The organism is Agrobacterium sp. GW821-FHT14E08, assembly GCF_058803865.1.
The window spans coordinates 1-221,216 of record NZ_JBXAPJ010000002.1 but is presented as its reverse complement, the minus strand read 5'-3'; the positions used below and the strand labels follow the sequence as shown (position 1 = coordinate 221,216).

The following is a 221,216-nucleotide window of genomic DNA, read 5'->3' as shown; positions in this document are numbered from 1 at the left end:
GAAGCGGCTGGTGCAGGCATTCGGCGATATGGCGCAGCTTGACGCGTTGCTGGAAAGCCTTGTGCATCCCAAGCCGATGACCGGCCTCGATGCCCGCGTCGCTGGCCTGCTGGCGACGGGCGACGAGGCGGTGCTGGTCGATTATCTCGATACGGTGATGCAGGAAACCGGCTATTCCACCAATGCCAGCCGTGCGCCGCAGGAAATCGCCCGCCGCCTGCGGGAAAAACTGGCTCTTGCCGCCACGCGCCTGCCGGATGAAAGCTTCGCGCTGCTAAAGCAGCTCCTGGCCCTGAAGGCGCCTCTGCCGCAGGCATCGCAGGTTCTGGCGGATTTTGCTGCAAAGGCGAAGCTGAAGCTGGATGGCGCGCTTTCCGCCTTCGATAAACGCGTCGCAGCGCTTGCCAATGCCGGTGTCGATCTCGAAACCGTCACCTATGGCGCGGCCTTCGGTCGTCCGCTCGATTATTATACGGGCCTCGTATTCGAGGTGGTGGAAGCGGGTGGAGACAGCGTGCTGGCCGGCGGCGGCCGTTTCGACCGGCTGCTGACCCTGCTCGGCGCACAGGAAAAAATCCCGGCCGTGGGCTTCTCGCTCTGGCTGGATCGCATCGAAACGGTGCGCGGGAGCGACAAGCCATGATCACCATCGCATTGCCCTCCAAGGGCCGGATGAAGGAAGATGCCTCCGCCGTTCTGGAACGCGCCGGGCTGAAAGTCGCGGCCGTCGGCAATGACCGTTCCTATCGCGGCCGCATCGAAGGGCGCGACGATATCGAGATCGCCTATCTCTCGGCCTCCGAGATCGCCCGCGAGATCGGCGCCGGTACGGTGGATTTCGGCGTGACGGGAGAGGACCTTGTGCGCGAAGGGCTGACCAATGCCGATGCGCAGGTGGAGTTCTGCGCCCGCCTCGGTTTCGGCCATGCGGATGTCGTGGTCGCCGTGCCGGAAATCTGGCTGGATGTGGACAGCATGGCCGATCTCGGCGATGTCGCTTCGGAGTTCCGCGCCCGCCATGGCCGCAGGCTTGCCATCGCCACCAAATATTGGCGGCTGACGCAGCAGTTCTTTTCGCGCCAGCACGGCATTCAGCTTTATCGCATCGTCGAAAGCCTTGGCGCGACCGAAGGTGCACCGGCGGCGGGGCAGGCGGATATCATCGTTGATATCACCTCGACCGGCTCGACGCTGAAGGCCAACCACCTGAAAATTCTCTCTGACGGCATCATCGTCAGTTCGGAAGCCTGCTTTGTGCGTGCCCGCAAGCCGGAACACGAAGGCGATGCGGCGGTTCAGGAGATCGCCTCGCGCATCAGGGCTGTGGTCTGACCACGCAAAACAAAAAGCCGCCGGAGCGATCCGGCGGCTTTTTTATTGGTCGATCTGTTGTTTGGCTTATGCGTGGGCCACAGCCGCGCCGCGCTTAGCGTCGACGGAGTAGGCGCCGGGACCGAAGGCGGCAAGCAGGATGTAAGCGCCGGCAAGGGTGATGTTCTTCACCATCATGATGCCGTTCAGCGTGTTGATCCAGCCAAGAGCCGGCTCAGGCCAGCCGGGAACGGCAACGGTGCCGCTGTGGAACACCAGACCGGTGAAGACGCAGAAGACGGCAAGCGCCCAGGCGGCGATCTTGGTCTGGAAACCAGCGAGAATGGCAAGGCCGGCAACAAGTTCGAACAGGCCTGCAATATAGGCAAGCGCGGTTGCGGCGGGCAGGCCGGCGCCCGTGATCATGCCGGCCGTGCCGGCCGGATCGGTGAGCTTGCCGAAGCCCGATGTGATGAAGATGAAGGAAAGCAGAATGCGGGCGATGAGAACGAGAACGTTCTGGCTGCTGGACATGGAAATCTCCGGTAATTGATCGGCGTGTCGCCGGTTAAGCTGCAGGGCGATGTCTGGAGATATCAATGGCGGAAAATCACCCGTCCATAAAGATGAACAAGAGGAGACGATTTGTCGTCATTTTGTGAACGATGGCGAGCCTTCGGCAGGTTATTCAGGCGGCGAAGCGAATATCTTCGAAACGCGGAAACAGGAAAAGCCCGGAAATTCGCCCCTGCCGATCGTCTTCAAAACCGGCGGATTCACCCATGCAGATAACGGGCTGGCGCATTGTCGGAAGGATGAAGAGGTTGGTGGAAAAGCAGAATCGTGAAGGCGCAGTGGAGGCCTGCTCGAAAAGTTCCAGCACGCGGGCATGGTCGCTGCGATCGTAGCAGCGGACAAGGCTGAGCAGACCGCACTCGCCGGGGGGCAGGCCGTGCATGAAGGAGGCCTGTTCGCCAAGCCTGATGACGCCGCTTGAAAGATCGCTGCTCCACTCTTCCGAAATGAAGAAATTGGACAGGGTTCTGGGATCGGGCGTGGTCGTCACGGCCGCAGGCAGAGCATCGTTGCGTCTTGAGATTTCGAACAAATCGCGCCCCCGCATGAACATCGTACCAGCGACGCAATTTCAAGCGTCACTGCCAAGTTGAACTTCCACCGCCACCCGCAGTCGAAACTTTTAGCCAGGCATCGAACCCCTTCAATGCTTGCGTCCCGTCGCGGCACCCTTACGGGGGCTGACTTATAGTTTATTTTCTCTTACCCACAACAACCAGTCAGAGAGAAAATCAAAAATATTATGTGTTCCTTCATCGCAATCGCGAAATATATGAAAAAAGACAACTATGTGTCGAATTTATAGGCCGGTGAGGGCGAAAATCCGCCTCATCTGCGATTGTGATTCGCCCTTAGCGGTGTCCTATTATTGCATGCACTTCCAAAAACAAGCCGGCTAAGGCTATTTGTGTCCCAAAAGGATACAATATTTTGGAGCCTATCGCACGCGTGGAGTATTTTGCTGCTCCGAAGACCGCCCTTTCTTAATTCCGGTGACAGGATTGATTGGAAGTCCATGCCGCCCGTCTGGCGCGCTTGCGACGCCGGACCACTCAAAAGGCATGGGCGGCAAAGAAAAAGGGCGATCCGAAGACCGCCCTTTCGTAATTCCGGTGACAGGATTGATTGGAAGTCCATGCCGCCCGTCTGGCGCGCTTGCGACGCCGGACCCCTCAAAAGGCATGGGCGGCAAAGAAAAAGGGCGATCCGAAGACCGCCCTTTCGTAATTCCGGTGACAGGACTGATTAGAAGTCCATGCCGCCCATGCCGCCGCCCGGCATTGCCGGCATTGCAGCTTCCTTCTTCGGAAGCTCGGCGATCATGGCTTCGGTGGTGATCAGCAGCGAAGCAACCGAAGCTGCGTTCTGCAGAGCCGTGCGAACAACCTTGACCGGGTCGACGATGCCGAGCTGGATCAGGTCGCCATATTCGCCGGTCTGGGCGTTGTAGCCGTAGTTGTCTTCGTTCTTGTCGAGGATCTTGCCAACAACGATGGAAGCTTCGTCACCAGCGTTTTCTGCGATCTGGCGAACCAGAGCCTGCAGAGCCTTGCGAACGATGTTGATGCCAGCTTCCTGGTCGTCGTTTGCACCCTTGGCAGTGATCTTCGTGGAGGAACGCAGCAGGGCAACGCCGCCGCCCGGTACGATGCCTTCCTGAACGGCAGCGCGCGTCGCGTTGAGAGCGTCGTCGATGCGGTCCTTCTTTTCCTTCACTTCAACTTCCGTCGAACCGCCAACGCGGATCACGGCAACGCCGCCAGCGAGCTTGGCAAGACGTTCCTGCAGCTTTTCGCGGTCGTAGTCAGAAGTGGTTTCCTCGATCTGCGCCTTGATCTGGGCAACGCGGCCTTCGATGTCCGACTTCTGGCCGGCACCGTCGACGATCGTGGTGTTTTCCTTGGAGATCGAAACCTTCTTCGACTTGCCGAGCATGTCGAGGGTAACGCTTTCGAGCTTGATGCCGAGGTCTTCGGAAATGACGGTACCACCGGTCAGGATGGCGATGTCTTCCAGCATGGCCTTGCGGCGGTCGCCGAAGCCCGGAGCCTTGACGGCAGCGATCTTGAGGCCGCCACGCAGCTTGTTGACGACGAGCGTTGCAAGAGCTTCGCCTTCGACGTCTTCAGCGATGATGACGAGCGGCTTGCCGGTCTGAACGACGGCTTCGAGAACCGGCAGCATGGCCTGGAGGTTCGAGAGCTTCTTTTCGTGCAGAAGGATGTAGGCGTCTTCGAGGTCCGCAACCATCTTTTCCGGGTTGGTCACGAAGTAGGGCGACAGGTAGCCGCGGTCGAACTGCATGCCTTCGACGACTTCGAGTTCGGTTTCAGCGGTCTTGGCTTCTTCAACGGTGATGACGCCTTCGTTGCCGACGCGCTGCATTGCTTCAGCAATGTCGAGACCGATCTGACGCTCGCCGTTTGCAGAGATCGTGCCGACCTGCGCAACTTCTTCAGACGTGTTGATCTTCTTGGCCTTGGCCTGAAGGTCCTTGACGACTTCAGCAACGGCCAGATCGATACCGCGCTTCAGGTCCATCGGGTTCATGCCGGCAGCAACTGCCTTTGCACCTTCGCGAACGATGGCCTGGGCCAGAACCGTTGCGGTGGTGGTGCCGTCACCGGCGATGTCGTTGGTCTTGGAAGCGACTTCGCGAACGAGCTGCGCGCCCATGTTCTCGAACTTGTCTTCCAGTTCGATTTCCTTGGCGACGGAAACGCCGTCCTTGGTGATGCGCGGTGCGCCGAAGGACTTGTCGATAACGACGTTACGACCCTTCGGGCCGAGGGTGACCTTCACTGCATCAGCGAGAATGTCGACGCCCTTGAGCATCTTTTCGCGCGCTGTGCGGCCGAATTTGACTTCTTTGGCTGCCATTTTCAAAACTCCTGGTTTCGAATGGCCGGACAGGGTCCGGCTTGAAATTTAAGGAAGGACGGGTTCGGCTAAATCAGCCGATGATACCCATGATGTCGGCTTCCTTCATGATCAGAAGGTCTTCGCCGTCGAGCTTGACTTCGGTGCCCGACCACTTGCCGAACAGGACGCGATCGCCAACCTTGACGTCGAGAGCGACGACCTTGCCGGCCTCATCGCGCGCGCCGGAGCCAACAGCGACGATTTCGCCTTCCTGCGGCTTTTCCTTGGCGGTATCGGGAATGATGATGCCGCCCTTGGTCTTTGCTTCGGATTCAACGCGACGAACGACGACGCGATCGTGAAGCGGGCGGAAATTGGTGCTTGTCATTGCCTAATCCCTCGATCAAATGACTTCACGAACCCTTGGAGGCTCGCGTGATGGGTGTTAGCACTCACCTTGTTGGAGTGCCAGCGAAGCCGAGATAAGGAGGCGTTCTGCCGGAGTCAAGAACGCGCTGTCGGAAAAATTTTATGCGCTATGGTTATCAGCGTTCCATGACAGAAATTTCTGCGTACTAAGCGACGGCGGCAAACCACACCCTATTTGCAATTCGCTGCCTTTTCGGGCCTAGCGAGGTTTTATGTTCGGACGGTGGCGGGCGGGCAGACGGAAGGTTTGTCATTGCTTTTTTTCTTGCCATCGGCGTCCCGCTTTGCGATGTCACGCACACCCTCTTCTCGCATCCGGAAAGCATCTCATGGCCCATCGCATTCTCACCCTCGGCGAAATAACTGATGGGTTCGACGTTATTCTTTCGGATGTCTGGGGCGTGCTGCACAATGGTGTCAGCGCCTTTCCGGATGCGGCGGTTGCACTGCACGAAGCGCGCAAGGCCGGCAAGACGGTGGTGCTCATCACCAATTCGCCGCGCCCCGCTCCCGGCGTCATTGCCCAGCTTCGCGTTCTCGGCGTTCCGGATGAGGCCTATGACCGCATCATCACCTCCGGTGACGTCACACGCGGCCTGATCGCGGAAGGCCCGAAAAAAGTCTTCCTGCTCGGCCCGGAACGCGATCTGCCGCTGCTGGAGGGTCTGGATGTCGAGCGGGTTAGCGAAGCGGAAGCGCAATCCGTCGTCTGTACCGGTTTCTTTGATGACGAGACGGAAACGCCGGAAGATTATACAGAAATGCTCAAGGGCTTCATCGCCCGCGGGGCGCCGATGATCTGCGCCAATCCCGATCTGGTGGTGGAGCGCGGTGAGCGCATCATTCCCTGCGCCGGCGCCATGGCCGCCTATTATGAACAGCTGGGCGGCGAGGTCCGCATTGCCGGCAAGCCGCATATGCCGATCTACGAAGCCTGCCTCGCGGCGGCGAAAGAAGTGCGCGGCGCCTTCCCCAAGGATCGCGTGCTCGCGATCGGCGACGGCATGCCGACGGATGTGAAGGGCGCGATTGCGAGCGGCCTCAACCTTCTTTATATCAGCGGCGGCATTCACGCCGCCGAATATACGCTGAACGGTCAAACGGACGAGGCGCTTCTGAACGCCTATCTCAAGGGGCAGGGCGCGGCTCCCGGCTGGTGGATGCCCCGTCTTGCTTAAAGGGCGTCTGGCTTAAGCTGGCGCAAAAATGGATCGACTGCCATGACCGTCTTTCATCGCAATGAAAAAAAGGAGCCGCTGCCGGACAATCTTCGCGGCGGCGTCATCGCGATCGGCAATTTCGATGGCGTGCATCGCGGCCACCGCGCCGTTCTGGATCGCGCGCTGGAACTGGCCGAGGCGCGTGGTGTTCCCGCGCTGGTACTGACTTTTGAACCGCATCCCCGTTCCGTGTTCCGCCCGGAAACGCCGGTCTTTCGCCTCACCCCCGCACCTCTGAAGGCGCGCATTCTCGAAGCCATCGGTTTCCGCTCCGTGATCGAATACCCCTTCGACCGGGAATTCTCGCAGCGTTCGGCGGAGGAATTCGTCCAATCCATTCTGGTCGACTGGCTCCATGCCAGCGCTGTCGTCACCGGCTTTGATTTTCATTTCGGCAAGGGCCGCGAAGGTGGTCCGGCCTTTCTGATGGCCGCCGGCAAGCGCCACGACTTCGACGTGACACTGGTGGATGCCTTCCGCGACGAGGGTGCGGATGTCGTTTCCTCCAGCCGTATCCGCTCGCTCTTATGCGAGGGCGATGTGGCGGGTGCGGCCGGATTGCTGGGTTACCGCTTCACGGTGGAAAGCGAAGTCATCGGCGGCCAGAAGCTGGGGCGCACCTTGGGTTACCCGACAGCCAACATGGCGCTGGCGCCGGAGACGGAACTGAAGGCGGGCATCTATGCCGTGCGGTTCCGCCGGCCTGACGGCTCCATCCGCGATGGCGTCGCAAGCTTCGGATACCGCCCGACGGTGACCGAAAACGGCGCGGCGCTGCTCGAAACCTATATCTTCGATTTTTCCGGCGATCTCTATAGCGAGGTCTGTTCGGTGTCCTTCTTCGGGCATCTGCGTGACGAGCTGAAATTCGATGGCCTGGAACCGCTGGTCGCGCAGATCAGGCGCGACGAGGAGGAGGCAAGGGCGATGCTGTCAGGCGTGCGGCCGCTGAGCGAAGTGGATGCGAAGATCGCATTTTGAGCCGGAAGGGCTGGGGAGCCCGTATTCCGGCCCATTTTACTGTCGCTTTTCTCTTCCTTTTTGCTGGAAAACCGCATAAACAACCGGCCATGTCCCAATACCGGTTGATGTTTAAAAATCAGATTGGCCGAATTATTGGCCCGGCCTTCCGCCCGCTCTGAGGAGCCGGAAGGTCCGGGATTTTGGCGCTTGTCACGGCATTTGTGATGGCGCTTTCCGAATTTGCCCTGTTTGAAATTGAGACGGCGCGACCGACACGGCGCGCAACAACGGTACGATTATGAGCGACACCGCAGAAAAACTCGACTATTCCGCCACCCTCTATCTGCCGCAGACGGATTTTCCGATGCGCGCCGGCCTGCCGCAAAAAGAACCGGAAACGGTGAAGCGCTGGCAGGAGATGGGCCTCTACAGACGCCTGCGCGCCTCCGCCGCCGGCCGCGAAAAATTCGTGCTGCATGACGGCCCGCCCTATGCCAACGGCAACATCCATATCGGCCATGCGCTCAACAAGATCCTGAAGGACGTCATCACCCGCTCGTTCCAGATGCGCGGTTACGATGCCAATTACGTGCCGGGCTGGGATTGCCATGGCCTGCCGATCGAATGGAAGATCGAGGAAGCCTATCGCGCCAAGGGCAAGAACAAGGACGAGGTTCCAGTCAACGAATTCCGTAAGGAATGCCGCGACTTTGCGGCTGGCTGGATCAAGGTCCAGTCGGAAGAGTTCAAGCGCCTCGGCATCGAAGGCGACTTTGAAAATCCCTACACGACGATGAACTTCCACGCCGAAGCCCGCATCGCCGGCGAACTTTTGAAGATCGCCCGGACCGGCCAGCTTTATCGCGGCTCGAAGCCCATCATGTGGTCGGTGGTCGAGCGCACGGCACTGGCGGAAGCCGAAGTCGAATATGCCGATGTCGAGAGCGACATGATCTGGGTGAAGTTCCCGGTTGTGCAGGCAGCTCCTGTTCTTTCTGGTGCTTCCGTCGTCATCTGGACGACCACGCCGTGGACCATCCCCGGCAACCGCGCCATCGCGTTTTCGTCGCGGGTTGAATATGGCCTCTACGAAGTCGAAAGCGCGCAGAACGATTTCGGTCCGCAGCCGGGCGAAAAGCTGATCTTCGCCAAGAAGCTCGCCGATGAGGCAGCGGCCAAGGCGAAGCTGACCTTCAAGCTCGTTCGCGACGTGAAAACCGAAGAACTGGCCGCCATCACCTGCGCCCATCCTTTGGTGTCGCTCGGTTATGATTTCCCGGTACCGCTTCTCGACGGCGATCACGTCACCGATGATGCCGGTACGGGTTTCGTGCACACTGCGCCGAGCCACGGCCGCGAGGACTTTGATGTCTGGACCGCGCATCAGCGCGAGCTGGAAGCGCGTGGCGTTTCGTCGGCCATCCCGTTCCCGGTTGGCGATGACGGTTTCTACACCGAAGACGCCCCCGGTTTCGGCCCGTCCGCCGAAGGCGGCGCTGCCCGCGTCATGGACGACAACGGCAAGAAGGGTGACGCCAACGACCGCGTCATCAAGGCGCTGATCGCGGAAAACAACCTGTTTGCCCGAGGCCGTCTGAAGCACAGCTATCCGCATAGCTGGCGCTCCAAGAAGCCGGTCATCTTCCGCAACACGCCGCAATGGTTCGTCTATATGGACAAGGAACTGGGCGACGGCACGACGCTGCGCTCGCGCTCGCTGAGCGCCATCGACGACACCCGCTTCGTTCCGGCCTCTGGCCAGAACCGCCTGCGCGCTATGATCGAAGGCCGGCCCGACTGGGTTCTGTCGCGCCAGCGCAGCTGGGGCGTGCCGATCGCCGTCTTCGCCGATGAGAAGGGTGAAGTTCTGATCGATGAGGCCGTCAACGCCCGCATCCTCGAGGCCTTCGAGGCCGAAGGTGCGGACGCCTGGTTCGCCGAAGGCGCCAAGGAGCGTTTCCTCGGCAATGACCACGACCATGCCCGTTGGCAGCAGGTCATGGACATTCTCGACGTGTGGTTCGACAGCGGCTGCACCCACACCTTCACGCTGGAAGACCGCCCGGACATGAAGTGGCCGGCGGATGTCTATCTGGAAGGGTCCGACCAGCATCGCGGCTGGTTCCATTCGTCGCTGCTCGAAAGCTGCGCGACGCGTGGCCGTGCGCCCTATAACGCCGTTGTCACCCATGGTTTCACCATGGATGAGAAGGGCGAGAAGATGTCCAAATCCAAGGGCAACGTGGTTTCGCCGCAGGAAGTCATGAAGGACGCCGGCGCGGATATCCTGCGCCTGTGGGTCATGACCACGGATTATTGGGAAGACCAGCGCCTCGGCAAGGCCATCATCCAGACCAATGTCGATGCCTATCGCAAACTGCGCAACACCATCCGCTGGATGCTCGGCACCCTTGCCCATTATGAAGGCGAGGAGATCGCCTATGCCGATCTGCCGGAACTGGAAAAGCTGGTGCTGCACCGCCTGTCCGAACTGGATGGCGTCGTTCGTGAAGGTTATGACGGTTTCGAGTTCAAGAAGATCGCCCGCGCGCTGGTGGATTTCGCCAATGTCGAGCTCTCGGCCTTCTATTTCGACATCCGCAAGGACACGCTTTATTGCGACGCGCCGTCGTCGCTGAAGCGCCGTGCTTCGCTGTCGGTCATTGCGAAGCTGTTCGATTGCCTCGTCTCGTGGCTGGCGCCCATGCTGCCCTTCACGACGGAAGAAGCGTGGCTTTCGCGTTATCCGGATGCTGAATCGGTGCATCTTGTCCAGTTCCCGGAAATCCCGGCGGAGTGGAAGAACGATGCGCTGGAAGCGAAATGGGAGAAGATCCGTAAGGTTCGCACGGTCGTGACGGGCGCGCTGGAAGTCGAGCGCCGCGAAAAGCGCATCGGCTCCTCGCTTGAGGCAGCCCCTGTCGTGCACATTGCCGACGCCGACCTGCTGGCGGCGTTGAAGGGGCAGGATTTCGCCGAAATCTGCATCACTTCGGCCATTTCGGTGGTGGGTGATGAAGGCCCGGCCGATGGCTTCCGCCTGCCGGAAGTGGCAAAGGTCGTGGTCGAGCAGAAACTGGCGGAAGGCGCAAAATGCGCCCGTTCCTGGCGCATCACCACCGATGTCGGTTCCGACCCGGACTATCCGGAGGTTTCGGCCCGCGATGCGGCCGCCTTGCGGGAGCTTGCCGCGCGCGGATAAGGAAAATGGCCGGATGAATTGCGCTTTGCGTCTTCATCCGGTACACCTGCCTGAAAATGGCCGGATTTGCACGGCAATGCGGGCTGCCGCCTGCCGAAAGACGATGTCTGGCGAAGTGGGACGGACGGCTGGAAGGGTTTCAATGAAGACGATGCAGGGTAATGCGCAGGGTTTGGGCATGTTTCGCACGGTTGCAGGCATCACGGCCATAGGCGTGCTGCTGGGCGCTTGCACGAGCCCGACCTACGGTACGGGCAAGACGGCGGCGGAACAGCTTGTCGACGATCTCGGCAACGCAACCTCGATCACCGGTGACCAGAGCAAGCGCAACCTGAAATACAGCCCGCGCCCCAGTCTTGTCGTTCCTGCCCAGTCCCGTGCCGAACAATTGGCCGCGCCGCAGCAGAATATGGCGAACCGCGAAAACAACCCGCAATGGGTTGAATCGCCGGAAGAGACCCGCGAACGTCTTCGCGACGAGGCGGATGCCAACAAGAACAACCCGCATTACCGCTCGCCGCTGCTTGCCGGTAACGGCACCGCCGGCCAGATGACCGAAAGCCAGAAATGGGAAGCCTTCCGCAAGGCGAAGGCCGAAGCCCAGGGCGGCTCCGTCGTCAACGCCCAGCGCCGGTTCCTTACCGATCCGCCAGCCGAATATCGCAGCGTTCCGCAGGATCAGCTGACCGACCTCGGTGAGCCGGAGCAGAAGAAGGAAAAGCGCCGCAAGAAAGAAGCGGCTGTCGCCAACACCGGCAAGAGCTGGTGGAACCCCTTCTGATAAAATGACGGGCTGATGGTGGCCTGCGGGAAAGGTTTCTCCCGTCGGCCGCTCAATCGTCGAGACGTTTCTCGCGGAAAAATTGCCGCAGGATTTCCGCACTTTCGCTTTCCGCCAGCCCCGAATAAACATCCGGCGCATGGTGGCATGTCGGCTGGCTGAAGAAGCGCACACCACTATGCACCGCGCCGCCCTTGGGGTCTTCCGCGCCGTAATAAAGGCGGCGGATACGGGCGAATGAGATCGCCGCCGCGCACATGGTGCAGGGCTCAAGGGTTACATAGAGATCGGCGCCGGGCAGCCGTTCCTGCCCCAGCGCCTCGCAGGCCATGCGGATCACGGCGATTTCGGCATGCGCCGTCACATCGTTCAATTCACGGGTGCGATTGCCGGAGCGGGCAATGACGCGGCCATCCAGAACCAGCACCGCGCCGATAGGAACCTCCTGGCGTTCGCCGGCGGCGCGGGCTTCCGCCAGCGCCAGTTCCATGAAATGCGTCCTTTCGGCCATTGTGTTTCAATTTCCTCTTAACCCTTGTGCTTGGACCTGATAGGACAGCCCAAACAACAGGCAAACAGCAAATGACTTTTAAAGACAAGCCGAAGCGTGACGGCGGCAAGACATTTAGCCGCGACAAGAAGCCGAAAGGCCCCGGCAAGCCGGCCTCGGAGCGTGAGAAGAAACCGGCCGAAGCAAAGGCAGCCCCAGCGCCCGAAGCCGTGGTCGGCACCAAGCCCGAACGCATTTCCAAGATCATGGCCCGCGCCGGTGTCGCGTCGCGCCGCGATGTGGAGCGGATGATCATGGAAGGCCGCGTGTCGCTGAACGGCGTCAAGCTGGATAGTCCGGTCGTGAACGCCACGCTTTCGGACAAGATCGAAGTGGACGGCATGCCGATTCGCGGTGCCGAGCGCACGCGCCTGTGGCTTTACCACAAGCCGGCCGGTCTGGTGACGACCAATTCCGACCCGGAAGGCCGCCCGACCGTTTTCGACAATCTGCCGGGCGAACTGCCGCGTGTGCTCTCCATCGGCCGCCTCGATATCAATACCGAAGGCCTGCTGCTGCTCACCAATGATGGCGGCCTGTCCCGTGTGCTCGAACTTCCGACCACCGGCTGGCTGCGCCGCTACCGCGTGCGCGCTCATGGTGAGGTCGATCAGGCCGCACTCGACAAGCTGAAGGACGGCATCGCCGTCGACGGTGTGCTGTATGGCGCGATCGATGCCACGCTCGACCGTACCCAGGGCCACAATGTCTGGATCACCATGGGTCTGCGCGAAGGCAAGAACCGCGAGATCAAGAATGTGCTCGGCGCGCTTGGTCTTGAAGTCAACCGCCTGATCCGCATCTCCTACGGTCCGTTCCAGCTCGGCGATCTTGCCGAAGGCAAGGTGCTTGAAGTGCGCGGCCGCATGCTGCGCGATCAGCTCGGACCGCGTCTGATCGAAGAGGCAGGCGCCAATTTCGACGCGCCGATCTACAATACATCCGTCGACGATGAGGAAGAGGCCCCGGCCAAACGCGCCAAGCCCGAATGGGCCAAGGGCGACGCGCCGGAAGGCAAGCCTCGTTTCGAAAAATCCGCTGGCAGACCGGAAGACCGTCGCGAAAAGGCGCTCGGCCGTCTCGATACCAAGCGCGGTGACAAGCCCGCCGGCAAGTTCGGCTCCAAGCCCGCTGGGAAATTCGGCGCCAAGGGCCGCAATGAGGATGATGGCGAAGAGCGCCGCAGCCCCCGCCAGCCCGCCGGCACCAGCCGGACGGCCAATGTCTGGATGGCGCCCGGCGCAAAGCCGACCCGTGATGGCAAGGAACGCAAGTCTTCCGCCCGCGCGGAAGCCGAAAGCCTGTTCAAAAAGCCGTCCGCCCAGGCGGAAGCGCGCCGCAGCGTCGTGCGCCATGCCGATGACGAGGGCGAGTGGATCCGCTCGGAGCCGACCCGTGAGGATGACCGTGGCCAGGGCCGTGGTGATCGTTCTGCACGCGGCGAAAAGAGCTTTGGCGATCGCGGTGGACGCGGTGGCAAATCCTTTGGCGACCGGCCCTCTGGCGACAGGCCTTTCCGGGATCGCCCCCGCGAAGACGGTGACCGCCCGCGTGGCGACCGCCCGGCACGGGGTGCAAAAAGCTTTGGTGACCGACCGGCACGTGGCGACAAGCCCTTTGGCGACCGCCCTTTCCGTGACCGGCCCCGTGAAGATGGTGATCGCCCGCGCAGCGACCGTCCGCGCGGCGAGAAGAGCTTTGGAGATCGCACCGCACGTGGCGAAAAGCCATTCAGCGAACGGCCGTTCCGCGACAAGCCCCGCGAAGAAGGGGATCGTCCGCGCGGCGACCGGCCTTTCGGGGATAAGCCCAGAGGCGGCAAACCGGGTGGCAGGCCCGCATCGGGCAAGCCGTCTTTCGGTAAATCGGGCGAGCGTGGCGAACGTTCGGGTTTTTCGGGTAAGGGTAAAGGCCCCGGCGGCAATGGCCCCGGCGGCGGCAAGCCGGGTGGCAAAGGCCCGGGTGGCAAACCTTCTGGAGGCAGGGGAATGACACGTAATGCGGATCGTAGGCGGTGAGTTCCGCGGCCGGACACTGGCCGCGCCGAAATCGAATTCCATTCGTCCGACCATCGACAGGACGCGGGAAAGCCTCTTCAATATCCTGAGCCACGCCTATCCGGAAAGTCTTGACGGTACGCGCGTTCTGGACGTTTTCGCCGGAACCGGTGCGGTTGGGCTGGAGGCTCTTTCGCGCGGCTGTCGCGTGGCGCTCTTCGTCGAAAACGGCGTTGAGGGCAGGGGGCTGCTCTGGGAAAATATCGATGCGCTGGGTCTGCATGGCCGCGCCCGCATCCTGCGGCGTGACGCCACCAAGCTTGGCGGCGTCAACAATATCGAGCCTTTCGATCTTTTGTTTGCCGATCCACCCTATGGCCATGGCCATGGGGAAAAGGCGTTCGCGGCAGCACATGGCGGCGGCTGGCTCACACCCGGCGCGCTTGCCATTCTGGAAGAGCGCGGTGATGTTGCGGTCAATGTCGATCCAGCGTTCAAGCTGCTTGAAAGCCGTATCTTCGGCGACACGAAAATGCATTTCTACCGTTACGAGCCCTGACGGGAACACCTTCCCGTCACGCCACGGTCTTGTCTTGTTTGCCGAATAGGCAGAGCCTGCGTCCTGTCGACCGATACTGTCAGGCAGTGTCGCGACAGGCTATGCCGGCAGACAGGACCTGTGCGGGGAAAGAGTTTTGGGTATTCGCATGGAGCAGGGTGTAAACGAGAGCGTCACGATCGTCCGCGCCGGAGAAGATGTTCTCGAAGGCGGCGGCACGGGTGGACAGGAGCCGACATTCGGCGTGGCGCTCGGCGGCGGCGGTGCGCGCGGCATCTGCCACATCAACGTCATCGAGGCGCTGGACGAACTCGGTATCCGGCCGGTGGCGCTATCAGGCTCATCGATCGGTTCCATCATCGGTGCAGGCATGGCGGCCGGCATGACGGGCCGGGAAATCCGTGAATATACGCTCGAACTCATGGGGCGGAAGGGTTCGGTGGCCAACCGGCTCTGGAGCCTCGGCCCGGCCTCGATGCGCCATGCGGTGGACGGCTTTCGTCTCGGGCAATTCAATCTCGAACTCATTCTGCACGCTTTGATGCCGCAAGCCTTGCCAAAGGACTTTTCCGAGCTTGCCATCCCGCTCAAGGTGATAACCACCGATTATTATGCCCAGACCGAAGTGGTGGTGGAGAGCGGCGAGATCATCCAGGCGCTGGCGGCATCTGCCGCCATTCCGGCACTGTTCATGCCTGTTCGTATCGATGGCCGCATCATGATCGATGGCGGCATCTTCAACCCCGTGCCCTACGAGCATCTGCTGGACCAGGCCGATATCGTCATCGGCGTTGATGTGGTCGGCGGTCCCGAAGGCGATGGCACCACCATGCCGAACCGGCTGGACAGCCTGTTCGGCGCCAGCCAGCTGATGATGCAGGCGGCGATCGCCCTGAAACTGAGGTTACGTCCGCCGCACATCTTCCTGCGCCCGCCAGTGCACCGTTTCGGCGTGCTGGATTTCCTGAAGTCCGAGGAGGTGCTGAACGCATCGGCCGGCATCAAGGACGATCTGAAACGGCAGATCGACATGCAGGTGGAACTGTTTCATCGCGGGCAGGGCGTGGAGGCTTGACGAATGGGGCGAGTTTTCTTCTCCCCGAGGGGGAGAAGGTGGCCCGAGGGGCCGGATGAGGGGGCAAGCTCTCCGAATATCTCAACCGTCGCCCCCTCATCCCGCTGCCGCGGACTTCTCCCCGGCGGGGAGAAGAAACAAGCGACGCTCTCCCAGTCACTAAGTTGAACTCAATTCACAGCGAAACTTCCGTCTCGCTGTCCTCCGCATCCTCTTCTTCTTCCCGCTTCTCCGCCTTGTTCTTCGGCTTCATCAGCGGCTCCGGCTTCACTTCGCGCACCGGCTTGTTGTGCAGCATCTGCCGGCCGGCGGCGAGACCTTCCACGGCCTGTAGTTGCAACCGCTCCTCGTCGCGTTCGCGAATATCGTCGGCAATCGCCAGCGCCCTTTCGCCATCCATATCCAGCCCTTCCAGAATGCGCTTGCCGAACAGCAGGCCCGATTCCAGCGTCTCGCGGATTTCATATTCCACGCCCTTTTTCCTGAGGTCGAGCGAATGCACACGGTCATAGGAGCGGACATAGATGCGCACGCTCGGAAATTCCGACTGGATCATGTCGATGATACGGTCGGTCACCTCTTTCTTGTGGGTGCAGACGGCAACGAGATCGGCCCGTTCTATTCCGGCGGCGATCAGCACGTCCTTGCGTGTGCCATCACCGAAAAAGATGCGGAAGCCGAAACGGGCGGCCTGGCGCACGCGGTCGGCCGAGCTGTCGATGACGGTGACGTCGCGCCCCCCGGCGAGAAGAATCTGCGAGGCGATCTGGCCGAAACGGGAAAAGCCGATGATCAGCACATCCGCACCCGCGCCGTCGAAATCCTCTTCCAGCTTGTCCTCTTCCGCATCCTCCGCCGTCAGCCGGCGGGAAATCACCGCCAGAAGCGGCGTCAGCGCCATGGAAAGCGTGACCACGGCAACGAGGATCGAGGCGGTCGCCTGCGGGAAAAGCCCCGAGGCGGCGGCCGTGGTGAAAAGCACGAAACCGAATTCGCCGCCCTGCGCCAGAAGCAGCGCGATGCGGCTGGACGCATAACGCGACGAACCGGCAATGCGGCACAGAATGTAAATCAGGCCCGCCTTCACCGCCATCATCACCGGCACGGCGATCAGGATGAGAAGAATGTGCTCATAGACGATATTGACATGCAGCGACATGCCGACGGCCATGAAGAACAGCGCCAGAAACAATCCGCGAAACGGCTCGATATCCGCCTCCAGCTCATGCCGGTAGGAGGATTCCGACAGCATCAGCCCCGCCAGCAATGCGCCCATGCCCATCGAAAGCCCGACAGCTTCCATGATGGCGGCTGCACCGATGACGACGAAGAGCGCGGCGGCGATCATCACTTCGCGCGCGCCCGTGCGGGCAATGATCTGGAACATCGGTGTCAGCAGGTAACGCCCCGCCAGCACCATGCCCGCCACCGCGATGATCGAAGCGAGGAGGTCGTAGGACATCGAATCCGTCGGCACGTCCGGGCGGTTCGAAAGAATGGTGACGAGGGCGAGAAGCGGCACGATGGCGAGATCCTGAAACAGCAGGATCGAAAAGGAGCGATTGCCGTGGCGCGTATTCATGTCGCCGTCATCGGCAAGGATTTGCAGCGCAAAGGCGGTGGAGGAAAGCGCAAGGCCGAAACCGGCAACGAGACTGCCGCGTGCATCGATCAACCCCGCCCACCAGGCAATGGCCGCCAGCACGCTGCCCGTCACCAGCACCTGCGCCAGTCCGAGCCCCAGAATGTCGCGCCGCATCTGCCATATGCGCGATGGTTTCAGTTCCAGCCCGATGATGAAGAGCAGAAAAACCACGCCCAGTTCCGAGACATTGAAGATGTCCTTCGCATCCGTGACCAGATGCAGGAACGGCCCGATGATGATGCCCGCCACCAGATAACCGAGCACGGTGCCAAGCCCGAGCTTGCGGAAAACCGAGGCCGCGATGACCGCGCCGGCCAGAAGCAGCAGGGGTTCGGAAAAGAGAGCGTCGTGCTCGGTCATGCGGGCGGACTTTCGAATAGGGTGGCGACAATACCGTCCGAATGGAGAAAGCGGCGTTTCGCCCTTGATGCGGGGTTCCTGGCACAATAAATGGAACAGGAATGAAAGGCCAACTCATGTCCTCAGAAATAGATTCTTCCAAACTTCTCGATCGCGCCAGCCAGCTTGTCGATCTTGCCCGTGCCGCCGGTGCGGATGAGGCGGATGCCGTTGTCGTCCGCTCCCGCTCGCAATCGGTCGGCGTGCGGCTGGGCAAGGTGGAAAGCACCGAATCCTCCGAAAGCGACGATTTTTCCCTGCGCGTCTTCGTCGGCCGCCGGGTGGCGAGCGTTTCGGCCAATCCGGGCTTCGACCTGAAGACCTTGGCGGAACGGGCGGTAGCCATGGCCAAGGTCTCGCCGGAAGATCCCTTTGCCTGCCTCGCCGACAGGGAACGGCTGGCGACCTCCTATGACGATCTCGAGCTTTTCGATGCGACGGAAGTATCGGCGGATCAGCTGCGCGAGGCGGCCCTTGCTTCGGAAGAGGCGGCGCTGGCGGTCAAGGGCGTCAGCAATTCCTCGGGCGCCGGCGCATCGAGCGGCATGGGCGGCCTTGTCCTTGCCACCTCGCACGGTTTTTCCGGCAGCTATATGGGCAGCCGCTTCAGCCGTTCCGTCAGCGTCATCGCCGGCGAAGGCACGAAGATGGAGCGCGACTACGATTTCGACAGCCGCCTTTATTATGCCGATCTGGATGCAGCCGAAGAGATTGGCCGTCGTGCGGGTGATAAAGTCGTGCGCCGTGTCGGCCCGCGCCAGGTCGATACCGGTAGCAATATCACCGTGGTTTTCGATCCGCGCATCGCCCGCGGCTTTGTCGGTGCGATTGCCGGCGCCATCAACGGCGCGTCGGTTGCCCGCAAGACCAGCTTCCTGCGCGATAAAATGGGTCAGCAGGTTCTGAAAAAGGGCCTTTATCTCACCGACGATCCGCAGATCGTGCGCGGCCCGTCCTCGCGTCCCTTCGATGGCGAGGGCGTGCGCGGCGAGAAGATGACGATGATCGAGGACGGTGTTCTCAAGCACTGGTTCCTGTCCACCTCGGCGGCGCGGGAACTTGGCCTTGAAACCAACGGTCGCGGCGTGCGCGGCGGCACGGCGGTTTCGCCGGCCTCCACCAATCTGGCGCTGGAGCCGGGCGATATCTCGCCGGAGGATCTGCTGCGGCAGGTCGGAACCGGCTTTTACGTCACCGAGCTGATCGGCCACGGCGCCAATATGATCACGGGTGAATATAGCTGCGGCGCGAGCGGTTTCTGGATCGAGAACGGCGAAAAGACCTTCGCGGTTTCCGAGGTCACCATCGCCTCGAACCTGAAGGACATGTTCATGCGGGTCACGCCGGCTAACGATATCGACCGCAAATACGGCGTCGCGGCCCCGACGCTTGCCATCGAAGGCATGACGATCGCGGGCAAGTGAGACGGCCTGCGGGTTGTTTTCGCCGGCACTTTGTGTGCAAGTGCGAAGAGAAAAACAGGCGCGCCGTGTGAGGCGCGCGGAAAAGACGGCAAAATGAACGATATGGCTGAGGCCCGCTGGGCCTCCGATCTGAGGCTGGTCCTCGAAGCCGCCCGCAAGGCGGGCGAGACGGCCCTCGGTTTCTTCCGCAAGGATCCCGAGGTCTGGTGGAAGAATGGCGGGCTTTCGCCGGTCAGCGCGGCCGACTATGCTGCCAATGAAATCCTCGAAACCATCCTGCGCTCAGCCCGGCCCGACTATGGCTGGCTTTCCGAAGAGACGGATGACGATACGGACCGCCTTTCCCGCTCCACCGTCTTCGTGGTCGATCCCATCGACGGCACCCGCGCCTTCATCAGCGGCCGGGACACTTGGTGCGTCAGCGTCGCGGTGGTGCATGAAGGGCGGCCGGTGGTTGCGGTCCTCGTCGCACCCGCGCTCGCCGAGGAATTCACGGCACTGGACGGTGGTGAGGCGCTGAAGAATGGCGAGCCCATTTCCGCCGCACGTGAAAATGTCGGCATCTTCCATCTGGCGGCACCGGAAGACGTGGTCACGCATCTGCCGGAAGAGGTACGGGGCAGCGTCAAGCGCATTCCGCACGTACCCTCGCTTGCCTATCGGCTGGCCATGGTGGCCGATGGCCGTATCGACGGAACGCTGGTCAAGGCCAACTCGCACGAGTGGGATCTCGCCGCCGCCGACCTGATCCTCGAAAGGGCCGGCGGCCGTCTGGTGGGTCTCGATGGAAAACCTCTGATGTATAATCGCCGTGAGGTGAACCACCCCGCATTGTGCGCCGCAGCAGATTATGCGCTGCCCACGCTTTTGAAAGCGTTTTCGCATCTGTCCGACAGTTGACGTTTGCCGGGAAATCCCGCAGATGAAGGCCTCTCTCAGAGTCTAAGAAAGAGATAAAGACATGACGGAAGCCGGCAAACAGAAACAGCTGCTGCACCTTGTATTCGGTGGCGAACTGGAAAACCTTCAGGATGTTCAGTTCCGGGATTTGAATGCGCTCGATATCGTCGGCATCTATCCGGATTACGCTTCCGCGCTCACCGCATGGAAATCCAAGGCGCAGATGACTGTTGATAACGCCCATATGCGTTATTTTATCGTGCATATGCACCGTCTTCTCAATCCGGACGATAAAATTTGAGTCCTTTTGCCCTTGCGTTGTAATACTATTGGGTGAAGGCGAGTTTTCCGGTGATTCCTGCTGAAAATGTGCAGGCCGGGATTTTGATTGCGAGAAAATGTGATCGCGCTTTCGTTTCCGATGACAAAAAATGACGCAATTTGAGAAGAAGTAGGCGGCGATAACAACAAGAACAGGGGAAGGGCATTGCGCGGAATGATCAAGGGCAGAATGTCATGAGCAGCCGTATCGCACGTTTCGCTCTTTCCGGTTACCGGATTGCCGGTATCGCCGCCTATCCCTTTGCCCGTCCCTATCTTTCCTATCGGGCGGCAAAGGGCAAGGAAGACAAGCGCCGTCGGCTTGAGCGTTTCGGCTATGCCAGCGCCGAGCGCCCGCGTGGGCCGCTGGTCTGGTTCCATGCCGCAAGCGTGGGCGAAACGTTGGCTCTCATTCCGCTGATCCGCGAAATACGCAAGCGCGACATTTTCGTGCTTTTGACCACCGGAACGGTCACCTCCGCAGAACTGACCCGCACCCGGCTCGGCGATGATGTGATCCATCAATATGTGCCGCTGGACATCAAGATTGCGGTCAACCGTTTCCTCGCCTATTGGGCGCCGGATGCCGCCATCACCGCTGAATCGGAAATCTGGCCGGTGACGATGATGGAGTTGGAACGCCGGCACATCCCGCAGATCCGGGTCAATGCCCGTCTGTCCGACCGGTCCTTCGACCGCTGGAAAAACCGGCACGACATTGCGGAGTCGCTGTTTTCCAAGCTGGCGCTGGTGGTAGCGCAATCCGATCTCGATGCCGAACGCTTCCGCGATCTCGGCTCCTGGCCAGTGGTGATATCAGGCAACCTCAAGGGCGACACCGATCCGCCACCCTGTGATGAGGCTCTTCTGGAGACCTATCGCAAGCAGGTCGGCAATCGCAAGACATGGGCGGCGATCTCCACCTTCGACGGTGAGGAAAAGGCTGCCGCCACCGTGCATGCGGCGATCAAGTCGCGCAACGGCCAACTGACCATCATCGTGCCGCGCCATCCCGAGCGTGGCGACGATGTGGAAGCCATGCTGAAGGGCATGGGGCTGACCGTCGCGCGCCGTAGCAGGAATGACGTGATCACGCCGGAAACCGATATTTTCCTTGGCGATTCCATCGGCGAAATGGGGCTTTATCTGCGTCTGACCGAACTTGCCTTTGTCGGCCGCTCGCTGACGGCGGAAGGCGGGCAGAACCCGCTGGAACCGGCGATGCTGGGATGCGCCGTATTGTCCGGCGCGCATGTGCAGAATTTCCGCGAAGCCTATCAGAAGCTGATCCGCGCTGGCGGCGGTCGTATCATCCGCGATGTGGAGATGCTGGCCAAGGCGGTGCATTATCTGCTGGTCAACGACAATGAGCGTTACAAGATGATCGATGCGGGCAACCGGGTCATTCAGGATATGCGCGGCGCGCTTTCTCTGACCGTCAAGGCGCTGGAGCCCTATATCAACCCGCTCACTGTTTCCGCCAAGCTGCAACCGCGGAGCGCCATCGGTTCATGGTAGCGGATATCGAACTCAACACGGCGCAGTCTATCGTGGCAGTCCTTTTCGACAAGGACGGTACGCTTCTCGGTTATGACGCCAGCTGGGGTCCGGTAAACCGCGAGCTTGCGGCGATTGCGGCGAAGGGCGATCCCGTTCTCGCCGACCGGCTTCTTTCCGCCTGCGGCATGGACCCCATTACCGGTCATGTGGTGCCGGACAGCCTTCTGGCCGCTGGCAACACGGCGGAAATCGCCGCCGGTCTGGTTGCCGCCGGCTCGCCCTGCAATGTCGGGGAACTGACGGCGCGCCTCGACCGGCTGTTTACCGAGGCGGCGGATAAATCCGTGCCGGTAACCGATCTCAAGGCGTTTTTCGCAAGGCTGAAGGCACGCGGTTACAAGCTCGGCATCGCTTCCAGCGACAATGAAAATTCCATCCGCCAGACGGCCATCCGTTTCGGTTTTGAAAACGATGTGGATTTCGTCGCGGGTTATGACAGCGGTTATGGCACCAAGCCGCAACCCGGCATGGTTCTCGGTTTCTGCGAGGCGATAGGCTTCCCGCCCGAGCGTGTGGCCGTGGTCGGCGACAATAATCATGATCTGCATATGGCGAAAAACGCCGGAGCGGGATTGCGCATTGCCGTTCTGACGGGCACCGGCTCACGCGAGAGCCTCGGCGCTGACGCCGATTATTGTTTCGACGACATTACCGCGCTTGAAGCGCTGCTGCCGGAACGGGCTCTCTGAGCCGTTTATCCCGTTTTTGCAATTTACGGTTTTTTCTGGCAAACAACCCCTATGATATTCGACATCCGAACGGAATGCCGTGGGCGACGCGGCCGGGAGCGGGAATAGATGGTTTCTGAAGCGCCGCCATTCTGGTGGCAGAAAGCGGGCTGGCAGGCGTGGCTCCTGTCACCTTTTTCGCTTCTTTACGGCAAGATCGCCGGCCGGCGGATGCGAACGGCGAAGAGGGCAAGCGTTTCCGTTCCGGTTATATGCATCGGCAATTTCACCGTGGGCGGCGCCGGAAAGACACCGACGGCCATGGCAATTGCCAGAGCCGCCGCCGCAAAAGGCCTGAAGCCCGGTTTCCTCAGCCGCGGTTATGGCGGCACGCTTGACGTCACCACGCTTGTCGATCCCGGACAGCACCGCTCGGCCGATGTCGGCGATGAACCTCTGCTTCTGGCGCGAGAGGCAGTCACGGTCATTTCCCGCAAGCGGGTGGAAGGCGCACACCGGCTGGTGAAGGAAGGCGTCGATCTCATCATCATGGATGATGGCTTTCAGAGCGCGCGCCTGACGCTGGATTACGCGCTTGTCGTCATCGATACGCTGCGCGGCATCGGCAATGGCCATCTCGTCCCGGGCGGGCCGGTGAGAGCACCGCTTGCCGAGCAGATGCGGCAGATGACCGGTCTTTTGAAGGTCGGTAACGGCCATGCGGCCGATCCGCTGGTAAGGCAGGCGGCGAAAGCCGCCAAACCCGTCTTCGTTGCGGCGATCACGCCGCAGGAGCCGCAGGACTTCAGGGGAAGCCGCGTTCTGGCCTATGCGGGTATTGCCGACCCGGCCAAGTTTTATCGAACCGTCGAGGCGCTCGGCGGTGACATCGTGCTACAGCGCTCTTTCCCGGATCATCATCATTTCAGCGATGACGAAATTGCCGATCTTCTACAGGACGCCGGCAAAGATAACCTGCAACTGGTGACGACGGCCAAGGACGCCGTACGTCTTAACGGGCATCACGGCCGGGCCGAAGAATTGCTGTGGAACAGCCTGGTGATCGAAATCGACATGGTGTTCGACGACCCCAATGCGGCCGCGACCATCATCGATACGGCGGTGGCGAACTGCCGTGCGCGTTTGCTGCGGGACAATGCGCGGACGTCGCTTTAGAGTACTAAAGAAGAAAAACCGCCATGCACCTACGTCTCCTCATTCCTGTGCTTGTCACAGGAATCCAGTCGACGCGCGTTCATACTGCGGGAAGAGCCCTCTCAGCCCAAGGACTTGGGCTGGCTGGATCCCTGTGACAAGCACAGGGATGAGGGGAGGCACACGCGCTATACTCAACGGCCGCTTGCCAACTCACGCCGGCAGATTACCAGCCTTGCGTTCTGCTTCCAGCGAAGCCGCCGCATCCACATAGGCTTCCTGCCGCGCCACGCTCCAATAGCGCAGCTCATCGAGCGGAATGCTTTTGCCGGTGATGGCGCAGACGACATGCGAGCCGGTCTGCACGATCCGGAAATCACCGTCGAGATATTCGATGACGGCGAGGCGGTTGCCGCCTCCCTCAAATCTGTTCATCCGTTTTCGTCTCCTGCTCTGTCCTGTCAGGGCACCCAGTCCGAAACGGCGTAGCGTTTTCCTGAACAATGCGGATGCTCCAGTTCCCTAAATTTATACCGTCAGGCGCGGGCCAAGGCCAGCCCTACCGGCCTGCCGCCGGGACAAGGCGTCAGCTACGGCCGAAGAGCCGTTCTATATCGGAAAGTTTCAGTTCGATATAGGTCGGGCGACCGTGGTTGCACTGGCCGGAACCCGGCGTGTTTTCCATTTGCCGCAGAAGCGCATTCATCTCCTCCGGCCGCATGCGCCGGCCGGAGCGCACGGAACCGTGGCAGGCCATGGTGGCGGCAACATATTCCAGCTTGTTGGCAAGCGTGGAGGCGGCATCCCATTCGGCAATCTCGTCGGCAAGCTGGCGCACCAGCCCCTGCACATTGACTTCGCCCAGCATGGCGGGCGTTTCCCGCACGGCGACCGCGCCCGGCCCGAAACGCTCGATTACGAGGCCCAGCGCATCAAAACCGGCGGCATGATCCATCAGCCGGTCGCAATCCTCTTCCGGCAGGTCGATGATCTCTGGAATGAGCAGCACCTGCGATGGCGGACGCTGGGAATGCAGCGCATTGCGCATTTCCTCGAATACCAGCCGCTCATGCGCTGCATGCTGATCGACGATGACGAGGCCGTTTTCCGTCTGCGCGATGATGTAGTTCTCGTGCAGCTGCGCCCGTGCCGCCCCCAGCGGATAAAGCACCGCTTCTGGCGAGGGGCTTGCGGCGGCCTCGTAAGTCTCCCTCGGCTCGGCCCGCGCCGTCGGCATGGTAATGTCGGAAAAGCGCGACTGCACGGCCTCCGAAAATTGCGTTCCGCTGGAAACGGCAAGCGGCCGGGAAGGAGAAGTCGCGGCGGACCATGTCGCGGACGGAGAAGGCCGGAGATTGGACGGGCTGTAACCCGGACGGAAGGCGCTCATCATCTGGCTCGCACCCGTCGTCGCCGCCCTGTCACCGTCGCGCGTCAGCGCCTGCCGGATCGCGCCGACGATCAGCCCGCGAATGAGGCCGGGATCGCGGAAACGCACGTCGGATTTTGCCGGATGCACGTTCACATCCACAAAGGCGGGGTCGAGCGTGATGGACAGCACCGCGACCGGATATCGCCCATGCGGCACGGTTTCGGCATAGGCGCCGCGAATGGCAGATAAAAGCAGCTTGTCCTGCACCGGGCGGCCATTGACGAAGACATATTGATGCGCCGAGTTGCCGCGATTGAAGGTCGGCACGCCGGCAAAACCGGTCAGCGTCACATCCTCGCGCCCGGCATCGATTTCGATGGCGTTGTCCTTGAACTCCGCGCCGAGGATTTGCGCCATGCGGGCGAGATGATCGTCACCGGTCGAAGGGATTTCGAGCGTGGAACGATCGGTGCCCGATAGCACGAAGCGGATATGCGGAAAGGCGATCGCCATGCGCTTGACGACCTCGGTGATGGCGGCCGCCTCGGCGCGTTCCGTCTTCAGGAACTTCAGCCGCGCAGGCGTGGCGAAGAACAGGTCGCGCACCTCGACGATGGTACCGGCATTCGAGGCGGCGGGCCGCACGTCCGAAACCTTGCCGCCGGTCACGGAAATGACCGAACCCTGTTCAGCGCCCTGTTGGCGGCTGGTAATCGTCAGCTTGGCGACCGAGCCGATGGAGGGCAGCGCCTCGCCGCGAAACCCGAGCGTGCGGATGTCATCAAGCGTATCGGAAATTTTCGAGGTGCAGTGACGCCGGACCGCAAGTTCCAGATCGGTGGGCGACATGCCGGAGCCATTGTCGGTAATCCGCACCAGCCCCTTGCCGCCACCCGCCGTGGCGATCTCGATCCGCGTCGCGCCGGCGTCGATGGCGTTTTCCACCAGTTCCTTCGTGGCGCTGGAGGGTCTTTCGATGACCTCGCCGGCGGCGATCTGGTTGATGAGGGTTTCTGAAAGCTGCTTGATGGCCATGATCGTCATTTTCGCGGATTCGCTGCGGCTTCGAAAGCAAAAAACCGGCGTCGCGGACATTTGCACATGTTTTGCGGTCTTTCGGGCATTTGATCATTTCGCTCAACATGGCGTTAAGCGTTAATCCGCCTTTAATCGACCCTGGTTATGGTGTGGCGGCTTGAAATGATCGCAGGAACGAGGCCCCCCTGGCCGGGTGGTGTGTGACGTCGACTATGGGTGAACGTCATCTTCTCCTCAAGACTGCTTCAAGTGGCGAACCCTGATGTCTCTTTTTCGGAATTTATCGTTTCATCCCAGCATCCGCTTTGGACGATTCCAATAGAAACATAAGCCTGACCCTTTAAAACAGGCGGGAGTTTGCAGTTGAGTGATTTGGCGTCCTCTGGCGCGGGCGTTCATACGGTGATGCTTGATGCCCTTTGCGACGCGCTTGGCGCGGCGATAGTCGTTTACGACCGTAACGATCACATTATTTTCGCAAGCCGGAAACTCTTGAGTTTTTTCCCGCTCCAGGAGGGCGTTGTCGGACCGGGCGCGCGGCTGCGCGACTATCTGAGCGCGCTCTACGATTGTTATCTTCTGGAGGCGGAAAGCCTGGCCGCCAACGCCCGCCAGCTCGGGCGGGAGGAATGGATCGGCGAGCGGCTGGCGCTGCACTGGAAAGAGCGCTCGGAAAAGACCGAGCGGCTGAAAGGGGAACGCTTCCTGCGTTTCGTCATGAACCGCCTGCCTTCCGGTCTCGGCATCAGTGTCGTTGCCGATATTTCCGAACAGAAGAAAAGAGAAGAACAGTGGCGCATCGACCTCGAACGCGTCCAGCTGATCGAGGATATTCTCGATAATCTGCCATTTCCGGTCTTCGTCAAGGATCGGAACATGGCCTATGCGGCAATCAACAAATCCGCCTGCGCCATGGTCGAGACCAGTGCCGAAGCTATTCTCGGCCGAACCGTTTTCGATCTCCATTCGCGTGAGGTTGCGGGGCGGATCGATATCGCCGATCGCATGGTGCTGGACAGCGGCACACCGAGCGTCATTCCCGAAAGAGTGAGACGCCTGAATGGTGAAGAAGTCCTGACGATTACCCGCAAGCAGCGTGTGGGCAGGCCCGGCCGATATTTTCTGGTGACGACGATGGAGGATGTCACCGCGCTCGCCACCATCGACGCAAACGGCATGCCCGTCATTCCCTCGCTCGAGCACGTTGCCTTCGTTTCCTCCACCTATGGCAAGGATGATGAGCGCGATGCCAGAAGCGGCCTGCTGAAGAGCAAGGCGGTGCTGGTCGTATCTGAAAACGGGCGTTTCGGCGAAGCCGCCGGTCGCCTGTTGACCGCGGGCGGCATGGACTTCGCCGTCGTGACGGGCGAAGAAGAACAGCGCAGTTTCATCGATGTCGCCGCCTCGGCCGGCGTCACCATCGATGTTGTCGTGGTGGACGCGCAGATGAGCGTCGCCTGTCTCGATATCGCCGAAGCCCACGGCCTGCCCGTCGTCACCATCGAGGAGGACGAGATAGGCGCGTCGCTGCTGCATTATCTTGCCGTTGGCCTCAGCTCTTCTCCCAGGGAAAAATCCTCTGAGGAGGACTGGGAGATCATGACGGAAGACCTGCCCAAAATGCTCAAGACCGGCGGCGTCTGCGAGATACTTCTCGTTGAGGACAACAGGGTCAACCAGATCGTTTTTTCGCAGATACTCGAGGGCCTTGGACTATCCTACCGGCTCGCCACCTCCGGCGAAGAAGCCTTGCGTCTTTTTGCGGAACAGGCGCCATCCGCGGTTCTGCTCGATACGACGCTTGCCGATATCGACGGTTTTGAGGTTGCCCGCCGTATGCGCGGCCTTGCCGGCGACAATCGCATTCCCATAGTCGGCGTCATAACGCACGCCTTCGAAGGCGATCTCGACAAGTGCCTGGCCTCGGGCATGGAAGACATGCTGCTGAAACCCGTCAGTCCCGATATGGTCGAGGCCGCTTTCCTGCGCCTTTTCAGCAAGGATGACCTGCGGCTTCAAGCCTGAAATTCCGCCGCCACGGCGAGAGACAGGCGGAAATTGACCGCTCTCAGGCTCATTTTGATCGAAGCTTTGGGCCTCCCGGAAAACGCTGCCCGCATTTTTCGGTTCGCGGCTCTATGGCTTTTTTAATACTTGCCCTGCATTGTGAGCGCAATCACACAGGATTCACGAGATGCAGGAATGAAACGGCCAGAGCCGCAAGCGTTGCAGGTCAGCCAGAACGAGCTGCAAGCGATGGCTTACAGCGATCCTTTGACGGGGCTCGGCAACCGCTACCGTCTGCGAGACAAGATTCGCATGCTTGCGAGCGAACGCTCGAGCGATCCCGCACCCTTCACGGTCGGCATCGCGAATATAGACGGCTTCAAACCCATCAACGATCTTTTCGGCGTGCAGGCGGGCGACGAGATTCTGTGCCAGGTGGCGCATCGCCTGAAGGCCTGCATTCCCGATGGCGCGGTCGTGACGCGCCATGACGGCGATGAATTCGCTTTCGTGCTGCCGCTGGTCTTCGAGCGCACCGGCGCCGAGCGTGTCGGCAACATGATCAAGGACGTGCTGTCCGCTCCTTACGATCTCGGCGATCGCAACGTCCGGCTTTCCTCTTCCTTCGGTTTTGCCATCTACCCTTTTGCCGGCGATGATTTCGAGGATCTGTTGAAAAGCGCCGAGACGGCGCTTTACCGGTCCAAACGGCGCGGCCGCGGCCAGATAACGGTCTATTCGCGCGAGATAGCGCAGGAGATGAAGCGCGCCACCCAGTTGGAACAGGCTCTGCGAAACGCCATCATCACCGACGCGATCGATGTGCATTTCCAGCCCATCGTCAGGCTGGAAGAGGCGAAAGTCATCGGTTTCGAGGCGCTTGCCCGCTGGAACGACCCTGATCTCGGCTTCGTATCGCCCGCCGTTTTTGTGCCGCTGGCTGAAGAAAGAGGTTTTATCGACGCCCTTTCGGAAGCCCTGCTCAGGAAGGCGGCGGAAGCAGCCCTGTTCTGGCCGCGCGAGCTTTTCCTGTCCTTCAACCTGTCCTCCGCGCAGTTGATGGATCCTGGCACGGCGGACAATATTCTCTCTATCCTGTCGCGTGTCGGTCTCGACCCACATCGGCTGGAGCTTGAAATCACCGAAACGGCTGTCATGACCTCCGCCGATACCGCGCAGCGCATCATCAGCGAATTGCAGAGTGCGGGTGTTCGCATCTCCCTCGACGATTTCGGCACCGGCCAGTCGAGCCTCGGCCGCCTGCGCGACTTCACCTTCGACAAGGTCAAGATCGACCGCGCCTTCGTTTCCCGCATCAGCAGCGATCGCCCTTCGGAACACATCATCAAGGCCATCGTCGCCATGTGCGAAGGTCTCGATCTCGAAGTGGTGGCCGAGGGTATAGAGGAGCGTGCGGAAGAGGAAAAGCTGCGCGCGCTCGGCTGCGCCATGGGCCAGGGCTATTTTTACGGCCGCCCCGCCGATGCCGCCGCCACCCAGCGTTACCTGCACGAGAATTATCGCGAGATTCTCTCGGATATTTCCTGAGAAACGAAATGGCCGTTAAGAGGCGGCGGTGGTGCTTCCCCACAGCCCTCATTCCTGTGCTTGTCACAGGAATCCAGCCGACACGCGTCTGCGTGGCGAGGAGAGTCTTTCCAGCCCAAGGACTTGGGCTGGCTAGATTCCTGTGACAAGCACAGGAATGAGGTGAGGGCAGTTCTTGCCGCGCGTCACAACCGGTAGAGCGGCTCAAACCGGCCCTTGACGTCAATCCCGAGCTCGAACGTCAACCCATGCTGCGGATTGGCGGCGATGGCGTCGTCGCCGAGATTTTCGCGGGCGGAAGTCACAAGGATACGCGACGCATCGGGCCCAATGAAGGCCGGGCAGGTGGTCTGCCCCGCCGGAACCAGATAGCGTTCGATATGATTGCCGTTGGCATCGTAACGATCGACCGCACCCATGCCCCAGCGGGCGTTCCAGATATGCCCATCCGCATCGCAGACCGAGCCGTCTATGCCGCCGTCGATACCGGCGGAATCGACCAACACTTCGGCCTTGCCCGAGGGAAGGCCCGTCTCGGCATCCAGAGGCACCCGCATCAGCTTGTTGACCTTGGTGTCGACGTAATATCCGGTCGCGCCATCGGGGGAAAAGCAGATCGAATTCGGAATGCTGATCTCGGCAAACAGCGTCGTCACCGTGCCTTTGGCAACGTGGTAGATGCTGCCCGCGCCGGTTTCCGCCTTGCGGCCCATGGTGCCGATCCAGAGCGCGCCGGAGGGATGCATGCGTCCGTCATTGGAACGATTGCCGGGCAGGTCGTTTTCCAGTTCCGCATGCAGCGTCAGTACGCCTGTCGCCGTGTCGCGCAGGAAAAGGCCGTCATCGGAGGCGATCAATTGCTTGCTGTCGCTGATCTTGGCCAGCGCACTGCCCATGAAGGGCAGGGCGTGCACGGTTTTGCGGCCGGAAGCGAGATGCAGTTCATGCAGCTCCCGCTCGACAATATTGAACCACCAGGCGGTGCCGGTCGCGGCGTCAAAGGTCGGGCCTTCGCCAAGCGTCATCGGCGTATCATCAAGAACATGTCCGGCAAAGGGGAAAACGGTTGCCAAGCTCTTATCCTCCGATTGCGGCGTCATAGGCAGAAAGCGTGACGGTGGCACGTTCCCGAACCTCCGCCGCCGTCATGCCGGGCTTGTAGAGACTGGTTCCAAGCCCGAAAGCAAGGATGCCGGCCTTGGTATATTCGCTGAAATTCTTGTCCGACACGCCACCGACGGCGGCAATGACCAGATCCTTCGGCAGGATTGTCCTGATCGCATTGATGCCGGCGGGGCCGATGATGCTGGCGGGGAAGAATTTCAGCCCCGTCGCCCCGGCCTTTGCCGCAACCAGCGCCTCGGTGGGCGTCAGAACGCCCGGCATTGTCACCATGCCCTTGACGCGCGCGGCGACAATCACGTCGGCATCGGCATTGGGGCTGACCATCAGCTTGCCGCCGGCCGAATCAAGCGATTCCACGTCTTCCACACTCAGCACGGTGCCTGCGCCGATCAGGCAATCGGCGGGCGCCATCTTCGCGGCGATCTCGATCGAACGGAACGGATCGGGCGAATTGAGCGGGATTTCGATGGCGCGGAAGCCGGTCTCGATCAGCGCGCCGACGACGCCTTCGGTTTCTTCGGGTTTCAGACCGCGCAGAATGGCGATCAGCGGATATTTTATGGAAGGGAAGGGGATACGCATGGTGTTTCTTTCGTCCTGAAGCGGAATGGCGACAAGTGCGAGCGGTTTTCGCGAGAAATTCCGCTCACACTATATGATTTAGGCCCAAATGGCATTTGCAGCGGCCAGCAACCCGCGCCGCACGGCCTCGTCTGCATCGATGACCGTATATTGAATGTCCAGGGCCGCGAATGCACCCTCGTAAAGCGTGCCAAGCGGGCCGGAGCCGATCAGCACCACCGGCGTATCCCGGCTTGCGGTGGAATGCGCGCCGGCAATTTCCAGCCCGATCATGGTGCCGGAAAGCTTGGCCTTGGCATCGGTTGCGCCAAGACCATGCAGCAATTGCCCGGAGCGCAGGGTGAACAGGCGGTTGGTCGCCAGCTGCGGATTGGCGTAGATGTCGCGCACGGCCGCCTTGAAGGTCTCGTGTTCGCCATTAAAGGCTTCGGCCTCGGCCACCGCATGGGAAAGGATCGTCTGCTTGGAGATGACCTCGAAGAGCTCGCCGGTCATGAACGTGGCAAAGCCGGTAACGTCGCCGCCCTTGACCGTCACCCATTTGGAATGCGTGCCGGGCATGCAGACCAGCTTTTCGCCGGCATCGGCGGAAGCAAGTGCGCCGAGCAGTTGCGTTTCCTCGCCGCGCATCACATCAGGCGCGTTTTTATCCCGCTGCGCCAGCCCCGGCAGAATACGGACATCCCGCGCCTGACCCGGCACGCGGACCGCACCTTCGAGAACCGCAGAAAGCGATGCCGGCACGTCGATATAGCCAGCCTCTACCCAGCCCTGCCGCGCACCCGCCATGCCGCAGACGAGAACCGGCAGGTTTTCCGGCGCGCCGATGGCGTCGAGATGCGATTGCAGCACATCGGCAAAGCCGGTGCGCATGGCTGTCGTCATGCCTTCCGCACTTCTGCGCTCATTCAGCACCGCGCCTGACCGGCTGAGCAGCCACAGCCGGAAACTGGTCGTGCCCCAGTCGACGGCGATAAAAGCGGGTTCAGACATTATAACAGGCCTCCGTCTACGATTATGGATTGCGCCGTGATGGCGCTCGATGCCGATGATGCGAGAAACAGGCACGGCCCCGTCAGATCGGCGGCAATGAGCGTGCGCTTGAGACATTGCCGTGCCGTGGTTGCGGCAATCCCGTCATCCGTCAGCCACAGTTCCTTCTGCCGCTCCGTCACGATCATGCCCGGCAGCAGCGTGTTGACGCGGATGTTTTCCGGCCCCAGCCTGCCGGCAAGGCTTTTCGTCAGGCCGATGATCCCGGCCTTGGCCGCCGCATAGGAGGGAAGATCGCCCATGTTCAGCAGGAACGAGATCGAGGAAAAATTGACGATGGACGCGTCTTTTGCCTGCCGCAGATGCGGCAACGCTGCCTGGACCGTGAAGAACATCTGCTTGAGATTAACCGCCTGATTGGCGTCCCAATAGGCTTCCGTCACGGTGTCGATGTCATGGCGGTCGTCCCATGCGGCATTGTTCACCAGCACCTTGATGCCGCCGGTGGCGGACGCCGCCGCCTCCACCGTCCGCCCGATCGCAGGAATGTCGCTGAGGTCGGTCTTGAAAAAATGGACCGGGTGAGGCGCCGTTGCCGACAGCCGCTGGACAAGCGCGAGGCTGGGCTCTTCCGCGATGTCGATGAAGGCGACCTTCGCCCCCTGCATGGCAAAGGCCTCCACCAGCGATGCGCCGATGCCGGAGCCGCCGCCCGTGACAAGCACGCCGGCGTCCTTGAGGTCAGGGAAATGGGCTTGCATCATCGGCATCGTCTCGTCCATTGAGGGCTTGATTGTTCCATTATATGGAACTAGATTTTACTAAATGGAATTATTCTCTTGGCGTCACGCTTATGTCAAGACAGATGACGATGGATGTTGCCATGCCCGATCTTAAAAAGCCCAATCCTAGAAAGCCTGATGATCAAAAGCATGAGGCCGTTCCGGGTCGGGCGCAAAAAACGGAAACCGTGACCGGCACGCTCGGAAAGGCGGTTTCGCTTCTGGAACTCATCGCCTTCGCCGAAAAACCGATGCGCTTTACCGATGTGGTCGAGGCTTGCGGCCAGCCGCGCGGCACCGTTCACCGTCAGCTTGCCCATTTGATTGCCGAAGGCCTGATTGACCATGCCGCTGACCAGACCTATGCCGTGGGTCTGAGGCTGCTGCAATTGGCGGCGAAAGCCTGGAGCGGCAACGATCTGCGCAGCGTTGCCGCCCCGCATCTGGCGGCGTTGCAGGATGCGACGCAGGAATCCGTGCATCTCGCCGTCTTGAACGGCGGCCAGGTCACCTATCTCGACAAGATGGAGGGTAAGCAAAGTCTGCGCATGCATTCGCAGGTCGGCAAGACGTCGCCAGCCTATTGCACTGGCGTTGGCAAGGCAGCGCTTTCCCTGCTCCCGGCCGCCGATCTGGTGGAACTCGCCGCGGGGCTGGACTTCCATCGCTTCACGCAAAACACGCTGATAACCCCCGAGGCGTTGATCGAGGATGTCTCGGCTATTCGCAAAAACGGTTATGGTTTCGACCTGCAGGAACATGAGGTCGGAATTCATTGTGTTGCCGCGCCTGTGCGCGCACCCGGGCGCAATTTTTACGCGGCGATTTCCGTCACCGGTCCCGCCTATCGCGTTGATCTGAAACAGCTTCGCAAATGGGGGCCGCTGGTGCGCGAAACCGCGGATAAAATCGCGGCGGAACTTGCCTGCAGATTATCCCCGGTTGCGGATGGTTGAAGAAAACCTGCGTCCGAAACGCTGGTGGAGGGCGGGTTTGCGACGGTTGAATCTTATTTTCGATTATTCTGAATTAAGTTTTCAACTTTTGTTTGCATGAATCATTTTGGTGAGTAACATCCGCAATTCCGGGCAAAGGGGGTTCTTTGCGGCGGCATTTTCTCATTCTCGAAGAACAGCTTTCATGCAGAAAACAGAGACGGCCGCCGTTCAGTCGATTGGTGTTGATTGCGTTCGCGAGATCGCCGATCTGAACACCCAATTCGACATATTCCGGTTTTTGAAGCGGCTGACGGAAGCTTGGGAATTCAAGGCCTTCATGGTTCTTGACCTGTCGTCCGAAATGGCGAGCGAGCTGTCGCAATATACCATCATTACAAGCTGGCCGGCCGAGCTTTTGCAGCGTTACGATGAAGAGGGCATGTTGCAGAGCAGCCGGGTCATGGCGCAGTTGAAGAAATCGACCGCCCCCTTTTCCGTGTCCATGGATTTTTTGGTCAAAGGCGAAGAGCATCTCGCGAAAAAGCCCGTTATCGGTCTCTTCGAACGATTTGAAATGGTCAATTCGGTGTGGTTTCCCGTTCACGACATCACGACGACACGGGGTGCGGTGTCCTTCTCCGGCAACAAGACGGTTCTGCCGGTCAGCCGGCTGGCGGAACTTTTCTACATTTCCAGCCATGTCTTTGCCCGGCTATCTGAAATCCGCCGTCTTGACCTGCGCGTTCCCGAAACATTGAGCGAGCGCGAGATCGACTGTCTGAACTGGACGGCCGCCGGCAAGACAAGCGCCGAAATCGCTGAAATCATGATGTTGTCGGAACATACCATCAATCATTACCTGAACCGTGCGACGAAAAAACTCGACACGGTCAACCGCACCCAGGCCGTTGCCAAGGCCCTGCGGGTTGGCTTGATTAAATAGCGAAATCACAATTTTATCATTGTGATAAACGGGTTCCTGGGCGATCCTTCTTTCGAATCACCGGAAAGGAGAAATCGTTTGCCGGAGCGGCATAAGGTAAAAGCGGGATTTTCTCCGACTGTCGACTGCGCCGTGCTGGTAGCCGCTGCCGAAAAAGGTTTCGCTGCCGATGAAGGCATAGAACTGCAACTCGTTCGAAAGCAATCCGCGCGCTCCGTGCTTGCCGCGCTTGACGGAGATGAGGTTCAGGTCGCCCATCTGCCCGCTCCGGTTCCGGTCGGTTCCGCGGTTGGTCTCGATGATCTGCCGGGCAATATTATCGGTGTTTTCACGCTCTCCCTTGGCGGATCGGCAACGACTGTTTCGCACGAATTTTATGATGAGCTTTACCGTGAAGGTCTGAAGCTGCCGGATCCGGCCGCTTTCGGGCGAGCCATGGCCCGTGTCTGCGCCGCGCGCCGGGCCTCCGGTGGAAACCCGCCTGTATTCGCGGTCGAGGATATCATCTCTACGCCGTTTTATACCCTTCGATATCTGCTCGGAAGCTGCGGCGTGCTGCTCGGCCGGGATATGGAAATTGTCGAAGCCCTGCCCAAGGCAATGCCCGGGCTCCTGGAAAGCGGCAAGGTTGACGCGCTCTGTACGGCCGAACCGGCGGGCAGCGCCCTGGTGCTGGGTGGTGCCGGGCGGATCGTTACGACCGGAGCGCTGATCTGGCACAATGCCCCGGAAAAAATTCTCGCCACGAGACGGCCCTGGGCGGAGGCGAACGCCACCCTGCTGGAAGGGCTGCTGCGGGCGCTTTACCGTGCCGGTGAATGGTGCGCCAATCCCGCCAATATCGAGGAACTCACCGGTATTCTCGCCGCTCCCCATTATATCGGCGCAAACGGTGAATTCCTGCTTCCGGCACTGACGGGGTATATTTCCACTTCGCTGCGGGACATGCAGCGTTATCCGGAATTTTTCGTCACGAATGCCAAGGCTGCCAATTTTCCCTGGCAGAGCCAGGCGCTGTGGTTCTTCAGCCAGATGTTGCGCTGGGGCGAGGTTCCCGCCGATCGCCGCTTCGATGCGGCCGTGGTGGAGGCCGCGCGCAATGCCTACAGGCCGGATATTTTCCGCAAGGCCATGAAACCGCTTTTCGTGCCGGTGCCGGGCGCGAACCTCAAGCTGGAGGGGACGTTGCGGGAGCCGGTCCATGTCGGCGCGTCGCGCACGGGCCTCGTGCTCGGCCCCGACTGTTTTTTCGATGGCCGTGTTTTCGACCCGGAAACGCTCGATATGGACGACGAAATCTGAAACCGGGACGTTAAATCGTCGCGATTGGCCGCCCGATGTTCTTTAGCATTGGCGAAGCGCTCCGCCTTGTCTATGGATGGCGCGGAATTGAGCCCATATCCGGTAGGATGATGTAGCGGAGTAAAACTATGGCAGAGGTCAGCAAGAACCAGGTCGAAAAGGCTTTGGAAGCCGTCATCTATCCCGGCAGCGATAAAAGCATCGTGGCGCTTGGCATGGTCTCTGAAATCTTCATTGCCGATGGGAAAGCCTATTTTTCGATTACCGTTCCCGCCGACAGGGCCGCGGACATGGAGCCGTTGAGGCTTTCGGCGGAAACGGCTGCCAAAAATGTCCCGGGAATTGTCGGTGCGGTGGTGGCGCTGACCGCGGACCGCAAGCCCGGCGCAGAACAGCCGGCACGGCCCGCTGCGGCAACCGGTCGCCCGGCGGCACAGCCACGCTCTTCCAAGGTCGGCGTTCCGGGTGTGGGCGCCATCATCGCGGTCGCCTCGGGCAAGGGCGGGGTCGGCAAGTCGACGACCGCTGTTAATCTGGCACTTGGCCTCCAGGCGCTCGGCCTCAGGGTCGGCATGCTCGATGCCGATATTTACGGTCCTTCGCTGCCTCGCCTCCTCAAGATTTCCGGCCGCCCGCAGCAGCAGGAAGACCGTATCATCGTCCCCATGGAGAATTACGGGCTGAAGGTCATGTCCATGGGCTTCCTGGTGGATGAGGAAGCGGCGATGATCTGGCGCGGGCCGATGGTGCAGTCCGCATTGATGCAGATGCTGCGTGAGGTCGCCTGGGGCGAACTGGATGTGCTGGTGCTGGACATGCCGCCCGGCACGGGTGATGCGCAGCTCACCATCGCCCAGCAGGTGCCGCTCGCCGGCGCCGTCATTGTTTCCACGCCGCAGGATCTGGCGCTGATCGATGCGCGCAAGGGCATCACCATGTTCCGCAAGGTGGAAGTTCCACTGCTCGGCGTCATCGAGAATATGAGCTATTTCATCGCGCCCGATACGGGAGCGCGTTACGATATTTTCGGCCATGGCGGGGCAAAGGCGGAGGCGGAAAGGATCGGCGTGCCGTTCCTCGGCGAAGTGCCGCTCACCATCTCCATCCGCGAAATGTCGGACGCCGGAACCCCGGTCGTTGCCGCCGAACCGGACGGCCCGCAGGCCGCGATCTACCGCGATATCGCGAAAAAGGTCTGGGCGCGCATCGGTGCGGATGAAAGAAAACCGGCGCCGAAAATTGTTTTCGAATAGCGGGCAACGAGCCGGCCCGGTGGCGGGACGGAAAGAATATGTTTTAAATACAAAAGATTAATCGGCTTTATAGGAAAAGCTCTCTGTGGTTTTTCTCCAGAGATGCTTTGCCTGCAAGGCTGTCGCGAAAAAATATTGCTTGATTGCTTCTCGCTTTGGGAGCATACGCCTGCGCCGTTTGGCTCTTGGTCCGTCGGGCTGGCGAGATGTGAAAATCCCGCCTGTTCCAGCGTTCCCTGAAGTGTCGTCCAAAGGTTTGCCGACCTTGAACAGGATATGTTAAGCAGCATTGCGGCTGAAGCCTGCGATGTGGAGCGGAGAAACGGATTGATAAAAGCCTATCGCGCCAATTGCGAGGCGATCAGCCTGTCGCCAGACGACGGCTCCGAACAGATTCCCGACGACATCGTCTGGATCGATCTCGTCAATCCGGACAGGGCCGAAGAGCATCATGTGGAAAAGCTGCTGGGGCTTGATCTGCCCACGCGCGAGGATTTGAAGGATATCGAGCCCTCCAGCCGTCTTTACATGGAAGACGGCAATGTCTTCATGACCGGGTCTCTGGTGTGGAAGGCGGATTCGGACGATCCGCGCCTCACGGACGTCGCTTTCATTCTTGCCGGCAAACGCCTTGTAACAATCCGTTATGCCGAGCCGAAATCCTTCCACCTCTTCATCGCGGCCATCACCCGCGTGCCGCACGAGATGCGCAGCGGCACGGCGCTGCTTCTGAAGCTGCTCGAAACCATCGTTGACCGCACGGCGGAGATTCTCGAAAATTCGGTCACCGGCATCGACAATCTCGCCGCCGACATTCTTGGCAGCCAGGCTCGCTCCAAACGCAAGGCGCCGCGTTATCTCGAAGATCGTCTGACCAACATCGCCGCCTATCACCGGCTGATCTCGAAGGTCCGCGTGAGCCTCGCATCGCTGGCGCGCCTCCAGACCTTTCTGTCCACCAGCGACCAGGTTCGCGAGGACAAGGGTGCGAGAGAGCAGGGCAAGTCGATCGGGCGCGATATTCAGTCGCTGAACGAACATGCTTCCTTCGTTTCCGGCAATCTGACGTTCCTGCTCGACGCTTCTCTTGGTATTATCAACATCGAGCAGAACGGCATCATCAAGATTTTCTCGATTGCCTCGGTGGTGTTTTTGCCGCCGACCCTGGTGGCCTCGGTTTACGGAATGAACTTTCAGCTCATGCCGGAGTTGAACTGGACATTTGGTTATCCGCTCGCGCTCGTCATCATGCTGATGTCCGCCATCATTCCGTTTCTCTTTTTTCGTTGGAAGGGCTGGCTCTAAGGAGCCAGGATCATCATGTCCCAAATCGTCGACAAGGACGTCGCAGAGAAACCGGATGCGGACGACAAGCATCAGAACAAGGGGCTATATGCCGCGATCCTTGGTTCCATCGGTGTCGTTTATGGCGATATCGGCACCAGTCCGCTTTACGCCTTCCGCGAAGCGCTGCGGCCGATCGCCTATGACGGTGTCACCGAAAATGAGGTCATCGGCCTCATTTCCCTGATGATCTGGTCTTTGACGATCATCGTGACATTTAAATACATCACCCTGCTTTTGCGCGCCGACAATGACGGCGAGGGCGGCACGCTGTCGCTTCTGGCGTTGCTGATGAAGACGGCGGGCACCCACCGTAGCGTTCTCATCGTGCTCGGCCTCATCGGTGCGGCGCTGTTCCTCGGCGACGCCATGATCACGCCGGCACTTTCCGTGCTGTCCGCGGTGGAAGGCCTGAAGCTCGTCACGCCGGAACTGGACGCCTTCATCATTCCGATTTCCGTCGGTATCCTGATAGGCCTCTTTGCCATCCAGTCGCATGGAACGGGAACGGTGGCGAAATTCTTCGGGCCGATCACCGCCCTATGGTTCATCGTCATGGGGCTGGCGGGCCTTTTCCACATCGCCGACGATTTCAGCATTCTCTTTGCCTTCAACCCATGGCACGCCGTTGAATTTCTGGCCAATGAAGGCTTTTACGGCATCGTCGTGCTTGGCGCGGTTTTCCTGACAATCACGGGTGCTGAGGCGCTTTATGCCGATCTTGGCCATTTCGGCCGCCGTCCCATCCAGTGGGCATGGTTCTGTCTGGTGTTTCCGGCTTTGACGCTGAATTATCTCGGGCAGGGCGCGCTGGTTCTGAAAGACCCGGCGGCGATGTCCAATCCGTTTTACCTGATGTTCCCGCAATGGGCGATCCTGCCGGCCGTCATTCTGGCGACCGCCGCCACCATCATCGCCAGCCAGGCGGTCATCACAGGTGCGTTTTCGCTGGTGCGCCAGGCCATCCACCTCGGTTACCTGCCGCGTATGGAAATCCTCTTCACCTCGGAAACCAATACGGGACAGATCTACCTGCCGGCCGTCAACACCATCCTGCTGTTCGGCGTCGTCGCGCTGGTGCTCACCTTCAAAAGTTCCGATGCGCTGGCCACCGCCTATGGCATTTCCGTCACCGGCGCGATGGTCGTCACCAGCCTGATGTTCTTCGAATTCGTGCGCAAGCGCTGGCAATGGTCGGTCTGGCTGGCGCTTGCCGTGCTGGCACCGCTGCTGCTGCTGGAACTGGTGTTCCTTGGCGCCAACCTGCTCAAGATTCACGATGGCGGTTACGTGCCGGTCATGCTGGCGATCGCCTTCACCATCATCATGACCACCTGGCAGCGCGGTTCGAAGATTCTCTTTGCCAAGACCCGCCGCAGCGACGTGCCGCTGAAGGCTTTCGTCGCCTCGGTGGAAAAGGAAAGCGCCCATGCGCCGGTGCGTGTGCCCGGCACCGCGATTTTCCTGACCGGCGATCCGGAAGCTGCGCCGGCGGCATTGCTGCACAATCTCAAGCATAACCACGTCCTTCACGACAAGAACGTCATCCTGACGATCCGTACTGAAGACCAGCCCCGCGTTCGACCGGAGAACAGGTACACGCTGACGAAACTCAGTGATCGTTTCGCGGTGGTGGAACTGCATTTCGGCTTCATGGAAACCCAGAACGTCACCCAGGCGCTGGGTTATCTGAGGCGCACCGGCTACAAGTTCGACATCATGTCCACCTCGTTCTATCTCGGCCGCCGCAAGCTGGTGCCGGATCCGAAATCGGGCATGCCGGGCTGGCAGAACCGCCTGTTCATCGCGCTTGCCGAAACGGCGGCCGACCCTTCGGACTATTTCCGCCTTCCGGCCAACCGCGTGGTGGAACTGGGTTCTCACGTCGTCGTCTGATGAAGTGGGCATGCCCTCAATGTAGCTGAGCGGTCTCCTTCTTTTCGTCATACCGGCCTTGAGCCGGTATCCAGCCAGCCCAAGTCCTTGGGCTGAAAGGAGTCTTTACGCCGCGCCGACGCGCGTCGGCTGGATTCTGGCTCGAGGCCGGAATGACGGATGTGGAGATGCCCTGCGGGACAGTTGTGATCGGCACATGCAAACGCGACTCCACGCCGCGCGCATTAGAAGATGGTTACACATTAACGTGAAGCCGCGTCCGCGCGCGCCGTTAACCAAGCATCAAGGTTAATAAGAGATTCTCGAACACCTGTAGCAAATATGGTTGTCGGTGTTCGGAGTGCTGGTTTTGCGTTCGAAAAGTGTAATGCGTCGTCGGTCCTCCGCGTCCCTTCAGGCATGGACGTCCAGATGGGCCTCACCGGTCGTCTTCGGCCTTGCCGCCTGGCTCGTCTTTCCCTCCCTCGCTGCACGTGCCGATCTGGCCTCGCTGCTGGCCGGGCTGGACAATGGTGGCGAGCAATGGCGCATGGTGCTGACCGCGTCTCCGGCCGGTTCGGTGCACAATGCCTCACTCACTTTTAATGATGCGGCAGGCGAGGCGGCGCTGCATGGCAGCGGCATGACCCTGCCTGACGGCCGCAAGGTCGCCTTCGTCACCAACAAGAAAGGTGAGGCCACAACGCCGGACAGCGAGCGTGTCAACCGCGCCGCCAAGAAGAGCCGTATCGTTGCAACCGAAATCATGCAGCCGCCGAAGGCCTTCACCGCCGGTTCCGTTCTGCAGCGCACCAGCATGCTGGATATAGAGCCGCTGAAGCGCAAGGATCGCACGGCTTTCGTCAAGCCGAAACGCGGCAAGGATGTTGAACTCGCTTCCTTCTATTTCCGCCGTGACGAAAAGAAGGTGGATAAGAGCGTCTCACCCATGCTCGCCGAACTCGTCACCAACCGCACTCCGGACATTCTCGCCACGGCTTACGCGCCGGCCGCACCGGATTTTGCCCGCGAGTCGCCTTTCGACGCCATTCTTAAGAAGCCGGAGGCCGGACGTTTCGTGCCGCAGATCAGCCCGGAAGACCATGCCTGGGCGGCGACCCCGCTGCCGGCCGAGGTGTTTTCCGCTGCCGAACAGCAATGCCTGGCATCCGGCATCTATTTCGAGGCGCGCGGAGAATCGGTCAAGGGCCAGGCAGCGGTGGCGCAGGTCATCCTCAACCGCGTGCGTAACCCCGCTTATCCGAAAACCATCTGCGGCGTGGTCTATCAGAACAAGGACTGGCGCAACCGCTGCCAGTTTTCCTTCGCCTGCGACAATATCAAGGACCGCGTGAATTCCGAGCGCCATTGGAAAATGGCGCGCGAAGTGGCCATGGCGACGACTGCCGGCAAGATCTGGCTGAACGAGGTGGGTTCCGCCACCCATTATCATGCCGTTTATGTCCGCCCCGCCTGGGGTAAGTCGATGAAGAAAGTCGGCAGGATAGGTCTGCACGTGTTTTACCGTACCTATGGTGGCGGCTGGAGCTGATACGACCGCCAATTTGTCGCATTTTGCGTGTCAAAAATGCCGATTCCCTCGCGAAACATCGCCGCCAAACGACGATTTGGCATCAAGTCATTGTTTTTCAATGATTAATTTGTGCTGCAACAAGCGGCTCCAGTGCCTTGACTAGAGAAGCCCCTAAAACTATGTTGCGCGCGACTTCAGAGCGGGCTGGAACAGGCTTAATCCGTCACCGTTTACAACTCCAAAGGGTTCTGGCATGGCTGGAACGGAGAAAATGGGTGGGATTTTAAGATGACTGGCAACCGTGACGATAGTCTGGACGAGCGCCGCAAGCGCCTTGCCGAAGAACTGGCAAAGGTGAAGGCGGAGGATGAGGCGGAAGTGAGGGCGGAGACCAACGCTGCGGAAACCCGGAAGGGTTTTGCGATGGCGGTGAAGCTCTCATCGGAGTTCATTTCGGCCATCGTGGTCGGCGCTATGCTGGGTTATCTTCTGGACTATTTTGCCGGCACGACGCCGTGGGGGATGATCGTTCTTCTTCTTCTCGGTTTCTGCGCAGGTGTATTGAATGTGTTGCGCTCGACCGGCGCGGTGGCCAAGCCGCCGCTGCTGGAAAAGGCGGACAGACGAGACGAGGGTGGAAAAGGCGGCGTTTAAGCTGTTTTTTCTTGCAGTTGAGATGCCGCGCAGTCGCGGCGACAGGTAAAGAGGGCAGCCGGTGGCAAACGATCCGACCCATCAGTTCTTGGTGCAGCCGATCATTCCGATCGAAATTGGCGGCGTCGATTTTTCCTTCACCAATGCGTCGCTTTTCATGGTTGCGACCGTGGCTGCAGCGTCCGGTTTCCTTTATTTCGCAACGTCGAACCGCGGTCTGATCCCGACCCGCATGCAGTCCGTTGCTGAAATGTCCTATGAATTCATCGCCTCCATGCTGCGCGAAGGCGCCGGCAAGAAGGGCATGGTCTTCTTCCCATTCGTCTTTTCGCTGTTCATGTTCGTGCTGACGGCGAACCTTCTCGGCATGTTCCCGTATTTCTTCACGGTCACCAGCCAGATCATCGTCACCTTCGCGCTCGCCTGCCTCGTCATCGGTACGGTCGTCGTTTACGGTTTCTACAAGCACGGCCTGCATTTCTTCGGCATCTTCGCCCCCTCGGGCGTACCGAAGGCGCTTTTGCCGCTTGTCGCGTCAATTGAAATGATCTCGTTCCTGTCGCGTCCGATCAGCCTTTCCGTTCGTCTCTTTGCGAACATGCTGGCCGGCCACATCACGCTCAAGGTTTTCGCAGGCTTCGTCGCCTCCATGAGCGCGCTCGGCGCGCTCGGTGTCGGCGGCGCCGTGCTGCCTCTCATCATGACGGTCGCCATGACCGCTCTCGAATTTCTCGTTGCCTTCCTGCAGGCTTATGTCTTCGCGGTACTGACTTGCATGTACCTGAACGACGCCGTGCATGGTGGTCACTGAGAAGTATAGTCGCTGACCCCGGAAACGGGTGTCAAAAACAGCCGCAACAACCAATATCTCAAGGAGTCTCACATGGAAGCGGAAGCAGCAAAGTACATCGGCGCAGGTCTCGCATGCCTCGGCATGGCTGGTACGTCCCTCGCACTCGGCCGTATCTTCGGTGATTACCTGTCCGGCGCACTGCGCAACCCCTCTGCTGCCGACAGCCAGTTCGGCCGTCTGGTATTCGGCTTCGCCGTTACGGAAGCTCTGGGCATCTTCTCGCTGCTCGTTGCTCTCCTTCTCCTGTTCGCTGTCTAATAACGGCATCAGGTCTGGATCACGGCTCGCAAATGGCGTGCCGTGATCCTTCGCATTTGCAGTCCCCCTGGAGGTGAGCATGTTCGTGACCGAGGCTTATGCCCAGTCAGCACCGACCGTAGGTGAAACGCATACGGAAACTCCGGCTGTCGGCCAGCCGCAACCGGAAGCCACGCACACGGAAACCGGTGTAGCGCACGGCGCTGAACACGGTGCTTCCGGCGTTTTCCCGCCGTTCGACCAGTCTACTTATGCATCGCAGGTCCTGTGGCTGGCGATCACGTTCGGCCTTTTCTACCTGCTCATGCAGAAGGTCATCGTTCCGCGCGTCGGCGGCATTCTCGAAAACCGTCACGGACGCATCGCACAGGATCTCGACGAAGCGGCACGGTTGAAAACCGAAGCTGACGCTGCTGTCGAAACCTATGAAAAAGAACTCGCGGCAGCCCGCGCCAAGGCAAGCTCGATCGGCTCCGCGGCACGTGACGCCGCCAAGGCCAAGGCCGATGCCGACCGCGCCGCCATTGAGGCCGGACTTGCTGAAAAGCTCGCCGCCGCCGAAAAGCGCATTGCCGGTATCAAGGAACAGGCTTTCGCCGATGTTGGCGCCATTGCCGAGGAAACCGCGACCGCGATCGTCGACCAGCTGGTTGGCGCCAAGGTCAAGGACACCGACGTCAAGGCCGCCATCGCTGCCGCTTCTAACGTGAAGGGAGCCTGACATGGCATTTGATGCATCATTTTTCGCTCTCGTCGGTCTCGTCCTTTTCTTCGTCCTGATCGCCTATCTCAAGGTTCCGGGCATGCTCTCCAGGTCTCTGGACGAGCGCGCGCAGAACATCCAGGACGAGCTGGCCGAAGCCAAGCGCCTGCGTGAAGAGGCCCAGCACCTGCTGGCCGAATATCAGCGCAAGCGTAAGGAAGCCGAAGCGGAAGCCGCCGGCATCGTTGCCGCCGCTGAACGCGAGGCCGCAGCGCTCACCGAAGAAGCCAAGCAGAAGACGGAAGAATTCGTCGCCCGCCGTACGGCCCTTTCGGAACAGAAGATCAAGCAGGCCGAAGAAGACGCCATCGGCGCCGTCCGCGCCGCCGCCGTGGATATCGCCATTGCCGCTTCCGAGAAGCTCATTGCCGAAAAGACCACAGCCGCCGCAAAGGCCAAGCTTTTCACCGCCACGATCGGCGACGTGAAGTCGAAGCTGAACTGAGATTTATCTCGGTATTGTTCAAAACCCCTCCGGCTTCCGCCGCGAGGGGTTTTTTATTTTGGGTCCTGGGGATCGGTTAGAAATACAGCGCCGACGTCGAAATGCTGTTCTTTTAGTGGCCACCCATACAAACGCTCAGTCTGCGGGGAGCAGGTTAAAAAAGGGCGGGTATTGGCAAGCTTTAGGGTTTGGCTTTCTCGACGCTATATTCGATCGCGCGTCCGCTTATTGCCGCAGCAGCAGATTTCCCTATTCTACGGAGCAAGCGACTAGGTCGCGATGCTGAGACAGCCTCATCAAGCTCCGCAGGACATAGCCGAATGATCGACTTTTATCCGCTATATTCTACCCCACAGAGTGAAGCGATCGAAGATTTTATCAATCTGCACTACGAACTAAAACGACCAGTCTCCTGCAAGCTGCTTCAGCGTGGATTTAATGACGTTTATCTGGTCACCGTGAATGACGACGAGCGCTATGTGTTTCGGCTTTCCCACCGTCGTGCCCGCGGCGCAGCCGACGTCAAAAGCGAAACTGCATTTCTGTCCCATCTTTCGACATCAGGAGTTCCGGTCGCCGGGCCAATTCCGACACGTGACGGCGCTTTCTTCGTTCGAGGCCAGGCGCTGGAAGGTGCGCGCGAGGGCGTGCTTTTTAACGCGCTTGGTGGGCGTGAAGTGCGTGCCGCTGATGCTGGTGATGGCCGGGCTAACGGAAAGACCCTTGCTCTTGTGCACAACGCGGCAGAGACATTTTCCACTGGCGAAACGCTATATCGGCTTGATCTCGAACATTTGTTGCATCGGCCTCTCGCCCGAATACGTGACAGCGGAATTGTGGAGGATGCGCAGGTTCTCGTTGATCTTCAAGACATCGCCAAGCGCGCAGCAACGGCGATCGAAGCGGTCGGTAATCTGACTTGGACATATTGTCATGGAGATTGCCACGGTTTCAATTCTCGTATCAATGAGGATGGTGAAGCCGTATTCTTCGACTTTGATGATGGAGGCCCGGGATATCTCGCTTATGATCTCGCTGTCTTCCTCTGGGCTCAAATCTCCTTTGGCCGGGAACATATTACCGTCTGGCACGCCTTCGTGGATGGGTATCGGGCAATTCGGCCGATATCGCCTGACGACTTCGAAGCGGCGCTGAGGTTTGTGACGGTTCGTCACCTATGGCTTATGGGTGAACACGCAAGCCGAACCCACGAATGGGGAAGCAATTCTGTCGGATGGATCCCGCGACAGGTCGATTTTCTCACCAAGTGGGAGATCGATCGATTTTCCGATCGTCTGTTCTGAGGCTGGTGCCAGCGCGTCATGCTGCAAAGACGGGCTGTTCCCTGTCGCAGACAAGCCACGTCCTGACTTGCACCCGCTTCAAGGTTTTATCCGTGTCGATGTATTTTGCATTGCGAAGGCGGTGATCGAACGAAAATTGCGAGTTGCATTCGCCGCCAGGATCAATCCCGCTTCAGCGGCCGAAAGCTCATCCGGTGCAGCGGGCAGGGGCCGTGGCTTTCGATGGCGCGAAGATGGGCCGGCGTTCCGTAACCGGCATGGCCTTCAAAGCCGTAGGATGTGTGCACCACACCGGCCCGTTCCATCATCCTGTCGCGGGTCACCTTGGCGATGATCGAGGCGGCGGCGATGGAGAGGGAGCGGGAATCGCCCTTGATGACGGCTTTGGCTTCGCAGGTAATACCGGGCGGGCGGTCGCGGCCGTCGGCCAGCACGAGGGCAGGGGAGATTTCGAGACCGAGCACGGCGCGGCGCATGGCGTCGAGGCTGGCGCGCAGGATATTCATGCTGTCGATCAGGCCGGGGCCGGAAGAGGCGACGGATACGATCGAGGTTTCCATGATCTGCACGAACAGGCTTTCCCGCTTCTGCTTCGTCAGTTTCTTGGAATCGTCCATCCCCTTGGGAATATTGTCCGGATCGAGAATGACAGCTGCCGCAACCACCGGTCCGGCCAGAGGTCCCCGGCCTGCCTCATCCGTGCCCGCCACGGGCCACAGGCCCTTCTTTTTCGCCTCCAGTTCGAAGGAAAAATCCGGGCCGGTATAGGCAAGATCAAAAAGAGCAGGAGAATCGGGTGTGGCCGTGCGTTTCATGCGGCGAAACTGGCACACACACCCGATCTCCTGCAAGCCCCCGGAGCGGGCGATGACAGACGCGGTGAGCCGGGGTCGAGGGGCGTGGCTCACCGTGCCCCGACGGTCATCATGACCTTTGATCCTCCAACGGGGCGGCGGAGGAAAAACGATCGCACGCGAGGCGGCGGTTCCGGGGGCGATGTCCGGCGGGCCAGGGAAAACCCGCAGGGCATTTCGTGGGAGTGTGGCGGCCAAAAAGAGGCCGCCGCTCCTTGTCATGTTCTGCCTGATATCGTCGTACGCTCCATGTGGTGCTTCGATCAGGCGGGGTCTGTTTTCAGCAACGGTCTTTCAAAGCAGCGACAATTGCACGCCGGCTCCGCCCGGCGGCACGAAGAGATCGTCACGCAGATGAATGCCGCGGCGGATGAGGCCGAGCCGTTTGGTCGCCATCTCGAAACGCCTGCCGATCTGCCAGGCATAGGGGCCGGCACCCTTCATGCGTTTTCCAAATTCCGCATCATAATCCTTGCCGTCGCGCATGGAGCGCACCAGCGACATGACATGGCGATAGCGGTCCGGATAGTTGCGCAGCAGCCAGTCACGGAACAGCGGGCTCACCTCCAGCGGCAGGCGCAAAAGCACGTAGGACGCTTCGGTGGCGCCGGCGGCCTTGCCGGCCTCGAGAATACGCTCGATCTCATGATCGTTAAGTGCCGGAATGACGGGCGCCATCATCACGGCCACGGGAATGCCGGCCTCGGTCAGCGCCTTGACGGCTTCCAGTCGCTTCTCCGGCGTGGCGGCGCGCGGCTCCATGTTGCGTGAAAGCTTCCGGTCCAGCGTGGTGACGGAAATGCCGACCTTGGCAAGCCCCTTTCTGGCCATGGGCGCCAGAATGTCGATATCCCGCTTGATCAACGCCGATTTGGTGACGATGGCGACGGGATGTTCGGCCTTGGCCAGCACTTCCAGTATTTGCCGCATGATGCGCCACTCGCGCTCGATCGGCTGATAGGGATCGGTATTGGTGCCGATGGCGATCACCCGCGGCTTGTAGCCCGGCTTGGCCAGTTCCCGTTCCAGGAGTTTCGCCGCATCCGGCTTGGCGAAGAGCTTCGATTCGAAATCCAGCCCGGCCGAAAGCCCCATATAGCTGTGCGTGGGGCGGGCGAAACAATAGATGCAGCCATGTTCGCAGCCGCGATAGGGATTGATGGAACGATCGAATGGGATATCGGGGGATTCATTGCGGGTGATGATGCTGCGCGGCTTTTCCACCTGCACTTCGGTACGGAATTCCGGCATATCCTCCAGCGTCTGCCAGCCATCGTCGAAAACCTCGCGCTGCAAGGCTTCGAAGCGCCCGTCGGGATTAAGTCCCGCACCACGGCCGCGACGACGGTCGATCTCGATCCGCAGGCCCGATGCATCGGCCAGCGCATTGGCAATGTCAGGCGTATGGCGCGGCTGAAAGGCAGCCTGCCCCGAAAGAGTGTGGTCTCTCATCTGGATGCTCCGAGGTCGCGGCACGCCCCTGAAGGCAGGCCCAACGCCCTAAACCGTTTCCATCCGAGCAGGATTTCATCACCTCCTCGAATGATTAAATTCCTAACGCAAGAATGAGAACAATACAAGAACAAAAATGAAAATTGGCGCCGCTTGTCCATTGTCGCCGCGATAAACCATACCGGATTTTTCTCGCGGCGAGCGGAGTGGCAATTTATTGTGCGATGCGTTAGAGCTATGCATATGTTGACAGTCATAATGGAATGCCGGGATCAGGAACCGGAGCTGGCGCACACGCTGTCTGCGCTCGTAACCGGGGCCGTGGAAGGGCTTGTAAGCGATGTTGTGATCCTCGATCACGGTTCGCGCGATGGATCGTCGCGCGTCGCCGATGCCGCTGGCTGCCGTTTTTATGTGCAATGGGACATTGCGGACGTCATGCAGTCCGCGCGCGGACAATGGATCCTGCTGGTGGAGCCGGGCGCACGCCCGCAGAGCGGCTGGATCGAGGAAATACTGGAATATGTGACGGTGTGCGCGGAGCCTGCCCGGTTTTCCCCGTCCCGTTATCACAAGCGTCCGTTTTTCAGCCGAATCATCCGCCGTCAGCCGCCATTGGAATATGGCTACCTGATGCCGAAGAAACATGCTGTCGCGATCGCAAAACCAGGCATGGACCTGACACAGTTCATCCAGGCGCAAAAGTCGCGTCGCCTGAATGCGGAGCTGGTTCCAGCCTGGACGGCGCGACCTGCGGGCTAACCTGCCACGCCTGAGACAATCAAGCGAAAGATCGAACGCGACTGCGATGTCAGCAAGCCGCTGAATTGCATCGCGAGGAAGAATATCGGCTCGACTTTTACGGGAATAAATGCAACCTATAAATGTCTTTTAGGGGAGGGTTGCATGTCCTGCGGATTCTTTAAGTCAAATTCTTCCAAAATCCACGCTGCCTTTTGCATTGTTACAATATTGGCATTCCCGACAGCAGCTTTGTCTCAGGCCCGATGTGGAACGGGCGGCGTCGTTTTCACCACGACAGAACTCAAGGTCGATGCGGATGGAGCGCCGAACTCCTATCTGGTTAACGGCGAGGGACTATCCTACACCTGCGACGGCGTCACTGCGGTAGGATCAACACCTGAAACCGACCGGCATGGATGGGAGAAAAAATGCCGTGATGCCTGGAAGAAAGCCGTTGCGACCGGTGATTATTCGAAGGTCAGAATATTTGGTTTTTCCAAAGACGAGAATAATAGGCCGATAGTTCAAAAGGCTGGCGATCCCCTGCCGGGGAAGGCTTTTATTACGGAGACGTCCGTTTCGGTTCCAGATGGACCGGCAGGAACACAAAGGCATTGGATCGATGCCAATGAAATTCCCTATGTTGTTTTGTCTGGTAGCTTCGTGAGGAAATATGGTGTGAGGGGTGGCGACATAGTCGTCGTTTATCGCCCGGCAACCAAACGTTTCGCTTACGGGGTTTACGGGGACGGCGGTAAGCTCGGCGAAGCCTCCGTGCGCTTCCATCAGGACATCGGCAACAATCCTCTGGTGAACAAGGGCGGCGTTCTGCGAGCAAAATCAGGCATTGCCGATGAGAAGAGAAATAAGGATCCGATCCCGGTCATTACCGTGGTGTTTCCCGGCAAGACGTCTCATCCGACAGTCGACGCAAAAAAATGGCGTAATGAGATTGCCGCGATGGGAAAAACCCATTTCGACAATTGGGGCGGCGTTGAAAAATTGATCGAATGTGCCCGCTAGTCTGAGCTGGCCCCTTCCCGGAAGAAACGGGCGGTCATAACCGCCCGTATTCTATCAGGCCGTCAATGGGCTTGGCCGGACGAAAGCACCTTGCCGGGGTTCATGATGCCGGCGGGATCGAAAGCGTGCTTGATGCGCCGCATCAGTTCCATTTCGATGCCGGGCCGGATGGCGGCCAGTTCGTCGCGCTTCAGCTGGCCAATGCCGTGCTCTGCCGAAATCGAGCCGCCGAGCGATAACACGATGCCGTGGACGATCTCGTTCATATCCCGCCAGCGGCCAATGAATTCGGCTTTGTCGGCGCCGACCGGCTGGGAAATATTATAATGGATGTTGCCGTCGCCGAGATGGCCGAAGGCGCAGATGCGGGCGCCTGGAATGGCGGCGAGAACCGCCTTTTCCGCCGTCGCCATGAATTCCGGTATGTTTGAAACCGGAACGGAAACATCGTGCTTGATCGAACCGCCCTCGGGTTTCTGCGCGTCCGACATGCTTTCGCGCATGTGCCACAGCGCCTGCCGTTGCGCCTCGGATGCGGCGATTACCGCATCCTGAACCAGCCCGGCTTCAAAACCGCGCTCCAGCAGCGATTGCATCATGGTATCCGCCGTCTCCGCTGAATCGGAGGTGGAAATATCGATGAGTGCGTACCAGTCATGCGGATTTTCGAGAGGATCGCGCACGCCGGGAATATGTCTCGTGGTGAATTCCACGCCGATGCGCGGCATCAGTTCGAAGCCGGTCAGCGCCGTGCCGCAAAGGTTCGAGGCCATTTCGAACAGTTTCAGCGCGTCCTCAGTGGAGCCAAGTCCCGCAAAGGCCACCTGATGGCCGAGCGGTTTCGGGAAAAGCTTCAGTACCGCACCGGTGATGATGCCGAGCGTGCCTTCTGAACCGATAAACAGATCGCGCAGGTCGTAACCCGTATTGTCTTTCTTCAGCCGCCGCAGCCCGTTCCAGATTTCGCCTGTTGGCAGCACCACTTCGAGCCCCAGGCAAAGCTGGCGCATATTGCCATAGGCGAGAACCGCCGTGCCGCCGGCATTGGTGGCGAGATTGCCGCCGATGCGGCACGAACCCTGCGAGCCGAGCGACAGCGGAAACATGCGCTCCACCGTATCGGCGGCCTTGTGAATATCATCAAGAATGCAGCCGGCATCCGCCACGATGATATTGGCGACGGGATCGATATCGCGGATGCGGTTCATGCGCTCGAGCGACAGGATGATATCGCTGCCGTCCGCACGCGGTGTCTGGCCACCCACAAGGCCGGTATTGCCGGTCTGCGGCACGATGGGGGTTCCGGTCTCGCTCGCAAGCTTCAGGATGGCCGCGACCTCCTCGACCGAACCGGGCTTGATGAGTAACGGCGAGGCGCCGCGATAAAGCCCGCGATTTTCCACAAGGCGCGGCGCCATTTCCGCCGGGTCGCGGACCGCGTTCTTTTCGCCGACAATGGCGGTAAAGCGGTCGAGGATGTCGGAGGAGGGGATGGCGGTGGTCGTCATGGGCGGCGTCTCGCTGTCTTTTGAAACATGGGCGAAAGGATTGGGTGCCGTCAGCCTCGCGGCGCGGCGGCGCGGGAAAGGCGGTCGTTGATCGCCTCTCCAAGACCATGGGTGGGAATGGCGGTGATGGCGATTATATTTGCACCGCTTGCATCGGCGGCTTTGAGATAATCGAACAGATTGGCGGCGGCCTCGGAAAGATCGCCGGAAGGGCTGAGATCGAGCACGGTGCGCGCCGCCTCTTCACCGGCGATGGGGATGCCGCCGAACCGGATCAGCGCTTCGCCGGGAGAAACCGATGTTGCACCGAGGCGCACGGCAGCGCCCGGCGCATAATGCGAGGCCAGCATTCCGGGCGCCTCAATGGCGGCAGAGGCTTTTTTGGGCCGCTCGAGCCGTTTGCCGGCAACGCGCTCTATGTCCTCGGTGACAATGCCGCCGGGACGGAGCAGCCGCACCCGGCCATCCTCTTCCACCTTGACGATGGTGGATTCGACGCCGACGGAGGCCGCGCCGCCATCGAGAATAAGATTGATCTTTTGGCCGAGATCGGCCTCGACATGGGCCGCACTCGTCGGGCTGATCTTGCCGGAACTATTGGCGCTGGGCGCTGCCAGCGGCCGGTCGAACCGTCGGATCAAGTCACCGGCAAAACCCTGCGGCACACGAATGCCGACCGTGTCGAGCCCGGCCGTCGCCAGCGAATGAATGCTGCTTGCCGGTTTCAGCGGCAAAACCAGCGTCAGCGGTCCGGGCCAGAAAGCTTCGGCGAGTTTCAGCGAGACAGGGTCAAAAACCGCGTAACGTTCGGCCATGGCGATATCGGCCATATGGCAGATCAACGGGTTGAACTGCGGCCGGCCTTTCGTCTCGTAAATGCGGGTGATGGCGGCCGGATCGGTGGCGTCGGCAGCAAGGCCATAGACGGTTTCCGTCGGCAGGGCGATGGGCTGGCCATCTGCAAGCTCGGTAACGGCTGCCTGCAAGGCGGTTTCCCGCTCGGTTTCGATATTGATGTGACGCGCCATGATGCTGCCTTTCAGGGCGTCAATAGCGTATTTCAAGCCTTTATGGGAAGCGTTATCGCTGCTTTTATATTGCCTTGATGATCTTGCGCATCTCGTCCGAGCGCGCGCCGAGCATCAGCACGTTCTTCAGGGCCACACGCGGATCATGGGTCTGGAACAGAAGGCCGCTGCGATGGAAGGACGTATCGACCGCGATGCCCTGATCAGGGAGCGCGTTTATGGCGACGGCGAAATACATCCGCGAATAGCGTGCATCGATGTTTTCGAAGAAGTTTTCAGCACCGCTCAGCTCGGCGAAGAAATTGGCGAAATAGAAGGACCAGAAAACATGGCGGCGCGCGTCGAAACTGGTCTTCGCTGCCGTGACATGGCAATAGCCGAGATGCGGACGCTCATCCAGCAGATGGTGGAAAACCATCTTGGGAAAGCGGATGGAGTGGTGAAAGCCATTGAGACGGCTATGGGTGGCGTCGGCGGCAGCTTCGAGCTTGCGCCCGGTTATCGCGGCGACCTCGTCGTGGCTGTAATAGACGCGCTCTTTCGGCAGCCAGCGCTCTTCGTAACGGGTGATGCGTCCGGTCCGCAGGAAGTCAGAATGCGCGGTATTGGAACGTATCGGTATGACCGAATGTTTGCCCGCATCGAAATAACGTATGCGTGTCGCCTTCTCCACCAGGAACGCCCTCGTTGCTGTCGATCAGCCAACATAGTTTAGGGAGCGTTAAAACTCCGTTGCGCCGCAACCCCCGTTTTCTGAAGGGTGGATAGGATGCACGCGACATCATGCGTCATATTGCGACGCGGTTTATTGGACCGAATAGCGCGCGGATTTCGCAAGCGGAATGGCCTGCGAGGGCTATCGGCGCATGTCGCAATTTGTCGCCAATGCGGAAGCCGATGTCGCTGTTTGCGCTGCCGCAAATACCCGCCGGTGTTTAGATGGGACATGCTTCCGCAGCCCGCGTGAATGGTGCCGGGCAGGGCGGTTTGATCGAGGATTTGGCCATGGAATTGCGTGAAACCGTATTGCGCCAGCTGAAGAACCGCCGCGAAGGCTTCAGCCTGGAACAGCCCTTCTACACGGACCCGGATTATTTCAAGCTGGATATGGAAACGATCTGGTATCGCGACTGGCTGTTCGTTGGCCATGATTGCGAGGTGGCGAAGTCCGGCAGCTATTTCACCGTTCAGATCGGCGCCTATTCCGTCGTCATCGTCCGCGGTCGTGACGGGCAGATCCGTGCCTTCCATAATTCCTGTCGCCATCGCGGCTCCCGCGTCTGCACCACGCAGAAGGGCCAGTCCGCGCGTCTCGTCTGTCCCTACCACCAGTGGACCTACGATCTGGACGGCAAGCTGCTGTTCGCCCGCCATATGGGCGAGGAGTTCGACAAGGGCGATTTCGGCCTGAAGCCGGTCGCCTGCGAAACCGTTGCCGGTTACGTCTTCATCTGCCTTGCCGACCAGCCGGCGGATTTCGCGCCGATGCGCGCCGAAGTCGAAAGCTACATGGCCCCGCACCGCATCTGGGAAGCCAAGGTCGCGCATGAAAGCACCATCATCGAAAAGGGCAACTGGAAGCTCGTCTGGGAAAACAACCGCGAATGCTACCATTGCGCCGCCAACCACCCGGAACTCTGCCGCACCTATCCCGAAAATCCGAGCGTGACGGGAACGGATGGTGGTGCGAGCGATCCTGAAATCGGCGGCCACTGGGCGCGCTGCGAGGCTGCCGGCCTGCCGAGCCGTTTCAAGATCGACCCCAAGGGCCAGTTCCGCGTCGCCCGCATGCCGCTGATCGGCGAAGCGGAAAGCTACACCATGTCCGGCAAACGCGCCGTGCGCCGGCCGCTGTCCGACGATGTCAGCATCAGCCATATCGGCGCGCTGCTGCTGTTCCACTACCCGACGACGTGGAACCACTTCCTCGGTGACCACACCATTTCCTTCCGGGTGCTGCCGCTCAGCGCCAACGAAACCATGGTCACCACCAAATGGCTGGTGCACAAGGATGCCGTCGAGGGCGTGGATTACGATCTGGAAGACCTCACCCACGTCTGGAACGAAACCAACGATCAGGACCGCCGCATCGTCGAGGAAAATGCCTTCGGCATTCGTTCCCCCGCCTATGAGCCCGGCCCCTATTCCATGGAGGACGAGGGCGGCGTGATGCAGTTCGTCAACTGGTATGCCGATTTCATGGTCGACCGGCTGTCCGGCGACAAGGCCAGGCTTTCGGCTGTAGCGTGATGCGAAGATGAATATGGTTGTGAGCTACAAGCACATAGACGAGATGAAGCCGTGGAGTGACAAGCTTCACTTGCTGGAATGTATCTCGGTGACGCCCGAGACGCCTGACGTGATGACGTTCCTGTTCCGCTCCGAAGATCAGAACTGGTTCCGTTATTTGCCGGGTCAGTTCGTGACGCTGGAACTGCCGGTGGGCAAGGAACCACTCTACCGGACATATACATTGTCCTCCAGCCCGTCGCGGCCCTATGCGCTGTCGGTCACGGTCAAGGCGCAGGCCAATAGCATCGGCACCCGCTGGATGTTCGACAATCTGAAGCCCGGCATGAAGATCCGGGCGCTCGGTCCGCTTGGCGACTTTTCCTACGTCAAACATCCCGGTGACAAATATCTGTTCATCTCGGCAGGCTCCGGTGTCACGCCGATGATGTCGATGGTGCGCGACATGAGCGACCGCGCCCCGCAGAGCGATATTGCCTTCATCAATTGTTCTCGGACTCCCGGCGATATCGTCTTCCGTCACGAGCTGGAATATCTCGCCCGGTTCATGCCGAACCTGTCTCTCGGCTTTATTGTCGAGAAATGCGGCCGCACCGATCTGTGGTCCGGCCTGAAGGGCATGGTCGACAAGGCCAAGATCGCATTGCTCGCGCATGACTTCATGGAGCGCACCGTCTTCTGCTGCGGGCCGGAGCCTTTCATGGCCGCCGTCCGCTCCATGCTGGAAGCGTCGGGCTTCGATATGGGGCGCTACCATCAGGAAAGCTTTTCGCCCGCCACTCCCGTTGCCGTCGGCGAAAGCGTTCTTGTCGATGCGGATGGTGAAGCGCTGTCGATGGTGGGCTTCACCGTTTCCGGAAAAGAAATGCCGTGCCAGCCTGGCCAGACCGTTCTGATGACGGCGCGCGCCGCCGGTGTGCGCATCGGTGCCGCCTGCGAATCGGGAATTTGCGGCACCTGCCGGGTGCTGAAGCTTTCCGGTGAGGTGGAGATGAATCACAATGGCGGCATTCTCGATGAGGAAATCGAGGAAGGTTATATTCTCGCCTGCTGCTCGCGGCCTCTGACGGATGTGAAGGTGGAAGCCTGACGGGCGGAACCCATCTCATTGGGCGGCGTGATTTTTGCCGTGGAACTAAATTTCATCAAACTCGTTTGCACGTCATCGAATTCTTTTCGGGTGTTCTTGGGGGACTGACCCTTACCTCCGATGAGAGTGAACGGTGAAAGGCGCGGTTCAACGCGCCAGAGCAAACGGAGGAAGATCATGATGAATTTCCGGACAACGAGCGTCGCCACGGCGATTGTCGTTTTCCTCACAAGCTTCACGCCGTCGCAGGCGTTCCAGGCGCCTGTACCGATGCCGAAGCCGGCGATCGCCGCCGACAATAATGTCGTGCCGGTGCAGTACCGCGAATGGGACCGCCGTTACGACCGCAGGCATGGCGACCGCATGTATCGCCCGCGCCCGCCGCGTGATGGATATTACAATGGCCACCGCGGCTATCGCGATCGCCGTCCGGGCTATCGCTATCATAATGGCTACTGGTTCCCGCTTGCAGCCTTTGCAGCTGGTGCGATCATCGGCGGCGCCGTGCAGCAGCCGCGTCCGGCCTATGGCGGCAGCCATGTTTCCTGGTGTCAGAACCGCTGGCGTTCGTATCGCGCTTACGACAACAGCTACCAGCCGACCAGCGGTCCGCGCCGCATATGCGTATCGCCTTACAGCCGCTGATAGTGGTTTTCGAAAGCCCGGATTTTGATCCGGGCTTTTGCTTTCGGACTGTCGGTTCGGTAACCGAAGCGTGAATGCATCGTTAATGCTGGGTTCAGGCGAAAACGCCTAGCCTGCAACCAGTAATGTTCCGGCCAGAGCCGACAAGCTGGCTGAGTAAGAAGAAGAAGGTGTTATTATTCACGTCCAACGGCCTGTCGACCGTCGTGAATGGAGGAAGTCAGATGAGAGACTATATGAAGAATATCTTGGCTGTCGGTCTTTCTGCGATCGTGGTTGCGGGAGCGATTGTTCCGGCGGAAGCTGCAATGCCATTGCCGGCGGCACCGAAGAGTGTCGAGACGGTGGGCAATGACGCCAGCAAGAATATCGTGAATGTGCAGTACTGGCGCGATCGTCGCGACTGGGATGGCGGACGTCGTGGCTGGTACGGTGGTCATCGCGGTTATCGCGATTACCGTCCGGGCTACCGTCATCATGACGGTTACTGGTTCCCGCTCGCAGCCTTTGCGACGGGTGCGATCATCGGCGGTGCGCTTTCGCAGCCGCGCGAAGTCTACCGCCCGGTTCCGGAATATCGTCCGCGTCCGGTCTATCGCGAATACCGCCCGGTCCGTCGTGCCGGCATGAGCCAGGCACATGTGAACTGGTGCTATGGCCGCTATCGGTCCTACGATGCCTATAGCAACACGTTCCAGCCATATCACGGCCCGCGCCAGCCCTGCTATTCGCCTTACAGCTGATAGATTGGACGAGCCGAAGTCGATGGAGCCGCCCGGAGGAATACCGGGCGGCTCAAGCTTTTTATAGGCCTCGTAACATCAGCCTTTATCATCCTCGGGCTTGACCCGAGGATCCATTGTCGCCGGTGGTTGTGGATCCTCGCCTCAAGGGCGAGGATGACGCCGAGTTAGAATGTCGACGCCACCCCGCTAAGAAGTCGGTTGACCTCTGTTGATCGTCACAAAATCCGCGCCCGCTTCAGCACGAACCAGGCAAGCGCTACCGAGATGACGATGAAGATGCTGGCCGAAAGCGTGCCGCCGGTGCCGACCGTAAACGGCAGCTCATCCGTATTCATGCCGAAGAAACCGGTCACCAGCGAGGGCGGCAGCAGGAACGCCGTCATCAGCGACAGGATATAAAGATGCCGGTTTGTCTCCGACGAGAGTTTGGAATCGATTTCCTCGTGCAGCAGCCTTGCCCGCTCCTGCAGGGCATAGACGTCATGATCGACGGCTTCCAGACGCCCCATAAGGCGTGAGGCGACATCCTCGAAACCATTGGGCATCTCGTCATCATCGGCGGCGGAAGCCCGTCGCATCAGGGTCAGCACGGTGCGCAGATGCCGGTGCAGGCGCACCACCGTGCGGCGCAGCGGGGCAAGCCGCCGCCGTTCGTCGCGCGTCTCGCTGTCATAGACCATATCCTCGATGGCGTTCAGCTCTTCCGTCGTCTCCATCACCAGATTGATGAGCGAGCGCTGGAATTCGGCGACAAGGCCTTCGAACACATGCGATGGCGTGAGGTAGCGGTTGGAATTCTTGTCGACCGCCGCCTTCAGCCGGTCCACCGAATGCAGTGGCTGCAGGCGGGTGGTGATGATGAAACGGTCGCTCACCGCGAAATGCAGCCACCCGAAATCACGTGTCTCCTTGTCGAATTCCCGCTGGAAATCGACAAGCGTGCCGTAAAGCGATTTTTCATCCACCACGATGGAGGGATGTGTCTCATGGGTGGTGAGGCTTGCGCGCGCCGCCGGATCGAGACCCTCTATGGTTTCGAGAAAACCCGCCACCCGCTGATCGGCGAGATTGAGATGCAGCCAGAAGAAGCCGTCGCAATCGGCCATTTCGTGAAAGCCGGCATCGGGTGCAAGCCGGCGGCACGGGGCTGTGCCGGGGTGGAATTGATAGGCCCAGACAAGGCCGGGAATAACGGGTGTTACGAGATCCATCGTGGCAGTCCTGACCGGCTGGATGGGAGGAGGGAGGCGTTCGTCGTTCCGGTGTGGGAGCGGCGGCGGCGAAGCGCCTTTCAGCGCATGCTGAGCAAATTCATATGACAGTTTTATAACAATCCCGCTGAAATGACGGGAATTTTCAAATTGACGTTTACGTAAAAATCATTTAGCCCGAAGATCAGCACGATAGGCAAAAGCTTCGGGAGGAGGCAGCATGTATACCGCGCCGGTGGACGATATCGCCTTTACGCTCAAACATGTGGCGGGTCTTCAGGACGCACTTGCAAAGGGTGTGCTGGGAGATCTCGGTGAAGATCTCGTCGATGCCATTCTGCACGAAGCCGGCCGTTTCGCCACCGCCGAGGTCGCGCCGCTTGCCGAGATCGGCGACCGGCAGGGCGCGAAGCTCGCCGACGGCAAGGTCACCACGCCCGACGGTTGGGCCGATCTTTACCGCCGCTGGGCGGAAGCCGGCTGGAACAGCCTGACCGCGCCGGAAGAATTCGGCGGCCAGAACCTGCCGCATATGCTGAATGTCGCCGCACTCGAAATGTGGAATTCCGGCTCCATGGCCTTCGCTCTGGCGCCGACGCTGACCATGGGTGCTGTGGAAGCCCTTGTCGCCCACGGTAGCGATGACCTCAAGCACACCTATCTGCCGAAACTCGTCTCCGGCGAATGGACCGGCACGATGAACCTCACCGAGCCGCATGCGGGTTCGGACCTCGGCGTCCTGAAGACCCGGGCGGAGCGCAATGGCGACGGCACCTACCGTATTTTCGGCCAGAAGATTTTCATCACCTGGGGCGAACACGATGCGGCTGATAATATCATCCACCTCGTTCTCGCCCGCCTGCCGGATGCGCCTGCCGGCACGCGCGGCATCTCGCTGTTCCTCGTGCCGAAGTTCCTGCCTGATGAGAACGGTGGGCCGGGCAGCCGCAACGATCTGTTCTGCCATTCGCTGGAACAAAAGCTCGGCATTCACGGCTCGCCCACCTGCACCATGATCTTCGGCGACGGGAAATTTGGTGAAGGGAAGGGTGCTCTCGGCTGGTTGATCGGTGAGGAGAACAAGGGTCTCGCCTGCATGTTCACCATGATGAACAACGCCCGCCTTGCCGTTGGCATGCAGGGCGTGGCGATCTGCGAAGCGGCGACCCAGAAGGCCATCGACTATGCCAGGGAGCGCACGCAGGGCAAGGCGCCCGGCTGGCAGGGTTCCGGCATGAGCCCGATCATCGAACACCCGGATATCGCCAGAACGCTTCTGACGATGAAGGCGCTGACGCAAGGATCGCGGGCGATTTCCTTCAGCTGTGCGCATGCCATCGACATGGCGCATGCGACTGAAGACGCCCGGGAGCGCGCTCACTGGCAGGAGCGCGCTGCCCTTTTGACACCCATCGCCAAATCCTTTTCCACCGATGCCGGCGTCGATGTCGCCTCTATGGGCATTCAGGTGCATGGCGGCATGGGCTTCATCGAGGAAACCGGAGCGGCGCGTTATCTGCGTGATGCCCGCATCGCGCCGATCTATGAAGGCACCAACGGCATTCAGGCCATCGATCTGGTGCTGCGCAAGCTGCCGCTTTCCGAGGGCGCACAGGTGCGCGGTTTCATCGCCGAACTGCGTGAGATCGCCGCCTGCACAGCCGCTTCGAACCGCGACGATCTCGGCGAGACCGGCCGTTATCTCGAAGCGAGCCTTGGCGATCTGGTAACGGCGACCGACTGGCTGCTGGACCGCATCAAGGCAGGCGAAACCGAAACGGCGCTCGCCGGCGCGACGCCCTATCAGCGCCTCTTCGGTCTGGCGCTCACCGGCGCCTATCTCGCCAAGGGCGCATTGGCCGCCGTCGATGATGGCAGGGGCGGACATCGCGCAGCCCTTTGTCGTTTTGCTGCGGAAAATCTGCTGGCGGAAACGGCGGCGCTGAAGGACCGCGTTATATCAGGTGCGGCAAGCCTTGCCGCCGCCCGCACCGTATTGGCTTGAGGAGCTTCAGATGTCGGACGAACACATTCTTGTCGAGCGCGTCGGCCATGCGCCTGATGTCTTGACCATCCGCTTCAACCGGCCGGACAAGAAAAACGCCATCACCGATGCCATGTATCTGCGTATGGCATATGCCCTCCACGCTGCCAATGCGGACCCAGAGATTCGCGTCGTCGCCTTTCTCGGCACGGAAGGCTGCTTCTCTGCCGGCAATGACATGGCTGATTTTCTCGCCTTCGCCATGTCGGGCGGAAAGGGCAAACTTGCCGCGCTTGAGCTTCTGAAAGCGCTCGTCGCTTTCCAAAAGCCAATGGTATCCGGCGTCGACGGGCTCGCCATCGGCATCGGCACGACGCTGAACCTGCATTGCGACCTGACGGTCGCCTCCAGCCGCAGCCTGTTCAAGACTCCATTCGTGGATTTGGCGTTGGTGCCGGAGGCGGGTTCCAGCCTGCTCGTGCCAAAACTCATCGGCCACCAGCGCGCCTTTGCGCTGCTTGCCATGGGCGAAGGTTTTACTGCCGAACAGGCGGTGCAGGCCGGCATGATCTGGAAAGTCGTCGCTCCGGAGCATGTGGAGAGCGAGACGCTGGCGCTTGCCACCCGGCTTGCGGCCAAACCACAGCAGGCGCTGAAGATCGCCCGCGATCTGGTTCGCGGAAACCCGGCGGATCTGCTCGCCCGCATCGAAGAGGAAGGCCGCCATTTCATCGCGCAGCTGCAAAGTGCCGAAGCGCGAGCCGCCTTTGAGGCATTCATGCGCCGTTAAGCGTTCTGGCAGGAAGTCCTTGCGGTTAAGGAAGCGGTCAATATGGCTTGGGTTAGATAAAGCAACGTCATTGTCCGAAGGCCAACTGCCATGCGCCACTTCGTTTTCGCCCTGTCCTTGTTCCTCTCCGCCGCAACTATTGCAGAGGCGGCGACGACCGCGCCTTTGCCGGTTTCGGGCAACAACGTCATTCTGGCGCAGTCCACGGATGACGACAGCCCGAATTTCTATTCCGGCAACAGCCGCGACCGCCAGCGCCGCGCCCGTTTCGTCTGCGTCATCACCCCGCCGGACAGCGCCAATCGACGCCGGCCCTATGTTTGCCCCATCGAGCGGGGCCGTGTCGGCGGCAGCTGCCGCTGCTCGGGCGTGGTCGGCAACGGCACGGTCGATACCGCCTGGTAACTATTTCTCCAGCGTCGCCACCGCCTCCACATGCGGCGACCACAGGAACTGATCGACCGGCGTGACGCGGGTGATGCGATAACCGCCCTCCGTGAGAAGCGCGAGATCGCGTGCGAGCGTCAGCGGATTGCAGCTCACCGCGACGATCTTCTTCACCGTGCTGCGGGCCAGTTCCTTGCACTGGAATTCGGCGCCGGCGCGGGGCGGATCGAACACGACAGCATCGTAATTCTTCAATTCGCTCGTCATCAGCGGGCGGCGGAAGAGATCGCGCTTCTCGACGCTGACAGGTTTCAGGCCCTGCATGTTGCGGGCGGCGAAATCGAGCGCCTTCAGCGGCTTGTCTTCGGCTTCCACCGCGTGCACCCTGCCGATGCGCGCGAGCCGCAGCGCAAAGGTACCGGAACCGCAGAAGAGATCGGCAATGCGTTTGGATTTGCCGACATGGGCAAGCACCAGCTCCGCCATCGCGTCTTCGGCCTGTTTGGTCGCCTGCGTGAAACCGCCGGCGGGCGGCGAGACCGGAACGCCGCCGAATTCGATGATCGGCTTTTGCGGCTCGATCAGGATTTCGCCCGATAACGAGACGCGAGCAATGCCGCGCATGGCCAGCACCGTTTCCGTCAATGCGCGCCGCTGCTTGTCGGCGACGGATTTGATGCCTTCGACTGAAATGTCGAGGCCCGAGAGCGTTTCAAGAACGGTCATGCGGAAGGGTTCGGCATTCGTTACCATCGAAAGGCCGATGGCGCGGATGGCATCCAGCCGCGAGACGATGCCGGGCGAGGTGACGGGACATTCCTCAATGGCGACGATGTGGTGGCTGTTCGCCTGGCTGAAGCCGAGCAGCAGGCCCTTTTCCGTCCGGCGGGCGGCGAACACCGCGCGGCGGCGCTCGCCGGGGCGACAGATGACAAGCTCGTCCACCGGCGGCGTCAGGCCCTTTGATTTCAATGCCGAAACCACCAGTTCCCGCTTGAAGGCGTGGTAGGGCTGGTCGGCCAGATGCTGCAGCGAACAGCCGCCGCAGGTGCCGTTCTTGCCTTCGGGACCAAAGTGACGGCAGACGGGGTCACGACGGTCAGCCGAGGCTTCCGCAATCGACATGACCGTGCCGTGATCCTTGACCTTGGCAATGGCGACCGTCTCGCCGGGAAGCGAGAAGGGCACATAGACCGGGCCGTCGGGACAGTGCGCGATGCCGTCGCCCTGCGCACCCAGGCTCTTGATGGTGACGGTCTGTGTGCTCATGGCTTTTCGCCTCCGAGAAGAAATTCGACATTGCCGTCACCGCCGGAAATCGGTGAGGGAATGAGGCCAAGGCTCTTCCAGCCCATGTCCTCGGTCAGCCAGCGTTCCAGTTCAGCGGCAACGGCAGGCGCCGTTTCCGGCTCCTTCAACAGCCCCGCTTTGCTGATCGCGTCGCGGCCCGCCTCGAATTGCGGCTTCACCAGCAGGACAGCCAGAGCGCCGGCTTCCGCAAGCTCAAGTGCCGGGGCAAGTGCAAGCTTCAGCGAAATGAAGGACACGTCGGAGACGATGAAACCGATGGGCCGGTCATCGATATCCTCTGCCGTCAGATAGCGCGCATTCAGCCCTTCCAGATTGGTCACACGCGGATCGTTCTCGATCCTTGGATGCATCTGCCCGTGCCCGACATCGATGGCGGTGACGTGTTTGGCACCACGATGGAGCAGCACCTCGGTAAAACCACCAGTCGAAGCGCCGACATCGAGACAGTCATGGCCCTTCGGATCGAGCCGGAAATGATCGAGCGCGGCTGTCAGCTTGAGGGCGGCGCGGGAGACGTAAGCCTGCGCAGGATCGCTGATGGCGATCTTCGCATTTGCGGCAACGGTCTGGCTGGGTTTGGTGACGGTCTTGCCGTCGACGGTCACGGTGCCGCGCGAAACCGCATCGCGCGCACGCGAGCGGCTGGCGAAGTGGCCGAGCGATACTAGAAGCTGGTCAAGCCGTTCATTTTCAGATGTTTTGGACATGGTCCCGTGTCAATGACCGCCAAACCCCGCCGATGCAAGCGATTTATCGCTGAAAGGGACCGGCGATGCCCGCTGTCGTCCCTTGATGTTGCACCGCAAAGTCAGAATGTTCGATTAATCCAATATAAAGGCTTGTATTGCACTTTGTGCGCAAGGCCCGTGCGGCCACCGGAACCTGCCATGACGGCAACTCCTCCCATCCACAAAATTGCGACCGTTGCAGCGCAGACGCCTGCTACGCGGCATCGGGTCGCCGAGAGAGTTTGCGATGTCGCTGAAAAACCTCCCCATCAATATAAAGCTCATTGTCACCTTCTGCGCTTTGATGAGCGTGTGTCTGCTCGCCTCCGCGGTCGTATTCTGGCAGACGCTGGGGAGCGAGCGCGTCACGGTCGAGAATAACCGCACCAAGGACATCATTCAGGCCGTGGACGGCGCGAAGGCCGCCATGCTGGAACAGGCCGTCAACCAGCGCGGCTTCCTGCTGTTTCGCAGCGACAGCACCTATAATGATGTTTTCGCCCAGCGCGACATCATGTTGAAGAAGCTCGACGAAGCCCGCGCGCTGGCCGCCGGCCAGCCGGACATCCTGCAATCCATCGACGACATGCAGAAATCCGCCACCGTGTTCTTCAAGGAACTGGCGGAACCGCAGATCGCCGCGCGCAAGACGACCGAAGCGCCGATTTCCGAAATCATCGAGATCGGCCGCAATCAGGCCAAGGGCCAGCTCGACGGCTTCCGCGCCTCCGCCGCCAAGATCAAGGAACAGCTGAACGGCCTGTCCACCGCTTACGCGGCCGAGCAGCAGGCCGCCGCACTGAACCTGAAATATGCGCTTCTGGGTGGCGGCGCTGTTGCCGGTCTTCTCGCCGTTGCCCTTATCTGGGCGCTGTCGCGCTCCATCGTCACGCCGATCGTCGGCATGACTGCGGCAATGAGCCGGCTTGCCGATGGCAATCTGGACACGGAAGTTCCGGCCACGGATCGTGGAGACGAAGTCGGCAAGATGGCGAAGGCCGTTCTGGTCTTCAAGGAAGCCGGGCTGGAAAAATCCCGCCTCGCCGGTGAGACAGATCGCATGCGCTCCGCGACGGAGGCTGAACGTCGCCGCAACGAAGAGGAAAAGGCGCGCGACGAAGCCGCCAGCGCCTTCGCCAGCGCCGAGCTTGGCAAGGGCCTTGCCGCTCTTGCGGATGGCGATCTCTCCTATCGTATTGAAACGCCCTTTGTGCCTGCCATCGATCCGGTCCGCGTCAATTTCAACAGTGCTGTCGACAAGCTGCAGCAGGCGCTCCAAACCGTCGGCGAGAACGCGGCCGCCATCAATGCCGGCGCTTCCGAAATGCTGTCTGCCGCCGACGATCTGTCGCGCCGCACCGAACAGCAGGCGGCCTCCATCGAAGAAACCGCCGCAGCCCTGGAAGAAGTCACCACCACGGTGCGCGATAGCGCCCGCGGCGCAGAGGACGCCGGCAATCTGGTGCAGCGCGCCCGCGCCGGTGCGGAAAAGTCGGGTGTCGTGGTCCGCAAGGCGGTTGCCGCCATGCGCGAAATCGAGAAATCCTCGGGCGAAATTGGCAACATCATCGGTGTCATCGACGATATCGCCTTCCAGACCAATCTTCTGGCGTTGAACGCCGGCGTCGAAGCCGCCCGCGCCGGTGATGCGGGCAAGGGTTTTGCCGTGGTTGCGCAAGAAGTCCGTGAACTCGCCCAGCGTTCCGCCAATGCCGCCAAGGAAATCAAGACGCTGATTGGCGCTTCCAGCCAGCAGGTGGAAAACGGCGTCAATCTGGTCGACGAGACCGGCAAGGCTCTGGAACTCATCGTGGCAGAAGTCGAGGAGATCAACGCCCATGTCAGCGCCATCGTCGTCGCGGCCCGTGAACAGGCGACGGGCCTGCAGGAAATCAACACGGCCGTGAACACCATGGACCAGGGCACGCAGCAAAATGCCGCCATGGTGGAGCAGCAGACCGCCGCCAGCCATTCGCTGGCCCGCGAAGCGGAAGCGCTGAACAGCCTGCTTGGCCAGTTCAGGATGGGCGGCGCCCGTGCTGCCGTTGCCGGTGGATATGCCGCCGCGCCGCGCCAGTCTTCCTCAAGGCCCGCTTTCCAGCCCGCGCCGGCCGCACCGGTTCGCAAGGCTCCGGTAAAATCGGCCTCCGCAACCGCAAGGCCCGTCGCCTCGCCGGCTCGCGCGCTTGGCCAGAGCCTCGCCCGCGCCTTCGGCGGCGCAGCCGAAGCGCCAGCCGCCAAGGATCAGGACTGGACGGAGTTCTGAGCAGGCCGGTCACGGTTGTGTAGCGAGAATTGGGGGCCGGAAGGCCCCCTTTTTGTTGGTAGGTTTTCGCGTCAAATAAGGGCTGGCACTCAACCGCACGTATCGGCAGCTGGTAAGCCAAGCCTTCGTATTTTGAGAAAGGTAATTTCCAGATGGCAGCGCGCGTCAAATTACGGGTTTTGGAAGGCGAGTATGGGGTGGCCCGGCTTCAAGCGTCTGAAGCCATCCCCGCATGGGCCGATGGTGGCGGGTTCGTCAGCATCAGCCGGACCGATGACGAACTTTCCATCGTCTGCCGGAAAGACCGCATCCCGCGGGATGTCCAGTTTGATGCGGGCTGGTCGTGTTTTAAGTTTCAGGGGCCATTTGCCTTTGATGAAACGGACATCGTCCTGTCCGTCATCGAGCCCTTATCCACCAATGATATAGGAATATTTGTGGTTTCGACTTTCGATGGCGACCATCTGCTGTTGAAAACCGGCGATCTGGAAAAAGCCTTCGGTCTGCTTGCAAATGCGGGACATTCGCTCATCAAAGAATCAATTTAACCACGACGGCATTTCTGCAGAGGTGTGTTTTGAATAGTGAAATAGAGCTTCCGGTACAAAAGCAGCTTGAGGCCTACAATGCCCGTGACATCGATGCCTTCATGCTCTGGTGGGCGGATGATTGTCAGTATTACGCTTTCCCGGCGACGCTTCTGGCGGGAAGCGCGGCAGAGATTCGACAGCGCCACATCGAGCGCTTCAAGGAGCCGGATTTACATGGAAAACTGCTGACGCGCATTGTCGTTGGCAATGTCGTCATTGACCATGAAACGGTCACGCGGAACTTTCCGGAAGGAAAGGGAGAGGTCGACGTTGCCTGCATCTATGAAGTTGAGAACGGCAGGATCGCCAAGGCCTGGTTCAAAATCGGCGAACCGCGGGTATTGTCGCGAAAATCCTAGCGCAAAGGGCGCGCGCGGCTTTCCCACCGTCCGTGTCGCTATGCGGCGTGATCCGCCCGCATGGGATGCCAGACGGAAATATCCCGTGGCGCATCCAGAAGCTCGGGCAGGGCATCGTGCCATGCTTGCCGATAGGGGCGGTGGATCTGAACGTCGATGACGTCCTGATGGTCGCTCCAGGTCTCATGCAGCAGGAAGTGGTTCTCGTTTTCACCATCCCGGTGCAGTGTTGCGTTCACGAAGGTCTTTTCGTGCCGCATGGCGTCGAGCAGCGCATTCAGCAATTCGAGAAAGCGGTCACGCTGGCCGGGGCGGACCTGAAAGCCGATGAGATAGGTGGTGTGCACGGGTCTTACTCCTTTGTGCCTTGCATCAGTGCTTCGCGGGTTGCCGCGTCGGCAGGGTAAAAACATTCCAGCACCAGTTCGGACAGCGTGACGTCTGTGGCCGTTCCGAAAACCGTGGTGGTTGAAATGAAGCTCAATATGCCGCCCGAAGATGGATCGCGAAGCTGGAGCGGTATGGCCAGCGGATCGGCCCCGGCGGCATGGGGCGGGACCTTTGGCGCAGGATAGGCCGCAAGCTCCGCATGCAGCCGGGAAAGCACCTCGTCTCCCGTCTCTTCGACCTGACGGCGCAGACGTTCCAGCAGGTGATGACGCCATTCGGCGAGGTTGACGATGCGCGAACTCAGGCCCTGCGGATGCAGGCTCAGCCTCAAGGCGTTGAGCGGCGGGCGAAGCAGCTCTTCGCAAACGCCGGCCAGAAGCGACGTGATCGCCCCATTGGCGAGAACGACGTTCCAGTGCCGGTCGACGGCAAGGGCGGGGAAGGGCATATGCCCATGCACCACGGTTTCAACCGCCTGCCGGGCCGCCGCCATATCAGGCGCATCCATCGGCCGTTCGGAATGGACGGGCGCATAACCCGCCGCCAGCATCAGCCGGTTGGCGGCGCGGGCGGGCATGGAAAGCTGCTCCGCCAGTTTCACGAGCATCTCGCGGCTGGGGGATGATCGCCCGCTTTCCACGAAGCTCAGATGGCGCGCGGATATGTCCGCCTCCATCGCCAGATCGAGCTGGCTTAACCTGCGGCGCGCACGCCATTCCTTCAGCACCTGGCCGACATGTTCTCGATGATGTGTCATGCCCGTAACCTAGCAGAAGAGAGCGGCAATGCGATTACCTCTGAGGTAATTGTTCCGCTTTCCGACGCCCGGCATGTTTGGGCCGTCAACCAGAAGGAGCGCAATCATGACGCAACATCTCACAATCGCCCAGACCTATCTCGCAGCCTGGAACGAAGAGGATAATGAACGCCGCAGGCATCTCGTCGGTCAGGCGTGGTCAGAAAACACGCGCTACGTCGATCCGCTGATGCAGGGCGAGGGGCAGCAGGGGATCGCCGCGATGATCGAGGCGGCGCGGCAGAAATTTCCGGGATATCGTTTCGTTCTTGCCGGCACCCCGGATGGACACGGCAATTTCACCCGTTTCTCATGGCGTCTCATTTCGCCTGATGGGGATGATATTGCGGGTGGTACCGATGTCGTCAGCCTGAATGCCGAGGGCCGGATCGATAGTGTCGTCGGTTTTCTTGATGGCGCTGCATCCTGAGAAAGAGGCGGGATCGTCCCGCCTCCTGTCCCGGCAATCGTTTCAGCCGGCGAAACCGACGCCGGCCTGACGCTGGCCGAGAGCATTAAACACCGTGGAAACGATGCCGGCTCGGTCGAGGCCGGCATTGGCATACATGGTCTCGGGCTTTGCCTGCTCCACCCACTGGTCGGGCAGGGTCAGCGTCCGGACCTTGGGGCCATGGTCGAGCAGGCCGGCGCTGGCCATGAAATGCAGCACATGCGCGCCGAAACCGCCGACAGAGCCTTCTTCGATGGTCACCAGAACCTCGTGATGGCTGGCCAGCTGGCGGATGAGATCGAGATCGAGCGGTTTGGCAAAGCGCGCATCGGCAACCGTGGTGGAAAGGCCGGCCGCATCGAGGTCTTCGGCGGCCGCCAGGCATTCTGCAAGCCGGGTGCCGAAGGAGAGCAGCGCAACCTTGGTGCCTTCCTTGATGATGCGACCCTTGCCGATCTCAAGAATCTCGCCGCGCGCGGGCATCTCGACGCCCACGCCTTCACCGCGCGGGTAACGGAAGGAAATCGGGCCTTCGTCATAGGCCGCTGCCGTGCGCACCATATGTTTCAGCTCCGCCTCGTCGGCCGCCGCCATCACCACCATGCCGGGCAGGGTGGCGAGAAACGTCGTGTCGAAGGAACCGGCATGGGTCGGCCCATCCGCGCCGACGAAACCGGCGCGGTCGATGGGGAAACGCACCGGCAGGCTCTGGATCGCCACATCATGCACTAGCTGGTCGTAACCGCGTTGCAGGAAGGTGGAATAAAGCGCGCAGAACGGCTTGTAACCATCAGCCGCAAGCCCGGCGGCAAATGTCACGGCGTGCTGTTCGGCGATGCCGACATCGAAGGTGCGGGATGGGAAAAGCTCGGCCATCTTGTCGAGGCCGGTGCCGTTCGGCATGGCGGCGGTGACGCCGATGATCTTTTCGTCGAGCGTCGCTTCCTGGATCAGCGCTTCGGCAAAGACGCTGGTATAGCTCGGCGCATTCGGCTTAGCTTTCGCCTGTGCGCCGGTGATGACGTCGAACTTGTTGACACCGTGATATTTGTCCGCCGCCGCTTCCGCCGGTGCATAACCCTTGCCCTTCTGAGTCACCACATGAATGAGGACAGGGCCTTTCTGGTTGTCGCGCACATTGCGCAGCACCGGCAGCAGGTGATCGAAGGAATGACCGTCGATTGGGCCGATATGATAGAAACCAAGCTCTTCGAACAGCGTGCCGCCGGTCACGTAACCGCGCGCATGGGTCACGGCGCGGGTAATGGCGCGGTCGATGGTCTTGCCGAGATAGGCGGTGAGTTTCTTGCCGAAATCGCGGAAGCCCATATAGGTGCGGCCGGAGGCGAGGCGCGCCAGATAGGCGCTCATCGCGCCCGTCGGCGGCGCAATCGACATGTCGTTATCGTTGAGGATGACGATCAGCCGCGCATCGAGCGCGCCGGCGTTGTTCAATGCCTCGAACGCCATGCCCGCCGACATCGAGCCATCGCCGATGATGGCTACGACCTTGCGGTCGCTACCATCAAGACCCGCCGCCACGGCCATGCCGAGACCGGCGGAAATGGAGGTGGAGGAATGGCCAGCGCCGAAATCGTCATAGTCGCTTTCCGCACGACGCGTGAAACCGGAAAGCCCGCCTTCCTGCCGCAGCGTGCGAATGCGGTCGCGCCGGCCGGTGAGGATTTTATGCGGATAACATTGATGGCCGACATCGAAGATCAGCCGGTCTTCGGGCGTGTTGAACACCTTGTGGATGGCAATCGTCAGTTCCACCACGCCAAGGCCGGCACCCAGATGGCCACCGGTCTTCGACACGGCGTCAATCATCTCGTCGCGCAGTTCCCTTGCCAGTTCCGGCAGGTCGCGATCGTCGATCTCCTTGAGATCGGAGGGAAAATTCACCCGGTCGAGCAATGGTGTCTGTGGCATTCCGGTCAATCGTTCGGCCTTTTCTTGTCGTCAGCAGGGCGTGCCAGAGCGTCTTTCATATCGAAAGCCGACGGTGCAGCCCTGCATGTCGTACACTTCTATAGAATTTCAACCTTCCGGCAAAGGGACAAACTCTTCTTCGTCGCCGGGAACGATGTCGAAGCGTCCGGTTCTCCACTCCTGTTTGGCCTGCTCTATGCGTTCTTTTGATGACGAAACGAAGTTCCACCAGATGTAACGGCGCTGATTGAGCGCCGCCCCGCCGAAGATCATGATGTGACAGCCATTGCTGCCGGCCTGCAACGTGATGTCGTCGCCGGGCCGGAAGACGAGCAGCTGGTCGGCGGCGAAGATATCACCCGCCACATCCAGCGAACCGGACAGAATATAGATCGCCCGCTCCTCATGATCGGCGGAGAAGGGGAATTTTACCCCCGGCTCCAGCGAAAGATCGACATAAAGCGTATCCGTAAAGGCCGAAACCGGGGAGGTGAGGCCTTCGAATTCGCCGATCACCACCCGGCCGGTCGCGCCCTTGAGGTCGATCAACGGCATGTCTTCCTTCGCCGTGTGGGCAAAGGCGGGGGCGATTTCTTCCATATGGTCTGGCAGGGCAAGCCAGGTCTGCAAGCCGGACATGGAAAGCGGGTGGCCGCGCAGGTTTTCCGGCGTGCGTTCCGAATGCACGATGCCGCGCCCGGCCGTCATCAGGTTGATGTCGCCGGGGCGGATGACAAGCTCGGTGCCGAGACTGTCGCGATGCTTGATTTCGCCGTCGAACAGATAAGTGACGGTGGAAAGCCCGATATGCGGATGTGGTTTGACGTCGAGCGCCTCACCGGCCTTCAGGATCGCCGGGCCCATGCGGTCGAAAAAGATGAACGGTCCCACAAGCCGCCGCTGCCGGGTCGGCAGGGCACGGCGCACGGCAAAGCCACCAATATCGCTGGTGCGGGGAATGATCAGGTTTTCGATGGCATCGCAGGCAAAAGCATCACCCGCGACGGGATCGTTACCGGGAAAGAAGGACATCGCAAGCTCCTCGTATCGTCTGGCGGGAGTTTAGCATAACCGAGGGGGAGGGGAGCATCGCGATATCGAACGCAGCGTCAACGATCCTTGTTAACACGACATTGTGAGAACACCTTACGGACGGGGAGAGTTTTCAAACCTCTCCTCCGTCATCTTCGGGCTTGTCCCGAGGATCTAAACACGTCAAGAAAATCAATGCATTGCAGATCCTCGGGACAAGCCCGAGGATGACGTCGAGTGTTTGAATCAGGAGGTGGCTGCCTTATCGAATCACGTCCAAACGCTCCCGCTAAACGCAGTCATTCCCCGTCCAGCGGCTCCACACCCTGCGGCTTGCCCGCACGATCGAGGCGAATCTTCTCGATTCGCTTTTCGGCAGCGTTCAACAGCGTTTCGCAATGCTTCTTCAGGGCTTCGCCGCGCTCATAAATGGCGATGGATTCGTCCAGCGCCACGTCTCCGCGTTCCAGGCGAGCGACAATGCTTTCCAGCTCGGCGACGGCTTTTTCGAAAGAATAACCGCTGACATCGGCTGTGTTGGCATTTTCCGTCATGTTCAACCCTTCATCATTCTCAAAATATGCATGGCTGCCGATTCCGCCAGCCCTTCCAGATCATAACCGCCTTCCAGCAGGCTGACGACCCGGTTCGATGCGTATTTATCCGCCATTTCCAGAAGCCGGCCCGTTGCCCAGTCGAAATCCTCGCCCACCAGATTGATCTGCGCCAAGGGATCGCGGTGATGCGCGTCGAAACCGGCGGAGATGAGGATGAGATCGGGCGAAAAATCGGCAATCGCCGGCAACACGCGGGATTTGAAGGCCTCGCGGAAATATTCGCTGCCGGTGTTGGGCGAAAGCGGAGCGTTGACGATATTGTTCTTCACGCCAGTTTCGTTTTTGTCGCCGCTCCACGGGTAAAGCGGCATCTGGTGGGTGGAACAGAACAGCACGGATGTGTCGTTCCAGAAGATATCCTGCGTGCCGTTACCGTGATGCACATCCCAGTCGATGATGGCGACGCGCTCCGCGCCGTGCGCCTTCTGCGCATGGCGGGCGGCAATCGCCACATTGTTGAAAAGACAGAAGCCCATGGCCTTTGCGGTTTCCGCATGGTGGCCGGGCGGGCGGGCAGCGACGAAGACATTGTCGGCCGCACCCGTGAACACGTCGTCCACCGCCGCCATGGCAGCACCGATGCCGGTCAGTGCCGCCTGCAGGCTTTTTTGCGAAACGTAAGTGTCGGCCTCGACGCGGTTGATCTCGCCATCCTCTTCGGGGATCTGCCGCATGACAGAAAGCAGATGCTCCTCCGGATGCGCCAGCAGCACCGCATCCTCATTGGCCTGCGGCGCTTCAATCCGTTCCAGCCGCTCGAAATTCGGATGTTCGAGCGCGATGTTCAGCGACCGCAGGCGGTCTGGCCGCTCCGGGTGGCCGGGAGGCGTGATGTGCTCCAGGAAGATCGGATGTTCGTATAAACGCGTCGCCATTCTTTTCCTCCCGAAGAAAGTCTGTTCAGACGCGCTGCGGCAGAAGCGGATAACCGGCCATCACGGCGCGGCCGGCAAGAGCGGCAAGCACGGCCTTCAGCGCATCGCCCGGAATGAAGGCGAGCGAACCCATGAAGGCCTTTTCGAAACCGAGCCCGACGACCAGCGCCAGATAGGTGATGCCGAAAGCATAAAGCACGACCACGCCACCGATCAGGCTGGCGACGAAAAAGCCGATGCCCTGTGTGAGAGCAGACTGGCCGCGATTGACGAGTTTTTCCGAGAGCGTGCCGGTGACGAAAACCGCCGCGATCCAGCCGATCAGGAAGCCCGTGGTCGGCGTGGTGAAGATGGAAAGGCCGCCGCGTCCGCCCGAAAGCACCGGCAGGCCGATGGCGGCAATCAGGATCGTCAGGAGAACCGCCAGCGTACCGCGTTTCGCGCCCAGCACGACGCCGGCCAGCATGACACCGAGCGACTGCGCGGTGATCGGCACGGGGATGAAACCGAGCGTGATCGGCGGCAGAAGCCCGAGTGCGATGATGATGGCGGAAAACAGCGAAATCAGCACAAGGTCGCGGGTCGTCATGGCTCGGAAACTCCGGATGGTTATCTGGCCGTCAGCTTTGGCCTCTGAAACCGCGCGCGTCAATGGCGTCGGCAATGGCATCGGCATCCTTCAACGTCATAATGACGAGCGGCACGATGATGGTGGCCATCCGCACGGGCAGGCCGCGTGCCCGGTGCGCATCACGCACCGCATGGTAACGATTGACGATTTCAGGCACGAAACGCACGACGAGCCCGACCGAGAGCCCGATATCGGCGGCCTTCACCAGCCCCAGCCTTTCCAGCGGGGCGGCGGCAAGTGCGATCTCGTCCATGAATTGCGAGATGCTGACGGTGATGGTGACGGCGGTGGCAAGCAGCGCCAGCGCCGTCAGCCGCAAAAGATTGACACTGGCATCATGGGCAGGAAGCAGGAGATAGCTGAAGGCGGCGACGAGGAAGATGGTCAGCATCACCGGCCGCAGCCGCAGGCCGATATCCTTGAAGGGCAGCCGCGTAGCACCCAGAATGAAGGCGGCCAGAACCGTCGCGCCTGCGAGAACCAGCAGATCGCGGGTGAGGAACAATGCGATGCTGAAACCCATCAGCGTCACGAGCTTGAGGCGCGGCGAGACGCGGTAGAGCCAGCCAGCGCCTTCGACATGCAGCGATTTCATCGCGATGCCACCTCCAGATAGCGCGCCACCGCTTCTTCGGGTGCGGCGTCGGCCACTAGCGCGCCTTCATGGAAAACCAGCACCCGGTCGAAACCCGCAACCAGCGGCAGATCGTGGGTGATGACAACAAGCGCCTGCGACAGCGTCGCCATGGTTTTTTCCACGATCGCACGGTTTTTGAGATCGAGCTGGTTGGTCGGCTCATCGAGAATGAGGATTTGCGGTTCGGTGACCAGAAGCGCCGCCAGCGCCGCCAGCTGCAATTCGCCGCCGGAAAGCTCATGCGCGCGCCGGTCTTCCAGGTGAGCGATGCCGAGCCGGGCAAGGACGGCTTTGACTCTGGCGTCGGTTTCCGCTCTGCCGAGACCGAGCCGTTTCAGCCCGAAGGCGACATCGTCGCGCACGATTGGCAGGATGATCTGGTTCTGCGGATTCTGGAAGATGAAGCCGACCGCCTGCAAGACCGCCTTGGCGTCGCTCACGGTGTCGAGACCGTTCACCGAAACCTTGCCCTCGCTCGGTTTGTTCAGCCCGTTGATCAGCCGGGCAAAGGTGGTCTTGCCGGAACCATTGAGGCCGATCACGCCGATGCGCCGTTCCGTCAATGTCAGAGACAGCGGCTGCAGGGCCTGCCGGCCCTCGAAAGCGACACCGGCGGCGTCGAAACGGATTTCCAAGCTTACATCCTCGCGCTCGTTTTCCGGTTCTATACCCCGTCATCAACAGAAGTGAAACAAGGAACAAAAAAAGAACATTGCAATCCTGAAAAAGCCGTCATACCTTCTGCTCCATGGTGATCAAGGTTTCAAACGAAGCGGCAAGACGAATTTTTCTGGCGCGGCAGGGGCTTTCCTCGCCGCCCGGCAAGGCTCTTTCCAAGAGCGACCTGCTGCAGCTGATAACCGATATCGGTTTTGTGCAGGTGGACAGCATCGGCACGGTGGAGCGCGCCCACCATCAGATTATCTTCTCCCGCAACCAGACCTACAGGCGTGATCATCTGACCACGCTTTTGGAAAAGGACCGGGCGCTGTTCGAGCACTGGACGCATGACGCTTCCATCGTGCCGACGGAATTTTATCCCTATTGGAAGCACCGCTTCCGCCGCCGCGAGCCGATCATTCAGGAGCGCTGGCGCAAATGGCACGGCGAGGGCTTCGACGCCGCTTTCGGTGAAACGCTGGAGCGCATTGCGGCAACCGGCCCGGTTCTGGCGCGGGAGCTGAAGGAAGAGGGGCACCAGTCCGGCGGCTGGTGGAACTGGCATCCGTCCAAGACCGCACTCGAATATCTCTGGCACACCGGCAAGCTCGCGATTGCCGGCCGCGTAAACTTCCAGAAGGTCTATGATCTCGCCGAACGGGTGATTCCCGGCGAGCATCATGAAACCGAGGTAGAACATGCCGAATTTGTCGACTGGGCCTGCCGTGAGGCGCTGAAGCGGCTGGGTTTCGCCACCCATGGCGAAATCGCCGCCTTTTTCGATCTCGTCACCCCGCAGGAGGCGAGGGACTGGGTCAAAAACCATCGCGATGAACTCTGCGAGGTTTCGCTTCTTGCAAGCGATGGCGACACTGCCCGCCCGTCCTATGCCTTTGCCGATTTCACCTCCGACCTGACCGACGTGCCGGAACCCTCATCCCGCGTCCGTGTCCTCAGCCCCTTCGACCCGCTGCTGCGCGACCGAAACCGCACGGAGCGGCTGTTCGGCTTCTATTATCGCATCGAGGTCTTCGTGCCCGAGCCGAAACGGCAATATGGCTATTACGTCTTCCCGCTTCTGGAGGGTGACAGGCTGATCGGCCGCATCGACATGAAGGCGGATCGCAAGCGCGGCACGCTGGATGTGCGTCGCCTGTGGCTGGAGCCGGGCGTGCGCGCCTCGGCTGGACGGCTGGAGAAGCTCGACGCGGAACTGGTGAGGCTGGCGAAGTTTACGGGTGTTGAGAGCGTGAATTATCTGGAGGGCTGGCGGGAGGAAAACTGAGGTTTTTTGCTCGATTGATTGCAAGACAGGGCACGCAGACACAGCGTTCCTGATCCGTGATGCCGGATTGTCGCGCGGCGTTGCGGCATATTTCTTCTCCCCGCCGGGGAGAAGGTGGCCCGAAGGGTCGGATGAGGGGGCAATGGCAGCGATATGCGGAGAACTTGCCCCCTCATCCCGCTGCCGCGGACTTCTCCCCGACGGGGAGAAGAAACAAGCGGAACCCGCTCGCCTCACACTCGCTAAGTGAAGCTAGACTAGCCCCCAAAAATCAGCAGATGTCCGTCGCCGAAATCTTGATGCCGAATCCTTCGAGCCCGACATAATGGCGCTCACGCGTCGTCAGCAGCTTGATGGAGCTGATGCCGAGGTCTTTCAAAATCTGCGCGCCGAGGCCGATTTCCAGCCACTCATTTTCGCGCGAACGGGCCTGTGCATGCGCTTCGTCGGGTTCGCGCGCCTTGCGCCGTCCGGCCACCTGGCCGACACCGACGGAGCCCTCGCGCAGATAGACGATGACGCCGCGGCCTTCCTCGGCAATCTTCTGCATATAATGGCGCACCGGCTGGCGGTCGCCGAACACGTCGTCGGCGACGTTCTCGGGATGAAGGCGAACGGGAATATCGACGCCATCGCGGATATCACCGAAAATCACCGCCATATGCTGCATCCGGTCCCAGGGCAGGGAATAGGTCTGCGCCTTGGCCGGCCCGAAGGGCGTTTCGATGGTGAAGGAGGATTCCATCTCCACCAGCGTTTCCTTGCGCTGACGATAGGCGATGAGATCGGCGACGGAAACCTGCTTCAGCTGGTGTTTTTCCGCAAAAGCCGTGACCTGCGGCCCGCGCGTAACGGTGCCGTCATCATTGACGAGTTCGCAGATGACGCCGATCGGTGGCAGGCCCGCCAGCTTGCAGAGATCGACGGCCGCTTCGGTATGGCCGGAGCGCATCAGCACGCCGCCTTCGCGGGCAATCAGCGGGAAGATATGGCCCGGCCGGGTAAAATCGGCGGCGCCAACATTGGGGTTGGCGAGGTTGCGCACCGTCAGCGTGCGGTCATCGGCAGAAATGCCTGTCGTGGTGCCGTGCTTGAAATCGACGCTGACGGTAAAGGCCGTCGTGTGGGCGCTGTCGTTTTCCGCCACCATGGCATTGAGGTTCAGCCGCTTGGCCTCCTCGCGCGGCATGGGAGCGCAAACGATACCGGAGGTGTGGCGCACGATGAAGGCCATCTTTTCCGCCGTGCAATGAACCGCGGAAATAATCAGATCGCCTTCATTCTCGCGGTCGTCATCATCGGTCACGACAACGATCTCGCCGGCTTCGAAAGCGCGGATGGCGTCTACGACACGTTTCTGGTCATATGCCATTTCAGAAATACCTCAGCTTAGCCGGCCGGTCTGGCCGCGATCTCGCAAATAATGGTCAGCAACGGTGCAGGCGATCATCGCTTCGCCGATCGGCACGGCGCGGATGCCGACGCAGGGGTCATGGCGGCCCTTGGTGCGCACGTCCACATTGTTGCCGTCGGTATCGATGGACAGCCGTTCCGTCAGAATGGAGGAGGTGGGCTTGATGGCGAAGCGGGCGATGACAGGCTCGCCGGTCGCGATGCCGCCCAGAATGCCGCCGGCATGGTTGGAGAGGAAGATCGGCTTGCCGTCATTGCCCATGCGCATCTGGTCGGCATTTTCCTCGCCGGAAAGCTCGGCCGAGGCGAAACCTTCGCCGATCTCCACGCCCTTAACGGCGTTGATCGACATCAGGCTGGAGGCGATATCCTGATCGAGCTTGGCATAAATGGGTGCGCCGATGCCGGCCGGAACCCCTTCCGCCACCACTTCGACAACGGCGCCGATGGAGGAACCCGCCTTGCGGATGCCGTCGAGATACTCTTCCCAGACCGGCACCATCGCGGCGTCAGGGCAGAAGAACGGGTTCTGGTCGACCTGATCCCAGTCCCAATTGTCGCGATTGATTTTGTGCTTGCCGATCTGCACCAGCGCGCCGCGCACATTGAGGCTCGGCACCACCTTGCGGGCGATCGCGCCGGCCGCGACCCGTGCTGCGGTTTCGCGCGCGGAAGAACGCCCGCCACCACGATAATCGCGAATGCCGTATTTCAGATCGTAGGTGAAATCCGCATGGCCGGGGCGGAACCGTTTGGCGATCTCGCCATAATCCTTCGAACGCTGGTCGGTGTTTTCGATCAGCATCGAGATCGGCGTGCCGGTGGTTATCATCGTCTCGCCGTCCTCATCCAGCATCACGCCGGAGAGAACCTTGACGATGTCATCCTCGCGGCGTTGGGTCACGAAGCGGCTTTGGCCGGGCTTGCGCTTGTCCATCCAGTGCTGCACCTCGGCAAGCGTGAAGCGGATGCCGGGCGGGCAACCATCCACCACGCAGCCCAAGGCGGGCCCATGGCTTTCTCCCCAGGTGGTAACGCGGAAAAGATGACCGAAGCTGTTATGCGACATATTTCTCAAGACCGGAAAGCAGGGCCGACCTGCGGACAGGGGCCGTTTAAAACAAGCGGATTTGTCATAGTGGAAAATCGGAGCAAGGCAAAAGCCTTTCTTTCATCGCAGGCCCGATAAGAAGGTGACATACCGTTCACGAAGCGCGACAGCCGCAGGGCGACACACATAACCACGGAGAATAGAAGCCGCCGGGCAAATGATTCGGTCTGAACCCCCGGGTTTTGGGAGATGACGAGAGTATAAAGATACCGGCGTTTTCCACGCTAATCCGGAGTTTTCCAATATTGCTGCGAAATGCGGTGTAAAAATCACTAACGGCTTGAACGCGATCCCAAATCCGTTCATCAATTGGGCCGAAAATGTCATGGTTGCGGGCAATTTCCGCCACATTCGAAAGGCAATTCTTCATGCATGTAAGGTTTTCACGCAAATCCACGAAAGCTAGATCGATGCGTATGATGATTGCCGCCCTTCTGGCTACCGCCAACCTTTTGATGCCCATCAACGGCTTCGCCCAGAGCGTCGACGTGGAAGGCACGATCAGCAAGATCGACGCGAACGGGCTGAGCATTACGCTCAACGACGGCAAGACCTATCGCGTGCCGGAAGAGTTCAATTTCGAAGGCCTGAAAGCGGGCGTGAAGGTTGTGGTTTTCTACACGGAAGTGGATGGCAAACGCGTGGTCGACGATCTTCAGGTCGTGGAATAAGCGGCGATTGCGGCTCTGCCTGCCGATAAGGCAATTCTTTCCTCTGCCATTACGCTAAAACGTCCGTTGTGAAACGAGCGGTTGCCGCTTGTTTCTTCTCCCCGCCGGGGAGAAGTCCGCGGCAGCGGGATGAGGGGGCAAGGGCAGAGATATTCGGAGAGCTAGCCCCCTCATCCGACCCTTCGGGCCACCTTCTCCCCGGCGGGGAGAAGAAATACGCGGCGGCCGTTGCGCCAAATATACGGGCTGCTCGCGCAGGACGACGCAGAGGGTTATGCCCTGTGATCCCTCACGAAATCCAATCCGCACTATTCCTGTCGATTTCGACTTTCAAAATCCGGTCCTGCGGGATTTGCGTTCTTGAGGCTTCGTCCTTGTCCATGCCCGATACGAGCCGGAAGATGGAGCGGATCACGCCGCCATGGCAGACGCAGACGGTTGGAACCTCGACGGAGGAAAGCCATGCGCCGATGCGCCAGGACAGTATTTCATAGCTTTCCGCGTCCTGTCCGGGGGGAATGAAGTCCCACTTATTGGCCTTGCGCGCCTTCACCCGGTCCGGAAATTCTTTTTTCAGTTCCGGCAGGGTCTGGCCCTCCCAGTCGCCGAAGGACACTTCGACGAGACGGTCATCGGTGCGGTAGGCCTTGGGGTCGAGCCCCATGGCCCCGCGCATCAGTTCCATGGTCTCGCGCGTGCGCCCGAGCGGGCTTGCCACGTAGTCGAAATCATCGGCTGTAGCACCAAGGATGCGCGCCAGAACCTTGCCGTTGCCGACCGCCTGCTGGCGGCCGAAATCATTGAGCGGAATGTCTTTCTGGCCCTGAAGCCGGCGTATCGCATTCCAGTCCGTTTGTCCGTGCCGGATCACATAGACGAGCAAGGCGATACCCCGTTCTTACACTTTTCAGGCTTAGTCCTTGACCACCGAAATATCAGGCGCATCCACCGCCTTCATGCCGATGGTGTGGTAACCGGAATCGACATGGTGGATTTCGCCGGTCACACCGGTCGAAAGGTCGGACAGCAGGTACAGCGCCGACTTGCCGACTTCCTCGATGGAAACTGTACGCTTCAGCGGCGCATTATATTCGTTCCATTTCAGAATGTAACGGAAGTCGCCGATGCCGGAAGCGGCAAGCGTCTTGATCGGGCCGGCGGAAACGGCGTTGACGCGGATGCCGCGATTGCCGAGGTCGACGGCGAGATAACGTACGCTGGCCTCGAGTGCGGCCTTGGCCACGCCCATGACATTGTAGTTCGGCATGACCTTCTCGGCGCCGTAATAGGTGAGCGTGACGATCGAGCCGCCATCATTCATGACAGGCTCGGCACGCTTGGCAACGGCGGCCAGCGAGAAGACGGAAATGTCCATGGTGCGGTTGAAATTGTCGCGGCTGGTGTCGAGATAGCGGCCGGTCAACTCGTCCTTGTCGGAGAAAGCGATGGCGTGCACGACGAAGTCGATCTTGCCCCAGTGCTTTTCCAGCCCGGCAAAAACCGCATCGATCGTCTCGAGATCGGTCACGTCACAGTGGCCGGCCATGAATGCACCGAGTTCCTGCGCCAAGGGCTCGACGCGCTTCTTCAGCGCATCGCCCTGCCAGGTGAGTGCGAGTTCCGCGCCTGCGTCCGCGCAAGCCTTGGCAATGCCCCAAGCGATTGAACGATTATTGGCGACGCCCATGATGAGGCCGCGTTTGCCAGCCATGAGGCCGGATGCCTGAGCCATTTTATGCTCCCTGATACTTTCGATTGATCCTGCCTATGGCATAGGCTGCAATCCTGTTCAAGATTGCCAAAGATCATCAACTGTTAGGGAGCGTAACAAAGGGTGCGTTGTCCCGGCTATTCGCAAAACTTTCACAAATAAAGGCCTTCGCGCATGTGCCGCATGAGATCGGTCACCTTTTCATCCGGCTTTTCAAGCAGGACGATGCGCAATTCGATGACGAGATCGCCAGATTCTCCCTTGCCGTCGGCAAGGCCTTTGCCGGCGAGCCTCAGCACGCGGTCCGAACCGGACCAGGCCGGAATGCTGAGACTTTCCTCGCCCAGCGGCGTCTTCACCTTCGTTTCGCAACCCAGAACCGCATCGCTGAGCGAGATCGGCAAAGTTGTGTGAATATCGAAGCCACGAACGGAAAAAGCGTCATCGCGGGCGGCGAGCAATGTCACGGCAAGATCGCCACGCGCCATGTTGGGAAGCTTCAGCCCCTGTCCCTTCAGCCGCACCACATGACCGTCCGTCATGCCCGGCTCGAGCTGAAAACGGGCTTCCCTTTCCTCTGCAAGCGCAACCGTAATCCATTTGCGCTCAAGAAGATCGGCGACGGTGACGGTGGCTTCCGCAGTGATATCGGGCGCTTTTTCGGGCGTTGGCTGCGCGGGCCGGAAACGGCGAACCAGCGCGCTGAAAAGATTGGCGGCAAGCGAGGTGGGGGCGGATTTGTCGTCACCTGTGACGGGTTGCGCCGTTTCACCGGCGCCCGGCACGTCGCCTCTCGCGCCTTGTGCCGCAGCTTTCGCGGCTTCCGCCGCCTGCTGCACCTTCGGGTCGTTCTGTGCCTCTGCACCGAAAATCCGCTCGACGATATCTTCGGCGGTTTCCGCCCTGGCGTCGGTCTTCTGGCCGGTCTGCGCCCGGTTGCGGGCGTCGGCGCGGGCCAGTTCCTCCATCAGCTTCTCGGCCGCCTTGGCGCGCTCGGCAGCCTCGCGCGCCGCCTCCCGCTGCTGCATGATGGTTTCGCCGCGCTGCTTCTTTTCGGCCGCCCTGCGGGCCTGGTCGTAAAGATCGCGTTTTTTGGGGTCTTTCAGAAGATCATAGGCCTGTCCGATCTCGGCGAATCGTGCCGAGGCATCGGGGTCGTCGCGATTGGCGTCCGGGTGGACGGTTTTCGCCTTCGTGCGCCAGGCGGCCTTGATTTCCTCGTGGCGGGCGTCACGTTTCACGCCGAGGATCGAATATGGATCGCGCATGCGAAACACCAGTTACGTTGGCTCAGGCGCATGCTGCCGCTCATGGCGCAATCCTGAAGCTAACCCCTCCGAAAAGGGATGCCGGCGATCATTCGCCTGCAGGCCCTCGGTTTAATCAACGTCGACTGTTGCAATAAGTTGCTAATCAGTTCTTTACGGGGAATGCGCGCTGTGCCGAGGCCGGCCCTATTCCATGCGCCAAGGTAAACAGATTATTTCTGCTCGAAGCGGGTCAGCAGCCATTCGCCGGTTTCCGACAGGCAGGCCTGGCCGGCATAGGCTGCAACGCCCTCGAAGGAGTGGCGTGTCGTCCTGAATTCGCGGCAGACGAAACCGCTGGATTTGTCTTCGTGAATGGCGGTGACGACGCCGGCGCTGCCGGTTGCGGCATTGGCCCAGGGCAGCGGCTGGTCGGCAAGTTTGGCCAGATCCGCCGATGTCACCGCGTTGCGGATGGTCGCGTCGTCGGTCTGCGGCCCGTTATTCTGCTGGTTGGGAACGGAAGCGGTGGAAAGTGAGCGGTCGACCTTGTCGCCGCCGAACAGATCGAGGCTGACGCAGCCGCTCAGCACCACGAGCATTGACACGACAGCGGAAACTTCCGCGATCGACGAAAGGAGGCCCTTTGTTCGACTGTTCGACTTTGCTATGACGGTCACCATCTTTCACCAGAGATCATCTCTGGGGTCCAAATCAGCTCGGGAGCATTTTAGTCAATATGTCGGAAACGGGGTTAACATCCAGTGACTTCACTGAAGAAAATGAACCGTTCACGCTTTTTGCCGAATGGCTGAAGGATGCGGCGGCCTCCGAAATCAACGATCCGAACGCGGTCGCCCTCGCAACCGTGGACGAAAACGGCCTGCCGAATGTGCGTATGGTGCTGCTGAAGGACGTCGATGATCGCGGCTTCGTTTTCTATACGAATTTCGAAAGCCAGAAGGGACGCGAGATCCTCGGCCAGAAAAAAGCGGCCATGTGTTTCCACTGGAAAAGCCTGCGGCGGCAGGTGCGCCTGCGCGGGGAGGTGGAGATCGTCACCGACGCGGAAGCGGACGCTTATTACGCTTCGCGCCCGCGCGGAAGCCGCATCGGCGCCTGGGCGTCGAAGCAGTCGCGGCCGCTGGAAGGCCGTTTCGCGCTGGAGAAGGCCGTCGCCGAATATACCGCCAAATATGCGATCGGCGATATTCCGCGCCCGTCCTACTGGTCCGGGTTCCGCATTCGCCCCGTCAGCATCGAATTCTGGCACGACCGCAAGTTCCGCCTGCACGACCGCGTCGAATTCCGCCGCGAGACGCCGGATGCGGCATGGTCCAAGGTCCGCATGTATCCTTGAAATGCAGGCCGCCTAGTCCTGCTTACTTCAGCAGCGAATCGAAGAGCGGCAGACCGATGACGGCGGAAATGGCGATCAGGCCATAGCAGATACGCCTGAACGCCGCCTCGTCGGCCAGCCCGTGCAATCGCGCGCCGGCGTAAAGACCCGCTCCGTAAAACGGCAGGGCCAGCAGGAAAAACACGAAGATATCGGCCGTGAACAGACCGCTGAAAAAATAGCTGGTGGCGGAGATGACGGTCGAGATCGCGAAATAGAGAATGACATTGGCGCGCACGAAGGCGCCCTTGAGCGCGCCGCCAAGCCAATAGGCAACGATGGGCGGACCACCCAATTGCGCCGCCCCCGAAAACAGCCCGGCGACAAGACCGGTGACGAGCGTCAGCGGCGTCTTCGGCCGGCCGCTGTAACGCCAGCCGGAAACCAGGAACAGCAAAAGCACGACGACCACGACGGAGATGATCCAGCGCAGCGTCAGCGGATCGCCATTTGAAAGCAGCAGGGTTCCAAGCGGCACGCCGACAAGCGCGCCGGCCGCCATGGTGAACACCTCTCGCCGGTCCGCCATGCGCCAGGCGGGCGGTATCATGCCAAGCGTCAGGACGCCGTCCACCACCAGAAGAACCACTGAGGCGATGCGTGGCCCGACAATGGCGCTCGCAAGCGGAATGAAGATGAGGGCCGCGCCAAAGCCGGAAAAGCCACGGGCGAGGCCGGCCAGAAAGGCGGCGCCCGCAAACATGGCGAGCAGCGACGGACTATGCGCGATGATGAGGGCCGAGAAGAAGTCGAGCGGAGACATGGGGGATGGCACGGTTTTTCGAATACCTTTTCTCTATCCTGCTCGCAGGCGCCTGTCGTGGAAATTTCCGTTCATCGCTGCACGATGTCCTTTCCGGTCGACGCCGCCGGAGAATCGTGATTAGAGTTGTAGCGCATGAACAAAGGATGAACAAATGCTCGCTGTCATGATGCGCCAGTTTGAAGAGGCGTCGCAAAAATATGCTGCTGAAAACGGGATCATCCGCGATCCGGACTGGTATATGCTGAAGCTTCAGGAAGAGATGGGCGAGGTCACGCAGGCCTGGAACCGGTTGACGGGGCGGGGGCGCATCAAGGGCAGGAGCAAGGAGGAGATGAAACGGGATCTGGCCGACGAAACCGCCGATCTTCTCGGCCACGTGCTGCTGCTGGCCCATTATAACGGTCTTGATATCAAAGGTGCGATAGAGCGGAAGTGGCGTTTTACGGCGTTGGTATGACAGTTTGCGGCGGGAAATCAGACCTTTGCGCTGCCGGGTCCGCCCCCGGCTGCGATCATGAGAGCGAGACGATAAAGAATAAAATTGCGAGAATGGTGGCCACCGGCGTCATGACCCGCCGCTCCGCACGGCTTCGCGACATGGCGTTCAGTCCGATGCTCACCGCAAGCGTGCAGGCGGTGATCCAGATGCCGGCTTCGATCCAGCCTGCCGGCCATAAAGTGATGAAGCCTGCCTTTTGCAGTGGAAAAGATGCGACAAGTGCATAGATTGCGACGGACGCCATGCTGGCAAGGCGCTGCGTGGCGGGCAGAACCCTGTGCTCGCCGCCCCAGGCAAAGCGGCCGAAGGGCGCACCCGCCGCAAGGGCAATCTGAAACGCGGAAAGAGCAAATAGTATAAGCGTTGCGAGCGACACGGCGACAAGCAGCATGATCACTCCGTTGATGGATGTGCCCCAAATGCATTCGAACGGGACCGGCCTGTCAGCCGATATGCGCATTATCATAAAGACCAATGGCTAAAGCCATGTGACGCGTTTTCAAACCTCTGAAAGCTGCGCCTTTTGCAGGAGGTCTGCAACCGCATGAAGGTCGCTCGATACGGCGATGCATCTTTCCCGCATTTCCTCGGTCGGCGGCGCAACATCCGGCACCATGATCGTCATCATGCCCGCCGATGTGGCCGAGCGGACGCCGGAATAGGAATCCTCCAGCGCCAGGCAGCGGCCCGGATCGATGTCGAGACGCTTGGCGGCGGTCAGGTACGGCATGGGTGAGGGCTTCGGCTCCTTATAGTCGCCGCGTGCGACGATGGTGTCGAAACGTTTGAGAAGATCATGGGGCCCGAGATGGCGTGTGACCGAATCGTGCCGCGAGGAGGTGGCGATGGCGCGGCGGATGTCGAGCCTGTCGAGGAGATCGAGAATGTCGATGACGCCGGGTTTCAGCGCCACGCCTTCCGCCATCATCACGGCAAGATGCCGCAGCCACGCATCCCGAAAGGCATCGATGGGAAAATCCGCACCATAATCGGCGAAGATGGTTCCGGTGATGACATCCCAGGGGCTGCCGCAGACCTTCTGATAGGTCTCGACCCGCATTCCGTGGCCGCCTTCATCTGACGCCGCCAGAAATGAATCGCGATAGAGCGCCTCGCTTTCGATCAGCAATCCATCCATGTCGAAAACGACGGCGTGAGGAAGAAAAGGCAGCATGCTGGCTCAGCCGAACCGGAAGGGGCGTTCGCCGAGGCTCTCGAACGGGCGGATGAGGTAGCCGTCCGGATCGGCAACGATGAATTGCCGGTTGCCGACCTCGACCGTGCCGCGCCTGTACCATTTTTCCTCGAGCGGCATGATGAGATCGATCGAGGATCGTTCCAGCCGGGAGAGAATGGGCTGCAGGGAAGGGACGGCGAGTTGCAGGTTCATGCCACGGCCAAGCGGAAATTCAAGCGCGGCATTGTCCGCCACGAAGGTCCGGGTCGCGCCGATCTGGTCGATCATCAGCTGCGCATCACCCAGCGCCAGATAGGTGAAGCCCTCTTCGGGCCGCTCATACACCACATGAAAACCGATCAGGTCGCAATAAAAAGCGCGGCTTTTCTGCCAGTCGCTGACGGCAAGTTCCGGGACGAGGGCATTTCGTATGATGGTCATGGTCTCCTTTGACGCGCAGAGGCCCGGCGGTGGGAGGATGGGCCTGCGGTAATGCGACGATCTTATCGTCTTCCGGGTGACTTGCCAGAAAAATCCTCATCATGGCTGGCATGTGTGAGGCTCTGTGCTGAAGCCGGTTTAACTTCTCGCCCGGCAACAGGGTTCCTGCCGTCATGCCGGATCGAGGCCGGAATGACGAGTAAGGGATGGCTCAGCACCGGTCTTCAGAGTACTTATGCCCCCACACGCGCGACGCCGCCCGTGCCGCGACTAAGCCTTCGTGCCGCCAACGGTGATCTGGTCCATGCGCAGATGCGGCTGGCCGACGCCGACCGGCACCCATTGCCCGGCCTTGCCGCAATTGCCGATGCCCGTATCGAGTTTGGAATCGTTGCCGATCATCGATACGCGCTTCATCGCGTCCGGCCCGTTGCCGATCAGCATGGCGCCCTTCACCGGCGCGCCGATCCTGCCGTTCTCGATCAGATAGGCCTCGGTGCAGCCGAACACGAACTTGCCCGAGGTGATGTCCACCTGTCCGCCGCCAAAGGAAACGGCATAGATGCCCTTTTTGACCGAGGCGATGATCTCTTCCGGCGTCTTGTCGCCCGATAGCATGTAGGTATTGGTCATGCGTGGCATCGGCACATGCGAATAACCCTGCCGGCGGCCATTGCCGGTCGCCTTCGCGCCCATCAGCCGGGCGTTCTGCCGGTCCTGCATGTAACCCACCAGCCGACCATTCTCGATCAGCACATTATAAGCCGAGGGCGTTCCCTCGTCATCGATGGTCAGCGAACCGCGGCGGCTGTCGATGGTGCCGTCATCCACGACCGTTACGCCGGGAGCGGCGACCATTTCGCCCATCAGCCCGGCAAAGGCCGAGGTCTTCTTGCGGTTGAAATCACCTTCCAGACCGTGACCGACCGCCTCATGCAGCATCACGCCGGGCCAGCCGGAGCCGAGCACCACATCCATGGTGCCCGCCGGCGCATCGATGGCGGTGAGGTTGACGAGCGCCTGACGCAACGCCTCGTCAGCGCCACGCTGCCAGCTTTCCGTGGTTATGAAATCACCAAAGCCGACACGGCCGCCAATGCCGTAGGAGCCGCTTTCCTGCCGGTCGCCTTCGCCGGCCACCACGGAGATATTGATGCGGGTCATCGGCCTTATATCGCTGACGCGATGACCGTCGGCGCGCAGAATATCCACCACCTGCCAGCTTGCGGAAATCGTCGCCGTCACCTGCCGGACATTCTCATTCTTGTCGCGCAGATAGGCATCGATGTCGGTGAGAAGTTTCACCTTTTCCTCGAAGCTCGGGCTGCCGATCGGGTTTTCGTCGCCGTAAAGCTTCTTGTTGGTGCGCTGGGGTGCTGCGGCATAGGAGCCGGAATAACCTCTGGTAACGGCGCCCACCGCATCCGAAGCGCGCTTCAGCGCACCTTCCGAAAGCTCGCCCGCATGGGCGTAACCCACCGTCTCGCCGGCAACGGCGCGCAGGCCGAAGCCCTGGTCGGTGTTGAAGGAGCCGCCCTTGAGGCGGCCATTGTCGAAGGTCAGCGATTCGGCCTGGGCATGTTCGATGAACAGTTCGCCATCGTCAGCACCGGCAAGCGCTTCTGCGACGAGCTTGCGCAATTGCGTTTCATCGCAATCGAAGAGTTTTACAAGATCGTCGGTCATGGCACGCTCCAGTCATTATCGTTCAATGACCGATTTAGGCACTGGAGCGGGCAGACGCAAGGCTGCGCGTTGACGACGAGGCCTTACGGCAGTGCGTCGTAGCCTTCGGCAAAGCCGGTCAGCTCGATCGGAATGCCGACACGGTCCTGATCGACGGATTCACGCAGGGCAAAAACGGCGGCTTTGCCGGCGCGCAGAACCTTCAGCAACTCGTCGTCAATATCCACTTCCACATAGCAGCCTTCGGAGAAGCAGCGGGTGAAATAGGCCCGGCCGATATTGTTGTTGTCGATATAAAGCTCCATGCCATCCTTCAGGAGAACACCGAGCGGCGCGAGGATGCGCAGGATGCGCGACTTGCGGTCGGCGGTTTTCAGCACCACCACCGAAAGCCCCACTTCCGGGCGGTCATCGGCAATCACGTTCTGCATCAGGGCGCATTGTTCTTCGGAGGCGCCGGCCGGCTTGTCGCAGATGACAGACCATGCGCCATGCGTCGACTTCGGCGTGCCGGGCGGCTGCTGTTGCGCCAGCGCCGCAGCGGCGGGGGCGATGATGGCAAGACCGGCGGCGGCAAGAAAAGTGCGCGCGAGCGGGGAAAGACGCATGGATACCTCTGGGATTCGAATCAGTGCGGCTATTTTGACGCCATAATCCGGAAAAAAAAGCCTCAGGCCTTCAATTCCAGCGGAGTTGGGCGGAAATAGGACCTGTCCGCCCGTATGGGCGTGTGATTTGCCGCCGCGACATCCATTATCCGGCGACGAAACGCACGGCAAAACCGGCCGGAAGAAGGGGCTTTGTCGCATCTGCGCTATTTGAAACTGTGTTCGGCCAGTCCGGTCGGGCATGGGGGCGGAGAAAGTCGCTCATGGATTGACCAATGGCAAAATTGGGGCGCATCCGTGTCCCGACGCATATTGCGGCAGAGGACAAACTGTGGTTTGAAGTTAGTACCATAAGCATGGATTCTGCGTCTGTGATTGATCTAGATCAGACGCGTGAGGGAGAGGGTACCGTGACGAATAGGATTTACGCAGCACTGGCGGGGATGACCTGTCTGCTCACGGCTGTCGGCGCCCACGCCGATCAGCCGGTGCATTGGCAAATGGGCATGCAGGAGGCCGCCACGCCGATCATGCACGAAATACGCTGGTTCGAACAATATACGCTCTGGTTCATTGTTCCGGTTACGCTTTTCGTTCTTGCGCTGCTCATTATCGTCGCCCTGAAATTCCGCGCCGCGAAAAATCCGGTGCCTTCCAAGACCAGTCATAACACGACGATCGAGGTGGTGTGGACGCTCGCCCCGGTTCTCATTCTCCTGTTCCTCGCTTTCCCGTCGTTCAATCTTCTGAACGCGCAGCTGACGCAGCCGGAAAACCCGGACCTGACGCTGAAGGCAACCGCCACGCAATGGCTGTGGAGCTATGAATATGCCGCCGCCGAGGGTGCCGAGCCGCTCTCCTTCGACAGCTACATGCTGAAGGATCAGGATCGCGCGGCTGCGGGCAAGGAGGACAAGGCCCGCTATCCGCGTCTTCTTGCGGTGGACAATGAAATGGTCGTTCCGGTCGGCAAGACCGTTCGCCTTCTGGTGACGGCGGCTCCGACCGACGTGATCCACGCCTTCGCCATGCCCGCTTTCGGCGTCAAGATCGACGCCGTTCCGGGTCGCCTCAACGAAACATGGTTCAAGCCGGAGAAGGAAGGCCTTTATTACGGTCAGTGTTCCGAGCTTTGCGGCAAGGACCACGCTTTCATGCCCATCGCCATTCGGGTGGTTTCCGAACAGCAGTACAATGCCTGGCACGCCGCCGCCGCTTCTGATCTGAACGGCGCGAACCGGGCGCTGATGGCCTCCGTCGACGGCGCTCCGCGCACGGTCGATGTTGCCGCCAACGAAACCAACTGACGACTTGGAGTGAGGACAATGGCTGGACCTTCCACACACGACGATCATCACTCGCATGGTCATTCCGCACAAGAAGCGCACGCGCATGACGATCATTCGCATGATGCGCATCATTCCCATACGCCGGGCTTTTTCGCCCGCTGGTTCCTGTCCACCAACCATAAGGACATCGGCACGCTTTACCTGATCTTCGCGATCATTGCCGGTATCGTCGGCGGCGGGCTTTCCGTCGTCATGCGCATGGAGCTTCAGGAGCCCGGCATCCAGATCTTCCACGGTCTGGCCGCCATGGTTTACGGCTTCGAGGGCGACGCCGCCATCGACGGCGGCAAGCACATGTTCAACGTGTTCACGACAGCGCATGCGCTCATCATGATCTTCTTCATGGTCATGCCGGCCATGATCGGCGGTTTTGCCAACTGGATGATCCCGATCATGATCGGCGCTCCCGACATGGCTTTCCCGCGCCTCAACAATATTTCCTTCTGGCTGATCGTTCCGGCTTTCATCCTGCTGCTCCTGTCGCTCTTCGTCGAAGGTCCGGCGGGTGCTTACGGCGTGGGCGGCGGCTGGACCATGTATCCGCCACTTTCGACGAGCGGCATGCCGGGACCGGCGGTGGATCTGGCGATCTTCTCGCTGCACGTCGCCGGCGCATCCTCGATCCTTGGTGCGATCAACTTCATCACCACCATCCTCAACATGCGCGCCCCCGGCATGACGCTGCACAAGATGCCGCTATTTGCCTGGTCGGTTCTCGTCACCGCATTCCTGCTCCTGCTGTCGCTGCCGGTTCTGGCAGGTGGCATCACCATGCTTCTGACCGACCGCAACTTCGGCACGGCGTTCTTCTCGCCGGAAGGCGGCGGTGATCCGATCCTCTACCAGCACCTGTTCTGGTTCTTCGGTCACCCGGAAGTGTACATCCTGATCCTGCCCGGTTTCGGCATCATCAGCCATATCGTGTCGACCTTCTCCAAGAAGCCGGTCTTCGGTTATCTCGGCATGGCTTACGCCATGGTGGCCATCGGCGCCGTCGGCTTCATCGTCTGGGCGCACCACATGTACACAGTCGGCCTGTCGCTTGAAGCGCAGCGTTACTTCGTCTTCGCCACCATGGTCATCGCGGTGCCGACGGGTATCAAGATCTTCTCGTGGATTGCGACCATGTGGGGCGGTTCGCTGACCTTCTCGACCCCGATGGTATGGGCGATCGGCTTCATCTTCCTGTTCACGGTCGGTGGCGTCACCGGCGTGCAGCTCGCCAATGCCGGTCTCGACCGTTCGCTGCATGACACCTATTACGTTGTGGCCCACTTCCACTACGTTCTGTCGCTCGGCGCCGTCTTCGCCATCTTTGCCGGCTGGTATTACTGGTTCCCGAAGATCACCGGCTACATGTACAGCGAGTTCATCGGCAAGCTGCATTTCTGGGTCATGTTTATCGGCGTGAACCTGATCTTCTTCCCGCAGCACTTCCTTGGCCTCGCCGGCATGCCGCGCCGCTACATCGATTATCCCGATGCCTATGCCGGCTGGAACCTGGTATCCTCCTATGGTTCCTATATCTCGGCTGTTGCCGTCGGCATCTTCCTCTTCGGCGTCTGGGAAGCCTTCGCCAAGAAGCGGATCGCCGGCAACAATCCCTGGGGTGAGGGTGCGACGACGCTCGAATGGCAGCTGTCTTCACCGCCGCCTTACCACCAGTGGGAACAGCTTCCGCGCATTCGCTGATGCGCGGACCGGAAGGTGCAGGCAAGGCCTGTGCATTCCGGTTGCTGGAATACGGGGCGGCATGGTTTCGTCCATGCCGTTTCCGAAGGCGGGTGGATCCGCCGCTGCGTGACATTTTGTCCAAGCGAAGCGCGCCGTCCGACATGATACATGCCCGGATGTGATAAATGCCAATTTTGGCCTTTATGAAGAAGCAGGCGCAGACGAATGGCGGAATGGGCGCGGCGAAAAGCCGGCGAATGGCATTGGTTCGACCCGATGCCGCCCGCCCGCGACATTCGGACCCAGGAACTGACGCGCCGAACATGCCGAAAATAATCTTCGTTTTTCGGGCCGGTGCAGGGGATGCCGCGGCAAGCGTCATCTGAAAGAAAACAGGACAGGAAATGACCGTTATCGACAATCGCGAAATGCTGGGCGCAGAAAGCTCCGAACTCTCGGAAGCCGGCGCACGCGATTATTTCGAATTGCTGAAGCCGCGCGTCATGTCGCTGGTCGTCTTCACGGCCTTTGCCGGCCTCGTGCTGGCGCCGGGCGAAATCAATCCGGTGCTTGGCATCATCGCCATTCTCTGTATCGCCGTTGGTGCCGGTGCCTCCGGCGCGCTCAACATGTGGTACGATGCCGATATCGATGCCGTGATGAGCCGCACCGCGAAACGGCCGATCCCGTCCGGTCGCATTGCGCCGCGCGAGGCCCTGGCCTTCGGGCTGACGCTGTCGGCCTTTTCGGTGGTCATTCTCGGCCTTGCGGTCAACTGGTTCTCGGCCGGCCTGCTGGCCTTTACGATCTTCTTTTATGCCGTTGTTTATACGATGTGGCTGAAGCGCTCGACGCCGCAGAACATCGTCATCGGCGGTGCTGCCGGCGCTTTCCCGCCCATGCTCGGCTGGGCCTGCGTCACCGGCGGCGTTTCGCTTGACAGCGTCATCCTGTTCCTCATCATCTTTTTGTGGACACCGGCGCATTTCTGGGCGCTGGCGCTCTTCAAAATGCGTGACTACGGCGCCGTCGGCATTCCGATGATGCCGAACGTGGCGGGCGAGCGCTCCACCAAGAACCAGATGATCGTTTATGCCGTGCTGACCGCTGCTGCTGCCGTGGCGCCTTATTTCACGGGACTGGCGAGCGGCGGTTACGGCATTTTCGCTGCGGTGCTGAGCGCCATCTTCGTTTACTGTTCGCTCGATGTCCGGCGCATGCCTGAGGGTGACGAGAAGATGCTGCCCGCCAAGAAGATGTTCGCCTATTCGGTGCTTTACCTCTTCGCCATCTTCTCCGGCCTTTTGGCCGACCATTTTGCTCCGGCCCTGAAGGCCGTGATTTCGGGAGTTCTGTGATGGAAACGGTGGAACTGAGCGCGGCGCAGAAAAAATCGAGACGCGGGCGCAATATTGCGCTCGGCGTCCTGCTCGCCGGTCTGGTGGTGCTGTTCTACGTCATCACCATCATCAAGATCGGTTCGCATTGACGGCCTGACGGTAAGAGGACGAGATCGGAGGAGGGGGAGGACATGGCGAATACTGGGACAAATATCGGATCAGATAAGGCAACGGCCGGTACGCAGCGGGTAAGCAACCGCTCGATCCTCGTGCTCTGTCTCGTGTTTTTCTGCGCCATGATCGGCATGGCCTATGCCGCCGTTCCCCTTTATACGCTGTTCTGCCGCGTCACCGGCTATAACGGCACGACCCAGCGCGTCGAGCAATATTCCGACGTCATCCTCGACAAAACCATCAACGTCACCTTCGACGCCAATACGTCGAACGGTCTCAACTGGGATTTCCGTCCCGTTGACAAGAAGGTCACGCCAAAGATCGGGGAGACGGTGCAGGTCACCTTCAAGGCGACGAACCGCTCGCCCGTGGCAACCACGGGAACGGCGGTCTTCAATGTCACGCCCATGGAAGCGGGCGCTTATTTCAACAAGGTGGAGTGTTTCTGCTTTACCGAAACGACGCTGCAGCCGGGTGAAACGCTGGAAATGCCGGTGGTTTTCTTCGTCGATCCCGACATCGCCACTGCGCGCGAAACCAAGAGCATTCATACTTTAACGCTGTCCTATACGTTTTATCCGGCCAAAACCGAAAAACCGGTTGCGTCCTTGCCGGTAAAGACCGAGTCTGGCGAAAGCAAATTGTGAGAGGAGATCTGGCCTTTTATCCGGGGCCGGATCAGGGAAGAGATACCAGGGGATTGTCGCAATGGCAGATACGCATCAGAAGAACCACGATTACCACATCATAGATCCAAGCCCCTGGCCGCTTCTGGCCTCGATCGGCGCCTTCATCCTGACCTTCGGCGGCGTCTGTTACATGCGTTACCTGTCGGGCGGTTCCTTCAAGCTGTTCGGCGCGGAACTGGCCAATCCCTGGCTTTTCTATATCGGCCTCGTCATCGTGCTCTACACCATGTACGCCTGGTGGGCGGACACGATCAAGGAAGCCAATGAGGGCAGCCACACCCGCGTCGTTTCGCTTCACCTGCGCTATGGCATGATCATGTTCATCGCCTCCGAGGTGATGTTCTTCGTCGCTTGGTTCTGGGCCTATTTCGATGCCAGCCTTTATCCGCATGAGGCCATTCAGGCGTCCCGCCTCGAATATACCGGCGGTCAATGGCCGCCAAAGGGTATCGAAGTCATCGATCCCTGGCACCTGCCGCTCTACAACACCGTCATCCTGCTTCTGTCTGGCACCTGCGTCACCTGGGCGCACCACGCCCTGCTGCACAATGACCGCAAGGGCCTGATCACCGGTCTGGTTCTCACCGTCGCGCTCGGCGTCCTGTTCTCTACGGTGCAGGTCTACGAATACATTCACGCCCCGTTCGACTTCAAGAATTCGATCTATGGCGCGACCTTCTTCATGGCCACCGGTTTCCACGGTTTCCACGTCTTCGTCGGCACGGTGTTCCTTCTCGTGTGCCTGTTCCGGGCCATTGCCGGCGGTTTCACGCCCAAGCAGCATTTCGGTTTCGAAGCCGCCGCCTGGTACTGGCACTTCGTTGACGTCGTCTGGCTGTTCCTGTTCTTCGCCATCTACATCTGGGGTGGTTGGGGAGCGCCGGTGCACGGCTGATAGCGCTGGATAGGGCCTAAAGCCAAAGCAAGGCATCCGGTGGAGCGAGAGGGTGCACCTTGTTTCTTCTCCCCGCCGGGGAGAAGTCTGCGGCAGCGGGATGAGGGGGCTACGGTAGAGATAGACCGATAGCTCGCCCCCTCATCCGACCCTTCGGGCCACCTTCTCCCCGGCGGGGAGAAGAAAGTCGCAGCGCCGTCGAGCAACAACAGGTGCCCGGGTTCTGAGGCAAGCTTCCAGGAGATTGGACGTCATCCTCGGGCTTGACCCGAGGATCCATAGCCCGCTGAAATCGTGGGTCCTCGGGTGAAGCCCGAGGAGGACGGGCGAGGGGTTAGGCAACTTCGCGGGAGGTCATCATGTCAGAACCATCAAACGGCAATTTTGCGCCTGTTGATCCCATCAAGGTGGGCTTGAAAGGCTGCTGCCCGCGTTGTGGTAACGGCCGGCTGTTCGACGGTTTCCTGACGCCGAAACCGGCCTGCAGCGCCTGCGGGCTGGATTATGGCTTTGCCGATGCGGGTGATGGCCCGGCCGTCTTCGTCATGCTGATTGTGGGTTTTCTGGTCGTCGGTCTGGCGCTCTGGTTCGATCAGCGTTTTGGCCCGCCCGTCTGGGTGCATGTCATGCTCTGGTTGCCTTTCACGGTGATTGTCTCGCTCGTGCTGCTGCGCAAGCTGAAAGGGATCATGATTGCGCTGCAATACCGCAACAATGCAAGCGAAGGCAGGCTTGATCGTGAATGATGTTTCCCACATGAAGGCGGCGGAAAGACGGGTCTGGTTTGCTGCGCCGCTTGTCCTGCTGGCACTTGCCATCCTGCTCGGGCTGGGCACCTGGCAGGTGAAGCGGCTCTATTGGAAAGAGGCCCTGATGGCCGATATCGAGGAGCGGCGGAGCGCAAGCCCGGCCACGCTCTCCGACATCGAGACCATTACAAAAAGCGGCGGCGAGATAGAATATCGCAGGGTCAGCCTTTCCGGCACGTTCGATCACGCCCGCGAACGGCATTTCTTCGCCACCCATCAGGGCAGAACCGGCTATTATATCTATACGCCGCTGACGCTTGCCGATGGCCGAATTCTCTTCGTCAATCGCGGCTTCGTGCCCTTCGAGATGAAGGAACCGGCAGAGCGCCCCGACGGCCAGGTTGCCGGCGAGGTGACGATCACCGGACTGGCGCGCGCGCCGCTCGTCACTAAACCATCTTCCCTGCTGCCGGATAATGATGTCGCCAAGAACATCTTCTATTGGAAGGATCTGGCGGCGATGGCCTCGAGCGTCAATATCCCGTCGGACCGGCTGGTCCACCTCTTCGTCGATGCCGATAATGCGCCCAATCCCGGAGGCTGGCCTGAAGGTGGCGTGACGCTGATAGATTTGCCCAACAATCACCTGCAATATGCGATAACGTGGTATGGCCTGGCGGTGGCCCTTGTCATCGTCGCCGGTTTTGCCTATTTCCGGAACGGTAAGGCGCAGGGTGAATAAAGCACGTGCCGTCCGATAATGGCTGGTTATCGGGCAAGGCCAAGGAGCAGGCCAAGGAGCAGGAATGAACATCGCCGTTTCCAAACCCCCTTTGACAATAAGGCTGTGCGGACCGCGCGGCTTTTGCGCGGGCGTGGACCGGGCGATCCAGATCGTTGTGCTGGCGCTGAAGGCCTATGGCGCGCCGGTCTATGTTCGCCATGAAATCGTGCATAATCGCTATGTGGTGGAAGGGCTTGAAGCCAAGGGCGCGGTCTTCGTCGAGGAGCTGCATGAGATCCCCGTCGAGCACCGCGAGCAGCCGGTGGTCTTTTCCGCCCATGGCGTGCCGAAATCCGTGCCTGAAGACGCGCAGGCGCGCAACCTTTTTTATCTCGATGCCACATGCCCGCTGGTCTCCAAGGTGCACAAACAGGCCATGCGCCACCAGCGCCTCGGCCGCCATGTCGTGCTGATCGGCCATGCCGGTCACCCTGAGGTCATCGGTACCATGGGTCAGCTGCCCGAAGGCACGGTCTCGCTGGTCGAGACGGTGGAGGATGCGGGTGTTTATGAGCCGGTGGACCGTGAAAACCTCGGTTTCGTTACCCAGACGACACTGTCGGTCGATGATACCGCCGGCGTCATCGCCAGGCTGCAGGAACGCTTCCCGGCCATTCAGGCGCCTGCCGCCGACAGCATCTGTTACGCAACCACCAACCGTCAGGATGCGGTAAAGCAGGCGGCGCCCGGCTGCGATCTGTTCATCGTCGTTGGCGCCCCCAATTCCTCCAATTCCAAGCGGCTGGTGGAAGTGGCGCTGCGCGCCGGCGCCAAACATTCCGTGCTGGTACAGCGTGCGGCGGAAATCGACTGGGATGCGATCGGCGATATCCGCACCGTTGGTCTTTCGGCTGGCGCCTCCGCACCGGAAGTCATCGTCGATGAGATCATCGAAGCTTTCAAGGCGCGGTTCGACACGACGCTCGATCTGGCCGTCACGGTGGAGGAAACGGAACATTTCCTCGTCAATCGCGAGCTGCGCAGTATCGAACTGACGACGGACGACATGGCTTTCGTCAACGGCAATGCCAGCAATGCGCTTCCGCCGAAAACCGCCGCCGGTGCCTGAAACGGAATGACGGTCAATGCGGCTGGCCTTCGCGTTGCATCCGTCATTCTCACCCCAGATTTTCACCCTTTCCTTCATCAAGAGATTTGAAATTGGCAGTTTATACGGACATCACCGAAGATGATCTGAGGAATTTCCTCACGCAATATGACGTCGGCAGCCTCACTTCCTATAAGGGCATTGCCGAAGGCGTCGAAAACTCCAATTTCCTGCTGCACACCACCAAGGACCCGCTGATCCTGACGCTTTATGAAAAGCGCGTGGAAAAAAACGATCTGCCTTTCTTCCTCGGCCTGATGCAGCATCTGGCCGCCAAGGGCCTGTCCTGCCCCCTGCCGCTGCCGCGCAAGGATGGCGCGTTGCTGGGCGAACTGTCGGGCCGGCCGGCGGCGCTTATCTCCTTCCTTGAAGGCATGTGGCTGAGAAAGCCGGAAGCGAAGCACTGCCGCGAAGTCGGCAAGGCGATGGCCGCCATGCATCTGGCGGGCGAGGGGTTCGAAATCAGACGGCCGAACGCACTCTCCGTCGAGGGCTGGAAGGTGCTTTGGGACAAATCCGAAGACCGCGCCGACGAGGTGGAGAAGGGCCTGAAAGACGAGATTCGCCCCGAGATCGATTATCTCGCCGCCCATTGGCCGAAGGATCTGCCAGCCGGCGTCATCCATGCCGATCTGTTTCAGGACAATGTGTTTTTCCTCGGCGACGAGCTTTCGGGTCTGATTGATTTTTACTTCGCCTGCAACGATCTGCTCGCTTATGACGTGTCGATCTGCCTCAATGCCTGGTGCTTCGAAAAGGATGGCGCTTATAACGTCACCAAGGGCAAGGCGCTCTTGGAGGGTTACCAGTCGGTGCGCCCGCTGAGTGAGGCGGAACTGGAGGCGCTGCCGCTTCTGGCGCGCGGTTCGGCGCTGCGTTTCTTCCTGACGCGGCTTTACGACTGGCTGACGACGCCGGCCGGCGCGCTGGTGGTGAAAAAAGATCCGCTGGAATATCTGCGCAAGCTGCGGTTCCACCGCTCCATCGCCAATGTCGCCGAATATGGGCTGGCCGGCGAATGAAACATGTCGATATTTTCACCGATGGCGCCTGCTCCGGCAATCCCGGTCCCGGCGGCTGGGGTGCCGTGCTGCGTTATGGTGAGGTGGAGAAGGAACTCTCCGGCGGCGAGGCCGAGACCACCAATAACCGCATGGAACTGCTGGCGGCGATTTCGGCGCTCAACGCGCTGAAAAGCCCCTGCGAGGTCGATCTTTATACCGACAGCGCCTATGTGAAAGACGGCATCACCAAATGGATTTTCGGCTGGAAAAAGAAGGGCTGGAAAACCGCCGATAACAAGCCGGTCAAGAATGTCGAGCTGTGGCAGGCGCTGGAAGCGGCGCAGGAGCGCCACAAGGTAACGCTGCATTGGGTCAAGGGCCATGCCGGCCACCCGGAAAACGAGCGCGCCGATGAACTGGCGCGCAAGGGCATGGAGCCCTTCAAACGGCGGTAATGGAAACCTGTCTTATTCGGCCTGTGTAATCCGGGCCATATCTAATCCGGGGTTGTGAAAACTGAAACCCGATTTATCTTGTCGTCAAACAGCCGGACAGTCCGGCGGAGGAGAGGAATTCGGATGATCCTGCATTGTGTATTTTTGCGCTTCAAGGCTGCGACGGCATCCTCTGAAAAACAAGCGGTGTTCGAAGCGATTGCGGCCCTGAAGGACGTGATACCGGGCATCATCGATGTAAAATACGGCCAGAATGTTTCGCCCGAGGGCCTGAATGGCGGTTTCGTCGACGGTTTTATCGTGACGCTTGAAAGCCCCGAGGCCCGCGACGATTACCTCGCCCATCCCCAGCATATGGAAGTCGGCGAGCGCCTCGTGTCGCTGACCGATGGCGGTCTGGCCGGGCTTCTGGTGTTTGATATGAATGTCTGAGGGAAGGGCGGCTTGGCCGCCCTTTTTGTTTTGTCGCTAAAAGCAGCGTTGATGCGTTTGGCGATGTCGTGTCAGTCGATACACCGTCACCCCGGACTTGATCCGGGGTCCAGTGCGATCAAGTCCTTGATCGCAAAAGACTCTTATCAAGGCGCAGACGCGCCGTGGCTGGATGCCGGATCAAGTCCGGCATGACGGAGAGACTAAGCCACCTGCCCTCAAAGCTGCTCGATCATCGCAGCAGCGGCCGAAACCGTCGCCTGACCGGGGTTTTCTTCCACGTTGAGCGACTTCACCACGCCGTCTTCGACCAGCATCGAATAGCGCTTGGAGCGCACACCGAGGCCGCCGCCGGAAAGGTCGGCATCAAGGCCAAGTGCCTTGGTGAAAGAGGCATCCCAGTCGGCGAGGAAGTGGATTTTGCCCTGACCGCCGGACGATTGCGCCCATGCGCCCATAACGTGCCAGTCATTGACGGCGACAACGGCGATGTCATCCACGCCTTTTGAGAGAATGGTGTCGCGGTTTTCAAGATAGCCCGGCAGGTGGTTCAGCGAGCAGGTGGGGGTGAAAGCGCCGGGCACGGCGAAGAGAACCACCTTCTTGCCGCCGAAAAGCGCGTCCGTGGTGGTTTCCACCGGGCCGTCGGCCGTCTTTTCCTTGAAGGTTGCGGAAGGCAGTTTTTCGCCGATCTTGATGGTCATGTCCGTGCTCCTGTAGCCGTTCGGTTCGCGCGACTATAGAGCAACCAAATGAAACGTGTCATGCGGTTTTCGCGGGAAATTCCACTGCGGAGGCGATCGCTCAAGCGTGGCGGCAAAACCCATCAGGGCTTCGGGAAATTCAGCATCGTCTCCATGGCCCGGTCGCCGGATTTGACCAGAATCGGCCAGCTATTGCCCTGCACCTGATAGGTTTTCGGCAGGCCCTTGATGTTCATGTAGAAAGAGAGCTTGCGCTTGTCGCGCACCAGGTTCTGCGGTTCGTAATAGGCAAAGCCCGAGGGACCGGCGATGAAGATTTCGGTCTCCTTCGGTGCGTTTTCCGGAAGCTGCAGCTGCACGCCAAGCATGGTCTTGTCGGGCGTGATGTGGAAATCGGTCACCTTGAAATCGTCGGATGCGGCTTCGGGCAGCGTCTCGCGCGCCTCTTCCAGCAATCGTCGTTCTTCGCCGTCATCATCGCCCGCCTGGCCGCGGTCGATCGAAAACGTCGCCTCGAAAGGGATACAGATATTCTGGCAGACGCCGATGAAGGCGGTGAGGTCGATCTTCCCGCCTGCGGATGTGTCGGCGGCTTTCAGCTGGAAGGGAAGGCTGACGGCGTGATCATAGCCGATATCGGTAATGTCGCCGTTTTCAATCAGCTTCGGAACCGGGTAGGCCATGGTGGTAAGGCTGACACCGCTTGCCGGGTCGAGCCTGATCTGAGGCGGTATGCCGGCTTCTCCCGGCTCCCGCCAATAGGTTATCCAGCCGTCTTTCGGCTCGATCTGCAGCACGCCGCGCACCACGCCGTCCGCATCCATCGCAAGGCTTGCCACGCGCATCTGGCCGCCTTCGCTTCTGGCCCAGTCGGTAATCTCTGCCCGGGCGGCTTGCCCGCTGCCGAGGACGGCGGCGAATGCGGCGAGGAAGCGAAGATGTGAAAATCGAAAGAATGTCCTGAAGCTCATTCTTTCCGTCTAACCCAACATCGCCCGGCGGACCAGTTACGAATTCGTGCGGTTCATCATTTTCGGTTGATTGATCGGGCGCTATGCCGCATCCTGTTCCCTGTCGAAGTGCGAACGCCTTTTCCGTTCAAGAACGGAATTCGGCCTGCTGGAGGCGCCGGTGAGCTTTTCAACCCTGATGGACAAACGCGAACGTGGCTTTCTCGATGGTCAGTTCCTCATCGCGATGCCGGGGCTGGACGATGGCAATTTTGCCCGTTCGGTAATCTATATCTGCGCCCATTCGGATGCCGGTGCCATGGGCTTCATCATCAACCGTCCGCAGCAGATCACCTTCACCGATATTCTGCTGCATCTGAAACTGGTTGATAGCAACGACGCCATCATGCTGCCCAACCGCACCCGTGAATTTCCGATACAGTGCGGCGGTCCGGTCGAATCCGGTCGGGGCTTCGTGCTGCATTCGGATGATTACCTGAGCGAATCCAGCATTCCGGTCAGCGACGACATTTCCCTGACGGCGACGCTCGATATCGTCCGCGCCATTTCCAACGGCCGCGGCCCGCAAAGGGCCACCATGCTGCTGGGTTATGCCGGCTGGGGACCGGGGCAGTTGGAAAACGAGATCGCCAATAATGGCTGGCTGAATTGCCCGGCCGCCGAAGAGCTGATCTTCGACCGCGGACTGGACAATAAATATGAGCGCGCGCTTGCGTTGATGGGCGTCGACCCGCGCATGCTCTCGCCCGATGCCGGCCACGCCTGAGTTTTCCGCCGCTTTCACGCGTCTGCCGGCTGGAACCAAACCTTGCTCCCTCACGTTAGTCACCCGGAAAGCCGGACAAGACAGTGCGGTTAAACTAGGGAGCAGTGACATGGGTAGCACATCAGACAAGATCGCCGGTAAAGCCAACGAAGTCGCCGGCAAGGTCAAGAAGAGCGTCGGCGAAGCGACCGGCAACAACGAGTTGCGCGCCAAGGGTGCGGCCCAGGAAACAAAGGGCAAGATCCAGAAAAACGTTGGCAAGGCCAAGGATGCCGTCAAGGGCGCCGTTGATCGGATGTAATCTCGCCCGACGGATTGCGCCTCTCTGACGATGCGGCGCTCGGAGCGCATGTGTGACAGCACATGCGCTCTTGTCGTCTGAGGGGCAGGAACGTCCGGCTTGTTACGCCGTTCATGTTGATATTCTACGGTTGCCTCCACCCCACCTGATCCATCGCAAGGGTTTCATCGATGAAGCTTTTTTCCTGCGCTTCCTGCGGCCAGCCGGTCCATTTCGACAATCGTTTCTGCGTCTCCTGTGGTCATCGTCTGGCCTTCGTGCCGGAGCGCCTTTCCATGGAAGCGCTTGCACCCGCGGGCGAGCCGAACTGGCAGATCGTTGCCCAGCCGGAAAAACAGGTGCGTTTCTGCGTCAACGAGGTGAATGACATCTGCAACTGGTCTGTCCCGGCGGAAAGTGACAGCGCTTTTTGTCCGGCCTGCAGCCATAATCGTCTGGTGCCTGATATCGCGACCGAGCAGGGGATCGAACAGTGGCGACGTCTCAGCCAGGCGCAGCGCCATCTGTTTTATTCGATCCTGCGGCTCGGCCTGCCGCATCCCAACCGGGATGCCGATCCGGCGGGTGGGCTGGTCTTCGACTTTCTGGTCGATGAGGTGGCGCCCGACGGTTCGGTTATTCCCGCCATGACCGGTCACGATGAGGGCCTGATCGCCATCCGTGCGGCGGAAGCCGATGATGCGACACGCGAGCAGGTGCGCGCCAACATGAACGAACCCTACCGCACCATGCTTGGCCATTTCCGCCACGAGGTCGGGCATTTCATCTGGAACAAGCTGGTGCGCGATGAGAACCGGCTGGAAGCCTGCCGCGCCGTGTTCGGTGACGAGCGCGAGGATTATGCGGCGGCGCTGCAACGTAATTACGAGCAGGGACCTCGGCCTGACTGGCAGGAGAATTTCATAAGCTCCTACGCCTCCGTCCACCCATGGGAAGATTTCGCCGAATGTTTCGCCCATTACCTGCATATCGTCGACACGCTCGAAACGGCGCGCGCCTTCGGTGTGGCGATCGATCCGGACGGACATGAGGAAATGGCCGCAGAGGTGACGTTCGATCCCTACAAGGCCCGCAGCGCCGCGCAACTGGTCAAGGCCTGGATTCCGCTCAGCGTCGCCATCAATTCCATCCAGCGCAGCATGGGGGAGGCGGACCTCTATCCCTTCGTGCTGACGCCGCCGGTGGTGACGAAGATGGAATTCATTCACGACCTCCTGCATGGGAGGGTGGCGGCGGATGCACAGCCGGTGATGATGGTTCAGTAAGGAACGCCTTACCCTCGACGTCATCCTCGGGCTTGACCCGAGGATCCACAACCACCTGCGACAATGGATCCTTGGGTCAAGCCCGAGGATGACCTCGCGTTAGATAGAGGGGACGGGGGGGAGTGCGCTACAGCACTCATCCCCTTTACGAAGCCCGCTTCGTCGGCTGGAACCGCTCCCTGAGAAGCTTCAGAGCCGCATCGCCCGAGACCGGGGTGCCGAACAGGAAGCTCTGGCCAAAATGGCAATTCATGCGCGACAATTCCGCCGCATCTTCCGGCGTCTCGATGCCTTCCGCCACCACCTGCATGTCGAGCGCGCGCGCCATGGCGATGACGGAGCGTAGGAGCACATTGCGCTTGTCGCTGGTATTGGCCACCAGCGCCTTGTCGAGCTTGATCGTATCGAAGGGGAAGCGGGTGAGATAGGCGAGCGACGAATAGCCGGTGCCGAAATCATCCATGGCGAGGCTCAGGCCCGTTTCTTTCAGCTTGGAAAGCACCAGCCGCGCCTGTTCCGGGTTTTCCATGACGACGGATTCCGTCAGCTCCAGCTTCAGCTGCTGTGGATTGCAGCGGGTGCGCGTCAGCATGCTGCGCACATCATTGTACAATTCGTTGTTCAGCAATTGCGCGCTGGAAATATTGACGGAAATGAAGATCGGCATCTTCTCAATGGCATGCTGCCAGTCCATCAGATCGGTCGCCGCCCGCTCCAGTGCGAACATGCCGAGCGGCTCGATCAGGCCGGAAGCTTCCGCAATGGGAATGAACTCGCTCGGCGGAATATTGCCGCGCTTGGGATGTTCCCAGCGCATCAGCGCCTCGAAGCCGGCCAGCTCGCCATCGTCGAGCTTGACGATCGGCTGATAGGCGAGCGACAGCTCCTTGCGCTCGATGGCGCGGCGAAGGTCGCTTTCCATCTGCAGGCGGTCAGTGCCGGAGGTGCGGAAGGCGGGGCGGAACGGCTCGACACGGTTTCCGCCGGCGCGCTTGGCGCGGTACATGGCAAGTTCCGCGTCGCTCAAGAGACCGGCCGCACTTTCCTGCTGGTCGATCCACGAGACGAGGCCGATGGAGGCGGTGAGGATGATTTCGCGATTGGCGAAATTGATCGGCACCATGATCGCCTTGTTCACCGCATCGGCGAAATCTGCGACACGCTGCGGATCGCGCTCGGAGGTCAGGATCAGGCCGAATTCGTCGCCGCCGAGGCGCGCCAGCGTATCCTGCGGTTTCAACAGGCGGCGCAGGCGCCGCGTCAGCGCGATGAGAATATTGTCGCCCGCGGCAATGCCGAGCGTATCGTTGACCAGCTTGTAACGGTCGATATCGATCGCCATCACGGTCGGGCGCACGCCCTCGCTGTCGGGCGAGAGGTTGAGGATCGATTGCAGGCGGTCGAGAAAGACTTGCCGGTTCGGAAGTCCGGTCAGATTGTCGTTCATCGCATCCTGCAACAGCCGCTCGACCGAATTCTTCTGCTCGGTAATGTCGGTAATCGTGCCGACGCAGCGGATGATTTCGCCGTTGGAGCCGAGAACCGGACGGGCGCGGATTTGCAGCCAGTGGAAATGCCCGTCTTCGGCGCGAATGCGGAATTCGTGGTTGAGGCGGCCCTTGCGGTGGTCGAGCAGCACGTCGAGCGTCGCCTTGAAGCGGTCGCGATCGTCAGGGTGCAGGCGCGGCAACCAGTTGCGCGCAGCACCATGCATGGTGCCGGGTTCCAGCCCCAGGCGGTTGGAAATGTCGGGCGTGGTGACGATGCGGTCGCGCGTCACGTCCCAGTCCCACACGGTATCGCCGCTGCCCGTCAGCGCCAGCGACTGGCGTTCAAGGTCAGAGAACAGGCCCTGCTGATAGGCGCTGCCGGCAAAGGCATGCTGGATGACGGTAAAGCCGATCAGCAGCACGATCAGCACCAGTCCGCCGCCAAGCGCCGGCTGCACGATGTCATTGTCCAGTTGCCCCGTTACCGTCAGCCAGCTGCCGAATAGCCAGACGAGGATGAGCGCCCAGGAGGGCACGAGCAAAATCGCCCGGTCGTAACGGTTGAAGCCGAGATAGATGATGAGTGCGATACCGGCCGTTGCGGTGAGCGCGAAGGACACGCGGGCGATGCCCGACGCAACCGAAGGATCGTAGATCGCCACGCCGAACAGCAGCGCCAGACCCACCACCCAGGCAAAGGTCGCATAACCCAGATGCGCATGCCATCGGTTGAGATTGAGATAGGTGAACAGGAAGACCACGAAGCTGGAGGCGAGCGCCACTTCCGCGCCCGCCCTCCATATTCGCTGATCGCTGGATGTCACGGTGATGAGCTTTTCAAGAAAGCCGAAATCAACGCAGATATAGGCAAGCACCGCCCAGGCAAGTGCGGCGGAGGCCGGCAGAACCGAGGTTCCCTTGACCACGAACAGAATGGTCAGAAGCACGGCCAGAAGGCCGGCAATGCCGAGCACGATGCCGCGATAGAGCGTGAATGCGTTGATCGTGTCCTTGTACGCTTCCGGTTCCCACAGATAGATCTGCGGCAATTGCGGCGTCGATAGCTCGGCGACGAAGGTGATGACGGAGCCGGGATTGAGCGTGATGCGGAACACGTCGGCATCCGGGCTCGGCTGCCTGTCCAGCGCAAAGCCTTCGCTCGGCGTGATCGCGATGATGCGCTGCGAGCCGAGATCGGGCCAGAACAGTTTGGAGTTCACCAGACGGAAATGCGGGGCGACGATGACGCGTTCCAGCTGCTCTTCGGAGATGTTGGCGAGTGCGAAGACCGCCCAGTCGCCCTGGTGATCCGTGGAACTGGCGCGCACCTCGATACGGCGGCGGATGCCGTCTGGTCCGGGGGCGGTGGAAACCTGAAAGGCCTCGCCCTGATTGGCGTAGATATCGGTCGTCGCGGTCAGATCAAGCGCCGTATCGTCACGGGAAATCTTCACCGGCTCGAAGGCGTAGGAATAGGAAGCAAAAAGCAGGAACAGCAGGAAAAACGGCGCAGCCAGTGCGATTGCCGCCAGACGTTTCGACAGGCAAGGCGCAGTGTGATTGTAGGTCATGTATCGTACTTCGTTCCGCCGGAGCTTTGCTTGTCGGCAAGAAGGGAAAACATCATATGATCCCGCCATTGGCCATTGATTTTCAGATATTCCCGCAAGAGACCTTCCCGCTGGAACCCGGCATTTTCGAGAAGCCGGATGCTTTTGAAGTTTTCCGGAATACAGGCTGCCTCGATACGGTGCAACTGAAGTCCGTTGAAGATGTATGGTATTACCAATTTTAATGCGGCAGACATATGGCCTTTGGCGGCGTGGCGTTCGCCTATCCAGTAGCCGATCATGCAGCTTTGCGCGGCCCCCCGGCGGATGTAACCGATTGTGATGCCGCCGACCAGCAGGGTCTCCTTTTCGAACAGCAGAAACGAAACGGCGGTGCCGGAGGAAAATTCCTGGCCGTTGCGCACCACGCGCATCCGGAAAGAGCCTTCCGTCAACTCGTCCGGACGCCAGCTTGGCTCCCAGGGCTGGAGAAAGTGCCGGCTTTCCGACCGCAGGACGTGCCATTGCTTGAAATCGCCATAGCGCGGCAGTCTGAGAAGATGGTCGGCGCTGCGCAGTTCGGGCGTGTCATTATGTCGGGAAAGAAAACGCAGCATTCACCATCCCCGTGCGGAAGAAACCGCCACGCTTAGCCGTTCGCCTTTATCCTTGCGGGCTGCTGCGCGGAAAGCGCGGCAGTGATGTCTGAAAGAGGCGGCAGATGTTCGAGCGGGCCAATTGCGGACAATGTCGGAACTGTATCGAAAAACAGCCGTCCCGCAAGATCGGTCAGCCGTTCGCGGGTAATGTCGCCAAGGCGCTCCATCATCTCCTCATTGGGAATGGGCCGGCCGTAGAGCATCATCTGCCGGGCCATCTGGCCGGCACGGGCCGCCGGGCTTTCCTGTCCCATGAGCAGTTGGGCGCGGATTTGCGCGCGCGCCCGGTCGATTTCTTCCTGATGGATGGTCTGCGAGGACTTGCGCAATTCTTCCAGAATGACCGGCACAAGTTCCGGCAGGTCGTTGCCGCCGGTGGCCGCATGCACGCCGAAAATGCCCGTATCGGAAAAGCCCCAGTGAAACGCATAGACGGAATAGCAGAGGCCGCGATATTCGCGCACTTCCTGGAAAAGACGCGACGACATGCCACCGCCGAGGATATTGGCGAGAATCTGCGAACAATAGAAATCGCGGGCGTGATAGGCCTTGCCCTCGAAACCCAGAAGCACCTGCGCGTCCATCAGGTCGCGGGTCTCGCGGATTTCACCGCCGGTATAAACAGCCTTTTCGAGAACCGGCGTGGTGACGGGCAGTTGCGGCAACGAGGCGAAACGTTCTTCCACCTGCTTCACGAAGCTCTCGTGATCGACAGCACCGGCCGCCACGACGAAAATGCGGTCCGTCGTGTAGTTGCGGGCGAGATAATGCCTGATCTGGCCGGTGGTGAAGGATTGCACGGTATCCGGCGTGCCGAGGATCGGGCGGCCGATGGTCTGGTCGCGATAGGCGACACCGGAGAAATTGTCGAAGATCACGTCGTCGGGCGTATCGGTCGCAGCGCCGATTTCCTGCAGGATGACGTTTTTCTCCCGCTCCAGTTCCTCTTCGTCGAAGAGCGATTCCGTCAGGATATCGGCAAGAATATCGACGGCGAGCGGGACGTGGTCTTTCAGGACGCGGGCGTAGTAGGAGGTGGTTTCCGTCGATGTCGCGGCGTTGACTTCGCCGCCGACATTTTCGATCTCTTCGGCGATCTGCCGGGCGGTGCGGCGTGCCGTGCCCTTGAAGGCCATATGTTCGAGAAGATGGGCGATGCCGTGTTCGGCAGTCGTCTCGTTGCGGGATCCGGATTTGATCCACACCCCAAGAGCAACGCTTTCGAGATGCGGCATTCTTTCCGTCACAACGGTCAACCCGGACGAAAGCCGGGTCACATTAACTCTCATATCAAGTCTTTCCGCGTCTCTATTTGCCGGCGCGTGCATGTTGGCCGATGAAGGTTTCCACGGCTTTCAGCTCTGCGTCCAGAATGTCGAAACGCTCCTCCCGGTTCATAATGTCAGCTAACCATACTGGAAGCGCAGGCTCGATTGCGCAAGCGGATTTTACAGCGGCCGGGAATTTAGCCGGATGGGCGGTAGACAGAACCACCATCGGGCTTCCCGCCTTTTCGTGCTTTTCCGCCACGAAAACGCCGGTTGCCGTATGCGGGTCGATCAGGTAGCCGGTTTTCTCAAGCGTCTCGCGAATGGTCGCCGCCACCTGCTTTTCGGTGGCGCGGCCGGCGCGGAAATCCTTCTTGATGAACTTCAGTGCCTTCGGCGGAATTTCAAACGCACCGGACTGCTTCAGGCCGTCCATCGATGCCTTCACCGCCGCGGAATCGCGGTCATAGGCTTCAAACAGCAGGCGCTCGAAGTTGGAAGAAATCTGGATGTCCATCGAAGGCGAGGTGGTGGGCTTGACGCCGCGCATCTCGTAACGGCCGGTCTTCAGCGTGCGCGCCAGAATGTCATTGTCATTGGTGGCGATGACGAGCTTGTCGATCGGCAGGCCCATCTTCTTGGCGACGTAACCGGCAAAGATATCGCCGAAATTGCCGGTTGGAACGGTGAAGGAAATCTTCCGGTCGGGACCGCCGAGCGAGAGCGACGCGGTGAAATAATAGACAACCTGCGCCATGATGCGCGCCCAGTTGATGGAGTTGACGCCGGAAAGCTTCACGCTGTCGCGGAACTTCACGTCGTTGAACATCTCTTTGACCAGCGTCTGGCAATCGTCGAAATTGCCGTTGATCGCCAGCGCATGCACGTTGGAAGCGGTGGAGGTCGTCATCTGGCGTTGCTGCACCGGAGAGACCTTGCCGTTCGGGAAAAGGATGAAAATGTCGGTGCGCTCGCGCCCGGCAAAGGCGTCGATGGCTGCACCACCCGTGTCGCCGGAGGTGGCGCCAACGATGGTGGCGCGTTCGCCGCGCTCGGAAAGTGTATAGTCCATCAGGCGGGCGAGAAGCTGCATCGCCACGTCCTTGAAGGCGAGCGTGGTGCCGTGGAAAAGTTCCAGCACGAAAGTGTTCGGGCCGGTCTGGGTCAACGGCACGACGGCCGGATGCCGGAAAGTGGAATAGGCGTCGTCGATCATCGCCCTGAACTTGTCGGCCGGAATTTCACCACCGGTGAAACGGTAGAGAACCTCGAAGGCGACGTCCTGATAGGACTTGCCGCGCAGATTGCGGATTTCCTTTTTCGACATGGAGGGCCATTCGCGCGGCACATAAAGCCCGCCATCACGGCCAAGGCCCGCCAGAAGCGCGTCGCAGAAACCAAGCGAAGGGGCCGAACCCCGGGTCGATACATATTTCACGAGATAGTCCCTTGTCCGTTACCGATCTTGCCGGCGTCTTTGTCCGCAACGTCTCACCGGAATGAGGCGATTGGCGAGGTAATGAAGGGCTTTTCTGAAAATTCAAGCAAAACCGAACATGCCAATCGATTTTTTCCGGCGTCGCTGCTATAGACCATCGCCAACCTGCGTGAAAGGTCAATAAACAGCGTCTCCGGTTCTGTTCCGGGACAATGGAGAGGGAATTAGAAGAGTGTCAGGGAATTTCTTGCGTTTGTCCGCCGCGATGTCGCTTCTGGCCGTCGTTGCAGGATGTAATTCCTCCAATCCGTCGGACTCGCTTGCCGTCAACCCTCCGGCCGCGCAGGCCAATGCCGTCACCCCGGTGGTGCAGGCCAACTGCCCGATCGTGACGGTTCTCGACGCCAACGCCGTCCACCGGGTCTATGCCGGCGGCGCCAAGGACGACCCGCAGAAACTCGCCTATCAGGTCTCGCTGTCAGACACGACGCGCTCATGCACCGCAAACGAAGCCACGCTGACGGTGAACGTGCTGGCGCAGGGTCGTCTCGTTCCCGGCCCGATGGCAAAGCCCGGCCGCGTGACGGTTCCGATCCGCGTGACGGTGAAGGATGGCGACGGCGAAATCTACGGCGAAACGACCAATTTCGCCATCGATGTCCCGGCAGGCGGAGCCGGCACGCAGTTCATTTTCAACAACGACCACGTGGCCATTCCCAACGGTCCGGGCGGCGCACCGAAGTCGGTCAGCGTCTATATCGGCTTCGGCGGCGAGAGCGCCAAGGCAAAGACCAAGCGCCGGTGATTTGACGGGCGAAATGTAAAAACCGGAGGCTGCTCGGCAGGCTTCGGTTCTGATTGCGCGCAGGTCCGAATTCCGTCACCCCGGACTTGATCCGGGGTACAGCGCGGTCAAGTCATTGATCGCAAAAGACTCTTCTCACGGCGCAGACGCGCCGTGACTGGATGCCGGATCAAGTCCGGCATGACGGAGGAGAGGTCTACGACTTTCCATGCTTTTTAAGCGGAGGGTTTTCCCACAGCCATCGCTTTCTCCGCTGACGGGCGGCTACGAGAGTTTCGATACTCCTCCACAGCCTCAAAAAAAGCTGGCGGCAAAACGTCCCTGGCGGGGCGCGCATTTGCTAGCTCTTCATTCGACATCTCGGGAAAGTCGACAGCATCCCAGTCCGCTTCGGTATAGCCTTGGCCGGGTACGAATTCCTTTTGTGTCTGGGATGTAACCACAGCTACCTCGTCAAAAAGCGCCTTCCCACTCCGCCATTGCCGCAATAACGGCCGGCAGGTCCTGCATGCGCGAGATCACCGTTTCGGCGCCCGCATCCGTCAGCCGGTCGGCATGGCTCGGATAGGTGTGGGATGCGCCGGTGAAACCGATGACGCGCATGCCGGCGGCTCTTGCACCATGGATGCCGTGCACGGAATCTTCGACCACGACGACGCGGTCGGGGGAGACGCCGAACTGTGCCGCGCCATGCAGGAAGATGTCGGGCTTCGGCTTCACGCGGTCGGCGCCGAGATCCTTGGCGGAATAGATATGTGGCGCGAAATAGGGCTTCAGGCCCACCTTCGTCAGCATCATGTCGAGCCGGTGGCTCGAGGAATTCGAGCAGATGCAGCGCGGCGTCGTCAGGCGCGACAGCGCGAATTTCACGCCTTCGATGATCTTCACGTCGCGTTCCAGCCGCATGTCGAGCAGCTTTTCCGACTTGTCGAGCAGGGAAGCGGAGAGCGGGATGCTGGCTTCGCTTTCCACCTGCAGAAGAATGTTCTTCCAGGTCATGCCGGCAAAGCGCTCGCCCATTTCCTCAACGGAGATCGGATAACCCGCCTCGGTCAAAAGGCGGGACTCCACCTGTGCGGCGATGATTTCGGAATCGACCAGAACGCCGTCACAGTCGAAAATAATGAGGTCGAAGCCGCTCATGGGCGCTCCCTGTATCGGATTTGCCGGGAAAAAGTGATGCGGGGGGCTTTTAGACCATGTCCACGTCAAGCTCAACTGGCTGACCCGCAAGGGTCGGTCCCATCAGGCTCATAGCTTGCCGGTTGGGCAGGAAACTGTGCGGCTTCGAATATTCGGCTTTGCGCATTTGCCGCGTGCAAAAAGCACTACACACAGTCGCGCCAGATGCGTTATGGGATGTTATGCCAAAGCCAGTGAAAACCACGCCTGAAGACACCATTGCCGCACGCATCAGCCGCACGCTCGCTGACCGCATCGTTCGCGGAGAACTGTCGCCGGGCGAACGGTTGCGGCAGGATCACATCGCTGCCGAATTCGGCGCTTCGCATGTGCCGGTGCGCGAGGCGTTCCGCCGGCTGGAGGCGCAGGGACTGGCCGCCAGCATTCCGCGCCGGGGTGTCCGGGTTGCGGATTTCGGCCTTGACGATGTGCGCGAAGTTGCGGAAATGCGCGCAGCCCTTGAGGTTCTCGCGCTGCGCCACGCCATTCCCAACATGACTTCAGCCATTCTCGACCAGGCGGAAGCCGCGACACTGGAAGGCGATAGCGCCGTCGATGTGCAGCATTGGGAGGAGGCGAACCGCCGCTTCCACCGCCTCATCACGGCGCCCTGCAACATGCCGCGCCTGATGGAGGCGATCGACGGTCTGCATGCGGCGAGTGCCCGCTTCCTGTTTTCCGCCTGGCGGGCCGGGTGGGAGCGCCGTACCGATACCGATCACCGCGCAATCATCGATGCGCTGCGCGGCGGCCGCGCCGAAGAGGCGGTGCGTATCCTTGACGGCCACGTGCAATGGATCGGTCGCAAGGCGATCCGCACCTCGTCCGGCTCGGTGCGCGACGCCTTCGCGATCGTCGGATAGGGCAGGCCCGTGACCGTCCGCCTCCGGCCCCACCATCTTCTCTGTATGCTCACCTATGTGGGCAAAGGTTATACGTCCAGCTTCGTCGAAAATTACGACCGTGTCGCCGCCCGCCTGAATGCCGGCGCGGAAGATATCGAGCTGGTGGATGGGCCGGATGATATTTGCGAAGGCCTGTTGTGTGAAAGCCATGCCCACTGTTTCAACGAAGGCGTGGTGCAGCGGGATGAGACGGCCCGCCTTTCGGTGTCAGAGCTTTTGGGCGAGGCACTGATCGCCGGCAAGCGGCTGCAGGCGACCCCCGACTTTCTCGCGAAGATGCGTCTGGCTTTCGCCGCAGGCGAGATCAGGCAGGCCTGTCGAGGCTGTCAGTGGATAAGGCTGTGCGACCGTATCGCGGCGTCAGGCTTCTCAGGTGTGAAAATCGGCGAACGGCCAGAGCCTCCGGCCGGGCGACGGCCGAGGCCTACTCCGGCACATTCGTCTCGGTTCTCTCGGCGGCCTTGACCGTCGCCTTGATTTCCTTCGGCTCGCGACCGGACTTTTCATCGTAGCTCACCTTCACCGAATAATCGCCCGGATGCAGCGTCTCCTGATGCCGGGTGCCGTACCGTCCGGAAATTTCCTTTTGCGTGCCCTGAAGGTCCTTGGTCGTTTCGACGATATCGATCCGCTCCGCACCCGGTGCGGTGATCGCCAAAACACCCGCATCGAGGTCAATGTTGATTTCGGTGCGTTTTCCGGCGGTCACGGTGAAGGGCTGCTCCACCGTCACCTTGCCGAGACGGGCGCGCATCACGAAATCGCCGGCGGGCATTTCCATGATTTTGCCGGTGCCGTAAATGCCGTTGATGGTCTGGCGGGTGCCATCCAGCGTCTCCTTGGCTGAAAGCGCCTCGAAACGGATATCGTCCGTCTCCACCCCCTTGCCGCCCTGCGCATACACCGCCTTGGCGACGACCACGCCGCTCGGGATGACGAGCTCGTGGCTGATCTTCTCGCCCGCCTTGACGGCAAGCGTTTCCTGCGCCCGTGCTGGGCCGATACTGCCGGTGAGGAGCACGTCGCCCGCGGGCACGAAGACCGTGTTCTGGCCGTAGACGCTATCCTTGAAATCGCTCTTGGTGATCTCGGTCTTTGCCTGCGTTTCCACATCGCCGCCGGGACTGCGTTTCGGCACTACAGTCAGTTCCGCCGCGTTGAAATTAACCTTCGGCCTCGCGACGCTTCCGTCCTTCACTTCGAAGGCTATTTCGCTGATGACATTGCCGAGCGCCGCGACACCAACATATTTGCCGGCCGGCAGCTTCGCCTCGAAAGTGGCGTCATAGGATCCGCCGGCATTGACATCGGTGCGCGCTCCGGCCCGGTCGGCCTTGTAGAAATCCCATCGCACTTTGTCGCTGTTGCCCAGCGAGGGGCCGCCATCGAACATCACGGCGTCGGTCACGACATTAAATTGCGGTGCCGGCTCCTGCGCCCGCAATGGCGACGGCAATGCTGCCATCAGAAGAACGGCGGAAACGACATGCATTGAAAAAGAAGCCGTTCGCATCATGGACCCCATTCGGATTACCCCCGTTATTGCCGGTCTTCCTGCCGCACCGATAGGCGGAACAGGACAACCCGTTGTGCACAACGTTTTTACGGGACTTCGGGTTCCCCGTGCGCAGCCGCAAATCCGCCATGCACGCCTCAACAGCCATTTATTTTGCATTTTCCGTGACTTGTTCAGGCTTTGATAACCATCTTCGGTAACCATAAGCATCAGTAGAGAGTAAGCGTATGGAGCGAGTACCAATGGCAGCAGTTTTTCCGCTGGCCGATTTTCGGCGTGCCGGTTTTGATCGTGCGGGCGAGAGTGACGCCTGGAAAGACAGCATCATCAAAGGTGATTGTGTCGCTGCCTTGGATGCCCTCCCGAGCCAGTCGGTCGATGCGATTTTCGCCGATCCGCCCTATAATCTCCAGCTTGGCGGCACGCTGCACCGGCCCGATCAGTCGCTGGTCGATGCCGTCGATGACGAATGGGACCAGTTTGCCTCTTTCGAGGCCTATGACGCTTTCACCCGCGCCTGGCTGCTCGCCTGCCGCCGTGTGCTGAAACCCAACGGCACCATCTGGGTCATCGGCTCCTACCACAATATCTTCCGTGTCGGCTCCATGCTCCAGAACCTCGATTTCTGGATCCTGAACGACATCGTCTGGCGCAAGACCAATCCCATGCCGAATTTTAAGGGCCGCCGGTTCCAGAACGCCCATGAGACCATGATCTGGGCCAGCCGCGATCCGAAAGCCAAGAACTACACCTTCAACTACGATGCGCTGAAGGCCTCCAACGACGATGTGCAGATGCGCTCCGACTGGCTGTTCCCGATCTGCAGCGGCCATGAGCGTCTGAAGGGTGACGACGGCAAGAAGGTGCATCCCACCCAGAAGCCGGAAGCGCTGCTGGCGCGCATCATCATGGCCTCCACCAAGCCGGGTGATATCGTGCTCGACCCGTTCTTCGGTTCCGGCACCACGGGTGCGGTCGCAAAACGTCTCGGCCGCCACTTCGTCGGCATCGAGCGCGAACAGGATTATATCGATGCGGCATCGGCCCGCATCGCCGCCGTCGAGCCGCTCGGCAAGGCGGAACTGACCGTGATGACCGGCAAGAAGGCCGAACCGCGCGTTGCCTTCAACACGCTGGTGGAAAGCGGCCTGGTCCGCCCGGGCCAGGTACTGACCGATGCGAGACGCCGTTATAGCGCCATTATTCGTGCCGATGGTACTCTGGCATCCGCCGGGACCGCCGGCTCCATTCACCGCCTCGGCGCAAAGGTGCAGGGTCTCGACGCATGCAACGGATGGACGTTCTGGCATTTCGAAGATGGCGACGAATTGAAGCCGATCGATGATTTGAGAGCGATCATCCGCAGTGAAATGGCAAAGGCTGAATAGTCAAAAGCCGTAGAGGCTGGAGACGGACGATCCACCGCCCGCCCTTGTCAGGATACGTCTCCGTCCGGTTTAGTACCTTCAGTCCCGGATGGAGAACGACCAACGCCCGGCACCTCGGTGTCGGGCGTTGGTATTTTCGAATATTTTATTTTAGCCAGACAAGTTTCGCGCAAGAGACCGGCCATAGTGTCTGATGCAAAGCAGTGGTTGTGAAAAACCGTTTCGGAAAGATCGCAGGAACATTGCTGTCCCATGCCGCTTGCGGCAGGACTGGCGCAGGCTGGAGACCGCCATTTCCGCCTGCGCCAATTTTCTTTTCCGGGTTTTCGTGGACCTGTCCGAACTCGTCATGGCACCCACGCCGGGTTCCCCAGCCTTAACGATAGATGTCCTGCGCGTTACGGAAGATTAACGTGACGCTATACATGGCGGGGAGTACATATTCTTCCAGGCTGAGTGTCGCCGGCGACCCAAAAAGATCGCGACGCGACGATGCGAGACAGCCGGATTCGCGGGCCATTGCCCGCGATGAACAAGGAGGCGTGCCATGCGCTCGCTTTTCAAGACAGTCACAATAGCATCCTTCATTCTGGCGACGGCCACGGGCGGCGCTTTCGCGGCCGGACATTCGCATGGCGAGCATTCCGGCTCCGGCGGAATGCACAGTGAACGGTCTCATGATGTCGACCGGGGCGGCAGACATTTCTTCCGCCACAACGATGACGACCTGTTCATGAATGACATGTACATGAACTATACCGGTCCCGCCGCTTACGGGCAGAGACCGCATCTGGTTCGTGTGCTTCATGAGCTGCGTGTCGCCGACCACCGCATCGATTTCGAACGCCAGCAGGGCAGGTTGAGCGCAGGCGCTTTCAACCGGCTCGAAAATGAATCGTCCGCAATCCGCACTCAGGCACTCAAAACCGCCGACATGCATCGTGGCTACCTTCCCATGAAGGCATTTAACACCCTTCAGGGCGAAGTCCGGCAACTTGATCGGAACATCGTCCGCATGAGCTGACAGAGGCCTGCGGTCCTCACCTGACGAGGATCGGCCATGCTGCCGCAGATCGCGCCGGAGAGCGGTGACGGGGCACGAACCCGCCCTCCGGCTCCAGGATTTCCCCACGGGGTCGTGCGGATTTCGAAAGAACGATTGGAAACTCAAAACCATGCGCCTGCCGGCTGCATTGGGTGCCGGTCCGCCTGCTCCCCTGACCGTCACGGCCGCAAGCATGCCCTCGAAAGGAGAAACGTCATGACCAGTATTCTTCGCAGATATCGCATCGCGGCTTTGCTTGGCGCGGCCTTTGTCGCCGCACCGCTTGCGATGCCCGTCTTTCTGCACAACGCACCCGCTTTCGCCCAGGCCGGATTATCGGCCATCCCCGGTCCCGTGACCTCGGGCGGCTCCTTCGCCGGTATCGTCGCCGCCGACAAGCCGGCGGTGGTGACCATCACCACCGAAATGAAAACGCAGGAACAGGCGACGGACGATACGACGCCGTTCGACCAGCAGTTCCGCCAGTTCTTCGGCGAGCAGGGCATTCCCATGCCGCAACAGCAGCCGCAGCAGCGCCAGTCGCAGACTGCGGAAGCGCTGGGTTCCGGCTTCATCATCTCGCCGGACGGTTATATCGTCACCAATAATCATGTCATCGATAATGCCACCGCCATCAAGGTGACGCTGGATGATGGCACCGAGCTTCCCGCCAAGCTTGTCGGCGCCGATCCGAAATCCGATCTCGCCGTCTTGAAAGTGGTTTCTCCCAGACCGCTCGCGGTCATTTCCTGGGGTGACTCGGACAGGCTCAAGGCCGGCGATCAGATCCTTGCCATCGGCAATCCGTTCGGCATCGGCACCACGGTCACGGCCGGCATCGTTTCTGCCCGTGGCCGCGATCTGCACAGCGGGCCCTATGACGACTTCATCCAGATCGACGCGCCGATCAACCACGGCAACTCCGGTGGCCCGCTGGTCGATGTCGAAGGCAAGGTGGTCGGCATCAACACCGCGATCTATTCGCCGAATGGCGGCAGCGTCGGTGTCGGTTTCGCCATTCCCTCCGATCAGGCCCAGAATGTCGTCGTCCGCCTCATGAAGGATGGGTCGATCCAGCATGGCTTCATCGGTGTCCAGATACAGCCGGTGACGCCTGACGTGGCCAATGCCATCGGTCTGACGGCAGCGGAGGGCGCGCTGGTCGCCAGGGTCGACACCGGCACGCCGGCAGGCCGGGCCGGCATCAAGAGTGGTGATGTCATTACCTCTCTGGGTGGACAGGCGATCAAGTCGCCGCGCGACCTGTCGCGCATGGTTGCCGATCTGTCGCCCGGCCAGAAGGAACATGTCACTGTCTGGCGCCAGGGAGAAAGCAGGGACCTGCTTCTGACCGTGGGAGGCAATGAAGGCCAGAGCGCGCAATCCTCCGCGGATAACGGTCAGCAGAAAGGCGACGCCTCATCGCAGTCCCTGCCGATGATCGGGATCGGGCTGGCCGACATCACCCCGGCGGTCCGCGAAGCCCTCAGCCTGCCGCAGGATGAAAAGGGTGCTATCGTCGAAAGTGTCGCGCCCTCGAAACCCGCCGCCGAGGCCGGCTTGCAGGCGGGCGACGTGATCGTCTCGGTCAATCAGGCGAAGGTGAAATCGGCGGGTGACGCCAAGGCTGCGATTGCGCAGGCGGGCAAGGCAGGTCGCAAATCCGTTCTGCTGCTCATCCAGCGCGGCGATTCGCAAACCTATGTCGCCATCCCCTTCGCAAGGGGCTGAGCCCCGGCTTTCGGGAAAACCGCAAGGAACGGGCAACTCCATCGGAGCTGCCCGTTCCATCATTCTCAGACATCCACACCGTGCGCCCGCAGGTCCTGCTTCAGCTTCTCGGCACCGGTAAAATGCACCGCCTGCCAGCCCGCAGCCTTAGCACCTTCCACATTCACCAATGTATCGTCGATGAAAATGCTGGCGGCGGGGTTAAGGCCGAATTCCTTCGCGTGCAGATCGTAGATCGCCACATCCGGTTTCAGGAGCTTGACGTCGCCGGAGACCGTCACGCCGCGCGGCAGCGTCAGGAAGGGAAACATCTTCTGCGCCTCGCGAAACGTGTCGGAGGCGAAGTTGGTCAGCATCGTCACGTCATGGCCGCTGTCGATCAGGGCAACCATGATGGCGACGCTGTCGTCATAGGAATGCGAGACCATCTCGTGCCAGAACTTGCGGAAGGCGCGGATATGCTCTTCCCGTTCCGGAAACTGTTCCATCAGCAACGCCTCGGCATCCTCCCAGCGGCGTCCGCGATCCTGTTCGAGGTTCCAGTCATGGGTGCAGACGTTTTCGAAGAACCATTTGCGCTCGTCGGCATCGGGAATGAGGCGGCTATAGGGAATATGCGGATCGTAATGGATCAACACCTTACCGATGTCGAATACGATATGCTCAATCTTAGTCATCGAAATTTCCTGCGTTCATCGAATGCGGATGGAATAGCTTGGGCGATGACTTTTTTCATCACCGTTGGCAACGCCTGTGCGTCAAGATTTGTAACCGGCTCCCACCATCCGTCATCCGGCCCGGTTTTGAGGCTATCCGGCACCTGCGCGCGATAGACGGTGAGCCGCAGTTCGAAATGGGTGAAGACATGCACGATGACGCCCGCCGCCTGCCAACCGGCGGCAAAAGGCGCATGGCTCGCCTCCGTGCCGCCGTCCATGCGCGCGGTCCATGCCGTTGTCGGCACCTCGGTCATGCCGCCGAGAAGCCCGCTTTCGATGCGCCGCCGGAGCAGGATTTCACCGCTCGCATTCACCGCCACGAAGGCGGCCCCGAGCCGCACCGGCTTTGCCTTCTTCGCCGCCTTGACCGGAAAACGCTCCGGCTCGTCATGGGCAAGCGCAAGACAGTGGCCGTTGAACGGACAGAGCGCGCAGGCCGGCCGTTTCGGCGTGCAGATCGTTGCGCCGAGATCCATCATCGCCTGGGCGAAATCGCCGGGCCGGTCGGAAGGGGTAAGCGCGGCCACCTTCGCTTTCATGGCGGGCTTTGAGCCGGGCAGGGGAGCATCGATCGCGAAGAGGCGGGAGATGACGCGCTCCACATTGCCGTCCATCACCGCCGCCTGCCGGTTGAACGCGATGGCCGCGACGGCGGCCGATGTATAATCGCCGATGCCGGGCAGTTGCTTCAGACCCTCTTCGGTATCCGGAAAGACGCCGCCATGCTCGCGCGCCACGGCTTCGGCGCATTTTTTAAGGTTGCGGGCGCGGGCGTAATAACCGAGCCCCGCCCAGGCTGCCATGACGTCTTCGACCGGCGCCGCGGCCAGATCGCTGACGCTTGGCCAGGCGGCGAGAAACTTCAGGAAATAGGGTTTGACCGCCTGCACCGTCGTCTGCTGCAGCATGACCTCCGACAGCCAGACATGATAGGGATCGGCGCGTTTTCCCCGTGCCGCCATGGCGGGGGACGTGCGCCATGGCAGTTCGCGATGGTGCCGGTCATACCATGCGAGAAGTTGTTCCGCTGTCGGATGGGATATGTGTTGTCGCGCATCTGTGTTCATCGCCGCTGAACATAGAGACGGCGCGGCAATCTGCAACAGGATACCCGTTGCGACGGCGTGGAAAACCGTATCCTGCAATGAGCGCCCTGACGTAGAATTCCCCCATTCGATTCAGGAGGAACGAACCCATGCCAAACGCGCTGCTGGAAATGATACCCCCGCCGCTCCAGTACACTATCGGAGTTTTGCTGGCCCTGTGCCTGATAGGGTGGTTGCTGAACCATATCGGCCGGCTGTGTTTCGGGCATGAGAACAGCGTGGCCTTTGTGGTGGCGCGCCTGATCCGCGAAATCCGCCAGCTGGAAAAGATGCGGGGAAAGCCCTCCCGCCGTTTTCGTATTCTCGAATCCGGTTTCTGGGCGATTTTCTGCCACGGCCTGTGGATATACCTGTCCGTCGTGCTGATCTGCATGTTGGTGATCGCCGCTATCTCGGATAAGCCGGGAATAGGACATCTGAAGATTTTGGCTGGCGGATATTTCCTCTTTGGATGTTTGGCGGTCAGAATGATACGCTTGGGCGCCTGCCGGGACTGGCGGCGATTCCGGGCGCTGTTGCGCGGCGAAGAAGATGACGATGGCGCGACCGCTTGAGGTCAATTGGCCTCTGTCGAGGAGAGCATGAAGAAACCCGCAGATTCATTCCGCAAAGGCGTCGTGCAGATCGCCGAAGTCGCCAATGGCATCATGGACCCCGTGCTGTCGAAACGGGCGGGCATCAACACGGCGCTGCTCGGCTCCTGGGACGAGATTGCCGGTGATGACTTCGCCGATTGCACCCGCCCGGAAAAGATCACCTGGCCGCGCCGCGACGAGGGGCCGGATCGCGGCGGCTACCAGCCGGGCGTGCTGACGATTGCCTGCGAAGGCGCGCGCGCCCTGTTTCTCACCCATGCGCAGGGCGAACTCATCGCCCGCATCAACGGCTTTTTCGGCTTTCCGGCGGTGCGCCAGATCAGGATCGTGCAGAAACCGGTCTCGCAAACCATCACCCGCAGGCGCAAACCGCAGCCCCTGCGCGGCGATGCGGCAAAACGTCTCGATGACATGATGAATGGCATCGAGAGCGAGGCGTTGCGCAAGGCGGTGGAGAGGCTTGGCACGGCGGTGTTGCAGAAAAAGCCGGGGCGCAGGACGATTTGATGTGACGGCGCCGTCCTTGACTGGTCACAATTCTTTGACAAGAAGAGTTCAAAACCCCGCTTGTGATGAACAGGCCGTCGCTATATCGGAATCAACGGACAATAGAGTCTATTACCAACAGGTGCTTTCATGCATTTTCCCGAACTGACCATTTCCCGTCGCAGCCTTCTCGGCGGCGTTGCTCTTGCCGCCCTTGCCACGGCCCTGCCGTTCGCCTTCGCGCCCGGTATCGCCGAAGCGCAGGAACTGCCTGAATCCACCGGTGATGTGGATATGGCTGCGGTGCTGAAGCCCGGCCCGCTGCCGGAAGCGGCGCTCGGCGATGCCAACGCACCCGTCAAGATCGTCGAATATATGTCGATGACCTGCCCGCATTGCGCCAACTTCCACAACAAGACCTTTGACGAGATCAAGAAGAAATATATCGATACCGGCAAGGTCTATTTCGTCATCCGCGAATTCCCGTTCGATCCGCGTGCGGCTGCCGCCTTCATGCTGGCGCGCTGCGCACCGGAAGGTCAGTATTTCCCGTTCGTTTCCATGCTGTTCAAGCAGCAGCAGAGCTGGGCCACGGCACAGGATGCCCGTGCCGCCCTGCTGCAATTGTCGAAAATGGCCGGTTTCTCACAGGAGTCTTTCGAGGCCTGCTTGACGAACCAGAAACTTCTGGATGATGTGAACGCAACCATGCAACGCGGTGCGACGGAATTCGGCGTCAACTCCACGCCGACTTTCATCATCAACGGCAAGAAATATGCGGGAGACATGTCGGTTGAAAACATGTCGGCTGTCATCGACAAGCTGCTCTGATCGCCGAACCCCAAGAGAAACGGGCGGCGGATACTTCCGTTCGCCCGTTTTTTATTGCCTGTCTTCCGGTCGGAGCATGACGGCATGAAGTTCAACAAGCTCCGCGTCGTCGGTTTCAAGTCCTTCGTCGAACCTTCCGAATTCATCATCGAGCCGGGTCTTACCGGCGTTGTCGGTCCGAATGGCTGCGGCAAGTCCAATCTGGTCGAAGCGCTGCGCTGGGTGATGGGCGAAAACTCCTACAAGAACATGCGCGCATCCGGCATGGATGACGTCATCTTCTCCGGTTCCGGCAATCGCCCGGCCCGCAATACCGCCGAAGTCGGCCTTTACCTCGACAATTCCGACCGCACCGCGCCTGCCGCCTTCAACGATGCCGATGAAATTCAGGTCACACGCCGCATCGAGCGCGAAAACGGCTCCGTTTACCGCATCAACGGCAAGGAAGCGCGCGCCAAGGATGTGCAGCTTCTGTTTGCGGACGCCTCCACCGGCGCCCGCTCGCCCTCCATGGTGGGGCAGGGCCGTATCGGCGAGCTCATCAATGCCAAGCCGCAGGCCCGCCGCCAGCTGCTGGAAGAGGCGGCCGGCATTTCCGGCCTGCATTCGCGTCGCCACGAGGCCGAGCTTCGCCTGCGCGCCGCCGAGACCAATCTGGAGCGGCTGGAAGACGTCACAGCCCAGCTGGAAAGCCAGATCGAAAGCCTGAAACGCCAGGCGCGGCAGGCCAACCGTTTCAAGATGCTGTCCGCCGATATTCGCGCCCGCGAGGCGACCCTGCTGCACATCCGCTGGGTGGAGGCCAAGGAAGCCGAAGGTGAGGCGGAAAGCGCGCTTAATCAGGCGACCAATATCGTTGCCGAAAAGGCGCAGGCGCAGATGGAGGCGGCCAAGCAGCAGGGAATCGCCAGCCTGAAACTGCCGGAATTGCGCGAGGATGAGGCCCGTGTCGCCGCCGCCCTGCAACGCCTGCAGATCGCCCGCACCCAGCTGGACGACGAGGCGAACCGCCTGCTGCGCCGCCGTGATGAGCTGGCCCGCCGCCTGTCGCAGCTTGGCGAGGATATTATCCGCGAGGAACGGCTGGTCTCCGATAATGCCCAGATACTCGCACGGCTCGATGAGGAAGAGGCCGAACTTCTGGAAATCCTCTCCGATTCCGGCCGCCATGCGGAAGAGATGCGCGAAGCCTTTGAAGCTGCGGCTATCAAGCTTGCGGAAAGCGAAGCCATCTTCACCGCGATTACCGCCGAACGAGCCGAAGCAGCCGCCGCCCGCCAGCAACTGGAGCGGGCGATCCGTGATCTTTCCGATCGCAAGCTGAGGTTGGAACGACAATCGCAGGAGGCGTCCGCCGAGATCGATGCCATCGACGAAAAACTCTCCGGCCTTCCCGACCCGTCCGAACGGCGCGAAGCGGTCGAGGCGGCGGAGATCGCGGTTGAGGATGCCCTGATCGTGGTGGAGGAAGCCGAAGCCGCCGTCGCTGAGGCCCGTTCCGCCGAAGCGCTGGCGCGCGCGCCGCTGGAAACGGCGCGGAACCGGCTGAACGCGCTGGATACGGAAGCACGCACCATCGCCAAAATCCTTGCCTCCAGCGCTGCCGCCAATGGCAGCTTTACACCGGTGGCGGAAGAAATGACGGTGGAGCGCGGTTTTGAGGCGGCATTGGGTGCCGCCCTCGGCGACGATCTCGAAAGCCCGCTCGATCCCGCCGCTCCCGCCTATTGGGCCGGTAATGGCGATGGCGCGGATGATCCCGCCCTGCCTCAGGGCGCGAAACCGCTTCTGGATTATGCGCAGGCGCCGGAAGCCCTGCGCCGCGCTTTGGCGCAGATCGGCGTCGTCGCCAACACTGCGGAGGCCCTGCGCCTGCTGCCGCATCTGAAGGTTGGCCAGCGGCTGGTGACGCGCGAAGGCGCGCTGTTGCGCTGGGACGGTCACATCGCCAGTGCCGATGCGCCGGGTGCCGCAGCGCTTCGCCTGTCGCAGAAGAACCGCCTCGCTGAAATCGAGACAGAACTGGATGAGGCCCGCTCCATTCTGGACGAGGCCGAGGACCAGCTTGCCGCCCGCACCGAGGACATCAGAAGCAGCGAATTGCGGCTCTCGGACGTGCGCGACAGAAGCCGTCTTGCGACCCGCCATCTTGCCGAGGCGCGCGAGGCGCTGACATCAGCCGAAAGGGCTTCGGGCGATCTGCTGCGCCGGCGCGATATCGTGTCCGAAGCCCTGAACCAGATCGGCGCGCAGATCGATGAGATCGCCGTTCAGGAAGAAAACGCCCGCATCGAAATGGAAGACGCGCCCGATCTTTCCATGCTGGATCTGCGGCTACGCGAGAGCCAGGTTGAAGTCGCCACCGACCGCGGCCTTCTGGCGGAGGCCCGCGCCCGCCATGAGGGTGTGAGCCGCGAGGCCGAAAGTCGCCAGCGCAGAATTCAGGCGATAGGGCAGGAGCGCTCCACCTGGCAGTCGCGTGCGGCAGGTGCGGCCGATCACATCGCCACGCTGCGCGAACGCGAGGAAGAGGCGCGCGAGGAAATCGCCGAGCTGGACATAGCGCCGGAAGAATTCGACGAGAAACGCCGCAACCTGCTCAATGAATTGCAGAAGACCGAAGACGCCCGCCGCGAGGCCGCCGACCGGCTGGCCGAGGCGGAAAACCTGCAGCGCGCCGCCGACCGGGTGGCCGCAACGGCGCTTTCGGAACTGGCCGAAGCCCGCGAAAAGCGCGGCCGTGCCGAAGAACGGCTGGTCTCCGCCCGCGAAAAGCGGCAGGAAACCGAACATCGCATCCGCGAAACGCTGAATACCGAGCCGCATATGGCCTTCCGCCTGACCGGCCTCGGTCCCGACCAGCCGAAGCCGGATATTCGCGATGTCGAGCGCGATCTCGACCGGCTGAAGATTGAGCGCGAAAGGCTGGGCGCGGTCAATCTGCGCGCCGAGGAGGAGCAGGCCGAGCTTTCCGCCAAGCTGGAGGCGTTGATCAAGGAGCGCGACGACATCATCGACGCCGTGCGCAAGCTGCGCGCCGGCATCCAGAACCTTAACCGCGAAGGCCGCGAGCGGCTGATCGCCGCTTTCGATGTGGTCAATTCGCAGTTCCAGCGGCTGTTCACCCATCTCTTCGGCGGCGGCACGGCGGAATTGCAGCTGATCGAATCCGACGATCCGCTGGAAGCGGGGCTGGAAATCCTCGCCCGCCCGCCGGGCAAGAAACCGCAGACCATGACGCTGCTGTCCGGCGGCGAACAGGCGCTGACGGCCATGGCGCTGATCTTCGCGGTCTTCCTCACCAATCCCGCGCCCATCTGCGTGCTGGACGAGGTGGATGCGCCGCTGGACGACCACAATGTCGAGCGTTACTGCAACCTGATGGACGAGATGGTGGCCTCCACCGAAACCCGCTTCGTCATCATCACCCACAATCCCATCACCATGGCGCGCATGAACCGCCTCTTCGGCGTCACCATGGCCGAACAGGGCGTCTCGCAACTGGTATCCGTGGATTTGCAGACTGCCGAGCAGCTTCGCGAAGCCGTCTGAGTTTCATTTCCAGGGCCGGCTCCCAGCTTTGTCCATCGCGAATTTATCTGGCCGCATCACCCATTCGGGTGGGCGACAATACGCAGCGTTTTGCTATGTCTTCTTGAAAGGGATCAGGGTTCTTTCCAGACCCCCCATCCGGTTTCCTGTACCGGATGGAATGCCTTGCGAGGCCGCTGCCGTGGCCTCGCAAGGCTTTCTTTTTTGCGAGGAAAACTCCGGGGAATTGGACTGTGGTGTTGGGATTGTAGTTCTGGGCCAGTATCGCCCACTGCCGTCATTCCGGCCTTGAGCCGGAATCCAGCCAGCCCAAGTCCTTGGGCTGAAAAGGGGGCTCTCCTCCGCGCCGACGCGCGTCGACTGGATTCCGGCTCAAGGCCGGAATGACGGAAGGAGGGATGCCGGGAATCCCGGTCGGCCTTGAGCCTCCCGTTACGTCAGTCTTGACCCTATACGCTTCCCGCGATGCACACCTGGGGCTCAAATTTACCGCTACTCAAGCGGGCACCAGCCGCAGCCGCGTGCCCCATGGATCAATCGCCTCCACGACATTGTTCTCCATCTCCACCAGCACGTAACCGGCCGCTCGCAGCCGCGTTTTCTGCGCTTCAAGGTCGGTGGGATTTTTGACGGCGAGTGAGAACCAGTCGAGGCCGGTTTCCATGGCGTTGCGTTCCTTCGCGCCACGGCTGTTCCATGTATTCACCGCCAAATGATGATGATACCCGCCGGAGGAGAGAAACGAGGCATCGGAGCGCGCGTCCTGCGTCGGTTGCAGGCCAACGGCCGTTTCATAAAAGGCGCGGGCTCCAGCAATCTCGCCGACCCGCAGGTGAACGTGCCCGATGCGCATTCCCGGCGGGGCAGCCTCATAATCGCTTCTTTTGGTATCGGTCAGTGTCACGAGATCATCGATATCGAGCGGTTCGGTGCCCATTTTCACCACGTTCCCGCTCCAGACCCATGTGTCCTTCGGCCGGTCGCTGTAAACCTCGATGCCGTTGCCCTCGGGATCGTTGAGATAGATCGCCTCGCTGACATTGTGATCGGCAAAACCTGAAAGCGGCACCTGCCTGAGCGCCGCATGCACCAGCCAGCGCGCCAGGTCCTTGCGGCTCGGCATCAGATAGGCGATGTGAAACAGGCCGGCGGAGGTGGGACTTTCGTAATCCGCGGCCGGCTTGTGGACGAGATCAAGCAGCGGGACGGTGCCGACGCCGAGCGTCATGCCGCGCGATGTGCGTTCCACTTCGTTCAGCCCCAGCACGGAACGGTAATAATCTATCATCGGATCGAGTTCGCGGACCCGAAGCGCCGCCTGGCCGATATGCATCGGGGTTGTCAGCGCAAAAGGAAGGGCGGCGCCCGCATTTGCCAAGGGCGGCGAGCCGCCTTCTGCTCTGAGCGCGCCGGCAAGGGCTGTGGCGGCGCAAGAAATTCCGGCAAATTTCAACGTATGGCGGCGAGTAAATTGCATGAATAATCTCTTTTTGGGCGATATGGATGGCTTAGGGAACACTCCGTTTCTCCGCACTACACGAATGCGTCAGCAACGCTGTTATTTTGCTTTTGCGGCAATTCTGGCGCGCAATTCGCCGCAATTATGCTGCACTGCGATGTAAACTGCACGTTGCGGCGTTTCCAACATGCTGCCAATGCTGTAGATGATAGAAAAATGACAACGCTTCTGGGTGGAGAGCGTGGAATGAAAAAGTGGGTTTATACCTTCGGCAACGGTGCTGCCGAAGGCAGGGCAGGTGACATTGCGATATTGGGAGGCAAGGGCGCGAACCTTGCCGAAATGGCAAGTCTCGGCCTTCCCGTTCCCCCCGGCCTCACCATCATAACCGATGCCTGCGCCCTTTATCACAAGAATGGCCGCGATCTTCCCGAAGAGCTAAAGCTGCAGGTCATGGCTGGCCTGCACGGCATGGAAACCGTGACCGGCAAGACCTTCGGCGGCAGCCACTCGCCGCTGCTTCTGTCGGTCCGATCAGGCGCACGCGCCTCCATGCCCGGCATGATGGACACGGTTTTGAACCTCGGCCTCAATGACCGCACCGTGGAAGCGCTGGGCCATGATGCGGGTGACGCGCGTTTTGCCTGGGACAGCTACCGCCGCTTCATACAGATGTATGCCGATGTCGTCATGGGCCTCGACCACGAATTGTTCGAGGAAATTCTCGAGGACGAGAAAGGCCGCCTCGGCCACGAATACGATACCGATATGTCGGCGGTCGAATGGCAGCATGTCGTTTCGCTTTATAAAAAGCTGATCGAGGATGAGCTGGACGAAGCCTTCCCGCAGGACTGTCACGTGCAGCTCTGGGGTGCCATCGGCGCGGTCTTCGCCAGCTGGACCAACCATCGCGCCGTGACCTACCGGCATCTGCACAATATCCCGGGGGACTGGGGCACGGCCGTCAACGTTCAGGCCATGGTCTTCGGCAATCTCGGCTCGTCCTCGGCAACCGGCGTCGCTTTCACCCGCAACCCTTCGACGGGTGAGGCGGAGCTTTACGGCGAATTCCTCGTCAATGCTCAAGGCGAAGATGTGGTGGCGGGCATCCGCACGCCGCAATCCATCACCGAGGCCGCGCGTCTTGTCTCCGGCTCCGACAAGCCTTCCATGGAAAAGCTGATGCCGGAGGCGTTCAGTGAATTCCTGGCGATCTGCAGGCGGTTGGAAAACCACTATCGCGACATGCAGGATCTGGAATTCACCATCGAGCGCGGCAAGCTCTGGATGCTCCAGACCCGTTCCGGCAAGCGCACCACCCGCGCCGCCATGAAGATCGCCGTCGATATGGTCGAGGAAAGGCTGATTTCCAGGGAGGAAGCCGTCTGCCGCATCGAGCCGTCCTCGCTGGACCAGCTGCTGCACCCGACCATCGATCCCGGCATTTCCCGCCCGGTGATCGGCTCCGGCCTGCCGGCCTCACCGGGGGCTGCGACGGGCGAGATCGTCTTCACCTCCGAAGAGGCGGTCGCCGCCGAAGCCGAAGGGCGTCGCGTCATTCTGGTGCGCATCGAAACCAGCCCGGAAGATATTCACGGCATGCATGCCGCCGAGGGCATTCTGACCACGCGTGGCGGCATGACCAGCCACGCCGCCGTGGTGGCGCGCGGCATGGGCATTCCCTGCGTCACCGGTGCGGGCTCCATGCGTGTCGACATGCGCAACAAGGTGCTGATCGGCGTCGGCTGCATGCTAAAACGCGGCGATGTCATCACCATCGACGGTTCTTCCGGCCGGGTGCTGAAGGGCGAGGTGCCGATGACGCAGCCGGAACTCTCGGGCGATTTCGGCAAGCTGATGGAATGGGCCGACGGGCTGCGCCGCATGACGGTGCGCACCAATGCCGATACACCGGCCGATGCGCGCGCCGCCCGTGCCTTTGGCGCCGAGGGCATCGGTCTCTGCCGCACCGAGCATATGTTCTTCGAGGGCGACCGCATCCATGTGATGCGTGAGATGATCCTCGCCGAAAGCGAAAAGGGCAGGCGGGCGGCGCTCGATGAGCTTCTGCCGATGCAGCGCTCGGATTTCACCGAACTTTTCCAGATCATGCATGGCCTGCCGGTGACGATCCGACTGCTCGATCCGCCGCTACACGAATTCCTGCCGAAGACCGATGGCGAGATTGTCGAGGTGGCGGCCGCCATGGGCATGCCGCAGACGGTGTTCCGCCAGCGGCTGGATGCGCTGCACGAATTCAACCCCATGCTCGGCCATCGCGGCTGCCGTCTCGCCATTTCCTATCCGGAAATTGCCGAAATGCAGGCGCGCGCCATTTTCGAAGCGGCGGTGGCCGCAGCACGTATCACCGGTGCGCCGGTCGTGCCCGAAATCATGGTGCCGCTGGTCGGACTGCGCGCGGAACTGGATTACGTTACCGCGGTCATCGACGGCGTCGCCGCAGCGGTGGCGCAGGAAACCGGCATGGAGATCGAGTATCTCACTGGCACCATGATCGAGCTGCCGCGCGCCGCCCTGCGCGCCCATGTGATTGCGGAAGCGGCGGAATTTTTCTCCTTCGGCACCAACGATTTGACGCAGACCACCTTCGGCATTTCCCGCGACGATGCGGCGCGTTTCATCAATACCTATCAGCGCAAGGGCATCATCGAGCGCGACCCGTTCATCTCGCTCGATTTCGACGGCGTGGGGGAATTGATCCGCATCGCCGCCGAACGCGGCCGCCAGACGCGGCCGGAACTGAAGCTCGGCATCTGCGGCGAACATGGCGGCGATCCGGCCTCGATCCATTTCTGCGAGGATGCCGATCTCGACTACGTGTCCTGCTCGCCCTTCCGCGTGCCCATCGCCCGCCTGGCCGCGGCGCAGGCAACGCTGGCGGCGAAGAGGGATGAGGGCAAGGTGGCGAGCAATGTCGCCTTCATTCCCGTCAGGGGTTCTGTCGGACGATGATCTGACGTTCGACCACCACCGGCCGGTAGAACATGTCGCGGTTCATCTGCGCCTGCCAGGCGCGGTTGTCGGCGCGGCGGTCCATTTCCAGATCGAGAAGGCAACCGGCCATCGGGTCCGTGCCGGGGCGGAAACCATAACCCCGGCATGTCGCCTCATCCCGCGCCCGGCGCTCTTCCGGCGTCAGCGTCTGGCAGGCGGTGAGCGCCAGCATGGCGGCAAGCGCACCGAAGACGATGGAAACGCGCATTTTGTTTCTCCCTTGAACATGACAGCCGTACGGCACTTTTATTGCCGCGATTGATACGCCTGTTTTCATGTGGGGAAAAGCCGCGTTGGGGCGGAAAGTTGCATTGGAAAGCTGGCGACCGCAGAACTGCGACCGCCCTTCATATGAACGGATGTCAGGCCGCCGCAACCTCCCGGTCATCGAGTGCGTCGATATCCTTGGCGTTGTTATAGACGGCTTCATCCAGAATCCCCTCGCGCTTGGCGACGATGGTGGGCACCAGCGCCTGGCCGGCGACGTTGACCGCAGTGCGGCCCATATCGAGGATCGGGTCGATGGCGAGCAGCAGGCCCACACCTTCCAGCGGCAGGCCGAGGGTGGAGAGCGTCAGCGTCAGCATCACCACCGCGCCCGTGAGGCCGGCGGTTGCGGCTGAACCGAGCACCGAGACGAAGACGATCAGCACATATTCCTGGATGCCGAGCGGCACCTGGAAGAACTGCGCGATGAAGATCGCCGAAATCGCGGGATAGATGGCGGCGCAGCCGTCCATCTTGGTGGTGGCGCCGAGCGGCACGGAGAAGGCGGCATATTCGCGCGGCACGCCGAGGCTCTTTTCCGTCACGGTTTCGGTGACGGGAAGCGTGCCGATGGAGGAACGCGACACGAAGGCGAGCTGGATGGCCGGCCATGCGCCCGCAAAGAAGCGCGATGGCTTCAGGCCATGGGCGAGAAGCAGCGCCGGATAGACCACGAAAAGCACCAGTGCCAGACCGATATAGACGGCTGCCGCATACCAGCCGAGCTGCGACAGCGTGGTCCAGCCATATTGGTCAACCGCGCGGCCAAGCAGGCCGATGGTGCCGATGGGGGTGAGGCGAATGACCCACCACAGGATTTTCCGCACGATGGCGAGCAGCGACTGGTTGAAGGCGAGGAACGGCTCCGCTGCCTTGCCGGCTTTCAGTGCCGCGACGCCGAAAGCGATCGAGACGACGAGCAGCTGCAGCACGTTGAAGTTCAACGAGGTGCTGGCCGCGCCATTATTGAGCTTGGTAGACGCTTCGAGGCCGAAGACATTGGCCGGCACAAGGCCCTTCAGGAAATCCAGCCAGGAACCGGTGGAAGAAGGGGCCGCCGCTGCCGTATTGGCAATCGCCGTGTTGACGCCGGGCTGAATGACGAGGCCGAGCACGATGCCGATGACGACGGCGATCAGTGCGGTGATGGCAAACCAGAGGAGTGTCTGCCAGACGAGCTTCGCCGCATTGGAGAGGTTCTTGAGATTGGCGATGGAGGCAACGATGGCCGTGAAGATCAGCGGCGGAACCAGCGCGCGCAAAAGCTGCACGAAAATGCTGCCGATGGTCTGCAGCGTCACCGAAAGCCAGTTGGGGCTGCCGGCGGCATCCGGACCGATGTTGCGCGCAACGAGGCCGAGCAGCAGGCCGATGACCATGGCGATCAGAACCTGAAAGCCGAAATTGCGATAAAAGGGTTTAGGCCCGGAAGACCGGGCGGGCGTCGTTGCCTGTGACATGGCGTGTCTCTTTTTTATGCAAGAAAGCGAGAATGATGCACGTTTTACACGCATTCTCGAAGGAAGTGACGGAGAATACGCCGATTTCCTCAGCAATTAAGGGATGAGCTTGCGTATTTGTTACGCTACCGATGCATTATTCTCTTAAAGTGGGGGAAAGCGGAAAAATATTCCGATCATCGTCGCCTTTGACGTCGGAGGCCTGGTGCCTATGGTTCGGCGGTGTCGTGCGTCATAGTCCGTCACCCCAACCTGATCAGCGGTCCAGCGCGATCAGGTCCTTGATCGCAAAGCTTCACTCCTCACGGCGCAGGCGCGCCGTGGTTGGATGCCGGATCATCCTCGGGCTTGTTCCGGGGACCGGCATGACGGCAGGGTTTGCATGCTTTAGCGCAGGCATCGCCTCCTCCTTTGTTTTCCTCGCCGCAAATCCGGTCTATGACATCATATGCAGGTGATTCCCTTGCCAGATTTCGGGTGCAGCGTTTTTACGCCAATGCGATCTTACGGATATCCGCTTCCATGACTGTGCGTTTCGTCCGCCCTTTTTCAGTTGCAGCCTATCTTTCCCGCTATCTTGGTCTTGCGGCGCTTGTGCTTTTTCTCATCGCTGGCGGCATTCACCGTTTCGGGCCGTTGACGACGCCGGATCTTGTCGGGCTGCTTATGATCGCCGCTGGCATCGCGCTCGTGGCCGTGCTTCTGGCGCTGATCGGCCTTGAACGACTATGGACAAAAGGCGCGCGCGGTGGCCTTTCGGCGCTGGCGGCGCTGCTTCTCGCGGCCCCGCCGCTCGGCGTCGTCGGTTATGGCGCATTTCTTTACTGGCAGCAGCCGAAGATTTACGACATCTCCACCGATCTCTCCGATGTGCCGGAATGGTTGGTGACGCCCGCGGCCAATCAGCAATGGCTGATACGGCCCGCAACCATTGCCAGGCAAGACCGCGACGCGCAGGCCGAGGCCTATGCCAGCCTCGCCGGACGCCGTTATGAAGGTGCGATAGACCGCATCTATGCCGCCGCCAAAAAAATGGCGGCAGCCCAGAATATTCGTATCGCCCACACCAGGGGCGTTATCGGCGCGGTCGAAGCCCCTTCGGCCGGCGTTCCCGAACAGGACAAGACGCCGCCCGCCGAAGAAGGGCCGGTGGAGGATCTGCCATCCATCGTGCCGGTGCCCATGGCCCGCCCGGCAGAAGCGCCGCAACCCACCTTCTTTAATGGCAGCGGCGTGGTGTTGATGCAGGGCGAAACCCGCACGCGTATCTGGGGCCTGCGTTTCGATATTCTCATCCGCCTCAAGGAAGAGGCGGAAACCACCATCGTCGACGTCCGCGTCGCCTCCCGTTATGGCCCGCACGATCTCGGCATGGGGGCTGCGATTGCCGAAGCCTATCTCGATGCGCTGGATGCGGAAATGCAGGGGTTGAACGACAATTGATGTGTCGCTGACGCTACGCTTCATCTTGATGAGGGCGAGCGGCGGGTGCCGCCTGGTTCTTCTCCCCGAGGGGGAGAATGTGGCCCGAAGGGTCGGATGAGGGGGTACCCTCTCCGAATTTCGGGGGCTTAGCCCCCCCCATCCCGTGGCCGCGACCTTCTCCCCGGCGGAGAGAAGAAACGGGCGGCACCCGCTCGATCCAATCAGGAAGTAGAGTGAGAGGCGAGGTCACAACGCGCCCTGAAATGTCGCGTGCCAGAAATACCCGTTACGCCGGGAAATATTCCCCCAACAGCGATGGCGCACCATCCGTCCGCACCTCACCCTTTTCAATCAGGTCTTCGATATGCGCCAGAACGGAAAGGGCCGCCGCCCCATGCAGGCGCTTGTCGGTGCTGGCATAGATGACCTTCACCATATCGGCGATCCGCCGGTCTCCATCCTTGATGCGCTTCAGAACCGCCTTTTCCCGCATGCGCCGATGGGCGCGCAAGCCCCGCATGAAGGCGGCGGGATCGGTGACCGGGCCGCCATGGCCGGGCAGGAACAGCCGGTCGTCGCGGGTGAGCAACCGTTCCAGCGAGGCCATGTAATCGCTCATCGCCCCATCCGGCGGCGCGACGATGGTGGTGGCCCAGGCCATCACATGATCGGCGGAAAAGACGACGCCGCTGCCATCAAGCGCGAAGGCGGCGTGGTTGGCGGTGTGTCCCGGCGTATGCAGCGCGGTAAGCTGCCAGCCGTCGCCTGAAAGGCTCTGCCCGTCGCCAAGCGCGATATCGGGCGCAAAAGCGGTATCGGAGCTTTCGGCAAAGGGATTGGTCTCCCCCACATGCAGCGGCCGGGCGGCCCGGTGCGGGCCTTCCGCCACCGTCAGCGCCCCGGTCGCCTCCTTCAGCCGCCGGGCAAGCGGCGAGTGATCGCGATGGGTGTGGCTGACGAAGATATGGGTGACCTCGCGGCCATCAAGCGCTGCCATCAGCGCCTGAAAATGCGCCTCATCCTCCGGGCCGGGATCGATGACGGTGACGGAACGGTCGCCGACAATATAGGAGTTGGTGCCATGGAAGGTGAAGGCGGAGGGATTGTTGACGGTGATGCGCTGAATGAGCGGGGCGACGGGAACCGCCTCGCCATAGGCCGGCTGGAAATCGAGATCGAATGCCGGGTCCGCCATCGAGACCTCCTGAAAAATGCCATGCCACCCAGAGCCACGGCCTCAGCCGCGCCATCGCTAAGCCCTAACATGCCATGTCAGGCACGGCATCCAAAAAGCTTGGATTTTGTGAAAAAATAAGTCGCCGGGTCATTGCCGGGCCGGGCAGGCTTTGCTAATCAGGCCCGGTTCAGGCAGCGGCGTTTCGCCCTCGCTGCCCTGTTGGGGCGTCGCCAAGCGGTAAGGCACCGGTTTTTGGTACCGGCATTCCCAGGTTCGAATCCTGGCGCCCCAGCCATCTATTCCAAAGTCAGAACAACGTTCGCAGGTCCCGGCGACCATCAATCACGCGAACGATTTCCACGGAATATATTTCGCCGCCATCGGTATCCGGCACGGTTTCGTAGAGAATGATATAAGGTGCTTCGACGAGCATACGGGCGGACGGAAAAATTTCCGGGTGGCGCTCGCCCATATGAGGATGGTCAACCAAGCGCTCCGCTTTGGCGCGGAACCGAGCGAAATATCGCTCTGCGGCAAGAGGCTGTGATTTGCCAATATCGATGTAGATTTTCTTCACATCGCTGCGCGCGCGGGGCGTCCAGACAAGCTTAGTGGTCACGATTTTTCAACGAGGCCAGTTCTGCACGCGCTTCATTGAGCGCCTCGTCAAAATCCACCTCGGTTGAACCGCCACTGGCTTTGCCCTCAGCCCACAATGCGCGCAGCTTGGCGATGTCGTCGCGTCGTTGAACCCATTTTGCCGACCAGTCTCGCATCGCTTCGCGAATGACTTCGCTGCTGCTGGCATAAGCACCGCTTTCCACGGCATCACGCAAGATTTCGGCGTGCTGGGGTGTCATCGAAACGCTGATCTTTTCAACGTTGGCCATGTCATTTCTCCGTGGATATTGGTAGGAATTATTACCACCAATTGGTTTTTGGCGCGAGATATTTTTCCGACGCCCTGATGGCAATGCACCGGAGGATGCCGGTGCGGGTGGAGAAGTCACCTCCAACAAAAAACGCCGCGCATCCAGAGACACGCGGCGTCCAATCCTAAAAATCGCACTCAAGCCTTAAAGCGCGATATCCGGCACCTTCTTCACCGGCGCACCCGCAGGGGCCGCACCGGCACCCTTCAGCGCCTCAAGGTCGATCTGCGGCGGGGTCGGCAGCTGCAGGTGTTCGGCGGTATAGGCCCATTCCTGCTGCACCTTTTCCGGGTCGTCATTGAGCTTCGTGCCGTAGCTCGGCACGATCTGGCGGATCTTGGCCTGCCATTCAGGCGTCGCCACCTTGTCCTTGAAGACCTTTTCCAGAACACTGAGCATGATCGGGGCCGCGGTGGAAGCGCCCGGCGAAGCGCCGAGCAGGCCGGCGATGCTGCCGTCCTTGGCGGCAACGACTTCGGTGCCGAGCCGCAGCACGCCGCCCTTTTCTTCGTCGCGCTTGATGATCTGCACGCGCTGGCCGGCCTGCCACAGGCGCCATTCGCCCTGCTTGGCATTCGGGAAATATTCCTTCAGCGCGGCAAAACGGTCGTCATCCGACATCATCAGCTGGCCGGCGAGATATTCCACCAGCGGATATTCATCGATGCCCACCCGCACCATCGGCCAGGCATTGCTGGTCGTCACGGAGGAGACGAGATCGAAATAAGAGCCTTCCTTCAGGAACTTGGTCGAGAAGGTGGCGAAAGGCCCGAACAGGATGACACGCTTGCCGCCCAGCACGCGTGTATCGAGATGCGGAACCGACATGGGCGGCGAGCCGACCGAGGCCTTGCCATAGGCCTTGGCCAGATGCTGCATCGTCACGTCAGGGTTTTCGTTGATGAGGAACGAGCCGCCCACCGGGAAGCCGGCATAATCGTCGGCTTCCGGAATGCCGGACATCTGCAACAGATGCAGCGCGCCGCCGCCGGCGCCGATGAACACGAATTTCGCATCCACCACCTGTTCGGCATCGGTCTTGGTGTTGGTGTAGGTCACGCGCCAGCTGCCATCGGCATTGCGCTGGATGTCGGAAACCTCGCTATTGACCTGCAGGTCGAAATTCTGGTCGCCCTGCAGATGCGACACGAATTGCCGGGTGATTTCGCCGAATTCCATGTCGGTGCCGAGCGGCGACCATGTCGCGCCGATCTTCTGGGAAGGATCGCGGCCTTCCATCATCAGCGGCACCCATTTCTTGATCTGCTCGGGATCGGTGGAATATTCCATGCCGGCGAAAAGCGGGCTGGCTTTGAGCGCCTGATATCGCTTTTCCAGATAGGCGACGTTTTCATCACCCCAGACGAAGCTCATATGCGGCGTGTGGTTGATGAAGGAGCGTGGGTTCTTCAAAACGCCGTTACGCACCTGCCATGCCCAGAACTGTCGGGAAATCTGGAAGGATTCGTTGATGTTGACGGCCTGGCTGATCTTGATGTTGCCGTTGTCGTCTTCCGGCGTGTAGTTGAGTTCGGCGAGCGCCGAGTGGCCGGTGCCGGCATTGTTCCAGCCGTTCGAGCTTTCAAGCGCCACGCCATCCAGCCGCTCCAGCATCTGCATCGACCAGGTGGGTTCGAGTTCACGCAGCCACACACCGAGCGTCGCGCTCATGATGCCGCCGCCGATCAGAAGCACGTCGACCTTCTTGGCAGCCGTGTTGGCGAGAAGACGAGAAGAGGGCAGCGCCGCTGCGGCAATCCCGGCGAGCGCACCGCCCAGAACCTGTCGGCGGTTCATCGGAATCGCGTGGGAAAGGGTGGTTTCCTGGGAAAGATCAGTGAGCTGGGATTTGTCTTGATCGATGGGAGTCACGGCCATACCTGATTCTTGTTTTGTGTTAAAAACATTCCTCCCGAACGCCCCGTTATAGCAAAGCGTAAACCGGCACAACCCGGACTCATTCACTCCAGTTCAAGCGTTTTTGCAGGGGTTTTGCCGGGACATAAGGTCGCAACGGTGAATTTCACGGCTTTGCCGATTGTCATTTTTTAGGGTTGCGAAGATTAGGCGCCGCTTTCAAACGGTTGAAAAGGGCCTGCGCGCCGGATGTCGCGAAAAGCTGGGTGATCCACCCTTTGCCAGACGGCGGCGACCGCGCCGCGCCGCGATGGGCGAAAATTTTTTCAGAAAAATGACAATAGTCCCCAAAAAGTGAAAGGCCCGCCGGTTCGGGCGGGCCTTGTTTTCTGTCTTCGGGCTGAAAACTCAGTTTGCGGCGAGGAATTCCGCGCAGTAGCTCGGACCGTTGACGCCGGGACGGTCGGAGACCGTGCGCACCGAGGTGATCTTGTAGTCGCTGGAAACGACGAGCTGCACCGTGCAGGAGAGCGAGGCGGTGCGGGCAGGCGAGATCTGGCGACCCTTCTTGCCGTCCTTGCCCTCTTCGAACTTGGCCGGAATGGTGGCCTTCTTGTAGCCGCCGCGCCAATTATAGACGGTCGAGCTGCCTGTCTCCGTGTCGCTCAGCGGCGGGCCGAATTTTGCGAAGAAAATACCTGCCGACTGACCGACCCACCGCGTTTCCACGGGGCTCTTCTGGGTGAAGGAAGGGGTGGAGCCGCCCGTGGAGGTGGTGCAGGCCGAGAGCGCAATGGCAAACGCTGCAAGCGTTACGCTGCGAAATAGCATGGTGAAATGTCCTTTGTGCCGTGTCCGGCTTCCCGCCGGTCATTCCGTTCCCCTAGCAGATTTGACGGCGACGGGCAGGGGAGGTATGCGGCTTGACGAAAATTTCCTGCCACAATTGCTTTTTTGTAACGTTTTCCAGCATGCTGTCCCGCGCAACAGGCACTTGGCCGCCGCCCTTCGCCGCACCGCGAAAACTTGTCATAAAAAATGCAAGATGCCGCTTGTCGAACGCCGGAGGCTGGTCTATAGAAGCGCCGCTGGTCACGGAGTGTAGCGCAGTCTGGTAGCGCACCACGTTCGGGACGTGGGGGTCGGAGGTTCGAATCCTCTCACTCCGACCAGCTTAAGCCCTGTCCCGACGGCTTCTTCTTTACAATTTCAGCAGTTCCCGCCATCGGCAACGAAGAACCCTTGCATTCGTCGCCATCCGCGACGGCAAAACTGTCACCACATCTTCACAATTTCTGGTTTATCGACATCACGCGATGCTGACGCGACACGGCGCGCTGCCTGAGAGAATTTTTGCTATTCTCTTCTATTGAATATTTCCAGATTCAGAATATAAATCGCAATTAATATTGTAAGGTTTGAGTATACATCTCCAACTTGAGGGAGAGTATCGGCTTTTTTGCCGCTTTTTTTTGATTTTTAAGCCGTCGTTCTAATATGCATTATTTTTTATCATACTATTTTTGAGGATTAGAGATGAATCCATTGGTTGCCATTGCCATTGCACTGGTCCCTGACCTGGTTCGATTGATTGCGGGAGACAAGGCCGGAGCCTTTTCGGAGAAAGTAGCCGCTGTGGTTAAAGAGAAGACCGAGACCGATGACGGCGGGGCGGCACAAGCCAGGGTTGACGCTGATCCGCAGGTGAGAGCGCAATTGCAGAAGGCGCTTGTGGACGCCGCCTTGAACGAGACAAAAGAGCAAAATCGCGCCGAGGAAGCAAAACGCGAAATCGAGTTTGAGGCGCTGAAAGAACAATTCGCTGAGGCGGGCCGCGAGCGCGAAGACGCGATGATACGGTTCCGCGAGGAATTGCAAAGCATCCAGAACGCCCGAAGCTTCTATGCCGATCTTGCAAAGTCCGGCAATCCGGCGGCCTGGATCAATCCCTTGCTGTCGGTCGTCATCACGCTTGGATTTTTAGCGCTTGTCTATCTGCTGCTTTACGCTCCGGCGCAGGATGTCGAAAAGAATCAGGTCTTCAATATCGCTCTCGGTGCCCTGGCCACCGCTTTCGCGACCGTCATCGGGTTTCACTTCGGTTCTTCTTCGGGGTCGAAGCAGAAGGACAATGTCAATGCGGCGATAATGGCCGAACAGGTCGCGAAGCTGGAGGAACAGCAAGGCGGGCCTGTTTCAAGAGATAAAGCGCGCGCTGGCGAAATAGCCGATAGCCGTTCCGAAACCACCAAATCCACGGGGTCCGGCTCCGGTGATCTTTTCAACCAGAAAGCCCCTGGAATCATGACGGATCTGATGAAGGATGTCGGCATCACCGATTTTCAGGCTGGCGGCATCCTGGGCAATATCGGGCATGAATGTGCCGGCTTCAAGCATTTTCAGGAGATCGGTGTAAAGCCGCCAAAGGGGGGCTGGGGGTGGTGCCAGTGGACCGGCGTTCGCCGCACCGCCTTTATGCAATGGATCGCGCAGCGGGGATACGCCCCCGAATCCGACGAGGCCAATTACGGTTTTCTTGTCTATGAATTGAATGGCAGCGAGCAAAACGCTCTGGCGCATCTCAAAAAGACGGGCAGTCTGGAAGAGGCGACAAAAAACTTCATGGAAAAGTTCGAACGGCCCGGCGCTCCCCACCTCAATAGCCGTCTCGCTTGGGCAAAACGCGCAATGAAAGCTTTCGGGGAGGGCGTATAGATGCCTGGTTTTGTCACTGGTGTAGATATTTTCTTCAAGATCGCGCTCGCGGCGATCGCTGCCTATGTCAGCTATCAGTTCGGCGCCTTCAAACAGCAGAACGATGATATCAAGCTCGTCGTTGACCTGGCCTTTGCCAAGGAGGACCGCACCGCAGTTGCAGGTGTCACTCTCGCATCGCATTATTTTGCGCAGAAACGTATCCCCAAGGAATTTTACGACTCGGTAATGACCTCCGTCGGTAAAGACGGCAACAAGACTCTCGTCCTGGCGGCCACAAGCAGCGCCAATGAGATCGTGCAAAACAATCCTGAAGTCGCCCAGCAGGTGGCGACGGCTTCGAACGCGCTTCCCGCCCGCATATTTTTTCAGATCAGCCGGGAGGTGGATCGAGCAAAGGCCAAGGCGATCGAGGAGATGCTGGAGGCACGGGCCGTATCACCAAGCCCGCAGGCCGTTTTTGTGCCCGGCATCGAGTTTGTGAACACGCCGATGCGCCAAACCGAGGTCAGGTGTTTCAGGAAGGAAGAGTGTGACACTCTGGGTGTGGGACTGGTCGAGTTTCTGAAAGAAAATGCCGTGCCGGCCAAATTGAACGACATGAGCGACACTTACGGAAAGTCCAAGAAGATTCTTCCCAATACTTTTGAAGTGTGGTTCTCCCCGCTCTCTTAAGGTCGCGCGAGGGTCCTTCAGTTCAAGTCGAAGAGCTGATGCATTTAGCCCTATATCATGATTGAAGCCCGATGTTTGTTTGCGCACAAGCATTGGGCTTTCATGCCGCTGACCTGTAATCCTCCCTTTGTGAAAGGGAACGCAACGGCTCTTCGGCCGTTATCCATTCACAACACATGGAGGATAACATGCTAAAGGGTATTGCACTGTGGGCTATGGGCGTTCCGATCTTCGTGATCATTCTGCTTTATATGTTCGTGTTTTAAGCCGCGCCTGACCAAAGGTTCCGCAACAAAAAAGGCGACCGCATTGCGGTCGCCTTTTTCTGTTCATGCCGACATTCTCAGTCCAGATCGCCGATCAGCCGTGAGGCCGTTGCACTATCCGTACGGCGAATGTCGATCTCGTCGCGGTGCTTGGCCAGCAGTTCGCTCGCCAGAAGCTTCTCAGCGAGATGGGCGGGCAGGGACAGGATAACCCGGTCACCCGCTTCTTCCGTCGCGCCAACGCTGCGCTTACCGGTGATCATGCCGCCCGCAACCGTGTTGTTGGTGTCGGGGTCGATCAGGATGAAGGAGCCGGTCGCCCGGTTCTGCTCATAGGCGTCGAAGATCGCGGTCTCGTCAAAGGAAAGCCGTACCTTGCCGATGGCGTTCATGGAGAGCGACGTTTCATGCGCCTGCCATTCGCCTTCTTTCAGGTTCAGCTGGCTCACGGGCTGCACGCTGACGCGCTGGCGGCGGCTGCCGCTTTTCAGCCAGTAGCGCTTGCCTGCCTCGATACCACCCGGCTGCAAGGCCACGATCTGGGCGTCGAAGGCAAGGCCCGTCTGCGGTTGCGCCTCGATGGAGACGATCATGTCGCCGCGCGACACGTCCACCTGACGATCAAGGACGAGCGTAACCGCATCACCAGCGACGGCGGCGTTACGCACCAGATCGAAAGTGACGATCTGCTTGACGTTCGCGACCATGCCGGATGGCAGGATGACGACGCTGTCGCCCGGCTTCACCGAACCGCCGGCAACCGTGCCCTGATAACCGCGAAAGCTTTCACCGGGGCGCGAGACACGCTGCACCGGCAGGCGGAAGCCGCCGGACTGCGCGGAGCGCACCGTGGCAAGCTCCAGCGTTTCCACCAGCGTCGGGCCTTCATACCAGGGCATGGAGGCCTTGCCTGACAGCACGACGTTTTCACCCTTCAGCGCCGACATCGGAATGGCGGTGATCTGCTTGATGCCGAGATTGGAGGCGAAATCGCGGAATTCATGGGCGATCAGCTCGAAACCGGCCTTGTCGTAATTGGTCAGGTCGATCTTGTTGACGGCCAGCACGAATTGCCGGATGCCCATCAGCGCCGCGATGGTGGCGTGGCGGCGCGTCTGCTCCAGAATGCCGGTGCGCGCATCGACGAGCAGCACGGCGAGATCGGCGGTGGAAGCGCCGGTCGCCATGTTGCGGGTATATTGCTCATGGCCGGGCGTGTCGGCCACGATGAAGGCGCGCCGGTCGGTGGCGAAATAACGATAGGCGACATCGATGGTGATGCCCTGTTCGCGCTCCGCCTGAAGACCGTCGAGCAGCAGCGCGAAATCGGGCAGGCCAAGATCGTTCTGCTTGCCGCTGTCGCGGTGCAGGGTGGCGGCCTGGTCTTCCTTGACGGCCTTGGTATCCCAGAGAAGACGGCCGATCAGTGTCGACTTGCCATCATCCACGCTGCCGCAGGTGATGAGGCGCAGCGGGCGCGTATCGCGCGCCGCCTTCGAATGTTCGGCAAAGGGCAGAATGGTGGCGGAAGAGGAGGAGGTGTTGGCGGCGGCAGTGCTCATCAGAAATACCCCTCGCGCTTCTTCTTCTCCATGGAGCCGGACTGGTCGCGGTCAATCGCGCGGCCCTGCCGTTCGGAAACGGTGGCGATTTCGAGTTCCGCGATGACTTCCTGAAGCGTTGCCGCCTCGGAACGGATCGCGCCGGTCAGCGGGAAGCAGCCGAGCGTGCGGAAGCGGATCGAGCCGTGCTTGATCTCTTCGCCGGGCAGCAGTTCCAGACGCTCGTCTTCGGCAAGGATCATCATGCCGTCGCGCTCGATGTAAGGACGCTCGGCGGCGTAATAGAGCGGCACCAGCGGAATGTTTTCCGCCTCGATGTAACGCCAGATATCCACTTCGGTCCAGTTGGAGAGCGGGAAGGCGCGCACGCTTTCGCCCTTGCGGACCATGCCGTTATAGATGTTCCACAGTTCCGGGCGCTGGTTGCGCGGGTCCCATTTATGGTCGGGCGTGCGGAAGGAATAGATGCGTTCCTTGGCGCGGCTCGCCTCCTCATCGCGGCGCGCGCCGCCGAAGGCCGCGTCGAACTGGCCGGCATCGAGCGCCTGGCGCAGGGCTTCGGTCTTCATGATGTCGGTGTAAAGCGCCGAACCGTGAGTGAAGGGCGTCACGTTTTCGCTCGCACCGCGCGGATTGGTGTGGGAGATCAGGTCGAGATCGTATTCCTTGACGATATTGTCGCGGAATTCGATCATTTCCTTGAACTTCCAGCCGGTATTGACGTGCAGCAGCGGGAAGGGAATGCGGCCGGGGAAGAACGCCTTGCGCGCTAAATGCAGCAGCACGGAGGAATCCTTGCCGATGGAATAGAGCATGACAGGGTTGTCGAATTCGGCGGCGACTTCGCGGAAAATATGAATAGCTTCGTTTTCAAGTGCCTTCAGATGGGGATCGAGCGGCGGCTTGGATGCGACAGTATTCTTGCTGTCCGTCTCGTGGACTGCGTTGGACATTGTGAACTCCGGGAGATGTACTGAATGATTATCGTTGCGGGATGGCGGAAATGGCGGATGTCTGCTCCGCACCGGCGACGTGAAGACCGCATTCGCGCTTCTCGTCGTTTTCCCACCACCATCGTCCGGCGCGCTCAGGCTCGCCGGGCTTGATGGCGCGCGTACACGGCTCGCAGCCGATGGAGGGGTAACCGCGCTGGTGCAACGGATTGACGGGGATATTCTCCTGGGCGACATGCGCCCGGATGAGGTCGATATCCCAGTCAGCCAGGGGATTGATCTTGATAAGATTACGCTCGGCGTCGAATTCGGCGAAAGGCGTCGTGGCGCGATTGCCCGACTGGCCGCGACGAAGCCCGGTTATCCAGAAGGAAGCGCCTTCCAGCGCCTTGCCGAGCGGGATGAGCTTTCTGACATGACAGCAGGCGTGACGGGCTTCGACGCTTTCGTAAAAACCATTCAGACCGTATTTTTCGGCGTAAGCGTCGATATCGTCCTGTTCGGGACGAAAGCGGCGGATTTCGATGCCGAAACGCTCTTCGGTTTCATCGATGAGATCGACGGTTTCCTTGAACAGCCGACCGGTCTCCAGCGTCACGACATCGATAGGCAGGCGATGCGTGCCGATGGCCGCCGTGATGACCTGATCCTCGATGCCGAGACTGGTGGTGAAAACCGCGCGTCCGCCGAGGCCTGCGATAAACGAAAGCCGACCCGCCAGATCGAGCCCGGCAAGCGTGGCATCGAGGGAAGCGGTATCGGCAGAGGCATTTGCTGAATTGATCGTCATTGTCACGTCCGGGATTTCCATGGCCGATTATTGTTGAAATCCGGCCTTTGGAACAGAAATGACAGTCTTTGTGCGCTGCGCTTAAGAGCAAAAATGCCTCTCGCGCGCGTGGTATGAGCAAAAGATGCCCGTTCACCTTCTTTGCAGCTTGGATTTGAATTGTGACAACTTCTGCGCTAAGCCGGAATTGCCGGGTTTCCGGGCTTGTGATCTACTGGTTTTACGATGATTTCGCAGAAGGCAAAATATGCGCTGAGGGCGCTCCTTTCGCTGGCCAAGGCCGACGGCGCCTGTCCTGTGCAGATTTCCGACATCGCCCGCGAACAGGCCATTCCGAAAAAGTTTCTGGAACAGATCCTTCTCGAAATGAAGAAGGAACGCCTGGTCGAAAGCCGGCGCGGCAAGCAGGGCGGTTATCTCTTGGCGCGCCCGGCTGCGGATATCACCTTCGGCGAGGTGCTGCGCCTCATCGACGGGCCGCTTGCCCCCTTGCCCTGCCTCTCGCAGACGGCCTATCGCCGCTGCGAGGATTGCGACGGCGAGAAGCAGTGCGAAATCCGCCACGTCTTTGCCCGGGTGGCCGATGCGACGCGCAATATCCTTTTCAACACCACCATTGCCGATGCGGTGGCGGGTGTCGAAGTGCCCGAGCTTTTGACGGCCTGACACTCGTTTTTTTCACGTTTCGCTGTCGAGAGTTTGCAACGAGGGTCCTCAACCTGTCCGTCATTCCGGCCTTGAGCCGGAATCCAGCCGACGCGCGTCTGCGCGGCGAAACGACTCCTTCAGCCCAAGGACTTGGGCTGGCTGGATTCCGGCTCAGGGCCGGAATGACGGATGAGGAGATTGTAATGATCCCCTTGCCTCGTTCCTTCCAAACGAAAAAATCGTCTAAAACCCCATAATATTTTTCGCCATCGCGGCAAAAAATCGTCAAAAATGTGAAATGCTTTTGCATTCAGAAAAGTTTTACACGACGCTTGTTGCGCCTTTCGCTTATGCTGCGCTGTATTTGTTGCCCGTGGAAACGCTCTCGGGAAACACTTTTTCGATCGTATTCGGCCTCATTGACCAACTCTACTCAGCCGGTAGAGTTAAGCCATCGCAATCAGGAGGGAATACCGATGTCCAAGCTTCTGTCCGGTTTGAGCGTTGTTGCGCTTAGCCTCTCACTGGCACTTGGCGGCGCTGGCTCGGCCGCCGCGCAGACCAAGCTGCTCAACGTGTCCTACGATCCGACCCGTGAACTCTACAAGGACTTCAACGAAGCCTTCGCCAAGAAGTGGAAGGCCGACACCGGTGAGGACGTCACGATCCAGCAGTCGCATGGCGGCTCCGGCAAGCAGGCACGCTCGGTTATCGACGGTCTGGAAGCGGACGTCGTGACGCTGGCACTGCAGAGCGATATCGACGCCATCGTCCAGAATTCCGGCAAGATCAACAAGGACTGGCGCACCCGCCTGCCGCATAATTCTTCGCCGTACACCTCGACCATCGTTTTCCTGGTCCGCAAGGGCAACCCCAAGGGCATCCACAATTGGGGCGATCTGGTGAAGGGTGACGTGCAGATCGTGACGCCCAACCCCAAGACGTCTGGCGGCGCGCGCTGGAACTATCTCGCTGCCTGGGCCTGGGCGAATGAAGAATTCAAGGGCGACAAGGACAAGATCAAGGCCTATGTCGGCGAGCTCTACAAGCGCGCCCCGGTTCTCGATACCGGCGCCCGCGGCTCCACGGTCACCTTCGCACAGCGCCAGATCGGTGACGTGCTGCTCGCCTGGGAAAACGAAGCCTATCTCGCCGGCCAGGAATTCGGCGCTGACGCCTTCGATATCGTCGTGCCGCCGATCTCGATCCTTGCCGAACCGCCGGTCGCCGTGGTTGACGCCAATGTCGACGCCAAGGGCACGCGCAAGGCGGCGGAAGCCTATCTGCAATATCTCTATTCCGACGAGGGCCAGAATATTGCGGCAAAGCACTTCTACCGTCCGTCGAACCCGGCTGTCGTCTCCAAGGATCTGCTCAAGCAGCTGCCCGACATCAAGCTCGTCACCATCGACGACCCGCAGTTTGGCGGCTGGGCCAAGGCGCAGCCTGAACATTTCGGTGACGGCGGCATCTTCGACCAGATTTACAAGCCCGCAAAGTAAGCGGATGATGGGCTGAAAATCGCCCGTTCGCTGAGACAACAGAAAAAAAGCCTGATCGACCGGACACCGTGCCGGTCGATACTTTATAATAAACGCCGGGGAACACCGGCTCCCAGAGAGCATTTTCAGGAAAACTGGCCCCCGGTTTTCTGTCCGGAAATGCGCCAAACTAAAGATTATCCGGAGCCTTGATGAGCAATAATACTTCCGGAAACAGGTGGAAATGGCGGCAGTCGAGCGTCATACCGGGCTTCGGCCTGACGCTTGGTTACACAGTGACCTATCTGTTTCTCATCATTCTTATTCCGCTTGGCGGCCTCGTCTGGTCCACGGCGAAACTGGGTTTTTCAGATTTCATTGCAATTGCCACGGATAGCCGCACGCTGAATGCGCTGCGTGTCAGTTTCGGAACGGCATTTCTTGCCGCGCTGGTCAACGCGGTCTTCGGTGTCATCGTCGCCTGGGTGCTGACGCGTTACCGTTTTCCCGGCCGTCGCTTCGTCGATGCCATCGTCGATCTGCCTTTTGCCCTGCCAACGGCGGTCGCCGGTATCGCGCTGACCACGCTTTATGCCAATCGCGGCTGGGTCGGTTCGCTGTTCGAACCCTTCGGCATCAAGATCGCCTTTACGCCGACCGGCATCGTCATCGCGCTGATCTTCATCGGCCTGCCCTTCGTGGTGCGCACGGTGCAGCCGGTCATGGAAGAAATCGACCGGCAGGTGGAGGAGGTGGCCGCCACGCTTGGCGCCAATCGTTTCCAGACCATCACCCGCGTCCTGCTGCCGAGCCTGACACCCGCCATCCTCACGGGTTTCGCGCTCGCCTTCGCACGCGGTGTCGGGGAATATGGTTCGGTCATCTTCATCGCCGGCAATATTCCCTACGTCTCGGAAATCGCGCCGCTCCTCATCGTCATCCGGCTGGAGGAGTTCAATTATGCGGCCGCGACCGGCATCGCCACCATCATGCTGATCATCTCGTTCGCCATGCTGTTCCTCATCAATCTCATTCAGGCCTGGAGCCGCAAGAGGTACGGTTATGTCTGAGACCGCTTCCCGCACGTCCCCCCGGCCGTTCCGCGACCCCGCCAGCGAGAGCTTTCCCGCCCGGCTGGCGTTGATCGCGATTGCCTTCGTCTTCCTCGCTGCATTTCTGGTTCTGCCGCTGATATCGGTCTTTTTCGAAGCCTTCCGTAAGGGTGCGGAAAGCTTCTGGGAGGCGATCGTTGAGCCGGATGCGCTCTCAGCCATCCGCCTGACGCTGCTCGTCGCCGCCATTTCGGTCCCGCTCAACCTGGTCTTCGGGGTGATGGCCGCCTGGGCGATTGCGAAATTCGAGTTCAAGGGCAAGGCCTTCCTGATCACGCTCATCGACCTACCGTTCTCGATCTCGCCGGTCATATCGGGCCTCGTCTATGTCATCCTGTTCTCATCCCACAGCGTGCTGGGGCCATGGCTGAAGAGCTACGGCATCGAGATACTCTTCGCCGTGCCGGGCATCGTGCTCGCTACCATCTTTGTCACCTTTCCTTTTGTCGCGCGCGAACTGATCCCGCTGATGCAGGATCAGGGCAATGGCGACGAGGAGGCGGCGATTTCGCTCGGTGCTTCGGGCTGGCAGACCTTCTGGTATGTCACGCTGCCCAACATCAAATGGGGCCTGCTTTACGGCGTGCTACTCTGCAACGCCCGCGCCATGGGCGAGTTCGGCGCCGTCTCGGTGGTCTCGGGCCATATTCGCGGCGAGACCAACACCATGCCGCTGCATGTCGAGATACTCTATAATGAGTACAATATGGGCGCGGCCTTTGCGGTGGCGACGCTGCTCGCCGGTCTGGCGTTGGTGACGCTCATTCTCAAAACCATTCTCGAAATACGCTTTGGCGCGGGCAACGCAGCCGGCAAGCATTGAAAGGCATCTTCATGGAAGTGAAAGTTTCCGGCATCACCAAGCAGTTCGATCGCTTTCCGGCGCTGAACGATGTGTCGCTCGACATTCGTTCCGGCGAGCTGATCGCGCTGCTCGGTCCTTCCGGTTCCGGCAAGACGACGCTGCTGCGTCTCATCGCCGGTCTCGAGCAGCCGACGACCGGCCAGATTTTCTTCGGCAACGAAGATGCTTCACACCGCACCGTGCAGGAGCGCAATGTCGGTTTTGTGTTCCAGCATTACGCCCTGTTCCGCCACATGACGGTGGCCGACAATATCGCCTTCGGCCTCAAGGTGCGCCCTTCAGGAAAGCGCCCGCCGAAAGCGGAAATCCGCAGGCGGGTTTCCGAGCTTCTCGACATGGTGCACCTCTCCGGGCTTGAGAAGCGTTACCCCTCGCAGCTTTCCGGCGGCCAGCGCCAGCGCGTGGCGCTTGCCCGCGCCGTCGCCATCGAGCCGAAGGTGCTGCTTCTCGATGAACCCTTCGGCGCGCTCGACGCCAAGGTGCGCAAGGAGCTGCGCCGTTGGTTGCGCGAATTCCACGATCGCACCGGCCACACCACCGTCTTCGTCACCCACGATCAGGAAGAGGCGCTGGAACTGGCCGACCGCGTCGTCGTCATGAGCCAGGGCAAGATCGAACAGGTCGGCACGGCGGACGATGTCTACGACACGCCCAACTCCCCCTTCGTTTTCTCCTTCATTGGCGAATCCTCCAGCCTGCCGGTAACGATCCGCGACGGCCACGTGCTGTTCCAGGGCGAAAGCATCGGCATCGACGAGAGCGGCTCTGGCGAGGGCGAGCTTTTCTTCCGCCCGGAAGATGTGGTGCTGACTGGGGAGAAGGACGCGCTTTACGGCAAGGTCACCACCTGTCGCCGCCTCGCCGGCACCCGCATCGCCGAAATCGACATCGCCAATAACGGCCATGAACCCTATCACCTCGAAATCGAGGTGCCGCTCAACGCCGCCGTGGCGGTGGGGGCGGAGCTGCGCTTCCGGCCGACACGGTGGAAGGTGTTCGGGAAGAAATAGGGGAGAGGTGACCGCAGTTGACGGTCGATGATTTGTCGCTCTCCCCCGTTCTCCGTCATACCGGCCTCGAGCCGGTATCCAGCCAGCCCAAGTCTTTGGGCTGAAAGGAGTCCTATCGTCGCGCAGACACGCGCCGGCTGGATGCCGGGTCAAGCCCGGCATGACGGAAGAGACGTGTCACGAGTAGCATCGAGCATCGAGCTTGCCGCACTGGCATTCGAGGCACAGATTTCCCCAATAGTCGAAGTAATAAGCAAAAACGGAAAAGGGCCGCCGAAGCGACCCTTCCATGAGTTTGGTCCTGTTTACAGACCCGGGACTGTTTCTCAACGTTCCGAAGGCTAGAGGTTTTACGCCGAGGGTTGCCCCGTCGAAAACACACCCTTTCCATTGCCTGCACCAGAGACCGAAATCTCACTAGACATTGGATCACCTCCTTCCGATACGTTGAACATAACTAGAAGGTAGTACGATTCGTCAGTAATGCAAGAGGGATTACTTCCAGGGGACGCTCCTGGCGTCAAGACACCCGCATCACGATCTTGCCGATATGATTGCTGCTTTCCATCAGCCGGTGCGCTTCCACGACCTCATCCAGCGTGAAGACCCGGTTGATGACCGGTGCCAGCTGACCGCTTTCGATGAGCGGCCAGACCTCTGCGACAAGGTCGTCGCGGATCGCACGTTTTTCGTCGGCCGTGCGGGGGCGCATGGTGGAGCCGGTGACGGTGAGGCGTTTGACCATGATGGGGGTGAGGTTGACCTTCTCGGCCACGGCGCCGCCCAGGAAGGCGATGATGGACAGGCATCCGTCCTTGGCGAGTGCCGAAAGGTTCTTTTCGAAATAGGCCGCACCGATCATATCGAGAATGACATCGACGCCCTTGCCGTCGGTTTCAGCTTTGATGACGGCGGCAAAATCTTCCTCACGATAGTTGATCGCCCGTTTGGCGCCGAGCTTCACGCAGGCTTCGCATTTTTCCGCCGAGCCCGCCGTGGCATAGACTTCGGCGCCGAAAGCCCTGGCAAGCTGGATCGCCGTTGTGCCGATGCCGCTGGTGCCGCCATGGATGAGCACGCTTTCCCCTTCGGTGAGGCCCGCCATCTGGAAGAGATTGGCCCAGACGGTGAAGAAGGTTTCCGGCAAAGCCGCCGCTTGGACGGCGTCGTAACCCTTGGGGAAGGGCAGGGCCTGCCCGGCCGGCACGGTGCAATATTGCGCATAACCGCCGCCATTGGCGAGCGCGCAGACCTTGTCGCCCAGCTTGAATTCGGTAACGCCTTCACCCAGCGCAACCACCTCGCCGGCGATTTCAAGGCCGAGGATCGGGCTTGCATCCTTCGGCGGTGGATAGATGCCCTGCCGCTGCGCCACATCCGGCCTATTGACGCCCGCCGCCTCGACCTTCACCAGAACCTCGCCTTTCGCGGGCTTGGGCAAAGGCGCGTGCGAAAGCCGCATCACCTCCGGGCCGCCATGGGAGGGAAGGTCGATGAAGCGCATTTTTTCGGGCAGGGTCGTCGTGTCGGGCATGGCCAGGGGCAACTCCTCACTTGTCGGCGTCGCCTGAAGATGTAGGTCAGATGCGCCGCTTAGGGAAGAAGTCCCTTTGTCACGAGTGTCATTTTGTCTCGCCGAATACCCGGATGACGAGGCCGCTGTCATTTTCCTTCGCAGCCGCCTTGATACCGGCGATCTCGCCGCCGATGCGCTCAGGATTAGCGATGATCAGCCCCTTCGGCAGAGTGAGAACGCCGATCGAGCAGCGCAACAGCGCGAAGTCCCGCTCGTTGCCGTGGCGGTCCTGGCCCTTCATGCAGCCGGCGGCGCGGTCTTCATCCGAATAGAGCTCGGCGACATCAACGTGAAAATCGCTAAGCAGCCGCTCGAGGATTTCCGTCAGCTCCTCCACCGTCCAGTCGCGCACGCCGATGAAGAAGTCGTCGCCGCCAATATGTCCGAGAAAGCAGTCGCCGGCGAAGAAATAGCGTCGCATCAGGGCCGAAAACAGCGTGATGGCGTGGTCACCGGCGTTGAAGCCATATTTGTCGTTGAAGGGTTTGAAATTGTCGAAGTCGCAATAACAGAAGAAGCGCGCCTCGTCGCCATCGCTGCAGCTGTCGGTAATGAAGCCGCCAATGGCACGGTTGCCGGGCAGCGCCGTCAGCGGGTTCTGGTCCTGCGCCATTTTCAGCTGTTTTTCATTGATGACCTTGATGAGCGAGGCCGCCGAGACGATGCCGGCGTAACGCATGTTTTCGGTGAGGATGATGCAGGCGCTGCCACCCATGCTGGCGAACATGTTCATCAGCTGGTCGGCGTCGGCATCGAGACCCACAATCGGCGCGGGGTCGACGAAATGGGATATGGTGCGCTCATAGATCTTGTTCTTGAGCAGGTCGCGACCGAAGGGCCGGTAGATATATTCCTTGAGGTGGTATTCGTTGATGACGCCGCGCGGTTCGCCATTGGCGTTGAGAACGGGGAAGAAAGCCTGCTGCGGGTTTCGGCGGAACAGTTCGAAGACATTGTCGACGCTGTCATGTTCAAAGACGGTGGGAAGCCGCTCGATTTCCCGGCGAATGAGGATTTCGTCGAGCGTCTGGCTGCTGCGCCGCGTCACGCCGATGCGGTTGAGGTGCGGAAAGCTTTCTGGCAGCTCGCTGGTGAAGACCGTGGGTCTGGCGATCAGCCAGCCCTGCACCAGATCGACGCCGAATTCACGGCAGGTCAGAAATTCCGCTTCCGTTTCGATGCCTTCGGCAATGACCCGGACGCCGAGAACATGGGCGATGTTGACGATATTGCGGACGAGATGCTGCTTGCGGGGAAGATGGTCGACGCCGTGAATGAAATGCCGGTCGATCTTCAGGTAATCCAGCGGAAAATCGCAGAGCAGCTTCATCTCGCCGTGACCGGCGCCGAAATCGTCGATCGCGAGCTTGAAACCTTCCTTGCGCATGCGGGCAATCAGCGCCGTGAATTCCGGCACGCTGGTATTGTCGAAACGTTCGGAAAGCTCGAAACAGATGGAGGAGGCCGGAATGCCCGCCCGGGCCAGATGACCGACGAGCTTGTCGAGAATGGCGTCGCCATGCGGGATCAGCCGCACATCGAGATTGAGGAAGAGGGTGGTGGAGGAAAAATCGGGCAGGGTGGAGAATTTTGCCAGCGCCCGGCTTGCCAGCATCTGCTCGAAAGCCTTCAACTCGCCATCCGCGGCAGCCTGGTCGAGAAGCGCCAGCGGATTGGAAAAACCCAGCCGGTCATGGCCACGCATCAGCGATTCATAACCGAAGATCGTGCCTGTCGTTGCCTCGACAATCGGCTGAAACGCGGTTTCAAGCACAAGCTTCGCCATTGGAAACATCTGCCCGGAGGCAAACCGCCTTATGACATCGTTTTCCACCGTGACGGCCTGCATTCCTGTTTCTCCGCTCTTGCCGGTCCCGTTGCTGGCATGCGCATGGAATACCCACACGGGACCCGTCTCTTTTGCGGCAACAATTGCAGATTACAGGTCAACAAAAGCTTTCACGACTGTGAAGCTTTGATGAACGTTTTGTAACGGCCCCCTATATCGAAGAGGGGGCCGCACCAAGCCTTATGCCCGGCGCGCATGACCCGTGTGAGCGGCGTAAAGCTCCGCAACATTCATGCGCTCGCGGTCCGCCTCGACAGGTTCTGCCGGCCTGGTGCCGACGCCGTGTTCGGCGGAGGCCGCCCATAGTCTCAGCGCGGCCCTGACGACCTCGCTGCCGGATGCGTAAGCGCCGCAATTCACGGCCTCTCGCATTCTTGCTGCCTGTTCCGGGGAAATCGATACTGTCACCATTGGCATGATATCACTCCCTTTTTAAATGACCGCCATGGGCAACCCGATAGATGTCCGCTGTGCGGACGGGGCGATGGCAATCTTTTGCGGGCGGTCGTTTTTTGAGGTTTTCGTCTGGACGCCGCTTCCAGCGAAATTGGTATCATCGTCTATCTTACCACGAAACGCGTTCCATACCCAATTTGCAGTATATAAGGGTTTAGTTTTTCCATGACGGGCGCCTGCTTGATATGAGGTCACAGACGCGCCGCAAACGCTCTCATGACCGCATGGCCATGGCGAGCGCGATCATCGCAAAGCCCTGCATGATAAGGTCTATCGCCAGGAACAGGCCAAGGACCCAAAGGCTGTTCACCGGCCAGCCGGCGGCTATCACCAGGCCCGCAAGTGCCGTTACCGCACCCGCCACGGCAACCCAGCCCCAGCCCGTTGCGGGTCTCAGCCGGAAGCCGACGACGAGGCGGAAGATGCCGGCGACAATGAGCGACACAGCCATCAACAATGTCAGCACGGCCGCGGTCAGATCAGGGTTTTGAAAGGCGATGACACCGGCAACGGCATAAAGCAGGCCGCTCAGCGTCCAGAACAGTGCGCTTTCCCATCCTTTCACCTGAAAGGCATGGAAAAGCTGCAAAATGCCGCCCATCAGCATCATGACGCCGACATAAAATACGGAGGCGACGGTGGCGACGAGAAGATTGCCGAGCGCAAATACCCCAAAGGCCAGAAGGACGAGGCCAAGGGCCAGAAACCAACCCCACTTCGCTCTGAGGGGTGAAAATCCAGGCGCATTGAGACTGTGTGTCATCTCGCTGTCTCCATGAATGGTCGCGGTAAAGCTATCACGATTGCAGCATAGCGCAACGAGAATGCCGAAGATTTGATCCAGATCATGAGGCGCATGCAGCGGCAAAACCGTTTGCGCTTCAGTCTTTCCGCCCGGCAGCACATCCGCGACATGAAATGGCGCATTTTTTATTGATTGATTGATCAATCAAGAATATTTTGCCCGCCATCAAGGAGACCCTTATGCCCAAGATCGGAATGGAGCCTTTGCGCCGCAAGGCGCTTGTGGATGCGGCACTGCGCACCATAGGCCACCATGGTTCGCTGAATGTGACAATGTCTGACATCGCCCGGGAAGCGGGCGTGTCGGCCGCCCTTGCGCATCATTATTTCGGCAGCAAGCAGCAGCTGCTTCTGGAGACCATCCGCAGCCTGCTGCGTGACCTACGGCGCGATGCGGTCGCGGCGCTGACCCGTGCTTCCGGCCCTCGCGCAAGGCTGAGCGCCATCGTCCATGTCTCCTTCCAGAGCGACCAGTTCACGCCCGAAACGGTGGCGGCATGGCTCGCCTTTTATGTCGAGGCGCAGCGTTCGGAAGAAACCCGCCGCCTGCTGGTGCTCTATTCGCGCCGTCTGCGCTCCAACCTCATGGCAAGCCTCAACCGGCTCTGCCCGCCAGACGATGCCGCACGCATCGCGGAAGGGGCGGCGGCCCTAATCGACGGGCTTTATATCAGGCACAGCCTGCGGTCCGCCCCGCTCGGCCTTGCCTCCGCACCGGCGCTTGTCGAGGATTATTTCGACATGCAGCTCAAATCATTTCCCGATGGACAGCGCCCAAAGCCGTCCATTCGCGTTCTTTAAGGAGACTTCGACATGACCATCGCGACGCCGCTGAAGGCGCAGCCGAAAGCCTCGCATTTCATCGACGGGGTGTATGTCGAAGACACGGCCGGCACAGTGATTGAAAGCATCTTCCCGGCCACCGGCGAGGTGATCGCGAGGCTGCATGCGGCAACGCCCGCCATCGTCGAGCGCGCCATCGCCTCGGCCAAACGTGCGCAGAAGGAATGGGCCGCGATGAGCCCAATGGCCCGCGGCCGCATCCTCAAACGCGCCGCCGATATCATGCGCGAGCGCAACGATGCGCTTTCGACGCTGGAGACGCTGGATACCGGCAAGCCCATTCAGGAAACCATCGTCGCCGACCCGACCTCCGGCGCGGATGCCTTCGAATTTTTCGGTGGCATCGCCCCTTCCGCGCTGAACGGCGATTACATCCCCCTCGGCGGCGATTTCGCCTATACCAAGCGCGTGCCGCTCGGCGTCTGCGTTGGTATCGGCGCCTGGAACTATCCGCAGCAGATCGCCTGCTGGAAGGCCGCTCCCGCGCTGGTCGCCGGCAATGCCATGGTCTTCAAGCCCTCGGAAAACACCCCGCTCGGCGCCTTGAAGATCGCCGAAATCCTCATCGAAGCCGGTCTGCCAAAGGGCCTGTTCAACGTCATTCAGGGTGATCGCGATACCGGGCCGCTGCTCGTCAACCACCCCGATGTGGCGAAGGTCTCGCTTACCGGCTCAGTCCCGACCGGCCGCAAGGTGGCTGCCGCCGCTGCCGGGCATCTGAAGCATGTGACGATGGAACTCGGCGGCAAGTCGCCGCTGATCGTCTTCGACGACGCCGATATCGAAAGCGCTGTCGGCGGGGCCATGCTCGGCAACTTCTATTCCTCCGGCCAGGTCTGCTCCAACGGCACCCGCGTCTTCGTGCAGAAAAAGGCGAAGGAGCGTTTCCTCGACAATCTGAAGCGCCGCACCGAGGCGATGGTCCTCGGCGATCCGCTCGACTACGCCACCCATCTCGGCCCGCTGGTTTCCAAGGCCCAGCAGGAGAAGGTCCTTTCCTATATCGAAAAAGGCAAGGCAGAGGGCGCGACGCTCATCACCGGCGGTGGCATCCCCAATAATGTCCCGGGCGAGGGCGCTTATGTACAGCCGACCGTCTTCGCCGATGTGACCGACGACATGACCATCGCCCGCGAGGAAATCTTCGGGCCCGTCATGTGCGTTCTGGATTTCGACGATGAGGACGAGGTTCTCGCCCGCGCCAACGCCACCGAATTCGGGCTGGCCGGCGGCGTCTTTACCGCCGATCTCGCCCGCGCCCATCGCGTGGTCGATCAGCTGGAGGCGGGCACGCTTTGGATCAATACCTATAATCTCTGCCCGGTCGAAATCCCCTTCGGCGGCTCGAAACAATCCGGCTTCGGGCGGGAGAATTCGGCCGCCGCGCTGGAGCATTATAGCGAGCTGAAGACGGTTTATGTGAGCACGGGGAAGGTGGACGCGCCTTATTGAAGCGTGGCGGGTGGGGCTTACCCCCCTCTGTCCTGCCGGACATCTCCCCCTCAAGGGGGGAGATCGATATGCGGCGCGGTCGCGCCCAACTCAACGTTTGCGAATGAAGCGGTGGTAGCGCCGCTTGCCGATCTCCCCCTTGAGGGGGAGATGCCCGGCAGGGCAGAGGGGGGTGAAGCCCCAGCCGCATCGGTCATCGGAACCAACGCTCATCGGAGAGAGCAAATTATGCAAGCAGACTACGTCATCGTCGGTTCGGGTTCCGCAGGCTCCGCCATCGCCTATCGCCTGTCGGAAGACGGTCGTTATTCGGTGATCGTCATCGAGGCCGGCGGGTCGGATTTCGGCCCCTTCATCCAGATGCCGGCCGCACTCGCATGGCCGATGAGCATGAAGCGCTATAATTGGGGCTATCTCTCCGAGCCCGAGCCGAACCTCGACAACCGCAGGATTACGGCGCCGCGCGGAAAAGTCATCGGCGGCTCCTCCTCCATCAACGGCCTCGTTTACGTGCGCGGCCATGCCGAGGATTTCAACCGCTGGGAAGAGCTTGGCGCGCATGGCTGGGCCTATGCGGATGTGCTGCCTTACTTCAAGCGGATGGAACACAGCCATGGCGGCGAGGGGGGCTGGCGTGGCACGGATGGGCCGCTGCATGTGCAGCGCGGCCCGGTCAACAATCCGCTGTTCCACGCCTTCATTCAGGCCGGCGCACAGGCCGGTTTCGAACTGACGGACGATTATAACGGCTCCAAGCAGGAGGGTTTCGGCCTGATGGAGCAGACCATCCATAATGGTCGCCGCTGGTCCGCCGCCAATGCCTATCTGAAACCGGCGCTGAAGCGCGGCAATGTCACGCTGGTCAACGGTTTCGCCCGCAAGGTCGTCATCGAGAACGGCCGCGCGGTTGGTGTCGAGATCGAGCGCAAGGGTGTGGTGGAAACCGTCACGGCCAATCGCGAGGTCATCGTCTCGGCATCCTCCTTCAATTCGCCGAAACTGCTGATGCTCTCAGGCATCGGCCCCGCCGCGCACCTGAAAGACATGGGTATCGAGGTGAAGGCGGATCGTCCGGGCGTGGGCGCAAATCTTCAGGACCATATGGAGTTTTATTTCCAGCAGGTCTCCACCAAGCCGGTCTCGCTTTATTCCTGGCTGCCATGGTTCTGGCAGGGCGTTGCAGGTGCGCAATGGCTGCTGTCGAAGGGCGGGCTTGGCGCCTCCAACCAGTTCGAGGCCTGCGCCTTCCTGCGCTCAGCACCGGGTCTGAAACAGCCGGATATCCAGTATCATTTCCTGCCGGTCGCCATCTCCTATGATGGCAAGGCTGCGGCGAAAAGCCATGGTTTTCAGGTTCATGTGGGTTACAACCTGTCGAAATCGCGCGGCAATGTTACCTTGCGTTCCGCAGATCCACATGACGACCCGGTCATCCGCTTCAACTATATGAGCCACCCGGAAGACTGGGAGAAGTTCCGCCATTGCGTGCGCCTGACGCGCGACATCTTCAGCCAGAAAGCCTTTGACGATTTTCGCGGGCCGGAAATCCAGCCCGGCGAAAATGTCGCGACGGATGAGGAGATCGACGCCTTTTTGCGGGAACATCTGGAAAGCGCCTATCACCCCTGCGGCACCTGCCGCATGGGCGACAGGGACGACCCGATGGCCGTCGTCGATCCCGAATGCCGGGTGATCGGGGTGGAAGGCTTGAGGGTGGCGGACAGCTCGATCTTTCCGCATGTGACCTATGGCAACCTCAACGGCCCGTCGATCATGACCGGCGAAAAGGCGGCGGACCACATTCTCGGCAAAACCCCGCTGCCGCGGTCCAATCAGAAACCTTGGGCGAACCCACGCGCGGCCGTCAGCGACCGGTGAGGGTCAATGGTAATCATCCTCGCGCTGGTGGCGAACGGCGGCAATGGTGACGGTTTCCGGGCCATCAATGCGGAACAGCACGATATAGCCGGAGGAACCGAAGGGCACGAGGAGCTCGCGTATGAGGCTGTTTTCGGCAGATGCCTTGCGGCAACTGAAGGGAAAATCGCCGAGAATCTCCAGTCCTGCTCTTATGGCGCGGATCGCTTTCTCAGCCACATCGATGTCGTAGGCGATCAGAAAATCATAGATGCGATCAAAATCGGCCAAGGCTTCTTCGGTATAGCGAAGCTCATACGTCATTTCCGCTTCGCGGCTTTCGCAGCATCAAGTTTCTTTTGCATCATCGAAAGAACATCGTCGGTGGTATAATAGACACCGGTGCGCTCAGCATCTTCGAGCGAGGCCAGCCCGCGCGCAATGAACTCTGCCTGTGATTTACGGATTTCCACCTGCCTGCGCACGGAATCCTCAACGAAGGAAGAGAGCGTTTCGCCGTCCTTCAGCACGCTTTCCGCCGCCTCGCGAAAATCCGCCGTTACCCGCAGCGAAGGCAATGTCGCCGTTTTCATATTGCGTCTCCATGCGTTGCAATTGCGATGCCAAGAGTGCGCCGATAGGGGCGGCCTGTCAAATGCAAAACCTTGCAATCCCCGCCCGAGAGGCGGATAAACGGACTTCCCGCCTGATGACGACCATCAAAATCACCGATCTGGACCGCCATGCCCGTCGACTACAAAAAGCTGAAGATGCTCCGCCGTTCCCGTGTCGTCTGGGGCTCCTGGCGGGTGTGGAGGCCGAGGGCGGTTTTCTGGATTGGCGCGATTGCGGTTGGCCTTATCAGCGTTGGCTTTGCCTGGGCGGCGGATCGCGCCCAGCACCTTTTCTTTGCGGCGACCTCATCGGGCGAATGGGCGTTTCTGCTGCCGCTCATCATCACGCCGCTCGGCTTCACGCTCTGCGCCTGGCTCGCGATCACGGTTTTCCCCAATGCCGGCGGGAGCGGCATTCCGCAGGCCATCGCCGCGCGGCACCTGCGGGAAGATGCGGACCGTTCGCGGCTTCTGTCGCTGAAACTCGCCTTCGGCAAGGTGGTGCTGACGGTGGCCGGGCTTTTGTCCGGTGCTTCCATCGGCCGTGAGGGCCCCACCGTTCAGGTTGGCGCTTCGATCATGCTGCAGGCCGCCCGCTGGGGCGGCATGGCGCAGGCGAAGGGCCTCATTCTCGCTGGCTCGGCGGCGGGCATCGCGGCGGCCTTCAACACGCCGCTCGCCGGCATCGTCTTCGCCATCGAGGAAATGAGCAAGACCTATGAATCCCGCGCCAATGGCCTCGTCCTCACCGCCGTCATCCTGTCGGGCCTCGCTTCGCTGGCGCTGGTCGGCAGCTATACCTATTTCGGCACCAGTTCGGTGATGGCGAAAACGACCATGGACTGGCTGCTGGTTCTGGTCTGCGGCATTGGCGGCGGCGCGTTCGGCGCGCTGTTCAGCGCAGGCGCCCTGCGTCTTTCCGCCCGCATCCGGCGCTTCGCGCAGGCCATGCCGCTGAAGCGGATGCTGGCGGTCGCCGCCGCCTGCGGCCTTGCCTCCGCCGTCCTCGGCATCGCAACGGGCGGCGCGACCTTCGGAACCGGTTACGAACAGGCGCGCTCGGCAATCGAGGGCGAGGCCGCGCCGGCATTCTTCTTCATCGAAAAACTGGTGGCGACGTTCCTTGCCATGATGTCGGGTATTCCGGGCGGCATCTTTGCGCCGTCGCTTTCGGTGGGCGCGGGTTTCGGCAGCACCATGGCCTCGCTGCTCGGCACCAGCATTGGCCTTGGCGCCATCGTCGGTATGGCGGGTTATTTTGCGGGCGTGGTGCAGGCGCCGATGACGGCCTTTGTCATCATCCTTGAAATGACCGGCAATCATGAAGGCGTCATGCCTATCATGGCCGCATCGATGCTCGGATATCTGACATCGCGGCTTTTCTCCCGCGAGCCGCTTTATCACGGCCTGTCGCGGGTCTTCATCGCCCAGAGCATCCGCGCCCGGCGCGCCGCTCAGGCCAGCGAAACCTAACCTTTTATGCGCGGATGCCCGCCACGCCGAAATAACCGAGCCCCGGTATCTTCACGCCCGGCCGGCTGAAATCGATGCCGGCGACAAGACCGAGAAAATTGATCTCGAAACCGCTGCGCACACCGGCCGAAACGCCGAACAGGCCGCCGAGCGAAACGCTAACATCCTTCCAGTCATCGGCGATGTGGTAAAACGCGCCCTCTGGCAGATAATCGCGGCCCACGGCATCCGGCGGCAGCACGACGCCGAGTTCCGGCACGCTGCGCAGCACATGGGCGACGAAGGTGTTGGAGTTGGGGCCGGGATAGATGCGGTAGCCGCCCGGCCGGCCATAGGGGTAATCGGCAATCGCCTTTTCGATCTTCGGGATGAGCTTTTCCGCTTCCGCGCTGTGAATGGCCACCACCTGGCGCGGCATGTTGGAATACCAGTAGGCATCCGCCGCATAACCATTGTGGCGGATCGGCGTGCCCCAGCCCACCTTGTCGTAACGGTCATAGCTCGTAGCACCGGGCTTTTTCAGAACGACCCAGGCATGGCTGGCGACGGAGCCCTTGAAACCGCCGGTCATGGCGGAAAAGACATAGACGGCGGCTTCGCCGTTGCTGGACGCCGCCGGCAGCATGCCGGAGGACGACCATCTTGCGGCGTTCCAGCCGCGCGGATGGTCTTTCATGGCCCACAGCCCGGCCGATGCCAGCGCGGGAAGCAGATAGATAACGGCAATCGCCAGCAGCAGACGTTTTGCAAATTTCACTGATAGCCCCGTGCATCGAAAAATCAATTGCGGTATCAACCACATGAAATCAGAATTTTTTGAGGCTGCGAAAATGAACAATTCCGTTACCGTCGAAGTCACCCGCGGCAACCTCGTGGAAAGCCGCCATCAGGGCCTTGCCGTGGTGGTGGATGGCGATGGCGGCGTGCTGTTTTCGGCTGGCGATATCGAGCGCGGTATCTTCCCGCGTTCCGCCTGCAAGGCCATGCAGGCGCTGCCGCTGGTGGAAAGCGGTGCTGCGGATGCCTATGGCTTTGGCAACCGCGAACTGGCGCTTGCCTGCTCCTCCCATTCCGGCGAGGACGCGCATGTGGAGCTCGCCGCTTCGATGCTGGCGAAAGCGGGCAGGGATGCCGATACGCTGGAATGCGGTGCGCACTGGTCTTCCGACCAGAAAACCATCATCCATCAGGCCCGCACGCTGGAAAAGCCGACGGCGCTCCACAATAATTGCTCCGGCAAACATTCCGGTTTTATCTGCGCCTGCTGCCACACCGGCACCGACCCCAAGGGCTATGTCAGTTACGATCATCCGCTGCAGCAGGAAATCCGCGCCACGATGGCAAGCCTGACGGGTGCTGCTCTCGGTCAGGACAATTGCGGCGTGGATGGCTGCTCCATCCCCACCTATGCCGTTCCGCTGAAAGGGCTGGCGCATGGTTTCGCGAAAATGGCGACGGGCAGGGGGCTGGAAACGGGCCGTGCGAAAGCCTCGCGCCGTCTCGTCGAGGCCTGCATGGCGGAGCCCTTTTACGTGGCGGGCACCGGCCGCGCCTGCACGAAACTGATGCAGGTCGCGCCGGGAAAAATCTTCGCAAAGACCGGCGCGGAGGGCGTTTTTGTCGCTGCTCTGCCGGAAAAGGGCATTGCCATGGCGGTTAAATGCGAAGACGGCACGACGCGTGCGGCGGAAGCCATGGTCTCGGCATTGCTTGCGCGCTATTTCGATGAAGGCAGCGAAGAGCAGCAGGCTTTGCTTGGCATGGCGAACCGGCAGATGCGCAACTGGAACGGCATCCATGTCGGCGATGTCAGAGTCGTCGGGCTGTAAAATCGGCCGCTAAAAATGCGATAAAACCTTTGACGCAGCCAGCTGCCGGCACGATGATGGCTCGCCCTTGTGCAAGGCGGCCAACCCCTGGCTGCGGCCAGGGCCCGGCGCCCGCAACACGAGGAGGTGGGCGCCTTCATTTGTCCCGGAGGTCGCATATCCATGTTCACATTGTTTTTCTCCCCCGGTTCCTGCTCGCGCGCCAGCCATATCGTGCTTGAGGAATCCGGCCTGCCTTACACGGCCCATCGCGTCAATTTCGCCGAGGGCGAACAGCGCTCCGAGACATTTTTGAAGATCAACCCGAAGGGCCGCGTGCCGGCACTGGCCACGGCGAGCGGCGTGCTGACCGAGACGCCCGCCATCCTCGCCTTCATCGCCCAGATGGCGCCGGAGAAGAAACTCGCGCCGCTCGATGATCCCTTCGAATTTGCCGTCATGCAGTCCTTCAACGCCTTCATCTCTTCCACGGTGCATGTCGCCCATGCGCATGGTCGCCGTGGCAGCCGCTGGGCGAATGAAGATGCGTCTCTGGCGGATATGAAGGCAAAGGTGCCGCAGACCATGGGTGAGTGCTTCGAACTGATCGAGCACGGCCTGCTGCACGGTCCGTGGGTTCTGGGCACCGCCTATTCGGTTGCCGATCCCTATCTTTTCGTCATGTCCGGCTGGCTGGAGAGCGATGGGGTGGATATTGCCCGTTTCCCGAAGGTGCACGACCACTTCCGCCGCATGAACGACCGCCCGGCGGTGCAGCGGGCGCTGGCGGGAGAGAGGGGCTGAGAGGCCCAGTATTTCCGTCATTCCGGCCCTGAGCCGGAATCCAGCCGACGCGCGTCTGCGCGGCGAGAAGGACCCCTTTCAGCCCAAGGACTTGGGCTGGCTGGATGCCGGATCAGGTCCGGCATGACGGAGGGGTAAGGGGCTTAACCGCTCAGGCCGCCTCGGCGGCCCGGCTGTCCCACATCGTCTTGAACGCCGTGCGCGCCTGGCAGCGGGCGAGCCAGGCTTTCAACGCCGGATGGGCATCGAACAGCGGCTGGTGGCCCTGCGCGTAACGAACGATTTCCGCCGCGTTGAGATCGGCAACGGTGAAACGGTCGCCCACCAGATAATCATGGCTGGAAAGATGCTGCTCCAGCACCCGGAAGGGGCGTTTCAGCAGCCGGGCGGCGACATCGATCACGGCCTTGCCGCTATCGCTTTCCGACAGGCCTTCGGCAATGGCGGAGGAAATCTTCAGCGAATTGGTTTCGACTTCGGTGGCGGCGAAGAAGGACCATTGCAGCATCGCCGCATCTTCCTTCAGATCGATGGGGGCGAGCGGCCCGCCATATTTGCGGGCGAGATAAAGATTGATGGCCATGGATTCGTAAAGCACCATGCCGTCATCCTCGATGCAGGGAATGGTGCCCATCGGGTTGACGGCGAGAAATGCGGGAGACAGCGTGTTGAGCGGCGCATCCGCAGCCAGCGGATCGGCAAGGCGACGGGCCTGTATCACGGGCACATGCTTGAATTCTATGCCCAGTTCCCCCGCAAGCCACAGCGTGCGCGTGGCGCGGGAACGGTAGACACCGTAGATCGTCAACATCGAATTTACCCCCTTGAGAGCATTTCCAGTAAAAACCGCGTCGCAGTTTTACGTCCGGACAATGCGGAAAACAAAAAGCAGAATACGGCCGACGATGTCGGCAAACGGCGTGCTCCGGCCTTTTCGATGCGGCACGTTACGGTTTTGCACTTTTAAAGTGAAGTTGCAGATGACGGGGCCAGCTATGATTTTTTCTGATCCGTCAGAAAGTCCGTATCCGGCGACAACCGGTATTCGAAACGGTCGATGAAACGTTCGAACAGGCGCGCGAATGTCTCCACATCCTCCGCCGGCCATCCATCCATCACGTCCTCGATGACACTCATCTTGGTCCGGCGCATTTCCTGCAAAAGACTGGTGCCAAGCGGCGTGATCTCGACAATGCTGCGGCGGCCATCTTCCTGGGAAACGCCGCGTTTCAGCAGGCCGCGCCCGACCATATCCGCCACCACCCGGCTGCCGCGCGAGGGGTCGATGCGCATGCCCTCGGCAATCGCACCCACGGTAACATCGCCTTCCGCCCGGCGCAGAATATCGAGAACGTCGATGTGGGAGAGTTCGAGACCCGGAGCGAGCTTGGCAAGCGCCATGCGGCCGATGATGCGACGGCCGATCATGATGCGCATGCGCGTCATCGTATTGCCGATCCGCTTGATGTCCTCGGGCAGATCCTCGTTCCAGTTTTCCTCAGTCGCCACGCTTCATCGTCCCTTTCGATGCTGTTTTCCGATCACATTTAGCGGCATTAGCACAGATGTCAAAAACTTGCCATTGACATATATATGCTGATAGCACACAAATTGTCGCAGCAAAACTGCCGGAAGCCAACGAGATTTTTCATGGATATGTCCACCGCCCCCGTGGCGCCGCTTGTGTCGGATCATCGGCGCAGGCTTATCGTCTTTCTGTTCCTGATGCTGGCCATGTTCATGGCGACCCTCGATAACCAGATCGTATCGACAGCACTTCCCACCATCGTCGGCGAGTTCGGCGCGCTGGAGCGTTTCGGCTGGATCGGCTCGGCCTATCTTCTGGCGACCAGCGCGGTCATGCCTGTTTATGGCAAGCTCGGCGATCTGTTCGGCCGTAAATATGTGATGATCGCGGCGGTCGTCATCTTCACGCTCGGCTCGCTCGCCTGCGGTCTGGCATGGTCGATGGATTCGCTGATTGCCGCCCGCGTTCTGCAGGGGCTTGGCGGCGGCGGCATCATGGTGTCGATCTTCTCCGTCAATGCGGATCTGTTCGAGCCGCGCGAGCGCGCCCGCTACCAGAGCTATTCCAGCCTCACCATCATGGCATCCGGCAGCGTCGGCCCGATCCTCGGCGGCACGATGAGCGACCTGTTCGGCTGGCGGTCGATCTTCCTCATCAACCTTCCGCTTGGCATTATCGTCATTACAGGACTGGCGCTGATGCTGCCGTATCGCCGCCCGGCCCGCCAGCCGAAGATCGATTATCTCGGCGCGGTGCTCTTGGCAGCCACCATTGCCAGCGTGGTCTTCTGGGCAGACAGCAGTGAATTGTTCGGCTCGCTGATCGCAGGCCCCAGCCTCGGCATCATCGCTTTCGCCGTCATCGCCGCTTTCCTCTGGGTGCAGGTGGAACGCCGCGCGCCGGAACCGGTCGTGCCGCTGCGTCTCTTCAAGGACAGCACCTTTCCGCTCTTGATGATCGTGTCGCTGACCAGCGGCGGCATCGGTATCGGCATGGTCAATTATTACGCCCTGTTCCTGCAGACCACGACCGGGCTTTCGCCCTCCCATGCCGGCCTGTTCTTCATCGCCGTCACCAGCGGCATCGTCATGGGCTCGCTTTCGGCGGGACGGCTGATTTCGATCACCGGCGTCTACAAGCCCTTCTCGGTGGCGGGTCTTTCCATCAACCTCATCGCCATGCTGCTGTTCACGCAGATGCATGCCGGAACGCCGCTTTGGGTCATTGCGGTCCTCATGTTGGCACAAGGCTTTGCTGTCGGCCTCGGCCAGCAGGCGCCGATCATCGGCGTGCAGAATTCCGCGCCCAAGGCGGATATCGGTGCGGCGAGCGGTGCGGTAACGCTGACCCGCATGGGTGGTGCTGCCATCGCCATCTCGGTCTATGGCGCCATCGTGTCATCGAGCCTCAAGGGCGTGGCGGTCGATATTCCCGGTGTCGGCAAGATCGAGGAACTGACGCCGAAAATGCTCTCCGAACTCCCGGCCGCCTCGCAAGCCGCCGTCGCCTCGCTCTATTCGGATGCGTTTACGCCGCTCTTCTTCGCCGCAGCCGCAACCGCCGCCATCGGCCTTGCGGCGGCGCTGATGCTGAAACCGGTGCGACTGCCGGCGGCGGTACAGGCAAAGCCGGCGGAAGGGGCGGGGGAGTAGTGACGCGTAGTTGTAAGGCTGGCGTAAATCCCAGCCTTACGCGGCGCTCAATGATTTTTCGACGGCCAGTCGGAAGCCCAGTGCATGCAGGACTTTCTGCACGGTTTCATAGCGAAGCTTCGAACCGGGCTTAAGTGCTTTGTAGAGGCTTTCACGGCCCAGACCCGAAGCATCCGCAACATGTGACATTCCGCGCGCCCTGGCGACGGCGCCAAGGGCAGCAATGAACACGTCAGGGTTTTCGTCTTCCATCGCGACCGCCAGATATTCGATCATGGCTTCATCGCTATCCAGATAGTCCGACACATCGAATTGGCTAAATTCCGTCACGGCCATCCCTTCCTATTGTCTGCGCCATCCCGATTGCGCGTTTTATGTCCCGCTTTTGCGAAGACTTGTCCCCGCCGATCAGCGTACAGCCCCGGCTCAACGCCGAAATGACGGGTGGCAAAACAAAAACACCCCCACTGGAAATTTAACGCCCGTTCCGCGTTATGCTCGCAGCACTTTACATTCGCGCGGGCGGCCCTATCTCAATGAATATGAAGCCGGAACAGCTCCTGAATTCCACGCCCAAGGGCCTTTATTGTCCGGCGGGCGATTTTTATATCGATCCCGTGCGCCCGGTGGCGCGGGCGCTCATTACCCATGGCCATTCCGATCACGCCCGCGCGGGCCATGGCGCGGTGCTGGCCACGCGCCAGACGCTGGATATCATGCGTATCCGTTATGGTGAGGATTTCTGCGGCAGCGAGCAGGCGGTCGCGTTCGGTGAGAGGGTGGAGGTGAATGGCGTCACCGTCGGTTTCCATCCCGCCGGCCATGTGCTGGGTTCGGCGCAAATCTCCGTGGAAATGAACGGCCTGCGCATCGTCGCGTCTGGTGATTACAAGCGCGGGGTCGATCCCACCTGTGCGCCCTTCGAGACCGTTCCCTGCGATGTCTTCATCACCGAGGCCACCTTCGGCCTGCCGGTGTTTCACCATCCGCTGCCGCGCGTGGAAATCGGCAAGCTGCTCACCTCCATCAAACAGTTTCCCGAACGGACCCATCTTGTCGGAGCCTATTCGCTCGGCAAGGCGCAGCGCGTCATCCGGCTTTTGCGGGACAACGGTTATTCCGATCCCATCTATATTCACGGCGCGCTGGCGCGGCTTTGCGATTATTACGTCTCGCAGGGCATCGATCTCGGCGATCTGCGCCCCGCAACGCTCGAAAAAAGCGATCCCTCCGCCTTCAAGGGCGCGATTGTCGTCGGTCCACCCTCGGCTTTTCAGGAACGTTGGGCGCGGCGCTTCAACGAACCGCTCATCGCTTTCGCCTCCGGCTGGATGATGGTGCGGCAACGCGCCAAACAGGGCGGTGTGGAGCTGCCGCTGGTGATATCAGATCATTGCGACTGGCCGGAACTCCTGGAGACGATCAGGGAAATTTCCCCGCAGGCCGTCTGGGTCACCCATGGCCGTGAGGAGGCGCTGGTGCGCTGGTGCGAATTGCAGGGCATTGCCGCCAAGCCGCTGCATCTTGTCGGTTACGAGGATGAGGGGGATTGAGATGAAAGCCTTCGCGACGCTGCTCGACCGGCTCGTTCTCACCCCCTCGCGCAACGGCAAACTGAAGCTGCTGACAGATTATTTCCGCGATACGCCCGATCCCGACCGGGGTTACGGGCTGGCGGCGATTGCCGGCACGCTGGATCTCAAAAGCGTCAAACCCGCCCTGCTGCGCGAGCTGGTGCTGGAGCGGATGGACGAGGTGCTGTTTCGCTATTCCTATGATTATGTCGGTGATCTGGCCGAGACCATATCGCTGGTCTGGGGCAATATCGGCGGCGCGGATGATTCCGAGGCGCAGGACCCGCGCCTCGGCGACGTCGTCACATTGATGAATTCGCTCGGCCGCACCGAGGTGCGCAGCGCGGTGCGCGATCTTCTCGACCGGCTCGATACGTCCTCGCGTTTCGCTTTCCTCAAACTCGCCACCGGCAGCCTGCGCATCGGCGTTTCGGCGCGGCTGGCCCGGCAGGCGCTGGCGGATTTTGCCGGGAAAGACATCACCGAAATCGAGACCCTCTGGCACGGGCTGGCACCGCCCTATACGCAACTTTTCGCCTGGCTTGAGGGGAAATCCGGGTGGCCGGTGCTGGCGACGCCGGCCATCTTCCATTCGGTGATGCTGGCGACACCGGTTTCCGATGGCGACCTTGATGCGCTGGACCCGGCCGACTACGCCGCCGAATGGAAATGGGACGGCATTCGCGTGCAATTGTCCCGCGCCGGGAGCACACGAAAACTCTATTCCCGCTCGGGCGACGATATTTCCGGCGCCTTTCCCGATGTTCTTGACGCGATTGACTTCGAAGGCGTGATGGATGGCGAGTTGCTGATCGGCGGCACAGCGCGCTCCAACAATCTCACCCGCACCTTCTCCGACCTGCAGCAGCGGCTGAACCGCAAGACGGTGACAGCGAAGATGCTGGATGACTATCCCGCCTTCATCCGCGCCTATGACCTGCTGTTCGAGGGCGAGAGCGATATTCGCGCGCAGACCTATCTGGAGCGCCGCGGCCGCCTTTCGGATATTATCGAGCACGCCCCGCATGACCGTTTCGACCTCTCGCCGCTGATCGGCTTCTCCAGCTGGCAGGAACTCGACACGCTGCGCGCCGCCCCGCCCGATCCGGTGATTGAGGGCGTGATGATCAAGCGCCGCGACAGCGCCTATCAGGCCGGCCGCGCCAAGGGGCCGTGGTTCAAGTGGAAACGCGATCCCTATAATATCGATGCCGTGATGATGTATGCGCAGCGCGGCCACGGCAAAAGGTCGAGCTATTATTCCGATTTCACCTTCGGTGTCTGGGCGGAAGGCGAGGATGGCGAACAGCTGGTGCCTGTCGGAAAGGCCTATTTCGGCTTCACCGATGCGGAGCTGGAGGTGCTGGACAAGTTCGTACGTGACAATACGGTCGAGCGTTTCGGCCCGGTGCGGGCGGTGCGCGCCACGCCGGATTTCGGTTTCGTGCTGGAGGTGGCCTTTGAGGGCATCAACCGTTCCACCCGACACAAATCCGGCGTCGCCATGCGCTTCCCGCGCATCGCACGGCTCAGGGCCGACAAGCTGCCGGCGGAGGCGGACCGGCTGTCCACGCTGGTGGCGATGATCGATGGTGTGGAGGGGTAGTGCTTCCTTGTCCCGAAATTGCCACGATGCCTGCGAATACATTGTTGTCATTCGCGAATCCGTGATTGGACAGTTTCCCGCCGCAGTGTTGAACTGCTAATATTCTCATTCCCGCCCTCAGGTGCACATATGGCAGAAAAACGCTTTCTCTCCTCACCTTTCGGACAGGAAGAGAGCGGCGTGATCTGCCCGAGCCTGACGCGGCGCGGCCTGCTTGTCGGCGCGATTGGCGCCTCGGTGGCAGCGCTCTTGCCGCCGGGTGCAAGCGCGGCGGGTTTTTCCGCCCCCGAAGTCCTGCCGCTCGAAAGACAGGACTATGCGGAGGCCCGCAGACGTTTCCACACCCATCTGCTGCGCAAGATGCCCGCACCGGAAAAATCCTCAGCCCTCGGCACGCCACCCGGTGCCGAACGGGTTACCTATCCGGGCGGGCCTGACGGCTCCATCGAGCTTGTCGCCTGGCTCTCCCACTACCAGCCATCCGGGACGCCGAAACCAGCCGTCGTGTTTCTCCACGGCGGCAATGCCACGGGTGACGGCCATTGGGCGCTGATGAAGCCCTATTGGGAAGCCGGTTTCGTCGTGCTTCTCCCGTCCTTCCGGGGTGAGAACGGCCAGAACGGCAATTATTCCGGTTTTTATGATGAAACGGCGGATGCGCTGGCGGCTGCGGCCTATCTGGAAAACCTGCCAGGCATCGACAAAAAGCGGTTCTTCATCGCCGGCCATTCCAATGGCGGCACGCTGACGCTGCTGGCGGCCATGAGCCGCAAATTTCGCGCCGCCGCGCCCATGTCCGCAGGCGTCAATTCATGGCGCTACTTCAACCGCTATTCGGACGAGATCTGTTTCGATGAAACCGACGAGCGCGAATTCATCATGCGCTCCTCGGTCTGTTTCGGCCCCAGCCTCAAATGTCCGGCACTGCTGCTGCGTGGTGACGAAGAGCGGCCTTTTGATGCCGATCACCAGCTGTTTGTCGATCGTGCTTTGTCTTCCGGTTTCAAGGTCGACAAAAAACTGCTGCCCGGAACCCACAATGGCGTGGTCCCGGGCGCGGTGACGGAAAGCATCCGCTTTTTCAATCAATTCACATAAAAGGCCGAAAGCCGCTCGCGGCTTTCGGCTCTTCTGAAGTCAGGCGCTCTTCTTGAAATAGCCGAGCAGCCGCATGGCATTGGCGGTAACGAGAACCGTCGCGCCGGTATCGGCAAAGACCGCGAGCCACAGGCCGGAAAGGCCGGTAACCGTCGTCACCAGAAACACCGCCTTCAGGCCAAGCGCGATCGTCACATTCTGGCGGATATTCGCCATCGTGGCGCGCGAAAGGCCGATAAGGCGGGCCGCATCGCCGACATTGTTGCGCATCAGCGCCGCATCCGCCGCTTCCATCGCCACATCCGTGCCCGAGCCGATGGCGACACCGACGCTGGCGGCGGCAAGCGCCGGCGCATCGTTGATGCCGTCACCCACCATCACCACGGTCTTTTGGGCGGCCAGCTTGCGGATTTCCTCGACCTTGTTCTGCGGCAGGAGTTCGCCGCGCGCTTCAAGGCCCAGCTTGTTGCCGATGGCACGCGCCGTGCGGGCATTGTCACCCGACAGCATCAGCGAGGAAATGCCCATGTCCTTCAGCGCCTTGACACCTTCAGCCGCATCCTTGCGCGGTTCGTCGCGCATGGCGAAGAGGCCGCTTGCGGTTCCGCCGGCCATCACGACAGCCACCGTCTTGCCTTCGCTTTCGAGTGCGGAAATGCGATCGGCAAGGTCCTTCGAGAGGGTGCCGACTTCGGTTGCAAAGCGCGGCGCGCCAATGAACAGGTCCTTTCCGCCGACAGTGCCCTGCATGCCGCGACCGGAAATCGCCTTGATGTTGGAGCCGGGCAGCGGCTTCACGCCAGCCTTTTCGGCGTGGTTGACGATGGCCCGCGCCAGCGGATGGCTCGATTCATGCTCGATGGTTGCCGCTTCGGCGATCAACCCGACCTCGTTGCCATCAAGCGCCACCACGTCGGTCACCACAGGTTCGCCAAGCGTCAGCGTGCCCGTCTTGTCGAAGGCGACGGTTTCGGTGCGCGCCAGCATCTCAATGACCGCGCCGCCCTTCACCAGCATGCCGTGGCGTGCCGCAGCCGAAAGGCTGGAGGCGATGGCCGCGGGAACGGAAATGACGAGCGCGCAGGGGCAGCCGATCAGAAGCAAGGCGAGACCGCGATAAATCCAGGTGTCCCAGTCGCCGAGACCTGCCAGCGGCGGCACGATGATGGTGAGCACGGAGATCGCCACGATCAGCGGCATGTAATAACGTGAGAAGTTCTGGATGAAGCGCTCGGTCGGCGCGCGCGCATCCTGCGCTTCCTCGACAAGCGTGATGATGCGGGCGATCGTGTTGTCTTCCGGTGCGCGGTCGACGCGGATGCGCAGCGAACCGTCATGGTTGATCGAGCCGGCAAAGACGCGCGCGCCTTTTTCCTTGGCGACGGGAATGCTCTCGCCGGTCATCGGCGATTCGTCGACGCTCGATTCACCTTCCATCACCACGCCATCGGCGGCGATACGGTCGCCCGGACGTGCCACGACCACCTGGCCGATGCGCACCTGATCGGCGGCGACCTGACGCAGCGCGCCGTTTTCCTCCACCAGTGCCGTTTTCGGCAGCAGCGAGCCAAGGGCCTTGATGCCCGAACGGGCGCGAGCGGCCGCAAAGCCCTCCAGCAATTCACCGACGGAGAACAGGAGCACGACGATGGCCGCCTCTTCCGCCTCGCCGATGAAGATCGCGCCGATGGCGGCAATCGTCATCAGCATCTCGATGGTGAAGATCGCGCCGAAACGCGCCGCGTTGAAGGCATTGCGTGCAATGGGGAACAGCGTCACCAGCGTCGCGACGATGAAGGCGTAACCGCCCCAGGCCGGAAAGCTCAGCTCCGCCGCATAGGCGACCGCGACCAGAATGGTGCCGGTGAAAGTGTTACGGGCCTTTGCGGTGCGCCACCAGGCGCCTTTTTCATCCGCGCCGTGGGCATGGCCGACTTCAGCGCTCGGCGCTGCTGCCGTCACCGTCTGCGCCTTGTCATGCGAATGACCGGCGTGATCATGGTCGTGGCCGCCGCAATTTGCGTGGTCGTGATCCGAGTGATCATGGCCGGCGTGATCGTGGCCTGAATGGTCATGCCCGGAATGGTCATGCTTGTGATCGTGGTCGTGATCATGGCCGCTGCACGAACCGTGGTCGTGATTATGATCCTCCACCTTTTCGCGGGCAGCCTTTTCCTGCGGCAGCAAAGCGGGCTTGAAGCCGAGCTTGCGCAGCGTGTCCTCGATTTTTTCGACCGGGGTTTTGCTTTCTGCAAGCGACAGGTTCAGCCTTTCGCGTGCGACGGATACCTTGACGTCGGCAACACCGGGCAGGCGCGAGAGCGCGGTTTCGATCTTCGCCGCGCAGCTGCCGCAATCCATGCCGCCCACAGAAAAGATCAGGGCATTGCTGCCGTCAGCCTTCGCCTCCGTGTCGGCATGGTGGTGGCCACCGCACGATGAATGGTCGTGATGCTCGGTCTCGATTTTTGCCTGCGGGGCCTTTTCCTGTGGCAGCAGGGCCGGTTTGAAGCCGAGCTTGCGCAGCGTATCTTCGATCTTTGCGACCGGCGTTTTGTTCTCGGCGAGCGACAGGTTCAGCCTCTCCCGCGCAACGGAAACCTTGACATCGGCCACGCCGGGCAGGCGCGAGAGCGCGGTTTCGATCTTCGCAGCACAGCTGCCGCAATCCATGCCGCCGACCGTGAAGGTCAATTCCTCGGAGTTGCTGTTCAAATTGTCGCGTGTCGAAATATTCATGATTTCCGCTCCTGAATTCCAATCGACAGCCAATCTGGCACCTCTAGCAACTAGAGGTTCAAGAGCAAAAATGCGGTTTCTCGATTTTTTTTGAGAGACCCACACCAGCTTCGCGCCAGCCGCGTGGTGCATCTTGCCGCCACAGTTGGTTCCATGAAGCGGTTCAGATGACAGCACTCCTATTGAAAAACGGCCGCCGGGCGGCCTCTCTGGCGGGCCTTGCGTTGCTGCCCCTGTTGAGCGGCTGCCTTTTCGTAACGGATACGAGCCGGATGAACCCTGACGTCTTCGTGCAGGAAACCGCGCCCGTCTTCAATTTCAATTCCGTAAGCTCCAATCGCCAGCCGGAACTGCCGCCGCAGCCGGGCCAGCTTTCCACGCGCCCGCCGGACCTGTTCAGAACCCGCTTCCATCAGGAATATGGCCCGCCGGTGCGCGGCCAGGGTCTCAGCGCACCGCAGGTTCAGGGTATGAACGCGCCGCGGGCCATGGGCCAGAGCTCGCCGCTCGTACCCGATCGGATGGCGACCTATGGCCTGCCGGTCTCCAACCCGCTGCACCGGGTGATGTATGGGCCGATCCGCGATGATGACCGTTCGCTGCCGGCCATTCCCTATAGCCGCATCGATCCGCGCTATTTGAGACAGGAAGTAAGTTACCAGACGGCGGAAGCGCCGGGCACCATCATCGTCGATACAAAGCAGCATTTCCTTTATCTGGTGCAATCGGGCGGCAAGGCCATCCGTTACGGCGTCGGCCTTGGACGTGACGGCTACGCCTGGTCAGGTCGCGGCAAGATCCAGTGGAAGGCGAAGTGGCCGCGCTGGACACCGCCCGACGAAATGGTAAAGCGCCAGCCGGAACTCACCTCCATTTCCGCCGCCAATGGCGGCATGACGCCGGGTCTCAACAATCCGCTCGGCGCCCGTGCGCTTTATATTTTCAAGGACGGCAAGGACACGCTTTACCGCGTACACGGCACGCCTGACTGGCAGTCCGTCGGCAAGGCGACCTCGTCCGGCTGCGTGCGCATGCTCAATCAGGACGTGATCGACCTCTATGAACGCGTGCCGCAAGGGGCGCAGATTGTGGTTATCTGACCACGTTCTGAAAGAAAGCGCTGTGCCGCGCTGTCGCTCAAACGCCTTGTGACTGGCTTTTAGCGGTCGGTTAACTATTTTCGCAATACGCCTGAGACGTGGAGCAAACGACGTACAACGGCGATATAGCCGTTCGAAATGTGGGACAAACCGGCCTTATGACAAGCACCGACACAGATCTTTCCAGACGCACCTTCCTTTCCCTTCTCGGCATTTCCTCCGCTTCGCTTCTGTCAGGCTGCGCCTCGTCGGGCACGGGAGACGCCATCCGCCAGCAGGCAAGCGCCATCGGCAGCGATTTCCGCCAGATGTTCTCGCCGGGCGTCAGCGATGCGGAACTGGCCGTCATGTACGGCTCCGTCGAGGATGGCGGTTACGTCATTCCCGCCGTGCCCTATCAGAAAATCGACCGGCGTTATTATCGCCAGCGGGTTGTCGACCCGACCGGCGAGCGCCCCGGCACCGTCGTCGTGGATACGCGTTCGCGCTTCCTTTATGTCGTGGAGCAGGGCGGCAGCGCCATGCGTTACGGCGTCGGCATCGGCCGCGATGGCTTCGCATGGTCGGGTGAAGGCGTCATCCAGTGGCGTCAGAAATGGCCGAAATGGACCCCGCCGGATGAAATGGTCGCCCGCCAGCCGGAACTGGTCAAATATTCCTCCAAGAATGGCGGCATGCCGCCGGGCCTCAAGAACCCGCTCGGTGCCCGCGCACTCTATATCTTCCAGAACGGCAAGGACACGCTTTACCGCCTGCACGGCTCGCCGGAATGGAACTCCATCGGCAAGGCCGTCTCCTCGGGCTGCGTGCGCCTGATGAACCAGGACGTCATCGACCTTTACGACCGCGTGCCGCAGAAGGCGCGTGTGGTGGTGTGGCAGTAAGCCGAGACTCAATCGCATAAAAAGGCGGCCTTGTGCCGCCTTTATCTTTGGGGGGGGACTAAGGGCGCGCCAGATTGTCCTTCAGCGCATTCACCCGGTCCCTGAGCTGCGCCAGTTCTTCCAGCCCGCAGCCGGTGGCGCCGCCGATTGCGGCCATGATCTTCACGCCCTCTTTTTTGAGCTCGGCGCCCTTTGGTGTCATGGCCACCAGCACCTGCCGCTCGTCCACGGTGCCACGCTTGCGGGTGATAAGGCCCGCCTGCTCTAGCCTTTTCAGCAACGGTGAAAGCGTGCCGGAATCAAGGCCCAGCATTTCGCCGAGGGCCTTCACGGTGGAGGTCTGTTTTTCCCACAGCGCCATCATGACCAGATATTGCGGATAGGTCAGTCCGATCGGATCGAGCAGCGGCTTGTAGGCCCGCGTGAAGGCGTGCGCCGCACCATAAAGGGCGAAGCATATCTGCTGGTCCAGCCTCAACAGGCTTTCCATCTTCGTGTCGTTGCCCTCTGCGCCCATTGTTTTGCTCCAAAATAAACCGGGGAGGGAACAATCAGCCCCCGCTTTCGGTTCCTGCCGCATGGATGCGCGGCGAAATTTCGTGAAAACTATCGCAAAAAACGAATTTTCATTCAATGTGCAAAATTATATTGCGCACAATTTAATTGTTCGCTATAAGAGCTTCAACACCAACCCGAAGGGAGTAAATGCCATGCCTATTCTCTATACGACCAAAGCATCCGCCACCGGTGGCCGCGCCGGCAACGCCAAGTCGGAAGACGGCGTTCTCGACGTCACCCTGACCGTTCCGAAGGAACTGGGCGGCGATGGCGCCACCGGCACCAATCCGGAGCAGCTTTTCGCTGCCGGTTATTCGGCCTGCTTCCTTGGCGCCTTGAAGTTTGTCGCCGGCAAGGAAAAGGTAAAGATTCCTGAAGACACGACTGTGACGGCGACCGTCGGTATCGGTCCGCGCGAAGACGGCGGCGGTTTTGGCATCGAAGTATCGTTGAAGGCGAATATTCCGGGCGTTGATCGCGAGGTTGCCGAAAAGCTGGTTGCCGCCGCGCATATCGTCTGCCCCTATAGCCACGCCATGCGTACCTCCACGGAAGTGCCGGTCTCGGTGGCCTGATTTTACGAGATTGAAAAGCGAGGCCGGGTTCATCCCGGCCTTCTTGTTTTCAGAAAGAAAAATGCTATATTCTTTCCAAGGAAAGGATATGCGCCATGAATATTCACGCCAAGACCGCCAGTGATCCTGCATCGCAGGGCAGGGTCGTTACCAAGGCCGTCATCGCCGCTGCCGAACGGCTGGGCCTGAACGCTGCCCGCACGGCGGATATTCTCGGTGTTTCCGCGCCCACGGTGTCGCGCATGAAACGGCTGGATTTCCTGCTGGAACCGGGCGCAAAGTCCTTCGAGCTTGCGGTGCTGCTGATCCGGGTGTTTCGTTCACTGGACGCCATCGCCGGTGGCGATGAGGCGGTCGCGAAAAACTGGCTGCGCAATCACAATACGGCGCTTGATGCCGTGCCTGCCGACAGACTCACCACCATTACCGGATTGATCGATGTCCTCTCCTATCTGGACGCCCGACGCGCTCCTGTCTGAAAAACGCGCCGCATCGGGAAAATACTGGCGGCTGGTGGAGGCGCAACATCAGGTTTCCACCATGAAGCTGGTGGATACGGTGGAGGAGCAGTCGCTGCTGGAAGATATTCTGGAGGCGAGCAAGCGGCCGTTTCCGCCGGAATGCGCCGGTTTCGACTATCTTCTCGCCACGCCCTTCCGTTATGGCGCCGCCTATCCGCATGGCTCGCGTTTCCGCCGGGCAGGGTTCACCGAAGGCGTTTATTACGCCGCCGCCAGGGTGGAAACGGCGTTGGCGGAAATGGCCTTCTACCGGCTGCTGTTTTACGCGGAATCCCCCGGCACGCCGTTACCCGCCAATCCCGCCGACTATTCCGCCTTTGCCGCCCGTGTCGCGACTGATGCGGCGCTTGATCTGACGAAGCCGAAACTGAGCCGGGACGAGGCGCACTGGAGCGACCTGCAGAATTACGAGCCATGCCAGGCGCTCGCCGAGCAGGCACGGCTGGTAAAAATCGAGGCCATTCTTTACCGCTCGGTGCGCGATCCCGCAGGCGGCCTCAACATTGCCATCCTGTCGCCCAGGGCCTTTGCCGCAAAAGCGCCGGTGGAACGGATGAGCTGGCGTATTCACCTGTCCAAAACCGGGGTGCAGGCGCTTTGCGAATTTCCGATGCGCAGAACTGGTTTTTCGGTTTCGGATTTTGCCGGTGATCCGCGTCTGGCGGGTCTGTTGGGTTGATTATCGTTTGTTAGGCAGGACATCGCCGCCTGTTTCTTCTCCCCGCAGGGGAGAAGGTGGCCCGAAGGGTCGGATGAGGGGGCAACGGCAGCGATGGACCGCACCCTTGCCCACTCATCCCGCTGCCGCGGACTTCTCCCCCTCGGGGAGAAGAAACAAGCGGCATCCCTACAGTCCAATCGGGCCTAGCCGTAAGTTCGGACAGCCCTTACTGCTTCGCCACACGCGCACGCAACTCCTCCACATGCGCGGCGATTTCCGGTGTCACCGCATCGCCGAAATCTTCCATTTCAAACATCGGGCGAATTTCGATCTCGCTTTTTTCCAGCATCGGGTTGGGGCAGCGTTTTACCCATTCCACCGCTTCATCCATGTCCTTCACCTGCCAGAGCCAGAAGCCGGCAACCAGTTCGTTGGTATGCGGGAAGGGGCCGTCGATCACGCTGCGGCTGTCGCCGTCAAAAACGATCCGCTTGCCCCTGGAGGAGGGGTGCAGGCCGTCGCCGGAAAGCATGATGCCGGCATTGACCAGTTCCTCGTTGAATTTCCCCATCGCCTCCATCAATTCGGTCGTCGGCATGACGCCATCTTCGCTGCTTTTGGTTGCCTTCACAAAAACGATGACACGCATTGTCTTTCCTCCTTGGTTGCGTCTTCCCGATAGTTTCGCCGTTCGGCGCGACGGCCCGATGACATTTTCACGGACAAAAGTGGCGATATGCCGCCTCCCTGTCAGCCGAGATCGATGAGATCGCGGCGCAGCCGGTCAGGGTCGCCGCTGCCGATGCGGGCTTCTATTTCGGCATGGGTCTGTTCCCAGATGGGGAAGGCGGCGGCGAGCACGGCCATGCCATCGGCCGTCAGCCGCAGGCGCTTGCCGCGCTTGTCCCTGGGGTCCTGCTCGATGCTGACCAGCCCGCGTCGCTCCAGCGGCTTCAGCGCTGCGGTCAGCGTCGTGCGGTCCATGGCCAGAAGGTTGGCGACCGGCCCCATGGGCGGCGGTTCCGGCCGGTTGAGCGACATCAGCAGCGAAAACTGGCCATTGTTGATGCCAACAGGCTTCAGCGCATTGTCGAACAGCCGTGCAAGCGCCCGCGCCGCACGCTGCGCATGCAGGCAGAGACAGGCGTCCCGCACGAAAAGAGTTGCTGAAAAAGGAATCACGCTGGCGTTTGACATGGGATAAATATGTTGATATCAACCTAATTAGTCAAGCGGAACTTGATGCCCCGCTGATGGTTTTATTGACTTTCAATGCAGAAATAGGCGGCGCGCTGCGTGGGAGCGGAGTGGTGCCGTGGTGAAAGACGGATCAAGGAGGAAAGATCATGTCTCATCCCGTTGTTTCGAATGAAGAGTGGATTGCGGCCCGCCGCGACCTGCTGGTGAAGGAAAAGGAACTGACCCGCGCCCGCGACCGTCTGAACGAAGCGCGGCGTGCATTGCCCTGGGAAGAGGTGACGAAGGACTATATTTTCGATGCACCTTCCGGCCCGAAATCGCTGAAGGAACTGTTCGGCACCTGCAGCCAGCTCATCGTCTACCATTTCATGCTGGCGCCCGACTGGGAGGAGGGATGCACCGGCTGTTCCTTTTTCGCCGACCATGTCGATGGTGCGATGGTTCACCTGAAGCACGGCGATGCGGCCTTCGTCGCGGTCTCACGCGCGCCGCTCGACAAGATCGAGGGCTACAGACGCCGCATGGGCTGGAAGTTTCCGTGGGTTTCGGCTGACGGCAGCGACTTCAACTATGATTATCAGGCCTCCTTCCGCGATGAGGATATCGAGAGCGGGGCTATCACCTATAATTACCGTGAAATCGAGCCGATGGGCGCCCTGAAGGACCTGCACGGTGTCAGCGTTTTCGCCAAGGGTGAGGACGGCAAGATCTACCATACCTATTCCGCCTATGCCCGCGGCATGGAACAGGCGCTCGGCACGCTGATGCTGCTCGATCTGGTGCCAAAAGGCCGTAACGAAGACGGGGTAATGGATTGGGTGCGTCGGCACGATCAATATGAGGACGAGCCGAAAGCCGCATCCTGCTGCCACTGAAAACAGACAGACGAGGAGGACACAAGATGGAAATGGAAATCGCCAAACCGCAGAAGGAACATGAATTCCTGAAGAGGATTGTCGGAGACTGGGTCATGACCTCCAGTTCCGGCCATGAGGGATATGATCCGGACGATCCGAACCAGCAATTCAACGAGACCGTCCGCTCCATTGGCGGGCTGTGGATCATTGGCGAAGGCACCGGCAAGATGCCTGACGGAACGGAGATGACGGCCGTCATTACGGTGGGTTTCGACCCGGCCAGGGGCAATTTCGTCGGCACCTGGGTGGGGTCGATGATGACCAATCTCTGGGTCTACAAAGGCTGGCTGGAAGATGACGGCAAGACCCTGACGCTGGAAGCGGAAGGGCCTGCCTTTGACGGTTCCGGCCGCATCGACACCTATCACGATGTGCTGGTGCTGCATGACGACAACCACCGCAGCTTTTCCGGCAGCGTCAAGCAGCCGGATGGCACCTTCAAAACCTTCATGACATCGGAGTTCCGGCGCAAGGCGTAAAGCCGCGCCGGAATTCATCTGCACCAGAAGCGCCGCCGCATCCTGCAGCGGATAATCGCTGAAACCTCGCACCAAGATCTCCGGAGGAGACGACATGTCCGATACACACGGAAAATTCATATGGGTCGAGCTCATGACGCCTGACATGGAAGCGGCCGCCCGCTTTTATGGCCATGCCATCGGCTGGCAGACCAAGGATTTCGGTTCGCCGGAAATGCCCTATCTCGTGCTGGAAGCCGACGGCAAAGGCATGGGCGGCATCATGGAGCTGACCGAGGAACACAAGGGCCAGGGCATTCCGCCGAACTGGACGGGTTATGTCTCCGTGGACGACGTCGATGCCTCGGCCAGGCAGTTTGAGGAAAAGGGCGGCTCCGTCATGCGCCAGCCGCAGGACATCCCGGAAATCGACCGGTTTGCGGTGGTGGCCGATCCCTATGGTGCGGTTCTATGCATCATGACCCCGCTGCCGATGGAGAGCGGCGGTTTCCCCGAGGACATGCAGAGCAAGCAGGGGCATGTCGGCTGGTACGAACTGATGACGGGCGATGTGGATGGAGCGACCGCCTTTTACGGCGAAGTTTTCGGCTGGACCAAGGACCATGATTTCGACATGGGCGAAATGGGGCCGTACCGCATCTTCGCCCATAACGGCAAAGCCATCGGCGGCATGATGAAACGCATGCCGCAGGTACCCGTCTGTTATTGGGGTTATTACTTCAATGTCGACGGTATCGATGACGCCGTCACCCGCATCAGCACCGGCGGCGGCAAGGTCGTCAACGGCCCGATGGAAGTGCCCGGTGAAAGCTGGATCGTCAATTGCCAGGACCCGCAAGGCGCTTTCTTCTCGCTGGTTTCGCAGAAGAAATAACAATTCATACCCCTCCCGCCATCGAGCTGGCGGGAGGGGTGATTTGCCGGAGGCGGTTATGCCGAGGCGAAAAACGCTTCCGGGTCCTCGACCTCTACCAGTTTGCGTTTGTCTATCAGCCAGAAACGGGTTCCGACCGCCCGCACGAAACTTCTGTCATGTGAAATGAGGACGCAGCTGGCCTCACGACCGGTAATCTCCGCCTCCAGCGCTTCCTGCCCTTCAATGTCCAGATGGTTGGTGGGCTCGTCCAGCAGGTAGAAATTCGGCTCCGCCAGCCGCAGCGCCAGCATGGCCAGCCGCGCCTTCTGCCCACCGGAAAGCGTTGCGATGCGGCGCTTCTGCATTTCCATGTCGATCCCCGCACCCGCAAGCAGGCCGTGCACACGCTGGTCGCCAATGTCGAAACGGCGCATCAGGAGCGCGAAGGCTGTGCTGTCGTCATCGATTTCGGCAAGCGACTGATCGACATAGCCTGCTACCAGCGAAGGCGTGGCCTTTATGCCGTCCTGCATCTGGCCAGCGTCCGTTATCGCCTGCTTCAGAAGCGAGATCAGCCGCGTCTTGCCGACGCCGTTGCGGCCGAGAATGACGACGCGGTCGCCCTGGCGGATAAATTGCCGGCCGGTGCGGAACAGCAATGTCCCGTCCGGTGTCGAGACAGGGACATCTTCCAGTGTAATCAGGACCTTGGCATGGGTGCCGCGATTGGCGAGCTGGATCTTGCCGGCCGATCGTTCCTGATGTGCAGGCCGCGCTTTTTCCTCCAGCCTTTCGGCGCGCTGGCGCAACTGCTTGGTCTTGATGGTCAGAAGATCGCTGCCGGAATTGATGCCGATATTGTTGAGTTTCGCGGCCTGCCGGCGCAATTGCTGCGCGGTCTTCATGTCCCGCTGGAAACGCCGTTCGTCGGCGGCATCCTCCTCGGCGAGTGCCGTACGCGCGTGGCTATAGGGCAGGCGGAAGAGTGCCGAATTTTCCGGCCGCAGAAACAGCGTGGTTCTCGTGACATTGTCGAGGAAGGCGCGGTCATGGCTGACGATGACGACCGCCGTATCGCGCGGCAGCTGCCCCAGCCAGTTTTCCAGCACATTGATTTTTTCAAGATCGAGATGGTTGGTCGGCTCGTCGAGCAGGAGAACATCCGGCTCGGTGATCCAGGCCCGCGCCAGCATGGCAAGCCTCTGCCAGCCGCCGCTCAACTCTTTCAAAAGGCGCTGACGATAGGGCTCCGGCACCATCATGGCGTCGAAAATAATATCGGCGCGCCAACTCTCATTGTCGATCGCATCCGCCGGCAGGGCGGAAAGCACGGCGTCCCGCATCGTCTGTTCCAGAAGCGCCGACGGCAGGTGCTGATGGACGATGGACTGCGTCAGCCCGCGCAGCCGGGTAATATCGCCGCTGGTGGCGTCCAGTTCACCGGCAAGGCAATTGAGCAGGGTGGACTTGCCGCAGCCATTCGCCGCCACGATGCCGATGCGATCTCCCGCATTCACGGTGAGGCTGAGATTGGAGAAAAGTGGTTTTCCCAGAATGATTCCGAGATTGCGAAGCGTGATAAGGGTCATGAAGTCGTCTCTGGCAAACGGACCAGCAACGAGCCGTGGTCCGCCATGGGCAGGACTGCGTTCAGCTCGAGTTGGTCAGTTGTGAAAAATGCGCAACCGCAGACATGCTGCTTTCTGCGCGGCCTTTTGGGCAAACCAGAGTGTTGGTCTTCCGGTCAGCCCTGCAAACGCGTCTGCAGGGCAAAAAGGTGGCAGAGCTGGCGGTTGCGCCAGAAGCAGGAAATATCCATGCGAAGCCTCCTTTCTTGAAACGGGTTGAACTGATCGATGCTTAACAGCGGCGGCGTTGGGAGGCAATGGATTTTGTAAAGGGGGAGGTTAGGGAATGCTGTATGGGCGCGCAGCGACGATTGATCGCCAGACGCCTCCACTTCCGTCATTCCGGCCTTGAGCCGGAATCCAGCCAGCCCAAGTCATTGGGCTGAAAAGACTCTCTCCGCCACGCAGACGCGTGTCGGCTGGATACCGGCTCAAGGCCGGTATGACGGAAGGAGCTTACGGAAACGCTGTAAGCATGGAGCCTGCCGCATCAGGTGCGACCTTTGCGGTAGACCGGCTGAAACGTATCGCTTTACCGCTTCAAGCTCCCCAAAATCCCCCGCACGATAGCCCGACCGACAGAGGTTGCAACCGAGCGGGCCGCGCTTTTCATCGCCGCTTCGATCACCGTCTCACGCTGGTAGCCGCTCGTCTTGCGCGCGCCGCCATTGCGGGCACCGGTGGTGGAGGCCTGCGTGGGTTCGTCATCGCCGAAGCCCGGCAGGCGCCAGCGTCCCGAGGCGTTGTCGGACTGGTTTGCGGCGTTTTCCTCTTCCGCACGCTTGGCGGCTTCGGCTTCCGCCGCCTTCTGGGCGCGGGCATTGAGGATTTCGAAGGCCGATTCCCGATCCAGATCCTTGTCGTATTGACCGGCGACGGGGCTTACGTCCATCAGCGATTTGCGCTCGGCATCGGTAAGCGGTCCGACGCGGCCCGACGGCGGGCGCACGAGGGTGCGTTCCACGATGGAAGGCGCACCCTTGTCATGCAGGGTAGAAATCAGCGCTTCGCCGGTGCCGAGCGTCGTGATGGTGTCGGCGGTGTTGAAGGCCGGGTTCTGGCGGAAAGTATCGGCTGCCGTTCTCACCGCCTTCTGTTCACGCGGCGTATAGGCGCGAAGCGCGTGCTGCACGCGGTTGCCGAGCTGGGCGAGAACGGTTTCCGGCACATCAAGCGGGTTCTGCGTGACGAAATAAACGCCGACGCCCTTGGAGCGGATCAACCGCACCACCTGTTCCACGCGCTCCACCAGCACCCTTGGCGCATCGTTGAACAGCAGATGCGCCTCGTCGAAAAAGAACACCAGGCGTGGCTTTTCCGGGTCGCCCACTTCCGGCAGTTCCTCGAAGAGTTCCGAGAGCATCCATAGAAGGAAGGTGGCGTAAAGGCGCGGGTTCATCATCAGCTTGTCTGCGGCGAGAACCGAAACCGTACCGCGCCCATCGATGCCGACACGCATGATGTCGGCGATCTTCAGCGCCGGTTCGCCGAAGAAATTCGCAGCACCCTGCTGTTCGAGGACGAGCAGTCCGCGTTGCAGCGAGCCGACCGAGGCCTTGGAAATCAGGCCGAACTGGTTGGAAAGTTCGGTTGCGTTTTCGCCCATGTAGTTCAGCAGCGATTGCAGGTCCTTGAGATCGAGCAGCGGCAGCCCGCCCTGATCGGCGATCTTGAAGGCGATGTTGAGCACGCCTTCCTGCGCTTCCGATGCATCCATCAGCCGGGCGAGCAGCAGCGGCCCCATTTCGGCGATGGTGGCGCGCACGCGATGGCCTTTTTCACCGTAGAGATCCCAGAAGATCACCGGCGACTTGCCATAGGAAAAATCCGTAAAGCCGATCTGTTCGGCGCGTTTCTGCACCCAGTCCTTGGCTTCGCCCTCAGCGGCGATGCCGGAAAGGTCGCCCTTGATATCGGCGCAGAAAACGGGAACGCCGGCCTTGGAGAAACCTTCGGCGAGAACCTGCAGCGAAACGGTCTTGCCCGTTCCCGTCGCACCCGTGATGAGGCCGTGGCGGTTGCCGAATTTCAGCTCCAGATATTCGCCCTTGTTCAGGCTGTCATCCGGATTGCGGCTGGTCCCGATATAGAGCTGTCCGTCCTGCAACATCGACCATTTTCTCCTGCGGCTGACGCGAATTAAAGCGTTACAAGCATGCTTTGACCGCTACCGGTAAAAGCGGCCTTTTCATAGTTTGGTTGTGATGATCTTATAAGGACAGTTTCAAGGCGCAACAACTGCTTGATGGCGATGAAGAAAAACCGCTTCCTGAAAGTTGGGGCATCAGCCCGTCTCCCGCTTGAATGCGGCATGGGATTGTTTTACGTTGACGTTAACGTCAGTTATTCGATGTTGGCGTCGTTTTTCAACAGGAGGCAAGAATGAACGAAGTCGTGGACCAGATCGCCGCAAAGGCGGGCATAGACCCTGCACTGGCCGAAAAGGCCGTCGGCATGATCCTGGGTTTTCTGCAGCGTGAGGCGGCAGACGGTCCGATCGCCCGCATGATCGAAGCCATTCCCGGCGCAAGCGATCTCGTGGCGCAATATAATGGCGAAGGCGCCGGTAATGGCGGTGGCCTGCTCGGTGGCCTGATGAGCGCGATTGGCGGCGGCGGCATCATGGGTCTCGGCCAGCAGCTGATGAGCCAGGGCCTCGGCATGAGCGAGATTTCCACGCTCGCCAAGGAAACCATCGCCGTTGCCCGTCAGCATGCCGGCGATGAGGTTGTCGATCAGGTGATCGCTTCGGTTCCGGGCCTCAGCCAGTTCGCTTGATGCGACGTTATTCCAATGCGGGGCGCGGCGGCTGTTCACTGAACAGGCGCCGCGCCTCTTCTATTTCCGCATGGTGCGTTTCCGCCCAGATCCACACGCCGCAAAAGGCGCTGCCAAGCGTTCTGCCGAGTGGCGTGAGATCATAATCCACATGCGGCGGAATGACGGGATGCACGGTGCGGCGCACCAGCCCGTCACATTCCATCTGTCTCAGCGTTTTCGTCAGCATCTTCTGGCTGATGGTGCCGACCAGCCTGCCGATCTGCGTGAAGCGCAGGGTGCCGTGCTCTTCCAGCACCTCCAGGATCAGCATTGTCCATTTGTCCGCCACTTTGGCGATGATGTCCTGAACCAGCGCCTCGATGACCGGATCGGTCTCCGTGGGCGGTGGAATCCTGCGCCTGTTTTCGATCGCGGGATCGGCGGCGTGCCGCTTCATTTTTACACTCTCCTTTGGGTAAGTATAATTCTTTTGGGTGCCTACTTACGAATGGAGAGTAGAGTAGCTAATTTCCTGTCATCCCACAAGCACGACAACAGGTAAGGATTTTCCGATGAAAACGACAGGCAACACCATTCTCATAACCGGTGGCGGCTCCGGCATCGGGCGGGCGCTGGCGGAAGCGTTTCACCAGCGCGGCAACAAGGTGGTCATTTCCGGCCGCCGCCAGACCGTGCTGGATGAGGTGACGGCGGCCAATCCCGGCATGGCCTCGGTGGTCATGGACGCGACCGATGCCGATGGCATCCGCGCTTTTGCGGATGATCTCGTGAAGGCGCATCCCACCCTCAATGCCGTCATCAACAATGCCGGCATCATGCGACCGGAGGATATCGGCGCGGCCCCGGATTATCTGGAGACGGCAGAGGAAACCATCGCCACCAACCTTCTCGCGCCCATTCGGCTGACGGCGGCGCTCCTGCCGCATTTCCTCAAACAGCCTGAGGCCACGGTGCTGACGGTATCCTCCGGCCTCGCCTTCGTACCCATGGTGCTGACCCCCACCTACAGCGCCACCAAATCGGCCATCCATGCCTATTCGGTTGCGCTGCGTGAGCAGCTAAAAGAGACCCCGGTGGATGTCATCGAAATCGTGCCGCCCTATGTGCAGACGACGCTGATGGGCGAGGGGCAGGCAAAGGACGAAAGAGCCATGCCACTCGAGGCCTTCATTTCCGAAGTGATGGATATTCTGACCAACCGCCCGGAGGACAGGGAAGTGGTGGTGGAGCGTTGCAAGCCGCTGCGTTTTGCCGCCCAGAACGGCAATTTCGATCAGGTCTTCGCCATGATCAACCATCTGCACCCCTAAGTGTTCGTGTCAGGGGCACATGGCCTGCGATGCATGGCCTGCGATGCATGGCCTGTGATAATGTGGCGCTCTTTAAAGGGAGCGCCACGCTTTTATGGGCAACAGCCAATTCCTCATGCCGAAAACCGCCATGCCCGGCATCGCCGCCGTCGTGGCGGATAGCGACCGCGCCTTCCCGCGCCACATGCACGATCAGTTCGGCATTGGCCTTGTCGAGCGCGGCGCGCAGAAATCGCTCTCCGGGCGCGGCATGGTGGAGGCGAAAGCGGGGCATGTCATCACCGTCAACCCGGGTGAGATCCATGACGGCATTCCGCTGGGAGAGGGCGGCCGCGCCTGGCGGATGCTCTATCTCGACATCGATATCGTGCGGGATGCGATTGCCGATGTCCGCGAAAAGGATCGCGGCAGTTTCGAATTTTCCCATCCCGTCGATATCAGGCCCTTGGCAGACCGGTTCCGGGCGCTTTTTTCAGCCGTGACGGCAACGGATCGGCCGGGCGAGACCCTGCATTGCGATGAGACGTTGCTGATGCTTCTGGCAGGTGCGATGGAAACGGTGGCAACGCCACACGAGACGGCCGCGCCGGGCAGCATAAGACGGGCGAAAAGCAGCATCGATGACGATCCCGCCCGGCCGTTTCGCCTAACCGATCTGGCGCGGGAGGCCGGCATGAGCCAGTTCCGTTTCCTGCGATGCTTCGCCAGGGCCACGGGGCTGACGCCGCATAGCTACCTTCTCCAGCGGCGCCTGCATCTGGCCCGGCGTGCACTTGCCAAAGGCGCGCCGCCCGCCGACGTGGCCTTTTCCGCGGGTTTTTCCGATCAGAGCCATTTGAACCGGCTTTTCGTGCGGCAGTTCGGGGTCACGCCGGCTGCCTATAGGGCGGCGTCAGGTCGTTAACAGATCGCTGAAACCTCGCTTCCGTCATGCCGGACTTGATCCGGCATCCAGCCACGGCGCGCCTGCGCCGTGAGACGAGTCTGCCGTGAGACGAGTCTATTGCGATCAAGGACTTGATCGCGCTGGATCCCGGATCAAATCCGGGATGACGGAATGTGGATGCAACGGCTGCAATTTCATCCAAGACGTCGGCACTCATCCCCCGTCATGCTCAAGCCCTTCACCCCACAGGACTTGCAGCTTTCATGACCCTTGAATTCCTCATCACATCCCTCGTCGTCGCAGCCTCTCCCGGAACCGGCGTGGTTTACACGCTCGCCGCCGGTCTTTCCCAGGGGGCGAAAGCGAGCATTGTCGCGGCCTTCGGCTGCACGCTCGGCATCGTGCCGCACCTGCTGGCGGCCATTACCGGCCTTGCCGCGATCCTGCACGCCAGCGCGCTGGCCTTCGACGTGGTCAAATATCTGGGTGTCGCCTATCTCATCTACATGGCATGGAACACGCTTCGGCAGGATGGCGCGCTGAAAATCGACGATGGCCAGGAACATCGCGGAGTGGCACGGGTCATCGGCGAGGCGATCCTGATCAATCTCCTGAACCCGAAACTGTCGATCTTCTTTTTCGCCTTCCTGCCGCAATTCATCGCGCCCGAGGAGGCCTCCCCGACATGGCGCATGGTCGATCTGGGGCTGATCTTCATGGCCATGACATTTCTGGTGTTTGCGCTTTACGGCTGTTTTGCCGCCTCGGTCAGGCGGCAGGTGGTGGCGCGCCCGGCCGTGCTCACCTGGCTGAGACGCAGTTTCGCCGCCGCTTTCGTGGCGCTCGGGGCGAAACTGGCTTTGACGCAGCGGTGAGACCGAGCCGGGCTCACGCACCGGTTGTCTCAATCGTCCCAATCGGGCGCGAGGTGGCCGGGGCTGACGATGCGGCCGTTCGGTTTGGCAAGCGCGTGTATCGCCTGCATCTCTTCTTCGGTCAGGGCAAAATCGAAAATGTCGAAATTCTCCTTCAGGCGGCTTTCCGTCGCGGTCTTGGAAAGCGCAACGACATCCGGCTGCTGCACGGCCCAGCGCAGGGTCACCTGTGCCGCCGTCTTGCCGTGCTTGGCGCCGATATCCTGCAGCACCGGATCGTTCGGCACCCTGCCATCGGCCATCAGATAATAGGCGGTGACAGAAAGCCCGTTTTTGCGTGCTGCCGAGATCACCTTCGTCTGGTCGAGATAGGGATGGTATTCGATCTGGTTTGTGGCAAGCGGCGTGTCGGACAGTTTAACCGCCTCTTCGGTCAGCGCCACGTTGAAGTTGGAAATGCCGATATTGCGGACCTTTCCAGCCTTGCGCACCTCGTTCAGCGCGCCGATCCGTTCCGCCAGCGGCACATCGCTTTTCGGCCAGTGCAGGAGCAGGAGATCGACATAATCCGTCTTCAGCTTCTGCAGGCTTTCATCGACGGAGGCTAGAAAATCATCGTGCCGGTAACGGTCCACCCACACCTTGGTGGTCAGGAAAATATCGTGTCGGGAAATGCCTGATCGCGCGATGACCTCGCCGACCGCACCTTCGTTCTTGTAGATCTGCGCGGTGTCGACATGGCGGAAACCGAGTTTCAGCGCTTCCGGCAGAATGCGCCGCACATCGTCTTCCGGAATGCGGAAGGTGCCGAAACCGAGGGCGGGAATATTCGCGCCATTGGCGTTGACGTGATACATGGGTGTCTCTCCTGTTTCCTGAAAACATGACCGGCTGAGGATGCCGGACGGGGAAGCCGTCTTTTATTAACTGGTGTCCGCCTGATCGGTTTCAACCGGGCGGGGGCGATGTCACATCAGCACATAATCCACAGGGCGCGGATTGGCCGGAAGGTCGGTCTCGCCCATCGCCTCGCGCAGATTGATCTCGATGGTGGTGGCGAGCGAATTGATCGGAACGGCGTTGAAGCCGGTGCCGAAGGGTTCTTCCAGCTCGTCGGACAGGGCATCGAGGCCGAAAAATGTGTAGGCGATCAGCGTGCTGGTGAACGGCGTGGCCCAGCCGAGCAGATCGGTGAAGCCGAACGGCAGCAGAAGACAGAACAGATGCGCAGTGCGGTGCAGCAGCAGCGAATAACCGAAGGGAACCGGCGTGTGGCGGATGCGCTCGCAGGAGGCAAGTGCCGCTCCCATCTGCTGTACGGTGGCATCCAGCATCTGCAACTGGATATCGCTGATCTGTCCTTTGGCGTTTGCGGTGACAAGATCGTTTGAAATCCCGCGCAGGAGCATTTCCGGCCTGTTTCGGCTGCGGGCATAGTGCTCCGCCAGATCATCCGGAATGAGACTGGTAATAGTGGATTTCTCCCCGCCCGGGCGCAGATGCGAAACCAGCTCGTGGCAGAAGACGATGGCTAGATCGATGATCCGGCGGCGCGAGACGGGATCGGCCACATCCTGCCGGCTTTCCAGCATGGCGCTCTGCCGCGCCAGCGTGCGCGCCACGGTCATCAGCATGCCCCATTGTTTGCGGGCTTCCCACCAGCGGTCGTAACAGGCATTGGCGCGAAAGCCGAGGAAGACCGAAAGGGCGATACCCAGCAGCGAAAACGGCGCGCCATTCAGCGCCTGCACCAGATCGGGCCGGTCCTTGTGTGCCCAGACGACCAGCGTCGACAACAGGAAAACGGCAAGCACCTGCGGAAAGATGCGGACGATGATGGAGCCGCGCACGATGATGAAAAGTTGCAGCAGGTTCGGTTTTGGACGAACGATCATGGCGGAGACTCGAAAATGCCTGTGAGCTGGGTGGTGAGGGAGGCAAAAACCACGGAGCATATCTACATAATGGCAGGCCGCCATTGTCCACCCTTTTTTACATGATTGCACCTGGCGACAGGCGGCGTTACCTGTCGGACAGGCAAGATCGGAAACGGCAGATCGGAATGGGGAGGAGATTGCGTGTCGCGCTCACAACGGCTTCTTGATCTGTTGCAGATCCTGCGGTCCCACCGCATGCCGGTCAGCGGTGCTGCCCTTGCCGCGCAAACCGGCGTCAGCCTGCGCACGCTTTACCGCGACATAGCAACGCTTCAGGGACAGGGCGCGGATATCGAGGGCGAGGCGGGTGTGGGTTACGTTCTGCGTCCCGGTTTCCTGTTGCCGCCGCTGATGTTTTCGCAGCAGGAGATCGAGGCGCTGGTGCTCGGATCGCGCTGGGTGGCGGGACGTGCCGATGCGCGGCTGGCGGATGCCGCCCGCGCTGCGCTCGTGAAGATCGGTGCCGTTCTGCCCGATATCCTGCGCGAGGAACTGGACAATTCCACGCTGCTTGTCGGTCCCGGGCAGGCATTGGCCGCCATCCGCGTCGATCTCGCCGCCATTCGCGATACGATCCGCAAGGAAAGCAAGGTTGTATTGACCTATCGCGATGAAAAGGGAGAGGCGACGGAGCGGGTCGTCTGGCCCTTCGCGCTCGCTTTTTTCGATCTTGTCCGGGTCATGCTGGCCTGGTGCGAGACGCGGCAGGATTTCCGCAGTTTCCGGGCCGACCGCATCGAGAGTTTCCACGTGACGGACAAGCGTTACCCCCGCCGCCGCCAGGCCTTGCTGAAGGAATGGCGCGAGCGGGAAAAACAACGGCGTCGGCAATACCATGCTGACAAAAACTGACAGCAGGCGGGTCTAGAAGCTGTTCATCCACAACCAAGGAGAACAGCCATGACGACCCACCCCGACTTTACCATTCTCTACGTCGATAACCCGCCGGCCAGCACGGAATTTTACAGGGCGCTGCTGGGCGCGGAGCCCGTCGAAGCCTCGCCGACATTCTCCCTGTTCGTCCTCCAGAACGGCATGAAGCTTGGCCTCTGGTCGCGCCACACGGTAGAGCCGAAGGCGTCGATCACCGGCGGTGGCGTCGAACTTGCCTTCCGTGTCGAAAGTGATGCGCAGGTGGATGGAACCTTTGCCGAATGGAAGGCGAAGGGCATCGCCATCTTGCAGCAGCCCGCCAGAATGGAATTCGGCCACACATTCACCGCCGCCGATCCCGACGGCCACCGCCTCCGGGTCTATGCCTTCGCGGGCTAGAGATAATGCTTTGAGGCCTATTGGCTAAAAGGTTTGCCGTCGCACCTCACGGCTTTCCTCATCCCTGTGCTTGTCACAGGAATCCAGCCAGCCCAAGTCCTTGGGCTGAAAGGATTATGATGCGCTAGCATGGGAAAACGCTGCGTCGCGCCCCCTGCGCTACTTCTTCACCGCCACCATGAAAAGCCGGGGAAAGCGCAGAAGCAACCGGCCATCCGCCATCGGTGGATAGGCAGCCTTGATGCGCTGCGTATAGTCGGCGAGGAAGGCCTCGCGGTTTTCCTCGCCGGCGGCGGCGAGATAGGGTCGCAGCCCCGTGCCCTTGACCCATTCCACGATGCTTTCCGCATCCTTCATGGGGTGGTTGTAGATGGTGTGCCATACATCCACCCGCGCGGATTTGGGCGCCAGCGCATCGAAATAGGCGGCGGGCGAAGGCAGCGGCTTGCGGCGCAACTTGCCATCCGCAAACGTCTCCTTCCAGGGGCCGTTCGCGCCCGTTTCCTCCATGGCGCGATGTGTCGGCTCCTGCAGATTGTCCGGCATCTGCACGGCCAGAACGCCGCCGCTTTCCAGCTCGTCCATCAGCCGCGAAAAGACGGCAAGATGATCCGGCACCCATTGGAAAACCGCATTGGCATAAAGCAGGTCGGCCTTCTGGGCCGGCTTCCACTGGGCGAGATCGGCCTTGCCGAAGCGCGTGGTCGGCAGCCGATCCGCCGCCTTCTCCAGCATGTCGTCGTCGCTGTCGATGCCGGTAATGACGTTGACGCCGTAGCGATCGGTCAGAAGCTCGGTGGAATTGCCCGGACCACAGCCGAGATCAAAGCCGTTCAGGACGCGCTCCAGCGGCACCTGCGCCAGAAGATCCCTTGCGGGACGTGTCCGCTCGTCTTCAAATTTCAGATATTGCTGGGCGGACCATGCCATGATTTTCTCCTGCTGAAATGTCGCATCCGGACGGGCGAACGAGGATGCGCAAAGGGCGCCGCAGGCGCCGTGAGATCACCAACATCGCACGGGTAAAATCGCCCCGCCATCATCCGATGCATGAATTATTGTGATGAATCTATTCATCAACCTTTTGTTTCACCTCACAAAACATCTTTGACAGGGCGTCTCGTTGTTATTTTCCATCAAAATCAAAGATCGTGGCAATTAAAACTTGACCTCTCTCGGTCAGAGGCATTCACTCCGGCCGATTTCCAGAGCATTCCCGGAAAAAGCGCGAAGCGCTCTGCATTCGGAAATGCACCAAGACAGAGAGACAGAGCGTTATCGCTTTTCGAAAGAAAAGCGGAGATGCCCGAGACAGGAGCCATTATGAGCGTCGATACCGCACCCCGATCAACCACCTGGACCTATGTTGACGGTCAATGGCTGCCCGGCAATCCGCCGCTCATCGGCCCGACCTCGCATGCCATGTGGCTGGCCTCCACGGTGTTCGACGGCGCGCGCTGGTTTGATGGCGTGGCTCCCGATCTCGATCTGCATTGCCAGCGCGTCAACCGCTCGGCCACCAATATGGGCATGAAGCCGACCATGACGGCGGAAGAGATCGAGGCCCTGGCGCTGGAAGGCGTCAAGAAATTCGATGGCAAGATCGCGATCTATATCAAGCCGATGTATTGGGCCGAACACGGTTCGGTCGGCAGCGTCGTTGCGCCCGACGCCAATTCCACCCGTTTTGCGCTCTGCCTTTTCGAAGCGCCGATGGATGCCGGCAAGCCGCTGACGCTCACCGTTTCGCCGCTGCGCCGTCCTTCGCCGGAAACCGCGATGACGGATGCCAAGGCAGGCAGCCTTTATCCCAATAGCGGCCGCGCCATTCTGGAAGCCCGCTCGCGCGGTTTCGACAATGCGCTGATGCGCGACATGAATGGCAATGTCGCCGAATCCGCTTCGTCCAACATCTTCATGGTCAAGGATGGTGTTGTCCTTACCCCCGTTCCGAACCGCACCTTCCTTGCCGGTATCACCCGCTCGCGCGTCATCGGCCTTCTGCGTCAGGCCGGTTTCGATGTGCGTGAGGCGACACTTTCGGTCGAGGATTTCCGCGAAGCGGATGAAATCTTCTGCTCGGGCAATTATTCCAAGGTTTCGCCTGTCGTGAAGCTGGATGACCGGGAGTTGCAGGCAGGTCCGGTCGCGCGCAAGGCGCTCGATCTTTATATGGACTGGGCACGTCTCGGCGCCGACGTCTGAGGTCAAAGACCGCTATTTCAAAAACCGCGGCGGGTTCTTAACCGCCGCGGTTTTATTTTGGGCCGGCGACATTATCCCTTGAAAATTCAGGGGTAAATTTAATCTAATTTTATAGAAGCACCCTGTAGCTTGCGGCATTACCGTTTTGGGCTATGGGGGCCGCCAATGTCTTTCAGCATACGCAATATACTTGTGAGTTTTTTTCTGCTCATCGGCGTGGCGCTCGCGGGTTTCGTGGGCAACGGCATGTGGCAGTCGGTGAACCGCGCCCGCACCTTTTCCGAAGTGGCGCAGCTCGTCTCGCTCGACAAGCTTCTTTTCAACGCATTGCTGAATTTCCGCAGCGAACGGGGCAACAGCGCCTCGGCCCTGACCGTCGATCCGGCGAAAACCGCCAATACCATCGCCAGCGTTCAGGCTTCGCGCCAGAAGGTGGACGCGGCCATGAGCGCCTTTCTCGAACAGTCCGCAGCGCTTGATCAGGCCGGGCTGCAGGCGCCGCTGAGCCGCGTGAAGGATATTTACAAGCAGTTTCTGGAACTGCGCAAAAAAGTCGATGCCAACGTCACCCTGCCGCTCGACCGCCGGGAAAGCGGTCTGGACAAGACCGTGCTGGCGCTCGGGGCGGATTTCCTGGCTGCGCTTGAGGCGGGATCGACGGCGATGGAGGGCGAAGTCCGCTCGCTGGACCAGAGCCTGACCGGCCTCATTCAGTTGCGGTCCTATGGCTGGTCGGCACGCGCGCTCGGTGGCAGCGCCACCGTCATCATCAATGCGGTCGTGGCCCAGCAGCGTCCGCTGACGGCGCAGGAAACCCAGCAGCTCAACAATTTCGATGCCGGCGCAGCCTTTGCCTGGAAAGCCACCGGCGAACTCGTCGCGCATCAATCGACGCCGCAATCGCTGAGGGACACCTATGCGGTTGCCGACAGGACCTATTTCAAGGGCGATTTCGTCACGCAGCGTGCAAAGCTGATTGACGATCTGAACAATGGCCGCACCCCGGCCTTCACCATCGACACATGGCGCGACACGGTAACGGCAAGTCTCGATACGATCGCGAAAATCGCCTCCGAAGCGATGGATGTTCTCAACGCCAATGCTGAAAAGGCAAAACAGGACGCCTTTATCGGCTCCATGGTTTACCTCGCTGCCTTCATCTTCACGCTGGGCATCTGCATTCTCTGCCTCGGCGTCATCGTCGGCCGCGTCACCCGCCCGATCAGCCGCCTGACCAATGCGATGATGGAACTTGCCAATGGCAACCTGTCCATCGACGTGCCCGGCGCCAAACGCGGTGACGAAATCGGCGAGATGGCCCGCGCGGTGGAGATTTTCCGCGAGGCGGCCATTCGCAACCGCGAGCTGGAGACGCAGGCCGACACAAATCGCGAAAAGGCCGAGCGCGACCGTGTCGAATTGCAGCAGCGCGCCGAAGCCGAAGCCGAGGAGCGGTTGAGCCAGGCCACCGGTTCACTGGCCGGCGGCCTTCGCCGGCTCGCCTCCGGCGACATGGTCTGCGAGATCGCCACGCCTTTCGCCCCGCAATTCGAGGCGCTGCGGCATGATTTCAACAGTTCCGTGGTTCAGCTGCGCGAGGCGCTGGCAAGCGTCGGCAACTCCGTCCAAACGGTGAATGGCGGTGCGCATGAGGTTTCCTCTGCGTCTGACGATCTTTCCCGCCGCACCGAGCAGCAGGCCGCCTCTCTTGAAGAAACGGCCGCAGCGCTCGAAGAAATCACCGCCAATGTCTCGGCCACCTCAAAGCGGACCGGCGATGCGCGCGACACGGTAAGGGAAGCAAGGGCGAAGGCCGATCTCTCCGGCAAGGTGGTGCGCGATGCCGTCTCCGCCATGGAGCGTATCGAGCATTCCTCGCGCCAGATCGGCCAGATCATCGGCGTCATCGATGAGATCGCCTTCCAGACCAACCTTCTGGCGCTGAATGCCGGCGTCGAGGCGGCGCGGGCAGGTGATGCCGGCAAGGGCTTTGCGGTCGTGGCGCAGGAAGTGCGCGAACTGGCGCAACGCTCCGCCAATGCGGCAAAGGAGATCAAGCAGCTCATCAACGCCTCCGCCATCGCCGTCAGCGAGGGCGTGAAGCTGGTCGCCGATACCGGCGTCGGCCTCTCCGAAATCGAGCAGCTGGTGTTGTCCGTCAATGCCCATATGGACGCCATCGCCACGGCGGCGCAGGAGCAGTCCGCCGGTCTCGCCGAGGTCAATACCGCCGTCAACCATATGGATCAGGCCACGCAGCAGAACGCCGCCATGGTCGAGGAAATGAACGCGGCCGGCGCAGGGCTGGCGCAGGAATGCGCCAATCTCCAGGCGCTGCTGGCGCAGTTCCAACTCGGCCAGCAGGCCTCCGCCCTGCATGAGACGGCAAGGCAGATGCAGCGCGCCGCAAGCCCGGCTCGCGTGCCTGCCGCTCCGGCCCCGAGGGCCCGCCCGGTTGCCGCACGTGGCAATGCGGCCCTGGCCGTGAAGGGCGATGAGTGGACGGAGTTCTGAAGGCGATCCAGCGTTGGATATGGCAAGGAACCAGTATCCGCACTCCGTCACCCCGGACTTGATCCGGGGTCCAGTGCGATCAAGTCCTTGATCGCGAAAGAGTCGTCTCACGGCGCAGACGCGCCGTGGCTGGATGCCGGATCTAGTCCGGCATGACGGAAGAGAAGTGTCCCATCAACAGGCCGAGGCTCGCGCCCAAAACCGGCGCGGGCCTCATCGTTTCCGCAGGTCGGGCAAGGCAGCGGCAAGCGCCCTGAGCGGCGCAGTCATGTGCTTGTCGCGCCTCAGCGCCAGCGCGATCCTGCGCTCCAGCGGCGGTTCGAGCGAGCGCCATTCAAGACCGGATGCTGCGCCCTCATGCTCCACGGCCATGCGCGGCACGACGGCAAGACCTAGACCCGCGCCCGCCAGCTTCTTGATGGCCTCGACGCTGCCCAGCTCCATGGCGGGCTGCACGGTGCGGCCGCTCATTGAAAACCATTGATCCACCAGCCTGCGGGTATTGCCGCCTTCGTAAAGCAGCAGCGGTCGCGTCGAAAGCGCCTCCGCATTCAGCACCGTTTCTTCAGGAACGGAGCCGTGCGGGAAAACCGCCACCAGTTCATCGAGATGGATATCGCTGATATCGAGGCTGCGGCCGCTGGCGGGCAGGGCCACCACCGCCGCATCGATCGTGTTGGCCTCCAGAAGCCGCAATATATCGTGGGTATTGCCGGTCTGCACGACGATGTCGATGCCGGGCATGGCCTGGCGGATCCTGCCCAGCACCGGCGGCAGAAGATAGATGCAGGCGGTGGCGCCGGTGCCAATGCGCAGGCGTCCCGTAACACCGCTGCGATGAGGTGCGACGGTATCGATGGCATGCGCCACTTCTTCCGCAATCCGCCTCGCATGGATGAGGAAATCCCGGCCCGCCGCCGTTGGCTGCGCGCGTCTGCCGACCCTTTCGATCAGCCGCACGCCAAGCTGCTTTTCAAGCAGCCTTATGTGCAGGCTGATGGCCGGCTGCGTCAGCCCCGCCTTGTCGGCGGCGGCGGAAAAACTGCCGAGATCGGCCACATCCATGAAGCTGCGCACCTGCCGCAGATCGAGATCCATCATCAAAGAAAACCTTATCGTTTGTATAAGACAGATAATCTTTATTTTGGCTGCGCCGCAATGCACAATGAGGCCGTGAATGATCCGCAGGACAAGAGAATGACCCTTCCCACCGTTTCCAGCCTTACCATCCGCCCCTGCGAAGAGGCGGATATCCCAGCCATTACCGAAATCTACCGGGACGCCGTGTTGCACGGCCGCGCCAGTTTCGAGATCGATCCGCCGACCGCGGAGACGATGGCCGAGCGCCGCCGTCTTCTGGTCGCGGGCAATTACCCCTATCTCGTCGGTGAGTTCGATGGAAAGATAGCCGGATATGCCTATGCCGGCGCCTATCGCGCACGCCCCGCCTATGGCGCGGCGGTCGAGGATTCCGTTTATATCGATCCGGCGATGAAAGGCTTAGGCATCGGCCGCAAGCTCCTCGATGCGTTGATCGAGGAGGCGACCGCGCGCGGCTTCCGGCAGATGATCGCCGTTATCGGCGATTCGGCCAACGCCGCCTCCATCGGCGTGCACCGCGCCGCCGGTTTCGAGCATGTCGGCACCTTCAAATCCATCGGCTGGAAACATGGCCAATGGCTGGATACGGTGCTGATGCAGCGCGCACTGGGCGAGGGCGATACCACGCCCCGCTTCTGAGAATTCAGGGCTTGGTGGAACCGGGAATTTCAACCTTCAGCGTATCGCCGGCAAGCTCGCTGCCCAGTTCCACGGCCTTGGTCTTCTTGTCGTAGACGCAGATATGGCTGACAGTCGCCTCTGCTCCCCCGTTCTGACCGGTTGACTTGGCCTTGCCGGTGATGATGGCGAGGCCGTAATTCTCGCTGCCGATCGGATCGACCACGGCCTTGGCGTCTTCAATCATGTCTTTGCCCGCGCCAAGGCACGCCGTCTGCACATCCGCCACGAATTCCTTCCACGCATCATCCGAAGATGCGGCGGCGGGCAGCGCCAGCGATGAGAAGGCGGCAACAAGGAGAAGCTTTGGGGCGATGGAGCGGATCAATGGGCGGGTCATGGAATTTCCTTCCTGCAATTTCGGCAAAAGCGAACCGATAGGGTGGAAAACGGTACGCCAGGGTTGTGAAACAAATGTGGTGGCGGCTTCACGGAGAGGAATTTTCTCTTTTGTCGGAACATTTTGATATTTCGCAGGTTGCCCAAACGGAGCTTCGCTCCTATGGTCCGCTCACACGGTTTCTAGGAGCGGTAACCCGCTGCAAAAAGGAGTAAAAACCATGGCCTTCGAACTTCCCGAACTCCCCTACGACTACGACGCGCTTGCACCCTACATGTCGCGCGAGACGCTCGAGTTCCATCACGACAAGCACCACAAGGCATATGTCGACAACGGCAACAAGCTGGCTGCTGAAGCCGGTCTTTCCGACCTGTCGCTCGAAGAAGTCGTGAAGAAGTCCTTTGGCACCAATGCCGGCCTCTTCAACAACGCTGCCCAGCACTACAACCACGTTCATTTCTGGAAGTGGATGAAGAAGGGCGGCGGCGGCAACAAGCTGCCGGGCAAGCTGGAGCAGGCATTCGCCTCCGATCTCGGCGGTTACGACAAGTTCAAGGCCGATTTCATCGCTGCCGGCACCACGCAGTTCGGCTCCGGCTGGGCATGGGTTTCCGTCAAGAACGGCAAGCTTGAAATCTCCAAGACCGCAAACGGCGAAAACCCGCTGGTTCACGGTGCAGAGCCGATCCTCGGCGTCGACGTATGGGAACACTCCTACTACATCGATTACCGCAACCTGCGTCCGAAGTACCTCGAAGCCTTCGTCGACAGCCTCATCAACTGGGACTACGTCCTGGAGCGTTACGAAGCTGCTGCCAAGTAAGGCTTGCGGAACGGAATTTTTGGAACACCCGGCTTTCACGCCGGGTGTTTTGTTTTCAGGGCCTGATACCTCCGGCCGGCCGCATCCGGTATCTGCCCGGCTTGTCACACGCCTGTCATCAGCCGGGTTTATCGCGGCGCATCATGACTGAAAAAACCACACCTCTCTTCTCCTTCGGCATCGTCGCCGACCCCCAATATGCCGATGCCGATCCCCGCCCGGAAATGGGCCGGTATTATGCCGAGAGCCCGAAGAAGCTCGCGCAGGCCATCGACACCTTCAACCGCGAGGACCTGGCCTTCGTGGTGACGCTGGGCGACATCATCGACCGCGGATTTGAAAATTTCGACGCGATTCTCAGCGTCTACGATGGGCTTCGTCACCCTTCGGTCATGCTTCCGGGCAATCACGATTTTGCCGTCGCCGCCGAGCATCTGACGGCCATCCATGCCCGCCTCGGCATGTCTGCCCCCTGGCATGATTTCGCCATCGGCGCGATACGCTTCGTGGTTCTTGACGGCAACGAGGTAAGCCTCTTCGCCCCGCCTTCCGGCGATCCGCGCCGCGCGCTTGCCGAAGAGCGGCTGAAGCGCCTGCGGGAAGCGGGTGCGATCAATGCCCAGGACTGGAATGCGTCGCTCAGCGACGAACAATTCGAATGGTTGCGGGCCGTTCTGCAAAAGGCCGATGCGGCGGGCGAAAAAGTCGTCGTTCTCTGCCACTATCCGCTCTATCCGGAAAACGCCCATAATATGTGGGACGCACCGCGCATCCTCGATCTTCTGGGCGCACACCCTTCGGTCATCGCATGGTTCAGCGGCCATAATCACAATGGCAATTACGGCGTGCTGGGCAACACCCACTTCGTCAACTTCAAGGGCATGGTGGATACACCCGACCAGAACACCTTCGCCATTGCCGATGTCTTTGTCGACCGCATCGTCATTCGCGGCTTCGGGCGTGAAGAGGATAGGGTGCTGGAACATCTGCGGCAGAACGCTGCCGTAATTTGAAGCCAGCACACCTCTCTCGACCCTCATTCCTGCGACGAGCACAGGAAGGGCGGAGAGGGGTTCGCCGGCACGGAACGAAGGTTGCAAGACGTACTAAATCAGTTGCTTTTACGCGCCGGGTTAGTTCGTCGTGCGTTCTGACGTTATGTTGCCCGGCTGGTTGCTCTGCCAGCCGCTCATCCACAATTGCCGCAGCTTTTCGCCTTCCATCTTGAAAAAGCTGCCCGTGGTTTCGCAGGTGATTACCCGGTCCGAGCGGAAGTTGCGGATCGCCTGCCGCAATTCGCACCAGGCGACGATATTGGTCGTTTCCGAATAATAGATCACGGCGATGGGGCGGATTTGCCGCCGGGTCTCTGCGCCGGTTTCATCGCAATAGGTGAGATCCAGCCTTTCCTCGTCGCGCACCGCCCGCCTGACAGTCGAAAGATCAATGCCGGCGGGTGCGGGGGCGATGCTGCCCCAGGCGTGCAGGGCATTGGCGGAGAGCATCTTCGACAGGGGCTCGGGCAGGGATGCCGCGATCTTGTCGCTGACCTTTTTCGCCGCCTGCCGCAATTCGGCATCCCCCGTGCGGGCGACCATGGCAAGCGCAAGCACGATTGCCTCGGTCTCTTCGATGGAAAACATCAGCGGCGGCAGGTTGAAGCCGGGACGCAGGATGTAACCGACGCCGCGTTCCCCTTCGATCGGCACACGCATGGTCTGAAGGGCGGCTATATCGCGATAGACCGAGCGCACCGTCACCTCCAGCGCCTCGGCAATCGTCTGCGCGGTGACAGGCCTGCGCGCCACCCGCAGGATCTGGATGATCTCGAACAGTCTCGACGCCTTGCGCATTGCCGTTTTTCCGGTTGCTCACCACGCAACTGACACAACGCTGTCAGTTGGCTTTTCCTATAAACAGAAAAACACATTGAGAAACATATGCTTTCCCGAATGTGCCGCAAACTGTTTTGGGAGATACTGACATGAGTTACGCTGAAAATCTCTGGCTTTTCTTTCTGGTCCTGTTCGGCATCATCATCCTGCCGGGCATGGACATGCTGTTCGTGCTGGCAAGCGCTTTGACGGGAGGCAAAAGAACCGGCCTTTCCGCCGCAAGCGGCATGAGCGCCGGCGGCATCGTGCATTCGCTTTACGGCGCCCTGGGCGTCGGCATGCTGGCCGCCTGGATGCCCTCGCTGTTCCTGCCGCTGCTGGTCTTCGGTGCGGCCTATATGATCTGGATCGGCATAGGCCTGATGCGCAGCGCGATCGTCGTGAACGGCGATGAGGCGCAGGCGAGCGCTTCGGTCAGAAAAGCCTTCTGGCGGGCGGTGCTGACCTGCCTTTCCAATCCCAAGGCCTATCTGTTCATGATGGCGATCTATCCGCAATTCCTCAAACCGGCCTATGGCCCGATCTGGATGCAGGGACTGGTGATGGGCGCGATGGTGGCGGTGACCCAGTTCACGGTCTACGGCGCGCTGGCGCTGACGGCGGATAAAAGCCGGGCATGGCTGGTTTCTTCACCGGGTGCGACAATCTTCATCGGCCGCGCCGCCGGTTTCATGCTGATTGCCGCAGCCCTGCTGACGCTTTGGGAGGCCCTGTCCTAGACTTCTGTTTTCACGATAGAATTCACCGCAATGTGACTTCTTTTCGCCATCCGGAAAGGGCATCCTCGCGCCGTTCCATCTAGCGTCCGGTATCCCAGCCGGAATCAAGGAGAGAGTCTATGAAATTGAAAACCATCGCGGCGGCCATGCTTTTCGGCTGTCTTTGCGCCGGAGCGGTCTATGCTGCCGGCGAAGTCGAAAAACGTGAAGGCATGATGAAGCAGATCGGCGGCTCCATGGGCGCGCTCGCCGCCATCTCCAAGGGTCAGAAGCCTTACGACGCTGACGTCGTGAAAGCCGCCGTGACGGCCATCAGCACCAATGCCAAGGCTTTCCCCGACCAGTTCCCGCCCGGCAGCGAGGCCGGCAGTGCGGCGGCACCCGCCATCTGGGAAAATTTCGAGGACTTCAAGGCAAAGGCCGCCAAGCTGGGCGCGGATGCGGACACGGTTCTTGCCAATCTCCCCACCGATGAGGCAGGCGTCACCACCGCCATGAAGACGCTCGGCGCCGATTGCGGCACCTGCCATCAGACCTATCGTCTGAAGAAATAATCCTTTCAAAACGCCGCTTTCCGGCGGCGTTTTTCAGGCCTGGAAAGACACCTGACCCAGTCAGGTGAGAGTGGGGAGAGGGGCATGTCTTCCATTTGGACGAAGCTTGCGGGCGGGATCGCGATTGCGGCCGTTGCGGGTTATGGTATTTTCGCCTGGGTGACGGCGCCTGAGCGACAGGCGCCCAGCCATTGGGTGAGCCTTGGCGAGCCGGATCTGGCCAATGGCGAAACGCTGTTCTGGGCGGGCGGCTGCGCCAGTTGCCATGCCGCACCCGATGCCAAGGGCGATGCGCTTTTGATGCTTTCGGGCGGGCAGGCGCTGAAAAGCCCCTTCGGCACCTTCCATGTGCCCAATATTTCCTCCGATCCGCAACATGGTATCGGCAGCTGGACGCTGGCCGAATTCGGCGATGCCATGACGCGCGGTGTCGGCAAGAACGGGGAACATCTCTACCCGTCCTTTCCCTATGCCTCCTATGCCCGCATGACGCAGAAGGACATCAACGACCTCTACGGTTATCTGAAAGTCCTGCCCGCCAGCCAGAACGACGCGCCGGATCACGACCTGCCGTTCCCCTTCAATATGCGCATGGCGCTGGGCGGCTGGAAATTCCTTTATTTCGACCCCTCGGCGCGGCCCCGCGTCGAGCTTGCCAACGCCAATGCCGAATTGCTGCGCGGCCAATATCTGGTGGAAGGGCCTGGCCATTGCGGCGAGTGCCACACACCGCGCAATGCGCTCGGCGGATTCCAGACGGATAAATGGCTGGCCGGCGGTCCCAATCCGGAAGGCGAGGGCCGTATTCCCGACATCACCCCCGGTTCGCAAAGCATGGGCGCCTGGGCGGCGGCCGATATTGCCAGCTATCTGGAAACCGGCTTCACCCCGGAATTCGACAGCGTCGGCGGTTCCATGGTCAAGGTGCAGCAGAATATGGCGCATCTGACGGCCGATGACCGCGATGCCATCGCCGCCTATCTGAAGGCGATCCCGTCGCGTTAGAGCCTGATACCTCTCCTCCGTCATCCCCGGGCCTGACCGGAGGATGACGGAGGAGAGGTAGGTAAGCGCCATTGACTCCCGACCCCGCCCATCGGATAACAATCCTGTGATGGTTCCTTCCGGGCATTCCGGAAGGTGAAAAGGGAACACGATAGGGAGAAATCCTCATTCGTGGCTGCCCCCGCAACTGTGAGCGGAGAGCCTGAAACGAAATGCCACTGGCAAGCCATCTCGCCGGGAACCCAGGGTTTCCAGAGAGGGTGATGCCGGGAAGGCGTTTCAGGTTTTGACCCGTAAGCCAGGAGACCTGCCATCACGGAAATATCCATGCCGGCGGGGTGTCCGGAAGAGCGGAATGTCAGGGTGGTGGGATCAACTTCTCCCTGTGTCAGTCTCGTATCCCCGTGGTGAAGTGTATCGTATGCGGCTCGACGGCCTTTGCTGTTCGGCCGCGTCCAGAGGCGCGGGGTCGCGCCGCAAGAGGGGTCACCATGTCCATCAACCAGAATACGGCCAATTCAGCCGTTTCCGCAAAAACAACCAGCTTTGCGCAATCGCTGACGGCGATCATGCTTGGCCTGTTTGTTGTCGGTTTTGTCGGCTTTTCCCATGTGGAAGCCGTTCACAATGCCGCGCATGACACGCGCCATGCCAATGCCTTCCCCTGCCATTGAGGGGAAACCGCATGTCGTCTTTTCGCAATATCGTCTTTACCGCCGTTCTCGTCGGCATTCTCGGCGGTTTCGCCGTTTCGGCCATGCAGGCTTTCGGCACGACGCCGCTCATCCTTCAGGCGGAAACCTATGAAAGCGCCGGCGAAGCACCCCACAGCCATGATGCGGCGGCGCCCGGTGCTGCCGTTCCTGCCCATGAGCATAACGATGAAGCCTGGGCTCCGGCCGACGGCTTCGAGCGCACCGCCTATACCGTCGCCGCCAATGTTCTCACCGCCATCGGTTATGCGCTGGTGCTGACCGGCCTCATTTCGCTGCGTGGCACGAATGGCGGCTGGCGTGAAGGCCTTCTCTGGGGTGTTGCCGGTTTTGCCGCCGTCATGCTGGCCCCGATGATCGGCCTGCCGCCGGAACTGCCGGGCAGCCCGGCTGCCGCGCTCGAGGCACGGCAGATCTGGTGGCTTGCGACGGTTGCCGCAACCGCGGGCGGCATTGCGTTGATCGCCTTCCGCCGCGAACCCTGGGCCATCATATTGGCGCTGGTGCTGATCGTCGCACCGCATGTGGTGGGCGCACCCTTGCCTCCGGAAGGCGAACATGCGCTGGCACCGCTGCCGCTCGAGCGTCAGTTCATCGTCGCCGCCACCGTGACCAGCTTCGTTTTCTGGGCTCTGCTTGGAACATTGAGCGCGTTTTTCCTGAAGCGCTTCCAGCAGGCGTAAATCCATGCAGGACGCAGCGGAATGGAGTGAGGAACTCGATGCGCTGCGTTTTGCCGTTCCCGGTCACGGCGCTTTCTGCGCCGTGCACCGTCTTGCCTTCAAGGCGGTTCTCGGACCGAGCCCCGGACACGAGGCGGCTCTCACCTTTTTCCATGACCACGAGGCCGCCTTCGTCGGGGCAGCCCTTTCCAAGATAAAACGTGCAAATTTGCCCGCCGGCCGCAGCCTGCATCTGAACAGCCGCGATATTCGCCGGGCGATTGCCGGGGAGGGTGAGGAGCCGGCGGCGCGCGTGTGCCGGGTGCTGGATCGGCGATAATCCTCGCTATTCTCACCTCCGTCATCCCGGCCTTGAGCCGGGATCCAGCCAGCCCAAGTCTTTGGGCTGAAAAGACTCTTTTCGCCGCGCGGACGCGCGTCGGCTGGATTCCGGCTCAAGGCCGGAATTACGGGGAGTAGAGGGAGTGCAAACAACCGAGACGGCTGCGCCTCAGCGATGCTCTGCCGCAAAAACCTGAAGTTCCGCCTCGGCTTCCGGACCAAAGAGGCCGAGGTGTTTCAGGATTTCCACAGCGAAACTGACCGGCGCGCTGCCGGCGGCGGTGACGATGCCGCCATCGCTGACCGCTTTCGGCTGGTCGCGATAAAGGTTTTCACCGCTATAGGCCGGATAGGCCTTGTGGGATGCCAGCGAATTGCCGGTATGGGCGACATCGTTCAGAACGCCCGTGCCGCCGAGCGCGCTCGCCGCCGCGCAGATGCCGGCCACCAGCCGGTCCCTGTCGCGAAACCGGTGCACCAGCCCGCCAAGATCGACAGCCGTGCCCTTTTCCCAGCTGAGACCACCGGGAACGATGAGAGCATCGATATTCTCAGGATCGAGCGCGTCATAGGACGTGTCAGGCGTCACATTCAGCCCGCCCATGGAGGTTACCGGCCGGCCATCGGGCGTGGCGTAAACGATCTCGACGCCGAGATAGCTGCGTGCTGCGGCAGCAAGCAGCGCCGGTTCCCAGTCCGCAAAATCCTGCGCGAGCGCAATGGCGATCCGTGTCATGGCCGTCTCCGTGGTTTTTAATCAGGCGATGGCCTGCATGTAGCGCATGCCGGTGACCGGGCGGGGCGCGAAATCCATGTTTTCGTAGAAACGATGCGCCGCCACATTGCCGGTCGTGGCGCTGACGGAAAGATAGTCGCAGCCCAGCCGCTTGGCGATATCGCGGGCGCGGGAAACGAGGTGCTGGCCGGTGCCATGGCCACGATGGCCGTCACGCACGAAGAGATGGTGCAGCTCAAGTCCGCGCTGACCTTCCTGCGCCCTGTAGAGCGGCAGAAGCAGGGCGTAGCCGATCAGCGCGCCATCGGCTTCCGCAACCAGCCCATGCACCCAGGGCAGGGGGCCGAACAGGTCGCGTTCCAGTTTCGCCGGCGTGATCGCAGCCGCATCGCCGTGGTAGGAGGCAAGCAGCGTGATCATCTCGTTGAGTTCGGGCAGATCCGTCTTGCGTGCGCCACGAATGATGACGACGGGCGGTCTTTCCAGTGTAAGGGTGCTATCTTCGGTCATTTCTTTGGTCCTTTGGTCTTATCGGTGCCGTCAGGACGCTTGAGAAACAACAAAGCCGCCTGACGGCGGCTTGTTGACAATATGATCTGTCGAGCCGCCCTTAAAGGTAGGCCCAAAAGTACGAGCAGGAGATGGGTGCGCGTTCGTTGATCATGGGACATGCAATGCGCCCGAATCCGTAATCTGTCAAGCGGGTCAATTCGCAAATCGCGCGATTGCCGAAACAATGGCTTCTTCCATCCCCGCATCCGCCGTGGAATGTCCGGCGCCGTCGATCATGATTAGTTCGCTTCCCGGCCACGCCGCGGCAAGCTCGTAAACCGTGACCGGTGGTCCCTGCAGATCCCGCATGCCCTGAATGAGGACGCCCGGAATGCCTGCCAGCCCGCCGGCGTTGCGGAGAAGCACGCCGTCTTCCAGCCACGCCGCATGGTGGAAATAATGCGCGCACAGACGCGCCCGCGCGAGCCTGTAGTTTTCATCGTGCCATTTTTCGGGAAAAGCCGAGACGGTCTCTGCGGTAATCGAACCCGCCTCCCATAGATGCCATTCATAGGCCGCCCCGGCGCGGATGGCGGGATCCGCATCCTTCAAAAGCCGGTAATAGGCCGCGACAGGATCGTCCTTCGACATATGATCCGGGATCGCGGCGATAAAACGCTGCCATTGCCCGGGCAGAAACATCGCCAGCCCCTGATAAAGCCAGTCGATTTCCTTCTGCCGCGTCGTCGTGACACCCGCCAGAACCATGGCGCGGACTTGGCGGGGATGGCGCTGGGCATAGGCGAGGGCGAGCGTCGAGCCCCATGAGGTGCCGAACACCAGCCAGTCATCGACGCCAAGCGCCACACGAATGGCCTCCATGTCGCCGATCAGGTGCTGCGTGGTGTTGTGCTCAAGGCTGACGGCCGCATTCGGCGTGCTCTGCCCGCATCCGCGCTGGTCGAACTGAATGATGCGGTAACGCTCAGGATCGAAATAGCGCCGCGCCTTTGACGATATCCCGGAGCCGGGGCCGCCGTGAAGCAGGATCGCCGGCTGTCCCGCCGGATTGCCCGCAATCGTCACATGCAGCCTGTGGCCGTCGGAAACATCGATGAAAATAGTGTCGAAGGGGGCGATTTCGGAAAAGGTCTCTGGCATCCGGCATCTCTTTTGAAGCGATGGCAGGCGCATATATCGCCCGGATGACAGCGGAATGTCAGTGCCGCCGTCTTCTCCGCGTCTCAGTGTTCGCCTTCGCACATTCCGTGGTCGGAAAGCGCGCGGATGACATAACAATCCTCGATCGAATGGCCGTGGCAATGGGAGACGATGCGCTCCAGTTCATGTTCCAGCTTCTTCAGGCTGGCGATTTTTTCACGCACATGGGCGAGGTGTTCGGCAGCGATACGGTCCGCCCCCTCGCACGGCATCTGCCGGTGCTGGCTAAGCGCAATCAATTCGCGAATGGCGTCGATATTCAGACCGATATCGCGGGCATGGCGGATGAAGGCCAGCCTTTCGAGATCGGTTTTTTCGTAGCGGCGCTGGTTGCCTTCCGAACGGTCCGCCTCACGGATGAGACCCATCTGCTCGTAATAACGGATCGTCGGCACCTTGACGCCGGTACGTTTGGACAATTCACCGATGGACAGCATCGCTTTCTCCATATCTCCGGCGCAGCGGGAAGAGAGCGGGTTGTTTTCGCCGCTCAGGGTCCGATGCTCTAGTCTCTAGAGATATTACGTTTCAGCCCGCTGTTCAATGGGTGTCAGGCGGCCTCGTCCACGCCGAGCGCCTGTGCCAGGGCCTTCAGAACTTCCGTCTCAAGGCTGGAGGCGGCTTCAGGCTGCGCAGCGGCGGCCATTTCCGGCGCGGATGCGCCTGTCGCGGAGACGCCGCTGTCGAGGTTCCACAAAGCGGCGGCAAGACCGGCGGAAACGCTGGCGGCGGCCGGTGAAACTGCCGTAGCGACGCTTTCCGCGCTGGAGATGGCGCGATGCGCGGCCCGGGTCAGCTCCAGCAGGGCCTCGGTGGTGGAATGGGTTTCCTTGTTTTTCGCCGGTTCAAGGGTCCGGACCGGCGTTGCGTAATAGCTGCTGGTGGTTGCTGCGATAGTCGTCATGACTGAGTCCCCAAGTTCTGATGGTGTATTTTTAGGGGCCGAAACATTCGCGAGGATTGCGTCATGCGAGACTTGAACGAAAAAACATCTCAATATAGTATACCCCCCTATAGTATATGAGGTGCCTATGTCCCATACGATCCGCAACAAGGAGAAGCTTCTCGCCCGCATCCGTCGCCTGAAAGGGCAGATGGAGGCGGTGGAGCGCGCGCTGGACGACGCCAAGCCCTGCGGCGAGGTGCTGCAATTGCTGGCTTCGGTGCGCGGCGCGCTTTCCGGCCTCACCGGGGAGGTGATGCAGGAACATCTGCACGAACATGTGGTGCACGCCGAAAGTGAAGAAGAACGGGCGCGGGCGGCGGAGGAGCTGGCCCAGGTACTGAAGACCTACATCCGCTAGAGCATCGGCGGAAAGACCAGATGCTTAGACAAGACGCTCTGAAAATCGAACAGGATTAGCGACATGACGACGACATCCGAATTCTCCCATGCGGCCGGCCATGAGCATGTTTTCCTCGGCCAGAACCATGAGCGTAACGAGAGGCGTGTGTGGATGGTGATTGCGCTCACCACCGTCATGATGGTGGCCGAGATCGTCGCCGGCCACTGGTTCGGCTCCATGGCCCTGACGGCGGATGGCTGGCACATGTCCACCCATGCGGGTGCAATGCTGATTTCGGCGCTGGCCTATCTCTATGCCCGCCGTGAGGCGCGCAATCCGCGTTTCACCTTCGGCACCGGCAAGTTCGGCGATCTGGCGGGGTTCGCCAGCGCCATCGTGCTGGCGGTGGTGGCGTTGCTCATCGCCGTTGAAAGCGCGATGCGCCTCGTCAATCCGGTCGAAATCGACTTCAACCAGGCGATCCTCGTTGCCGTCATCGGCCTTGCCGTCAACCTTGTCAGCGCCGTGCTCTTGAAAGACGACCATCATCATGATCACGGCCACGGTCATGGTCACACCCATGGCTCGCACGCCCATCACGATCACGGTTCGCACGCGCATCACGGTGAGCATGATGCAAAGGGCGGCAGGGACAACAATCTGCGCGCCGCCTATCTGCATGTGCTGGCCGATGCGCTGACCTCGGTTCTTGCCATCGTCGCGCTGCTGCTCGGCAAATGGAACGGCTGGTCTTTCCTCGATCCGGCAATGGGCATCGTCGGCGGTCTGGTCATCGCACGCTGGTCATGGGGGCTGGTCCGCTCCACGGCGACGACGCTGCTCGACGCCGTACCCCAGACGGAAGATCTGCCGCAGGAAATACGCGAAAGCGTGGAAACGGAAGAGGATCGCATCACCGACCTGCATGTCTGGCAGGTGGGGCCGGGGCATCACGCCGCCATCGTGGCAATCCAGTCGCAGGTGCCGAAAGCGCCGGCTTTCTACAAGCAGAAACTTGCAGCCATACATGAACTCTCGCATGTGACGGTCGAGGTCAGTCCGGCAAGGGCCTGATGGGAATCGACTATTTCAGTTTGTTGATCAAGGCGCTTGAATCTCTCCGCGTCATCCTCGGGCTTGACCAGAGGATCCATACCCGCTTGAAGCCTTGGATCCTCGGGTCAAGCCCGAGGATGACGGAGGTAGCGGTAGAGGCAGAGGCTTTGTTCTAAAAGCCTATTCGGTATATTCCGAATAGGCGCTGCGCACCCACTCGGCCTGCGCTTCCACTTCGATCTCGGCAGAGGCCGCAGCAGGCGCGCTGCCATTGCCGACGGCCCACAACACATTGGCCAGCGAATGGGAAAGAATGGTGCTGGAAACGGTCGGGTTGCCGGGGCCACGCTTCACGGCCTGCTCTTCGGGCGCGCTCTGCGCGCTGCCGGCTTTTTCGATGTCGCGGATACGTCCCTGATAGTTGTATCCGCCGATATTGCTTTCGATCTGCATGTCGGTGATTCCGCGTTCAAAAGTTAACGAATGGTTAACGACGGCGACTTGTCCGAAACTTGCGCTTGCTGCGCTGCAACGACGTTCCCGGCTTGACAGCCGGCAAAGGGGTGCTTCGTTTTTGCCTAATGAAGACGGGGCAGGAGGAGATTGCCAGCTTTGTCCCTCGCGGCATTGCAGTCCGGTTTAAATTTCTGGCGCCGTGAACACCTCACTCCCGTCATTCCGGCCTTGAGCCGGAATCCAGCCGACTCGCGTCTGCGCGGCGAGAGAGTCCTTTCAGCCCAAGGACTTGGGCTGGCTGGATACCGGCTCAAGGCCGGTATGACGGAACGAGGAAATCTCGCGGACGCGGCCAATCCGTCCGGTGCCGGATTACGCCGTTTCCTTCTCCACCGGCACAACCGTTTCCTGGAGCTTCTCCGGCTCCTCTGCCGCTTCCGCCTTCACCTCAACCTCAACCTCCTGCGGCGCGGGCGTCACCATGGCCGCCACCAGCGTGTCCAGCCCGATGCTGCCGACGGGCTTTCCGTCCTCGTCCACCACATGCGCGGTCGTCTCGTTGGCTTCCGACATGTCGCGGGCAATGGTTTCCAGCGTCGCGTTTTCCGGCACGGACATGCCCTCGGGGCGGCTTTCAAGCGGCTCCATCACCGTGGTCGCCTGCAGCACGCGGCCGCGATTGACGTCGCGCACGAAGTCGGTGACGTAACCATCGGCCGGGGAGAGAATGATGCTCTGGCCGTCGCCCTGCTGCACCACTTCGCCGTCCTTCAGAATGGCGATATGGTCGCCGAGCCTGAGCGCCTCGTCCAGATCGTGGGTGATGAACACCACGGTCTTTTTCAGTTCCTGCTGCAGATCGAGCAGCATGGTCTGCATGTCGACGCGGATCAGCGGATCGAGCGCCGAATAGGCCTCGTCCATCAGGAGGATATCAGCGTCATTGGCAAGTGCACGGGCAAGGCCGACACGCTGCTGCATGCCGCCGGAAAGCTGGTTCGGATAATAATCCTCGTAACCGGCAAGGCCGACACGCTCCAGCCAGTAGCGGCCCTTTTCCTCGCTTCTGCCGCGCGGTACGCCCTGGATGTCGAGCCCGTAGACGCTGTTTTCCAGCACGGTGCGGTGCGGCAGAAGGCCGAATTTCTGGAACACCATCGCCGTCTTGTGGCGGCGGAACTGCCGGAGCGCCGAAGCGCTCATGCCGCAGATATCCTCGCCGTCATAGAGAACCTCGCCCGCCGTCGGGTCGATCAGCCGGTTGATGTGGCGGATCAGCGTCGACTTGCCGGAGCCGGAAAGGCCCATGACGACGGTGATCTTGCCGCCCGGCATGGTGATGTTGATGTTGTTGAGGCCAAGCACGTGGTTGTGTTTGTCGTTCAGCTCCACCTTGTCCATGCCGGATCGCACCGCTTCGAGGTACTTCTCGGGATGCTTGCCGAAGATCTTGTAGAGGTTGCGGATTTCGATGCTTTTAGCCATGGGAGACCTCGCGGTATTTCTGCAGGCGCTTGCCAAAAGCCTGGCTCGCCCGGTCGAACATGATGGCGATGGCGACCAGAGCGAAACCGTTCAGGAAGCCCACCGTGAAGAACTGGTTATTGATGGCCTGCAGCACGTTCTTGCCGAGCCCGCCGACACCGACCATGGAGGCGACGACGACCATGGCGAGCGCCATCATGATGGTCTGGTTGATGCCGGTCATGATGGTGGGCAGCGCCAGCGGCAGCTGCACATTGAACAGCTTCTGGCCGTTGGAGGAACCGAAGGCGTCTGCCGCTTCCAGCACCTCCCGGTCCACCAGGCGAATGCCAAGGCTGGTGAGGCGAATGACCGGCGGAATGGCATAGATCACCACTGCGATCAGGCCCGGTACCTTGCCGATGCCGAAAATCACCACCACGGGGATGAGATAAACGAAGCTGGGCAGGGTCTGCATCACGTCGAGCACGGGATTGATGAGGCGTTGCAGGCGTTCCGAACGACCCATCAGGATGCCGAGCGGCAGGCCGATGACGATGGCGATCAGGGTGGCGATGGCGACGATGGACAGCGTCGTCATGGCGTCGCGCCAGAGACCGACCGCACCGATCATCAGCAGGGCGAGCGCCGTGCCGCCGGTAATCCTGAAGCTGCGACCGGCCAGATGCACGATGGCGAGAATGATGAGGAGCGTGATGATCCACGGTGTCTGGATGAACAGCCGCTCCGAGGAATTGAGGAAGAGCTGCAGCGGATGCACGATCACATCGATCGCATCGCCATAGTTGCGCACGATGTCGCGAAAACCATCATCGATGGTCTTGCGTGCCACACGCATCGTGGAATTGTCGATGGCCGGGAACTTGCAGAGCATGTCCGGCAGGTAATTGCAGAGGGCCATTATTGTTGTTTTCCCTTTGGGTTATTGGGTGGTGAGCGGTGGAAGCTGGAGCGCGGGGCACCCCCCTCTGTCCTGCCGGACATCTCCCCCACAAGGGGGGAGATCGATCCGAGGCAAAGTCTCGCCCATCAAACACGTTGCGGATTTGTGAGAAGGGTGCGCCAAGCCGATCTCCCTCCTTGTGGGGGAGATGCCCGGCAGGGCAGAGGGGGGTAAGCGGCTTGCGCCGACTCCCCCATCAACCAATCACATCGAAGCCTTGATCTTCTCCGCCACCTCGGCCGGAACCCACTTCGTCCAGATGTCCTCATGGTTCTCGAGGAAATACTCCGCGCCGTCCTCGTTGGTGCCCTGGTTCTCATCCATCCAGGCGAGGATTTCGGCGACCGTCTTGTTGTCCCAGTTGCGGGCCTTGATGTAGTCCAGCGTCACGCCGGCCTTGCCTTCGAAATCCTTGGTGATGACGGTAAAGACATCGGCCACCGGATAGGCGTTGACCTTGGCATCGGCGCAATCGACCTTGGCGGTGCATTCGTCATAATGGGCGCGATCGAGTTCGACGCCGTCATCCAGCTTCACCATCTCATATTTGCCGAGAATGGCGGTGGGCGACCAGTAATAGCCGAGCCAGCCCTGCTTCTTTTCAAACGCATTGGCGATGGAGCCGTCGAGGCCGGCGGCCGAGCCGGTGTCGACCAGGGTGAAGCCCTTTTTGTCGCCCTCGCGCGCCTTGTAGAGATTGGCGGTGGTCACCTGGCAGTTCCAGCCGGACGGGCAATTATGCACGGCGCCCTTGCTGGCGTCTTCCGGGGCAGGGAAAAGTTCGGGATGTTTCAGCGCATCCTCGACGGTCTTGATATCAGGGTGCGCGTCGGCGATGAATTTCGGGATCCACCAGCCTTCGACGCCGCCATCGGTGAGGATTTTAGACGCCTCGATCATGCGGCCTTCCTTGACGGCAGCATCGAGCGGCTCGCGCACGGCGTTCACCCACAATTCGGGCGCCATGTCCGGCTGGCCCTTTTCGTTCATGGAGGCGAAGGTCGGCATGGTATCGCCGCTGACGACATTGACCGTGCAGTCATAGCCGTTTTCCATGATGAACTTGTCGACGTAAGCCGCGACACCGGCGGATGCCCAGTTCATTTCGGCGATGGAGATGCTGCCGCACTCTTCGGCGGCATTGGCGGAATTTGCTGCACCGGCAGCGATGATAAAGCCCGTTACGAGAATGGTCGAGGCGAGGAGTTTCTTCATGTGTAAGACCCCCAAGTCTGATGCAGTGTTTTCAATTGGCAAAGCGGGAGCACTGCAAAGCCCGGATTGCCAAGGGCGAACTGACATGGCGCGTGGAAAAGCCGAAAAATGACGGCAAGAAGAATATCCGCAGAACACGCTGCGGCATTGCCGCAGGATATGCGGCGAAAAGGCGCATGAATATGTCAACGACCGGCATAATACGGCCAAAAAGTGATATTGCAACGCGAAATGGCGCATCGCAGCCATGCGTTCGATTCCCGGAACATTTTTCCGTCTGGCGTAATACTGAAAATATATTTGTAATTTACTGAGGTGTATTTTGAATTTCAGTAGTTTGAAATAAAAATCCGTTATGTCGTTAAGTGGTATTTAAAGAAAAAATACCGGCGCGATTTTGTGGAAAAAATATTCAGAAACGGGTTTTCGAAGGGTATTTTTATACTGTTTTTGGTTCGGGCGACGGCTCTCCGCCGCCCGTTCCGCCATCAGCGGGTCACGCCGCGTCCTTGCCGGCCACCTTCAGCGCAAAGGCATATTCGAAGGCGATTTCTTCCAGCCGCTGGAAACGGCCCGACTTGCCGCCATGGCCGGCCGCCATGTTGGTTTTCAGCAGGATGGGGGCTTCTCCCGTGGTCTTCTCACGCAGCTTCGCCACCCATTTGGTCGGCTCCCAATAGGTCACGCGCGGATCGGTGAGGCCGGAAAGCGCAAGGATAGGCGGGTAAGGCTTCGTACCCACATTGTCATAGGGGCTGTAGGCGGCAATCCAGCCATATTCCTCTGCCGATTCCAGCGGATTGCCCCATTCCGGCCATTCCGGCGGGGTGAGCGGCAAAGTGTCATCAAGCATGGTGGTCAGCACATCCACGAAAGGAACGGCGGCGATGATGCCGGCGAATTTTTCCGGCGCCATATTGGCGACAGCACCCATCAGCATGCCGCCGGCCGAGCCGCCTTCTGCGATGATGCCCCCATAGGAGGTGAAACCCTCCTGAACCAGATGGTCGGCAGCGGCGATGAAATCCTTGAAGGTGTTCTGCTTGGCTTCCATCTTGCCGGTTTCGTACCATTCGAAACCCTTGTCCTTGCCGCCACGAATATGGGCGATGGCATAGATGAAACCACGGTCGGCGAGCGACAGCGTGGTGGTGGAGAAGGAGGCGGGAATGGTGATGCCGTAAGCGCCATAGCCGTAGAGCAGGCAGGGGGCGGAACCGTCAAGCGCCACATCCTTGCGATAGAGCAGGGAGACCGGCACCAGCTCGCCATCATGGGCAGGCGCCATGATGCGGCGGGTGATGTAATCGTCCGGATTGTGGCCGGAGGGCACTTCCTGCGTTTTCAGCAGCGTGCGCTCGCGCGTCACCATGTCGTAATCGAACAGCTGGCTCGGCGTCGTCATCGAGGAATAGGAGAAGCGGATGACATCGGTGTCATATTCCGCCGCGCCATGCAGGCCAAGCGAATAGGCTTCCTCGGCAAAGGCGATCGAATGTTCCTCGCCCGTGCGACGATCGCGGATGACGATGCGCGGCAGGCCATCGCGGCGCTCAAGCCAGATCAGGTGACGGGCATAGGCATCGACGGAGAGAATAAGGCGGCCCGGCTCATGCGGGACGATCTCTTTCCAGTTCTCTTTGCCCGGTGCCGTGACCGGCGCTTCCACAATGCGGAAATCCTTGGCATCGCCGTCATTGGTGAGGATGAAGAAGACATCGCCACCTTCGCACATCGAATATTCGATGCCCTCTTCGCGCTCCGCCACGATAGCAGGCTCGGCTGTCAGGTCTTTGGTGGAGAGAATGCGATATTCGCTGGTCTCATGGTCGTGAATGTCGATGAAGATGAAATCGTCGAGAACCGACGCGCCGACGCCCATGAAGAAACCGGGATCCTTTTCCTCATAAACCAGCCGGTCGGCCGATTGCGGCTCGCCGATGATATGGTGGAAGACCTTGGAGGGGCGGTGGTTCTCATCCTGCAGCGTGTAGAAGAAGCTCTTGCCATCGGGCGCCCATGCGCCGCCACCGCCGGTGTTTTCCACGACATCGGCAAGGTCTTCGCCGGTTTCGAGGTTGCGGATGCGCAGGGTGAAATATTCCGACCCCTTGTCGTCATAACCCCAGATGCCGTGACTGTGATCGGAGGACTGGTCGAGACCGGCAAGCCGGAAATAATCCTTGCCCTCGGCCTCCTTGTCGCCATCAAGCAGCACATGTTTTTCACCGCCGCCGCGCGGGGTGCGGAAATAATGCGGCTGCTCGCCGCCGGTCACGAACAATGTCCCGTAAGCATAAGGCCCGTCATTGACCGGCACGGAGGAATCGTCCTGCTTGATGCGGCCCTTCATTTCCGTAAACAGCTTTTCCTGAAGCGCCCTGGTGTCCCCCATGGCCGCTTCCATATAGGCGTTTTCTGCTTCCAGATGGGCGCGGATCGACGGGTCGAGCAGGGTAGGGTCCTTGAACATGGCCTGCCAGTTATCGGCCCGGAACCATGCGTAATCGTCGGTGCGGGTAATGCCGTGATGCGTATCCTGAACGGGCCGTTTTTCGGCGGTCGGGGCGGCGGGCAGGTTCTTGAAAATCGGCAAGGGAAACTCGCTTTCGTATGAAGAATTCTTGGGCGGCACCAAGATGTAGAGCGGGCCTTGCGGCCGATCAAGTTTCAAATCTCCACAGGCGGAATGCGGCTTGGGCACAATTTCGTCAGCTTTCGATCACATTTTGGCAATATCCGGCAAATCAGCGATGATGGATGCAGGCCGCCCGGCCTGCCGCCCACCACAAGAACAAACGAAAAAACTGACAGGATCCCATGCGAAAGCTTTTTCCCGCTGCCCTTTCTGCCTTTTTCCTTGGCTTGCAGACCTTCACGCCTGCTTTCGCGATTGATGCCAGCGTCATGCGGCAGTTGAACGCGCTTGCCCCCGAGGAGCGGCTGGAACAGCGCTGCGATATCGAGGCGATGGAAAGGATAGCGACCGAGCAGAAGGGCATGCGGCCGGACAAGGTCATCGCTTATACTTTCGGTGATCCGGAAGTTGGCAAGAACTCCATCAAGGCGCCGGGCGCGGTCTTCAGAAGTTCGGGCGAATGGTACAAGCTCAAATACAAGTGCCAGCTGAAGAGCGACAGCCTCAGCATCCAGTCCTTCGATTACCGCGTCGGCGATAAAATTCCCGAGGAGCAGTGGAAGAAGTTGTATCTTTATGACTAACCAAGGATTTTTTCGGTTGCCGGCAGGCGTTTAGCCTCCGCTTTTCTTGCCGCTCCGCCACCGGCTCTGTAACCCTGCTTGCCGATCAAAGCGAGGGAGACGGGCATGGCGACACGATTCAAGGGACTTTCGGCTTTTCCGATCACGCCGGCCGACGAGGCCGGGCAGGTCGACACACAGGCCTTTTCCGCCCTCATCGAGCGGCTTGATGCTGCCGAGGTGGATTCCGTCGGCATTCTCGGCAGCACTGGCATCTATATGTATCTGTCGCGCGGGGAGAGACGCCGGGCCATCGAGGCGGCCGCGTCGGTCCTCAAGGGCAAGCGCACACTCATGGCCGGCGTCGGCGCCCTGCGCACCGATGACGCCGTGGCCTTGGCAAAAGATGCCGAAGCTGCCGGTGCGGATGCATTGCTGCTCGCGCCCGTCTCCTACACGCCGCTGACGCAGGAAGAGGCCTATCACCATTTCGCCGCCGTGGCCGGCGCAACGGGCCTGCCGCTCGCCATCTACAACAATCCCACCACGACCCGCTTTGCCTTCAGCGACGAGCTTCTGGTGCGGCTTGCCTATATCCCCAATATCCGCGCCATCAAGATGCCGTTGCCGGCCGATTCCGATTATGTCGGCGAGCTTGCGCGGCTGAGGCCGAAGCTGGGGCAAGATTTCGCCATCGGTTATAGCGGCGACTGGGGCTGCGCCGACGCCACGCTTGCCGGCGGCGACACCTGGTACAGCGTGGTCGCCGGCCTGCTGCCGGTTCCGGCCCTGCGGCTGATGCGGGCGGCTCAGGCCGGCAATGCGGAAGAGGCGAAGAGGATCGATGCGGCCTTCCAGCCGCTCTGGGCGCTGTTCAAGGAATTCGGCAGCATCCGCGTGGTTTATGCCGCCGCCAACATCCTGTCGCTGACAGTCAGCGAACCGCCCCGGCCGATCCTGCCGCTCACCAGCGCCGAACGCCAGCGGGTGGAAGAGGCGCTGGAAGCGCTGTCCGGGCTGGAAACCGCGCCTTAATTCGGGCGTTTTGCGGGCGGATTGCCACGGAATGATACTGCATTCACTGCGGAAAATGAAAATGATACGTCGCTTCCTCCTTGCTGCCCTGTTCGCTTCAGCCGCGTCCGCCGCCTTAGCGGGGACCGGCCTTGTCGAACCGACGCTGAAAATGTCGCCGCAGCATGACGGCAAGGTGCGGGTGGCGATGACGCTCGATGCCTGCATGGGCAAGACCGACCACCGCATTCTTGATACGCTGGTGAAGGAGCGCATTCCGGCAACGATCTTCGTCACCGCCCGCTGGCTGAAACACAATAGCGAGGCGCTGGCCACGCTCATGGCGCATCCGGATCTGTTCGAGATCGAAAACCATGGCGAAAACCATGTGCCGGCGGTGGATAAGCCGGTTTCCATCTACGGCATCGCCGCGGCCGGTTCGGAAGCGGCGGTCGAGCAGGAAGTGGAGGGCGGCCGTCAGGCCATCGTCGCCGCCACCGGCCTCCAGCCGCAATGGTTCCGTGGTGCCACGGCCAAATATACCAGGTCCTCCATGACCACCATCAACCGGCTGGGCATGCGGGTCGCCGGTTATTCCGTCAATGGCGATGGCGGCTCGCTGCTGGGGGCGGCCATGACGGCGAAACACATCGCTGCCGCCAGGGATGGTGATGTCATTATCTCTCACATCAACCAGCCCACCCATGAAGCGGGCGAGGGCGTGGTGAAAGGCCTTCTGGCGCTGAAGGCGCGCGGCGTGATTTTCACAAGGCTGGACGATCCGTCCTTCGCACCGCCGGGGAATTGATCCGCAAGGTCGCCGCCCTTTCTTCTCCCCGCCGGGGAGAAGATGCCCGAAGGGTAGACGAGGGGGCAAGCTCCCCGCATCTTTCCACCGTCGCCCCCTCATCCGGCGCTGCGCGCCACCTTCTCCCCGGCGGGGAGAAGAAATATGCCGCACCGGCTTGGCCGCGAAACGGCGCGGACACGAGCCGACAACATCCCTCACATCCATGCCCGTTTTTCGGCGGCGTGCCGCTTAAATTTGCGCTAGCATCCTCCCCATGATGCTGTTCAAACGCCCCGACACCGAAACACTCTATTCTGCCCTTGTGAACAAGGACCCCGCCTATGAGGGCGTGGCCTATGTGTGTGTGACATCGACCAAGATCTTCTGCCGTTTCACCTGCACGGCGCGAAAGCCGAAGATCGAAAACTGCCGGTTCCGCGAAACCATCGCCGAATGTCTGGAAGCCGGTTTCCGCCCCTGCAAGCGCTGCAAGCCGATGCTCGCCTATGGTTCCGCCGATGAGACCGTGACGTCGCTGCTGACGGCGCTGGAAAACGAACCGGCGCGGCGCTGGCGCGAGGAGGATGTGGTGGCGATGGGCCATGATCCGTCCACCGTGCGCCGCACCTTCAAGCGTCGTTTCGGAATGAGCTTTCTGGAAATCGCCAGATTGCGGCGGGTGGGCGGCGCTGCGGAAAGCATCGCTTCCGGCGAAGCGGTGATCGGTGCGCAGATCGATGCCGGTTACGAATCCGGCAGCGGTTTCCGCTCTGCCATCAACCAGTTCTTCGGCTCTTCCCCCGCCGCCATGAAAGGCAAGGGGTTTTTGAAGGGTGACTGGATCGATACGCCGATCGGCCCGATGCTCGCCGTCGCCGACGATCACGCCCTGCATCTCCTCGAATTCGCCGACCGGCCGGCGCTTCCCGCCGAGCTGAAACGGCTGAAGACGCGCACCGGCGCGGATATGGTGCTCGGCCGGACGGCCGTGACCGGCCAGATCGAAGCGGAACTCAAGGCTTACTTCACCGGGCATTCGGCCGCCTTTGAAACCCGACTTGCCGGCCACGGCACACCCTTCGAGCGCGATGTCTGGCGCAGCCTGCGGGAAATCCCGGTGGGTGAGATCGTCAGCTATTCCTCGCTCGCAACCGCCATGGACAGGTCGTCCGCCGTGCGTGCGGTCGCGCGTGCCAATGGCGCCAACCAGATCGCCATCGTCGTGCCGTGCCACCGTGTGCTGGGCGCGGATGGCAGCCTGACCGGTTATGGCGGCGGGCTGTGGCGCAAGAAATGGCTGATTGAGCACGAGCGCCGCATGGCGAACCGCCAAGGCATGCCGCTCGCTTCCTGAACGGCTGGCTGCTGGTTTTCAGGAGGTTGTTCATTGATAGTGGAGCGAGGCGCGTGGGGTTTACCCCCCTCTGCCCTGCCGGGCATCTCCCCCTCAAGGGGGGAGATCGGCAGGAGGCCCTACCACCGCTCCATTC

219 protein-coding genes, 2 tRNA genes, 1 pseudogene and 1 riboswitch (1 of these 223 running past the window's edge) are annotated in these 221,216 nt (G+C 60.6%); of the genes and pseudogenes, 125 read left to right on the top strand and 97 right to left on the bottom strand.

Annotation, left to right across the window (positions count from 1 at the left end):
* Positions 1 to 643, top strand: the 3' portion of a protein-coding gene (locus tag AC1ROR_RS09860; RefSeq protein WP_498589299.1) for an ATP phosphoribosyltransferase regulatory subunit. It extends 485 nt beyond the left edge of the window; the window shows 643 of its 1,128 coding nt (coding positions 486–1,128); its start codon lies beyond the left edge, outside the window; its stop codon occupies positions 641 to 643.
* Positions 640 to 1,332, top strand: a complete 693-nt coding sequence (hisG, locus tag AC1ROR_RS09855; RefSeq protein WP_498589298.1) for an ATP phosphoribosyltransferase — start codon at positions 640 to 642, stop codon at positions 1,330 to 1,332. Before AC1ROR_RS09860 ends, hisG begins: the two co-directional genes overlap by 4 nt.
* Before the next feature lie 66 nt (positions 1,333 to 1,398).
* On the opposite strand, the gene AC1ROR_RS09850 is transcribed toward hisG, so the two are convergent.
* The 4 genes from AC1ROR_RS09850 to groES all read right to left on the bottom strand — a co-directional run bounded on the left by AC1ROR_RS09850 (position 1,399) and on the right by groES (position 5,137).
* Positions 1,399 to 1,845 (bottom strand): DoxX family protein, encoded by a 447-nt coding sequence (locus tag AC1ROR_RS09850; protein ID WP_498589297.1) that lies wholly within the window; start codon positions 1,843 to 1,845, stop codon positions 1,399 to 1,401.
* A gap of 154 nt (positions 1,846 to 1,999) precedes the next feature.
* Entirely contained in the window at positions 2,000 to 2,434 is a 435-nt protein-coding gene (locus AC1ROR_RS09845) for a hypothetical protein (protein WP_035219017.1), read from the bottom strand.
* A gap of 698 nt (positions 2,435 to 3,132) precedes the next feature.
* Positions 3,133 to 4,767: a chaperonin GroEL gene (gene groL / locus AC1ROR_RS09840; RefSeq protein WP_035218706.1), complete on the bottom strand. Its 1,635-nt coding sequence runs from the start codon at positions 4,765 to 4,767 to the stop codon at positions 3,133 to 3,135.
* 73 nt (positions 4,768 to 4,840) lie between these two features.
* The gene (gene groES, locus AC1ROR_RS09835; protein ID WP_003494080.1) at positions 4,841 to 5,137 is read right to left on the bottom strand and encodes a co-chaperone GroES; all 297 of its coding nucleotides are present in this window, start codon (positions 5,135 to 5,137) and stop codon (positions 4,841 to 4,843) included.
* Between the two features lie 370 nt (positions 5,138 to 5,507).
* On the opposite strand from groES, the gene AC1ROR_RS09830 reads away from it, so the two are divergent.
* From AC1ROR_RS09830 to AC1ROR_RS09815, 4 genes are all read left to right on the top strand, one after another.
* On the top strand, positions 5,508 to 6,356 hold the full coding sequence (locus tag AC1ROR_RS09830) for a TIGR01459 family HAD-type hydrolase (RefSeq protein ID WP_080833599.1): 849 nt from the start codon (positions 5,508 to 5,510) through the stop codon (positions 6,354 to 6,356).
* 42 nt (positions 6,357 to 6,398) lie between these two features.
* Positions 6,399 to 7,379, top strand: a complete 981-nt coding sequence (locus AC1ROR_RS09825) for a bifunctional riboflavin kinase/FAD synthetase (RefSeq protein WP_498589296.1) — start codon at positions 6,399 to 6,401, stop codon at positions 7,377 to 7,379.
* A gap of 280 nt (positions 7,380 to 7,659) precedes the next feature.
* Positions 7,660 to 10,563 (top strand): isoleucine--tRNA ligase, encoded by a 2,904-nt coding sequence (gene ileS, locus AC1ROR_RS09820; protein ID WP_498589295.1) that lies wholly within the window; start codon positions 7,660 to 7,662, stop codon positions 10,561 to 10,563.
* Between the two features lie 142 nt (positions 10,564 to 10,705).
* Positions 10,706 to 11,344: a hypothetical protein gene (locus AC1ROR_RS09815; RefSeq protein WP_498589294.1), complete on the top strand. Its 639-nt coding sequence runs from the start codon at positions 10,706 to 10,708 to the stop codon at positions 11,342 to 11,344.
* Between the two features lie 52 nt (positions 11,345 to 11,396).
* Here AC1ROR_RS09815 and AC1ROR_RS09810 read toward each other — a convergent pair whose 3' ends face one another.
* The gene (locus AC1ROR_RS09810; RefSeq protein ID WP_020010537.1) at positions 11,397 to 11,855 is read right to left on the bottom strand and encodes a nucleoside deaminase; all 459 of its coding nucleotides are present in this window, start codon (positions 11,853 to 11,855) and stop codon (positions 11,397 to 11,399) included.
* Between the two features lie 71 nt (positions 11,856 to 11,926).
* Here AC1ROR_RS09810 and AC1ROR_RS09805 point away from each other — a divergent pair, with 71 nt between their 5' ends.
* From AC1ROR_RS09805 to AC1ROR_RS09795, 3 genes are all read left to right on the top strand, one after another.
* Positions 11,927 to 13,912: a pseudouridine synthase gene (locus AC1ROR_RS09805; RefSeq protein ID WP_498589293.1), complete on the top strand. Its 1,986-nt coding sequence runs from the start codon at positions 11,927 to 11,929 to the stop codon at positions 13,910 to 13,912.
* Positions 13,893 to 14,450 carry a 16S rRNA (guanine(966)-N(2))-methyltransferase RsmD gene (gene rsmD, locus AC1ROR_RS09800; RefSeq protein WP_035218695.1) on the top strand — a complete coding sequence of 186 codons (558 nt, stop codon included), beginning with the start codon at positions 13,893 to 13,895 and terminating at the stop codon, positions 14,448 to 14,450. The genes AC1ROR_RS09805 and rsmD overlap by 20 nt, the downstream gene beginning before the upstream one ends.
* Positions 14,451 to 14,598: 148 nt before the next feature.
* Positions 14,599 to 15,525 carry a patatin-like phospholipase family protein gene (locus AC1ROR_RS09795; protein ID WP_080833606.1) on the top strand — a complete coding sequence of 309 codons (927 nt, stop codon included), beginning with the start codon at positions 14,599 to 14,601 and terminating at the stop codon, positions 15,523 to 15,525.
* A gap of 175 nt (positions 15,526 to 15,700) precedes the next feature.
* Here the strand turns inward: AC1ROR_RS09795 and AC1ROR_RS09790 are convergent, their stop codons facing one another.
* Entirely contained in the window at positions 15,701 to 17,530 is a 1,830-nt protein-coding gene (locus AC1ROR_RS09790) for a monovalent cation:proton antiporter-2 (CPA2) family protein (RefSeq protein ID WP_498589292.1), read from the bottom strand.
* A gap of 116 nt (positions 17,531 to 17,646) precedes the next feature.
* Between AC1ROR_RS09790 and AC1ROR_RS09785 the strand changes: the two genes are divergently transcribed.
* The 6 genes from AC1ROR_RS09785 (at position 17,647) to lpxK (ending at position 23,618) form a co-directional block, all read left to right on the top strand.
* Positions 17,647 to 18,993, top strand: coding sequence for a TldD/PmbA family protein (locus tag AC1ROR_RS09785; RefSeq protein WP_498589291.1), 1,347 nt, complete (start codon positions 17,647 to 17,649; stop codon positions 18,991 to 18,993).
* 93 nt (positions 18,994 to 19,086) lie between these two features.
* Complete coding sequence (locus AC1ROR_RS09780; protein WP_498589290.1) at positions 19,087 to 19,893, top strand: 3'(2'),5'-bisphosphate nucleotidase CysQ; 807 nt, start codon at positions 19,087 to 19,089, stop codon at positions 19,891 to 19,893.
* Between the two features lie 61 nt (positions 19,894 to 19,954).
* On the top strand, positions 19,955 to 20,194 hold the full coding sequence (locus AC1ROR_RS09775; RefSeq protein WP_035218688.1) for a DUF4170 domain-containing protein: 240 nt from the start codon (positions 19,955 to 19,957) through the stop codon (positions 20,192 to 20,194).
* Between the two features lie 215 nt (positions 20,195 to 20,409).
* Positions 20,410 to 21,732, top strand: a complete 1,323-nt coding sequence (gene waaA, locus AC1ROR_RS09770; RefSeq protein ID WP_035218686.1) for a lipid IV(A) 3-deoxy-D-manno-octulosonic acid transferase — start codon at positions 20,410 to 20,412, stop codon at positions 21,730 to 21,732.
* Positions 21,726 to 22,463 (top strand): HAD family hydrolase, encoded by a 738-nt coding sequence (locus AC1ROR_RS09765; RefSeq protein WP_498589289.1) that lies wholly within the window; start codon positions 21,726 to 21,728, stop codon positions 22,461 to 22,463. Before waaA ends, AC1ROR_RS09765 begins: the two co-directional genes overlap by 7 nt.
* A gap of 108 nt (positions 22,464 to 22,571) precedes the next feature.
* Complete coding sequence (gene lpxK, locus AC1ROR_RS09760; protein ID WP_498589288.1) at positions 22,572 to 23,618, top strand: tetraacyldisaccharide 4'-kinase; 1,047 nt, start codon at positions 22,572 to 22,574, stop codon at positions 23,616 to 23,618.
* A gap of 192 nt (positions 23,619 to 23,810) precedes the next feature.
* Here lpxK and AC1ROR_RS09755 read toward each other — a convergent pair whose 3' ends face one another.
* Together AC1ROR_RS09755 and mutL are read right to left on the bottom strand one after the other, a co-directional pair.
* The gene (locus tag AC1ROR_RS09755) at positions 23,811 to 24,032 is read right to left on the bottom strand and encodes a DUF2093 domain-containing protein (RefSeq protein ID WP_080833619.1); all 222 of its coding nucleotides are present in this window, start codon (positions 24,030 to 24,032) and stop codon (positions 23,811 to 23,813) included.
* 151 nt (positions 24,033 to 24,183) lie between these two features.
* Positions 24,184 to 26,004, bottom strand: coding sequence for a DNA mismatch repair endonuclease MutL (gene mutL / locus AC1ROR_RS09750; protein ID WP_080833621.1), 1,821 nt, complete (start codon positions 26,002 to 26,004; stop codon positions 24,184 to 24,186).
* Between the two features lie 408 nt (positions 26,005 to 26,412).
* On the opposite strand from mutL, the gene AC1ROR_RS09745 reads away from it, so the two are divergent.
* Together AC1ROR_RS09745 and AC1ROR_RS09740 are read left to right on the top strand one after the other, a co-directional pair.
* Positions 26,413 to 28,032, top strand: coding sequence for a response regulator (locus AC1ROR_RS09745; protein ID WP_167377514.1), 1,620 nt, complete (start codon positions 26,413 to 26,415; stop codon positions 28,030 to 28,032).
* Positions 28,033 to 28,209: 177 nt separating this feature from the next.
* The gene (locus AC1ROR_RS09740; protein WP_035218681.1) at positions 28,210 to 29,562 is read left to right on the top strand and encodes a putative bifunctional diguanylate cyclase/phosphodiesterase; all 1,353 of its coding nucleotides are present in this window, start codon (positions 28,210 to 28,212) and stop codon (positions 29,560 to 29,562) included.
* Between the two features lie 185 nt (positions 29,563 to 29,747).
* Here AC1ROR_RS09740 and AC1ROR_RS09735 read toward each other — a convergent pair whose 3' ends face one another.
* The 4 genes from AC1ROR_RS09735 to AC1ROR_RS09720 form a co-directional block, all read right to left on the bottom strand.
* A complete protein-coding gene (locus AC1ROR_RS09735) occupies positions 29,748 to 30,635 on the bottom strand; it encodes an SMP-30/gluconolactonase/LRE family protein (protein ID WP_498589287.1) in 888 nt (295 codons plus the stop codon).
* A gap of 4 nt (positions 30,636 to 30,639) precedes the next feature.
* On the bottom strand, positions 30,640 to 31,269 hold the full coding sequence (locus tag AC1ROR_RS09730) for a 2-dehydro-3-deoxy-6-phosphogalactonate aldolase (RefSeq protein WP_498589286.1): 630 nt from the start codon (positions 31,267 to 31,269) through the stop codon (positions 30,640 to 30,642).
* 78 nt (positions 31,270 to 31,347) lie between these two features.
* On the bottom strand, positions 31,348 to 32,262 hold the full coding sequence (locus AC1ROR_RS09725) for a 2-dehydro-3-deoxygalactonokinase (protein WP_498589285.1): 915 nt from the start codon (positions 32,260 to 32,262) through the stop codon (positions 31,348 to 31,350).
* Complete coding sequence (locus tag AC1ROR_RS09720) at positions 32,262 to 33,044, bottom strand: SDR family NAD(P)-dependent oxidoreductase (RefSeq protein WP_498589284.1); 783 nt, start codon at positions 33,042 to 33,044, stop codon at positions 32,262 to 32,264. The genes AC1ROR_RS09725 and AC1ROR_RS09720 overlap by 1 nt, the downstream gene beginning before the upstream one ends.
* A 71-nt stretch (positions 33,045 to 33,115) precedes the next feature.
* On the opposite strand from AC1ROR_RS09720, the gene AC1ROR_RS09715 reads away from it, so the two are divergent.
* The 13 genes from AC1ROR_RS09715 to AC1ROR_RS09655 all read left to right on the top strand — a co-directional run bounded on the left by AC1ROR_RS09715 (position 33,116) and on the right by AC1ROR_RS09655 (position 46,510).
* Positions 33,116 to 34,000: an IclR family transcriptional regulator gene (locus AC1ROR_RS09715; protein WP_498589283.1), complete on the top strand. Its 885-nt coding sequence runs from the start codon at positions 33,116 to 33,118 to the stop codon at positions 33,998 to 34,000.
* A gap of 184 nt (positions 34,001 to 34,184) precedes the next feature.
* Entirely contained in the window at positions 34,185 to 34,925 is a 741-nt protein-coding gene (locus AC1ROR_RS09710; RefSeq protein ID WP_035218676.1) for a helix-turn-helix transcriptional regulator, read from the top strand.
* Between the two features lie 78 nt (positions 34,926 to 35,003).
* On the top strand, positions 35,004 to 36,227 hold the full coding sequence (locus AC1ROR_RS09705) for a CmpA/NrtA family ABC transporter substrate-binding protein (protein WP_498589282.1): 1,224 nt from the start codon (positions 35,004 to 35,006) through the stop codon (positions 36,225 to 36,227).
* Positions 36,228 to 36,355: 128 nt separating this feature from the next.
* Complete coding sequence (locus AC1ROR_RS09700; protein WP_498589281.1) at positions 36,356 to 37,480, top strand: Mrp/NBP35 family ATP-binding protein; 1,125 nt, start codon at positions 36,356 to 36,358, stop codon at positions 37,478 to 37,480.
* Positions 37,481 to 37,807: 327 nt separating this feature from the next.
* Positions 37,808 to 38,785: a magnesium transporter CorA family protein gene (locus AC1ROR_RS09695; RefSeq protein WP_035218671.1), complete on the top strand. Its 978-nt coding sequence runs from the start codon at positions 37,808 to 37,810 to the stop codon at positions 38,783 to 38,785.
* A gap of 15 nt (positions 38,786 to 38,800) precedes the next feature.
* Entirely contained in the window at positions 38,801 to 40,720 is a 1,920-nt protein-coding gene (locus AC1ROR_RS09690; RefSeq protein WP_035218668.1) for a potassium transporter Kup, read from the top strand.
* A 367-nt stretch (positions 40,721 to 41,087) separates the two neighbouring features.
* Positions 41,088 to 42,251, top strand: a complete 1,164-nt coding sequence (locus AC1ROR_RS09685) for a cell wall hydrolase (RefSeq protein WP_498589280.1) — start codon at positions 41,088 to 41,090, stop codon at positions 42,249 to 42,251.
* A gap of 270 nt (positions 42,252 to 42,521) precedes the next feature.
* Positions 42,522 to 42,887: an AtpZ/AtpI family protein gene (locus tag AC1ROR_RS09680; RefSeq protein ID WP_035218662.1), complete on the top strand. Its 366-nt coding sequence runs from the start codon at positions 42,522 to 42,524 to the stop codon at positions 42,885 to 42,887.
* Positions 42,888 to 42,948: 61 nt separating this feature from the next.
* The gene (locus tag AC1ROR_RS09675) at positions 42,949 to 43,698 is read left to right on the top strand and encodes a F0F1 ATP synthase subunit A (RefSeq protein WP_004440258.1); all 750 of its coding nucleotides are present in this window, start codon (positions 42,949 to 42,951) and stop codon (positions 43,696 to 43,698) included.
* Positions 43,699 to 43,770: 72 nt separating this feature from the next.
* Positions 43,771 to 43,998, top strand: coding sequence for a F0F1 ATP synthase subunit C (locus AC1ROR_RS09670; protein ID WP_003494147.1), 228 nt, complete (start codon positions 43,771 to 43,773; stop codon positions 43,996 to 43,998).
* Positions 43,999 to 44,077: 79 nt separating this feature from the next.
* A complete protein-coding gene (locus AC1ROR_RS09665; protein WP_035218658.1) occupies positions 44,078 to 44,719 on the top strand; it encodes a F0F1 ATP synthase subunit B in 642 nt (213 codons plus the stop codon).
* Between the two features lies 1 nt (position 44,720).
* The gene (locus AC1ROR_RS09660) at positions 44,721 to 45,206 is read left to right on the top strand and encodes a F0F1 ATP synthase subunit B (RefSeq protein ID WP_035218656.1); all 486 of its coding nucleotides are present in this window, start codon (positions 44,721 to 44,723) and stop codon (positions 45,204 to 45,206) included.
* A gap of 320 nt (positions 45,207 to 45,526) precedes the next feature.
* Positions 45,527 to 46,510 (top strand): phosphotransferase enzyme family protein, encoded by a 984-nt coding sequence (locus AC1ROR_RS09655; protein ID WP_498589279.1) that lies wholly within the window; start codon positions 45,527 to 45,529, stop codon positions 46,508 to 46,510.
* Positions 46,511 to 46,671: 161 nt separating this feature from the next.
* Here AC1ROR_RS09655 and rnhB read toward each other — a convergent pair whose 3' ends face one another.
* Together rnhB and AC1ROR_RS09645 are read right to left on the bottom strand one after the other, a co-directional pair.
* Complete coding sequence (gene rnhB, locus AC1ROR_RS09650; protein WP_498589590.1) at positions 46,672 to 47,325, bottom strand: ribonuclease HII; 654 nt, start codon at positions 47,323 to 47,325, stop codon at positions 46,672 to 46,674.
* 333 nt (positions 47,326 to 47,658) lie between these two features.
* On the bottom strand, positions 47,659 to 48,816 hold the full coding sequence (locus AC1ROR_RS09645) for a PA0069 family radical SAM protein (protein ID WP_080833640.1): 1,158 nt from the start codon (positions 48,814 to 48,816) through the stop codon (positions 47,659 to 47,661).
* 243 nt (positions 48,817 to 49,059) lie between these two features.
* On the opposite strand from AC1ROR_RS09645, the gene AC1ROR_RS09640 reads away from it, so the two are divergent.
* Together AC1ROR_RS09640 and AC1ROR_RS09635 are read left to right on the top strand one after the other, a co-directional pair.
* Positions 49,060 to 49,578 carry a glycosyl transferase gene (locus AC1ROR_RS09640; RefSeq protein WP_080836482.1) on the top strand — a complete coding sequence of 173 codons (519 nt, stop codon included), beginning with the start codon at positions 49,060 to 49,062 and terminating at the stop codon, positions 49,576 to 49,578.
* A 144-nt stretch (positions 49,579 to 49,722) separates the two neighbouring features.
* On the top strand, positions 49,723 to 50,583 hold the full coding sequence (locus tag AC1ROR_RS09635; protein ID WP_498589278.1) for a hypothetical protein: 861 nt from the start codon (positions 49,723 to 49,725) through the stop codon (positions 50,581 to 50,583).
* Between the two features lie 62 nt (positions 50,584 to 50,645).
* Here AC1ROR_RS09635 and AC1ROR_RS09630 read toward each other — a convergent pair whose 3' ends face one another.
* The 3 genes from AC1ROR_RS09630 to AC1ROR_RS09620 form a co-directional block, all read right to left on the bottom strand.
* Positions 50,646 to 52,091, bottom strand: coding sequence for an FAD-binding oxidoreductase (locus AC1ROR_RS09630; RefSeq protein WP_498589277.1), 1,446 nt, complete (start codon positions 52,089 to 52,091; stop codon positions 50,646 to 50,648).
* A 50-nt stretch (positions 52,092 to 52,141) separates the two neighbouring features.
* Positions 52,142 to 53,119, bottom strand: coding sequence for an L-threonylcarbamoyladenylate synthase (locus AC1ROR_RS09625; protein WP_498589276.1), 978 nt, complete (start codon positions 53,117 to 53,119; stop codon positions 52,142 to 52,144).
* Between the two features lie 64 nt (positions 53,120 to 53,183).
* Positions 53,184 to 53,792: a DUF6656 family protein gene (locus AC1ROR_RS09620; protein WP_498589275.1), complete on the bottom strand. Its 609-nt coding sequence runs from the start codon at positions 53,790 to 53,792 to the stop codon at positions 53,184 to 53,186.
* Positions 53,793 to 54,124: 332 nt separating this feature from the next.
* Between AC1ROR_RS09620 and AC1ROR_RS09615 the strand changes: the two genes are divergently transcribed.
* The 4 genes from AC1ROR_RS09615 to AC1ROR_RS09600 all read left to right on the top strand — a co-directional run bounded on the left by AC1ROR_RS09615 (position 54,125) and on the right by AC1ROR_RS09600 (position 57,847).
* Positions 54,125 to 55,369 carry an aromatic ring-hydroxylating oxygenase subunit alpha gene (locus tag AC1ROR_RS09615; protein ID WP_498589588.1) on the top strand — a complete coding sequence of 415 codons (1,245 nt, stop codon included), beginning with the start codon at positions 54,125 to 54,127 and terminating at the stop codon, positions 55,367 to 55,369.
* A 7-nt stretch (positions 55,370 to 55,376) separates the two neighbouring features.
* Positions 55,377 to 56,459 carry an FAD-binding oxidoreductase gene (locus AC1ROR_RS09610; protein ID WP_035218637.1) on the top strand — a complete coding sequence of 361 codons (1,083 nt, stop codon included), beginning with the start codon at positions 55,377 to 55,379 and terminating at the stop codon, positions 56,457 to 56,459.
* 177 nt (positions 56,460 to 56,636) lie between these two features.
* Positions 56,637 to 57,104 (top strand): BA14K family protein, encoded by a 468-nt coding sequence (locus tag AC1ROR_RS09605; protein ID WP_035218634.1) that lies wholly within the window; start codon positions 56,637 to 56,639, stop codon positions 57,102 to 57,104.
* A gap of 224 nt (positions 57,105 to 57,328) precedes the next feature.
* A complete protein-coding gene (locus tag AC1ROR_RS09600; RefSeq protein WP_498589274.1) occupies positions 57,329 to 57,847 on the top strand; it encodes a BA14K family protein in 519 nt (172 codons plus the stop codon).
* A 218-nt stretch (positions 57,848 to 58,065) separates the two neighbouring features.
* Here the strand turns inward: AC1ROR_RS09600 and AC1ROR_RS09595 are convergent, their stop codons facing one another.
* Positions 58,066 to 59,061: a transporter gene (locus AC1ROR_RS09595; protein WP_080833649.1), complete on the bottom strand. Its 996-nt coding sequence runs from the start codon at positions 59,059 to 59,061 to the stop codon at positions 58,066 to 58,068.
* A gap of 220 nt (positions 59,062 to 59,281) precedes the next feature.
* Here AC1ROR_RS09595 and AC1ROR_RS09590 point away from each other — a divergent pair, with 220 nt between their 5' ends.
* The 3 genes from AC1ROR_RS09590 to AC1ROR_RS09580 all read left to right on the top strand — a co-directional run bounded on the left by AC1ROR_RS09590 (position 59,282) and on the right by AC1ROR_RS09580 (position 62,240).
* On the top strand, positions 59,282 to 61,066 hold the full coding sequence (locus AC1ROR_RS09590; protein ID WP_498589273.1) for an acyl-CoA dehydrogenase family protein: 1,785 nt from the start codon (positions 59,282 to 59,284) through the stop codon (positions 61,064 to 61,066).
* A gap of 10 nt (positions 61,067 to 61,076) precedes the next feature.
* Positions 61,077 to 61,835 (top strand): crotonase/enoyl-CoA hydratase family protein, encoded by a 759-nt coding sequence (locus AC1ROR_RS09585; RefSeq protein ID WP_498589272.1) that lies wholly within the window; start codon positions 61,077 to 61,079, stop codon positions 61,833 to 61,835.
* 90 nt (positions 61,836 to 61,925) lie between these two features.
* On the top strand, positions 61,926 to 62,240 hold the full coding sequence (locus tag AC1ROR_RS09580; protein WP_498589271.1) for a hypothetical protein: 315 nt from the start codon (positions 61,926 to 61,928) through the stop codon (positions 62,238 to 62,240).
* Here the strand turns inward: AC1ROR_RS09580 and AC1ROR_RS09575 are convergent, their stop codons facing one another.
* Together AC1ROR_RS09575 and AC1ROR_RS09570 are read right to left on the bottom strand one after the other, a co-directional pair.
* Positions 62,241 to 63,491, bottom strand: a complete 1,251-nt coding sequence (locus AC1ROR_RS09575) for a class I SAM-dependent RNA methyltransferase (RefSeq protein WP_498589270.1) — start codon at positions 63,489 to 63,491, stop codon at positions 62,241 to 62,243.
* Complete coding sequence (locus AC1ROR_RS09570) at positions 63,488 to 64,240, bottom strand: TlyA family RNA methyltransferase (RefSeq protein WP_498589269.1); 753 nt, start codon at positions 64,238 to 64,240, stop codon at positions 63,488 to 63,490. The genes AC1ROR_RS09575 and AC1ROR_RS09570 overlap by 4 nt, the downstream gene beginning before the upstream one ends.
* A gap of 268 nt (positions 64,241 to 64,508) precedes the next feature.
* Here AC1ROR_RS09570 and AC1ROR_RS09565 point away from each other — a divergent pair, with 268 nt between their 5' ends.
* The 3 genes from AC1ROR_RS09565 to AC1ROR_RS09555 all read left to right on the top strand — a co-directional run bounded on the left by AC1ROR_RS09565 (position 64,509) and on the right by AC1ROR_RS09555 (position 67,476).
* Entirely contained in the window at positions 64,509 to 66,527 is a 2,019-nt protein-coding gene (locus AC1ROR_RS09565) for a methyl-accepting chemotaxis protein (RefSeq protein ID WP_498589268.1), read from the top strand.
* Positions 66,528 to 66,679: 152 nt separating this feature from the next.
* On the top strand, positions 66,680 to 67,075 hold the full coding sequence (locus tag AC1ROR_RS09560; RefSeq protein ID WP_498589267.1) for an ACT domain-containing protein: 396 nt from the start codon (positions 66,680 to 66,682) through the stop codon (positions 67,073 to 67,075).
* 29 nt (positions 67,076 to 67,104) lie between these two features.
* Complete coding sequence (locus AC1ROR_RS09555; protein ID WP_498589266.1) at positions 67,105 to 67,476, top strand: nuclear transport factor 2 family protein; 372 nt, start codon at positions 67,105 to 67,107, stop codon at positions 67,474 to 67,476.
* 38 nt (positions 67,477 to 67,514) lie between these two features.
* On the opposite strand, the gene AC1ROR_RS09550 is transcribed toward AC1ROR_RS09555, so the two are convergent.
* A complete protein-coding gene (locus AC1ROR_RS09550) occupies positions 67,515 to 67,823 on the bottom strand; it encodes a putative quinol monooxygenase (protein ID WP_498589265.1) in 309 nt (102 codons plus the stop codon).
* A gap of 5 nt (positions 67,824 to 67,828) precedes the next feature.
* Entirely contained in the window at positions 67,829 to 68,623 is a 795-nt protein-coding gene (locus AC1ROR_RS09545; protein ID WP_498589264.1) for a helix-turn-helix domain-containing protein, read from the bottom strand.
* 106 nt (positions 68,624 to 68,729) lie between these two features.
* Here AC1ROR_RS09545 and AC1ROR_RS09540 point away from each other — a divergent pair, with 106 nt between their 5' ends.
* Entirely contained in the window at positions 68,730 to 69,092 is a 363-nt protein-coding gene (locus tag AC1ROR_RS09540) for a nuclear transport factor 2 family protein (protein WP_498589263.1), read from the top strand.
* 42 nt (positions 69,093 to 69,134) lie between these two features.
* Here the strand turns inward: AC1ROR_RS09540 and dxs are convergent, their stop codons facing one another.
* The 7 genes from dxs to AC1ROR_RS09505 all read right to left on the bottom strand — a co-directional run bounded on the left by dxs (position 69,135) and on the right by AC1ROR_RS09505 (position 75,472).
* On the bottom strand, positions 69,135 to 71,054 hold the full coding sequence (gene dxs / locus AC1ROR_RS09535; protein ID WP_498589262.1) for a 1-deoxy-D-xylulose-5-phosphate synthase: 1,920 nt from the start codon (positions 71,052 to 71,054) through the stop codon (positions 69,135 to 69,137).
* 99 nt (positions 71,055 to 71,153) lie between these two features.
* The gene (locus AC1ROR_RS09530) at positions 71,154 to 72,077 is read right to left on the bottom strand and encodes a pirin family protein (protein WP_080825770.1); all 924 of its coding nucleotides are present in this window, start codon (positions 72,075 to 72,077) and stop codon (positions 71,154 to 71,156) included.
* A gap of 299 nt (positions 72,078 to 72,376) precedes the next feature.
* Positions 72,377 to 72,631 (bottom strand): exodeoxyribonuclease VII small subunit, encoded by a 255-nt coding sequence (locus AC1ROR_RS09525; RefSeq protein ID WP_003503059.1) that lies wholly within the window; start codon positions 72,629 to 72,631, stop codon positions 72,377 to 72,379.
* Positions 72,632 to 72,633: 2 nt separating this feature from the next.
* The gene (locus AC1ROR_RS09520) at positions 72,634 to 73,569 is read right to left on the bottom strand and encodes a histone deacetylase family protein (protein WP_498589261.1); all 936 of its coding nucleotides are present in this window, start codon (positions 73,567 to 73,569) and stop codon (positions 72,634 to 72,636) included.
* A 25-nt stretch (positions 73,570 to 73,594) separates the two neighbouring features.
* On the bottom strand, positions 73,595 to 74,158 hold the full coding sequence (locus tag AC1ROR_RS09515; RefSeq protein ID WP_059760820.1) for a biotin transporter BioY: 564 nt from the start codon (positions 74,156 to 74,158) through the stop codon (positions 73,595 to 73,597).
* Between the two features lie 31 nt (positions 74,159 to 74,189).
* Positions 74,190 to 74,795 carry an energy-coupling factor transporter transmembrane component T family protein gene (locus AC1ROR_RS09510; RefSeq protein ID WP_498589260.1) on the bottom strand — a complete coding sequence of 202 codons (606 nt, stop codon included), beginning with the start codon at positions 74,793 to 74,795 and terminating at the stop codon, positions 74,190 to 74,192.
* The gene (locus tag AC1ROR_RS09505; protein WP_498589259.1) at positions 74,792 to 75,472 is read right to left on the bottom strand and encodes an energy-coupling factor ABC transporter ATP-binding protein; all 681 of its coding nucleotides are present in this window, start codon (positions 75,470 to 75,472) and stop codon (positions 74,792 to 74,794) included. The genes AC1ROR_RS09510 and AC1ROR_RS09505 overlap by 4 nt, the downstream gene beginning before the upstream one ends.
* Before the next feature lie 113 nt (positions 75,473 to 75,585).
* On the opposite strand from AC1ROR_RS09505, the gene AC1ROR_RS09500 reads away from it, so the two are divergent.
* Positions 75,586 to 76,782 carry a winged helix-turn-helix domain-containing protein gene (locus tag AC1ROR_RS09500; RefSeq protein WP_498589258.1) on the top strand — a complete coding sequence of 399 codons (1,197 nt, stop codon included), beginning with the start codon at positions 75,586 to 75,588 and terminating at the stop codon, positions 76,780 to 76,782.
* Between the two features lie 271 nt (positions 76,783 to 77,053).
* Here the strand turns inward: AC1ROR_RS09500 and ribB are convergent, their stop codons facing one another.
* A complete protein-coding gene (gene ribB, locus AC1ROR_RS09495; protein ID WP_498589257.1) occupies positions 77,054 to 78,154 on the bottom strand; it encodes a 3,4-dihydroxy-2-butanone-4-phosphate synthase in 1,101 nt (366 codons plus the stop codon).
* A gap of 12 nt (positions 78,155 to 78,166) precedes the next feature.
* The gene (gene aroC, locus AC1ROR_RS09490) at positions 78,167 to 79,264 is read right to left on the bottom strand and encodes a chorismate synthase (protein ID WP_035218583.1); all 1,098 of its coding nucleotides are present in this window, start codon (positions 79,262 to 79,264) and stop codon (positions 78,167 to 78,169) included.
* Between the two features lie 452 nt (positions 79,265 to 79,716).
* Between aroC and AC1ROR_RS09485 the strand changes: the two genes are divergently transcribed.
* Positions 79,717 to 79,977 (top strand): DUF1344 domain-containing protein, encoded by a 261-nt coding sequence (locus AC1ROR_RS09485; protein ID WP_006699882.1) that lies wholly within the window; start codon positions 79,717 to 79,719, stop codon positions 79,975 to 79,977.
* Positions 79,978 to 80,266: 289 nt separating this feature from the next.
* Here the strand turns inward: AC1ROR_RS09485 and AC1ROR_RS09480 are convergent, their stop codons facing one another.
* From AC1ROR_RS09480 to AC1ROR_RS09465, 4 genes are all read right to left on the bottom strand, one after another.
* Positions 80,267 to 80,860, bottom strand: coding sequence for a histidine phosphatase family protein (locus tag AC1ROR_RS09480; RefSeq protein ID WP_035218582.1), 594 nt, complete (start codon positions 80,858 to 80,860; stop codon positions 80,267 to 80,269).
* 30 nt (positions 80,861 to 80,890) lie between these two features.
* A complete protein-coding gene (gene fabI, locus AC1ROR_RS09475) occupies positions 80,891 to 81,709 on the bottom strand; it encodes an enoyl-ACP reductase FabI (RefSeq protein WP_003494220.1) in 819 nt (272 codons plus the stop codon).
* A gap of 131 nt (positions 81,710 to 81,840) precedes the next feature.
* Positions 81,841 to 82,956 (bottom strand): DnaJ C-terminal domain-containing protein, encoded by a 1,116-nt coding sequence (locus tag AC1ROR_RS09470; RefSeq protein ID WP_498589256.1) that lies wholly within the window; start codon positions 82,954 to 82,956, stop codon positions 81,841 to 81,843.
* A 212-nt stretch (positions 82,957 to 83,168) separates the two neighbouring features.
* Positions 83,169 to 83,618: an RT0821/Lpp0805 family surface protein gene (locus tag AC1ROR_RS09465; protein ID WP_035218578.1), complete on the bottom strand. Its 450-nt coding sequence runs from the start codon at positions 83,616 to 83,618 to the stop codon at positions 83,169 to 83,171.
* A gap of 56 nt (positions 83,619 to 83,674) precedes the next feature.
* On the opposite strand from AC1ROR_RS09465, the gene pdxH reads away from it, so the two are divergent.
* Positions 83,675 to 84,295 (top strand): pyridoxamine 5'-phosphate oxidase, encoded by a 621-nt coding sequence (pdxH, locus tag AC1ROR_RS09460; protein ID WP_080833688.1) that lies wholly within the window; start codon positions 83,675 to 83,677, stop codon positions 84,293 to 84,295.
* Positions 84,296 to 84,317: 22 nt separating this feature from the next.
* Here the strand turns inward: pdxH and AC1ROR_RS09455 are convergent, their stop codons facing one another.
* The gene (locus AC1ROR_RS09455) at positions 84,318 to 85,097 is read right to left on the bottom strand and encodes a TSUP family transporter (protein WP_498589255.1); all 780 of its coding nucleotides are present in this window, start codon (positions 85,095 to 85,097) and stop codon (positions 84,318 to 84,320) included.
* Positions 85,098 to 85,251: 154 nt separating this feature from the next.
* Between AC1ROR_RS09455 and AC1ROR_RS09450 the strand changes: the two genes are divergently transcribed.
* Entirely contained in the window at positions 85,252 to 85,557 is a 306-nt protein-coding gene (locus AC1ROR_RS09450) for a pyrophosphohydrolase domain-containing protein (RefSeq protein ID WP_498589254.1), read from the top strand.
* A gap of 55 nt (positions 85,558 to 85,612) precedes the next feature.
* Here the strand turns inward: AC1ROR_RS09450 and AC1ROR_RS09445 are convergent, their stop codons facing one another.
* From AC1ROR_RS09445 to AC1ROR_RS09425, 5 genes are all read right to left on the bottom strand, one after another.
* Entirely contained in the window at positions 85,613 to 85,990 is a 378-nt protein-coding gene (locus tag AC1ROR_RS09445) for a hypothetical protein (RefSeq protein WP_035218570.1), read from the bottom strand.
* 108 nt (positions 85,991 to 86,098) lie between these two features.
* On the bottom strand, positions 86,099 to 86,773 hold the full coding sequence (locus tag AC1ROR_RS09440; protein ID WP_080833691.1) for an HAD family hydrolase: 675 nt from the start codon (positions 86,771 to 86,773) through the stop codon (positions 86,099 to 86,101).
* Positions 86,774 to 86,779: 6 nt separating this feature from the next.
* Positions 86,780 to 87,217 (bottom strand): bleomycin resistance protein, encoded by a 438-nt coding sequence (locus tag AC1ROR_RS09435; protein WP_035218567.1) that lies wholly within the window; start codon positions 87,215 to 87,217, stop codon positions 86,780 to 86,782.
* Between the two features lie 270 nt (positions 87,218 to 87,487).
* Positions 87,488 to 88,903, bottom strand: coding sequence for a metalloprotease TldD (gene tldD / locus AC1ROR_RS09430; protein ID WP_142169497.1), 1,416 nt, complete (start codon positions 88,901 to 88,903; stop codon positions 87,488 to 87,490).
* An 83-nt stretch (positions 88,904 to 88,986) separates the two neighbouring features.
* Entirely contained in the window at positions 88,987 to 89,511 is a 525-nt protein-coding gene (locus AC1ROR_RS09425; protein WP_003494243.1) for an invasion associated locus B family protein, read from the bottom strand.
* Positions 89,512 to 89,954: 443 nt separating this feature from the next.
* Here AC1ROR_RS09425 and coxB point away from each other — a divergent pair, with 443 nt between their 5' ends.
* The 12 genes from coxB to AC1ROR_RS09365 all read left to right on the top strand — a co-directional run bounded on the left by coxB (position 89,955) and on the right by AC1ROR_RS09365 (position 100,164).
* The gene (gene coxB, locus AC1ROR_RS09420) at positions 89,955 to 90,818 is read left to right on the top strand and encodes a cytochrome c oxidase subunit II (RefSeq protein WP_080833697.1); all 864 of its coding nucleotides are present in this window, start codon (positions 89,955 to 89,957) and stop codon (positions 90,816 to 90,818) included.
* Positions 90,819 to 90,836: 18 nt separating this feature from the next.
* On the top strand, positions 90,837 to 92,552 hold the full coding sequence (gene ctaD, locus AC1ROR_RS09415) for a cytochrome c oxidase subunit I (RefSeq protein WP_035218561.1): 1,716 nt from the start codon (positions 90,837 to 90,839) through the stop codon (positions 92,550 to 92,552).
* Positions 92,553 to 92,938: 386 nt separating this feature from the next.
* Positions 92,939 to 93,892, top strand: coding sequence for a heme o synthase (locus AC1ROR_RS09410; RefSeq protein ID WP_498589253.1), 954 nt, complete (start codon positions 92,939 to 92,941; stop codon positions 93,890 to 93,892).
* Positions 93,892 to 94,023 carry a cytochrome c oxidase system small membrane protein gene (locus tag AC1ROR_RS09405; RefSeq protein WP_003509137.1) on the top strand — a complete coding sequence of 44 codons (132 nt, stop codon included), beginning with the start codon at positions 93,892 to 93,894 and terminating at the stop codon, positions 94,021 to 94,023. The genes AC1ROR_RS09410 and AC1ROR_RS09405 overlap by 1 nt, the downstream gene beginning before the upstream one ends.
* 42 nt (positions 94,024 to 94,065) lie before the next feature.
* Complete coding sequence (locus tag AC1ROR_RS09400; RefSeq protein WP_035218556.1) at positions 94,066 to 94,695, top strand: cytochrome c oxidase assembly protein; 630 nt, start codon at positions 94,066 to 94,068, stop codon at positions 94,693 to 94,695.
* Between the two features lie 61 nt (positions 94,696 to 94,756).
* Positions 94,757 to 95,632: a cytochrome c oxidase subunit 3 gene (locus AC1ROR_RS09395; RefSeq protein ID WP_035218555.1), complete on the top strand. Its 876-nt coding sequence runs from the start codon at positions 94,757 to 94,759 to the stop codon at positions 95,630 to 95,632.
* Between the two features lie 359 nt (positions 95,633 to 95,991).
* Positions 95,992 to 96,378 (top strand): DUF983 domain-containing protein, encoded by a 387-nt coding sequence (locus AC1ROR_RS09390; protein WP_080833701.1) that lies wholly within the window; start codon positions 95,992 to 95,994, stop codon positions 96,376 to 96,378.
* A 10-nt stretch (positions 96,379 to 96,388) separates the two neighbouring features.
* The gene (locus AC1ROR_RS09385) at positions 96,389 to 97,123 is read left to right on the top strand and encodes an SURF1 family protein (protein WP_080836490.1); all 735 of its coding nucleotides are present in this window, start codon (positions 96,389 to 96,391) and stop codon (positions 97,121 to 97,123) included.
* Positions 97,124 to 97,187: 64 nt separating this feature from the next.
* On the top strand, positions 97,188 to 98,234 hold the full coding sequence (gene ispH / locus AC1ROR_RS09380; protein ID WP_035218548.1) for a 4-hydroxy-3-methylbut-2-enyl diphosphate reductase: 1,047 nt from the start codon (positions 97,188 to 97,190) through the stop codon (positions 98,232 to 98,234).
* Positions 98,235 to 98,326: 92 nt separating this feature from the next.
* Complete coding sequence (locus AC1ROR_RS09375) at positions 98,327 to 99,295, top strand: homoserine kinase (protein WP_080836492.1); 969 nt, start codon at positions 98,327 to 98,329, stop codon at positions 99,293 to 99,295.
* Positions 99,292 to 99,732, top strand: coding sequence for a ribonuclease HI (gene rnhA, locus AC1ROR_RS09370; RefSeq protein WP_003494262.1), 441 nt, complete (start codon positions 99,292 to 99,294; stop codon positions 99,730 to 99,732). Before AC1ROR_RS09375 ends, rnhA begins: the two co-directional genes overlap by 4 nt.
* 123 nt (positions 99,733 to 99,855) lie before the next feature.
* Complete coding sequence (locus tag AC1ROR_RS09365; RefSeq protein WP_035218547.1) at positions 99,856 to 100,164, top strand: Dabb family protein; 309 nt, start codon at positions 99,856 to 99,858, stop codon at positions 100,162 to 100,164.
* A gap of 218 nt (positions 100,165 to 100,382) precedes the next feature.
* Here AC1ROR_RS09365 and AC1ROR_RS09360 read toward each other — a convergent pair whose 3' ends face one another.
* Both AC1ROR_RS09360 and AC1ROR_RS09355 read right to left on the bottom strand, forming a co-directional pair.
* Positions 100,383 to 100,868 carry a peroxiredoxin gene (locus AC1ROR_RS09360; protein WP_035218546.1) on the bottom strand — a complete coding sequence of 162 codons (486 nt, stop codon included), beginning with the start codon at positions 100,866 to 100,868 and terminating at the stop codon, positions 100,383 to 100,385.
* A 122-nt stretch (positions 100,869 to 100,990) separates the two neighbouring features.
* A complete protein-coding gene (locus AC1ROR_RS09355; RefSeq protein ID WP_080833703.1) occupies positions 100,991 to 101,839 on the bottom strand; it encodes a protein-disulfide reductase DsbD domain-containing protein in 849 nt (282 codons plus the stop codon).
* A 160-nt stretch (positions 101,840 to 101,999) separates the two neighbouring features.
* Here AC1ROR_RS09355 and AC1ROR_RS09350 point away from each other — a divergent pair, with 160 nt between their 5' ends.
* The 3 genes from AC1ROR_RS09350 to AC1ROR_RS09340 all read left to right on the top strand — a co-directional run bounded on the left by AC1ROR_RS09350 (position 102,000) and on the right by AC1ROR_RS09340 (position 104,171).
* Positions 102,000 to 102,605 carry a YqgE/AlgH family protein gene (locus AC1ROR_RS09350; protein WP_035218992.1) on the top strand — a complete coding sequence of 202 codons (606 nt, stop codon included), beginning with the start codon at positions 102,000 to 102,002 and terminating at the stop codon, positions 102,603 to 102,605.
* A gap of 109 nt (positions 102,606 to 102,714) precedes the next feature.
* The gene (locus AC1ROR_RS09345; RefSeq protein ID WP_035218542.1) at positions 102,715 to 102,906 is read left to right on the top strand and encodes a CsbD family protein; all 192 of its coding nucleotides are present in this window, start codon (positions 102,715 to 102,717) and stop codon (positions 102,904 to 102,906) included.
* 170 nt (positions 102,907 to 103,076) lie between these two features.
* A complete protein-coding gene (locus AC1ROR_RS09340; protein WP_498589252.1) occupies positions 103,077 to 104,171 on the top strand; it encodes a zinc-binding metallopeptidase family protein in 1,095 nt (364 codons plus the stop codon).
* A gap of 145 nt (positions 104,172 to 104,316) precedes the next feature.
* Here AC1ROR_RS09340 and AC1ROR_RS09335 read toward each other — a convergent pair whose 3' ends face one another.
* Genes AC1ROR_RS09335 through thrC form a run of 4 tightly spaced genes read right to left on the bottom strand, consistent with a single transcriptional unit; the run spans position 104,317 to position 110,576 of the window.
* A complete protein-coding gene (locus tag AC1ROR_RS09335; protein WP_498589251.1) occupies positions 104,317 to 107,232 on the bottom strand; it encodes an EAL domain-containing protein in 2,916 nt (971 codons plus the stop codon).
* A complete protein-coding gene (locus AC1ROR_RS09330) occupies positions 107,229 to 107,828 on the bottom strand; it encodes a GNAT family N-acetyltransferase (protein WP_498589250.1) in 600 nt (199 codons plus the stop codon). The genes AC1ROR_RS09335 and AC1ROR_RS09330 overlap by 4 nt, the downstream gene beginning before the upstream one ends.
* 32 nt (positions 107,829 to 107,860) lie before the next feature.
* The gene (locus AC1ROR_RS09325; RefSeq protein WP_035218531.1) at positions 107,861 to 109,159 is read right to left on the bottom strand and encodes a M16 family metallopeptidase; all 1,299 of its coding nucleotides are present in this window, start codon (positions 109,157 to 109,159) and stop codon (positions 107,861 to 107,863) included.
* Positions 109,160 to 109,178: 19 nt separating this feature from the next.
* The gene (thrC, locus tag AC1ROR_RS09320) at positions 109,179 to 110,576 is read right to left on the bottom strand and encodes a threonine synthase (protein WP_498589249.1); all 1,398 of its coding nucleotides are present in this window, start codon (positions 110,574 to 110,576) and stop codon (positions 109,179 to 109,181) included.
* 265 nt (positions 110,577 to 110,841) lie between these two features.
* Between thrC and AC1ROR_RS09315 the strand changes: the two genes are divergently transcribed.
* Positions 110,842 to 111,381 (top strand): PilZ domain-containing protein, encoded by a 540-nt coding sequence (locus tag AC1ROR_RS09315; protein ID WP_498589587.1) that lies wholly within the window; start codon positions 110,842 to 110,844, stop codon positions 111,379 to 111,381.
* Between the two features lie 248 nt (positions 111,382 to 111,629).
* On the opposite strand, the pseudogene AC1ROR_RS09310 reads toward AC1ROR_RS09315, so the two are convergent.
* Both AC1ROR_RS09310 and AC1ROR_RS09305 read right to left on the bottom strand, forming a co-directional pair.
* A pseudogene (locus AC1ROR_RS09310) lies at positions 111,630 to 111,824 on the bottom strand (BrnA antitoxin family protein); the annotation flags it as partial.
* Between the two features lie 10 nt (positions 111,825 to 111,834).
* Positions 111,835 to 112,524 (bottom strand): HAD family hydrolase, encoded by a 690-nt coding sequence (locus AC1ROR_RS09305; RefSeq protein ID WP_003520496.1) that lies wholly within the window; start codon positions 112,522 to 112,524, stop codon positions 111,835 to 111,837.
* Positions 112,525 to 112,745: 221 nt separating this feature from the next.
* On the opposite strand from AC1ROR_RS09305, the gene AC1ROR_RS09300 reads away from it, so the two are divergent.
* Entirely contained in the window at positions 112,746 to 113,426 is a 681-nt protein-coding gene (locus AC1ROR_RS09300; protein ID WP_035218528.1) for a GntR family transcriptional regulator, read from the top strand.
* Positions 113,427 to 113,471: 45 nt separating this feature from the next.
* Entirely contained in the window at positions 113,472 to 113,933 is a 462-nt protein-coding gene (locus AC1ROR_RS09295) for a DUF1284 domain-containing protein (RefSeq protein ID WP_498589586.1), read from the top strand.
* On the opposite strand, the gene AC1ROR_RS09290 is transcribed toward AC1ROR_RS09295, so the two are convergent.
* Positions 113,893 to 114,993 carry a hypothetical protein gene (locus AC1ROR_RS09290; protein WP_498589248.1) on the bottom strand — a complete coding sequence of 367 codons (1,101 nt, stop codon included), beginning with the start codon at positions 114,991 to 114,993 and terminating at the stop codon, positions 113,893 to 113,895. The two genes, AC1ROR_RS09295 and AC1ROR_RS09290, sit on opposite strands and share 41 nt — an antisense overlap.
* 233 nt (positions 114,994 to 115,226) lie before the next feature.
* Here AC1ROR_RS09290 and AC1ROR_RS09285 point away from each other — a divergent pair, with 233 nt between their 5' ends.
* From AC1ROR_RS09285 to AC1ROR_RS09275, 3 genes are all read left to right on the top strand, one after another.
* Positions 115,227 to 116,372, top strand: coding sequence for a site-specific DNA-methyltransferase (locus tag AC1ROR_RS09285; protein WP_035218524.1), 1,146 nt, complete (start codon positions 115,227 to 115,229; stop codon positions 116,370 to 116,372).
* A 547-nt stretch (positions 116,373 to 116,919) separates the two neighbouring features.
* Positions 116,920 to 117,396, top strand: coding sequence for a hypothetical protein (locus AC1ROR_RS09280; protein ID WP_498589247.1), 477 nt, complete (start codon positions 116,920 to 116,922; stop codon positions 117,394 to 117,396).
* Between the two features lie 237 nt (positions 117,397 to 117,633).
* On the top strand, positions 117,634 to 119,148 hold the full coding sequence (locus AC1ROR_RS09275) for a DegQ family serine endoprotease (RefSeq protein WP_498589246.1): 1,515 nt from the start codon (positions 117,634 to 117,636) through the stop codon (positions 119,146 to 119,148).
* A gap of 65 nt (positions 119,149 to 119,213) precedes the next feature.
* Here AC1ROR_RS09275 and AC1ROR_RS09270 read toward each other — a convergent pair whose 3' ends face one another.
* The gene (locus AC1ROR_RS09270) at positions 119,214 to 119,825 is read right to left on the bottom strand and encodes an HAD family hydrolase (protein WP_080833719.1); all 612 of its coding nucleotides are present in this window, start codon (positions 119,823 to 119,825) and stop codon (positions 119,214 to 119,216) included.
* Complete coding sequence (mutY, locus tag AC1ROR_RS09265; RefSeq protein WP_080833721.1) at positions 119,822 to 120,934, bottom strand: A/G-specific adenine glycosylase; 1,113 nt, start codon at positions 120,932 to 120,934, stop codon at positions 119,822 to 119,824. The genes AC1ROR_RS09270 and mutY overlap by 4 nt, the downstream gene beginning before the upstream one ends.
* 128 nt (positions 120,935 to 121,062) lie before the next feature.
* On the opposite strand from mutY, the gene AC1ROR_RS09260 reads away from it, so the two are divergent.
* The 4 genes from AC1ROR_RS09260 to AC1ROR_RS09245 all read left to right on the top strand — a co-directional run bounded on the left by AC1ROR_RS09260 (position 121,063) and on the right by AC1ROR_RS09245 (position 126,438).
* Complete coding sequence (locus tag AC1ROR_RS09260; RefSeq protein ID WP_035218515.1) at positions 121,063 to 121,527, top strand: hypothetical protein; 465 nt, start codon at positions 121,063 to 121,065, stop codon at positions 121,525 to 121,527.
* 27 nt (positions 121,528 to 121,554) lie between these two features.
* On the top strand, positions 121,555 to 122,076 hold the full coding sequence (locus AC1ROR_RS09255; RefSeq protein WP_035218512.1) for a DUF721 domain-containing protein: 522 nt from the start codon (positions 121,555 to 121,557) through the stop codon (positions 122,074 to 122,076).
* A 129-nt stretch (positions 122,077 to 122,205) separates the two neighbouring features.
* A complete protein-coding gene (locus AC1ROR_RS09250) occupies positions 122,206 to 122,886 on the top strand; it encodes a DsbA family protein (RefSeq protein ID WP_498589245.1) in 681 nt (226 codons plus the stop codon).
* A gap of 84 nt (positions 122,887 to 122,970) precedes the next feature.
* Positions 122,971 to 126,438, top strand: a complete 3,468-nt coding sequence (locus tag AC1ROR_RS09245; protein ID WP_498589244.1) for a chromosome segregation SMC family protein — start codon at positions 122,971 to 122,973, stop codon at positions 126,436 to 126,438.
* Between the two features lie 496 nt (positions 126,439 to 126,934).
* Here AC1ROR_RS09245 and AC1ROR_RS09240 read toward each other — a convergent pair whose 3' ends face one another.
* Positions 126,935 to 127,915 carry a VOC family protein gene (locus AC1ROR_RS09240; RefSeq protein ID WP_498589243.1) on the bottom strand — a complete coding sequence of 327 codons (981 nt, stop codon included), beginning with the start codon at positions 127,913 to 127,915 and terminating at the stop codon, positions 126,935 to 126,937.
* A 228-nt stretch (positions 127,916 to 128,143) separates the two neighbouring features.
* Here AC1ROR_RS09240 and ppdK point away from each other — a divergent pair, with 228 nt between their 5' ends.
* On the top strand, positions 128,144 to 130,870 hold the full coding sequence (gene ppdK, locus AC1ROR_RS09235) for a pyruvate, phosphate dikinase (protein ID WP_498589242.1): 2,727 nt from the start codon (positions 128,144 to 128,146) through the stop codon (positions 130,868 to 130,870).
* On the opposite strand, the gene AC1ROR_RS09230 is transcribed toward ppdK, so the two are convergent.
* Positions 130,848 to 131,120 (bottom strand): hypothetical protein, encoded by a 273-nt coding sequence (locus AC1ROR_RS09230; protein WP_003494297.1) that lies wholly within the window; start codon positions 131,118 to 131,120, stop codon positions 130,848 to 130,850. The two genes, ppdK and AC1ROR_RS09230, sit on opposite strands and share 23 nt — an antisense overlap.
* Positions 131,121 to 131,274: 154 nt before the next feature.
* Positions 131,275 to 132,639 carry a dicarboxylate/amino acid:cation symporter gene (locus tag AC1ROR_RS09225; protein WP_498589241.1) on the bottom strand — a complete coding sequence of 455 codons (1,365 nt, stop codon included), beginning with the start codon at positions 132,637 to 132,639 and terminating at the stop codon, positions 131,275 to 131,277.
* 522 nt (positions 132,640 to 133,161) lie between these two features.
* Between AC1ROR_RS09225 and AC1ROR_RS09220 the strand changes: the two genes are divergently transcribed.
* A complete protein-coding gene (locus tag AC1ROR_RS09220) occupies positions 133,162 to 134,082 on the top strand; it encodes a DUF1499 domain-containing protein (protein ID WP_080836496.1) in 921 nt (306 codons plus the stop codon).
* 268 nt (positions 134,083 to 134,350) lie between these two features.
* Here the strand turns inward: AC1ROR_RS09220 and AC1ROR_RS09215 are convergent, their stop codons facing one another.
* A complete protein-coding gene (locus AC1ROR_RS09215) occupies positions 134,351 to 135,259 on the bottom strand; it encodes an MBL fold metallo-hydrolase (RefSeq protein ID WP_498589240.1) in 909 nt (302 codons plus the stop codon).
* A 202-nt stretch (positions 135,260 to 135,461) separates the two neighbouring features.
* Between AC1ROR_RS09215 and AC1ROR_RS09210 the strand changes: the two genes are divergently transcribed.
* A tRNA-Gln gene (locus tag AC1ROR_RS09210) sits at positions 135,462 to 135,536 on the top strand.
* A 12-nt stretch (positions 135,537 to 135,548) separates the two neighbouring features.
* Here AC1ROR_RS09210 and AC1ROR_RS09205 read toward each other — a convergent pair.
* From AC1ROR_RS09205 to AC1ROR_RS09190, 4 genes are all read right to left on the bottom strand, one after another.
* A complete protein-coding gene (locus AC1ROR_RS09205; protein WP_216330916.1) occupies positions 135,549 to 135,860 on the bottom strand; it encodes a type II toxin-antitoxin system RelE/ParE family toxin in 312 nt (103 codons plus the stop codon).
* Positions 135,850 to 136,131 carry a type II toxin-antitoxin system ParD family antitoxin gene (locus tag AC1ROR_RS09200; RefSeq protein WP_035259884.1) on the bottom strand — a complete coding sequence of 94 codons (282 nt, stop codon included), beginning with the start codon at positions 136,129 to 136,131 and terminating at the stop codon, positions 135,850 to 135,852. The genes AC1ROR_RS09205 and AC1ROR_RS09200 overlap by 11 nt, the downstream gene beginning before the upstream one ends.
* A gap of 186 nt (positions 136,132 to 136,317) precedes the next feature.
* Complete coding sequence (gene mqo, locus AC1ROR_RS09195) at positions 136,318 to 138,051, bottom strand: malate dehydrogenase (quinone) (protein ID WP_498589239.1); 1,734 nt, start codon at positions 138,049 to 138,051, stop codon at positions 136,318 to 136,320.
* A gap of 387 nt (positions 138,052 to 138,438) precedes the next feature.
* A complete protein-coding gene (locus AC1ROR_RS09190; protein WP_035218492.1) occupies positions 138,439 to 138,861 on the bottom strand; it encodes a hypothetical protein in 423 nt (140 codons plus the stop codon).
* 264 nt (positions 138,862 to 139,125) lie between these two features.
* On the opposite strand from AC1ROR_RS09190, the gene AC1ROR_RS09185 reads away from it, so the two are divergent.
* The 3 genes from AC1ROR_RS09185 (at position 139,126) to AC1ROR_RS09175 (ending at position 141,420) form a co-directional block, all read left to right on the top strand.
* Positions 139,126 to 139,202: transfer RNA gene (locus tag AC1ROR_RS09185), tRNA-Pro, on the top strand.
* 364 nt (positions 139,203 to 139,566) lie between these two features.
* A complete protein-coding gene (locus tag AC1ROR_RS09180; RefSeq protein ID WP_498589238.1) occupies positions 139,567 to 140,745 on the top strand; it encodes a phage tail tip lysozyme in 1,179 nt (392 codons plus the stop codon).
* Positions 140,746 to 141,420 (top strand): hypothetical protein, encoded by a 675-nt coding sequence (locus AC1ROR_RS09175; protein ID WP_498589237.1) that lies wholly within the window; start codon positions 140,746 to 140,748, stop codon positions 141,418 to 141,420. It begins immediately after the preceding gene.
* A gap of 343 nt (positions 141,421 to 141,763) precedes the next feature.
* Here AC1ROR_RS09175 and cysN read toward each other — a convergent pair whose 3' ends face one another.
* The 3 genes from cysN to AC1ROR_RS09160 are packed head-to-tail and all read right to left on the bottom strand — an operon-like array spanning position 141,764 to position 145,012.
* Entirely contained in the window at positions 141,764 to 143,248 is a 1,485-nt protein-coding gene (gene cysN / locus AC1ROR_RS09170) for a sulfate adenylyltransferase subunit CysN (protein WP_035218486.1), read from the bottom strand.
* On the bottom strand, positions 143,248 to 144,201 hold the full coding sequence (gene cysD / locus AC1ROR_RS09165; RefSeq protein ID WP_498589236.1) for a sulfate adenylyltransferase subunit CysD: 954 nt from the start codon (positions 144,199 to 144,201) through the stop codon (positions 143,248 to 143,250). Before cysD ends, cysN begins: the two co-directional genes overlap by 1 nt.
* Before the next feature lie 28 nt (positions 144,202 to 144,229).
* Entirely contained in the window at positions 144,230 to 145,012 is a 783-nt protein-coding gene (locus AC1ROR_RS09160; protein WP_167377394.1) for a phosphoadenylyl-sulfate reductase, read from the bottom strand.
* A 204-nt stretch (positions 145,013 to 145,216) separates the two neighbouring features.
* Between AC1ROR_RS09160 and AC1ROR_RS09155 the strand changes: the two genes are divergently transcribed.
* From AC1ROR_RS09155 to AC1ROR_RS09135, 5 genes are all read left to right on the top strand, one after another.
* Positions 145,217 to 145,657 (top strand): RrF2 family transcriptional regulator, encoded by a 441-nt coding sequence (locus tag AC1ROR_RS09155; RefSeq protein ID WP_003520468.1) that lies wholly within the window; start codon positions 145,217 to 145,219, stop codon positions 145,655 to 145,657.
* A 458-nt stretch (positions 145,658 to 146,115) separates the two neighbouring features.
* Positions 146,116 to 147,141: a sulfate ABC transporter substrate-binding protein gene (locus tag AC1ROR_RS09150; protein WP_020009570.1), complete on the top strand. Its 1,026-nt coding sequence runs from the start codon at positions 146,116 to 146,118 to the stop codon at positions 147,139 to 147,141.
* 191 nt (positions 147,142 to 147,332) lie between these two features.
* Positions 147,333 to 148,190: a sulfate ABC transporter permease subunit CysT gene (gene cysT / locus AC1ROR_RS09145; RefSeq protein ID WP_003494311.1), complete on the top strand. Its 858-nt coding sequence runs from the start codon at positions 147,333 to 147,335 to the stop codon at positions 148,188 to 148,190.
* Positions 148,183 to 149,055 (top strand): sulfate ABC transporter permease subunit CysW, encoded by an 873-nt coding sequence (gene cysW, locus AC1ROR_RS09140; RefSeq protein ID WP_498589235.1) that lies wholly within the window; start codon positions 148,183 to 148,185, stop codon positions 149,053 to 149,055. The genes cysT and cysW overlap by 8 nt, the downstream gene beginning before the upstream one ends.
* Positions 149,056 to 149,066: 11 nt before the next feature.
* Positions 149,067 to 150,107, top strand: coding sequence for a sulfate/molybdate ABC transporter ATP-binding protein (locus AC1ROR_RS09135; protein WP_035218478.1), 1,041 nt, complete (start codon positions 149,067 to 149,069; stop codon positions 150,105 to 150,107).
* Positions 150,108 to 150,627: 520 nt separating this feature from the next.
* Here AC1ROR_RS09135 and AC1ROR_RS09130 read toward each other — a convergent pair.
* From AC1ROR_RS09130 to AC1ROR_RS09115, 4 genes are all read right to left on the bottom strand, one after another.
* Entirely contained in the window at positions 150,628 to 151,641 is a 1,014-nt protein-coding gene (locus AC1ROR_RS09130; RefSeq protein WP_498589234.1) for an NAD(P)H-quinone oxidoreductase, read from the bottom strand.
* Between the two features lie 88 nt (positions 151,642 to 151,729).
* Positions 151,730 to 153,532: a GGDEF domain-containing protein gene (locus AC1ROR_RS09125; RefSeq protein ID WP_035218473.1), complete on the bottom strand. Its 1,803-nt coding sequence runs from the start codon at positions 153,530 to 153,532 to the stop codon at positions 151,730 to 151,732.
* 180 nt (positions 153,533 to 153,712) lie between these two features.
* Entirely contained in the window at positions 153,713 to 153,949 is a 237-nt protein-coding gene (locus AC1ROR_RS09120; protein ID WP_035218471.1) for a ribbon-helix-helix domain-containing protein, read from the bottom strand.
* 253 nt (positions 153,950 to 154,202) lie between these two features.
* Positions 154,203 to 154,751, bottom strand: a complete 549-nt coding sequence (locus tag AC1ROR_RS09115) for an HdeD family acid-resistance protein (protein ID WP_498589233.1) — start codon at positions 154,749 to 154,751, stop codon at positions 154,203 to 154,205.
* Positions 154,752 to 154,972: 221 nt separating this feature from the next.
* Here AC1ROR_RS09115 and betI point away from each other — a divergent pair, with 221 nt between their 5' ends.
* From betI to betA, 3 genes are all read left to right on the top strand, one after another.
* A complete protein-coding gene (gene betI / locus AC1ROR_RS09110) occupies positions 154,973 to 155,593 on the top strand; it encodes a transcriptional regulator BetI (RefSeq protein ID WP_080833746.1) in 621 nt (206 codons plus the stop codon).
* Positions 155,594 to 155,623: 30 nt separating this feature from the next.
* Entirely contained in the window at positions 155,624 to 157,087 is a 1,464-nt protein-coding gene (gene betB, locus AC1ROR_RS09105) for a betaine-aldehyde dehydrogenase (RefSeq protein ID WP_498589585.1), read from the top strand.
* 228 nt (positions 157,088 to 157,315) lie between these two features.
* On the top strand, positions 157,316 to 158,965 hold the full coding sequence (gene betA, locus AC1ROR_RS09100) for a choline dehydrogenase (RefSeq protein ID WP_498589232.1): 1,650 nt from the start codon (positions 157,316 to 157,318) through the stop codon (positions 158,963 to 158,965).
* A gap of 3 nt (positions 158,966 to 158,968) precedes the next feature.
* Here the strand turns inward: betA and AC1ROR_RS09095 are convergent, their stop codons facing one another.
* Together AC1ROR_RS09095 and AC1ROR_RS09090 are read right to left on the bottom strand one after the other, a co-directional pair.
* Positions 158,969 to 159,268: a type II toxin-antitoxin system RelE/ParE family toxin gene (locus AC1ROR_RS09095; protein ID WP_003522214.1), complete on the bottom strand. Its 300-nt coding sequence runs from the start codon at positions 159,266 to 159,268 to the stop codon at positions 158,969 to 158,971.
* Positions 159,265 to 159,537, bottom strand: coding sequence for a YlcI/YnfO family protein (locus AC1ROR_RS09090; RefSeq protein ID WP_498589231.1), 273 nt, complete (start codon positions 159,535 to 159,537; stop codon positions 159,265 to 159,267). The genes AC1ROR_RS09095 and AC1ROR_RS09090 overlap by 4 nt, the downstream gene beginning before the upstream one ends.
* Positions 159,538 to 159,687: 150 nt before the next feature.
* Between AC1ROR_RS09090 and AC1ROR_RS09085 the strand changes: the two genes are divergently transcribed.
* Positions 159,688 to 161,031 (top strand): chloride channel protein, encoded by a 1,344-nt coding sequence (locus AC1ROR_RS09085; RefSeq protein WP_498589230.1) that lies wholly within the window; start codon positions 159,688 to 159,690, stop codon positions 161,029 to 161,031.
* Positions 161,032 to 161,035: 4 nt separating this feature from the next.
* On the opposite strand, the gene AC1ROR_RS09080 is transcribed toward AC1ROR_RS09085, so the two are convergent.
* On the bottom strand, positions 161,036 to 161,788 hold the full coding sequence (locus AC1ROR_RS09080) for a DUF3750 domain-containing protein (protein WP_498589229.1): 753 nt from the start codon (positions 161,786 to 161,788) through the stop codon (positions 161,036 to 161,038).
* Between the two features lie 73 nt (positions 161,789 to 161,861).
* Here AC1ROR_RS09080 and AC1ROR_RS09075 point away from each other — a divergent pair, with 73 nt between their 5' ends.
* A complete protein-coding gene (locus AC1ROR_RS09075) occupies positions 161,862 to 162,860 on the top strand; it encodes an asparaginase (RefSeq protein WP_498589228.1) in 999 nt (332 codons plus the stop codon).
* A gap of 162 nt (positions 162,861 to 163,022) precedes the next feature.
* The gene (locus AC1ROR_RS09070) at positions 163,023 to 163,643 is read left to right on the top strand and encodes a glutathione S-transferase family protein (RefSeq protein ID WP_080833757.1); all 621 of its coding nucleotides are present in this window, start codon (positions 163,023 to 163,025) and stop codon (positions 163,641 to 163,643) included.
* A gap of 151 nt (positions 163,644 to 163,794) precedes the next feature.
* Here AC1ROR_RS09070 and AC1ROR_RS09065 read toward each other — a convergent pair whose 3' ends face one another.
* Both AC1ROR_RS09065 and AC1ROR_RS09060 read right to left on the bottom strand, forming a co-directional pair.
* The gene (locus AC1ROR_RS09065) at positions 163,795 to 164,454 is read right to left on the bottom strand and encodes a glutathione S-transferase family protein (protein ID WP_035218451.1); all 660 of its coding nucleotides are present in this window, start codon (positions 164,452 to 164,454) and stop codon (positions 163,795 to 163,797) included.
* Positions 164,455 to 164,636: 182 nt separating this feature from the next.
* A complete protein-coding gene (locus tag AC1ROR_RS09060; protein ID WP_020812499.1) occupies positions 164,637 to 165,152 on the bottom strand; it encodes a MarR family winged helix-turn-helix transcriptional regulator in 516 nt (171 codons plus the stop codon).
* 141 nt (positions 165,153 to 165,293) lie between these two features.
* Here AC1ROR_RS09060 and AC1ROR_RS09055 point away from each other — a divergent pair, with 141 nt between their 5' ends.
* A complete protein-coding gene (locus AC1ROR_RS09055; protein WP_498589227.1) occupies positions 165,294 to 166,823 on the top strand; it encodes an MDR family MFS transporter in 1,530 nt (509 codons plus the stop codon).
* A 36-nt stretch (positions 166,824 to 166,859) separates the two neighbouring features.
* Here AC1ROR_RS09055 and AC1ROR_RS09050 read toward each other — a convergent pair whose 3' ends face one another.
* Positions 166,860 to 167,159 (bottom strand): addiction module antidote protein, encoded by a 300-nt coding sequence (locus AC1ROR_RS09050; protein WP_080833761.1) that lies wholly within the window; start codon positions 167,157 to 167,159, stop codon positions 166,860 to 166,862.
* Between the two features lie 206 nt (positions 167,160 to 167,365).
* Between AC1ROR_RS09050 and AC1ROR_RS09045 the strand changes: the two genes are divergently transcribed.
* The 3 genes from AC1ROR_RS09045 to AC1ROR_RS09035 all read left to right on the top strand — a co-directional run bounded on the left by AC1ROR_RS09045 (position 167,366) and on the right by AC1ROR_RS09035 (position 171,101).
* Positions 167,366 to 168,376, top strand: a complete 1,011-nt coding sequence (locus AC1ROR_RS09045) for a ligase-associated DNA damage response exonuclease (RefSeq protein ID WP_498589584.1) — start codon at positions 167,366 to 167,368, stop codon at positions 168,374 to 168,376.
* Position 168,377: 1 nt separating this feature from the next.
* Complete coding sequence (locus AC1ROR_RS09040) at positions 168,378 to 170,003, top strand: cisplatin damage response ATP-dependent DNA ligase (protein ID WP_498589226.1); 1,626 nt, start codon at positions 168,378 to 168,380, stop codon at positions 170,001 to 170,003.
* A gap of 129 nt (positions 170,004 to 170,132) precedes the next feature.
* Positions 170,133 to 171,101, top strand: a complete 969-nt coding sequence (locus tag AC1ROR_RS09035; RefSeq protein ID WP_498589225.1) for an alpha/beta hydrolase family protein — start codon at positions 170,133 to 170,135, stop codon at positions 171,099 to 171,101.
* A gap of 39 nt (positions 171,102 to 171,140) precedes the next feature.
* Here the strand turns inward: AC1ROR_RS09035 and AC1ROR_RS09030 are convergent, their stop codons facing one another.
* Entirely contained in the window at positions 171,141 to 173,840 is a 2,700-nt protein-coding gene (locus tag AC1ROR_RS09030; RefSeq protein WP_498589224.1) for a heavy metal translocating P-type ATPase, read from the bottom strand.
* A 167-nt stretch (positions 173,841 to 174,007) separates the two neighbouring features.
* On the opposite strand from AC1ROR_RS09030, the gene AC1ROR_RS09025 reads away from it, so the two are divergent.
* On the top strand, positions 174,008 to 174,940 hold the full coding sequence (locus AC1ROR_RS09025; protein ID WP_498589223.1) for a L,D-transpeptidase: 933 nt from the start codon (positions 174,008 to 174,010) through the stop codon (positions 174,938 to 174,940).
* Positions 174,941 to 175,098: 158 nt separating this feature from the next.
* A complete protein-coding gene (locus AC1ROR_RS09020; RefSeq protein ID WP_498589222.1) occupies positions 175,099 to 175,824 on the top strand; it encodes a L,D-transpeptidase in 726 nt (241 codons plus the stop codon).
* 58 nt (positions 175,825 to 175,882) lie between these two features.
* On the opposite strand, the gene AC1ROR_RS09015 is transcribed toward AC1ROR_RS09020, so the two are convergent.
* The gene (locus AC1ROR_RS09015; RefSeq protein ID WP_035218441.1) at positions 175,883 to 176,341 is read right to left on the bottom strand and encodes a MarR family winged helix-turn-helix transcriptional regulator; all 459 of its coding nucleotides are present in this window, start codon (positions 176,339 to 176,341) and stop codon (positions 175,883 to 175,885) included.
* Positions 176,342 to 176,534: 193 nt separating this feature from the next.
* On the opposite strand from AC1ROR_RS09015, the gene AC1ROR_RS09010 reads away from it, so the two are divergent.
* The 3 genes from AC1ROR_RS09010 (at position 176,535) to AC1ROR_RS09000 (ending at position 178,157) form a co-directional block, all read left to right on the top strand.
* Positions 176,535 to 176,957, top strand: a complete 423-nt coding sequence (locus tag AC1ROR_RS09010; protein ID WP_080836514.1) for an organic hydroperoxide resistance protein — start codon at positions 176,535 to 176,537, stop codon at positions 176,955 to 176,957.
* 95 nt (positions 176,958 to 177,052) lie between these two features.
* Complete coding sequence (locus tag AC1ROR_RS09005) at positions 177,053 to 177,436, top strand: MbcA/ParS/Xre antitoxin family protein (protein ID WP_003494347.1); 384 nt, start codon at positions 177,053 to 177,055, stop codon at positions 177,434 to 177,436.
* The gene (locus AC1ROR_RS09000; protein WP_035218439.1) at positions 177,396 to 178,157 is read left to right on the top strand and encodes an RES family NAD+ phosphorylase; all 762 of its coding nucleotides are present in this window, start codon (positions 177,396 to 177,398) and stop codon (positions 178,155 to 178,157) included. Before AC1ROR_RS09005 ends, AC1ROR_RS09000 begins: the two co-directional genes overlap by 41 nt.
* A 208-nt stretch (positions 178,158 to 178,365) precedes the next feature.
* Here AC1ROR_RS09000 and AC1ROR_RS08995 read toward each other — a convergent pair whose 3' ends face one another.
* Together AC1ROR_RS08995 and AC1ROR_RS08990 are read right to left on the bottom strand one after the other, a co-directional pair.
* A complete protein-coding gene (locus AC1ROR_RS08995) occupies positions 178,366 to 178,788 on the bottom strand; it encodes a YciI family protein (RefSeq protein ID WP_080833775.1) in 423 nt (140 codons plus the stop codon).
* Positions 178,789 to 178,889: 101 nt separating this feature from the next.
* Positions 178,890 to 179,336, bottom strand: a complete 447-nt coding sequence (locus AC1ROR_RS08990) for a MarR family winged helix-turn-helix transcriptional regulator (RefSeq protein WP_035241775.1) — start codon at positions 179,334 to 179,336, stop codon at positions 178,890 to 178,892.
* Between AC1ROR_RS08990 and AC1ROR_RS08985 the strand changes: the two genes are divergently transcribed.
* From AC1ROR_RS08985 to AC1ROR_RS08970, 4 genes are all read left to right on the top strand, one after another.
* Positions 179,303 to 179,461 carry a hypothetical protein gene (locus AC1ROR_RS08985; protein ID WP_191855993.1) on the top strand — a complete coding sequence of 53 codons (159 nt, stop codon included), beginning with the start codon at positions 179,303 to 179,305 and terminating at the stop codon, positions 179,459 to 179,461. The genes AC1ROR_RS08990 and AC1ROR_RS08985 overlap by 34 nt on opposite strands.
* Positions 179,462 to 179,485: 24 nt before the next feature.
* Positions 179,486 to 180,214, top strand: coding sequence for a DUF899 domain-containing protein (locus tag AC1ROR_RS08980; protein WP_498589221.1), 729 nt, complete (start codon positions 179,486 to 179,488; stop codon positions 180,212 to 180,214).
* Between the two features lie 26 nt (positions 180,215 to 180,240).
* Positions 180,241 to 180,735 (top strand): DUF1579 domain-containing protein, encoded by a 495-nt coding sequence (locus AC1ROR_RS08975; protein ID WP_498589220.1) that lies wholly within the window; start codon positions 180,241 to 180,243, stop codon positions 180,733 to 180,735.
* A gap of 94 nt (positions 180,736 to 180,829) precedes the next feature.
* Complete coding sequence (locus AC1ROR_RS08970; protein ID WP_498589219.1) at positions 180,830 to 181,609, top strand: VOC family protein; 780 nt, start codon at positions 180,830 to 180,832, stop codon at positions 181,607 to 181,609.
* A gap of 56 nt (positions 181,610 to 181,665) precedes the next feature.
* Here AC1ROR_RS08970 and AC1ROR_RS08965 read toward each other — a convergent pair whose 3' ends face one another.
* The 3 genes from AC1ROR_RS08965 to AC1ROR_RS08955 form a co-directional block, all read right to left on the bottom strand.
* Positions 181,666 to 183,180, bottom strand: a complete 1,515-nt coding sequence (locus AC1ROR_RS08965) for an ABC-F family ATP-binding cassette domain-containing protein (protein WP_498589218.1) — start codon at positions 183,178 to 183,180, stop codon at positions 181,666 to 181,668.
* 155 nt (positions 183,181 to 183,335) lie between these two features.
* On the bottom strand, positions 183,336 to 183,560 hold the full coding sequence (locus tag AC1ROR_RS08960; protein WP_498589217.1) for a hypothetical protein: 225 nt from the start codon (positions 183,558 to 183,560) through the stop codon (positions 183,336 to 183,338).
* 191 nt (positions 183,561 to 183,751) lie between these two features.
* Positions 183,752 to 185,329, bottom strand: coding sequence for a helicase HerA-like C-terminal domain-containing protein (locus AC1ROR_RS08955; RefSeq protein ID WP_035218426.1), 1,578 nt, complete (start codon positions 185,327 to 185,329; stop codon positions 183,752 to 183,754).
* Positions 185,330 to 185,601: 272 nt separating this feature from the next.
* On the opposite strand from AC1ROR_RS08955, the gene AC1ROR_RS08950 reads away from it, so the two are divergent.
* Positions 185,602 to 185,997, top strand: a complete 396-nt coding sequence (locus AC1ROR_RS08950; RefSeq protein ID WP_035218423.1) for a hypothetical protein — start codon at positions 185,602 to 185,604, stop codon at positions 185,995 to 185,997.
* A 7-nt stretch (positions 185,998 to 186,004) separates the two neighbouring features.
* Here the strand turns inward: AC1ROR_RS08950 and AC1ROR_RS08945 are convergent, their stop codons facing one another.
* Positions 186,005 to 186,436 (bottom strand): winged helix-turn-helix transcriptional regulator, encoded by a 432-nt coding sequence (locus tag AC1ROR_RS08945; protein WP_142169573.1) that lies wholly within the window; start codon positions 186,434 to 186,436, stop codon positions 186,005 to 186,007.
* A 115-nt stretch (positions 186,437 to 186,551) separates the two neighbouring features.
* Between AC1ROR_RS08945 and AC1ROR_RS08940 the strand changes: the two genes are divergently transcribed.
* The 3 genes from AC1ROR_RS08940 (at position 186,552) to AC1ROR_RS08930 (ending at position 189,071) form a co-directional block, all read left to right on the top strand.
* Entirely contained in the window at positions 186,552 to 187,310 is a 759-nt protein-coding gene (locus tag AC1ROR_RS08940; protein ID WP_498589216.1) for an SDR family oxidoreductase, read from the top strand.
* Between the two features lie 94 nt (positions 187,311 to 187,404).
* Positions 187,405 to 188,214, top strand: a complete 810-nt coding sequence (locus AC1ROR_RS08935; protein WP_498589215.1) for an AraC family transcriptional regulator — start codon at positions 187,405 to 187,407, stop codon at positions 188,212 to 188,214.
* 245 nt (positions 188,215 to 188,459) lie between these two features.
* Positions 188,460 to 189,071: a LysE family translocator gene (locus AC1ROR_RS08930; protein ID WP_498589214.1), complete on the top strand. Its 612-nt coding sequence runs from the start codon at positions 188,460 to 188,462 to the stop codon at positions 189,069 to 189,071.
* A gap of 29 nt (positions 189,072 to 189,100) precedes the next feature.
* Here AC1ROR_RS08930 and AC1ROR_RS08925 read toward each other — a convergent pair whose 3' ends face one another.
* The gene (locus AC1ROR_RS08925; RefSeq protein ID WP_498589213.1) at positions 189,101 to 189,928 is read right to left on the bottom strand and encodes an aldo/keto reductase; all 828 of its coding nucleotides are present in this window, start codon (positions 189,926 to 189,928) and stop codon (positions 189,101 to 189,103) included.
* 111 nt (positions 189,929 to 190,039) lie between these two features.
* Positions 190,040 to 190,966, bottom strand: coding sequence for a bestrophin family protein (locus AC1ROR_RS08920; protein WP_498589212.1), 927 nt, complete (start codon positions 190,964 to 190,966; stop codon positions 190,040 to 190,042).
* Positions 190,967 to 191,149: 183 nt separating this feature from the next.
* Here AC1ROR_RS08920 and AC1ROR_RS08915 point away from each other — a divergent pair, with 183 nt between their 5' ends.
* Together AC1ROR_RS08915 and AC1ROR_RS08910 are read left to right on the top strand one after the other, a co-directional pair.
* A complete protein-coding gene (locus tag AC1ROR_RS08915; RefSeq protein WP_498589211.1) occupies positions 191,150 to 191,860 on the top strand; it encodes a helix-turn-helix transcriptional regulator in 711 nt (236 codons plus the stop codon).
* A gap of 48 nt (positions 191,861 to 191,908) precedes the next feature.
* Positions 191,909 to 192,280 (top strand): VOC family protein, encoded by a 372-nt coding sequence (locus AC1ROR_RS08910; protein ID WP_498589210.1) that lies wholly within the window; start codon positions 191,909 to 191,911, stop codon positions 192,278 to 192,280.
* A gap of 159 nt (positions 192,281 to 192,439) precedes the next feature.
* On the opposite strand, the gene tam is transcribed toward AC1ROR_RS08910, so the two are convergent.
* Positions 192,440 to 193,210 carry a trans-aconitate 2-methyltransferase gene (gene tam / locus AC1ROR_RS08905; protein ID WP_498589209.1) on the bottom strand — a complete coding sequence of 257 codons (771 nt, stop codon included), beginning with the start codon at positions 193,208 to 193,210 and terminating at the stop codon, positions 192,440 to 192,442.
* 393 nt (positions 193,211 to 193,603) lie between these two features.
* On the opposite strand from tam, the gene AC1ROR_RS08900 reads away from it, so the two are divergent.
* Positions 193,604 to 194,485: a branched-chain amino acid aminotransferase gene (locus AC1ROR_RS08900; RefSeq protein WP_035218403.1), complete on the top strand. Its 882-nt coding sequence runs from the start codon at positions 193,604 to 193,606 to the stop codon at positions 194,483 to 194,485.
* A 165-nt stretch (positions 194,486 to 194,650) separates the two neighbouring features.
* Positions 194,651 to 196,999 (top strand): methyl-accepting chemotaxis protein, encoded by a 2,349-nt coding sequence (locus tag AC1ROR_RS08895; protein WP_498589208.1) that lies wholly within the window; start codon positions 194,651 to 194,653, stop codon positions 196,997 to 196,999.
* A 213-nt stretch (positions 197,000 to 197,212) separates the two neighbouring features.
* On the opposite strand, the gene AC1ROR_RS08890 is transcribed toward AC1ROR_RS08895, so the two are convergent.
* Entirely contained in the window at positions 197,213 to 198,100 is an 888-nt protein-coding gene (locus AC1ROR_RS08890) for a LysR family transcriptional regulator (RefSeq protein ID WP_035218401.1), read from the bottom strand.
* A gap of 96 nt (positions 198,101 to 198,196) precedes the next feature.
* On the opposite strand from AC1ROR_RS08890, the gene AC1ROR_RS08885 reads away from it, so the two are divergent.
* Positions 198,197 to 198,739 (top strand): GNAT family N-acetyltransferase, encoded by a 543-nt coding sequence (locus tag AC1ROR_RS08885; RefSeq protein ID WP_498589207.1) that lies wholly within the window; start codon positions 198,197 to 198,199, stop codon positions 198,737 to 198,739.
* 4 nt (positions 198,740 to 198,743) lie between these two features.
* Here the strand turns inward: AC1ROR_RS08885 and AC1ROR_RS08880 are convergent, their stop codons facing one another.
* Positions 198,744 to 199,118 carry a hypothetical protein gene (locus AC1ROR_RS08880; protein WP_035218400.1) on the bottom strand — a complete coding sequence of 125 codons (375 nt, stop codon included), beginning with the start codon at positions 199,116 to 199,118 and terminating at the stop codon, positions 198,744 to 198,746.
* Between the two features lie 220 nt (positions 199,119 to 199,338).
* Here AC1ROR_RS08880 and AC1ROR_RS08875 point away from each other — a divergent pair, with 220 nt between their 5' ends.
* Positions 199,339 to 199,941 carry a superoxide dismutase gene (locus AC1ROR_RS08875; RefSeq protein WP_035218399.1) on the top strand — a complete coding sequence of 201 codons (603 nt, stop codon included), beginning with the start codon at positions 199,339 to 199,341 and terminating at the stop codon, positions 199,939 to 199,941.
* 143 nt (positions 199,942 to 200,084) lie between these two features.
* The gene (locus AC1ROR_RS08870; protein ID WP_498589206.1) at positions 200,085 to 200,954 is read left to right on the top strand and encodes a metallophosphoesterase; all 870 of its coding nucleotides are present in this window, start codon (positions 200,085 to 200,087) and stop codon (positions 200,952 to 200,954) included.
* A 120-nt stretch (positions 200,955 to 201,074) separates the two neighbouring features.
* Here AC1ROR_RS08870 and AC1ROR_RS08865 read toward each other — a convergent pair whose 3' ends face one another.
* Positions 201,075 to 201,794: a helix-turn-helix transcriptional regulator gene (locus AC1ROR_RS08865; protein WP_498589205.1), complete on the bottom strand. Its 720-nt coding sequence runs from the start codon at positions 201,792 to 201,794 to the stop codon at positions 201,075 to 201,077.
* Positions 201,795 to 201,925: 131 nt separating this feature from the next.
* Here AC1ROR_RS08865 and AC1ROR_RS08860 point away from each other — a divergent pair, with 131 nt between their 5' ends.
* From AC1ROR_RS08860 to AC1ROR_RS08835, 6 genes are all read left to right on the top strand, one after another.
* A complete protein-coding gene (locus AC1ROR_RS08860; RefSeq protein ID WP_142169597.1) occupies positions 201,926 to 202,555 on the top strand; it encodes a LysE family translocator in 630 nt (209 codons plus the stop codon).
* Between the two features lie 119 nt (positions 202,556 to 202,674).
* The gene (locus tag AC1ROR_RS08855; protein ID WP_035218389.1) at positions 202,675 to 203,109 is read left to right on the top strand and encodes a c-type cytochrome; all 435 of its coding nucleotides are present in this window, start codon (positions 202,675 to 202,677) and stop codon (positions 203,107 to 203,109) included.
* An 84-nt stretch (positions 203,110 to 203,193) separates the two neighbouring features.
* Positions 203,194 to 204,114, top strand: coding sequence for a c-type cytochrome (locus AC1ROR_RS08850; RefSeq protein ID WP_498589204.1), 921 nt, complete (start codon positions 203,194 to 203,196; stop codon positions 204,112 to 204,114).
* Positions 204,115 to 204,207: 93 nt separating this feature from the next.
* Positions 204,208 to 204,443: riboswitch (cobalamin riboswitch) on the top strand.
* A gap of 162 nt (positions 204,444 to 204,605) precedes the next feature.
* Positions 204,606 to 204,788, top strand: a complete 183-nt coding sequence (locus AC1ROR_RS08845; protein WP_035218382.1) for a CbtB domain-containing protein — start codon at positions 204,606 to 204,608, stop codon at positions 204,786 to 204,788.
* Between the two features lie 11 nt (positions 204,789 to 204,799).
* Positions 204,800 to 205,510 (top strand): CbtA family protein, encoded by a 711-nt coding sequence (locus AC1ROR_RS08840; protein WP_498589203.1) that lies wholly within the window; start codon positions 204,800 to 204,802, stop codon positions 205,508 to 205,510.
* 4 nt (positions 205,511 to 205,514) lie between these two features.
* On the top strand, positions 205,515 to 205,829 hold the full coding sequence (locus AC1ROR_RS08835) for a hypothetical protein (RefSeq protein ID WP_498589202.1): 315 nt from the start codon (positions 205,515 to 205,517) through the stop codon (positions 205,827 to 205,829).
* A 171-nt stretch (positions 205,830 to 206,000) separates the two neighbouring features.
* Here the strand turns inward: AC1ROR_RS08835 and AC1ROR_RS08830 are convergent, their stop codons facing one another.
* The 5 genes from AC1ROR_RS08830 to AC1ROR_RS08810 form a co-directional block, all read right to left on the bottom strand.
* A complete protein-coding gene (locus tag AC1ROR_RS08830) occupies positions 206,001 to 206,567 on the bottom strand; it encodes a type 1 glutamine amidotransferase family protein (protein WP_498589201.1) in 567 nt (188 codons plus the stop codon).
* 21 nt (positions 206,568 to 206,588) lie between these two features.
* Positions 206,589 to 207,077, bottom strand: coding sequence for a GNAT family N-acetyltransferase (locus AC1ROR_RS08825; RefSeq protein WP_035218374.1), 489 nt, complete (start codon positions 207,075 to 207,077; stop codon positions 206,589 to 206,591).
* Between the two features lie 195 nt (positions 207,078 to 207,272).
* Positions 207,273 to 208,220 (bottom strand): prolyl aminopeptidase, encoded by a 948-nt coding sequence (gene pip / locus AC1ROR_RS08820; RefSeq protein WP_498589200.1) that lies wholly within the window; start codon positions 208,218 to 208,220, stop codon positions 207,273 to 207,275.
* Between the two features lie 83 nt (positions 208,221 to 208,303).
* On the bottom strand, positions 208,304 to 208,717 hold the full coding sequence (locus AC1ROR_RS08815) for a MerR family transcriptional regulator (RefSeq protein WP_035218370.1): 414 nt from the start codon (positions 208,715 to 208,717) through the stop codon (positions 208,304 to 208,306).
* 113 nt (positions 208,718 to 208,830) lie between these two features.
* Positions 208,831 to 209,184: a hypothetical protein gene (locus tag AC1ROR_RS08810; protein ID WP_498589199.1), complete on the bottom strand. Its 354-nt coding sequence runs from the start codon at positions 209,182 to 209,184 to the stop codon at positions 208,831 to 208,833.
* Between the two features lie 127 nt (positions 209,185 to 209,311).
* On the opposite strand from AC1ROR_RS08810, the gene dmeR reads away from it, so the two are divergent.
* The gene (gene dmeR, locus AC1ROR_RS08805) at positions 209,312 to 209,584 is read left to right on the top strand and encodes a Ni(II)/Co(II)-sensing transcriptional repressor DmeR (RefSeq protein WP_498589198.1); all 273 of its coding nucleotides are present in this window, start codon (positions 209,312 to 209,314) and stop codon (positions 209,582 to 209,584) included.
* 63 nt (positions 209,585 to 209,647) lie between these two features.
* Entirely contained in the window at positions 209,648 to 210,640 is a 993-nt protein-coding gene (gene dmeF, locus AC1ROR_RS08800) for a CDF family Co(II)/Ni(II) efflux transporter DmeF (RefSeq protein WP_498589197.1), read from the top strand.
* A 162-nt stretch (positions 210,641 to 210,802) separates the two neighbouring features.
* Here dmeF and AC1ROR_RS08795 read toward each other — a convergent pair whose 3' ends face one another.
* From AC1ROR_RS08795 to AC1ROR_RS08775, 5 genes are all read right to left on the bottom strand, one after another.
* Positions 210,803 to 211,075 (bottom strand): hypothetical protein, encoded by a 273-nt coding sequence (locus tag AC1ROR_RS08795; RefSeq protein ID WP_080833833.1) that lies wholly within the window; start codon positions 211,073 to 211,075, stop codon positions 210,803 to 210,805.
* A 375-nt stretch (positions 211,076 to 211,450) separates the two neighbouring features.
* Complete coding sequence (locus AC1ROR_RS08790) at positions 211,451 to 212,563, bottom strand: quaternary amine ABC transporter ATP-binding protein (RefSeq protein ID WP_080833834.1); 1,113 nt, start codon at positions 212,561 to 212,563, stop codon at positions 211,451 to 211,453.
* Positions 212,556 to 213,464: an ABC transporter permease gene (locus tag AC1ROR_RS08785; RefSeq protein WP_003522273.1), complete on the bottom strand. Its 909-nt coding sequence runs from the start codon at positions 213,462 to 213,464 to the stop codon at positions 212,556 to 212,558. The genes AC1ROR_RS08790 and AC1ROR_RS08785 overlap by 8 nt, the downstream gene beginning before the upstream one ends.
* 246 nt (positions 213,465 to 213,710) lie before the next feature.
* Positions 213,711 to 214,721: an ABC transporter substrate-binding protein gene (locus AC1ROR_RS08780; protein ID WP_080833836.1), complete on the bottom strand. Its 1,011-nt coding sequence runs from the start codon at positions 214,719 to 214,721 to the stop codon at positions 213,711 to 213,713.
* Positions 214,722 to 215,217: 496 nt separating this feature from the next.
* Positions 215,218 to 217,317 (bottom strand): S9 family peptidase, encoded by a 2,100-nt coding sequence (locus tag AC1ROR_RS08775; RefSeq protein ID WP_498589196.1) that lies wholly within the window; start codon positions 217,315 to 217,317, stop codon positions 215,218 to 215,220.
* 224 nt (positions 217,318 to 217,541) lie between these two features.
* Here AC1ROR_RS08775 and AC1ROR_RS08770 point away from each other — a divergent pair, with 224 nt between their 5' ends.
* The 4 genes from AC1ROR_RS08770 to AC1ROR_RS08755 all read left to right on the top strand — a co-directional run bounded on the left by AC1ROR_RS08770 (position 217,542) and on the right by AC1ROR_RS08755 (position 221,080).
* On the top strand, positions 217,542 to 217,943 hold the full coding sequence (locus AC1ROR_RS08770; protein WP_035218353.1) for a DUF930 domain-containing protein: 402 nt from the start codon (positions 217,542 to 217,544) through the stop codon (positions 217,941 to 217,943).
* A gap of 105 nt (positions 217,944 to 218,048) precedes the next feature.
* Entirely contained in the window at positions 218,049 to 218,957 is a 909-nt protein-coding gene (locus tag AC1ROR_RS08765) for a dihydrodipicolinate synthase family protein (RefSeq protein ID WP_498589195.1), read from the top strand.
* A gap of 61 nt (positions 218,958 to 219,018) precedes the next feature.
* Positions 219,019 to 219,744: a polysaccharide deacetylase family protein gene (locus AC1ROR_RS08760; protein WP_142169616.1), complete on the top strand. Its 726-nt coding sequence runs from the start codon at positions 219,019 to 219,021 to the stop codon at positions 219,742 to 219,744.
* Positions 219,745 to 220,000: 256 nt separating this feature from the next.
* A complete protein-coding gene (locus AC1ROR_RS08755; protein ID WP_498589194.1) occupies positions 220,001 to 221,080 on the top strand; it encodes a bifunctional transcriptional activator/DNA repair enzyme AdaA in 1,080 nt (359 codons plus the stop codon).
* Positions 221,081 to 221,216: the final 136 nt, after the last annotated feature.

Excerpts from the sequence above, each read along its gene's own strand:
- AC1ROR_RS08920 (WP_498589212.1), bottom strand. The coding sequence starts at position 190,966 with ATGATCGTTCGTCCAAAACCGAACCTGCTGCAACTTTTCATCATCGTG.
- AC1ROR_RS08770 (WP_035218353.1), top strand. The coding sequence starts at position 217,542 with ATGCGAAAGCTTTTTCCCGCTGCCCTTTCTGCCTTTTTCCTTGGCTTG.
- AC1ROR_RS09715 (WP_498589283.1), top strand. The coding sequence starts at position 33,116 with ATGTCAAGACAGATGACGATGGATGTTGCCATGCCCGATCTTAAAAAG.
- AC1ROR_RS09425 (WP_003494243.1), bottom strand. The coding sequence starts at position 89,511 with ATGCGTCTTTCCCCGCTCGCGCGCACTTTTCTTGCCGCCGCCGGTCTT.
- AC1ROR_RS08890 (WP_035218401.1), bottom strand. The coding sequence starts at position 198,100 with ATGATGGATCTCGATCTGCGGCAGGTGCGCAGCTTCATGGATGTGGCC.
- AC1ROR_RS09640 (WP_080836482.1), top strand. The coding sequence starts at position 49,060 with ATGTTGACAGTCATAATGGAATGCCGGGATCAGGAACCGGAGCTGGCG.
- AC1ROR_RS08785 (WP_003522273.1), bottom strand. The coding sequence starts at position 213,464 with ATGGCCCTCTGCAATTACCTGCCGGACATGCTCTGCAAGTTCCCGGCC.
- AC1ROR_RS09340 (WP_498589252.1), top strand. The coding sequence starts at position 103,077 with ATGAAGCTTTTTTCCTGCGCTTCCTGCGGCCAGCCGGTCCATTTCGAC.
- AC1ROR_RS09585 (WP_498589272.1), top strand. The coding sequence starts at position 61,077 with ATGTCGGACGAACACATTCTTGTCGAGCGCGTCGGCCATGCGCCTGAT.
- AC1ROR_RS09315 (WP_498589587.1), top strand. The coding sequence starts at position 110,842 with ATGTCGCTTCTGGCCGTCGTTGCAGGATGTAATTCCTCCAATCCGTCG.
- AC1ROR_RS08950 (WP_035218423.1), top strand. The coding sequence starts at position 185,602 with ATGAACGAAGTCGTGGACCAGATCGCCGCAAAGGCGGGCATAGACCCT.
- cysD (WP_498589236.1), bottom strand. The coding sequence starts at position 144,201 with ATGTCCAACGCAGTCCACGAGACGGACAGCAAGAATACTGTCGCATCC.
- AC1ROR_RS09395 (WP_035218555.1), top strand. The coding sequence starts at position 94,757 with ATGGCAGATACGCATCAGAAGAACCACGATTACCACATCATAGATCCA.
- AC1ROR_RS09180 (WP_498589238.1), top strand. The coding sequence starts at position 139,567 with ATGAATCCATTGGTTGCCATTGCCATTGCACTGGTCCCTGACCTGGTT.
- cysT (WP_003494311.1), top strand. The coding sequence starts at position 147,333 with ATGAGCAATAATACTTCCGGAAACAGGTGGAAATGGCGGCAGTCGAGC.
- waaA (WP_035218686.1), top strand. The coding sequence starts at position 20,410 with ATGAGCAGCCGTATCGCACGTTTCGCTCTTTCCGGTTACCGGATTGCC.
- AC1ROR_RS08790 (WP_080833834.1), bottom strand. The coding sequence starts at position 212,563 with ATGGCTAAAAGCATCGAAATCCGCAACCTCTACAAGATCTTCGGCAAG.
- AC1ROR_RS09655 (WP_498589279.1), top strand. The coding sequence starts at position 45,527 with ATGATCGACTTTTATCCGCTATATTCTACCCCACAGAGTGAAGCGATC.
- AC1ROR_RS09190 (WP_035218492.1), bottom strand. The coding sequence starts at position 138,861 with ATGCTATTTCGCAGCGTAACGCTTGCAGCGTTTGCCATTGCGCTCTCG.
- AC1ROR_RS09520 (WP_498589261.1), bottom strand. The coding sequence starts at position 73,569 with ATGGCGACGCGTTTATACGAACATCCGATCTTCCTGGAGCACATCACG.
- AC1ROR_RS09740 (WP_035218681.1), top strand. The coding sequence starts at position 28,210 with ATGAAACGGCCAGAGCCGCAAGCGTTGCAGGTCAGCCAGAACGAGCTG.
- AC1ROR_RS09630 (WP_498589277.1), bottom strand. The coding sequence starts at position 52,091 with ATGACGACCACCGCCATCCCCTCCTCCGACATCCTCGACCGCTTTACC.
- AC1ROR_RS08755 (WP_498589194.1), top strand. The coding sequence starts at position 220,001 with ATGATGCTGTTCAAACGCCCCGACACCGAAACACTCTATTCTGCCCTT.
- AC1ROR_RS08930 (WP_498589214.1), top strand. The coding sequence starts at position 188,460 with ATGACCCTTGAATTCCTCATCACATCCCTCGTCGTCGCAGCCTCTCCC.
- AC1ROR_RS09790 (WP_498589292.1), bottom strand. The coding sequence starts at position 17,530 with ATGACCGAGCACGACGCTCTCTTTTCCGAACCCCTGCTGCTTCTGGCC.
- AC1ROR_RS09325 (WP_035218531.1), bottom strand. The coding sequence starts at position 109,159 with ATGAGAGTTAATGTGACCCGGCTTTCGTCCGGGTTGACCGTTGTGACG.
- AC1ROR_RS09765 (WP_498589289.1), top strand. The coding sequence starts at position 21,726 with ATGGTAGCGGATATCGAACTCAACACGGCGCAGTCTATCGTGGCAGTC.
- AC1ROR_RS09575 (WP_498589270.1), bottom strand. The coding sequence starts at position 63,491 with ATGAGCACACAGACCGTCACCATCAAGAGCCTGGGTGCGCAGGGCGAC.
- AC1ROR_RS09625 (WP_498589276.1), bottom strand. The coding sequence starts at position 53,119 with ATGGCGCGTCACATCAATATCGAAACCGAGCGGGAAACCGCCTTGCAG.
- ppdK (WP_498589242.1), top strand. The coding sequence starts at position 128,144 with ATGAAAAAGTGGGTTTATACCTTCGGCAACGGTGCTGCCGAAGGCAGG.
- AC1ROR_RS09465 (WP_035218578.1), bottom strand. The coding sequence starts at position 83,618 with ATGGTGACCGTCATAGCAAAGTCGAACAGTCGAACAAAGGGCCTCCTT.
- AC1ROR_RS09775 (WP_035218688.1), top strand. The coding sequence starts at position 19,955 with ATGACGGAAGCCGGCAAACAGAAACAGCTGCTGCACCTTGTATTCGGT.
- lpxK (WP_498589288.1), top strand. The coding sequence starts at position 22,572 with ATGGTTTCTGAAGCGCCGCCATTCTGGTGGCAGAAAGCGGGCTGGCAG.
- AC1ROR_RS08895 (WP_498589208.1), top strand. The coding sequence starts at position 194,651 with ATGTCTTTCAGCATACGCAATATACTTGTGAGTTTTTTTCTGCTCATC.
- AC1ROR_RS09780 (WP_498589290.1), top strand. The coding sequence starts at position 19,087 with ATGAACGATATGGCTGAGGCCCGCTGGGCCTCCGATCTGAGGCTGGTC.
- AC1ROR_RS08900 (WP_035218403.1), top strand. The coding sequence starts at position 193,604 with ATGAGCGTCGATACCGCACCCCGATCAACCACCTGGACCTATGTTGAC.
- AC1ROR_RS09720 (WP_498589284.1), bottom strand. The coding sequence starts at position 33,044 with ATGGACGAGACGATGCCGATGATGCAAGCCCATTTCCCTGACCTCAAG.
- AC1ROR_RS08885 (WP_498589207.1), top strand. The coding sequence starts at position 198,197 with ATGACCCTTCCCACCGTTTCCAGCCTTACCATCCGCCCCTGCGAAGAG.
- AC1ROR_RS09000 (WP_035218439.1), top strand. The coding sequence starts at position 177,396 with ATGTCCTCTCCTATCTGGACGCCCGACGCGCTCCTGTCTGAAAAACGC.
- AC1ROR_RS09590 (WP_498589273.1), top strand. The coding sequence starts at position 59,282 with ATGTATACCGCGCCGGTGGACGATATCGCCTTTACGCTCAAACATGTG.
- AC1ROR_RS09355 (WP_080833703.1), bottom strand. The coding sequence starts at position 101,839 with ATGAGCTTCAGGACATTCTTTCGATTTTCACATCTTCGCTTCCTCGCC.
- AC1ROR_RS08955 (WP_035218426.1), bottom strand. The coding sequence starts at position 185,329 with ATGTTGCAGGACGGACAGCTCTATATCGGGACCAGCCGCAATCCGGAT.
- AC1ROR_RS09290 (WP_498589248.1), bottom strand. The coding sequence starts at position 114,993 with ATGGGGTCCATGATGCGAACGGCTTCTTTTTCAATGCATGTCGTTTCC.
- AC1ROR_RS09125 (WP_035218473.1), bottom strand. The coding sequence starts at position 153,532 with ATGCAGGCCGTCACGGTGGAAAACGATGTCATAAGGCGGTTTGCCTCC.
- AC1ROR_RS09255 (WP_035218512.1), top strand. The coding sequence starts at position 121,555 with ATGAAGAAACCCGCAGATTCATTCCGCAAAGGCGTCGTGCAGATCGCC.
- ribB (WP_498589257.1), bottom strand. The coding sequence starts at position 78,154 with ATGGCATATGACCAGAAACGTGTCGTAGACGCCATCCGCGCTTTCGAA.
- AC1ROR_RS09225 (WP_498589241.1), bottom strand. The coding sequence starts at position 132,639 with ATGTCACAGGCAACGACGCCCGCCCGGTCTTCCGGGCCTAAACCCTTT.
- AC1ROR_RS09390 (WP_080833701.1), top strand. The coding sequence starts at position 95,992 with ATGTCAGAACCATCAAACGGCAATTTTGCGCCTGTTGATCCCATCAAG.
- AC1ROR_RS09270 (WP_080833719.1), bottom strand. The coding sequence starts at position 119,825 with ATGACTAAGATTGAGCATATCGTATTCGACATCGGTAAGGTGTTGATC.
- AC1ROR_RS09010 (WP_080836514.1), top strand. The coding sequence starts at position 176,535 with ATGCCTATTCTCTATACGACCAAAGCATCCGCCACCGGTGGCCGCGCC.
- AC1ROR_RS09730 (WP_498589286.1), bottom strand. The coding sequence starts at position 31,269 with ATGCGTATCCCCTTCCCTTCCATAAAATATCCGCTGATCGCCATTCTG.
- AC1ROR_RS08780 (WP_080833836.1), bottom strand. The coding sequence starts at position 214,721 with ATGAAGAAACTCCTCGCCTCGACCATTCTCGTAACGGGCTTTATCATC.
- AC1ROR_RS08815 (WP_035218370.1), bottom strand. The coding sequence starts at position 208,717 with ATGCTGTCCATCGGTGAATTGTCCAAACGTACCGGCGTCAAGGTGCCG.
- AC1ROR_RS08940 (WP_498589216.1), top strand. The coding sequence starts at position 186,552 with ATGAAAACGACAGGCAACACCATTCTCATAACCGGTGGCGGCTCCGGC.
- AC1ROR_RS09595 (WP_080833649.1), bottom strand. The coding sequence starts at position 59,061 with ATGGATCTCGTAACACCCGTTATTCCCGGCCTTGTCTGGGCCTATCAA.
- hisG (WP_498589298.1), top strand. The coding sequence starts at position 640 with ATGATCACCATCGCATTGCCCTCCAAGGGCCGGATGAAGGAAGATGCC.
- AC1ROR_RS09005 (WP_003494347.1), top strand. The coding sequence starts at position 177,053 with ATGAATATTCACGCCAAGACCGCCAGTGATCCTGCATCGCAGGGCAGG.
- AC1ROR_RS09700 (WP_498589281.1), top strand. The coding sequence starts at position 36,356 with ATGGCAGAGGTCAGCAAGAACCAGGTCGAAAAGGCTTTGGAAGCCGTC.
- AC1ROR_RS09455 (WP_498589255.1), bottom strand. The coding sequence starts at position 85,097 with ATGTCTCCGCTCGACTTCTTCTCGGCCCTCATCATCGCGCATAGTCCG.
- AC1ROR_RS09360 (WP_035218546.1), bottom strand. The coding sequence starts at position 100,868 with ATGACCATCAAGATCGGCGAAAAACTGCCTTCCGCAACCTTCAAGGAA.
- AC1ROR_RS09645 (WP_080833640.1), bottom strand. The coding sequence starts at position 48,816 with ATGAGAGACCACACTCTTTCGGGGCAGGCTGCCTTTCAGCCGCGCCAT.
- AC1ROR_RS09275 (WP_498589246.1), top strand. The coding sequence starts at position 117,634 with ATGACCAGTATTCTTCGCAGATATCGCATCGCGGCTTTGCTTGGCGCG.
- AC1ROR_RS09605 (WP_035218634.1), top strand. The coding sequence starts at position 56,637 with ATGATGAATTTCCGGACAACGAGCGTCGCCACGGCGATTGTCGTTTTC.
- cysN (WP_035218486.1), bottom strand. The coding sequence starts at position 143,248 with ATGAGCACTGCCGCCGCCAACACCTCCTCCTCTTCCGCCACCATTCTG.
- AC1ROR_RS09335 (WP_498589251.1), bottom strand. The coding sequence starts at position 107,232 with ATGACCTACAATCACACTGCGCCTTGCCTGTCGAAACGTCTGGCGGCA.
- AC1ROR_RS09260 (WP_035218515.1), top strand. The coding sequence starts at position 121,063 with ATGCCAAACGCGCTGCTGGAAATGATACCCCCGCCGCTCCAGTACACT.
- AC1ROR_RS09070 (WP_080833757.1), top strand. The coding sequence starts at position 163,023 with ATGTTCACATTGTTTTTCTCCCCCGGTTCCTGCTCGCGCGCCAGCCAT.
- AC1ROR_RS09805 (WP_498589293.1), top strand. The coding sequence starts at position 11,927 with ATGACTTTTAAAGACAAGCCGAAGCGTGACGGCGGCAAGACATTTAGC.
- AC1ROR_RS09810 (WP_020010537.1), bottom strand. The coding sequence starts at position 11,855 with ATGGCCGAAAGGACGCATTTCATGGAACTGGCGCTGGCGGAAGCCCGC.
- AC1ROR_RS09115 (WP_498589233.1), bottom strand. The coding sequence starts at position 154,751 with ATGACACACAGTCTCAATGCGCCTGGATTTTCACCCCTCAGAGCGAAG.
- AC1ROR_RS09025 (WP_498589223.1), top strand. The coding sequence starts at position 174,008 with ATGACAGCACTCCTATTGAAAAACGGCCGCCGGGCGGCCTCTCTGGCG.
- AC1ROR_RS09500 (WP_498589258.1), top strand. The coding sequence starts at position 75,586 with ATGGTGATCAAGGTTTCAAACGAAGCGGCAAGACGAATTTTTCTGGCG.
- cysW (WP_498589235.1), top strand. The coding sequence starts at position 148,183 with ATGTCTGAGACCGCTTCCCGCACGTCCCCCCGGCCGTTCCGCGACCCC.
- AC1ROR_RS08855 (WP_035218389.1), top strand. The coding sequence starts at position 202,675 with ATGAAATTGAAAACCATCGCGGCGGCCATGCTTTTCGGCTGTCTTTGC.
- AC1ROR_RS09345 (WP_035218542.1), top strand. The coding sequence starts at position 102,715 with ATGGGTAGCACATCAGACAAGATCGCCGGTAAAGCCAACGAAGTCGCC.
- AC1ROR_RS08850 (WP_498589204.1), top strand. The coding sequence starts at position 203,194 with ATGTCTTCCATTTGGACGAAGCTTGCGGGCGGGATCGCGATTGCGGCC.
- AC1ROR_RS09030 (WP_498589224.1), bottom strand. The coding sequence starts at position 173,840 with ATGAATATTTCGACACGCGACAATTTGAACAGCAACTCCGAGGAATTG.
- AC1ROR_RS09020 (WP_498589222.1), top strand. The coding sequence starts at position 175,099 with ATGACAAGCACCGACACAGATCTTTCCAGACGCACCTTCCTTTCCCTT.
- AC1ROR_RS09015 (WP_035218441.1), bottom strand. The coding sequence starts at position 176,341 with ATGGGCGCAGAGGGCAACGACACGAAGATGGAAAGCCTGTTGAGGCTG.
- AC1ROR_RS09245 (WP_498589244.1), top strand. The coding sequence starts at position 122,971 with ATGAAGTTCAACAAGCTCCGCGTCGTCGGTTTCAAGTCCTTCGTCGAA.
- tldD (WP_142169497.1), bottom strand. The coding sequence starts at position 88,903 with ATGACCGACGATCTTGTAAAACTCTTCGATTGCGATGAAACGCAATTG.
- AC1ROR_RS09525 (WP_003503059.1), bottom strand. The coding sequence starts at position 72,631 with ATGACGGAAAATGCCAACACAGCCGATGTCAGCGGTTATTCTTTCGAA.
- AC1ROR_RS09635 (WP_498589278.1), top strand. The coding sequence starts at position 49,723 with ATGTCCTGCGGATTCTTTAAGTCAAATTCTTCCAAAATCCACGCTGCC.
- AC1ROR_RS09040 (WP_498589226.1), top strand. The coding sequence starts at position 168,378 with ATGAAAGCCTTCGCGACGCTGCTCGACCGGCTCGTTCTCACCCCCTCG.
- groL (WP_035218706.1), bottom strand. The coding sequence starts at position 4,767 with ATGGCAGCCAAAGAAGTCAAATTCGGCCGCACAGCGCGCGAAAAGATG.
- tam (WP_498589209.1), bottom strand. The coding sequence starts at position 193,210 with ATGGCATGGTCCGCCCAGCAATATCTGAAATTTGAAGACGAGCGGACA.
- AC1ROR_RS09685 (WP_498589280.1), top strand. The coding sequence starts at position 41,088 with ATGCGTCGTCGGTCCTCCGCGTCCCTTCAGGCATGGACGTCCAGATGG.
- AC1ROR_RS08960 (WP_498589217.1), bottom strand. The coding sequence starts at position 183,560 with ATGACGGAAGTGGAGGCGTCTGGCGATCAATCGTCGCTGCGCGCCCAT.
- aroC (WP_035218583.1), bottom strand. The coding sequence starts at position 79,264 with ATGTCGCATAACAGCTTCGGTCATCTTTTCCGCGTTACCACCTGGGGA.
- AC1ROR_RS08975 (WP_498589220.1), top strand. The coding sequence starts at position 180,241 with ATGGAAATGGAAATCGCCAAACCGCAGAAGGAACATGAATTCCTGAAG.
- AC1ROR_RS09485 (WP_006699882.1), top strand. The coding sequence starts at position 79,717 with ATGCGTATGATGATTGCCGCCCTTCTGGCTACCGCCAACCTTTTGATG.
- AC1ROR_RS08945 (WP_142169573.1), bottom strand. The coding sequence starts at position 186,436 with ATGAAGCGGCACGCCGCCGATCCCGCGATCGAAAACAGGCGCAGGATT.
- coxB (WP_080833697.1), top strand. The coding sequence starts at position 89,955 with ATGACCTGTCTGCTCACGGCTGTCGGCGCCCACGCCGATCAGCCGGTG.
- AC1ROR_RS08830 (WP_498589201.1), bottom strand. The coding sequence starts at position 206,567 with ATGACACGGATCGCCATTGCGCTCGCGCAGGATTTTGCGGACTGGGAA.
- AC1ROR_RS08760 (WP_142169616.1), top strand. The coding sequence starts at position 219,019 with ATGATACGTCGCTTCCTCCTTGCTGCCCTGTTCGCTTCAGCCGCGTCC.
- AC1ROR_RS09075 (WP_498589228.1), top strand. The coding sequence starts at position 161,862 with ATGAACAATTCCGTTACCGTCGAAGTCACCCGCGGCAACCTCGTGGAA.
- AC1ROR_RS09150 (WP_020009570.1), top strand. The coding sequence starts at position 146,116 with ATGTCCAAGCTTCTGTCCGGTTTGAGCGTTGTTGCGCTTAGCCTCTCA.
- AC1ROR_RS09600 (WP_498589274.1), top strand. The coding sequence starts at position 57,329 with ATGAGAGACTATATGAAGAATATCTTGGCTGTCGGTCTTTCTGCGATC.
- AC1ROR_RS09300 (WP_035218528.1), top strand. The coding sequence starts at position 112,746 with ATGCCAAAGCCAGTGAAAACCACGCCTGAAGACACCATTGCCGCACGC.
- AC1ROR_RS09680 (WP_035218662.1), top strand. The coding sequence starts at position 42,522 with ATGACTGGCAACCGTGACGATAGTCTGGACGAGCGCCGCAAGCGCCTT.
- AC1ROR_RS09065 (WP_035218451.1), bottom strand. The coding sequence starts at position 164,454 with ATGTTGACGATCTACGGTGTCTACCGTTCCCGCGCCACGCGCACGCTG.
- AC1ROR_RS09825 (WP_498589296.1), top strand. The coding sequence starts at position 6,399 with ATGACCGTCTTTCATCGCAATGAAAAAAAGGAGCCGCTGCCGGACAAT.
- AC1ROR_RS09530 (WP_080825770.1), bottom strand. The coding sequence starts at position 72,077 with ATGTCCTTCTTTCCCGGTAACGATCCCGTCGCGGGTGATGCTTTTGCC.
- ctaD (WP_035218561.1), top strand. The coding sequence starts at position 90,837 with ATGGCTGGACCTTCCACACACGACGATCATCACTCGCATGGTCATTCC.
- rnhB (WP_498589590.1), bottom strand. The coding sequence starts at position 47,325 with ATGAAACGCACGGCCACACCCGATTCTCCTGCTCTTTTTGATCTTGCC.
- AC1ROR_RS08980 (WP_498589221.1), top strand. The coding sequence starts at position 179,486 with ATGTCTCATCCCGTTGTTTCGAATGAAGAGTGGATTGCGGCCCGCCGC.
- AC1ROR_RS09660 (WP_035218656.1), top strand. The coding sequence starts at position 44,721 with ATGGCATTTGATGCATCATTTTTCGCTCTCGTCGGTCTCGTCCTTTTC.
- AC1ROR_RS09215 (WP_498589240.1), bottom strand. The coding sequence starts at position 135,259 with ATGGCGGACCCGGCATTCGATCTCGATTTCCAGCCGGCCTATGGCGAG.
- AC1ROR_RS09410 (WP_498589253.1), top strand. The coding sequence starts at position 92,939 with ATGACCGTTATCGACAATCGCGAAATGCTGGGCGCAGAAAGCTCCGAA.
- AC1ROR_RS09665 (WP_035218658.1), top strand. The coding sequence starts at position 44,078 with ATGTTCGTGACCGAGGCTTATGCCCAGTCAGCACCGACCGTAGGTGAA.
- AC1ROR_RS09725 (WP_498589285.1), bottom strand. The coding sequence starts at position 32,262 with ATGTCTGAACCCGCTTTTATCGCCGTCGACTGGGGCACGACCAGTTTC.
- mqo (WP_498589239.1), bottom strand. The coding sequence starts at position 138,051 with ATGGCCGTGACTCCCATCGATCAAGACAAATCCCAGCTCACTGATCTT.
- AC1ROR_RS08990 (WP_035241775.1), bottom strand. The coding sequence starts at position 179,336 with ATGTCAAACGCCAGCGTGATTCCTTTTTCAGCAACTCTTTTCGTGCGG.
- groES (WP_003494080.1), bottom strand. The coding sequence starts at position 5,137 with ATGACAAGCACCAATTTCCGCCCGCTTCACGATCGCGTCGTCGTTCGT.
- AC1ROR_RS09510 (WP_498589260.1), bottom strand. The coding sequence starts at position 74,795 with ATGAAATCGCTGCATGTCGAAGGCGCTGGCTGGCTCTACCGCGTCTCG.
- AC1ROR_RS08865 (WP_498589205.1), bottom strand. The coding sequence starts at position 201,794 with ATGCGCAAGGCGTCGAGACTGTTCGAGATCATCCAGATCCTGCGGGTG.
- AC1ROR_RS09400 (WP_035218556.1), top strand. The coding sequence starts at position 94,066 with ATGGCGAATACTGGGACAAATATCGGATCAGATAAGGCAACGGCCGGT.
- AC1ROR_RS09515 (WP_059760820.1), bottom strand. The coding sequence starts at position 74,158 with ATGACGACCCGCGACCTTGTGCTGATTTCGCTGTTTTCCGCCATCATC.
- AC1ROR_RS08935 (WP_498589215.1), top strand. The coding sequence starts at position 187,405 with ATGGGCAACAGCCAATTCCTCATGCCGAAAACCGCCATGCCCGGCATC.
- AC1ROR_RS09795 (WP_080833606.1), top strand. The coding sequence starts at position 14,599 with ATGGAGCAGGGTGTAAACGAGAGCGTCACGATCGTCCGCGCCGGAGAA.
- AC1ROR_RS09295 (WP_498589586.1), top strand. The coding sequence starts at position 113,472 with ATGCTCACCTATGTGGGCAAAGGTTATACGTCCAGCTTCGTCGAAAAT.
- AC1ROR_RS09560 (WP_498589267.1), top strand. The coding sequence starts at position 66,680 with ATGGCAGCGCGCGTCAAATTACGGGTTTTGGAAGGCGAGTATGGGGTG.
- AC1ROR_RS09155 (WP_003520468.1), top strand. The coding sequence starts at position 145,217 with ATGATTTCGCAGAAGGCAAAATATGCGCTGAGGGCGCTCCTTTCGCTG.
- dmeR (WP_498589198.1), top strand. The coding sequence starts at position 209,312 with ATGTCCCATACGATCCGCAACAAGGAGAAGCTTCTCGCCCGCATCCGT.
- AC1ROR_RS09470 (WP_498589256.1), bottom strand. The coding sequence starts at position 82,956 with ATGCGCGATCCATATTCGATCCTCGGCGTGAAACGTGACGCCCGCCAC.
- mutY (WP_080833721.1), bottom strand. The coding sequence starts at position 120,934 with ATGAACACAGATGCGCGACAACACATATCCCATCCGACAGCGGAACAA.
- AC1ROR_RS09330 (WP_498589250.1), bottom strand. The coding sequence starts at position 107,828 with ATGCTGCGTTTTCTTTCCCGACATAATGACACGCCCGAACTGCGCAGC.
- pip (WP_498589200.1), bottom strand. The coding sequence starts at position 208,220 with ATGCCAGAGACCTTTTCCGAAATCGCCCCCTTCGACACTATTTTCATC.
- AC1ROR_RS08795 (WP_080833833.1), bottom strand. The coding sequence starts at position 211,075 with ATGCAGATCGAAAGCAATATCGGCGGATACAACTATCAGGGACGTATC.
- AC1ROR_RS08835 (WP_498589202.1), top strand. The coding sequence starts at position 205,515 with ATGCAGGACGCAGCGGAATGGAGTGAGGAACTCGATGCGCTGCGTTTT.
- AC1ROR_RS09220 (WP_080836496.1), top strand. The coding sequence starts at position 133,162 with ATGACTGTGCGTTTCGTCCGCCCTTTTTCAGTTGCAGCCTATCTTTCC.
- AC1ROR_RS09135 (WP_035218478.1), top strand. The coding sequence starts at position 149,067 with ATGGAAGTGAAAGTTTCCGGCATCACCAAGCAGTTCGATCGCTTTCCG.
- AC1ROR_RS09690 (WP_035218668.1), top strand. The coding sequence starts at position 38,801 with ATGTCCCAAATCGTCGACAAGGACGTCGCAGAGAAACCGGATGCGGAC.
- AC1ROR_RS09035 (WP_498589225.1), top strand. The coding sequence starts at position 170,133 with ATGGCAGAAAAACGCTTTCTCTCCTCACCTTTCGGACAGGAAGAGAGC.
- AC1ROR_RS09250 (WP_498589245.1), top strand. The coding sequence starts at position 122,206 with ATGCATTTTCCCGAACTGACCATTTCCCGTCGCAGCCTTCTCGGCGGC.
- AC1ROR_RS09200 (WP_035259884.1), bottom strand. The coding sequence starts at position 136,131 with ATGGCCAACGTTGAAAAGATCAGCGTTTCGATGACACCCCAGCACGCC.
- AC1ROR_RS08810 (WP_498589199.1), bottom strand. The coding sequence starts at position 209,184 with ATGACGACTATCGCAGCAACCACCAGCAGCTATTACGCAACGCCGGTC.
- rnhA (WP_003494262.1), top strand. The coding sequence starts at position 99,292 with ATGAAACATGTCGATATTTTCACCGATGGCGCCTGCTCCGGCAATCCC.
- AC1ROR_RS09615 (WP_498589588.1), top strand. The coding sequence starts at position 54,125 with ATGGAATTGCGTGAAACCGTATTGCGCCAGCTGAAGAACCGCCGCGAA.
- AC1ROR_RS09445 (WP_035218570.1), bottom strand. The coding sequence starts at position 85,990 with ATGCTGCTTGTCGCCGTGTCGCTCGCAACGCTTATACTATTTGCTCTT.
- AC1ROR_RS09130 (WP_498589234.1), bottom strand. The coding sequence starts at position 151,641 with ATGCCCGACACGACGACCCTGCCCGAAAAAATGCGCTTCATCGACCTT.
- AC1ROR_RS09050 (WP_080833761.1), bottom strand. The coding sequence starts at position 167,159 with ATGGCCGTGACGGAATTTAGCCAATTCGATGTGTCGGACTATCTGGAT.
- AC1ROR_RS09850 (WP_498589297.1), bottom strand. The coding sequence starts at position 1,845 with ATGTCCAGCAGCCAGAACGTTCTCGTTCTCATCGCCCGCATTCTGCTT.
- AC1ROR_RS08995 (WP_080833775.1), bottom strand. The coding sequence starts at position 178,788 with ATGCGTGTCATCGTTTTTGTGAAGGCAACCAAAAGCAGCGAAGATGGC.
- AC1ROR_RS09240 (WP_498589243.1), bottom strand. The coding sequence starts at position 127,915 with ATGCAATTTACTCGCCGCCATACGTTGAAATTTGCCGGAATTTCTTGC.
- AC1ROR_RS08875 (WP_035218399.1), top strand. The coding sequence starts at position 199,339 with ATGGCCTTCGAACTTCCCGAACTCCCCTACGACTACGACGCGCTTGCA.
- AC1ROR_RS09845 (WP_035219017.1), bottom strand. The coding sequence starts at position 2,434 with ATGCGGGGGCGCGATTTGTTCGAAATCTCAAGACGCAACGATGCTCTG.
- AC1ROR_RS08925 (WP_498589213.1), bottom strand. The coding sequence starts at position 189,928 with ATGTATCACGTCAACGCCAATGGCGCGAATATTCCCGCCCTCGGTTTC.
- AC1ROR_RS08880 (WP_035218400.1), bottom strand. The coding sequence starts at position 199,118 with ATGACCCGCCCATTGATCCGCTCCATCGCCCCAAAGCTTCTCCTTGTT.
- mutL (WP_080833621.1), bottom strand. The coding sequence starts at position 26,004 with ATGGCCATCAAGCAGCTTTCAGAAACCCTCATCAACCAGATCGCCGCC.
- AC1ROR_RS08825 (WP_035218374.1), bottom strand. The coding sequence starts at position 207,077 with ATGACCGAAGATAGCACCCTTACACTGGAAAGACCGCCCGTCGTCATC.
- AC1ROR_RS09815 (WP_498589294.1), top strand. The coding sequence starts at position 10,706 with ATGAAGACGATGCAGGGTAATGCGCAGGGTTTGGGCATGTTTCGCACG.
- pdxH (WP_080833688.1), top strand. The coding sequence starts at position 83,675 with ATGTCGGAAACGGGGTTAACATCCAGTGACTTCACTGAAGAAAATGAA.
- AC1ROR_RS09670 (WP_003494147.1), top strand. The coding sequence starts at position 43,771 with ATGGAAGCGGAAGCAGCAAAGTACATCGGCGCAGGTCTCGCATGCCTC.
- AC1ROR_RS09365 (WP_035218547.1), top strand. The coding sequence starts at position 99,856 with ATGATCCTGCATTGTGTATTTTTGCGCTTCAAGGCTGCGACGGCATCC.
- AC1ROR_RS08870 (WP_498589206.1), top strand. The coding sequence starts at position 200,085 with ATGACTGAAAAAACCACACCTCTCTTCTCCTTCGGCATCGTCGCCGAC.
- AC1ROR_RS08910 (WP_498589210.1), top strand. The coding sequence starts at position 191,909 with ATGACGACCCACCCCGACTTTACCATTCTCTACGTCGATAACCCGCCG.
- AC1ROR_RS09755 (WP_080833619.1), bottom strand. The coding sequence starts at position 24,032 with ATGAACAGATTTGAGGGAGGCGGCAACCGCCTCGCCGTCATCGAATAT.
- AC1ROR_RS08845 (WP_035218382.1), top strand. The coding sequence starts at position 204,606 with ATGTCCATCAACCAGAATACGGCCAATTCAGCCGTTTCCGCAAAAACA.
- AC1ROR_RS09710 (WP_035218676.1), top strand. The coding sequence starts at position 34,185 with ATGCAGAAAACAGAGACGGCCGCCGTTCAGTCGATTGGTGTTGATTGC.
- AC1ROR_RS09565 (WP_498589268.1), top strand. The coding sequence starts at position 64,509 with ATGTCGCTGAAAAACCTCCCCATCAATATAAAGCTCATTGTCACCTTC.
- AC1ROR_RS09610 (WP_035218637.1), top strand. The coding sequence starts at position 55,377 with ATGAATATGGTTGTGAGCTACAAGCACATAGACGAGATGAAGCCGTGG.
- AC1ROR_RS09440 (WP_080833691.1), bottom strand. The coding sequence starts at position 86,773 with ATGCTGCCTTTTCTTCCTCACGCCGTCGTTTTCGACATGGATGGATTG.
- AC1ROR_RS09745 (WP_167377514.1), top strand. The coding sequence starts at position 26,413 with ATGCTTGATGCCCTTTGCGACGCGCTTGGCGCGGCGATAGTCGTTTAC.
- AC1ROR_RS09580 (WP_498589271.1), top strand. The coding sequence starts at position 61,926 with ATGCGCCACTTCGTTTTCGCCCTGTCCTTGTTCCTCTCCGCCGCAACT.
- AC1ROR_RS08765 (WP_498589195.1), top strand. The coding sequence starts at position 218,049 with ATGGCGACACGATTCAAGGGACTTTCGGCTTTTCCGATCACGCCGGCC.
- AC1ROR_RS09095 (WP_003522214.1), bottom strand. The coding sequence starts at position 159,268 with ATGACGTATGAGCTTCGCTATACCGAAGAAGCCTTGGCCGATTTTGAT.
- betA (WP_498589232.1), top strand. The coding sequence starts at position 157,316 with ATGCAAGCAGACTACGTCATCGTCGGTTCGGGTTCCGCAGGCTCCGCC.
- AC1ROR_RS09570 (WP_498589269.1), bottom strand. The coding sequence starts at position 64,240 with ATGTCCAAAACATCTGAAAATGAACGGCTTGACCAGCTTCTAGTATCG.
- ispH (WP_035218548.1), top strand. The coding sequence starts at position 97,188 with ATGAACATCGCCGTTTCCAAACCCCCTTTGACAATAAGGCTGTGCGGA.
- AC1ROR_RS09175 (WP_498589237.1), top strand. The coding sequence starts at position 140,746 with ATGCCTGGTTTTGTCACTGGTGTAGATATTTTCTTCAAGATCGCGCTC.
- AC1ROR_RS09785 (WP_498589291.1), top strand. The coding sequence starts at position 17,647 with ATGTCCTCAGAAATAGATTCTTCCAAACTTCTCGATCGCGCCAGCCAG.
- AC1ROR_RS09385 (WP_080836490.1), top strand. The coding sequence starts at position 96,389 with ATGAAGGCGGCGGAAAGACGGGTCTGGTTTGCTGCGCCGCTTGTCCTG.
- AC1ROR_RS08970 (WP_498589219.1), top strand. The coding sequence starts at position 180,830 with ATGTCCGATACACACGGAAAATTCATATGGGTCGAGCTCATGACGCCT.
- AC1ROR_RS09160 (WP_167377394.1), bottom strand. The coding sequence starts at position 145,012 with ATGGAAATCCCGGACGTGACAATGACGATCAATTCAGCAAATGCCTCT.
- fabI (WP_003494220.1), bottom strand. The coding sequence starts at position 81,709 with ATGGCTCAGGCATCCGGCCTCATGGCTGGCAAACGCGGCCTCATCATG.
- rsmD (WP_035218695.1), top strand. The coding sequence starts at position 13,893 with ATGCGGATCGTAGGCGGTGAGTTCCGCGGCCGGACACTGGCCGCGCCG.
- AC1ROR_RS09055 (WP_498589227.1), top strand. The coding sequence starts at position 165,294 with ATGGATATGTCCACCGCCCCCGTGGCGCCGCTTGTGTCGGATCATCGG.
- AC1ROR_RS09120 (WP_035218471.1), bottom strand. The coding sequence starts at position 153,949 with ATGCCAATGGTGACAGTATCGATTTCCCCGGAACAGGCAGCAAGAATG.
- AC1ROR_RS08965 (WP_498589218.1), bottom strand. The coding sequence starts at position 183,180 with ATGACCCTTATCACGCTTCGCAATCTCGGAATCATTCTGGGAAAACCA.
- AC1ROR_RS09540 (WP_498589263.1), top strand. The coding sequence starts at position 68,730 with ATGACGCAACATCTCACAATCGCCCAGACCTATCTCGCAGCCTGGAAC.
- AC1ROR_RS09285 (WP_035218524.1), top strand. The coding sequence starts at position 115,227 with ATGGCAGCAGTTTTTCCGCTGGCCGATTTTCGGCGTGCCGGTTTTGAT.
- AC1ROR_RS09545 (WP_498589264.1), bottom strand. The coding sequence starts at position 68,623 with ATGACACATCATCGAGAACATGTCGGCCAGGTGCTGAAGGAATGGCGT.
- dmeF (WP_498589197.1), top strand. The coding sequence starts at position 209,648 with ATGACGACGACATCCGAATTCTCCCATGCGGCCGGCCATGAGCATGTT.
- AC1ROR_RS09450 (WP_498589254.1), top strand. The coding sequence starts at position 85,252 with ATGCTCGCTGTCATGATGCGCCAGTTTGAAGAGGCGTCGCAAAAATAT.
- AC1ROR_RS09230 (WP_003494297.1), bottom strand. The coding sequence starts at position 131,120 with ATGCGCGTTTCCATCGTCTTCGGTGCGCTTGCCGCCATGCTGGCGCTC.
- ileS (WP_498589295.1), top strand. The coding sequence starts at position 7,660 with ATGAGCGACACCGCAGAAAAACTCGACTATTCCGCCACCCTCTATCTG.
- AC1ROR_RS09305 (WP_003520496.1), bottom strand. The coding sequence starts at position 112,524 with ATGAGCGGCTTCGACCTCATTATTTTCGACTGTGACGGCGTTCTGGTC.
- AC1ROR_RS09085 (WP_498589230.1), top strand. The coding sequence starts at position 159,688 with ATGCCCGTCGACTACAAAAAGCTGAAGATGCTCCGCCGTTCCCGTGTC.
- AC1ROR_RS09405 (WP_003509137.1), top strand. The coding sequence starts at position 93,892 with ATGGAAACGGTGGAACTGAGCGCGGCGCAGAAAAAATCGAGACGCGGG.
- AC1ROR_RS08860 (WP_142169597.1), top strand. The coding sequence starts at position 201,926 with ATGAGTTACGCTGAAAATCTCTGGCTTTTCTTTCTGGTCCTGTTCGGC.
- AC1ROR_RS09830 (WP_080833599.1), top strand. The coding sequence starts at position 5,508 with ATGGCCCATCGCATTCTCACCCTCGGCGAAATAACTGATGGGTTCGAC.
- AC1ROR_RS09090 (WP_498589231.1), bottom strand. The coding sequence starts at position 159,537 with ATGAAAACGGCGACATTGCCTTCGCTGCGGGTAACGGCGGATTTTCGC.
- AC1ROR_RS09280 (WP_498589247.1), top strand. The coding sequence starts at position 116,920 with ATGCGCTCGCTTTTCAAGACAGTCACAATAGCATCCTTCATTCTGGCG.
- betI (WP_080833746.1), top strand. The coding sequence starts at position 154,973 with ATGCCCAAGATCGGAATGGAGCCTTTGCGCCGCAAGGCGCTTGTGGAT.
- AC1ROR_RS09435 (WP_035218567.1), bottom strand. The coding sequence starts at position 87,217 with ATGACCATCATACGAAATGCCCTCGTCCCGGAACTTGCCGTCAGCGAC.
- AC1ROR_RS09045 (WP_498589584.1), top strand. The coding sequence starts at position 167,366 with ATGAAGCCGGAACAGCTCCTGAATTCCACGCCCAAGGGCCTTTATTGT.
- AC1ROR_RS08840 (WP_498589203.1), top strand. The coding sequence starts at position 204,800 with ATGTCGTCTTTTCGCAATATCGTCTTTACCGCCGTTCTCGTCGGCATT.